The sequence below is a fragment of the Pelagicoccus enzymogenes genome (assembly GCF_014803405.1).
GTDB lineage: Bacteria > Verrucomicrobiota > Verrucomicrobiia > Opitutales > Opitutaceae > Pelagicoccus > Pelagicoccus enzymogenes.
This window is the reverse complement of sequence record NZ_JACYFG010000061.1, coordinates 114,407-345,092: the sequence shown is the minus strand read 5'-3', so window position 1 is coordinate 345,092 and position 230,686 is coordinate 114,407. Positions and strand designations below refer to the sequence as shown.

173 protein-coding genes, 3 tRNA genes and 1 other RNA gene (1 of these 177 only partly in view) are annotated in these 230,686 nt (G+C 56.6%); 114 read left to right on the top strand and 63 right to left on the bottom strand.

Annotation, left to right across the window (positions count from 1 at the left end; translation table 11 throughout):
- Positions 1 to 7 precede the first annotated feature (7 nt).
- On the top strand, positions 8 to 226 hold the full coding sequence (locus IEN85_RS24280; RefSeq protein WP_191619706.1) for a hypothetical protein: 219 nt from the start codon (positions 8 to 10) through the stop codon (positions 224 to 226).
- 160 nt (positions 227 to 386) lie between these two features.
- On the opposite strand, the gene argA is transcribed toward IEN85_RS24280, so the two are convergent.
- Both argA and IEN85_RS24270 read right to left on the bottom strand, forming a co-directional pair.
- Positions 387 to 1,724, bottom strand: coding sequence for an amino-acid N-acetyltransferase (gene argA / locus IEN85_RS24275; RefSeq protein WP_224772922.1), 1,338 nt, complete (start codon positions 1,722 to 1,724; stop codon positions 387 to 389).
- A 56-nt stretch (positions 1,725 to 1,780) separates the two neighbouring features.
- Positions 1,781 to 2,506, bottom strand: coding sequence for a hypothetical protein (locus tag IEN85_RS24270; protein ID WP_191619704.1), 726 nt, complete (start codon positions 2,504 to 2,506; stop codon positions 1,781 to 1,783).
- A gap of 158 nt (positions 2,507 to 2,664) precedes the next feature.
- Between IEN85_RS24270 and IEN85_RS24265 the strand changes: the two genes are divergently transcribed.
- From IEN85_RS24265 to IEN85_RS24225, 9 genes are all read left to right on the top strand, one after another.
- The gene (locus IEN85_RS24265; RefSeq protein WP_191619703.1) at positions 2,665 to 4,428 is read left to right on the top strand and encodes a proline--tRNA ligase; all 1,764 of its coding nucleotides are present in this window, start codon (positions 2,665 to 2,667) and stop codon (positions 4,426 to 4,428) included.
- A gap of 18 nt (positions 4,429 to 4,446) precedes the next feature.
- Complete coding sequence (locus tag IEN85_RS24260) at positions 4,447 to 4,755, top strand: ATP-dependent Clp protease adaptor ClpS (RefSeq protein ID WP_191619702.1); 309 nt, start codon at positions 4,447 to 4,449, stop codon at positions 4,753 to 4,755.
- Positions 4,742 to 5,257, top strand: coding sequence for a hypothetical protein (locus IEN85_RS24255; protein ID WP_191619701.1), 516 nt, complete (start codon positions 4,742 to 4,744; stop codon positions 5,255 to 5,257). Before IEN85_RS24260 ends, IEN85_RS24255 begins: the two co-directional genes overlap by 14 nt.
- A gap of 3 nt (positions 5,258 to 5,260) precedes the next feature.
- Complete coding sequence (locus IEN85_RS24250; protein WP_191619700.1) at positions 5,261 to 5,755, top strand: hypothetical protein; 495 nt, start codon at positions 5,261 to 5,263, stop codon at positions 5,753 to 5,755.
- A 56-nt stretch (positions 5,756 to 5,811) separates the two neighbouring features.
- Positions 5,812 to 5,994, top strand: a non-coding RNA gene (gene ssrS, locus IEN85_RS24245) — 6S RNA.
- A 69-nt stretch (positions 5,995 to 6,063) separates the two neighbouring features.
- Positions 6,064 to 6,402: a hypothetical protein gene (locus tag IEN85_RS24240; RefSeq protein ID WP_191619699.1), complete on the top strand. Its 339-nt coding sequence runs from the start codon at positions 6,064 to 6,066 to the stop codon at positions 6,400 to 6,402.
- Positions 6,403 to 6,534: 132 nt separating this feature from the next.
- Positions 6,535 to 7,434 carry an aldo/keto reductase gene (locus IEN85_RS24235; protein ID WP_191619698.1) on the top strand — a complete coding sequence of 300 codons (900 nt, stop codon included), beginning with the start codon at positions 6,535 to 6,537 and terminating at the stop codon, positions 7,432 to 7,434.
- A gap of 258 nt (positions 7,435 to 7,692) precedes the next feature.
- On the top strand, positions 7,693 to 9,885 hold the full coding sequence (locus tag IEN85_RS24230) for a DNA polymerase domain-containing protein (protein WP_191619697.1): 2,193 nt from the start codon (positions 7,693 to 7,695) through the stop codon (positions 9,883 to 9,885).
- A 3-nt stretch (positions 9,886 to 9,888) separates the two neighbouring features.
- Entirely contained in the window at positions 9,889 to 10,365 is a 477-nt protein-coding gene (locus tag IEN85_RS24225) for a cupin domain-containing protein (RefSeq protein WP_191619696.1), read from the top strand.
- Positions 10,366 to 10,386: 21 nt separating this feature from the next.
- Here IEN85_RS24225 and mnmM read toward each other — a convergent pair whose 3' ends face one another.
- The gene (mnmM, locus tag IEN85_RS24595) at positions 10,387 to 11,976 is read right to left on the bottom strand and encodes a tRNA 5-(aminomethyl)-2-thiouridylate-methyltransferase MnmM (protein WP_224772932.1); all 1,590 of its coding nucleotides are present in this window, start codon (positions 11,974 to 11,976) and stop codon (positions 10,387 to 10,389) included.
- Between the two features lie 128 nt (positions 11,977 to 12,104).
- On the opposite strand from mnmM, the gene IEN85_RS24210 reads away from it, so the two are divergent.
- Both IEN85_RS24210 and queG read left to right on the top strand, forming a co-directional pair.
- A complete protein-coding gene (locus IEN85_RS24210) occupies positions 12,105 to 12,638 on the top strand; it encodes a shikimate kinase (protein ID WP_224772921.1) in 534 nt (177 codons plus the stop codon).
- Positions 12,635 to 13,867, top strand: coding sequence for a tRNA epoxyqueuosine(34) reductase QueG (gene queG / locus IEN85_RS24205; RefSeq protein WP_191619692.1), 1,233 nt, complete (start codon positions 12,635 to 12,637; stop codon positions 13,865 to 13,867). The genes IEN85_RS24210 and queG overlap by 4 nt, the downstream gene beginning before the upstream one ends.
- Before the next feature lie 36 nt (positions 13,868 to 13,903).
- Here queG and IEN85_RS24200 read toward each other — a convergent pair whose 3' ends face one another.
- Both IEN85_RS24200 and IEN85_RS24195 read right to left on the bottom strand, forming a co-directional pair.
- On the bottom strand, positions 13,904 to 14,338 hold the full coding sequence (locus tag IEN85_RS24200; RefSeq protein WP_224772919.1) for an acyl-CoA thioesterase: 435 nt from the start codon (positions 14,336 to 14,338) through the stop codon (positions 13,904 to 13,906).
- 66 nt (positions 14,339 to 14,404) lie between these two features.
- Positions 14,405 to 15,592 (bottom strand): glycosyltransferase family 4 protein, encoded by a 1,188-nt coding sequence (locus tag IEN85_RS24195; RefSeq protein ID WP_191619691.1) that lies wholly within the window; start codon positions 15,590 to 15,592, stop codon positions 14,405 to 14,407.
- A gap of 214 nt (positions 15,593 to 15,806) precedes the next feature.
- Between IEN85_RS24195 and IEN85_RS24190 the strand changes: the two genes are divergently transcribed.
- Positions 15,807 to 16,685 carry a phosphopantetheine-binding protein gene (locus tag IEN85_RS24190; protein ID WP_191619690.1) on the top strand — a complete coding sequence of 293 codons (879 nt, stop codon included), beginning with the start codon at positions 15,807 to 15,809 and terminating at the stop codon, positions 16,683 to 16,685.
- Between the two features lie 53 nt (positions 16,686 to 16,738).
- Entirely contained in the window at positions 16,739 to 18,007 is a 1,269-nt protein-coding gene (locus tag IEN85_RS24185; protein WP_191619689.1) for a beta-ketoacyl-[acyl-carrier-protein] synthase family protein, read from the top strand.
- A 33-nt stretch (positions 18,008 to 18,040) separates the two neighbouring features.
- On the opposite strand, the gene recD2 is transcribed toward IEN85_RS24185, so the two are convergent.
- Together recD2 and IEN85_RS24175 are read right to left on the bottom strand one after the other, a co-directional pair.
- Positions 18,041 to 20,224, bottom strand: a complete 2,184-nt coding sequence (recD2, locus tag IEN85_RS24180) for an SF1B family DNA helicase RecD2 (protein ID WP_191619688.1) — start codon at positions 20,222 to 20,224, stop codon at positions 18,041 to 18,043.
- A gap of 90 nt (positions 20,225 to 20,314) precedes the next feature.
- Entirely contained in the window at positions 20,315 to 20,977 is a 663-nt protein-coding gene (locus IEN85_RS24175; protein ID WP_191619687.1) for an HAD family hydrolase, read from the bottom strand.
- Positions 20,978 to 21,167: 190 nt separating this feature from the next.
- On the opposite strand from IEN85_RS24175, the gene IEN85_RS24170 reads away from it, so the two are divergent.
- From IEN85_RS24170 to IEN85_RS24160, 3 genes are all read left to right on the top strand, one after another.
- The gene (locus IEN85_RS24170) at positions 21,168 to 22,274 is read left to right on the top strand and encodes a fatty acid desaturase (protein WP_224772917.1); all 1,107 of its coding nucleotides are present in this window, start codon (positions 21,168 to 21,170) and stop codon (positions 22,272 to 22,274) included.
- Between the two features lie 110 nt (positions 22,275 to 22,384).
- Positions 22,385 to 24,013, top strand: coding sequence for an ABC-F family ATP-binding cassette domain-containing protein (locus IEN85_RS24165; protein WP_191619686.1), 1,629 nt, complete (start codon positions 22,385 to 22,387; stop codon positions 24,011 to 24,013).
- A gap of 172 nt (positions 24,014 to 24,185) precedes the next feature.
- A complete protein-coding gene (locus IEN85_RS24160) occupies positions 24,186 to 27,173 on the top strand; it encodes a response regulator (RefSeq protein WP_191619685.1) in 2,988 nt (995 codons plus the stop codon).
- Here IEN85_RS24160 and IEN85_RS24155 read toward each other — a convergent pair.
- The gene (locus tag IEN85_RS24155) at positions 27,170 to 27,730 is read right to left on the bottom strand and encodes a P-loop nucleotide/nucleoside kinase family protein (RefSeq protein ID WP_191619684.1); all 561 of its coding nucleotides are present in this window, start codon (positions 27,728 to 27,730) and stop codon (positions 27,170 to 27,172) included. The two genes, IEN85_RS24160 and IEN85_RS24155, sit on opposite strands and share 4 nt — an antisense overlap.
- Before the next feature lie 501 nt (positions 27,731 to 28,231).
- On the opposite strand from IEN85_RS24155, the gene IEN85_RS24150 reads away from it, so the two are divergent.
- The 3 genes from IEN85_RS24150 to lnt all read left to right on the top strand — a co-directional run bounded on the left by IEN85_RS24150 (position 28,232) and on the right by lnt (position 37,160).
- The gene (locus IEN85_RS24150) at positions 28,232 to 32,092 is read left to right on the top strand and encodes a TonB-dependent receptor plug domain-containing protein (protein ID WP_191619683.1); all 3,861 of its coding nucleotides are present in this window, start codon (positions 28,232 to 28,234) and stop codon (positions 32,090 to 32,092) included.
- A gap of 98 nt (positions 32,093 to 32,190) precedes the next feature.
- A complete protein-coding gene (locus IEN85_RS24145; RefSeq protein WP_191619682.1) occupies positions 32,191 to 35,457 on the top strand; it encodes a VCBS repeat-containing protein in 3,267 nt (1,088 codons plus the stop codon).
- Between the two features lie 110 nt (positions 35,458 to 35,567).
- Positions 35,568 to 37,160, top strand: a complete 1,593-nt coding sequence (lnt, locus tag IEN85_RS24140; RefSeq protein ID WP_318187014.1) for an apolipoprotein N-acyltransferase — start codon at positions 35,568 to 35,570, stop codon at positions 37,158 to 37,160.
- 41 nt (positions 37,161 to 37,201) lie between these two features.
- Here lnt and IEN85_RS24135 read toward each other — a convergent pair whose 3' ends face one another.
- The 10 genes from IEN85_RS24135 to IEN85_RS24090 all read right to left on the bottom strand — a co-directional run bounded on the left by IEN85_RS24135 (position 37,202) and on the right by IEN85_RS24090 (position 46,565).
- Positions 37,202 to 38,608, bottom strand: a complete 1,407-nt coding sequence (locus tag IEN85_RS24135) for a glutamate-5-semialdehyde dehydrogenase (RefSeq protein WP_263597571.1) — start codon at positions 38,606 to 38,608, stop codon at positions 37,202 to 37,204.
- Between the two features lie 236 nt (positions 38,609 to 38,844).
- Complete coding sequence (locus IEN85_RS24130; protein WP_191619679.1) at positions 38,845 to 39,210, bottom strand: VanZ family protein; 366 nt, start codon at positions 39,208 to 39,210, stop codon at positions 38,845 to 38,847.
- 135 nt (positions 39,211 to 39,345) lie between these two features.
- Positions 39,346 to 39,879 carry an ATP-binding protein gene (locus IEN85_RS24125; RefSeq protein ID WP_191619678.1) on the bottom strand — a complete coding sequence of 178 codons (534 nt, stop codon included), beginning with the start codon at positions 39,877 to 39,879 and terminating at the stop codon, positions 39,346 to 39,348.
- Between the two features lie 54 nt (positions 39,880 to 39,933).
- Positions 39,934 to 40,215 carry a hypothetical protein gene (locus tag IEN85_RS24120; RefSeq protein ID WP_191619677.1) on the bottom strand — a complete coding sequence of 94 codons (282 nt, stop codon included), beginning with the start codon at positions 40,213 to 40,215 and terminating at the stop codon, positions 39,934 to 39,936.
- A 43-nt stretch (positions 40,216 to 40,258) separates the two neighbouring features.
- A complete protein-coding gene (locus IEN85_RS24115) occupies positions 40,259 to 40,513 on the bottom strand; it encodes a hypothetical protein (RefSeq protein ID WP_191619676.1) in 255 nt (84 codons plus the stop codon).
- A gap of 18 nt (positions 40,514 to 40,531) precedes the next feature.
- Positions 40,532 to 42,022 (bottom strand): carboxypeptidase M32, encoded by a 1,491-nt coding sequence (locus tag IEN85_RS24110; protein WP_191619675.1) that lies wholly within the window; start codon positions 42,020 to 42,022, stop codon positions 40,532 to 40,534.
- 81 nt (positions 42,023 to 42,103) lie between these two features.
- Complete coding sequence (locus IEN85_RS24105; protein WP_191619674.1) at positions 42,104 to 42,700, bottom strand: hypothetical protein; 597 nt, start codon at positions 42,698 to 42,700, stop codon at positions 42,104 to 42,106.
- 54 nt (positions 42,701 to 42,754) lie between these two features.
- Positions 42,755 to 44,005, bottom strand: a complete 1,251-nt coding sequence (locus IEN85_RS24100; protein ID WP_191619673.1) for a BaiN/RdsA family NAD(P)/FAD-dependent oxidoreductase — start codon at positions 44,003 to 44,005, stop codon at positions 42,755 to 42,757.
- A 44-nt stretch (positions 44,006 to 44,049) separates the two neighbouring features.
- Positions 44,050 to 45,315 (bottom strand): sensor histidine kinase, encoded by a 1,266-nt coding sequence (locus tag IEN85_RS24095; RefSeq protein ID WP_191619672.1) that lies wholly within the window; start codon positions 45,313 to 45,315, stop codon positions 44,050 to 44,052.
- 266 nt (positions 45,316 to 45,581) lie between these two features.
- A complete protein-coding gene (locus tag IEN85_RS24090) occupies positions 45,582 to 46,565 on the bottom strand; it encodes an adenosine kinase (RefSeq protein ID WP_191619671.1) in 984 nt (327 codons plus the stop codon).
- 137 nt (positions 46,566 to 46,702) lie between these two features.
- Here IEN85_RS24090 and IEN85_RS24085 point away from each other — a divergent pair, with 137 nt between their 5' ends.
- Genes IEN85_RS24085 through IEN85_RS24075 form a run of 3 tightly spaced genes read left to right on the top strand, consistent with a single transcriptional unit; the run spans position 46,703 to position 50,198 of the window.
- Positions 46,703 to 46,900 (top strand): hypothetical protein, encoded by a 198-nt coding sequence (locus tag IEN85_RS24085; RefSeq protein ID WP_191619670.1) that lies wholly within the window; start codon positions 46,703 to 46,705, stop codon positions 46,898 to 46,900.
- Positions 46,901 to 46,939: 39 nt separating this feature from the next.
- Complete coding sequence (gene pyrG, locus IEN85_RS24080) at positions 46,940 to 48,571, top strand: CTP synthase (RefSeq protein ID WP_191619669.1); 1,632 nt, start codon at positions 46,940 to 46,942, stop codon at positions 48,569 to 48,571.
- A 49-nt stretch (positions 48,572 to 48,620) separates the two neighbouring features.
- The gene (locus tag IEN85_RS24075) at positions 48,621 to 50,198 is read left to right on the top strand and encodes a beta-ketoacyl-ACP synthase 3 (protein WP_191619668.1); all 1,578 of its coding nucleotides are present in this window, start codon (positions 48,621 to 48,623) and stop codon (positions 50,196 to 50,198) included.
- Positions 50,199 to 50,291: 93 nt separating this feature from the next.
- Here the strand turns inward: IEN85_RS24075 and IEN85_RS24070 are convergent, their stop codons facing one another.
- Positions 50,292 to 50,498, bottom strand: coding sequence for a hypothetical protein (locus IEN85_RS24070; RefSeq protein WP_191619667.1), 207 nt, complete (start codon positions 50,496 to 50,498; stop codon positions 50,292 to 50,294).
- 249 nt (positions 50,499 to 50,747) lie between these two features.
- Positions 50,748 to 51,497, bottom strand: coding sequence for an RsmE family RNA methyltransferase (locus tag IEN85_RS24065; RefSeq protein WP_191619666.1), 750 nt, complete (start codon positions 51,495 to 51,497; stop codon positions 50,748 to 50,750).
- Positions 51,498 to 52,088: 591 nt separating this feature from the next.
- Here IEN85_RS24065 and IEN85_RS24060 point away from each other — a divergent pair.
- The 6 genes from IEN85_RS24060 (at position 52,089) to IEN85_RS24035 (ending at position 58,126) form a co-directional block, all read left to right on the top strand.
- Positions 52,089 to 52,173: transfer RNA gene (locus IEN85_RS24060), tRNA-Leu, on the top strand.
- A gap of 348 nt (positions 52,174 to 52,521) precedes the next feature.
- The gene (nadA, locus tag IEN85_RS24055) at positions 52,522 to 53,607 is read left to right on the top strand and encodes a quinolinate synthase NadA (protein ID WP_191619665.1); all 1,086 of its coding nucleotides are present in this window, start codon (positions 52,522 to 52,524) and stop codon (positions 53,605 to 53,607) included.
- Between the two features lie 29 nt (positions 53,608 to 53,636).
- The gene (locus tag IEN85_RS24050) at positions 53,637 to 55,238 is read left to right on the top strand and encodes an L-aspartate oxidase (RefSeq protein WP_191619664.1); all 1,602 of its coding nucleotides are present in this window, start codon (positions 53,637 to 53,639) and stop codon (positions 55,236 to 55,238) included.
- Between the two features lie 82 nt (positions 55,239 to 55,320).
- A complete protein-coding gene (locus IEN85_RS24045) occupies positions 55,321 to 55,971 on the top strand; it encodes an NAD(P)H-dependent oxidoreductase (protein WP_191619663.1) in 651 nt (216 codons plus the stop codon).
- A gap of 177 nt (positions 55,972 to 56,148) precedes the next feature.
- Positions 56,149 to 57,372, top strand: a complete 1,224-nt coding sequence (locus tag IEN85_RS24040) for an LL-diaminopimelate aminotransferase (RefSeq protein WP_191619662.1) — start codon at positions 56,149 to 56,151, stop codon at positions 57,370 to 57,372.
- A 157-nt stretch (positions 57,373 to 57,529) separates the two neighbouring features.
- Positions 57,530 to 58,126, top strand: coding sequence for a DUF4136 domain-containing protein (locus tag IEN85_RS24035; protein ID WP_191619661.1), 597 nt, complete (start codon positions 57,530 to 57,532; stop codon positions 58,124 to 58,126).
- Between the two features lie 19 nt (positions 58,127 to 58,145).
- Here IEN85_RS24035 and ruvB read toward each other — a convergent pair whose 3' ends face one another.
- Positions 58,146 to 59,168, bottom strand: a complete 1,023-nt coding sequence (ruvB, locus tag IEN85_RS24030) for a Holliday junction branch migration DNA helicase RuvB (protein WP_191619660.1) — start codon at positions 59,166 to 59,168, stop codon at positions 58,146 to 58,148.
- Between the two features lie 150 nt (positions 59,169 to 59,318).
- Entirely contained in the window at positions 59,319 to 60,317 is a 999-nt protein-coding gene (locus IEN85_RS24025) for a hypothetical protein (protein ID WP_191619659.1), read from the bottom strand.
- 202 nt (positions 60,318 to 60,519) lie between these two features.
- Here IEN85_RS24025 and IEN85_RS24020 point away from each other — a divergent pair, with 202 nt between their 5' ends.
- The 20 genes from IEN85_RS24020 to IEN85_RS23925 all read left to right on the top strand — a co-directional run bounded on the left by IEN85_RS24020 (position 60,520) and on the right by IEN85_RS23925 (position 85,268).
- Positions 60,520 to 60,891, top strand: a complete 372-nt coding sequence (locus IEN85_RS24020) for a dUTPase (RefSeq protein ID WP_191619658.1) — start codon at positions 60,520 to 60,522, stop codon at positions 60,889 to 60,891.
- Positions 60,892 to 60,985: 94 nt separating this feature from the next.
- Entirely contained in the window at positions 60,986 to 63,661 is a 2,676-nt protein-coding gene (locus IEN85_RS24015; protein WP_191619657.1) for a tetratricopeptide repeat protein, read from the top strand.
- A gap of 112 nt (positions 63,662 to 63,773) precedes the next feature.
- Positions 63,774 to 64,433 carry a MotA/TolQ/ExbB proton channel family protein gene (locus IEN85_RS24010; protein WP_191619656.1) on the top strand — a complete coding sequence of 220 codons (660 nt, stop codon included), beginning with the start codon at positions 63,774 to 63,776 and terminating at the stop codon, positions 64,431 to 64,433.
- The gene (locus tag IEN85_RS24005) at positions 64,396 to 64,842 is read left to right on the top strand and encodes an ExbD/TolR family protein (protein WP_191619655.1); all 447 of its coding nucleotides are present in this window, start codon (positions 64,396 to 64,398) and stop codon (positions 64,840 to 64,842) included. The genes IEN85_RS24010 and IEN85_RS24005 overlap by 38 nt, the downstream gene beginning before the upstream one ends.
- Positions 64,839 to 65,594 (top strand): hypothetical protein, encoded by a 756-nt coding sequence (locus IEN85_RS24000; protein WP_191619654.1) that lies wholly within the window; start codon positions 64,839 to 64,841, stop codon positions 65,592 to 65,594. Before IEN85_RS24005 ends, IEN85_RS24000 begins: the two co-directional genes overlap by 4 nt.
- A gap of 92 nt (positions 65,595 to 65,686) precedes the next feature.
- A tRNA-Thr gene (locus tag IEN85_RS23995) sits at positions 65,687 to 65,762 on the top strand.
- An 80-nt stretch (positions 65,763 to 65,842) separates the two neighbouring features.
- On the top strand, positions 65,843 to 67,033 hold the full coding sequence (tuf, locus tag IEN85_RS23990; RefSeq protein ID WP_191619653.1) for an elongation factor Tu: 1,191 nt from the start codon (positions 65,843 to 65,845) through the stop codon (positions 67,031 to 67,033).
- A gap of 77 nt (positions 67,034 to 67,110) precedes the next feature.
- Positions 67,111 to 67,186, top strand: a tRNA-Trp gene (locus tag IEN85_RS23985).
- A 13-nt stretch (positions 67,187 to 67,199) separates the two neighbouring features.
- Entirely contained in the window at positions 67,200 to 67,403 is a 204-nt protein-coding gene (secE, locus tag IEN85_RS23980) for a preprotein translocase subunit SecE (protein ID WP_191619652.1), read from the top strand.
- Positions 67,404 to 67,435: 32 nt separating this feature from the next.
- Positions 67,436 to 68,011 carry a transcription termination/antitermination protein NusG gene (gene nusG / locus IEN85_RS23975; protein ID WP_191619651.1) on the top strand — a complete coding sequence of 192 codons (576 nt, stop codon included), beginning with the start codon at positions 67,436 to 67,438 and terminating at the stop codon, positions 68,009 to 68,011.
- Positions 68,012 to 68,015: 4 nt separating this feature from the next.
- The gene (rplK, locus tag IEN85_RS23970; protein WP_191619650.1) at positions 68,016 to 68,441 is read left to right on the top strand and encodes a 50S ribosomal protein L11; all 426 of its coding nucleotides are present in this window, start codon (positions 68,016 to 68,018) and stop codon (positions 68,439 to 68,441) included.
- A gap of 58 nt (positions 68,442 to 68,499) precedes the next feature.
- Positions 68,500 to 69,192, top strand: coding sequence for a 50S ribosomal protein L1 (gene rplA, locus IEN85_RS23965; protein ID WP_191619649.1), 693 nt, complete (start codon positions 68,500 to 68,502; stop codon positions 69,190 to 69,192).
- 20 nt (positions 69,193 to 69,212) lie between these two features.
- A complete protein-coding gene (gene rplJ, locus IEN85_RS23960; RefSeq protein ID WP_191619648.1) occupies positions 69,213 to 69,725 on the top strand; it encodes a 50S ribosomal protein L10 in 513 nt (170 codons plus the stop codon).
- 135 nt (positions 69,726 to 69,860) lie between these two features.
- A complete protein-coding gene (gene rplL / locus IEN85_RS23955) occupies positions 69,861 to 70,244 on the top strand; it encodes a 50S ribosomal protein L7/L12 (protein ID WP_191619647.1) in 384 nt (127 codons plus the stop codon).
- Positions 70,245 to 70,407: 163 nt separating this feature from the next.
- The gene (gene rpoB, locus IEN85_RS23950; RefSeq protein WP_191619646.1) at positions 70,408 to 74,181 is read left to right on the top strand and encodes a DNA-directed RNA polymerase subunit beta; all 3,774 of its coding nucleotides are present in this window, start codon (positions 70,408 to 70,410) and stop codon (positions 74,179 to 74,181) included.
- 28 nt (positions 74,182 to 74,209) lie between these two features.
- Positions 74,210 to 78,373: a DNA-directed RNA polymerase subunit beta' gene (gene rpoC / locus IEN85_RS23945; protein ID WP_191619645.1), complete on the top strand. Its 4,164-nt coding sequence runs from the start codon at positions 74,210 to 74,212 to the stop codon at positions 78,371 to 78,373.
- Positions 78,374 to 78,666: 293 nt separating this feature from the next.
- The gene (locus tag IEN85_RS23940) at positions 78,667 to 79,806 is read left to right on the top strand and encodes an agmatine deiminase family protein (RefSeq protein ID WP_191619644.1); all 1,140 of its coding nucleotides are present in this window, start codon (positions 78,667 to 78,669) and stop codon (positions 79,804 to 79,806) included.
- 163 nt (positions 79,807 to 79,969) lie between these two features.
- Entirely contained in the window at positions 79,970 to 80,584 is a 615-nt protein-coding gene (locus tag IEN85_RS23935; RefSeq protein WP_224772915.1) for a DUF2760 domain-containing protein, read from the top strand.
- Positions 80,585 to 80,676: 92 nt separating this feature from the next.
- On the top strand, positions 80,677 to 82,518 hold the full coding sequence (locus IEN85_RS23930; RefSeq protein ID WP_191619643.1) for an Hsp70 family protein: 1,842 nt from the start codon (positions 80,677 to 80,679) through the stop codon (positions 82,516 to 82,518).
- 101 nt (positions 82,519 to 82,619) lie between these two features.
- The gene (locus tag IEN85_RS23925; RefSeq protein WP_191619642.1) at positions 82,620 to 85,268 is read left to right on the top strand and encodes a hsp70 family protein; all 2,649 of its coding nucleotides are present in this window, start codon (positions 82,620 to 82,622) and stop codon (positions 85,266 to 85,268) included.
- Here IEN85_RS23925 and IEN85_RS23920 read toward each other — a convergent pair.
- The 7 genes from IEN85_RS23920 to IEN85_RS23890 form a co-directional block, all read right to left on the bottom strand.
- Entirely contained in the window at positions 85,265 to 86,176 is a 912-nt protein-coding gene (locus IEN85_RS23920) for a YceI family protein (protein ID WP_191619641.1), read from the bottom strand. The genes IEN85_RS23925 and IEN85_RS23920 overlap by 4 nt on opposite strands.
- A gap of 118 nt (positions 86,177 to 86,294) precedes the next feature.
- Entirely contained in the window at positions 86,295 to 87,746 is a 1,452-nt protein-coding gene (locus IEN85_RS23915) for a GntP family permease (protein WP_191619640.1), read from the bottom strand.
- A 220-nt stretch (positions 87,747 to 87,966) separates the two neighbouring features.
- Positions 87,967 to 88,842: a transglutaminase family protein gene (locus tag IEN85_RS23910; protein WP_191619639.1), complete on the bottom strand. Its 876-nt coding sequence runs from the start codon at positions 88,840 to 88,842 to the stop codon at positions 87,967 to 87,969.
- Between the two features lie 9 nt (positions 88,843 to 88,851).
- Positions 88,852 to 91,410, bottom strand: a complete 2,559-nt coding sequence (locus IEN85_RS23905) for a circularly permuted type 2 ATP-grasp protein (RefSeq protein ID WP_191619638.1) — start codon at positions 91,408 to 91,410, stop codon at positions 88,852 to 88,854.
- Positions 91,411 to 91,501: 91 nt separating this feature from the next.
- Positions 91,502 to 94,873: a transglutaminase family protein gene (locus IEN85_RS23900; protein WP_191619637.1), complete on the bottom strand. Its 3,372-nt coding sequence runs from the start codon at positions 94,871 to 94,873 to the stop codon at positions 91,502 to 91,504.
- A 90-nt stretch (positions 94,874 to 94,963) separates the two neighbouring features.
- Positions 94,964 to 95,959 (bottom strand): alpha-E domain-containing protein, encoded by a 996-nt coding sequence (locus tag IEN85_RS23895; protein WP_191619636.1) that lies wholly within the window; start codon positions 95,957 to 95,959, stop codon positions 94,964 to 94,966.
- A 53-nt stretch (positions 95,960 to 96,012) separates the two neighbouring features.
- Positions 96,013 to 97,452, bottom strand: a complete 1,440-nt coding sequence (locus IEN85_RS23890) for a circularly permuted type 2 ATP-grasp protein (RefSeq protein WP_191619635.1) — start codon at positions 97,450 to 97,452, stop codon at positions 96,013 to 96,015.
- A 571-nt stretch (positions 97,453 to 98,023) separates the two neighbouring features.
- Between IEN85_RS23890 and rpsL the strand changes: the two genes are divergently transcribed.
- The 38 genes from rpsL (at position 98,024) to IEN85_RS23700 (ending at position 124,347) form a co-directional block, all read left to right on the top strand.
- Positions 98,024 to 98,404 (top strand): 30S ribosomal protein S12, encoded by a 381-nt coding sequence (gene rpsL / locus IEN85_RS23885; RefSeq protein WP_191619634.1) that lies wholly within the window; start codon positions 98,024 to 98,026, stop codon positions 98,402 to 98,404.
- A gap of 20 nt (positions 98,405 to 98,424) precedes the next feature.
- Entirely contained in the window at positions 98,425 to 98,898 is a 474-nt protein-coding gene (rpsG, locus tag IEN85_RS23880) for a 30S ribosomal protein S7 (RefSeq protein ID WP_191619633.1), read from the top strand.
- 44 nt (positions 98,899 to 98,942) lie between these two features.
- Positions 98,943 to 101,084, top strand: coding sequence for an elongation factor G (gene fusA, locus IEN85_RS23875; protein WP_224772913.1), 2,142 nt, complete (start codon positions 98,943 to 98,945; stop codon positions 101,082 to 101,084).
- Positions 101,085 to 101,114: 30 nt separating this feature from the next.
- Complete coding sequence (gene rpsJ / locus IEN85_RS23870) at positions 101,115 to 101,423, top strand: 30S ribosomal protein S10 (RefSeq protein ID WP_040898353.1); 309 nt, start codon at positions 101,115 to 101,117, stop codon at positions 101,421 to 101,423.
- 101 nt (positions 101,424 to 101,524) lie between these two features.
- Positions 101,525 to 102,163, top strand: a complete 639-nt coding sequence (gene rplC / locus IEN85_RS23865; RefSeq protein WP_191619632.1) for a 50S ribosomal protein L3 — start codon at positions 101,525 to 101,527, stop codon at positions 102,161 to 102,163.
- A 17-nt stretch (positions 102,164 to 102,180) separates the two neighbouring features.
- On the top strand, positions 102,181 to 102,816 hold the full coding sequence (gene rplD / locus IEN85_RS23860) for a 50S ribosomal protein L4 (RefSeq protein WP_191619631.1): 636 nt from the start codon (positions 102,181 to 102,183) through the stop codon (positions 102,814 to 102,816).
- Positions 102,813 to 103,103: a 50S ribosomal protein L23 gene (gene rplW / locus IEN85_RS23855; RefSeq protein ID WP_191619630.1), complete on the top strand. Its 291-nt coding sequence runs from the start codon at positions 102,813 to 102,815 to the stop codon at positions 103,101 to 103,103. Before rplD ends, rplW begins: the two co-directional genes overlap by 4 nt.
- 20 nt (positions 103,104 to 103,123) lie before the next feature.
- A complete protein-coding gene (rplB, locus tag IEN85_RS23850) occupies positions 103,124 to 103,978 on the top strand; it encodes a 50S ribosomal protein L2 (RefSeq protein ID WP_191619629.1) in 855 nt (284 codons plus the stop codon).
- Positions 103,979 to 103,995: 17 nt separating this feature from the next.
- Entirely contained in the window at positions 103,996 to 104,262 is a 267-nt protein-coding gene (gene rpsS / locus IEN85_RS23845) for a 30S ribosomal protein S19 (RefSeq protein ID WP_191619628.1), read from the top strand.
- 19 nt (positions 104,263 to 104,281) lie between these two features.
- Positions 104,282 to 104,617 (top strand): 50S ribosomal protein L22, encoded by a 336-nt coding sequence (gene rplV / locus IEN85_RS23840; protein ID WP_191619627.1) that lies wholly within the window; start codon positions 104,282 to 104,284, stop codon positions 104,615 to 104,617.
- 14 nt (positions 104,618 to 104,631) lie between these two features.
- Positions 104,632 to 105,255 (top strand): 30S ribosomal protein S3, encoded by a 624-nt coding sequence (rpsC, locus tag IEN85_RS23835; RefSeq protein ID WP_191619626.1) that lies wholly within the window; start codon positions 104,632 to 104,634, stop codon positions 105,253 to 105,255.
- A 19-nt stretch (positions 105,256 to 105,274) separates the two neighbouring features.
- The gene (rplP, locus tag IEN85_RS23830) at positions 105,275 to 105,694 is read left to right on the top strand and encodes a 50S ribosomal protein L16 (RefSeq protein WP_191619625.1); all 420 of its coding nucleotides are present in this window, start codon (positions 105,275 to 105,277) and stop codon (positions 105,692 to 105,694) included.
- A gap of 21 nt (positions 105,695 to 105,715) precedes the next feature.
- The gene (gene rpmC, locus IEN85_RS23825) at positions 105,716 to 105,922 is read left to right on the top strand and encodes a 50S ribosomal protein L29 (RefSeq protein ID WP_191619624.1); all 207 of its coding nucleotides are present in this window, start codon (positions 105,716 to 105,718) and stop codon (positions 105,920 to 105,922) included.
- A gap of 19 nt (positions 105,923 to 105,941) precedes the next feature.
- Positions 105,942 to 106,277 carry a 30S ribosomal protein S17 gene (gene rpsQ, locus IEN85_RS23820; protein ID WP_191619623.1) on the top strand — a complete coding sequence of 112 codons (336 nt, stop codon included), beginning with the start codon at positions 105,942 to 105,944 and terminating at the stop codon, positions 106,275 to 106,277.
- Positions 106,278 to 106,298: 21 nt separating this feature from the next.
- Positions 106,299 to 106,664 carry a 50S ribosomal protein L14 gene (gene rplN, locus IEN85_RS23815; RefSeq protein ID WP_191619622.1) on the top strand — a complete coding sequence of 122 codons (366 nt, stop codon included), beginning with the start codon at positions 106,299 to 106,301 and terminating at the stop codon, positions 106,662 to 106,664.
- A gap of 1 nt (position 106,665) precedes the next feature.
- Positions 106,666 to 106,917 carry a 50S ribosomal protein L24 gene (gene rplX, locus IEN85_RS23810; RefSeq protein ID WP_191619621.1) on the top strand — a complete coding sequence of 84 codons (252 nt, stop codon included), beginning with the start codon at positions 106,666 to 106,668 and terminating at the stop codon, positions 106,915 to 106,917.
- A gap of 79 nt (positions 106,918 to 106,996) precedes the next feature.
- The gene (rplE, locus tag IEN85_RS23805) at positions 106,997 to 107,575 is read left to right on the top strand and encodes a 50S ribosomal protein L5 (protein WP_191619620.1); all 579 of its coding nucleotides are present in this window, start codon (positions 106,997 to 106,999) and stop codon (positions 107,573 to 107,575) included.
- A gap of 12 nt (positions 107,576 to 107,587) precedes the next feature.
- Positions 107,588 to 107,893: a 30S ribosomal protein S14 gene (rpsN, locus tag IEN85_RS23800; RefSeq protein WP_191619619.1), complete on the top strand. Its 306-nt coding sequence runs from the start codon at positions 107,588 to 107,590 to the stop codon at positions 107,891 to 107,893.
- A 115-nt stretch (positions 107,894 to 108,008) separates the two neighbouring features.
- Positions 108,009 to 108,404 (top strand): 30S ribosomal protein S8, encoded by a 396-nt coding sequence (gene rpsH / locus IEN85_RS23795; RefSeq protein ID WP_191619618.1) that lies wholly within the window; start codon positions 108,009 to 108,011, stop codon positions 108,402 to 108,404.
- Between the two features lie 16 nt (positions 108,405 to 108,420).
- Complete coding sequence (rplF, locus tag IEN85_RS23790) at positions 108,421 to 108,954, top strand: 50S ribosomal protein L6 (protein WP_191619617.1); 534 nt, start codon at positions 108,421 to 108,423, stop codon at positions 108,952 to 108,954.
- Between the two features lie 48 nt (positions 108,955 to 109,002).
- A complete protein-coding gene (gene rplR, locus IEN85_RS23785) occupies positions 109,003 to 109,365 on the top strand; it encodes a 50S ribosomal protein L18 (protein ID WP_191619616.1) in 363 nt (120 codons plus the stop codon).
- A gap of 7 nt (positions 109,366 to 109,372) precedes the next feature.
- A complete protein-coding gene (rpsE, locus tag IEN85_RS23780) occupies positions 109,373 to 109,999 on the top strand; it encodes a 30S ribosomal protein S5 (protein ID WP_343222582.1) in 627 nt (208 codons plus the stop codon).
- A gap of 27 nt (positions 110,000 to 110,026) precedes the next feature.
- Positions 110,027 to 110,479 (top strand): 50S ribosomal protein L15, encoded by a 453-nt coding sequence (gene rplO, locus IEN85_RS23775; RefSeq protein WP_191619615.1) that lies wholly within the window; start codon positions 110,027 to 110,029, stop codon positions 110,477 to 110,479.
- A gap of 30 nt (positions 110,480 to 110,509) precedes the next feature.
- Entirely contained in the window at positions 110,510 to 112,015 is a 1,506-nt protein-coding gene (secY, locus tag IEN85_RS23770) for a preprotein translocase subunit SecY (protein ID WP_191619614.1), read from the top strand.
- Positions 112,016 to 112,186: 171 nt separating this feature from the next.
- Positions 112,187 to 112,558, top strand: a complete 372-nt coding sequence (rpsM, locus tag IEN85_RS23765) for a 30S ribosomal protein S13 (RefSeq protein WP_191619613.1) — start codon at positions 112,187 to 112,189, stop codon at positions 112,556 to 112,558.
- A gap of 16 nt (positions 112,559 to 112,574) precedes the next feature.
- Positions 112,575 to 113,105, top strand: coding sequence for a 30S ribosomal protein S11 (gene rpsK / locus IEN85_RS23760; protein WP_343222581.1), 531 nt, complete (start codon positions 112,575 to 112,577; stop codon positions 113,103 to 113,105).
- A 44-nt stretch (positions 113,106 to 113,149) separates the two neighbouring features.
- Positions 113,150 to 113,761 (top strand): 30S ribosomal protein S4, encoded by a 612-nt coding sequence (gene rpsD, locus IEN85_RS23755; RefSeq protein ID WP_191619612.1) that lies wholly within the window; start codon positions 113,150 to 113,152, stop codon positions 113,759 to 113,761.
- Positions 113,762 to 113,835: 74 nt separating this feature from the next.
- Positions 113,836 to 114,837 carry a DNA-directed RNA polymerase subunit alpha gene (locus tag IEN85_RS23750; RefSeq protein ID WP_191619611.1) on the top strand — a complete coding sequence of 334 codons (1,002 nt, stop codon included), beginning with the start codon at positions 113,836 to 113,838 and terminating at the stop codon, positions 114,835 to 114,837.
- A gap of 24 nt (positions 114,838 to 114,861) precedes the next feature.
- Positions 114,862 to 115,383: a 50S ribosomal protein L17 gene (rplQ, locus tag IEN85_RS23745; RefSeq protein WP_191619610.1), complete on the top strand. Its 522-nt coding sequence runs from the start codon at positions 114,862 to 114,864 to the stop codon at positions 115,381 to 115,383.
- A 92-nt stretch (positions 115,384 to 115,475) separates the two neighbouring features.
- A complete protein-coding gene (locus IEN85_RS23740) occupies positions 115,476 to 115,709 on the top strand; it encodes a hydrogenase nickel incorporation protein HypA (RefSeq protein WP_191619609.1) in 234 nt (77 codons plus the stop codon).
- Positions 115,710 to 115,775: 66 nt separating this feature from the next.
- Positions 115,776 to 117,317, top strand: a complete 1,542-nt coding sequence (gene guaA / locus IEN85_RS23735; protein WP_191619608.1) for a glutamine-hydrolyzing GMP synthase — start codon at positions 115,776 to 115,778, stop codon at positions 117,315 to 117,317.
- 93 nt (positions 117,318 to 117,410) lie between these two features.
- Positions 117,411 to 118,187: a hypothetical protein gene (locus IEN85_RS23730; RefSeq protein ID WP_191619607.1), complete on the top strand. Its 777-nt coding sequence runs from the start codon at positions 117,411 to 117,413 to the stop codon at positions 118,185 to 118,187.
- Positions 118,188 to 118,241: 54 nt separating this feature from the next.
- On the top strand, positions 118,242 to 119,537 hold the full coding sequence (gene hisD, locus IEN85_RS23725; protein ID WP_191619606.1) for a histidinol dehydrogenase: 1,296 nt from the start codon (positions 118,242 to 118,244) through the stop codon (positions 119,535 to 119,537).
- Positions 119,534 to 120,628 (top strand): histidinol-phosphate transaminase, encoded by a 1,095-nt coding sequence (hisC, locus tag IEN85_RS23720; protein WP_191619605.1) that lies wholly within the window; start codon positions 119,534 to 119,536, stop codon positions 120,626 to 120,628. Before hisD ends, hisC begins: the two co-directional genes overlap by 4 nt.
- Positions 120,610 to 121,206 carry an imidazoleglycerol-phosphate dehydratase HisB gene (gene hisB / locus IEN85_RS23715; protein ID WP_191619604.1) on the top strand — a complete coding sequence of 199 codons (597 nt, stop codon included), beginning with the start codon at positions 120,610 to 120,612 and terminating at the stop codon, positions 121,204 to 121,206. The genes hisC and hisB overlap by 19 nt, the downstream gene beginning before the upstream one ends.
- A gap of 71 nt (positions 121,207 to 121,277) precedes the next feature.
- Positions 121,278 to 121,901: an imidazole glycerol phosphate synthase subunit HisH gene (hisH, locus tag IEN85_RS23710; protein WP_191619603.1), complete on the top strand. Its 624-nt coding sequence runs from the start codon at positions 121,278 to 121,280 to the stop codon at positions 121,899 to 121,901.
- 162 nt (positions 121,902 to 122,063) lie between these two features.
- Positions 122,064 to 123,365 carry a citrate synthase gene (locus IEN85_RS23705; RefSeq protein WP_191619602.1) on the top strand — a complete coding sequence of 434 codons (1,302 nt, stop codon included), beginning with the start codon at positions 122,064 to 122,066 and terminating at the stop codon, positions 123,363 to 123,365.
- A gap of 145 nt (positions 123,366 to 123,510) precedes the next feature.
- Entirely contained in the window at positions 123,511 to 124,347 is an 837-nt protein-coding gene (locus IEN85_RS23700; RefSeq protein ID WP_191619601.1) for a hypothetical protein, read from the top strand.
- Between the two features lie 53 nt (positions 124,348 to 124,400).
- Here IEN85_RS23700 and IEN85_RS23695 read toward each other — a convergent pair whose 3' ends face one another.
- The gene (locus tag IEN85_RS23695; protein ID WP_191619600.1) at positions 124,401 to 125,039 is read right to left on the bottom strand and encodes a helix-turn-helix transcriptional regulator; all 639 of its coding nucleotides are present in this window, start codon (positions 125,037 to 125,039) and stop codon (positions 124,401 to 124,403) included.
- Between the two features lie 117 nt (positions 125,040 to 125,156).
- Here IEN85_RS23695 and IEN85_RS23690 point away from each other — a divergent pair, with 117 nt between their 5' ends.
- Complete coding sequence (locus IEN85_RS23690; protein WP_191619599.1) at positions 125,157 to 127,070, top strand: DUF4914 family protein; 1,914 nt, start codon at positions 125,157 to 125,159, stop codon at positions 127,068 to 127,070.
- A gap of 125 nt (positions 127,071 to 127,195) precedes the next feature.
- Here the strand turns inward: IEN85_RS23690 and IEN85_RS23685 are convergent, their stop codons facing one another.
- Positions 127,196 to 127,927 (bottom strand): VC0807 family protein, encoded by a 732-nt coding sequence (locus IEN85_RS23685; RefSeq protein WP_191619598.1) that lies wholly within the window; start codon positions 127,925 to 127,927, stop codon positions 127,196 to 127,198.
- A gap of 62 nt (positions 127,928 to 127,989) precedes the next feature.
- Here IEN85_RS23685 and IEN85_RS23680 point away from each other — a divergent pair, with 62 nt between their 5' ends.
- The 4 genes from IEN85_RS23680 (at position 127,990) to dprA (ending at position 132,111) form a co-directional block, all read left to right on the top strand.
- Positions 127,990 to 128,751 carry a pyridoxine 5'-phosphate synthase gene (locus IEN85_RS23680; RefSeq protein ID WP_191619597.1) on the top strand — a complete coding sequence of 254 codons (762 nt, stop codon included), beginning with the start codon at positions 127,990 to 127,992 and terminating at the stop codon, positions 128,749 to 128,751.
- Positions 128,752 to 129,159: a holo-ACP synthase gene (acpS, locus tag IEN85_RS23675; protein ID WP_191619596.1), complete on the top strand. Its 408-nt coding sequence runs from the start codon at positions 128,752 to 128,754 to the stop codon at positions 129,157 to 129,159.
- A 57-nt stretch (positions 129,160 to 129,216) separates the two neighbouring features.
- Complete coding sequence (locus IEN85_RS23670; protein ID WP_191619595.1) at positions 129,217 to 130,764, top strand: NAD(P)H-hydrate dehydratase; 1,548 nt, start codon at positions 129,217 to 129,219, stop codon at positions 130,762 to 130,764.
- 216 nt (positions 130,765 to 130,980) lie between these two features.
- On the top strand, positions 130,981 to 132,111 hold the full coding sequence (dprA, locus tag IEN85_RS23665) for a DNA-processing protein DprA (protein ID WP_191619594.1): 1,131 nt from the start codon (positions 130,981 to 130,983) through the stop codon (positions 132,109 to 132,111).
- A gap of 87 nt (positions 132,112 to 132,198) precedes the next feature.
- On the opposite strand, the gene IEN85_RS23660 is transcribed toward dprA, so the two are convergent.
- The 5 genes from IEN85_RS23660 to IEN85_RS23640 form a co-directional block, all read right to left on the bottom strand.
- Entirely contained in the window at positions 132,199 to 135,426 is a 3,228-nt protein-coding gene (locus IEN85_RS23660; RefSeq protein ID WP_191619593.1) for a VCBS repeat-containing protein, read from the bottom strand.
- 52 nt (positions 135,427 to 135,478) lie between these two features.
- Entirely contained in the window at positions 135,479 to 136,738 is a 1,260-nt protein-coding gene (locus IEN85_RS23655; RefSeq protein WP_191619592.1) for a vanadium-dependent haloperoxidase, read from the bottom strand.
- A gap of 326 nt (positions 136,739 to 137,064) precedes the next feature.
- On the bottom strand, positions 137,065 to 137,979 hold the full coding sequence (locus IEN85_RS23650) for an AEC family transporter (RefSeq protein WP_191619591.1): 915 nt from the start codon (positions 137,977 to 137,979) through the stop codon (positions 137,065 to 137,067).
- Between the two features lie 66 nt (positions 137,980 to 138,045).
- Positions 138,046 to 138,351 (bottom strand): hypothetical protein, encoded by a 306-nt coding sequence (locus tag IEN85_RS23645; RefSeq protein ID WP_191619590.1) that lies wholly within the window; start codon positions 138,349 to 138,351, stop codon positions 138,046 to 138,048.
- 28 nt (positions 138,352 to 138,379) lie between these two features.
- Positions 138,380 to 138,913 carry a phospholipase D family protein gene (locus IEN85_RS23640; RefSeq protein WP_191619589.1) on the bottom strand — a complete coding sequence of 178 codons (534 nt, stop codon included), beginning with the start codon at positions 138,911 to 138,913 and terminating at the stop codon, positions 138,380 to 138,382.
- Positions 138,914 to 138,957: 44 nt separating this feature from the next.
- Here IEN85_RS23640 and IEN85_RS23635 point away from each other — a divergent pair, with 44 nt between their 5' ends.
- The 5 genes from IEN85_RS23635 (at position 138,958) to IEN85_RS23615 (ending at position 150,401) form a co-directional block, all read left to right on the top strand.
- The gene (locus tag IEN85_RS23635) at positions 138,958 to 139,800 is read left to right on the top strand and encodes a hypothetical protein (protein WP_191619588.1); all 843 of its coding nucleotides are present in this window, start codon (positions 138,958 to 138,960) and stop codon (positions 139,798 to 139,800) included.
- Complete coding sequence (locus IEN85_RS23630) at positions 139,770 to 140,264, top strand: site-specific integrase (RefSeq protein ID WP_191619587.1); 495 nt, start codon at positions 139,770 to 139,772, stop codon at positions 140,262 to 140,264. The genes IEN85_RS23635 and IEN85_RS23630 overlap by 31 nt, the downstream gene beginning before the upstream one ends.
- Positions 140,265 to 140,705: 441 nt before the next feature.
- On the top strand, positions 140,706 to 144,170 hold the full coding sequence (locus IEN85_RS23625) for a hypothetical protein (RefSeq protein ID WP_191619586.1): 3,465 nt from the start codon (positions 140,706 to 140,708) through the stop codon (positions 144,168 to 144,170).
- Between the two features lie 1,313 nt (positions 144,171 to 145,483).
- On the top strand, positions 145,484 to 148,879 hold the full coding sequence (locus IEN85_RS23620) for a TonB-dependent receptor (RefSeq protein WP_191619585.1): 3,396 nt from the start codon (positions 145,484 to 145,486) through the stop codon (positions 148,877 to 148,879).
- 145 nt (positions 148,880 to 149,024) lie between these two features.
- Positions 149,025 to 150,401: a pectate lyase gene (locus tag IEN85_RS23615; protein ID WP_191619584.1), complete on the top strand. Its 1,377-nt coding sequence runs from the start codon at positions 149,025 to 149,027 to the stop codon at positions 150,399 to 150,401.
- A gap of 12 nt (positions 150,402 to 150,413) precedes the next feature.
- On the opposite strand, the gene IEN85_RS23610 is transcribed toward IEN85_RS23615, so the two are convergent.
- From IEN85_RS23610 to IEN85_RS23540, 15 genes are all read right to left on the bottom strand, one after another.
- Positions 150,414 to 151,271: a hypothetical protein gene (locus tag IEN85_RS23610; protein ID WP_191619583.1), complete on the bottom strand. Its 858-nt coding sequence runs from the start codon at positions 151,269 to 151,271 to the stop codon at positions 150,414 to 150,416.
- 75 nt (positions 151,272 to 151,346) lie between these two features.
- Positions 151,347 to 152,021, bottom strand: coding sequence for a LamG-like jellyroll fold domain-containing protein (locus tag IEN85_RS23605; RefSeq protein ID WP_191619582.1), 675 nt, complete (start codon positions 152,019 to 152,021; stop codon positions 151,347 to 151,349).
- A 3-nt stretch (positions 152,022 to 152,024) separates the two neighbouring features.
- Complete coding sequence (locus tag IEN85_RS23600) at positions 152,025 to 153,452, bottom strand: nucleoside hydrolase-like domain-containing protein (protein ID WP_191619581.1); 1,428 nt, start codon at positions 153,450 to 153,452, stop codon at positions 152,025 to 152,027.
- A gap of 38 nt (positions 153,453 to 153,490) precedes the next feature.
- On the bottom strand, positions 153,491 to 154,867 hold the full coding sequence (locus tag IEN85_RS23595) for a glycoside hydrolase family 88/105 protein (protein WP_191619580.1): 1,377 nt from the start codon (positions 154,865 to 154,867) through the stop codon (positions 153,491 to 153,493).
- Between the two features lie 20 nt (positions 154,868 to 154,887).
- Positions 154,888 to 156,354, bottom strand: coding sequence for a glycoside hydrolase family 140 protein (locus IEN85_RS23590; protein WP_191619579.1), 1,467 nt, complete (start codon positions 156,352 to 156,354; stop codon positions 154,888 to 154,890).
- Between the two features lie 34 nt (positions 156,355 to 156,388).
- Positions 156,389 to 157,864, bottom strand: a complete 1,476-nt coding sequence (locus IEN85_RS23585) for a DUF1593 domain-containing protein (protein WP_191619578.1) — start codon at positions 157,862 to 157,864, stop codon at positions 156,389 to 156,391.
- Between the two features lie 14 nt (positions 157,865 to 157,878).
- The gene (locus IEN85_RS23580; RefSeq protein WP_224772910.1) at positions 157,879 to 159,318 is read right to left on the bottom strand and encodes a hypothetical protein; all 1,440 of its coding nucleotides are present in this window, start codon (positions 159,316 to 159,318) and stop codon (positions 157,879 to 157,881) included.
- Between the two features lie 195 nt (positions 159,319 to 159,513).
- On the bottom strand, positions 159,514 to 160,377 hold the full coding sequence (locus IEN85_RS23575; RefSeq protein ID WP_191619577.1) for a pectinesterase family protein: 864 nt from the start codon (positions 160,375 to 160,377) through the stop codon (positions 159,514 to 159,516).
- 218 nt (positions 160,378 to 160,595) lie between these two features.
- Positions 160,596 to 161,996, bottom strand: coding sequence for a Gfo/Idh/MocA family oxidoreductase (locus tag IEN85_RS23570; protein ID WP_191619576.1), 1,401 nt, complete (start codon positions 161,994 to 161,996; stop codon positions 160,596 to 160,598).
- A 59-nt stretch (positions 161,997 to 162,055) separates the two neighbouring features.
- A complete protein-coding gene (locus IEN85_RS23565; protein WP_191619575.1) occupies positions 162,056 to 163,414 on the bottom strand; it encodes a pectate lyase family protein in 1,359 nt (452 codons plus the stop codon).
- A gap of 52 nt (positions 163,415 to 163,466) precedes the next feature.
- Positions 163,467 to 164,804, bottom strand: a complete 1,338-nt coding sequence (locus IEN85_RS23560; RefSeq protein ID WP_191619574.1) for a pectate lyase family protein — start codon at positions 164,802 to 164,804, stop codon at positions 163,467 to 163,469.
- Positions 164,805 to 164,925: 121 nt separating this feature from the next.
- A complete protein-coding gene (locus tag IEN85_RS23555) occupies positions 164,926 to 166,215 on the bottom strand; it encodes a DUF1593 domain-containing protein (protein ID WP_224772909.1) in 1,290 nt (429 codons plus the stop codon).
- Positions 166,216 to 166,228: 13 nt separating this feature from the next.
- On the bottom strand, positions 166,229 to 167,605 hold the full coding sequence (locus IEN85_RS23550) for a pectate lyase family protein (protein WP_224772907.1): 1,377 nt from the start codon (positions 167,603 to 167,605) through the stop codon (positions 166,229 to 166,231).
- Positions 167,606 to 167,872: 267 nt separating this feature from the next.
- Positions 167,873 to 169,336, bottom strand: coding sequence for a DUF1593 domain-containing protein (locus IEN85_RS23545; protein ID WP_224772905.1), 1,464 nt, complete (start codon positions 169,334 to 169,336; stop codon positions 167,873 to 167,875).
- 274 nt (positions 169,337 to 169,610) lie between these two features.
- Entirely contained in the window at positions 169,611 to 170,390 is a 780-nt protein-coding gene (locus IEN85_RS23540) for a helix-turn-helix domain-containing protein (RefSeq protein WP_224772904.1), read from the bottom strand.
- 515 nt (positions 170,391 to 170,905) lie between these two features.
- On the opposite strand from IEN85_RS23540, the gene IEN85_RS24855 reads away from it, so the two are divergent.
- The 9 genes from IEN85_RS24855 (at position 170,906) to IEN85_RS23495 (ending at position 181,687) form a co-directional block, all read left to right on the top strand.
- The gene (locus IEN85_RS24855; protein WP_191619572.1) at positions 170,906 to 172,330 is read left to right on the top strand and encodes an L-fucose/L-arabinose isomerase family protein; all 1,425 of its coding nucleotides are present in this window, start codon (positions 170,906 to 170,908) and stop codon (positions 172,328 to 172,330) included.
- Positions 172,331 to 172,433: 103 nt separating this feature from the next.
- Positions 172,434 to 173,276: a transketolase gene (locus IEN85_RS23530; RefSeq protein WP_191619571.1), complete on the top strand. Its 843-nt coding sequence runs from the start codon at positions 172,434 to 172,436 to the stop codon at positions 173,274 to 173,276.
- 17 nt (positions 173,277 to 173,293) lie between these two features.
- A complete protein-coding gene (locus tag IEN85_RS23525) occupies positions 173,294 to 174,289 on the top strand; it encodes a transketolase C-terminal domain-containing protein (protein ID WP_191619714.1) in 996 nt (331 codons plus the stop codon).
- Between the two features lie 11 nt (positions 174,290 to 174,300).
- Positions 174,301 to 175,773 (top strand): FGGY-family carbohydrate kinase, encoded by a 1,473-nt coding sequence (locus tag IEN85_RS23520; protein ID WP_191619570.1) that lies wholly within the window; start codon positions 174,301 to 174,303, stop codon positions 175,771 to 175,773.
- Positions 175,774 to 175,852: 79 nt separating this feature from the next.
- Positions 175,853 to 176,827 (top strand): D-ribose ABC transporter substrate-binding protein, encoded by a 975-nt coding sequence (locus tag IEN85_RS23515; RefSeq protein WP_191619569.1) that lies wholly within the window; start codon positions 175,853 to 175,855, stop codon positions 176,825 to 176,827.
- Between the two features lie 53 nt (positions 176,828 to 176,880).
- Positions 176,881 to 177,552, top strand: coding sequence for a DUF2291 family protein (locus tag IEN85_RS23510; protein WP_191619568.1), 672 nt, complete (start codon positions 176,881 to 176,883; stop codon positions 177,550 to 177,552).
- Positions 177,549 to 179,087, top strand: a complete 1,539-nt coding sequence (locus tag IEN85_RS23505) for a sugar ABC transporter ATP-binding protein (RefSeq protein WP_191619567.1) — start codon at positions 177,549 to 177,551, stop codon at positions 179,085 to 179,087. Before IEN85_RS23510 ends, IEN85_RS23505 begins: the two co-directional genes overlap by 4 nt.
- Positions 179,088 to 179,089: 2 nt before the next feature.
- Positions 179,090 to 180,070, top strand: coding sequence for an ABC transporter permease (locus IEN85_RS23500; protein WP_191619566.1), 981 nt, complete (start codon positions 179,090 to 179,092; stop codon positions 180,068 to 180,070).
- Positions 180,071 to 180,262: 192 nt separating this feature from the next.
- The gene (locus IEN85_RS23495) at positions 180,263 to 181,687 is read left to right on the top strand and encodes a DUF1593 domain-containing protein (protein WP_191619565.1); all 1,425 of its coding nucleotides are present in this window, start codon (positions 180,263 to 180,265) and stop codon (positions 181,685 to 181,687) included.
- Here IEN85_RS23495 and IEN85_RS23490 read toward each other — a convergent pair.
- The 6 genes from IEN85_RS23490 to lacZ all read right to left on the bottom strand — a co-directional run bounded on the left by IEN85_RS23490 (position 181,654) and on the right by lacZ (position 196,607).
- Positions 181,654 to 182,307 (bottom strand): RNA polymerase sigma factor, encoded by a 654-nt coding sequence (locus IEN85_RS23490; protein ID WP_191619564.1) that lies wholly within the window; start codon positions 182,305 to 182,307, stop codon positions 181,654 to 181,656. The genes IEN85_RS23495 and IEN85_RS23490 overlap by 34 nt on opposite strands.
- Before the next feature lie 219 nt (positions 182,308 to 182,526).
- Entirely contained in the window at positions 182,527 to 187,524 is a 4,998-nt protein-coding gene (locus IEN85_RS23485) for a glycosyl hydrolase 115 family protein (protein WP_191619563.1), read from the bottom strand.
- 756 nt (positions 187,525 to 188,280) lie between these two features.
- Positions 188,281 to 190,698: a glycoside hydrolase family 88 protein gene (locus tag IEN85_RS23480; RefSeq protein WP_191619562.1), complete on the bottom strand. Its 2,418-nt coding sequence runs from the start codon at positions 190,696 to 190,698 to the stop codon at positions 188,281 to 188,283.
- 131 nt (positions 190,699 to 190,829) lie between these two features.
- A complete protein-coding gene (locus tag IEN85_RS23475; RefSeq protein ID WP_191619561.1) occupies positions 190,830 to 191,522 on the bottom strand; it encodes a discoidin domain-containing protein in 693 nt (230 codons plus the stop codon).
- Complete coding sequence (locus tag IEN85_RS23470; protein WP_191619560.1) at positions 191,519 to 193,354, bottom strand: glycoside hydrolase family 43 protein; 1,836 nt, start codon at positions 193,352 to 193,354, stop codon at positions 191,519 to 191,521. Before IEN85_RS23470 ends, IEN85_RS23475 begins: the two co-directional genes overlap by 4 nt.
- A gap of 124 nt (positions 193,355 to 193,478) precedes the next feature.
- Positions 193,479 to 196,607: a beta-galactosidase, LacZ type gene (lacZ, locus tag IEN85_RS23465; RefSeq protein WP_191619559.1), complete on the bottom strand. Its 3,129-nt coding sequence runs from the start codon at positions 196,605 to 196,607 to the stop codon at positions 193,479 to 193,481.
- Between the two features lie 757 nt (positions 196,608 to 197,364).
- Here lacZ and IEN85_RS23460 point away from each other — a divergent pair.
- Both IEN85_RS23460 and IEN85_RS23455 read left to right on the top strand, forming a co-directional pair.
- On the top strand, positions 197,365 to 201,105 hold the full coding sequence (locus IEN85_RS23460; protein WP_224772899.1) for a TonB-dependent receptor plug domain-containing protein: 3,741 nt from the start codon (positions 197,365 to 197,367) through the stop codon (positions 201,103 to 201,105).
- 203 nt (positions 201,106 to 201,308) lie between these two features.
- Entirely contained in the window at positions 201,309 to 204,512 is a 3,204-nt protein-coding gene (locus tag IEN85_RS23455; protein ID WP_191619557.1) for an RICIN domain-containing protein, read from the top strand.
- A gap of 175 nt (positions 204,513 to 204,687) precedes the next feature.
- On the opposite strand, the gene IEN85_RS23450 is transcribed toward IEN85_RS23455, so the two are convergent.
- On the bottom strand, positions 204,688 to 205,320 hold the full coding sequence (locus tag IEN85_RS23450; protein ID WP_191619556.1) for a response regulator: 633 nt from the start codon (positions 205,318 to 205,320) through the stop codon (positions 204,688 to 204,690).
- 34 nt (positions 205,321 to 205,354) lie between these two features.
- Positions 205,355 to 207,334, bottom strand: coding sequence for a sensor histidine kinase (locus tag IEN85_RS24850; RefSeq protein WP_191619555.1), 1,980 nt, complete (start codon positions 207,332 to 207,334; stop codon positions 205,355 to 205,357).
- 437 nt (positions 207,335 to 207,771) lie between these two features.
- Here IEN85_RS24850 and IEN85_RS23440 point away from each other — a divergent pair, with 437 nt between their 5' ends.
- The 4 genes from IEN85_RS23440 (at position 207,772) to IEN85_RS23425 (ending at position 216,308) form a co-directional block, all read left to right on the top strand.
- Complete coding sequence (locus IEN85_RS23440) at positions 207,772 to 208,443, top strand: response regulator (RefSeq protein WP_191619554.1); 672 nt, start codon at positions 207,772 to 207,774, stop codon at positions 208,441 to 208,443.
- 435 nt (positions 208,444 to 208,878) lie between these two features.
- The gene (locus IEN85_RS23435) at positions 208,879 to 211,587 is read left to right on the top strand and encodes a TonB-dependent receptor (RefSeq protein ID WP_191619553.1); all 2,709 of its coding nucleotides are present in this window, start codon (positions 208,879 to 208,881) and stop codon (positions 211,585 to 211,587) included.
- A 117-nt stretch (positions 211,588 to 211,704) separates the two neighbouring features.
- Positions 211,705 to 213,036 carry a sugar porter family MFS transporter gene (locus IEN85_RS23430; RefSeq protein WP_191619552.1) on the top strand — a complete coding sequence of 444 codons (1,332 nt, stop codon included), beginning with the start codon at positions 211,705 to 211,707 and terminating at the stop codon, positions 213,034 to 213,036.
- A gap of 68 nt (positions 213,037 to 213,104) precedes the next feature.
- Positions 213,105 to 216,308 carry a glycoside hydrolase family 2 TIM barrel-domain containing protein gene (locus IEN85_RS23425; RefSeq protein WP_191619551.1) on the top strand — a complete coding sequence of 1,068 codons (3,204 nt, stop codon included), beginning with the start codon at positions 213,105 to 213,107 and terminating at the stop codon, positions 216,306 to 216,308.
- 517 nt (positions 216,309 to 216,825) lie between these two features.
- On the opposite strand, the gene IEN85_RS23420 is transcribed toward IEN85_RS23425, so the two are convergent.
- Positions 216,826 to 219,039: a glycoside hydrolase family 31 protein gene (locus tag IEN85_RS23420; RefSeq protein ID WP_191619550.1), complete on the bottom strand. Its 2,214-nt coding sequence runs from the start codon at positions 219,037 to 219,039 to the stop codon at positions 216,826 to 216,828.
- Positions 219,040 to 219,361: 322 nt separating this feature from the next.
- On the opposite strand from IEN85_RS23420, the gene IEN85_RS23415 reads away from it, so the two are divergent.
- Positions 219,362 to 221,428: a CRTAC1 family protein gene (locus IEN85_RS23415; protein ID WP_191619549.1), complete on the top strand. Its 2,067-nt coding sequence runs from the start codon at positions 219,362 to 219,364 to the stop codon at positions 221,426 to 221,428.
- Complete coding sequence (locus IEN85_RS23410) at positions 221,425 to 225,522, top strand: FG-GAP-like repeat-containing protein (RefSeq protein ID WP_191619548.1); 4,098 nt, start codon at positions 221,425 to 221,427, stop codon at positions 225,520 to 225,522. The genes IEN85_RS23415 and IEN85_RS23410 overlap by 4 nt, the downstream gene beginning before the upstream one ends.
- Positions 225,523 to 225,834: 312 nt before the next feature.
- On the opposite strand, the gene IEN85_RS23405 is transcribed toward IEN85_RS23410, so the two are convergent.
- The 3 genes from IEN85_RS23405 to IEN85_RS23395 all read right to left on the bottom strand — a co-directional run.
- Entirely contained in the window at positions 225,835 to 228,789 is a 2,955-nt protein-coding gene (locus tag IEN85_RS23405) for a glycosyl hydrolase 115 family protein (RefSeq protein ID WP_191619547.1), read from the bottom strand.
- A 136-nt stretch (positions 228,790 to 228,925) separates the two neighbouring features.
- Positions 228,926 to 230,134 (bottom strand): esterase-like activity of phytase family protein, encoded by a 1,209-nt coding sequence (locus tag IEN85_RS23400; RefSeq protein ID WP_224772898.1) that lies wholly within the window; start codon positions 230,132 to 230,134, stop codon positions 228,926 to 228,928.
- Between the two features lie 67 nt (positions 230,135 to 230,201).
- Positions 230,202 to 230,686, bottom strand: partial view of a glycoside hydrolase family 2 protein gene (locus tag IEN85_RS23395; protein WP_191619545.1) — the 3' end only. 1,525 nt of this gene lie beyond the right edge of the window; 485 of the gene's 2,010 nt are visible here — the last part of the coding sequence; its start codon lies off the right edge, out of view; its stop codon occupies positions 230,202 to 230,204.

Genomic DNA, 230,686 nt, shown 5'->3' with positions numbered 1-230,686 from the left:
CAGAACTATGAAAGCAAAGAATTTCGAACAACTGCTCGGAGGCGCCTTTGCCCCAAACCTCTCTCGCGACGCAACGATCGGCCTCAACAGCCTCGGGCGCAGTCTCAGCGAAAAGACGGCGGAGGACGAACTCTTCGAAACCGCCATTCGCAAGGCAAACGACGAGCAGCTTCGCAAGTTGGCACGGCTGAGGATCGACTCGGCGGCATCCAAGCATCTGGACTAACGAGCGCTATTGAAGAGCTCTTGTATCGCGGACGACGTGGAAGTAGTCCCTCCAATTGTTTCTGTATGGAGGGACCGGTGAGTGTGTCAGCTTCCAGCCTCGGTACCACCCGCTCCGTATTGCTTCGTGCTAACGCCCTTGGCCGTCCCGCCTTTGAGTGTCAGGCGAAGCTTTTTAGCAGGACCTTAGACTTGCGTTTGTTGGCGTCGTAGCTGGCGCGCCGCGAGGGAGGCAGCGCGTCGGGACTGGTTTCTTCGAAGCCGAGCAGGCTGGTGAAGAAGTTCTGCGTTTGGGTGGAGAGAGCGATGACGCGTCGAGCTCCTTCTTGTTCGGCCAATTGGCAGGCGAATCGCACGAGCTTTCTCCCGATGCCTTGGCGCTGGTAGAAGGGGTGCACGAACAGGGAGCTGACCTCTCTGAGTTCGGAGTCCTCCGGAAAGCGGTCGAGCAGCACGCAGGCCATGATGTTTCCGTCGACCTCGTAGACGTAGTAGTTTTGGATTTTCTCTTCGATGGAAGCCATGGAGCGTTCCATCAGTTCCTCGCGAGCCACGCCGCTACGAGTGAGGTGGTAAACGAGTGGGACCTCGTCCCGGGTGGCGCGGCGAATCTGCTGGTACTCGTTCCCGTAGATGAGGGTACCGACGCCTTCGTTGGAGAAAACTTCGCGGATAAGACCGTCGTGGATACGTCCGTCGAGGATATGGATACGGGAAATTTCGGCCTTCACGCCCCGCAGGGCTTGCAGGGATTTGCTCTTCAGAGCGGGGGAAAGGGATTCGAATTCGGGCGCGGCGATGAACTCTTCGAGCTCAGCGACGGGAATCTGCTGGGTGAGTCGACCGTTCTTTACGAATCCGTTTTCCTCGGACAGGAACAGAATCTTGGTGGCGCCCAGCGCGATAGCGGTGTCGACGGCGAGGGCGTCGGAGTTGATGCGCAGGGTGTGCCCGTTGCGGTCAAATCCGATGGGTTGGATAATGGGAATGATGCTTTTGGAAATGAGATGCCGCAGGAAGTCCGCGTCGATTTGGTCTGTCTTGCCGGTGTTGAGCAAGTCGACGCCTTTGAGGATGCCCATCGGCTTGGCTTTGATGGAATTGGTGATGGCGCATTTCAGCTTGGCCTTGGTCAGGGCCTCCAGGATTTGGTGGGAAACTCGGGAGGAGGCGCGAATGGCGAGGTCGAGGGTGGGCCCGTCCGTGGCGCCGCTGCCGTCGGTGTTGCTTGGGGTGATCGAACGCGCGGAAGACAGGTCTGTCAGCTGCTTGCCGATGCCGTGAACGATAACGACGTTGATCTGCAGGCTGCGCAGGACTGCGATGTCGAGCAGCAGGTTGGGCAAGTTATCGCTCTCGATGATGGATCCGTCGAGGGCGACTACGAAGGTTTGTCCCAGAAATCTGGGTACGTAGTTCAGGATGCCGCGCAGGTCGGTCGGCTTGATGGTCTGTTCGCTCTCGCTTGCGTCCATGGCTCGTAAAGTGATCGGATTCAAGTGAATGCGGGGGTGGAAGCAAGCGGAGATTGGGAAGAGGCCCGCCGGCCGAGCGCTTATTGCGGGGGCTCGCTCTTTTCCACCTCTACTACCGCCTTGCTGGGATCGAGGTTCTGTATCTCCCACTGGGCGAGGCGGTCTTCGTTGATGAAGCTGACCTTGATGGTCTCTGCGGCCATCGGCTCGGTTGGGATGAGGAAGGTGGCGGGAGCAGGTTCTCCGACCAGTAGGCTTTGGTCGACATCCTCCATTTTTTCGGCGTAGAGGGTGGCGAGGATGAAGAGCTCGCCTTCCTTGTAGAAGCTGAGCAAGTGGAGGAGTTCGTGCTGGGCGAGCGGGGCGGGCACCTGAATGCGAATCGGGAGAGGCTCGCCGGGAGTGAGGGTGTCAGGGCATTCGGTCTTGATGAATCCCGGGATGAGCACGGGTTTGCCGGCCATGTAGTACTTGAGTTGCTCGGGGATGACGAGGTCGAGGGCGTCTTCGTAGGCGCGTGAGGTGGAGCTGGCGGGCGAATCGATGGTGACCGCTGAGGGGGCGCGGTCCGTTTTGATGCTGTACCACTCGTAGAAGTTTTTCTCCACGATGGCGTTTTTGCGGTCCATCATGGCCTGGAAGGGCTCGAAGGCTTTGCCTTCCTTGCGGTACTCGAGGTTGATCCAAGTGTACACCCCGATGAAGGCGACGATGGCCAAGGCGATCGGCCACATGGGCCAGGGCTTGCGATCGGCGATGCCGCTGGGCAGCTGGTTCTTCGGTTCGGGCTTCTCGGGTGTGCTCATGAGCTTGCCTAGGGAGCGCGAAACGGGACGGAGTTAAAGCTCGAAATGAGGAGCGGGCGGCACTTGGTGGAGGGGAATCGCGGCACAAGGCCGCTTCCCTCATTATTTAAGGATTGTATGAGAGGAGAGGCGGCGCATTTTTTGGGCCCTCAATCACCATGGACTACTGGAGCAAGCATTACATTCCAACCCTCAAGGAAAGCCCCGCCGAAGCGGAAATCGATTCGCACAAGCTCCTCCTTCGAGCGGGTCTCGTGCGCAAGATCGGCAGCGGTATCTACGCCTTCTTGCCCTTGGGGGCCAAGGCCTTGGAGAACGTGAAGCGACTTTGCTGCGAGGAAATGAACCGCGCGGGCGCCATGGAGTTGCTAATGCCGGCGGTGGTTCCTGCAGAGTACTGGAAGGCGGGACCGCGTTGGAATGCCGCTCGCGAGATCATGTACCAGGTGGCGAGCGCTGGCGAGAAGGCGGAGTTTCCCGAGGAACCGGCCTTCGTGTTGGGGCCGACGCACGAGGAGATCGTAACGCCGCTCATCGGCGGCGAGGCGACGAGCTACCGAGACATGGGAAAGACCTTCTACCAAGTGCAGACCAAGTTCCGTAACGAGATTCGTCCGCGCTACGGCCTGATGCGCGCTCGCGAGTTCATCATGAAGGACGGCTACAGCTTCGACGCGACGGACGAAGAGGCGACTGAGACTTACAAGCGCATGGCTGCGGCCTACGAAAAGTTTTTTGCCCGCTGTGGGCTGAAGTTTATCTCGGTCGAGGCGGACACGGGCGTGATGGGCGGAGCTTTTTCGCACGAGTTCATGGTGCCGGCGGAAGTCGGCGACGACGATGTGGTCTACAACCTCGAAAGCGGCTACGCGGCCAATGTGGAAAAGGCGACTAGCGGCATCGTGCCAGCTGATCTTGAGGAAGCCGCTCCGGTGGGTGAAATCGAGAAGTTCGATACGCCGGGCGTTAAGACGATCGAGAAGCTGGCCCAGGAGTTCGGGATCCCAGCCGAGCAGCAGTACAAAACCTTGCTTTTCGTGGGCGACGACAAGCTGTTCGCGGTCGTGGTGCGTGGTTGCGACCAAGTCGAAGAGGCGAAGCTAGGAGCCCTCGGCTATGCCTTGATTCGCCCGGCAACGGTTGACGAAATCTTCGAAGCGATGGGCGCTTATCCCGGTAGCTTGGGAGTGGTGAAGGGAACCATCAAAAACCGGGAGAAGCTTGACGGCGTGTATGCGGACAACGCGATTCGCTTGGTCGGCAACGGGGTGACAGGGGCCAACGAGAAGGCGATGCACCTCCGGAACGTCAACGTGTCCCGCGACTTGGACATCGATAAGTTCGGCGACTTCCGCAAGGTGCAGGTAGGCGAACCATGTCCTGTATCCGGCAAGCCTTTGGAGATCCAGCGGGCCATCGAGGTGGGCCATATTTTCAAGCTAGGAACCAAGTATAGCGACAACGAGGAGTACGGCGCCCTCTACGTCGACAAGGACGGAAATCGCCAGCCCGCGGTCATGGGCTGCTACGGTATCGGCATCTCCCGAACGTTGCAGTCGATCATCGAGCAAAAGCATGACAAGAACGGTATCGTTTGGCCGTGGTCGGTGGCTCCTTACCAAGTGATCATCACCGTGCTCGACCCCGGTATGGATGAAGCGGATACGTTGGCCCTGCAGCTCGGCCGAGCAGCGGAAGCGGCGGGCGCGAGCGTATTGGTGGATGATCGCGAAGAGCGTCCCGGCGTTAAGTTCAAGGATGCGGATTTGATCGGCATCCCGCTTCGCGTCACTATCGGCGGTCGTGGTTTGAAGAACGGCGAAGTCGAAATGAAGTGGCGCGACCAGGAAGATGTCATGAAGGTTGCCATCGCGGACGCGGAGCGCGTGTTGGTGGAAGGAATCGAGGCGAAGTCCCAATAGTTTGGCAGAGATTAGTTGATGGTAGCACCTGTAACCAGCGTAGATTCCCCGGCGGCGGAACCGAGCACCAAGGACGAAACGGCTCTATCGGATGTTTGGGGAGTGATCGTCCTGAACGATCCCGTTAATCTCATGTCTTACGTCACCATGGTGCTCGAACGCGTGTTGCGCATGTCGCGCAGCAAGGCGGAGGAGCACATGATGGAGGTCCATCAGAAGGGACGTTCCCTTGTTTGGAAGGGAAACCGAGAAAAGGCGGAAGGCTACGTGTACCAGTTGCAGGAGTGGCATCTCAACGCGATATTGGAACGTGATGAGACAGATTGAGATCAGGCTAGACCCGGCTTTGGTCGAGTCCTTACTCAAGACGATCCAGCCGGTGCTCGACGAGCTGCAGGAGGAGCTGGCGACGCCAGCGGAATTTCCCGACGAGGACGAGCTGCTGGAGGATTTTTGGAAGAAAGACTTGCTCGACTCCCAGCGCGAGGAGTTGCGGGTGATCGCGAATCTTTTCGATGACGAGTTCATGCTGAGCGGACGCACCTTGATCGCAGCGGACGAGATGGACAGGGTCATCCGAGCTTGTTCCGCGATTCGGCTCAAGCTGCGCGAGACGATGCTGGAACCGATCAGCGACTCGCAATTGGAAGAAGGGAACCTCGAGGGCCTGGAGTGGACCGACGAATTGCAGATTGGATACGCGGCGTATGCGCTTTTCGCGAGTTTGCAGGAACTGATCATTTCGCAAATGGCATCGCCTGGGGAAGAGTCCGAGAACAGCGATGAACTGGATTGGGGCGATGGCGAGGATTTGGAAGATGAAAGGTAGACGATGAGCAGTTATACTTGTATCCATTGCGGCGAGACAGCTGCCCGAAACCACGACTGTTGCTCTTCCGGCTGCGACTTGGCTCGCCGTCTGCCTCGAGGAGAGACGGACCTGCCTGCGACCTGGCAGCTGGGAGTGGCCTTGGCCTGGGGCTTCCTGATTTTCAACCAGCTGCTATTTGCGGGGATGGACCTCTTGGCCCTCTCCAGAAACGCGCCGGACAACGCGGCCAAGTTTGCCGTCGCCTCCTTGGTTGCGGGGGCCCTGGTGTTGCTGGCGAACCTTTTCTTCTTCGCCATCTCCAAGCCGAAGTTGTTCAGCGACTGGCAGGCGCTCGCGATCAGCGCGGGGATTGCGTTTGTGGGAGGCTATCGCCTAGGTGAAATCTTCGGCGAGCATCAGGTCTTGGGCTTCTTGTTGGGTAACTTGCTGATGAGCGGGTGGTTGGCCAGAGGGCTACTGCGCAAGCATCCGTCAAAAAAGCGGCAAAACTTCTAGGCGTTTCGCATTGGGATTGACCCGTTGGGGCTGGCGCGAAGTATCTGAGGTCTTCGCGTACCCTGCGGTGTTCGAGGTGCTGATAAAACGCTCATCGCCTACTTTACTTTTACGGGAGTCACGAAGGGTGGTTGATGCTAAGCCGTAAACCGGAAAGCAGAGGCTGTCCGACGGGCGCCCACCTGTATATAAACAGGACTATGAGCCCCTTCGGCATACGGCACAATGGTGGGGTACGCGTTCTTTTTTTACGAAGCGCAATTCATAGATTGCTCTTTTGCGTAAAGGCTTGGTAGAGATCGTGCTTTATGGACCCGAGAATCTATTCCCTTATCCACGTCTTTTCGATTCTGATGCTCAGCGGCTCGATCTTCTACATCGCGGCGAATCCGCAGAAGCACAAGAAAGCGAAGATGATGGCAATCAACGGTATCGTTGGACTCGTCGCTCTCGTGGGCGCCTTTGGCTTGATTGCCAAGCTCGGCTACAGCTACACCGCTGGCTGGATTATCGTCAAGCTGGTGGCTTGGCTCTTTCTGATGGCCCTTGCCGGCATGGCCTACAAGAAGCCGAAGGGCTTCGTGCTCTCAGGTTTGATCGTCGCCTCCGGGCTGGCTCTCTACATGGTCTACTTCAAGCCGTTCTAGCAGCTGTCCTTGTTCTCCATTTTTTTGGCCTCGAAGCGGATTCGCTTCGAGGCCTTTTTCGTTTGCTGTTGAGCTGAGGCGAGGCTTACGCCAATCTCGCCTTCCTTCGTAAACCCCAACCCCGCCTGAAGTATGAAGCGTAGAGATTTCCTCGGTCGCGTAGCGGGAGCTGCCTTGACTGCTCCCATGATTGGTTCCGTTGCTTATTCCAAGCCGATCGGCTCTCTGCCGGAGGTGCCGAAGGTGACCTTCGAGAGGTCGGGGATCGTAACGACCCGGCTGGCTCAGGGCACTGGCTTCAACGGCTGGGATCGTCAGTCCGACCAGACGCGACAAGGCTTCGAAGGCTTCGTCAACTTGCTGAGGCATGGCTACGATCGCGGTATCCGCTTGTTCGACTTGGCGGACTTGTACGGAACCCACTACTACTTTCGCGAGGCGCTTCGTTTCATCCCCCGAGAGGAGGTGACTATTCTGACGAAGCTTTGGTGGCGCTACAACGATCCGAACCCCAAAAAGCTGAGCCTCGACGAGCAGCGTCGTTCGGCGCGGACGGCGGTGGAACGTTTTCGCCAGGAGCTGAATGTAGACGTGATCGACATTTTGCTGATGCACAACGTCACTTCAGCCGAGTGGGACGAGGATATGGCCGGCTATCTCGAGGTGCTGCAGGAATACAAGGAACGCGGGATGATCCGGGCTCTCGGCATGTCTTGCCATACCTTGCAAGCTCTCCAGCGCGCGTCGGAAACGGAATGGGTGGAGGTCGCCCTGACGCGTATCAATCCTTACGGAAAGCACATGGACGGCTCTCCGGAGGAGGTGATTCCGGTGCAACGCCGCTTCAGGGAGCGCGGCGCGAACGTGATCGGGATGAAGATTTTTGGCGCCGGCGGACTGGTCGACAAGCGGGACGAATGCATGAAGTTCGCTCAGAATTTGGGGTACCTCGATGCCATGACGATCGGTGCGAGATCGCCGGAGGAAATCGACGACAACATCCGCTTGATGGCTAAGTATCCGGCGAGCTAGCCGGGTGACTTCGCTGCTACGACCGCGGAGCTTCATTATGACCAACACGGCAGTGCGCAGCTTTCGTTGGCCGTCGTGAAGGGGTGCTCCTGCAACACGGTCCGGGTGGAACCGGTCCCTCCAGAATCAAAGCTTAAGAGGGACGGCTGAATGCCTCGCCACGGATTGGCGGTGTTGTCCAGAGACGATGTAGTGGGAGCTGCGCTTGCATGGCTAATTTGCGTGGACGCGGGCTGACGCCTCGCGCTACGTTTTGGCATGACCGGCTCTTTTACAGAATCTCTTTGCGGCGTATGGATAAGCCCGGAAGGCTTGGCTCATGTGACTTGGGCCAATGAGGCTGGAGAACGGCGCGACGAGACCATGCCGTTTGTGCCCTTTGTCTGGGGCCGCGAGGAGAAAGCATGGAGAGAGTTGACTGGAGTCGTAGCTGAGCGCTTGTCGGGCGATGGCGAATACGACCACTTGTTGCGTTTCGATTCGCTGGAACGCTATCGCGACTTCTTGAAGGAACACGGGCGGAGCGGTTCCATCGATTGGATACGTTTGCTGGAAAGCCAGTTTCTGATGGAGCGTCGTTTGCGTCTTTTTGATGGGATGAAGTTTTCGGACCTGCGCCGTTTGCAGCTAGATATCGAGACGGCATGCGAGGTGGACGGTGGCTTTAGTAGCCCGAGCCGCAAAGGTGACCGCGTGTTGGCCATTGGGCTTCGCTGCGGTGAAACTTCAGAAACGCTTGTCTTGGAAGAACGCAGCGATGCGGCGGAGCGGGCCTTGTTGAAGCAGTTGAATGAGCGTATCCAGGATTTGGATCCGGACGTGATCGAAGGACACAATGTATTCAAGTTCGACTTGGACTACTTGAGGCGGCGTGCCAAGCGATTCAAGCTGGCGGTGCAGTGGGGTCGCTATGGTCAGGAAGCGAGTTTTCGCAACACTCGCATTCGGGTGGCGGAACGTATGATCGACTACACGCGCTGCGATATTCCGGGACGAGCCGTGGTGGATACCTACTTGCTGGTACAGATCTTCGATATCACAACGCGAGAGTTGATGTCCTATGGATTGAAGGATGTGGCGAAGTTCTTTGGTGTGACTTCACAGGATGGAGACGAGCGCACTTACATCGAAGGGTCCCAGATTCAGCGCATGTTCGATGAGGATCGGGAAACGTTTCTGGATTACCTGAGGGATGACTTGCGGGAGACGGAAGGGGTAGCGAATCGTCTTTTGCCGACCTACTTCGAGCAGGCCAAAGCTTTTCCAACGACTTTGCAGGAAGCTTGCCTACGGGGTTCCGCGAGTAAGGTAGATCTCGTTTTTCAGGAGGAGTACTATCACGCTCGGGCGGCTTGTCCGGTGCCCGGTGAGGTAAGCTCGTTTGAAGGAGGGTATACGGCCAGCTTTAAGGAAGGGGTCTTCGAGAAGGTGTTGCACTTCGACGTGGCGTCTCTGTATCCAAGCTTGTTGCTCTTGATCGGTCGCAACCCGAAACGGGATCACTTGCAGGTTTTCATTCCCATGCTGAAGCGATTGCGGGAGTATCGCTTGAAGTACAAGAAACTGGCTCGCGAGACGGAAGACGCGTCATTGGCGGGTGAATACGATGCCAGGCAAAGCAGCTTTAAGATTTTGATTAATTCATTCTATGGCTACCTCGGGTTCTCGGGCGCTCGTTTTGGTGATGCTGCTTTGGCAGCGGAGGTTACGGCAAAAGGCCGCGAGATTTTGCAGTCCTTGATCGAGTTCTTCAAGCGGGAGGGGTGCGAGCCTTTGGAAGCTGATACCGATGGTATTTATGTGTGCGCGGGCAAATTCTTTGATTTGGAGCCGCAGCTGCTTGCGAATGCCCAAGAAATTTTGCCGGAAGGAATAGAGCTGGAATACGATGGCAAGTATCAGTCGATGTTTTGCTACAAGGCGAAGAACTACGCTCTCTACGATGGGGAGAAGGTGACCATTCGCGGCTCGGCCCTGCGCTCTCGTGGGATTGAGCCATTTTTAAAGGACCTGACCTGGAAACTCATTTACAGTTTGCTGGGGGCAGTCCGGGAGGACCCGGCTCGGCTAGCTCTAGAAGTGGAAAAGCGGATACAGGCTCAGGATATGCCGGTGGATGAAATTGCGAAGTCGGAGGTGCTGAGCCAGAATCCGGAAGCGTATCAGAAGAAGATTGAAGCAGGCGGGAAACCGCGACGCGCGTCACTCGAAGTCGCCCTGAAGATGGAGAAGGCGGTGGGCATGGGAGATCGCGTTTCGTATTTTATTCTGCCGAAGCAAAGCGGGCAGTCCGCTGACTGGCAGCGAGCGTATCCGATCGACGGGTACGATAAGGATGAGCGACCCTATGATCCGAGTTATTATGTCAAAAAACTCAATGATTGGCGGAAGCGCTATGCTCCTTTTTGCCCGGCGTTGTTGGAGAATCCGGATCAGGGGGAATTGTTTTGAAAGATGACTGTTGAGTCGGTGGTTGATCGATTGGGCTTGCAGCGGCTGGATCGCGAGGGCGGTTGGTTTCGGCGGATCCATACGGGAAAAGCGGGGGCGGATGGACGAGCGGTGAGCACCACGATCTACGCTTTGTTTACCCGAGAAGAGTTCTCAGCCTTGCATCGGCTGGATGCGGTGGAGCAGTTTTTCTTTTTGGATGGGGATGCTTTCGAGGTCTTTCGTATTGGACGAGAAGGCGAGGGGCGTTGGGAAACGCTGGGGCGTGATTTGGACAGGGGCGAATCGCCGCATTTAGTCTTTGAGCCAGGCGAATGGTTCGGTGGGGTTCCAATAGGGGATGGAGAACGCGGCTGGACGTTGATGAGTTGCGTGGTCACCCCTGGCTTCGAGTGGGATGGTTTTGAGATCGGGCAGCGAGAGGAATTGCTGGAAGCGTATCCGAATTATGGGGATGAAATTCGGAGGTTGACGCGTTGATGTCCGCAGGGGCAGCGGATTCTACCTCCTCTTGATAAATATCGGGTAGGGGGAGCTAAGGTTGTTTTGGGGGTGCGGTTCGATGTGCGTTTCGAACTGGTTTTCGGGTAGGTTATGAAACCAGGATAGGACGAGGTCGACCTCCTCTTGGGCTCCGGTATGGGTGGGGTAGAGGGTGACAGCGAGAGTGCCGCCGGGCTTGAGGAGCGTTAGGCTGGCCTTTAGGGCGCGTATGGTCGTGTCGGATTTTGTGATGAGTGTGGGGACTCCGCCAGGAAGGAACCCGAGGTTGAAGACGATGGCGGTTATTTGGCCATGGTGCTGCTGAGGAATCGTTTCGAGCAGCGTCTCGTGTCCGTTTTGCAGGAGGGTCGCTTGGGAAAGGAGCTGGTGCTTTTCCAGACGTTCGCGAGTGATCGCCAATGCCTGCTCTTGTATGTCGTAGGCGAATACGTGTCCAGCAGGTCCGACGGCCTCGGCGAGCCATTGGGTGTCGTGTCCGTTGCCGGCAGTAGCGTCAATAGCGAGATCGCCTTTGGAGAGGGCGCCGAGTATTTCGCTTTTCACAACGTTGGTGGCGATCCAGCGTTTGGGTTTGCTGGCTGCCTTTTTGATGAAGCGGGAGGGAAGGACTTCGGTGTGGAGCGAGGCTTGTTCTTTGTCTGCTGGGACGGCGGTCGCTACCTCAAGGAAGGCGATGAGGGCCTCGGCGAAGTAGGGGATTTGCAGTGAGCCTTTGCTGCCGAAGCCGTTGAAGGCGATGAGTTGGGGGTGTTTGGGATGGGGGCCGACCACGGGGTAGGCTCCGGCGGTGGCAGGTCGGACGCCGGCTCGGATTTGCTCGAACTCCCAGGTTCCGGAGCCGAGTTCTTGGTCGAGGAAGGCTGCGAGTTCCTGGATGCCTGCTGCGTCGGGGATGTCGGTGGGGTCGTTCCAGTTGTAGGTCGCTCCGACTTGAACGGTTCCGTCGTGTCGCGGGATGATGAACTTGCCCTTGAGGAGTATGTGTTGATCCAGTGGCAAGCTCGCTCCTGCAGGTTTTATGGAGGCGATGATGCCTTTTGCGGGTTTGTAGGGGATGAAGGAGAAGTGGGGGTTGCTTGTGGCGAGGTGTCCTTCGGCGAATATGGCGTAGTCGGCTTTGTAGTCGCGGAATGCTATGCCGGTTTCGGTGAGTGCGATTTCGTCGTAGTTAAACGTTGAGGACAGAAACTGGCGGTGGGACTCGAGTTGGGCGTGGATGAGGTCGAGCAGGGCGTTGGTGTCGAGATAGCCGGAGTCGGGGATGGTGAAGTGGTCGTCTGCGGAGAAGCCGACCCACTGCTGGTGCGCTGGATCCTCCTTTCGCTTTCGCCAGAGCTGGGCTTCTTGCTCGTTGGCGAAGTAGCGATGGATGGGACGTGGATGGAAGAGCTTTTGTCCGAGCTTGGAGGTGAGCTCGTCGTAGTAGGCGCGGGCGTGAGGGATGAGGGAGTCGGCCTGCCAGACGAGCTTTAGGCGTTTGCCGCCGATTGGGTTGATCAGACCGGCTGCGACTCTGGAGCAGCGGGATTTGCTGGGGTCGTCGACGAGGAGGATCCGTAGTCCGGCGGTCGTAAAGCGCTCGGCCAGGATGGTTCCGGCGAGGCCTCCGCCGAAGATGATTGCTGTGAGTGGCTTGGAAATGGGAGTTACGGGTTGGTAAATTTGGGTAGACTATGAGCGGGCGTGGCTTTTGGGTGCAAGGCTGCCTTATGAAGATGAAAAAGAAGCCAAACCTTTACCTCGTGGGATTCATGGGGACTGGAAAGAGTACGGTGGGTCGTCAAGTGGCTCAGCATATGGGGCTGAATTTTGTCGATAGCGACCACGCGATAGAGGAGCAACAAGGGAAGTCGATTTCGGAGATTTTTGCGTCCGACGGGGAGGCTGCTTTTCGCGCGATGGAAAAGGCCTTCGTTGAGTCGGGGCACTCCGACGAGGGCAACTTGGTATCTTGCGGAGGTGGATTGGCGGTGCAGCCAGGCATGATGGATCTGTTGAAGTCGAGGGGGCTTGTCTTTTCGTTGATCGCGACGGCGAAGGGCATTTACGAGCGAACGCGTCACAATTCGAACCGGCCCTTGCTGCAGGTAGAGAATCCTCTGGCAGAGATCGAAAAGCTGTTGGCGGTGCGTGACCCGATCTACCAACAAGCTCATTGCTGCATTTTGACGGAAGGCCGCACTGTCAATGAGGTCGTCGCTCACGTGTGTCGCTCTTATCGTTTGGAAGTGTCCCAGATGGCGCGATGATACGGGGCTCTGAAAAGGAAGACTTGCGGGGGGCGATCGAGGAGTTGGGATTCGATGCGGTTCGATTCACGGACTTGAGTCCGATCTCCAACACGCGTCTTAAGGAATGGATAAAGGCGGGCTACCATGCTGACATGGAGTGGTTGGCTCGTTCGATCGAGAAGCGACTGGATCCGAGCTTGGTCTTGGACGGCGCTTGCTCGGTGATTATGCTGGGGTTGAACTATTTGCCGCCTGCGCATACGGTGGCGCGGTCGCAGACTGGCTTTGCCAAGTATTCCTTGTATCGAGATTATCACGACACAGTTTTGAGCGGCTTGAAGGCGCTCGGAAGCATCCTGGAAAGCCGCTTTGGCTTGGGTCCGAGAGATTACCGCTACTACACGGACACGGGCCCGGTGATGGAGCGCGGTTGGGCGGCTGCTGCGGGTATGGGCTGGCAAGGTAAGAATGGGATGCTGATTTCCAAGGAGCATGGAAACTGGCTGCTCTTGGCGACGGTGTTTTTGCCCTTGGAGATCGAGGCGGATGAACCGCTGAAGAAGGGTGTGGGTGCGAGTTCGCCCGCGGAGCGGCCGAGCCACCTTGGGTTGCTTTGTGGAAAGTGTACTCGCTGCATGGATGCGTGTCCGACGGATGCAATTGTTGAGCCTGGGATTTTGGATACGCGGAAGTGCATTTCGTATCAGACCATCGAAAATAGCGGAAGCATTCCAGTGGAGCTCAGGGCGAAGTTTGGGGGCCGCGTTTATGGGTGCGACATTTGCTTGGACGCTTGTCCGTGGAACCGTTTCGCGGAAGCGGGTCGCTTGCAGTTGCTGGAGGCTCGCTACGCTCCCACGGAACTGGGCTTGCTGGATCTGCTGCGCTTAGACGTGGAAACCTATCAGGAGCTGTTTCGCAAGATGCCGCAAAAGCGCACGAAGCGGCGGGGATTGCGTCGCAACGCCTGTGTGGCGGCGGGCAATTTGTTGCGCTGCGAGGATTGGTGGCCGAAGGGCACGAGCGAGAGGGAGCGGGACTTGTTCTTGAGCGAGGTGAAGCGGGAGCTGCTTGCGATGGCGAGCCAGGACGAGGAACCGCTGGTGCGCGGGCACGCAGTTTGGGCGGTGTATCAGCTTTGTGGTGACGAAGCTGAGGGTTTGCTGGCTGGGGCTCGGGCTAGGGAAACGGACGAGTCCGTGCTGGCTGAGTATTCGTCCGCCGGGACAGTGGACGCTACCGGTTGATCCTGCAGCGCGGACGGGGTGGAACCCGCCCCTCTTCTAGAGTTTGCTTTCGAGGGCTTCGCGGAAGAAGGCGGGCGGTTTGGTGGGGCGTCCGTCGGGGGTCATGAAAGCGTGGGTGGTGCTGCCGGTGGCGATGAGCTCGTCGCCGCGCGTGAGCTCGTAGGCGATCTTGATCTTGAGGAAGGGCTTTTCGGCGATGCGGGTGTGGATGGTGATCGTGTCGTCGTACTTGGCGGGGCGTTTGTATTGCACGCTGACGTCGAGCACTGGGAGCATGAGACCGCGGGCCTCGATTTCTTTGTAGGGAAGTCCGTTTTCGCGCAGCAGCTCGGTGCGCCCGATTTCCATCCATGGCAGGTAGTTGGCGTGATAGACGATGCCCATCATGTCGGTTTCCGCGTAGCGTACTTGGATCGTGGTGACGCTTTCGATCATGCTTGGAATGGAATGCTGGATTGAATCGCGTGACAACAGTCTTCGTTCTCAAATCGAACTACGCCCAGTCAAGAGCACGCTCCCGCACTTTGTCCAACTCCTCTACGAGCAGAGTTCGATGGCCTCTTCGGCCTCCTCGAGGGTGGGATCGATAGTGATGTCCCAGCGGTTGAAGAGCAGGTCGGCAGATTGGAGCCAGGTGTTGCGGCGGGCCCATTTCTTGCCGTTGCGGCCCATTTTTTGGCGGAGCTCGCGATTTTGGATGAGCTGGGCGAAGGCCTCGGTGAGCTCGGCTTGGTTGCCCGGCTCGACGAGGATGCCGTTCTCGCCGTGGGAAACGGCCTCGGCGACGCCTCCGATCCGGTGGGCGACGATGGGGAGTCCGTGGGCGGCAGCTTCGAGGTAGACCAAGCCGAAGCCTTCCACGCTCTTGCGGAAGTTGACGCTGGTCATGGAAAAGATGTCGGCACGAGCGTAGAGGTCTTCCAGTTCCTCGTTGGACACGTCGCCGAAGAAGGTGACGCCGAAGTCCATCTTGGCGGCGAGTTCGCGGAGTTCGCTTTCGTAGCCGTGCTTCTTGCCGGTTCCGACGACCCAGAACGTAACTTGGCGGCGAAGCTGGCGAGGAAGCTGGGAGAGGGCGTTGAGGATGAAGGTTTGGCCTTTTCGGGGGTGGAGGCGTCCGACGGTGAGGATATGGACTTTTTTGGAGCTGCGATTTTGGCGGTTTTCGATTTCGGCGAAGTCGGAGCGCAGGGCGCAGGGGGTTAGGAAGGTCTTTCGCTTGGCTTCGGGGAAGTTTCGCTTGAGCAGGCCGTGGGTGAATTCGGAGGGGGTGCTGATGCGGTCGGCTCGTTTGATGAGGGCGTTTACGGCCATGCGTTTACCCGGGTTTGCGGCGAAGGTTTGGATCTCGGAACCGTGGAAGGTGAGGATGAGCTTGCCTGGCTTGAAGGTTTTGAAGAATTGCAGGTAGCACATGGCGAGCACGGGTCCGGGCTCGCAGAGGTAGACGATGGCGTTGCGTAGGCGCCGCCGTTCGCGAATCATTTGCATGGCGAGGCGAGCTTGGCAGCTCAGGTCTTGGCTGCCTTTGAGTTCGAGTCGCCTGATGGAGAACGGAAATTCGTCGTCGTCGATTCGATTGGCTTTGGGAGCCCACACTTCGACGAAGCGCCCGAGTTTGACTGCGGCCCGCGCCATTTCTTCGGTGAAGGTAGCGATCCCGCCTTTGGTGGGGGCGAACTCGTGGGTGAGTATCAGAATCGGGGCGCTGGCGGCGATTTCCATGTCTTGAGCGTGCCGGCGCGAGGGCGGGCGGTTGGATGCTGCGGCGATTGCAGGCAAACTGGGGAAGCGAATCAACTCAAAAAGCGGGGGCTATCGAGGGGTGACCGCTTAAGGGCTTTCATTCTTGTTCAAAGAGTGCTCTATAGGTTGCGGGGACTGGTCCATCTTTTGCTGTTTACAAGGCTAGGCGGCCGTCCTTTTTTACACGCTTCTCATGTCAAACGAGGCAACCAGCACGAACCAGAATCAGAGTCCTTCCGACCCCAGCGCAGACGAGCTCCTCAAGGAGACCCTGAAGCGTTGCTCTCCGGAGACCATCACTGCCGCACTTGCGTTTCGCCAGAGCGGGGACATCTCTCTGGTGCCGACGGTGGTGTTGGGAATCGTAGAGCGCTTCTTGGAGCCGGAGGTAGTCGACACGCTGAAGAGCGGCGACGATTCGGTGAGGTTCATGGAAGACCTTGGCATGGACTCGCTCACGATGTTTGAGGCGATCATGATGGTAGAGGAGTCGCTGGGGGTGAGCATCAAGAACGAGGAGCTTTGGGACCTGCGCACGGTGGGCGACCTGAAGACATTCATCGCGGCCAAGCTTTCGGGAGTGGAAGTGGTGGCCCAAGCCAAGTCCTTTCCTATCGAGCAGATCGCTGCAGTGATGCCGCAGCAGGAGCCCTTCTTGTTTTTGCAGTCAGCTGAGATTGATGGAGCGAAGGCAAAGGGGGCCTACACGATTTCGGGCAAGGAAGGCTTCCTCAAAGGCCACTTCAAGGGTGACCCCGTGTTCCCAGCTTCGATCATGCTTGAAGCGCTGGGGCAGCTCGGAGTTTTCCACTTCTTGACCACTGACGATTCGGCCTCGGAGGGCGCCGGAAGTTCGATTTATTTCACGGGAGCGGACGGGGTGCGATGCAGTCGCGTTTGCCGGCCGGGTGACACGCTGGAGCTAAGCGTTGAGCTGAAGCGCCGCCGCGATCCCTTGGTCGTCTATTCCGGCAAGATTACGGTTGCCGGCGAAAAGGCCGCCTCCGCGGAAGAGATTTCCTTGATCGTCGCTCCAGCTGAGGGGGCCTCGGCGAGCGGAGCGAAAGAGTAAGCTCGACTTGTCCTGTTGGGCGTCGTGTGTTCGTTTTCAACGAAGCAGGCTTCATGGGACTTCAGCGAGTATTTGTAACCGGAATCGGAATCGTGAGCAGCATCGGCAACGATGCGCCAGCAGTGGTCGGTAGCCTGCGAGCTCTCAAGCACGGCTTTGAGCCTTTCGCCCCGCAGAATGCTAAGATTCCGTCGGACGTGAAGCTAGCGGGCACGGTCAAAGGCTTCGATGTAAGCTCGCCCGATTTCGAGGATTGGACCTTGCCGGCGCCGTACCGGATCCGGAGAGACGTCATGCGTTCGCTTCCGCCGCATGGCCCCTATGTGCACGTGGCAATGTCGCAGGCGATCGAAAGTGCAGGGCTGGAGGAGCCGGATATCTCAAATTTGGATACAGGCATGTACACCTCCTCTGGAGGGTCGACGCGGCTGATCCACCAGAATACGACCCGTCTCCATCAAATGGGGCCGATGCGTTGTCCTCCGACGGGCATCGTGGCTTCGATCGCGGGCACCCTAAGCTTCAACCTGGTGGCTCAATTCAAGATTCGCGGCAATTCCTGCGGGTTTTCTTCCGCTTGCGCCTCCTCGGGACATGCCATCGGCTTTGCCTATGATGATATCGCCTTGGGGCGCCAGAAACGGATGTTCGTCGCTGCTGGCGAGGACTTGAATGACGAATCGCTCTTGCCGTTTGCGGGCATGCGAGCGCTTTCGCTCGAGGGCGACCCGCAACGTGCCTCCTGTCCCTTCGACAAGTCTCGTAATGGCTTTGTGAGTACGGGCGGTGGGGCTGTGCTGATTCTGGAGAGCGAAGAGGAGGTGCTTCGCAGGGGCGCGAGGCCTTATGCGGAACTTCTCGGCTGGGGGCAGGCTAGCGACGGGCACAACGTGGCTATGTCCCATCCGGAAGGCGTGGGATTGGTTGCGGCGATGCAGCGAGCGCTGCGTTCTGCCTCGTTGGATGCGGGGGAGGTGGAATACATCAACGCGCACGCGACCTCCACATTGGTCGGTGACTTGAGCGAGGGCCGCGCCATTCGAGAAGTGTTCGCGAAGCAGGGCCATGTTCCCAAGGTATCGAGCACCAAGGCCTTGACGGGGCATGGGCTCTCTTTGGCCAGCGCCTTGGAGGCGTCGATCGTTTCCTTGAGCATGAAGGAAGGCTTTACGCCGGGATCGGCGCACATTCGGGATCTGGATCCAGAGTTCGAGGGAGTGAACGTGATTCGAGAGACTTTGAGTGAAGCTCCCAAGATCGCTTTGAGCAACAGTTCCGGCTTTGGCGGGGCGAATGTGTCGCTGGTGTTCAAGCAGGTATAGGTTGAATCGCGAGCAAGCTCGCTCCTACGGACGCTACTTTAGGAATTCTTGCAGGAGGGTGCAGCGGGATTTGGCGTCGGAGTTGCGGACGGCCATGGCGTAGGCGGCTGTTTCTCCGACGATGACGATCTTCTTCTTTCCGCGGGTGACGGCGGTGTAGATGAGGTTGCGCTGCAGCATCATGAAGTGGGCTTTGAGTAGTGGTATGACCACTACGGGGTATTCGCTGCCTTGAGACTTGTGGATGCTGACAGCGTAGGCGAGCTGCAGGTCGATCATCTCGGATCGGTCGTAGGTGGCTTCGGTGCCGTCGAAGTCGACGTCGAGCAGGCCGTTGGAGCCGTCGATGGCGGTGACGATGCCGATGTCGCCGTTGAATACGTTCTTGTCGTAGTTGTTGCGAGTCTGGATAACCTTGTCGCCGACTTTGAACTTGAGCTGCCCGAAAGGCATGGCTTCGCGTCGCTTGTTGAGGGTCTCTTGCAAGGTGGCGTTTAGGTTTCCGACGCCCGCGAGACCTTTGTGCATGGGGGCGAGGGTTTGGGCGTCGGCGATGGGGTCGAGGCAGAGCTCGCCGCGTATGAAGGAATCGAATACTTGGGCAACTTTTTGGGCGGCGTCAGCTTGGTCGCTGGCGGCCACGAACTGGAAGTCTTTCTGGGGGTCGAGCTGGCGGACGTCTTCGAGGGCGGTGGGGAGGGACACTTCGCCGCGGTTGATGGCGTGGGCGTAGTGGACGATGGAACTGAACTTCTTTTGGCGGAAAACGACGTCGAGGGTGACGTATCGGATTTTTCGCGACGCGATGAGGTCTTTGAGTACGTTGCCGGCTCCTACGGATGGGAGCTGGTCGACGTCGCCCACGAGTATGAGGTGCGCTCGGGAGGGAATTGCGGAGAACAGGGCGGCGGCGAGGCGGGCGTCGAGCATGGAGGCTTCGTCTACGATGACGACGTCGGCGGAGAGAGGCTTGTTTTCGTTCATCACGAATCCGCCTTCGGAGGGATCGAACTTGAGGAGTCGGTGAATGGTCTGGGCGTAGGCTCCGGTGGATTCGGCGAGGCGTTGGGCGGCGCGGCCGGTAGGGGCGGCGAGGAGGATCTTGGCTTTCTTGGCTTTGAGGATGGAGACGACGGCTCGGAGGATGGTGGTCTTACCAGTGCCGGGGCCGCCGGTGAGGATGAAGACTTTGTGGGCGAGTGAGCCTTTGATGGCGTCTTTTTGAGAGTCGCCGAATTGGAAGCCTGCCTTTTCTTCGGCCCAGTCGACGGCGATGTCGCGCTTGATGGGCGGCAGGGCGCTTTCGGTGTCCTTTAGCCGCTTGATGGCGAGGGCGATCTTCTCCTCGGCGAAGAAGTTGTAGGGGAGCTGCAGATACGCGTGCCCGCTAGTCGCTTCGGTGGCGCGGAGGGCTTTGGAGGCGAGCAGGCGGTCGATGCCGGCTTGCACGATGGAGAGGTCGGCTTCCAGCTTTTCGGAGGCGAGGACGCCGAGGTCTTCTTGCGGGAAGGCGGTGTGGCCGTCGTCTTGCAGTTCTTGCAGGACGAACTCGATGCCGGCGTCGATGCGTTGGGGGCTGTCGTTGGGGATGCCGGTGTTGATGGCGATCTTGTCGGCGGTCTTGAAGCCGACGCCTTGGACTTCGCGGGCGGCGCGGTAGGGTTCGTTGCGCAGCACTTGGGTGGCTTCCGGGCCGAACTGCTTGTACATGCGCAGGCAGAGGGCGGGCGTGAGGCCGTATGTTTGGCCGAAGATGAAGAGTTCGCGCTGCACGACTTGCTCGTCCCAGGCCTCCTTGATGGAGCGGGCGCGTTGCTTGCCGATGCCGCTGACTTCCTGAAGCTTGGCCGACTCTTCGGAGATGATGCGCAGGGTGTCGTCGCCGAAGCGGTCGACGATGCGTTCGGCGAGGCCTTTGGAGACGCCTTTGACGAGTCCGCTGCCTAGGTACTTGCGTATCCCGTAAATGGATGCGGGCAGTTCGGACTTGAAGGAGGAGAGCTTGAACTGCGGGCCGTGGGTGGGGTGCTTGGTCCAGCTGCCCTGGATGCGAAGGGTTTCACCGCATTGTACCCCGCCGAGCTGTCCGGTGATGGTGACTTTCTCCGTTCCGTCGCTGGGGCGGAGCTCGGCGATGGTGTAGTTGTTTTCTTCGTTGAAGAAGATGATGCGCTCGAGGACGCCGGATAGGGATTCTGTGTTGGCGGGGGCTGGCAAGGTGGAAGCTAGGGTGCGGATTGGGGCGCGGTGCGCAACTGCGATTGCTCGAGTCGGACGAAATCGCGTGACGGCGCCTTCCTACAAATGCTAGTTGCCGAAGGCGAGCCAGTGGGAGACTTCGGCGAGAGAGTCGAAGACTTTGTCGGCTCCGGCGTTGAGGAGCTCTTCGCGGTTGTGGGATCCGGTGGTTACGCAGATGGCGGCCATTCCTCCAGCTCGAGCCGCTTCGATGTCGAAGGGGGAGTCGCCGACCATGGCGAGTTGCTCTCCGGGGATGCCGATTTTTTCGATCGCGGCAGCGGAGTATTCGGGTTGGGGCTTGCGGTAGGGGGTGTCCTCGGCGCCGAGCACGAATTCGAAACGTTCGGTGTAGCCTTCGTTTTCGATGATGGCGCGGGAGTGCCTTCCGGTTTTGTTGGTGAAGATGGCGGCTTTGATTCCGGAGGAGTTGCAATGGTCGAGCAGTTCGTCGGCTCCGTGCAAAACGATGACGCCTTGCAGGTGGATTTCCTCGAAGCGTCGCCGCCAGATTTCTTTTCCTGCTTCTACTTGTTCAGGAGGAAGGAACTTTTGGATGGTCACGGGCATCGAACCCCCGATGCTTCGCTTCACTTTTTCAGCGGTCGGCTCCTGGAATCCGAGTTCCCTGCAGGCGTACTGGAAACAGCGCGTGATGGTTTGGATGTGGTCGACGAAGGTGCCGTCCAGATCGATAAGGATGCCGCGAATCTTGCTAGGTGTTACTTCCATTTCGTTACTAGTGGAAGTGGGTGGCGCCCTAGGGGATTTATGGCAATTCGCTTTTGCGCCTAATTTTTCCCGCCGTTGGATTGAGGGAGGCTTTGCCTAATGTCGTTTATTAAAAATATGTCTTAAAGGGAAAGAGGGCTGGCCAATGAGGTCATTCCGCGCCCTATTTCGGAGTTTAGTCTATTCATCTATGCGCATCAATAACTGGGGAATTTTCTCTTTCATCGTTGGCTACCACGTGCTGCTGGTCGCCTTGCTGCCTGTCTACATTTCAGTTTTCAGCTGGGCGTCGCTGGTCCTGTTCGGCGTAACTTGGGCGATTTCGGTCTTTTCGATCACGGCGGGTTACCATCGTCTGTTTTCGCACAACACCTACAAGGCGAAGCCAGCTTACGAGTGGGCGTGCTTGCTCTCCTCGAGCTTGGCGATCGAGTCTTCCGCTCTGCAGTGGTCGCACGATCACCGCATCCATCACAGCCATGTGGATACTGACAAGGATCCGTACAGCATCAAAAAGGGCTTCTGGTACGCCCACATCTGGTGGATGTTCAGCTACAACGAGCCGATCGACAAGCGCATCGTCAAGGACCTGCTCAAGAACCCGCGGGTCATGTTCCAGCACAATCACTACGCTCTGGTGACGATCGCGGTGAATGTGGCGGTAGTGGGCATCGGCTGCTTCTTCATGCACCCGATCGCGGCGCTTTTCGCCGGTTTCTTCATGCGCCTTTTTGCGATCCACCATTGTACTTGGTTCATCAACAGCCTTTGCCACGTCTGGGGCGCTCGCACCTACGCCAAGGAATTGACTGCTGTCGATAACGCGGTCTTGGCGCTCTTCACTTTTGGCGAGGGTTACCATAACTACCACCACACCATGGCGAACGACTACCGCAACGGCGTTCGCTGGTACCATTTCGATCCGACCAAGTGGTTGATCTGGACTTCGTCGAAGCTCGGGCTCGTTTCCGACTTGCGTTGGGTCAGCGACGTGAAGCTGCGCCAGATGCTGGTGAAGAAGGACAAGAGCCTGTTGCTAGAGCGTATCCGCCACGAAATCGACGAGACCTCCAAGGAGTTGCACAACAGGCTGGAGCACCTCTCGGAGAGTTTCGAGGAGAAGGCGGCTTCCTTGATGGTCAAGGCCCGCGAGCTGAAGAGCGCCACGGAAGAGCGCCGCAAGTTGCTGGAAATCGAGATCAAGCAACAGAAGAAGGAGCTCCAGGCCATGTGGAAGTCCTGGATCAAGCTCACCGAGTTTACCTCGGCCCGCTACGAGCTCGGCCACGCCCACTAGCAGCTCTGCCAACCAACAGATTTTCACCGCTCGGCGGCTCATTCGATTTTTCTGAATGAGCCGTTGTTTTTTTTTCCGCCCTTGCTAGGGTGCAGCGCTTTTTAAGAACCATGATCGGACTCAAGAATCTCCACCTTCGCTACGGCGAGAAAGTAATTTTCGGCGACGTTTCGCTCACGATCGGCGTGCGCGACCGCATCGGTCTCGTGGGTTCCAACGGGGCTGGCAAGTCGACGCTGCTCAAGCTGATGCTCGACGAGGTTGAGATCGACCGTGGCGAATTCGAGAAGCCGGATTGGGTGACCCTCGGTTACTTGCCCCAGGACGGCATCGAGGTGCGCGGTCGCTCTTTGTACAAGGAAGTGGAAACCGCGTTCGACGACGCGCTCGAGCTGCAGGCGAAGATCGACGATGCGGACGAGAAGCTCGCTGAGATGGATACCAGCTCGGAAGAGTACTACGACATGATCGACATGATCGGCGGCTGGGAACAGAAGCTCGAGGAGTACGAGCCGGAGAAGATGAAGTCCAAGATCGAGCGCGTGTTGCTAGGCCTCGGTTTTGCCATCGAGGACATGGATCGCGATACCGGAGAGTTTTCCGGTGGCTGGCAGATGCGTATCGCCCTGGCCAAGCTGCTTTTGCGTCAACCCTCTTTGCTACTGCTCGACGAGCCGACCAACCACTTGGACATCATTGCCCAGAACTGGTTCGAGGACTACCTGAAGCGCTACGAGGGCTCGATCATGGTGATTTCGCACGATCGCGCGTTTCTCGACGCGGTGACGAATCGCACCCTGCACCTGAGCTTGGGGAATATCACTTCCTACAAGGGAAACTACAGCTTCTACGCGAAGGAGTCGCAGGCTCGCCTCGACGCGCTGCGGAAGCAGAAGGCCAACCAGGAGAAGGAGATCCAGCGCCAGAAGGACTTCATCAACCGCTTCCGTTCCAACGTGAAGAAAGCGTCGATGGTGCAGAGCCGCATCAAGGCTCTCGACAAGATCGACATCATCGAGTTGCCGAAGACGGAAAAGAAAATGTTTTTCCGTTTTCCCGAGCCCCCGCCCAGCAGCCAGAAGGTGATCGAGCTGGTCAATATGTCGAAGTCCTACGGCGATCTGGAGGTTTTCAACAACTTCAACTTCCACATCGACAAGGGCGACCGCATCGCGGTGGTCGGTGTCAACGGCGCGGGTAAGTCCACCCTGGCTCGCGTTTTGGCCGGGATCGAGCCTTTCCAGTCGGGCGAGCGCGTAGTGGGCATGAACACAGTGCTTGCCTACTTTGCCCAGCAGCAGGCGGAGGAGCTGGACCCGGAAAAGACGGTATTGGAGGAAGTGGAAGCGGCAGCGGCGGAAGCTGGGCACGAAGACGCGAATCCGCGTGGCGTGCTGGGTGCCTTGCTTTTCCGTAAGGACGACGTCTTCAAGTCCACGACGGTTCTCTCCGGTGGGGAACGCAATCGACTCGCCCTCGCCAAGATCCTGATGAAGCGGGCTAACACCATCATCCTCGACGAACCGACCAACCACTTGGACATTCGGAGCAAGGAAACGCTGCAGGACGCGATCAAGGAGTTCGACGGCACGATCATCCTGGTGAGCCACGACCGCGACTTCCTCGATCCCTTGGTCAACAAGGTCTTGGAGGTCCGGAAGGACGGCACCCGTCTGCTGACCTGTAACGTGAGCGAGTACATCGCCCGTATCGAAGAGGAATCGGCTGGCAAACGCTAAGGTCTGAGCCACGGCGAGGCTGGATTTTAGCCAGCTCCCGACATTTTACAGCTCCTCTCCGCGCCTTGTCGCGAGAGGGGCTTTTCTTTGTCTGCCGCTCAACAAATAGAAGGATTCGTTTGCCACTAAGTGATTTCCGATATCTCTATCCTTCCTTTTCTGACCTTGCCCCATGGCGTCCCAATCCCCACAGGAGACCGAAACCCCAGCTTTCCGGCAATTGTCCGTACGCGTGTTTATCGGCTTGCTGGTGTTCTTGGTGTTGGTGATCGCTGCGACATACCTCGCCATCCAAGCGGCGGCGGAGCGCACTTTGGTACAGCAAGCGGAAAAGCTGCATCGCGAGATCGGGCAGAAAATCGTGCTCAAGCTGGGCGAGCGGGTGTCTGGTACGGAGGCCCTGACGCGTTCGCTAGCAAACTTGGCGGAGGCCTTGCCTCGCGAGCAGGCGATTTATGGGAAGGTGCTTCCCGAGCTTTTGAATTCGGAAGAAGGGGTGCCCCCCGAAAATCGCTTGATCGCGGGAGGAGGGATTTGGCCGGAGCCGGGTGCGTTCGAAGAAGGGGTTAACCGTCGGTCGTTTTTCTGGTCGCGAAACGCCAAAGGCGAATTGGTTTACTACGACGACTACAATGAGCCTAGCGGCGCGGGTTATCACAACGAGGAATGGTACGTGCCAGCCCGCTATTTGAAAAAAGGGGAAGTGTATTGGTCCAAGTCCTACATGGACCCTTATTCCTTTGTCCCTATGGTCACCTGTACGGCCCCCTATTGGAGAAACGGGCAGTTCGCGGGTGTTGCCACGGTAGACCTGCGTTTGGACGGAATTTCGGAGTTCATGGCGGAACAGGCCGAGCATGTGGACGGCTACGCGTTCGCGGTGGACCGCAATAATCGTCTCATTTCTTTTCCGGACGCCGCGCTTGGGAAACGCTCGCAAACGGATAAGGACGGCAACGAGGTGGTCGAGTATCGGCTTGTGGGAGAAGTCGCTCCGGAAAGCGAATTTTTCAGTCGCATTGCGGCCCGTATCGAGAATTTCAGCACAGTGGGGAAGGAGGGACTCAGCAGCGCTGTGGTGGGCGAATCGACTTGGCTGGCGTCGAAGATTGCCTCGGAATCTTACCAGATCGATGAGGCGGAGGCCTTGCGGATCGCGGAGTCTCTGATGTCCCGCAAAGGTATGGAGGCTCAGGTTGAGCAGTTCCGGCTCGAAGGGGAGCTGTTCCTCGAACAAAGCTCTTTGATCAGCCTTTTCTCTGTGCCTTCGACGGACTGGAAAGTTCTAGTGGCCATGCCCGCGGCGTACTCCGACAAGGCAGTCGCCAACGTTGTGGGGCGGGTTTCGAAAACGGTCTTGGGGGTCGTCTCCCTCATCTGCTTGTTGCTCTACGCTTACCTGTGGTTCAGCATATTTTCGCCGGTAAAGGCCCTGCGCGGCGAGGTGAGGAAACTGGCGCTGGGAGGACCAAGCGGGGCGCGCTTAGGACTGGAGGGCGATGACGAGCTGGGGAGGATCGCGTATTGGTTCAATCGGCGCACGGATCAGTTGAACGCCGCTTTGGCTGAATTGAAGACCAGCAATGCAAGTCTGGAGGAGGCCAAGCTTGCCGCTGAAACGGCAAGCCGAACGAAGAACGTTTTTCTTGCGTCGATGAGCCACGAGATTCGCACGCCGATGAATGCGATCATTGGTTTGACGGCTTTGTTGAGCGAGATGGAGATGTCGAAGGATCAGCGAAACTTTGTGGAGGCGATCCGCACCTCTTCGGAGTCGCTGCTTTCATTGATCAACGACATCCTGGATTTCACTAAGATAGAAGCTAACGAATTGGATCTTGAGGAAGTTGCTTTCGACTTGCGGCAGGTTATGGAGGAGTTGTCCAAGATTATTGCGGTGCAGGCGGAGGAGAAGGGCTTGGGGCTAAGTTGTTACCTCCAAACGGAAGTGGAAGGGCGCCTTCTAGGCGACCCCGGTCGCCTCAGGCAGATTTTGCTGAACCTCGCTTCTAACGCCATCAAGTTCACGATCTCGGGCCGCGTTGATATAGCAGGCAAGTGTATCGAGGAGTCCGATACGCATCAGCGGCTAGAGTTTTGCGTCAAGGATACCGGTATCGGCATCCCGGAGTCGGCCTTCGAAAACTTATTCGATTCGTTTCGCCAAGTCGATTCCACGACGACCCGAAAATTTGGCGGAACCGGTCTAGGCTTGGCGATCAGCAAGCGTCTCTGTGACAAGATGCAGGGGGAGATCGCAGTATCCAGCAAGCAGGGCTTGGGATCTGAATTTACTTTCACGGTGCTTTTGAAAAAGGCGCCAAGGACCGAAGGGAGGAGGAGCCAGGAACCGCTGGCCACGGGGTGGGCGGGGTTCGTCGTCGATAACGATTGGCCGCACGGCGAGATGTTGCAGGCGGAGCTGCGCTGGCTTGGAATCGAGTCGCGTTTGTACAAGGGCTTGGAAGAATTGGAGGTCGCTCTGGCGGAGCAATCAGGGCAGGTGGTCGTATTCGCCGGGCAGGTACACGGATTGTCTCACGAGCAGCTGCTCAAGAACTTGGTGCGAATGAAGGTTCCGGCTCTCAATGGAGTCGTCTCTTTCGCCAGCTCCGTGCGGGCTTATGCCTTGAATCCCAGCGTGAAGGCTTCCTTGGCGGACTCTGTAGACAAGCCGTTCAGTCGATCTGAATTGGAACGGTGCGTTCGGAAGTTGGGTGCACCGGGGGGAGAGCTCAACGATCGGAGCCTTGAAAGGGAGGACGATGGCATCTACGCCGGCTACAAGGTTTTGCTGGTGGAGGATCATCCGGTGAACCAAAAGGTCGCGTCCCGCATCCTCGCGACCATGGGTGTGTCGTGCCTGGTGGCGGGCGATGGGCAAGAAGCGGTCGATTTGGTCTCACGTTGCGAGGAGCTAGACGCCATCGTCATGGATTGGCAGATGCCGATCATGGACGGATTGGATGCGGCTAGGCGGATTCGTAAGATGGACGGCTGGCGGTCGAAGATTCCGATCGTAGCCATGACCGCAAACGCCATGCATGGAGATCGCGACGCGTGTTTGCGGGCCGGGATGGACGACTATGTGAGCAAGCCGGTGGTTCCTGAGGACCTCAGGGCGGCGCTTGGCCGGATTTTTCGCAGGGAGCAGCCCTAGTCCAACAAGCCCTCGTTCAAGGCCGTCTCGAAGCTCTTGGGAGCTGCGGTGTCGACCGCGAAGTGAGGATAGGCAGGGAAGGCATCCGGGTCGTAGTACTGGAGGTGCTTCTCCCAGTTCTTGAGCTTTGGCTCGTCGCGTGGATTCGCTCGTTCGATGAGTCGTCGCTTGCGGAGCTCGGGCGAGCAGTGGACGAAAACGCATTTGACGTCGCAGGGAGCTCCTAGACGGGAGCGAATTTCCCGGGGCCAATGCGGGCGGGCTTGCTCCTTGGTGAAGGGGCCTGTGACGATAACGTCGGTGTGAGGTAGGTTTTCGGCCGCGATCGCGAAGAGCGTATCGTAGACCGGCTCTCGGAAGGTTTCTTTGAACGTAGGGCTGTCCCGGTCGTTGGGCTCGCCGCTTATCCGTTCCATTGCGGCTTGCACTATGGTTTCCGTGCAGGTGTCGATGTCCAGCAGGCAGGCTCCCGTGCGGGCCGCGAGTTTCCGGGCGAAGGTAGATTTGCCAGCCGCCGGCATGCCGGTGACGAGATAAAGGGTGTTGGTACGTGGCATTTAGGGCGTTTGGAGAAGGTGTTTTTGAGATCTATTCACTGGATTTGAGAACCTACCTGTCTTGTGTATAGTAAGAGCAAATGTTTAACGGGCTAAAAAGGATGTTTATCGCAAATTTACACCGTGTAGGTTGATGTAAACCAGTGTTTTACGAAAGTTGTATTTTTTTTGAACGTTCGAGCATTCTTGCTGGAAATACCCTCAATTGGGTTGACAGTGGGGCCCCTGAGGTGCTGTTTTATAGGCACGATCAGTTAGGATTGTTTTCCTAGAATCGCACTTTAGTTCCCGGCCCCGGAACTGCCCCTATCAAATTCCACCCCAAGTTTTTTCAGCTACCGCACTGATTTTTAGGCACCCCCTGAGCCCATCCGCATTCTCGTACTCGGTGTACATGGATTGCTGTGGTTCGTTGGGTTCCAAGCTACCGCAAAGACAACCATGAACAATAATATCAAACAGACAAATAGATACCTACGGCCTAGACGTGGGGCACAGGCAATGCTCTGTGGCGCCGCGCTTCTAGTTGCTCCTCTCGGTTTCGCGCAAGACGACCAGGAGGATGAGGAAATCTTCGAACTGTCGCCGTTTACGGTCGAGGGTTCCGAGGATCAGGGCTATCGTGCTACCAGCACTTTGGCAGGTTCGCGTATCCGCACAGATTTGAAGGACGTAGGTTCCGCCATCTCTGTTATCACCGAAGAGTTTCTTCGGGACACGGGTGCCGTCGACAACGCATCGCTTCTCCAGTATACGACGAGCACGGAAGTGGGCGGCATTGGAGGTAACTTCGCAGGTGAGGAGCGTTTGAGCCTCCTCAACCCGAACGCCAACACTCGTGTCCGCGGTCTGCAAGCTGCGGACAATACCCGCGACTACTTCCTTTCCGATGTCCCATGGGATGGATACAACGTCAGCCGCGTCGACATGCAGCGCGGTCCGAACGCGATCCTCTCCGGTCTCGGAAGTCCTGCTGGTATCATCAACAACACTACAGACTCTGCGAACTACACTAACGAAGGCGAGGTTCAGATCCGCTTCGGAAGTCACGGTTCCACTCGCGCCCACGTCAACGTCAACCGCGTCATCTTGGAAGATGAGCTCGGAGTGCGTGTCGCAGCTGTTAAGAAAGACGACAAGTACCGCCAGGAAGAAGCTTGGGCGGAGGACGAACGTTTCTTCGTCGCCTTGAAGTACGAGCCGAAGTTCCTGAAGACGGACAACGCTCTCACGACCTTCACCGGTAACTTCGAGTCGGGTTCCATCAACTCGAACCGCCCGCGCACCCGCCCTCCAGTCGACCGCATGTCGGGATTCTGGAATACGTTCGGCGATTTGCCGGCTCAGATCACGGGTAGCCCCTTGGCGTTTTCGACAACAGACGCTTGGCTTCCTACCAACCAGCCGCTTAGCTTCGGAGCCTATCCGCAGTCTGTTAAAGACGCGATTTATGGCGATGACGCGCCCTACAACACGCAAGGGGGACTCGTTTACACCGAGGACGGCCGTCCTGTACTGGGGTCGACTCCAGTGTCAGTGCACGTCAGAGGTTCCAGTGTCCCAACGACTTGGGTAGAAGCGGGAACGGGTTGGAATAACGACAACCCCGATGATCCGAACCGCTTCGAGGTACCCATCATGCGCGAAGTACCGATCCTTAACCAGATCAGTTTCAACCACCCATGGTACGGGGAAAACTACACGGATGGCCCTGTCCTCTACTTCGCCAACGCAGACGCGGGAGACGGCAATCCTACGGACATGTGGATTCCAGGTATCTCATCCCAAGACGCGAACGTACTCACCGTAGACAATGGACAGATCGTCCGTGACCTTGGTGGTACTGGACACGTCTTCTACCGCTCCATCATGTCGCCGGCATCCACTTCGGCCGCAGCCCGAACCCTTGGACTGCCTTTGGCGGACATCGGCGTTTATAATGCGGAACGTCTCTGGGATCGCTCCATCTTCGACTACAAGAACCACTTGCTGGACGGAGACAACAAGCGCGAAATGCAGGACTTCCGGGTCTTGAACCTCAAGGTCGCGCAAACCTTCTTCGACAACCGTCTTGGTTTCGAGGCTGCGATCAACAACGAGGTTTACAAGTACGGCCAGTCCAGCCCCTTCGGTTGGTCGCCTGAAATCACGATCGACGTCAACGAGACCTTGGGCGACCTGGTGACTCCAAACCCCAACGTTGGGCGTCCTGTTATCTTCAAGCGTACGCAAGGTAGCAGTAACTTGAACGAGCGTGAGCGTGACGGCTACCGGTTCACTGCAACTGCCGAGTTGCGCGAAGACGATCTCTTTGAGTCAGACTCCTTCCTAGGAAAGCTCATCGGCAAGCAACGTCTCACTGCTTTGAAGTCCTCCGATGACATTACGTTCTACGAGATGGGCTTTAAGAACTGGCTCGCAGACGACTCATTCCGTGCCTACCAAGGTCTGCCTGGCATGGCGGATAACACCTCCGAAGTCATGACGGCCGTCTATATGGGACCTTCTGTCATCGGTACGTCCGGTCCTCAGGGGCTGAACTTGCAGCCACTGCCGAGGCTTAACCCTAAGGGCATCGACGTCATCAACTACTGGGACAACACTTGGGCGAACCCGTCCACACGCAATGTGGATTACCTCGAGAGCCAGACTTGGTACCACGTTTGGGACGAGCAATACAGCGACGAGCAGAACAACCCTGGCAACTATGTGGGATGGACGACTCGTCCGATCGATATTCTCGTAGATACCGAGGGTGATCGCCTCAATCTGGTCACGACTGCGCGTTCCCAGACTGAGGAGGTGACTTCTCAGGCAGCTGTTTGGCAAGGATTCTTCTGGGGTGGTGCCATCGTTGGTACCTACGGCGTACGCGAAGACGAAGTGCTCAAGTACAACGTAACAGCTCCGCGTATTCCTGACGATCCTCGTAACATCTTCGATCCTACGGGCAACACGCCGTTCCCGCAAACGGGAGGCAACTACTTGAGCTACACCCCTGAGGATGCGGCGGCCTTGGCTCCTGCAGCGCTCGGTAGCGTTGACCGTTTCGAAGACGACAACGAATCCAAGAGCTTGGTAGTGCACCTTGACCAGTTCCTTCCCGAACTGCCCGGTAACACCAAGGTCAGTGTGTTCTGGAACGAGTCTTCGAACTTCCAGCCCGCGGAAACGCGAGTCGACCACATGAATAGGACGATCGCTCCTCCGACTGGTATCACGGAAGACTACGGTTTCTTGATCCGCTCCTTCGACGACCGCCTCAGCTTGAAGGTTACTCAATACGAAACGCTCGTAAACGGCGCGACGTTCCCGCTTCGCAACCTGTGGTACGTTGGTACCGCTGAAACTAGCCTCTTCGCGGCTGGTATGCGTGACAAGGCCTTCCTTGACGGAGTCCCAGGATGGAGCGACAGCTGGCGCGGTTATGCGAACAGCCCATACCAAGCAGGTGATGCTCCATGGGAATCCTATCTAGCGGCCCGCGGCGAGGCTTCCCGCGACCAAACCGCGGAAGAGGCCCAAGCTTGGCAAGAACGTGCTCTCACTAACCTCGAGCAAAACCTAGCTCCGCAAGAGTTCTGGGATGCTTGGGGCGCGACCAAGTCCGATGCCCGTTGGCAAAACGGCTGGTGGGATCCTTGGAGCGAGTCCACAGGCGCTCAGCCAGCAGGCTTCACTACGACCTCTGACCTTCTGTCGGAAGGCACGGAGTTTGAGCTCACCTACAATCCGGTTGAAAACTGGAACATCGCGTTCAACGCCTCCAGAACGGAAGCAGTGCGAGACAACCTGGCAGGTAGCTTGAAGGCTTGGGTCGACGCACGTAACGAAATCCATAACGGCGACAACGGTGATATCCGTCTATGGTGGTCTGGAGACCGTGCCAACACGCTCAAGACTCGTTGGAATGCTGAGTTCTACTCCAGCTACCAGCTCGCGCTGCAGCAGGAAGGCACGAACGTGGACGAACTCCGCGAGTGGCGCTACAACCTCGTAACGAACTACAATTTCCGCGACGGTAAGTTCAAGGGACTTGGAGTGGGAGGTAGCTACCGCTGGCAGGATGAGATCGTAATTGGCTATCCTCAATCCAGAGGCGTCACTGAATCTGGCAACGAGGTGGTCGAATACGATATCACCCGACCTTTCTATGGTCCGTCCGAGGATTCCATCGACCTGTGGGCAAGCTATTCTGTGGACCTCAACGACGACATCACCTGGCGAATCCAGTTGAACGTTCGGGATGTCTTAGCTGATGGAGGATTGATTCCATTGGCGGTGAATCCTGACGGTTCGATAACAGAGTACCGATTAGACGGTGATCCGTCGTGGTTCCTTTCCAATACCTTCTCTTTCTAAGAGACTAGTTTAGGAAATTTATTTCAGCGCCTCCCTTTTTCGGGGAGGCGCTTTTCGTTTGAACAACCCATCAGATACTTGGATTCTTTAATGTAACAATGAGGTGGTTGCGTGAGGTAGGGATCATTCTTGGACTCGGAGGAGTCGCCATCGCCTCCACCGCGAAGGTCGTTGAGGTCTCGCCTTTTCGGAACAGCGAATCTGACGGGAGTGGGTTCGTCGCGATTCAGGCGGAGCACTCAGGGGTAATTCACGTTAACGAATACACCCATCCCAAGCGTTGGACAACTCTCTGGCACCAGTACTTTTTAGGGACTATTGGCTCGGGCATAGCTCTCGGCGACGTGGATGGAGATGGGCTCGCCGATCTTTTTGCGGTCGGAAAAGACAGTGATAACCGGCTCTACCTGAATGAAGGAGATTTTCGGTTTCGGGAGGTAGGGCGTGCTCGAGGCATCCACAGCCTCGGCAAGATTGGGGCGGGCGTCGCGATGCTGGATATCGATAACGACGGCGATTTGGACATTTACGTCACGTATACAGGGTTTCCTAACGAATTGTATTTAAATAATGGTGGCGGCTATTTTGAAGAGTCTGCTTCTCTTTGGGGCTTGGATATCTCGACGGGATCTAATGCGCCGTCCTTTTCGGATTACGACAGGGATGGCGATTTGGACCTATATTTGCAGTGCAACTTTCTTACTGCTTCGGGCTTTGCGGAAGGAATGCCGGATTTTCTATATGAGAACAGGAACGGGCTGTTCGTAGACGTCACCCAGAAGGCAGGTATTTCTGGTAGGGGACAAGGTCACGCGGCCCTTTGGTGGGACTTCAATGACGACAATTGGCCTGATCTATATGTTGCGAATGACTTCGAGGCGGCGGATCGCTTGTATTTGAATAACAAGGACGGAACGTTCTCGGATGTTATCGCAAGCGAACTCGTTAGTTCTCCTTACTCTGCGATGGGGGCGGATTTTGGTGATTTGAACAACGATGGCTATTCAGAATTGTTCGTAGGAGAAATGGCCGCTGCTGATCCAGAGAAACATCAGCGAACGGTTGCCTCTATCGAAACCAAATCTATCCATGCTTCGCGAAGCTCCGTGAGTCAATATATGCACAACATGCTGTCGACTCGTATAGGGAAGTCGCAGCAGGTTGAAATTGCGAGACAGGCTGGTTTGGCCGCGACGGATTGGACTTGGGCGGTTCGCATCGCCGACTTGGATAATGACGGGCTGCAGGATGTTTATGTAAACAACGGAATGATCAGAGCTTTCCATGACGGCGACCTAGGGATGAAATCGGAGAAGGCTCGCACAGGTTGGCAGAGGATGGCGTATTTCAAGCAAGCGCCGCTCTACGAAGAAGTTAACTTGTGGTATCGAAACAAGGGTGGCTTTCGCTTTGAAGAGGAAGGGAAAGATGTCGGCCTGGCGAAACTAGGGGTTAGCTTTTCCGCAGCGTTTGCGGACTTCGATTTGGATGGAGATTTGGATCTGGTCCTGTCGAACCTGAACGAGGCTCCCACGCTTTACAGGAACGATCTGGCTTTGGGGGAGAGTCTTTCGATAGGCTTAAAGGGTGTCTCATCAAATCGTTTCGGTATCGGCGCTAAGCTGAAATTGTTTCTAGGAGGAGGAATACTTTGTCGAGAAGTGTCATTGGCTCGTGGATACCTTTCAACCGACGAACCTTACGTTCATTTTGGGTTGGGGAGAGGACAGAAGATTGACCGTCTCGAAATTGAATGGCCCAGTGGATCGCGTCAGACCGTTCGTTCATTGCTCTCCGGCAATCGCTATTTGATTGAGGAGAAAGACAATGGAATAAGTCCCATCGAAGAGACTGAGACCGTTTTTGTTCCCTCCGACCTTACGGTGTCCAAAGAGGCGAATTCGGTTGAGGACGTTTATCGATTGTATCCGATGCAAATGTTGAAGCCTGAGGTCGAATTTCGATCGGGGCCTCCAATTCAGCTAGTTGATCTAGATGGCGATGACGATCTGGATTTGGTGATGGGCGGGGCCACAGGACACGAGACCAAGGTGTTTATCAACGAAAAGGGACGGCGTTTGGCCTATGCTCGCCAAGAGGCGTTTGAAGACGACTTCGATTCGGAAGACTCTTCATTGGTAGCGATCGATCTCGATGCGGATGGTCGAATGGAATTGCTTGTGGGCTCCGGCGGAGAGGAGCTCGATGCAGGAGACGAGTATTACAAAGATAGAGTGTATTCGTTCGATAGCGACAGTTTGGAATTCAAAGCTTGGAGGCATGCTCCTGAATTTCCTGCGACCCCTACCAATGATTTGCTCTTGATCGATGTGGATGGAGATGGAGATGGAGACTTGCTGCAAGCGAGCGGTAGCGTCGCGAGGAAGTATCCGTTTCACGAGAGAAATCTTGTTTGGCTGAGAGCGGATAATGGCTTTGAGCTCGATGATCGTAGTCCCTTTTCGGAGGCATTCGGTAGTTCTGGAAACACTAGCCGCTTGCTCGCTGTTGATTGGTCAGGAGATGGAAAAATGGACCTCGTGCAAGCTGTACGGTGGGGAAGCCCAGTCTTTTGGAAAATGGGCGATTCGGGTTTAGAGCGTCAGGACGCAGTCGTCGATGTTGGGAGCCTGAAAGGAGCTTGGCGTTCGATTGCCAGCGGAGACTTCGATGGCGACGGGCGTACGGACATCGTTCTTGGCAATTGGGGGCTGAATTTGAGGCGTGTCCCAACAGATGAGTCGCCTTGGGTTCTTTATGTCCCGCGGGATCCATCATGGGACAATGTTTACATCAATTGCTTTACCCACGAGGGCCGCTTGTTGCCCTTGGAGAGCCGGATTTTGAATTCAGCGCAGTTCCCCGGTTTGCTGGAGGCCACGACGGATTCTATAGCGGATTATGCTCGCAAGGAGGTGTCGGAAATCTTCACGAATGAACTACTCGAACGCTGCCAGCGCTTTGAAATCAACGAAACCCGATCGATAGCGCTTTTGCAGAAGGAAGCGGGGCGTTTCACCCCCGTGGAGTTGCCTTGGTGGGCTCAAACAGGGGAGATGGTCGATATCTTGGCGTTGGATTACGACGAGGATGGTTGGGAAGATCTCGTCCTCAGCCTAGAGCCGAGGGCTCCCAATCTCTGGGTTGATCGCCCGCTCAAGGGACATGTCATCCTCTTGAGGAACAATGCAGGACGGGGATTCGAGGCTTTGTTGCCCAGAGAGTCAGGATTGGAGATCAATGGGGTGCCCCGTCGTTTTGCTTGTGGGGACCTAGATGGTGATGGACGCAAGGAGCTGCTGCTGTCGCTCAACGAAGGGGAGCTGAAGGTTTTCTCTCTGGGCCGATCGGGGATAGTTGAGTAGGTCGCTTGCTTGCGTCGGAGCGAGCCCTTCGCGTCCAGTTCTATACCGAATTTGTCGTAGCCTCACGTTTTGTGCTTCGCCCAGCGCTGTTGAATCCGCAGAGTCTGCTCATGGTCACACAGGTCGCGGAATGGTTTGAAGCGAATCGCCAGAAAATGGCGTATGCGTTGTGCTGGGCGCTCACGCCTCTTTTTTACGTGGCTTGCTTTCCTCCGTACGAGGTCAACGAGGCGGCGTTCGTCTTCCTGGTACCATTCGCCGTATGGTTGAGTTTCTCGCCATCTTTCCGCTCGGTCTTCTGGACGAGCTTTGGCATTGGCTGGCTAGCTTGGACAGTACTCATCTTTTGGTTACATCATGTGACGTGGGCTGGGATGATCGCTCTCGCGGGGATTGTGGGCGCCCACTTCGCTCTTTGGGCTGTCGGGACGGCATGGTTGTTCAGCCGAGCAAGAGGGGAAGGCCTTTGGAAAGGTGTTGCTCCTAGCCTCGGCGCCGCGGCGCTTTGGGTGATCGTCGAGCATTTAAGAACGCACATCTTCACAGGATTTCCTTGGTTGCCGTTATCGGCAAGCCAGGTCGACGAGCCGATCGTCCTGCAGAGCGCGTCGATATTCGGAAGCTGGATCGTTTCCTTCGCCCTTGTACTCCTAAACTTTGGTATCGCGGCCTATCTGATACGTTTGGTGGGGTACGCTCGCACGCGCAAGCGAGGGGTTTGTCCCGAGTTCTACCTGGCTCTGTCCTTCATCGTTGCGATTAGCTTTATGCTCCTCCGCTTGAGTTCGGGCCAACAGAGAGAGCATGCGTTTCAGGCAGCGGTCATCCAGCCCAACATCCCGCAGAACCAGAAGTGGGACCTCGCGTTCGAGCGCAAGATTCTCGAACAGCTCGAGTGGCTGACTTTGCCGCGCAAGAGCCCGAATTTGGATGCGGTTTTTTGGCCGGAAACCGTGTTGCCGTATCCGATTAATGATGACGGACCTATGCAAGCGTGGGCGACGCGATTGGCAACCGGGGTGGGAGCGCCGATTTTCGCGGGAGCGATGGGAATCGAAGGCGAGGAAGGCGCACTGGAGTGGTACAACAGCGTGTTCCAAGTTCGTCCCGAGTATGGGCTATTTCCTCTGTATTATTCCAAGCAGCATCTTGTGCCGTTTGGAGAGTACATTCCGTTGAGATCCTTTTGGCCGTGGATGGAGAAAGTGGTCCCTATCAACGGAGACATTCTACCAGGCAAGAAGCCTCAGTTGCTGCCTCTGAACCTGGAGAACACGAGTTTGCGTGTGGGATCTTTGATCTGTTTTGAAGACGTCTTTCCGAGCTTGGCCAGGGAATCTGTGAAAGAAGGCGCGAGCTTTCTTTTTGTCGCTACTAACAGCGCCTGGTATGGAAAAAGCGGGGCTGCCGCTCAGCACAAGGCTCACTCGGTCCTGAGGGCGATTGAGACGCGTCGCCCCGTGCTGAGAGTGGGGAACGATGGATGGACGGGATGGATCGACGAGTATGGAAGCGTTCGGAACTCTTTGGATCCTTGGATCCAGTCGACGACTGTATTCAAGATTTCCCGCGATCGACGCTGGGTTGGAAAGGAGACCTTTTACGTGAAGCACGGAGACTGGTTCGTTTGGACCTGCTGGTTGCTTTTTGGCCTTTGCCTCTGGATAGCCCCCATCTTCGTCGACAAAAAAACGGCCACCTAGTCGGCGGCCGTTTCGAAATTTCTCTCTCTATTGGGGGGCGATCAAGGTTTGATCTGACCCTTGCCAACGACCTTGTACTTGTAGCTGCATAGCTCGCGCAGACCCATGGGGCCACGAGCGTGAAGCCGATCGGTGGATATGCCAATCTCGGCTCCCAAGCCGAACTCGAAGCCGTCGGTGAAACGAGTGCTCACATTCCAATAGACGGTGGACGAGTCGACCCCGTTGAGAAACGCAGTGGCAGTTTCGGCTTCCTCGGTGATGATCGCATCGCTGTGGGAGCTTCCGTACTTGTTGATGAAGGCCATGGCCTCGTCCACGTCTGCGACTACCTTGATGGAAATGATGAGGTCGAGGTATTCGGTCGACCAATCCTCTTCGGTTGCCGGCTCGCAGTCGATGCCAGCGTTTTCCAGTACCGTTGCGGCTTCGGAGTCGGCCTTCAAGGTGACCCCCTTGGCCGCCAAGGCGCGCGCTATTTGCGGTAGGTGAAATTCCACTACGTCACGGTGGACGAGAAGATTCTCTCCAGCGTTACAGACTGACGGGTAATGGGTCTTCGAATTGACGACGATGCTTTCGGCCATGGCCACGTCTGCGGCCTTGTCGACGAATAGCGTGCAGATGCCGTCGTAGTGCTTGATCACGGGGATGGTCGAGTTTTCCGAGACGAAGCGGATGAGCCCCTCGCCGCCGCGTGGAATGATGCACTGAATTTGCTCGTTTAGCTTGAGCAGTGTATTCATGGCGGCGCGGTCCGTGGTTGGGATGAGCTGTACCGCCTTTTCAGGCAAGCCGGTTTCCGACAAGGCTTGGGAGACGAGTTTCGCTAGGGCGGTATTGGTGTGAAACGCTTCTTTGCCACCGCGCAGGATGCTAGCGTTTCCGCTCTTCAAGCAGAGGATGGCGCAATCGACGGTCACGTTCGGACGAGATTCGTAGATGATGCCGATGACGCCGATTGGCACGCGAACCTTTTCGATCGTGAAGCCTTGTGGGTGCTGGTAGGTGTCGAGCGATTCGCCGACGGGATCCGGTAGGGCAGCTACCTGACGAGCTCCTTCCACCATGCCTGAGATGCGTTTATCGTTAAGCTCCAGTCGATTGAGCATGGCGCCTGTGAGGCCTGCCTCCTTGCCGGCCGCTAAGTCCTTGGCGTTTTCCTGTTCGAGTGCCGGAACGTTTTCTTCGATCAGCTCGGCAAGCCGTAGGATGGCCTTATTTTTCAATTCACTCGATACGTTTGCGAGAGTGAGCGACGCCGCTCTTGCGTCGAGGGCGATCTGCTTTACTTGGCTGGCGATGTCTGTGACTTCTGTACTCATAAGATTGTTAACGGGTTGCAAGGTTAGGACCCTGCATCGAACGCTGCCTTTTGTCACGTGTCTTTCTGAAAACGCACGGTCCCGCCTTGGAAAAAGGCTGCATTTTTTCGCGCGAATATACATTCGCTTTCGCTTGGTAACTCGGGAGGTGCCAGTGGCTTAGGCGCTGGCCTCGAGTATGGTATCAAGATGCTTGTCTCGGGTTCGGGCTTTTTTTCGAATTGCCCACAGCAACGCTTGCATGAGCTCCCATTTAGGCTGGAACTCGACCCATTGTCGCTGTCTTGAGTGAATGAAGCGAATATCCAAGATCGCGGGGAATACCCGCAGGTTTGTGGAAGCCTAGTTGTATCTAAATATCAATTACGGTTAACCCGCTTCGGGAACAAGGTCAGACAGTTCCAAGTCGCCCACTTTTGCGCGCTCGGAAATGCGGCGCATATCACGACAGCGGTCAGGGCGCCCAAGCTGTCGGCCAGCCAATCGAGAGGGTCTCCGGTGCGTGCGGGATTGAAGTGCTGAAGGGTTTCGTCCCATAGTCCGAAAGCGCTCACGGCAACGAACGCGATCAGCCACCTCTTGGTGCCTTGGACCCTCTCTGGGAGGGCTTGGAAGACCAAGACGGCGAGTAACCCGTAGACGCAAAAGTGGTCGACCTTGTCCCTCCAGCTTAAGTTGATGATGGGGGCGGTGGGACCGCTTTTGATGGAATAGGCTGATAGCATGATCGCAGCGAATAAGACAGGAATCCAAGGTCGCGCGCTGGAGGGCGCGCGTTTCCGTATCGCTGCGTCTTTGGAAGGGCTTTTCATCCGAAACCTCTTAATCGGCCCGGACTCATGGAACTGAAGGCTGTGCAGCTAGCGCGGGAGAGTGATCGTGGCGGTAGCTCCTTGGTTTGGCCCCGCGCTCTCCAGACTCAGTTTCCCTCCGGCGCTTTTTATCGCGTTGGTGCTCCCGTGGAGTCCGAACCCGTGTCCATCGGGTTTGGTGGTGAAGCCGTGTGTGAAAAGCTGTGACTGAGTTTCCGGATCGACGCCGGAGCCATTGTCTGAGATCGAAATAGCGATTCCGCTTGGGGGGTATGGCGCGGCAGCTAAAAGCGATTTGCCTCTCTTGGGGGGGGGAAGGTGCGCGATGGATTCGGTCGCGTTCTTGATCAGGTTTATGACGACGTCGAGGACCAGGTGCTTGTCGGTGGTCGAAATAAGGTCCCAGTCGTAATTGCGCTCGTCGATGGCAGTGAGAGGGGAGTCCATCAGAATCTTTGCCAGCGAGTTACTGAACATGGCCCAGGCGGCTCCGGATCGGTCTACCGTAATTGCGCGAGCGCTTTGAAAACGGTAGTCGGCTTCAGGTCCGAGGGACTCGATGGTGTTTCCAGAGCTGCCCAAAACGGTGATCCCTCCTCCGATAGAAGCGACGACAAGTCGATCTTCCTTTATTCGCTAGATATCGGTCGTGAGGTGGTCAGCGGAGTATTTAAAGTTTGGGTACGATCGAGAGAGGGTTGTGCCGTCATAGCGAAAGATCCCTTTTCGCTCGGAAGCCATGATAGCGCTTCTGTCGTCGATCGCTGTGTCGGCAATCGTGATACCGCGCTTGCCGGATTCCCCGTTGCGGAAGCTATCCTGCGCGACGAGCGTCGACAGCGCGGGTCTGTTGTGAGCGTTGAGGGTGAGTTCGCCGAACAGGTAAAATGCCTCCGGCGTAGATTGTGCCGTCCTCATCCCAAAGTAGGCAGGGGATCTTTTTTGAGGTATTGCTGCTTTGCTAGACCTTGTGCCACGTCGTTCCGTCGTAGAGCGAAATCCAATTCCTGTCGCCGTAGGAAACCGTTCCACCGGAGGCAGTCGTGACGAAGACGGGCGAAGCTCCGCTGTCAAAATCGCGAGCGATGAAAACGTTGTAGTAGGGGATACCTCTGAGGTTCCTTTCAACTGGAGTCGCTGTAGTGCCGAGAAGGGCCAACAAGGAGAGGATCGAAGCGTAAGCGTAACGAAGGGGTGGATACTTCGAACGGGGCATCGGGCTCGCTAAGCTGATCTAGGTGTAGAGAGGAAGGTATCGTTCTTTCAAGTAGCGAATCAGGGAGGTGTGGGACAATTCCTTGCCGGTCGCTTTCTTGCTCAGTTCCATCAAGTGGTAGCGAGCTCCGTGGGCGTGAACGTTTTTGCGTAGCCAAGATAGGAGTCGAGAGAAGTCGCCTTTTTCGAAGTCCAGTTCGAGATCCGAATGTTCTTCGGCTACGGTGTACCAAAGCTGGGCCGCGAGCATGTTTCCGAGGCAATAGCTGGGGAAGTAGCCAAAGGCTCCGCCAGACCAATGGACGTCTTGCAAGACTCCCTCGGCATCGTTGCGAGGGTCTATGCCCAGCAGTTCCTTGTATTGGCTATTCCAATAGTCGGGCAAATCCTCAACTCGCAGTTCGCCGGAGAATAGCTTCTTTTCGATTTCGAAGCGAATGACGATGTGGAGGTTGTACGTTACCTCATCCGAATCTACGCGTATCGGATTTTTGCTTACAGAGTTGATGGCGAGGTAAAGCTCGTCGGAGGAGATCCCTTCGAGCTGCTTGGGGAAGGCGGATCGGAATTTTGGTTCGTAGTGATTCCAGAAGGAGCGGGAGCGGCAGACTTGGTTTTCCCATAGGCGGCTTTGCGATTCGTGGGCGCCCATGCCCGCAGCTTTACCGAGGGCGTTGTGCAAGGACTCGAGGGGAAGTCCTTGTTCGTACAGTCCGTGCCCTGTTTCGTGGATGGAGGAGAAGAGGGAATCGAGCGGGTTGTCCTCATCGAAGCGGGTGGTCATGCGGGTGTCGGCTCCGTTTCCGCTGCAGAAGGGATGGAGGGAGATGTCGATGCGTCCTCGCTTGTAGTTGAAGCCGAGAGAGGCTGTGACCTCCTCGAGGAAGGTTTTTTGTTCGGGGATGGGGAACCCTTTGAAAATGTCCGTACGGGCTTGGGTGGGAGCTTCGATTATTTGTTGGACGATGGGAACGAGTTCTTTTTTGAGCCCGGAGAATAGGGTGCCGATCGTTTGGGCGTCCATGCCGGGATCGTGGAAGTCGATCTGCAGGTCGTAGGGACGGTCGCCCCAGCCAAGGTAGTCGGCACCTTCCTTGGCCAACTCGAGGTGCCTCTTGAGGTAGGGAGCGAAGGCTGAGAAGTCGTTGTTTTTTCGGGCTGCAGCCCAAGCGTGGTATGCCTCGGAGCAGAGGCGAGCGTGCTGCTCCACGTAGGAAGCCGGAAGCTTGGTGGCGCGGTCGTATTCGATGCGGGCGTCACGCAGGACCGCTTGGATTCCTGTATCGTCGGGACCATGGGGAAGCGCCTCGATTTGTTCGAGAAGTTTGCCTATTTCGGGGTCGGTCTTGGCCTCATGGATGATCGCGGCCATGGTCGCGTTTTGGTCCTGGCGTTGGTCGGCGCTGTCTTGGGGAAGGAGCGTTTGTTCGTCCCAGCCCAGCAGGCCGGCGATGCTTTCGAGTGATTGGATTCTTTTTTGCTTCTGCGAAAGGGCTTCGAGTGGAGTCATGGAGGGTGTGGATGCTGAAAGTTGGAGCGTGAAAAGGCCGCCTTTTGAGGGGCGGCCTTCGTTGATCTAAATGTTGGGAGGCTAGAACTTGGGGAGCATGCTTTCGAGGCTTCCCTTGCCGAGGAGTTTCAGGATTTCGTCGGCAAGCTTTTTCGCCATCGCGAGTTCGTCCGCGTATTCGGTTTTCAAGGCGTTTAGCTGTTCCAGGGAGCTGGGGCTGAACTTGTTGGCGATGTCTTCTAGGCTGCCCAGGCTGGAAGCGAGTTCGGGCAGCTTGGCGGACACTTGCTCGACGGTGTCTTCCGGCAGCTTCGACTTTACGGACTCGTACTTTTCCTTGAGGGATTCGAATTGGCTTTTTAGCGCGGCGTTGCTGGACTCGAATTGTTCCTTGAGGGACTTCGTTTCGGCGGCGAGCTGGGCTTGCATTTCTTCCTTTGCCGCGGCGAGCTTGGCGTCGGCGTCTGCCTTGGCTTCAGCTAGTTTCGCATCGGCGTCGGCTTGCATGGCGGCGAGCTTTTGGTCGTTTTTCGACTCGGACGCGGCGACTGCCTCTTGGGCCGCCTTGTCTGCTGCAGCTTGCACGTCGGCTTCGGTTATTTCCTCTTTTTTGGAACAACCGGTGAGGGCTGCGGCGCTGAGAAGAGAGAGGGCTAGGATCTTAGTCGTGGTATTCATAGGTGATGAGTTTGGCTTTGCTTTGGTGAAATGGAAAGGCGTAAAGCGTTTCGCTTACGCGCCATGAGCGATATGCAGGGCAGCTACCCTTGAGGTGGTCCAGGCAGCTTGAAAGTTGAAGCCACCGGTTACGCCGTCGATGTCGAGCACTTCGCCCGCGAAATAGAGATTGGGTACGATGCGGCTTTGCAGGGTCTTGAAGTCGACTTCTTTTAGCGTGACGCCGCCGCAGGTAACGAATTCCTCTTTGTTCATGCTCTTGCCGTTGGCTTGCAGGGAGGTGGACGTGATCGTTTCAACGAGTTGGTTGAGCGCCTTTTTGGATAGTTGAGCCCATTGAGTGTCAGGGGAAATGGATACGAAATCGAGAAGCCGCTCCCAGAATCGCCGCGGAAAGTCGAAGGGGTTGATGCTCACCAAGGCTTTGCGAGCGTTTTGTCGCTTCGCAGTCTCGAGCGATTGGCGAATGGTCTCAGGTTTGCTTCCGCCGAACCAGTTGACCTTGAGCTCGCATTGGTAGTCGAGCTCGCTGAAAACGCGAGCTCCCCAAGCGGATAGTTTCAGGATGCCTGGTCCGCTGAGTCCCCAGTGGGTGAATACGATGGGACCCGCTTGTTGAAGCTTAGCGGGAGGGTAGGAGACTTGGACGCTGGGAAGGGAAAGGCCTTGCAGGTCTTTGAGCAGCGGGTGGTCGATATGGAAAGTGAAGAGGGAAGGCGCGAGGTCGGAAATGCTGTGGCCGAGGCTTGTGGCCAGAGTGTGGCCGGCGTTTTTTTGTCCGCCTCCGGTGGCGATCAAGAAGTGGGTCGCAATTAAGGTTTCGGCGTTGGAAAGCGTGAGCTCGAATCGCTCTTCGCTTTGTCGGCGTACGCTGGATACGCCAGTTCTGAGGTGAAGCTTCACTCCTGCGCTTTGCGCGGCTTGGGTGAGGCAGTCGACGATGGTCTGGGAATCGTCGGTAGTGGGAAACATGCGACCATCGGCTTCGGTCTTAAGGGCTACGCCGCGGGATTGGAACCAGTCGACGGTGTCCTGAGGTTGCCATTGGTGGAACGCTCCGCGGAGTTCCTTGCCTCCACGGGGGTAGTAGCTGACGAGCTCCCGGGGATCGAAACAGCTGTGAGTTACATTGCATCGCCCGCCTCCGGATATGGAGACTTTCGTGAGGGTGCGTCGCGAGGACTCGAAGAGATGCACCTCTGCCTCTGGATCTGCCTCGGCTACGTTGATGGCGGCGAAGTAGCCGGCTGCTCCGGCCCCGGCAATGGCGACGGTCTTTCGTTCAAGGTTTTGCGTGGACGGCATTGGGGGCAGAAGGGAAGCGAGATTTCGCGCAGATACAAGGTTGCTTATGAGCTTGGAAAGGCAGCTGTTCTTGCTGCGGCATCGCCTTGGAGGTCGGGAGACAGGGGAAAGGTGAGTGTGATTTTGGTGCCTTGGTTGGGCTTGCTGGCGACCTCGATCCGTCCGTTTTGCTTTTTGGTGAAGTCGGATACGATCCTCAGGCCCAAGTTGGAGCCTTGTTCGCCGGCTGTGCCGTCTTCGGTATCGTCGAAGCCGAGGTTGAACAGCTGGCCTAGCCGGTTGGGGGCGATTCCGATCCCGTTGTCCTCGATCGTGATTTTCACGGTATTGTCCTCGCCGAGGCGTTGCAGGATCTTTATCTCCCCGCCCTTGCGGGTGAACTTGATGGCGTTGGCTATGAGGTTGCGCAGGATGGTATTCAACATCTTGGGATCCGCTTGGACGGCGAGTCCTTGGCTGCTGTCGGTTGTCAGGCGGATATTCTTGTTGCTGGCGCTGCCGGCGAGCAGGTCGATGTTCGACTCGATCGCGTTTTGCAGATCCAGCCTTTGGATTTTTGGCTCGATGCCTCCGGTTTCGGAGAGGGCCCAATTGAGGAGGTTGTCGAGCAGCTCGAAACTGGCGCGGGAGCCGACGCAAAGAAGGTTGGTGAGCTCCTCTCGCTTTCTAATTTCGATGGGATTTATGGAGTCGAGAAGCTTGCCGATTTCGCTCAAGGCCCCGATGGGGCCTCGCAGATCGTGGGCGATGACCGAAAAGAGCTGGTCGCGAGTAGCCATGGTTTTTTCCAGGTCGGCTCGCAGTTGCTTCTCCGCCTCGAGGTGTTGGAATTCTTGGCGTTGGATGCGATTGAGGTTGAGCGAAAGCGTGATGCCGAAGCAATTGGCGGCGATGTAGGCGATCGGGGTAGAGATGCTCGCGACGAAATTGAGCTGGGGAACGGCAACGAATATCCACAGGATGAGGGAGCCAAGGGTCAGGGTCAGAGCGAGGGCGGCTTGGTAGTGGAAGCGGATGGGCGCCAAGGCGTAGATGGCAAAGATGGCTGCGATGTCCCAGGCGGCGATGGAGATTAGGCCTTCGCGATAGATGGAGTTGGAGATGACCAAGTGGCTTACGATCAGCAGTCCACAAACGAATATGAAGGACTCGTCTTTTTGGGAGTCGTAGGCGCGTCTGATTTTGAGGAGACCGGCGATCGAGGCGACGACTCCGAGGATCCGGGCTCCGAACGCGATTTCGAAGCCGGGAGTATCTTGTGGATTGGGGGCATCGAGAAAGGTGAATATCGCGATGATGATCGTCGACATGCTCAAGATGCGAAGTAGCTGCTTGCGATCGTTTCCGTCGCGTGAGCTGCGGAACTTTCGCTCCAGTTCTGGAGGGCTTAGCTTATGTTGGAACGGTTTCTCCACTGGGGCGTCGCGATTTCTAGGTGAGTCTTGGGTGACAAAAGGTTGGCGGAAGTCACTGAAAGTCAAAGGTGACGGAAAAAGAGGCTCCCATACAAAAAAATCCTGCTCACCACGTCTTGGAGGAGCAGGATTCACGAAAGGTTTAAGAGTGAGGCCGCCTCTTACAGGAGGGCTTGCGCTTGGGCCTTGCTGAGTCGGGGTCCGAATTTCGACACCACCGCGGAGGAGGCTCGGCTGGCGAGAGCTCCTGCTTCTGCGTGGCTGAGGCCGTTGGTGATGCCGTAGAGGAAGGCCCCTGCGAAAAGGTCGCCCGCACCGTTGGTATCGACGGCTTCGGTGGGAACGGGCGCGATCTTAATCTCGTTTTGACCGTCCCAAACGAGCGCTCCGTCGGGGCCGAGGGTGATCACGAACTGTTTAGCAGTTGCTTTCAAGGCTTGGACGGCTGCCGGAACGCTCTCGGTTCCGGTGTAGGTCATGGCTTCCTCCTCGTTGCAGAAGAGCAGGTCGATTCCGGTCCCGATAACGTCCTTCATGGCGTCGCCGAAGTACTTGACCATGGCGGGATCGGAGAAGGTGAGGGCTGTCTTGACGCCGAGGGACTCTGCCTTGGCTTTCGCGGCCTTCATGGCTTCGACTCCATTGGGAGAGGTGACGAGGTAGCCTTCGATGTAGAGGTATTCGGAGTCCGCAAGGGCCGCTTCGTCGATTTGCTCGGTGGAGTAGGTAGCGGTGACACCGAGGAAGGTGTTCATGGTGCGTTCCGCGTCCGGGGTGGTCATGACGAGGCACTTGCCGGTGATGCCTTCGGGGAGGGCGTCGGCGGAGAGGTTGGTGTCGGCGCCGTTGGCCTTCAGGTCGGTGAGGTAGAACTGGCCAAGTTCGTCGTTGGCGACCTTGCAGCTGTAAAAGGTGCGTGCTCCGAACTGGGCGGCGCCGATAATGGAGTTGGCGGCGGAACCGCCGCATTGCTTGTCGGCCGCATCGAGATCGATTGCGGATACCAGGGCGCTCTGGCGGGCTTCGTCGACGAGAGTCATGACTCCCTTTTCGATTTCATTCTTGGAGAAGAAGGCGTCTTCGACTTCCGTGACGATGTCGACGAGGGCGTTTCCCATCCCGTATATGTTGTACTTTTTGGCCATCGGGAAGTGGTTTTGGGGAATCGGGGCGACTTGGCAACGCGATATGTGCCCGCAGGATCTGGCGCCCTCAGCAAAATTGCTTGAGTGTGGAATTGGAGGTTGATGCGGTCGAGAGGGGTCTCCTAGAGTCGCCCCCCATGGCGCAGTTACTCGACGAAATAAAGGGACTCTATGGGATCTACCCGTCCTGGCTCGTCACTGCGTGCCTCGTCGTCGTAGGGCTCGGGCTTGGCTGGGTGGTTTGGAAGTTGGTGCGGGTCGGCATGGTATTGCTGGTTACCGTAGCGCTTCTAGCGATCGTGGTGTTTGCCGGCTGGATGATTTTAGCACCTTAACGCGATGTGGTTTGACCTCCTCTTTCATATCTAATTCTCATGGCAGCCAAAGTGGAAAACAGTAAGGCAAAGAAGTATATTTTCGTGACGGGCGGCGTAGTCTCGTCCCTAGGCAAGGGCTTGACGGCAGCCTCTCTCGGAGCGTTGCTCGAGGAGCGTGGCTGCACGGTGCGTATCCAGAAATTCGACCCGTATTTGAATGTGGATCCGGGGACCATGAACCCGTTCCAGCATGGCGAGGTGTACGTCCTGGACGACGGCGCGGAGACCGACCTCGATCTTGGCCACTACGAGCGCTTCACTTCCGGTAAGCTGAGCCAGTTCAACAACCTGACTTCGGGACAAATCTACGAGTCCGTCATCCAAAAGGAGCGTCGGGGTGAGTATCTAGGAAAGACGGTCCAGGTCATCCCGCACGTGACCAACGAGATCAAGGCTCGCATCCAAGCGGCCAGCGAGGACGTGGACATTCTCATCACGGAAATCGGTGGCACCGTTGGCGATATTGAAGGCTTGCCGTTCTTGGAAGCCATGCGCCAGTTCGCTTTGGAGGCGGGTCGCGACAACGTTCTCTTCATCCACTGCACGCTCTTGCCGTTCCTGGCGGCTGCAGGCGAGCTCAAGACCAAGCCGACGCAGCAGAGCGTGGCCAAGATGCGTGAGATCGGTATCCAGCCGGATATCCTGGTTTGCCGTACCGAACATCCGATAGATGGAGAGCTTCGGGAAAAGATGAGCCTTTTCTGCAACGTGCCGGTAAAGGCCGTTATCGAGGAGATCGACGTGGACGATTCGATCTATGAACTTCCTGTAATGCTCCGTCGCGAGCATCTCGACGATTTGGTTGTGGACTTCCTCAAGCTCGACGCTCCGCAGCCTAAGGAAAGCATATGGACCGATATCGTGCGCCGTATCAAGTCGCCTTCCAAGCGCGTCACCATCGGGGTGGTCGGAAAGTACATCGAATTGCAGGACGCCTACAAGTCGGTCTACGAGTCGATTACCCACGCGGGCATCGCCAACGACTGCGCGGTTAACATCAAGCGCATCGACGCGGAGTCGCTGGAAACTCCCGAAGGCTTGGAAACGCTCAAGAGTTTGCATGGCATCTTGGTTCCCGGTGGCTTTGGCGACCGTGGTACCGAGGGAAAGATCGCTGCGGTCCGTTACGCTCGCGAGAACAACGTTCCTTACTTCGGCCTCTGTCTTGGTCTGCAGATTGCGGTTATCGAGTACGCCCGCAACGTGCTCGGCTTGAAGTCGGCCAATAGCCTCGAATTCGACGAGAAGACCGAGCATCCGGTCATCACCTTGATGGAAGAGCAGAAGCAAGTCGTCGACAAGGGCGGTTCCATGCGTCTTGGCTCCTACGAGTGCAAGGTCAAGAAAGGCACGCATGCCTTCGCCGCCTACGGCCAGGAGATCATTCGTGAACGTCACCGCCATCGCTACGAAGTGAACAACGCTTTTGTCGAGGATCTCGAAAAGGCGGGGTTGGTGGTCAGCGGCGTGAACCCGAAGCGCAATCTCGTGGAAATGGTCGAGTTGAAGGAACACCCTTGGTTCCTCGCGGTACAATCGCATCCGGAATTCCTTTCCAAGCCAAACAAGGCCCACCCGCTTTTCCAGGCCTTCGTGGAAGCGGCCATCAACCGCCACGAAAATCGCTAAGCGGGTCCAGTCTGCAACTGATTACCACTAAACCCTAGTACTGAAGCCAATGAGCTTTCTCATCGACGTGCCGATCCCTTCCATGGGGGCTACTGTCAACGAAATGACCTTGATCGACCTCGAAGTCGAAGCAGGTCAGGAAATCGCAAAGGGCGAGAAGATAGCAGAGTTGGAGAGCGACAAGTCGGTCTTCGACTTCGAAGCTCCGTGCGACGGGGTGGTACGGCAGATCCATTGCCGTGCGGGGGATATCCTCGAAGTTGGCGCGCCCTTCGTTCGTATTGAAACGGAGGATACGTCCGTAGCCCACCTCACGGTGGATGCGGATGCAGCGCCTCAAGCGACTTCGGCAGTGAAAGAGGCGAAGCCTGAGGCGCCGCCCGCTGCTCCGGTGATGCAGGAAGTCGCTTCCGCTCCGCTTGTTGCTCCGGTGACTACCGCACCGCTCGCCAAGGCGAACGGCATTCGCTGGACGCCGCGGGCCAAGAAGTTGGCCTTGGAGCGAGGCTTCGATCCAGAGTCCATGACCGACATCGTAGGTACGGGACCGGGAGGACGCGTGACGGGAGACGATCTGGAAGCCTATGTCCCCGCCAAGGCCACGGTTTCGCAAGCTGCGGCCGTCGCGGTTGGAGATGGCTCCACTCAAACCGCTTGCGTCGCCGGCATCGGATATGCGGTGCCGCAAAACATGCGATCCAACGCGGAAATCCTGAAGCAGTTCCCAGGCAAGACCGAAGAGGAAATCGTCAAGGTTACTGGCATCCAGCAACGGTACGTTATTTCCGAAGGCGAGTCGGCGACCAGCCTTGCGAGCAAGGCGACTCGTCATGCCCTGAAGATGGCCGGCTTGGAGGTTTCGGACATTGACGCTGTGGTGGTGGCTACGCTCTTGCCGGACCACCCGGTGCCGGGCGCAGCCAGCATTCTTGCCAGGGAACTAGGCGTGGAGTCCGCCTTGGCGTTTGACTTGAATGCGGCCTGTTCCGGTTGGCTCTACGCTTTGGAGGTGGGGCGCAGCCTGATCTACGGCGGTACCGCGAAAAACATTTTGGTGGTGACGGCGGAAATCCTTTCGCGAATCACCAACCCTAAGGACCACGAGACGGCATTCCTCTTCGGTGACGGCGCGGGAGCGGCCATTCTGACCAAGGGCGAAGGTGGGCACCGCCTGCATCGTTTGGAGCTCAGCGGTGACGCCCGTTTCACCGACGCGATTTCACGCACCGGTGGTGGCGCCCTCAAGCCGATGCCCTCGCCGGGCGAGGACCTGGATTCCTTTTATCTGAAGATGGATGGAGGAGTCGTTTTCAAGCGTGCCGTTCTGGCCTTCTCGAACATCATCGAGAGCGCGCTCGAGAGGCACGGGCTGAAGCCGGATGACGTTTCTTGGATTGTGCCGCACCAAGCCAACGCCCGTATTCTGAGAGCCGTGAGCAAGCGAGTGGGCATCCCTTACGAGAAATTTGTCGTGACTATCAACAAGTACGGCAACACCTCGGCTGCGTCTGTTTCCATGGCTTTGGGCTGGGCTGCCGAGGAAGAGATTTTCGAAGAAGGCGACAAGATCATCTTCTGCTCGGTCGGCGCCGGATTCACTTTTGCTGGCGGCTTGATGACTTGGTAGTCCGCCAGCAAGGCGCTCATTTTCAAGTTTCCGAAACGAGAAAAGCCCGACTGTTCAGATCGGGCTTTTTTTTTGTTTTCGAGTGCTGCGGCCTTATTTGTTGCCGCTGGTAGCGAGGCTCTTGCAAAGCTTCAGGAGGAACATGTAGCTGCTAACTCCGAGCAAGAGAACGCCGAGGACGATTAGCGCAAGATCGGCACTGCCGGCCAACTGTTCGTTGGGGGCCACCTTCGCCGGCGATTCTTGCGGGTCGACAAGGGGCGTGCCGGTTTGGGATTGTGTTGTGCTTGCTTGGTTCATCTCGGTCCTTCGATTAGCAGCTTCGGGCGAGCCCTTAGACCCGCGGGAAGCTGCTCTGGAAAGGAGCGAATAGAGTGCCAAACTTGCTTGGGGTAGCGTAAGTTGTTGGATATGAGTCGTTACTTTCTTTTTAAGTAGTTTAACGAAGGACTCAGATCTGTCTGTTTTTTTTACACTATGATTTAATTCTTAACACTAGGATCGGATAGGGGAAAAGACGAGGCGTCGCGATCTCCCGTTTTCCGTGGCTTAACGATTCGTGAGCTCATGTTGTAGAATGCTCAGCGCGTGCACGGCGGCCGTTTCGCTTCGCATCACATAAGGGCCGAGCCTGGTGGGAAGAAAGCCATTTTGGGCAGCTTCTTCGTATTCTTCGGGGGTAAAGTCGCCCTCGGGGCCGATCAAGCAAATGGCGGAGCTGGGAAGCTTCTCTTTTCGCGAGGCGAGATGCTGTTTCAGGGGGAGAGCGTGAGGCTCCAGGCTGGCGATGAGCTTCAGTTCGAAGGCGCGACTGAGTTCCATGAAGCTTTGGAAGTCCGTGAGGTCTTCGATTTGCACCAAGTAGGGATTGCCGCTTTGCTTAGCTCCTTCAAGGGCGGCGGTACTCCACTTGGCGTTTTTGGTATCTTGTTTTTTGGCGTCGACCTTTGCCTCGCAGCGCTTCGAGGCCACTGGGAAAATCTGCTGGGCTCCGATTTCCGATGCCTTGCGAATGATACTTTCCATCAGCTTCCCTTTCGGAAGGGCTTGGGCGAGTGCGATACGGTAGGGAGTGGGGGGGGCGAAGCTGATCTCGGTTATCTCGAGCAGCGCTTTGCGCTTGTTTGCATCAAGCAGTCGAGCTTCACACTCGCAGCCGAGTCCGTTGAAGAGGGAAACCGAATCTCCCACGCGGGCTCGATTCGCAGCGACGAGATGGTTCGACTCTTCAGGACCAAGCAGAACTTGGTCGCCCACGTTTTTCGGGGCGTGTTCATGGTAGCTGCGAAAGTCTGGCATGTCGCATAACTAACGATCAGCCTTATCTTGCTGACAAACAGAAAAGGCGCCGCTTTCGCGACGCCTTTCCTAACTTATCAAACTACAAACCAGATTCTAAAAAATTGATTAACTACCTAATTAACTACCTACACAGGGGATAGGCGCGCTCGCTGGCGATTCGTTCAAAAGTTTTGAGAGAAAATTCGAAAAAGTTTTCCGAGGCCGAAGTTGCTGAAAGGAAAGCCTTGCCGGAAACGAAAAGAGGCACCGCTAAGCGGTGCCTCTTTCGACTTATCAAACTACAAACTAGATACAAAATTGAACAAACCCTTAATATGTCCTGCAAAGATAGACGTAGCCGTGGCTGGAACGTTCAAAGATTCTGGCAAGATTTTGGGAGAGTTCTGAAGGTTTTGCATAATCTCCTGTTGGATAGGGGGATAAGGTTTCTTTTTTATTTCTCTCAAGCCCCCTCGTTGTCTGTTTTTCTAGCAAAATCGAAATGCGATGCGCTTCGATTTGAATTAGGCTTGCATCGCGTCGCGCTCATGGCAAAACACCGGTCTTCGTTTTTAAGCCGCATCGGCTTACGCGACGCACTCAAAGGATGCCCAGGTGGCGGAATTGGTAGACGCGGCGGATTCAAAATCCGCTTTCTCCGGAAGTGTGGGTTCGAGTCCCACCCTGGGTACCACATCCTTTGGAAGAGCGGCTTGCGATTGGCGAGCGTCAGACCCGTGATTCCGGGGAACGCCGGTGGGGCGAGAACCCATCGGGTTCGACGAAGCGAAGCGGAGATGGGCAAACCGTAGGTTTGGGGCGAAGCTCCGAGCGCAGCGAGTCAATCCCACCCTGGGTACCACATCCTTTGGAAGAGTGGCTTGCGATTGGCGAGCGTCAGACCCGTGATTCCGGGGAACGCCGGTGGGGCGAGGACCCATCGGGTTCGACGAAGCGGAGGCTTATCAAGCAAATGCTTCCCTTTCTTGCGCGAAGTGATCAAGTTCGTTAGCTTTTCAAAATCGAAGCAAGTGCCCGGACTATGGTAAGCGCAGCAGACAACAGAAAATACACGGAAGCTCAAATCGCGGAGGAGGCAGAGCGCCTGCTCGCAAAACTCATGCACGTGGAGTGCGAGGCCAGCCGATCCTGGAACTTGGAAGCTTGTCGTGAAATCGCTCCGCTCACCTTGGAGATCAACGAGCTGAAGAAGGAGAAAGGGGCCGTGATCTTGGCTCACTCCTACGTTGAACCTGAGATCGTCTACGGGGTCGCAGATTTCGCGGGCGACTCCTACATGCTGAGCTTGAAGGCGAAGGAGTCGGGCGCGAAGAGCATCGTTTTCTCAGGGGTGGTTTTCATGGCTGAGACCGCCAAGATTCTCTCGCCGGATTCCCAGGTGGTGGTTCCGGATAGAGCTTCTGGTTGTTCTCTAGCGGATTCGCTGACTGGAGAGCAGTTGCGGGAACTTAAAAAAGCGTATCCGGACGCCGCGGTGGTTTGCTACATCAACAGCACGGCAGAAGTTAAGGCTGAGTGCGATGTGTGCGTCACCTCCAGCAACGTCTACAAGATCGTGGCCTCCCTGCCGCAGAAGCAGGTCCTCTTCGTGCCGGATCGTTTGATGGCGGAAAATATCCGGGTGGAGATGAAGAAGCTGGGAATCGACAAGGAAATCGTTTCTTCGGACGGCACTTGCATCGTTCACGATAATTTCGATCCCGAAACAATCGCCGAAGCTCGTTCGAAGTTTCCCGGTCTCAAGGTCGTTTCCCATCCGGAATGTACCTTGAATATCACCGAGAAGAGCGACTACGTGGGCAGTACTGGCGGTATGATGCAGTACGTCAAGGCGACGGAAGCTCCTTATTTCATGATGCTTACGGAGTGCGGCCTTGTGGAACGCATCGAAGTAGAGGCTCCGGAAAAGCGTTTCATCTCTGGGTGCAAGCTCTGCCCTTACATGAAGATGAACTCTTTGGAAAAGATTCGTGACGTGTTGGTTGCTCCGAGACCGGAGCAGGTGATCGAATTGGACGAGGATCTTCGCCAAAAAGCGCTTTACTCGATCGACCGGATGTTCGAGATCGCCGAGGGGGCCCCGCATCAACCCGGCAAGGGATGCTAGGGGGCCGGACTCAAACTGCCTGAACGCAAGTGGAAACGATCCGTACAGACTGCCTCGTCATAGGGGCTGGGCTCGCTGGTACTGCCTACGCGCACCATGCGTGTAGCCAAGGATTGTCGGTGACGATGATCTGCGCTGACCAGCTTTCGGCTGGGGCCAACAGCAAGTGGGCCCAAGGGGGCATCATTTATGACACCTCTTACCATCCTGACCAGCTCGAGAAGGATATAATGGTTGCCTCGGCGAATACGGCGAATCCGGAAGCCGTGCGTTGTTTGGTCCGGGAAGGGCAGGCCGCAGTGCAGGACTTGTTGCTCGACCGTTTGGACATCCCTTTCGATCGCAGCGAATCCGGTGACTTGCAGTTCACGCGTGAAGGTGGACATAGCGACAAGCGGATCATCTATGCCAAGGATGTTACGGGACGCGCCATCCTAAACAATTTCCACGAATATGTCCGAGGTATCCAGAATCTCAATATCCTAGAGAACCACGTCGCCATCGATTTGCTGACGCTGTCCCACAATTCCGTGTATTCGATCGACAAGTACAAGCCGATCACCTGCATTGGAGTGTACGCCCTCGATACCTTGAGCGGGGAGGTGAAAGCGATCATCGCCAAGAAGACGATCTTGGCGACGGGTGGGCTCGGACAAGTCTTCAAGAACACGACCAATCAGCCCGGCGTTGTCGGACACGGCGTTGCGATGGCGCGTCGGGTGGGCGCTCGCATCATCGATCTGGAGTACATTCAGTTTCACCCCACTGTGTTCCTCAAAAAGAATTGTCAGCTCTTTTTGGTTTCCGAGGCCGTTCGAGGTGAAGGTGGAGTGTTGGTCAATGGAGATGGCCATGCTTTCATGGACAGTCAGCACCCCATGAAATCATTGGCTCCTCGCGACATCGTGGCCCGGGCTATCCATCGGGAGCTCATCGCGAGCGGGGAGAATTGCGTCTACATCGACCTTTCGAAATTGAAGCCGGATTTCATCCGAGAACGTTTTCCCTCGATACATGAGAGGGCGCTCGCTTGCGGTGTGGATATCAGTAGAGAGCCGATTCCTGTGGCGCCGGCAGCGCATTACACTTGCGGGGGAGTCTACACGGACCTGGCGGGTCGATCCTCCGTCGCGAATCTCAATGCCATCGGCGAAACTGCTTGTACGGGCCTGCACGGGGCGAATCGCTTGGCGAGTACCTCGCTCTTGGAGTGTTTGGTCTCGGCGAAGCTTACGGCTCGAGCGGACGTGGAAGACATACGGAAGGACCAATTTCATCTACCGGAAGTCAAGGAGTGGGTCAGTCCGGAACGCGCTGCGGACGAAGTGTTGATCCAGCAGGACATGCGTCTGATCAAGAATACGATGTGGAACTATGTCGGGCTCATTCGTTCGCCGCGACGCCTCCAGCGGGCGCGTCGAATCCTCGGGCAACTGGATGAGGAGATCAGCAGCTTCTACGCAGGGGCACGCTTGACGCGATCCTTGGTGGAGCTGCGCAACGCAGTGAAGGCGGCCCTGCTCGTCGTCCACGCGGCGAGCCTGAATCCTGAAAGCAAGGGAAGCCACTACATCGCCGCGGAAGACGAGGAAATTGACGGTCCTGCTGAGGCTTACGACGAGGGAAAGTAGCGATTAAGTCTGTGTTCGTTTGCAGTCCTCGCGCCCTTGCTCTCGTAGTGAGGGGCGGTAGAGATTTATCCAGCGATTATCCATGGCTACATTAAACGTAAAAGACATTCTCGAACAGTTGAACTGGCGCTACGCCACCAAGGAATTTGATGCTTCCCGAAAGATTCCCGCCGAGACGATTGAGGCGCTGGAGGAGGCTCTTGTGCTGACGCCTTCTTCTTTTGGGCTCCAGCCTTGGAAGTTCTTCGTGGTCGAGACGCAATCGGTCAAGGACCAGTTTCCTGCCGTTTCCTGGAACCAGCAGCAGCCGAAGGACTGCTCTCACCTAGTGGTGCTCGCTTCTCGAGTGGGCTATGAAAGGGATGACGTTGGCGCGTTCATTTCCCGCATGGCGGAAGTGCGCAAGGTCTCCGAGGAAAGCCTTTCTGGCTACGAAAGCTTTGCGGGAGGGTTCGTGGACCAAGCGAACGAGCAGGGGTGGATCGACGTGTGGGCTCAAAAGCAGGTATACATTGCTCTAGGCCAATTGATGTTCGCTGCTGCCGCCCTTGGTATCGACGCATGCCCAATGGAGGGGATCGATCCCAAGGCTTACGACAAGATTCTGGGTATCGAGGGCTCGGGCTACTCGACGGTGGTCGCTTGCCCGCTCGGCTATCGCTCGGCCCAGGACAAGTATGCCACCACGCAGAAGGTGCGCTTCGCTAAGTCGGACCTGATCCAACGCGTCTAAGTTAGCATTTGAGAGCCGGCCTTCCTTTGGCCGGCTCGTTTGCGGTTCCGGAGCGTGGAGGAGCGTGAGCTCGGGCGGTTCAGATCTGGGACTTTTTGAGCTTTGGCATAGGGGAGGGAAGCGATTCTGTTGACTCTGGAGACGGGCTATGGCTGCTTCGTCGGCGAAATAGACACCATGATCCGCATCAACGAAAACTACCTGAAGCTCAAGGCTTCCTACCTTTTCTCCGACATCGCCAAGCGCGTGTCTGCATACCAGGAAGCGAATCCTGAAAAACCTATTATCCGCCTCGGAATCGGGGACGTTACCGAGCCCCTCCCTCAGGCTTGCCAAAAGGCTTTCCATGCGGCGATCGACGACCAAGGAACCCGCGAAGCGTTCCATGGCTACGGTCCGGAGCAAGGTTACGCCTTCCTGCGTGAAGCGATTGCCAAGAACGATTTCCAGGCGCGTGGAGCCAACGTTGACGCGAGCGAGGTCTTCGTGAGCGACGGCGCCAAGTGTGACAGCGGCAACATCCAGGAGATATTTGGCGACGACATCAAGATTGCCGTCCCGGACCCCGTCTACCCGGTCTACGTCGACACCAACGTGATGGCGGGTCGTACAGGCAAGAACGTGGATGGTCGCTATCAAGGGTTCGTGTATCTCGACTCGACTCCAGAGAATGGATACGTTCCTTCGGTTCCGGAGGAAAAGGTCGACTTGATTTACCTCTGTTTCCCCAACAACCCGACCGGCGCGACTGCTACTAAGGAGCAGCTCAAGGCATGGGTTGACTACGCTAAGGAGTGCGGAGCGATTATTCTCTTTGACGCTGCCTATGTGGCTTTCATTCGCGACGAGTCCTTGCCGCAAAGCATCTACGAAATCGAAGGCGCTCGCGATGTAGCGATCGAGTTTCGCAGTTTCTCCAAAAATGCAGGATTCACGGGAACGCGTTGCGCCTACACGGTGATACCGAAGAACCTTAAGGCACAAGATGCCGCGGGCAACGAGCACAGCGTTCACGCTCTTTGGAACCGCCGCCATTGCACCAAGTTTAACGGCGTTTCCTACCCGGTGCAAAAGGCTGCGGAGGCCGTCTACTCCGAAGAAGGCGCGGCGGAAGTGAAGGCTTTGACCGACTTCTACCTTGAGAACGCCAAGATCGTGAAGGCGGCGATGCAAGACCTCGGCTTCGATTGTATCGGTGGGGAGGACTCCCCTTACATTTGGATCAATGCGAAGCGTCCCTCGTGGGAATTCTTCGATCTGTTGCTGAATGAAGCAGGCGTTGTTTGTACGCCAGGCGCTGGGTTCGGAACTTGTGGCGAAGGCCATATCCGCATCAGCGCGTTCAATTCCCGCGAAAAGATCGTGGAGGCAATGGCTCGCATCAAGAAGGCCTTGGCGTAGAGGGCTGCTCGAATCTTTGTAATCAGCCCGTTCCCGCTTTAACGGGAGCGGGCTTTTTCGTGCTCTCGCATGGGCGCTTGGCGTCTCGAGTATGTCGTTGCAGTGGGCGTGGCGCGGATGGTAGTCTGGTTTCGCCCTTTGGAACCCAGACTTTGCTATGATTACCCCGCGGCTATTATCTGCAGTGCTGCCAGTTTTCCTGGTTTCGTGCTCTTCGGTTATCTACAACCGTGACTTCGATCCGGCTTTTGAGGCTACGCGGTACGAAACCTTTGCTCTTTTGCCGATACCCCACCCGGAAACGGACCAAGTCGCCTGGGACATATTGGGTCGGGATGACTTCTCTCTGGCTGTCCTCCGCGGCGCATTCGAGTCGAAGGGGTATCGATTTGTGGACGAGGGCTCGGCTGATTTTTTTGTGGGAGTCCGGGCGGCGACGGGCAGGGCGGGGCTCCCGCAAGGCAACGCTTCGGAGGGGCTTGGCTTCTCGTACAGTCGACTCGCGAAGAGCATGGGGGATCCGTTTCCTGGATACGAAGCTCCGCCGGACGAGAAATATGACGACAGCAGGTCCTCCGAGGCATGGGAGAATCAGCGGGTGCCTGGATTCTACGTCATTGTAGAGGCTTTCGATGCCGATACGCGCGAGCGGGTGTGGTCGGGATGGGCTAGGGCGCAGACTGGAATTGCCTACTCAAGTGACGAGAAGCGGGCTGCGGTTCTGGCCAATGTCGTTCGGGCTTTTGGGAACTGAAGCTTTGAGCGGATTTCGTTCAAGCTGTCGCCGCATCTAGCCCAATGGCGGCGAGGCCCTCGGGGGTGATGATGCGGCCTTGGGCGGTGCGTTGCACCAGTCCACTTTGGATGAGGTAGGGCTCGTGGACTTCTTCGAGCGTGTGGCTCTCTTCTCCGACCGCTACGGCGAGGGTGGCGAGGCCGACGGGGCGGCTTTTGTAGGTCGTAGCCATGACGCGGAGGATGCGCTTGTCCATCTCGTCGAGTCCGCGGGCGTCGATCTCTAGGAGCTCGAGCGCGGCTTGGGCGCTGGCTTTGGTGATGGTGCCGTTGCCTTTTTCCTCGGCGTAGTCGCGCACGAAGTTGACGAGGTTGTTGGCGATGCGAGGAGTGCCGCGGGCGCGTCGGGCGATCTCAAGTCCACCGTCTCGCTCGACGGGTACCTTCAGGAGGTGGCAGGTGCGGGTGACGATTTTGAGAAGGTCCTCGGGGCCGTAGTAGTCGAGGCGGGTTTGCAGGGTGAAGCGAGAGCGTAGCGGAGCGGTGAGCAAGCCGTTGCGGGTTGTGGCGCCGACGAGGGTGAAGCGGGGGATGTTTAGGCGGACAGAGCGGGCGTTGGGCCCTTGGTCGATCATGATGTCGATGCAGTAGTCCTCCATGGCCGAGTAGAGGTACTCTTCGACAGTCTTGGGAATGCGGTGGATCTCGTCGATAAAGAGGATGTCGCCTTCTTCGAGGTTCGTCAGCATGCCGGCGAGGTCGCCGGCTTTTTCCACGACAGGGCCCGAGGTGATGCGCACGTTGCGGCCCATCTCGGCGCCGAGGATGAAGGAGAGGGAGGTTTTGCCCAGGCCGGGAGGGCCGGAGAGGAGGATGTGGTTGAGGGCTTCGCCGCGTTTCTTGGCGGCGCCAGCCATGATCTTCAGGCGTTCGACGGTTTTCTTCTGGCCCACGAACTCGTCGAAGGAGGGCGGGCGGAGCAGGGACTCGGTCTGGGTATTGAGTTGGTTGGAAAGGGCGCTGGCAAAGTAGTCGACGCCGGTATCGGTGGGTTCGGGCATTGGGAAGTCTTGATGTGTAGAGAATGAAGCGACGCTCCGGGAACACGGTGACGAGACGGTGTGAAAAGTGAAGAGCGATTTGCTCGGCGCATGAAAAAGCCCTGCAGCATGTGAGCTGCAGGGCTGAGTGTTAAAAGTTTGGCCGGTCCCTTATTTCTTGGAGGCTTCGCTTTCTTCGCGAGCGCGACGTCCGATCTCTCGAGCATCTGCATCGCCATTGGGATTGCTTCCTTCGCGGCGAGGGCGACGGGGGCGACGGCGACGACGTTGTCCGCCACCTTCCCCGCCTTCGCGGTTCTGGCGTTCGCCACGCTCTCCGCCTTCGCCGTCTTGGCGTGGCTTGCGGTTGCGTGGGCGGCGGCGACGGCGTTGTCCGCCCTCTCCACCTTCGCCATCTTGGCGATTGTTTGGTCCGCGGCGTCCGCGACCGCCGCGCTGGCGATTGCCGCCGCGGTTGCTGCGTTCTTGCTCCTTCTTTTCCTCTTCCTTGTCGCCGCCGGTGAAAAACGAGACGATTTTGGAGAGGAGGCCCTTTTTCTTGGCGGGTGCCTTCGGGCTGGAGTCTGCCGCGGAGCGTGGCTTGCGCTCGCGTTTGCTGTTGGAGCGTCCGTCGCGGGAGGGGCGGAACTCGTCCACCTTGACTTCGCGAGTTGCGTTGGAAGCGGGCTTGACGTTTCCGAATCGTTCGGGACGGTCGCTCTCTTCCGTGGCTGGCGCTTCTGCTGAAGCGGCGGCTTGCTCCGTGTCTTTTTTCGGGGAGCGTTCGCGAGGCTTTCGTTCGCGACGTTCTCCGCGCGAGCGATCGTTGCGGCGAGGGCGGCGTTCGCCGGACTCTTCGCGTGGTTCGCTCGGGGCTGGTCTCTTGTCGATCAGTTCCTCCGGCGCGGTGGCGCGGATGGGGAGGTCGTCCATTTCGATCTCCTCTTCTTCTTCGAAGCTACTGACAGAGCTGAGGTCTTTGACGTTAGGTCCGGTCTCGCCGGCCTTCTTTTTGCGGGTGCCGTATCGCAACGGCTTGTTGTCCGACGTAGGAGCAGCGGCGGGCTTCATCGCATCAACGATATGGAGTTCGTCTGCGAATTCCGCGACGGCATCGTTGGTAGCCTCCGGCTGCTTGGACGGAGTGTTGTTTTCTTCTGTTTGTGACATGTTGTTACTCATTGGTCAGTCGGGATTTAGTCATCGACTGAGCGTGCGACTCGCAGTGAGAGTTGCGGTGGACCGGGCGAGTCGTCGGCTGGGGTCCTGTTTATACCGCGGGAGAGGTACTTTACTATTGATTTGAAAAGTTCAAACTTAAACGCCTTGGGCCTTGCGTGGGGGGAGGAGCTCGGGCTAGCTAGCGGAACTTATGGATAAGCTTCAGCGGATTTTCGAAATGCAAGAAGAGCTCAACGCGCGTATCGGCGTGAACCTCAAGGACATCGACGAGGAGGAGCAGGCGAAGTGGGTGCTCAACTACTCTCGGGCGATGCAGCAGGAGATGGCTGAGCTTATCGACTCGGTGCCTTGGAAGTGGTGGGCGAAATACCAGACTTTTGACAAGCAGAACGCTCGCGTGGAGGTGATCGACCTCTTTCATTTCTTGATCTCGATGGCTCAGACGCTGGGGATGTCGGCGGACGACGTCTACGAGGCCTATGTGGCCAAGAACAAGGTAAACCACCAGCGTCAGGAGAGCGGCTACGCGAGCAAGGACGAGTCCGACTCGCGCCATATCTAGCGGATTTTTAGTCGGGTGATTACGTCTTGTGAAGTGTCTTGGGGGCGAGGTCCGGAACTCTGGGGAGCGGAGCGCTGACCAAGGGGATCGTTGTATGCCTTGGAGAGTAGCTAGAGTTTTCGTTGTTGCCTTAGCGGGAGCGCTTGCTTGGGGAGCGGCGTTTGCCCAGGACGAAGCGGCCGTCCCAGTGAGTAGGGAAGTTCCCCTCACGCAAGCGGTCGAGGAGGTGGAGCTCCGAAACCTGAGCGACACGTATTGGCTCAAGGGCAGTGCTCATCGGGCCTTGGCGGCGGGATTGTACGATTTGAGCTATGCCCTTGCGGTGAAGGCCAAGGCTTTGGAAGAAAAGGGGGCTGTTGATTTCGCGAACGAGCTGGTGATCGTGGACTCTCTTTTGGCGCGAACGCAATGGGTGGAGGCGCGTTCGCGTTTGGCTGAGCTGGCGTCTCGCGAGCGTTACCCTAAGCAGCGGGTGGACCTGAGGGAAGCGATGATCGCCTACGCCGAAGGTGACACCGAAGCGGCGGCTGAGAGCTTGTCGACTATCGTGCCTTCAAGCTTGGGAGTGGGCGATGCGGCGTGGTTTTGGTTCCTGCGAGGCTGGGTGACGCTTTTGGAAGGGGGCAGGGAGGATGCGGCGGAATTGTTCGAGTCGGCCCAGAACGTAGCGGCGGGCGCGTCGCCGGCGCTGGGCGCCCAGATCGGTTACCTCGTGTTCCGGAGCATGCTGGAGTCGCGCACCGCTTCGGCTCAGACCATACCCCAGTTGCAGAACGCCATGCTGGAGAATCAGGGCAGGGAGGTTCGTTTCCTTTACGCGCAGCAGTTGGCGGTTCTCTTGTACGACTCTGGGGATCGCGACGCGGCGATCGAGCTGATCGGGGAGAACCTTGCGGCCATTCCTGCGGGCATGGCTCGCGAGCGAGCCCAGTTTCGCTTGCTGGCGGTAATGGCGGCGGGCCTGGGCAGGGTTGAGGGGCGCCAGGCTATGAGCGATTTGATCGCTGCGAACGAGTTTCCGGATTTGATGAGTATCGCTTTGCAGCAAGCTTACAGCCAGGCGCGCTTGGAGGATGGCGTAGGGGGCAGCGAGATCCGGGCGATCCTGGATCGACTGATCGCTCGGGAGCGGGAGCATGCCTTGCTCGACCAAGCTTTGTACTATCGAGCTGTGTTCCGCTTTCTTGACGAGGAGTACCTGGGCGCGGAAGACGATGCGGCGGAGTTGCAGCGGAGGTTTCCGAGTTCTCCCTATCGTCGCGGTATGCTGGCCTTGCAGGCATCCTCCGCGTGGAACCGCTACCAGTACCGAAAGGCGGCCAATCGGCTCCAGCAGATGAGGACGGAATTCATCGATCTGCAGCGGGACTACCGATTGTCAGCCCTGATCGCCGATTGTTACCTGCGTGCGGGCTTGCAGTCGAACACGCGGGAGGACTTCCGCAATGCCGCCGAGGCGTATTCGACGGCCTTGACCAACGTGGCAACGGTGTCGCAGGGCGGTCCTTTGTTTTTTCAGCTGGTCTATTCTCGCTTGCGGGCGGGGCAGCTCGACTTGGCTTTGGAGGCGATCGACAGCGCTAGGTTGCGCGCCCTTGCTGGTTCGGAAATGGTTTGGCGAGTGCAGTGGATGGCGCTGAGGGAGATGCGTCGCGTCAACAGGGTGGCCGAAGCTTACGAGCGGGCCCAGCGGGCAGTGCTTGGCGAGTCTGAGGACCCGCTGCTGAAACTGCGTTTGCTGTGGTTGACGGCTCGCTTGTCAGCGGTCGCGGGAGACCCGGAGTACACGATCGATTGGGTGAACGAGATAGAGGCCTACGTGGCGAGCGAGGCCATGGCGGGAGCGGATCAGGACTTGTTGAACAAGGTTCTCGCGAGCAGCCTGCTCTCCCTGTCCGAATCGCACTTTGCCTTGGAGGAGCCGGAGGAGGCGGTGGCTTTGCTGGAGCGCTTGCGCAGGGATTACGCTGGCTACGAATCGGCGTTGCTTTCCTACATATCCCAGGCTCGCTACCTTTCAAACGTGAACCGTACGGTTGAGGCTCAGCAGTTGCTGGTGTCGCTGGCGGATGAGTATCCGCAGCATCGTCTGGCGCCGGTCGCTCTTTTCGAAGCCGCCCTGAATGCGGAGCAACGGGGGCAGGATACTTATCTGGACGAAGCGACTAAGCTGTTGCAGCGTATCGCGAGCGACTACCCGGAGTCGGACATCGTTTACCAGGCTCGCTTGATGCAGGCGGACCTTTTGCGTCGCCTGAACAAGTTTGGTTCGGCTGAGCAGATCTACTACTTGCTGGAAAACGAGTATGCGGACCATCGCTACCGATACCTTGCTCAGATGTCCATGGCTGACACGCTGCTCGCGCAGGCGGAGGAGGACCCGCGAAAGTTTGATGGGGCGGTTTCGCGTTTGGAGCTCTTGATGGATTTGCCGGAGGCTCCTTTGGACCTGCGGGTGGAAGCGGGGTACAAGCTAGGCCAAGCATGGCGGTCTCGCGGCGAAGCCCTGAAGGCGAAGCAGCTGTTTTGGCTGATCTACGACCAGATGCTGGTGGAAGCGTTGGGCATCAGGAAGCTGGGCAACAAGGGCCGGTACTGGGTTTCACGTTGCTTGTTCGGTTTGGCCGAGTTGGCCAAGGAAGAAGGGAAGGTAGACGAGGCTAACTCGTTTTATCTGAAGGTAATCGAACACCGCCTAAATGGGGTGGATCTGGCTCGAGCTCGTCTGGAAATCCTGGAGGCGGAGCGTCCGGTCCCTCTCCCGAATTAGATTGCTATGGAGTAGGGATTGGCCCGTTTTTTGGGGGAATATTGATATCGTTTCTTAGATGGAGTCGTTGCAGATAGAGTTGTTCGATACCTTCAGGCAGGGGGGGCTGGTTATGTGGCCTTTGTTTGCCTTGAGCCTAGTTGCCTTGGTCGTGTTCGTTGAGCGGCTGTTGTTTTTGCATCGAAACCAGATCCGCTCGAAGGAGTTTCTTTCGGGAATCGAGAATTCGTTGAGCAAGGGGCGTTTGATCGAGGCATTGACGATTTGCCAGGACACGCCGGGGCCGGCGGCTTCGATGGTGAAGGCTGGCTTGATGAGTTTTCGCGAGAGCAATGCGGAGATTCGCGAGGTGGTGAGAGAGGCTGCGGTGGTGGAGTTGGCTCCAGTGAAGCGCCGCGTGGGAGCGTTGTACGCGGTGGCGCAGGTGGCTCCCATCTTTGGCTTGTTGGGTACTGTGATCGGTATGATCGACAGTTTCATGCAGTACGAGCGGCAGGGCGTCTACGTGCATGCGGGGCACTTGGTGGGCGGCGGCTGGCAAGCCTTGATCAGCACGGCGACTGGCCTGGCCCTGGCGGCGGTCGCGATAATGGCCCATCATTTCCTGGTCGGACGTATTCGTACGGTCGTGCTGGAAATGGAATGGCTGGCCCAGGAGCTGGTTGTTATTTTCACCCGAGTCAAGAACGGACCGGATCCGGAGGATACGGATGCTTTCGAGGAGCGAGCAAAAGATGTTGAAGCTGGAAGCGGAACTGCCGAAGCGAGCTAAGCTGAGCTTTTGGCCTTTTCTCGATCTCTGCGTGATCGGGATGTTCTTCGTGCTCTTTAGCTCGAAGTTCGTGATGACGCCGGGAATTACCTTAGCTTTGCCTGAGGTGGAATCGTCCCAAGTCGCGATTTCTCCGGTCTATGAGGTGATTGCGGTCACTGAAGTGAAGGGGGAGGAAATGATCTTTTTCAAGGACAGCAAGTTCGACCTCGAGTCTCTCGAGAAGCATTTTGACCGTAGGGGTGCCCCGCAGGAAGGGGCTACTCTGTTGGTGAAAGCGGATGTCGCGGTGTCGATGCGGACGCTGAGCTTGCTGAGCGAATTGGCGATCAAGGCGGGTTATTCCAAGGTGCAGCTCGCAACGGAAGAGCGTCGGTCCCTGGGCGGAGCGTTTGGGGGAGGGCGATGAGGGAAAGGCGGACCTTTGGCCGCACCTTGCGTTGGACTTGGGCTTTGGCGGCGACGGTGTTGTTTCATGTTTCCTTGTACTGGGGGGTCGCCTTGACGCGGGACAGCGGCCAGAAGCTGCGCACGCGAGAGCGTCAGCATGTGGAGATCCAGTACTTGGATTCGCGCTCGACGGAGCAATCGGAGGTTTTGGCTCAGCGGATGAGTTTGTTCGACCCGCGTCCTTTGTTGCTGCCCACGCGGTGGAACAGCGCCAATGCGGTCAGCATGTCGGAGTTTTGGCAGGAGGAGTCGGAGATTTTTCCGGAGTTCACGCCAATGTTCGAATTGGAGGACGGCAACTATATCGACGATTTCGGGAACGTGCCTGCAAACTACGAGCAGCTGTCCATGGCTCAGGTCGATTTCGGATTCCACCCGTTCAGGGAATTGGGGCGGAACTTTGCTGAACGGAATTATCAGGAGGAGCGCGGAATGTCGATGGCGGTCCTCAGTCCGTCCAGCGGACGCGAGTTGAAGCGCATCTATATATATAATGATCGCGTACAGGCCCTAGATGCGCAGTGGCCGGACCGTCGCCCAGCCACGTTGCTCGCCACCGTGGAGGGCAGCTTCCAAGTGGGTGGACTGTCGGTGGTGCAGAGTTCCGGCTTCGATGAAGCGGACCGCGAAATTGGCTCGATCGCCTACGCTCATTTTCCCAAGTTGGGCCTTCTGGAAGATGGGGTTTACCTGCTGGAAATGGTGCCGTGAAATGCGGCCGAATTTTATTGATATTGTAGTTGACGGGCAAAATTGGCCTGCGCATGTTCTCACTTCTTTTTTTCAGATCCACTTCTCGGAGTGCCCTTGTAGCTCAGTCGGTAGAGCGCGTCCTTGGTAAGGACGAGGTCGGCGGTTCAAATCCGCTCGAGGGCTCCACTACGCGAACGATCGGTTTCATCGATGGGTCGAAATTTTCAACAGAAACCAATTTCAACACACCTAACTCATAAACAAAAATGGCTAAAGGAACCTTCGAAAGAACGAAACCACACGTAAATGTCGGCACGATCGGTCACGTTGACCACGGCAAAACTACGCTGACTACTTCTATCTTGTCAGTACAGGCCGGTAAGGGCCTCGCTGAAATCAAGAGCTACTCCGACATCGCAAAGGGTGGTACAGTTCGTGACGAGACTAAGGTTGTAACGATCTCCGTTGCTCACGTTGAGTACGAGTCCGACAAGCGTCACTACGCTCACGTTGACTGCCCAGGTCACGCTGACTTCGTCAAGAACATGATCACTGGTGCCGCTCAGATGGACGGCGCGATCCTCGTATGTTCCGCTTCTGATGGTCCTATGCCGCAGACTCGCGAGCACATCCTTCTCGCTCGTCAGGTTGGTGTACCTAAGATCGTTGTATTCCTCAACAAGTGCGACCTCATCGACGACGAAGAGCTTCTCGAGCTCGTCGAAATGGAAGTTCGCGAACTTCTCGACAAGTACGACTTCGACGGCGACGGCACGACTGTTGTTCGCGGTTCCGCTCTCCAAGCTCTCGAAGGCACTGACTTCGGTAAGGCTTGTATCCAAGAGCTCATGGACGCAATCGACAACGACATCCCAGAGCCAGAGCGTGAAGTTGATAAGCCATTCCTCATGTCCGTAGAGGACGTTTTCTCGATCACTGGTCGTGGTACCGTTGCTACTGGCCGTATCGAGCGTGGTGTGATCAAGGTAGGCGAAGAAATCGAAATCGTCGGTCTCAAGGACACTCAGAAGTCCACGGTTACTGGTGTTGAAATGTTCCGCAAGATGCTCGACCAAGGTCAAGCTGGCGACAATGTTGGTATCCTTCTTCGCGGTATTGACAAGGACGCTATCGAGCGTGGTCAAGTTCTCGCGAAGCCAGGTTCCATCACTCCTCACACCAAGGGTAAGGCTGAAATCTACGTTCTCTCCAAGGACGAAGGTGGCCGACACACTCCATTCTTCGATGGTTACCGTCCGCAGTTCTACTTCCGTACGACTGACGTAACAGGTGTTTGCAAGCTTCCAGAAGGTGTTGAAATGGTTATGCCAGGCGACAACATCTCTATCGAAGTTGACCTCACCAAGCCGATCGCGATGGAAGCAGGTCAGCGTTTCGCTATCCGTGAAGGTGGCCGCACTATCGGTGCTGGTCGTATCACTGCGATCATCGAGTAAGCTTTGGCTTAAGTTTTTATCTTTTGCCGGAGCCCATCCCCTGGGTTCCGGCGATTGTTTTTAGTTTTTTTTGGCATAGGGTAGTGGCTCAATTGGTAGAGCATCGGTCTCCAAAACCGAGGGTTGGGGGTTCGAGTCCCTCCTGCCCTGCCATCTTTTTAATCAAATGAAAAATCCGTTCCGCAGTATTCGCATATTCACAGGTGAGACGATCACGGAGCTCAAGAAGGCAAGCTGGCCTTCGTTTTCCGAGCTGCGCGAATCGACCTTTGTCGTACTTATTGCGATCGCAATCATGGGACTCTTCGTCGCGGTTGCGGATTTCTCTATAGCGAACGTCGTGAATCTCTTCACGAGCTGGATGCGCTAGTTCATCAAACTCGTCCCCACTGAAAAGATCCCATGTCTGAAACCAGCGCAAAAACCGGCGCCGCTTGGTACGTTATCCAAACTCTCTCCAACCAGGAGGGGAAGGTTAAGCGGTACCTGGACAAGTTCATCAAGGAAGACGAGATGGAGGAGTTCGTATTCGAAGTCCTCGTGCCGACCGAGACCGTTACGGAAGTAAAGAACGGAAAGAAGTCTCAGATCGTGCGCAAATTCTATCCAGGCTACGCTTTCATTCACATGCGTCTCTACGACGAGAATGGAAAGCTGCTCAACAAGCCTTGGTACTTCGTCCGCGAAACGGCGGGCGTTATCAATTTCGTAGGCGGAGACCGTCCAACGCCTCTCAAGAAAGCTGAGATCGACACGATCCTCAGCCAAGTGGAAGCCGCCACGGGCAAAGAAACACCAAAGGTACAGTTCGAGATCGGAGAAGAGGTCAAAATTACGGATGGCCCGTTCCTCAATCTCAATGGCCGCATCGACGAGATCGACCCGGAAAAGGGCAAGCTCAAGGTGTCGGTATCTATCTTTGGACGATTCACTCCAGTCGAGCTGGAGTATTGGCAAGTCGAACGCTTAACAAGCTAAACAAATGGCAAAGAAAGTCACAGGAACCATTCGCCTACAACTCCCTGCCGGCGGCGCCAATCCAGCGCCTCCAGTTGGTCCAGCCCTCGGTGCGGCTGGGGTCAACATCATGGCCTTCTGTAAGGAGTACAACGCGAAGACACAAGACAAGGCGGGTCTCATCCTTCCAGTCGTAATCACTGTCTATCAAGACAAGTCTTTCACCTTCATCCTGAAGTCCCCACCAGCTGCTGTCCTCCTCAAAAAGGCGGCCGGCTTGGCGAAGGGCTCTGGCGTGCCGAACCGCGACAAGGTTGGCAAGGTAACGAAGGCTCAGATTCTCGAGATCGTCGAAATGAAAAAGGCCGATCTCAACGCTTCGGATCCAGAAGCAGCGTCTCGTATTATCGAAGGTACGGCTCGCTCCATGGGTATCGAAGTAGAGGGCTAAATAATAAAATAACCTCAACGCGGGAGCCTAACGGCGTTCGCACCGCAAGGAGTACTAAATGGTAAAACTATCCAAAAAGTTTCGTGCAGCTGCAGAGGCCGCCGATCTTGGTAAAGAATACACGATTGCAGAAGCAGTCGACGCGCTCGCGAAGTTGCCCAAGGCAAAGTTCGATGAGACGATCGAAGTTTCCCTCAAGCTTGGAGTTGATCCTCGCAAGGGCGACGAAATGGTGCGTGGCACAGTAATGCTTCCGCACGGTAGCGGTAAGACTGTCCGCGTTCTCGCGTTCACCGCCGATGCTGAAGCGGCCAAAGCCGCTGGCGCCACAGAAGCAGGTCTCGAAGACATGATTGCCAAGGTTCAAGGCGGCTGGTTCGACTTCGACGTAGCTGTCGCGACTCCTGACGCGATGAAGGACGTACGTAAGATCGCTCGCGTTCTTGGACCGAAAGGTCTCATGCCGAATCCAAAGGCTGGCACTGTTTCCGACGATATCGCCAAAGCGATTCAGGAAGTAATGGCGGGTCGCGTTGAGTACAAGGTAGACAAGAACGCCTCCCTGGGCGTTGGCGTTGGCAAGCGTTCCTTCGGTACCGAAGAAGTCGTTGGTAACCTCACTGCAATCATGGAAGCGATCGGCAAGGCACGTCCTGCTGCTTTCAAGGGTCGCTACATCAAGAGCGCGTACATCTCCGCAACCCAGACTCCGAGCATCAAGCTCGCGAGCTCCGAGTACGCCAAGTACTAAAAACAGGAGGTTCAAATACCATGAGACCAGAAAAACAATTTCTCGTTGATGAAATCAACACTCACCTCGACAAGTCTGACTACCTGTTCCTCGCCGACTACGAGCGTTCCACGGTAATCGACATTGCTGAGCTCCGCGCTGAGCTGATCAAGGAAGAGGCAGAGTTCCACGTCGTAAAGAACAACATCCTCAAGGTTGCCGCTCGCGAACGCGGTTATCCGGAAATCGACGAACACCTCAACGGCCAGAATGCCATCGTTATCGGTGGCACCAATCCATCCGGTGTTGCCAAGGTCCTCACCAAGTTCTTCGACAAGAAGGACAAGATGGACGTTAAGGTGGGCATTCTCAGCTCCCAGCGTTTGGAGAAGGACGAGGTCGTGGCGCTATCAAAGTTGCCGAACATCGACGCGATGCGCGCTCAGCTCCTTGGATTGCTCAGCCAGCCTGCACAGAGCTTGGTATTCGTCCTCAATGGCGTGCCAACCGCGATGCTCAACGTACTTCAGGCCAAGGCCGACAAGGGCGAGTAGCCCTTTATTCAACCAACACATTTTCGAGGGCTTGGATGCCTTCGTCTTACAAAACCATAACACAAAGATACAGGCTAGGGCGACACGTCGTCTTAAAAGAGGAAGCCCTTTCCGAACTAGCCGATCAACACGAAGATGGCAGACATCACTAAAGAAGACGTAATCGAATGGCTCAGCGGCCAAACCGTACTCGACATCGCAGGTCTCGTTAAGGACCTCGAAGAAAAGTGGGGCGTTTCCGCTGCTGCTCCTGTAGCCGTTGCCGCAGCACCTGCTGGTGGCGAAGCTGCTGCTCCTGCTGAGGAAAAGACTGAGTTCGACGTAATCCTCGCCGCTGCTGGCGACAAGAAGATCAATGTGATCAAGGAAGTACGTGGAATCACAGGTCTCGGACTCAAGGAAGCAAAGGACCTCGTTGAAGGCGCGCCAAAGCCTGTTAAGGAAGGCGTTTCCAAGGAGGAAGCAGAAGAAGTCAAGTCCAAGCTCGAAGCTGCTGGCGCTAAGGTCGAAGTTAAGTAAGCCTTGTTGCACGCTGCTTTACACAGCTTTTTCTTTAAGACAGGCGCGTCTGATCGCGCCTGTCTTTCCTGCGTTTATTAGCCGGGGAGTAATCTAGTTCCTTTCACCCCGTTTTCATCAAGCCGACTCACCACATTTTCGCCCACATCTAGCACAGATTCACATGGCAGACCGTATCAACTTCGGAAAACTTAAGGACGTAATCACGCCGCCCAATCTGATCGAGATTCAGATCAATTCCTATCTCGACTTCCTGCAAAAGGACACCCCGATCTCGGAGCGTAAAAACGACGGATTGGAAGCCGTCTTCCGGGAAGTTTTCCCCATCGAGAGCTACGACGGACGCCTTGTGCTCGAGTTCGTATCCTACACTGTCGGCGACCCTAAGGCTACCGAGATCGAGTGTATCCGCGAGGGCATTACTTATTCCGTACCTCTTTACGTGAAGCTCCGCCTTCGCGAGGAAGACAACATCAAGGACGAAGAGATCTACATGGGAGAAATCCCCATGGTCTCCGCCCGTGGCTCCTTCATCATCAACGGCGCCGAGCGCGTAGTCGTTTCCCAGCTGCACCGCTCGCCTGGTATCGCGTACGAAGTTACTCCGCACACCAACGGCAAGCCGCTGCACGCCTTCCGCATCATCCCAGACCGCGGTACCTGGCTCGAAGTTCAGTTCGACAACAACGATCTGCTCTACGTTTATCTCGATCGCCGTCGCCGTCGTCGTAAGTTCCTCATCACTACTTTGCTCCGCGCTGTTGGCTACAGCTCCGACGTCGATATCCTCAAGCTTTTCTACAAGATCGAAGACTTGGGTACCTCCGAAGCGCTTGCTAAGGAAAACGTCTCCCAGTACGTGCTGGTTGAAGACGCAATCGACGCCGAAAAGGGTGTCGTCATCGCTCGCGCGTTCGAGCCGCTCACCAAGGCGATCGTTCGCGAGTTTGAAGGCCATGGCATCCCGACCTTGAAGGTCATCGACACCACCGTCGACGATGGCGCCATCGTTCGCGCTATGAAGAAGGACACCTCCCAAAACGAGGAAGAAGCCCTCAAGGAAATCTACAAGCGCCTCCGTCCGGGCGAGCCGCCTACGACTGCCAACGCCAAGGCTCTGCTCAAGCGTCTCTTCTTCGATCCCAAGCGCTACGACCTCGGTCGCGTGGGTCGCTACAAGATCAACCAGAAGCTGGAGATGGATACGGACGTTGAAGTTCGTACCTTGCAAGGCGAAGACATCGTTCTCGCTACCAAGTACCTCATCAAGCTCAAGGCTGGGGAGGGCTACCTCGACGATATCGACCACCTCGGTTCCCGTCGCGTCCGTACCGTTGGCGAGTTGCTCGCTAACCAGTGCCGTCTCGGCCTGGCTCGTACGGAGCGTCTCGTTCGCGAGCGCATGACTCTCTACGATCAAAGCGTCGATTCGATCACGCCTCAGAAGCTGATCAATCCAAAGGCTTTGACCACTGTGATCCGCGACTTCTTCGCCCGTTCGCAGCTGTCCCAGTTCATGGACCAAATCAACCCGCTTGCGGAGCTCACGCACAAGCGTCGTCTCTCCGCTCTCGGACCTGGTGGTTTGAACCGCGAACGCGCCGGTTTCGAAGTGCGTGACGTTCATCCATCGCACTACGGACGTATTTGCCCGATTGAGACGCCTGAAGGTCCAAACATCGGTCTTATCAACTCGCTATCCACTTACTCCCGCGTCAACGAGTTCGGCTTCATCGAAACGCCGTACCGTATTGTCGAGAACGGTCGCGTCACTGACGAGATCAAGTACCTCAACGCCGACATGGAAGAGGGCAAGATCATCGCTCAGGCGAACTCCGAGGTAGACGAAAACGGAAACTTCACTGGCAAGGTCACCGTGCGTCAGTCCGGCGAGTTCTTGGAAGTGGATCCGGACCAAGTCGACTTCATGGACGTATCCACGAAGCAGGTTGTATCCGTTGCGGCAGGACTCATTCCGTTCCTCGAGCACGACGACGCGAACCGCGCGCTCATGGGCTCGAACATGCAACGCCAAGGCGTTCCGCTGCTTCAAGCCGACTCCCCATTCGTGGGCACCGGTATCGAAGAGCGTGTTGCTCGTGACTCCAAGACCGTTTCCGTTTCCGACATCGACGGTATCGTCGCCTCGGTTGACGCGAAGCGCATCGTTATCTCCAAGGACGGCACGCTTCCCGCGAACTTCGAGCGTAAGCCTTACACAGATGTGAAGGCTGGCATCCACGTTTACGAACTGCGCAAGTTCATGCGTTCCAATGCCGGCACTTGCTTCAACCAGAAGCCAATCGTTTCCAAGGGACAGCCCATCAAGGCTGACCAGATCATCGCAGACGGACCTTGTACCCAGAACGGTGAGCTCGCGATCGGAAAGAATATCCTCGTGGCCTTCATGCCTTGGAATGGATACAACTTCGAGGACGCGATCCTGATCTCCGAGAAGGTTCTCAAGGACGACATCTACACTTCCATCCACATCTCCGAATTCGAAGTCACTGCTCGTGACACCAAGCTTGGACCGGAAGAAATCACACGCGATATTCCAAACGTGGGTGAAGAGGCTCTCAAGAACCTCAACCACGACGGTGTTATCCGCGTGGGCGCTGAAGTTAAGCCAGGCGATATCCTCGTGGGCAAGATCACGCCAAAGTCCGAAACCGAACTCGCTCCGGAAGAAAAGCTCCTCCGCGCGATCTTCGGCGAAAAGGCTGCGGACGTTAAGGATACCTCGCTCATCGTACCATCCGGTGTCGATGGCATCGTCATGGACGTTAAGGTTTCCAGCCGCCTCGACTACGAGCGCGAGCGCCTAAGCCCATCGGATCGTCGCCGTCAGGTGAAGCAGATCAACGAAGACTACAAGACGCAGATGGATAAGCTGCGCGAAGGTCTGACCGAAGCACTGTCTAACATCCTTCTCGGTGAAAAGATTCCTCTGGACGTGGTCAACGGCCAGAACGGCGAAATCATCATCCCTGCCAACCGCAAGATCACCAAGACGCTTCTCCGTAAGCTCGCTGCGGTTTCCAAGCACGTTGAGATCGATCCTTCTCCTGTCCGTATCAAGATCATGGAGATCATCGGTTCCTACCAGAGCAAGTTCGACGAGCTCGAAGGCGACCGTGAGCGCAAGACTGCCAACATCGAGTCCGGTGAAGATGCAGCCACTGGCGTGATCAAGCAGGTTAAGGTCTACGTTGCTACCAAGGAAAAGCTCAAGGTGGGTGACAAGATGGCGGGACGCCACGGTAACAAGGGTGTCGTCGCTAAGATCGTTCCAGAGGAAGATATGCCTTATCTTCCAGACGGTACTCCGATCCAGATCTGCTTGAACCCACTGGGTGTACCTTCCCGTATGAACGTTGGTCAGGTACTCGAAACGCACATGGGATGGGCCTGTAAGGTTCTCGGCATGAAGGTTTCGACTCCGGTCTTCGACGGTATTCCGGAAAAGGTCGTGCGTCAGCACTTGGCCGATGCCGGTCTTCCCACCACAGGTAAGTCCGCCGTTTACGACGGTCGTACCGGTGAGAAGTTGGACAACGAAGTGGTTGTTGGCTGGGTGTACATGCTCAAGCTCAATCACCTTGTCTCCCACAAGATCCACGCCCGTGCGGTTGGTCCGTACTCTCTCGTTACCCAGCAGCCACTCGGTGGTAAGGCCCAATACGGTGGTCAGCGCTTCGGGGAAATGGAAGTTTGGGCGCTCGAAGCTTACGGCGCGGCTTACACGCTGCAGGAGCTTCTCACGGTCAAGTCTGACGACGTTCAAGGCCGTACCAAAATCTACGAATCACTGGTCAAGGGCGACTCCACGCTGCAAGCGGGCACGCCGGAATCCTTCAACGTATTGATCAAGGAAATCCAATCCCTTGGTCTCGACGTGAAGCTGGGCCGCCAAAGCGAACTCGACTACAAGTAACCAACCAACCGACTGAGGATTTAATATAATGTCTACGCAAGAAGCCCAACAAGTGCTCAGCGCGGAACGTGAGTCGAATTTCGACTGCGTTACGATCAATGTCTCGTCACCGGAAATCATCCGTTCCTGGTCACGTGGCGAAGTCAAGAACCCGGAGACCATCAACTACCGTACTTTCAAGCCGGAGCCAGGCGGACTTTTCTGCCAACGCATCTTCGGTCCGGTACGCGACTACGAGTGTGCCTGCGGTAAGTATAAGCGAATCAAGTACAAGGGTGTCATCTGTGACCGTTGTGGCGTCGAGGTAACCGTATCTCGCGTCCGCCGTCAGCGCATGGGCCACATCGAGTTGGCAGTGCCTGTCACTCACATCTGGTTCCTCAAGAGCATGCCTTCGCGCCTCGGTCTCTTGCTCGATATGACTGCCCGCAGTCTCGAGCGCGTGATCTACTACGAAGCGTACATGGTCACCGACCCAGGCCGTACTCCACTCGAAGAGAAGCAGCTTCTCACTGATCAAGAGTACATCGAAGCGATGGCCGAATACGGCGACGATTCCTTCGTGGCCAAGATGGGTGCGGAAGCTCTCCGTGATGTTCTCGTGAATACAGACCTTGAGGTCACCGTACTTGAACTTCAGGAAGCGATGCGCTCCACCAAGTCCAAGCAGATCAAGAAGAAGTTGGCGAAGCGCTTGAAGGTTATCCAAGGCTTCATCAAGTCCTCTTCTCGTCCTGAGTGGATGGTGCTTGAAGTGCTGCCGGTTATCCCACCAGACCTTCGTCCGCTCGTACCACTCGAAGGTGGCCGCTTCGCGACCTCCGACCTTAACGACCTTTACCGCCGCGTCATCAACCGTAACAACCGCCTCAAGAACTTGATGCAGTTGAAGACGCCGGACGTGATCATCCACAACGAAAAGCGCATGCTGCAGGAAGCGGTGGACGCGCTCTTCGACAATGGTCGTCACGGCCGTCCGGTTACCGGTGCTGGCAACCGTCCGCTCAAGTCACTCAGCGACATGCTCAAGGGCAAGCAGGGCCGTTTCCGTCAGAACCTTCTTGGTAAGCGCGTCGACTACTCCGGTCGTTCCGTTATCGTTATCGGTCCTGAGCTGAAGCTGAACCAGTGCGGTCTTCCCAAGAAGATGGCTCTCGTTCTCTTCGAGCCGTTTATCATCCGTCGCCTCAAGGAGCTCGGCTTCGTACACACGGTCCGTGGCGCTCGCCGCATGATCGAGAAGCGCTCTCCTGAAGTTTGGGATATCTTGGAAGAAGTTACCAAGGGGCACCCCGTTCTTCTAAACCGCGCGCCAACCCTTCACCGTCTCTCGATCCAGGCTTTTGAGCCAACACTGATCGAAGGTGAAGCGATCCGCGTTCACCCGCTTGTTTGTACTGCGTACAACGCTGACTTCGACGGTGACCAAATGGCGGTGCACGTGCCTCTCTCGCTCGAAGCGACGCTCGAGTGTAAGATGCTCATGATGGCCACAGGGAACATCTTCTCGCCTTCCAGCGGTAAGCCAATCCTTACGCCTTCGCAGGACGTCATCCTCGGTTCTTACTACCTGACCATCAACCCGCGTCAGAGCTTCGAAGAACTCGACCGCATCCCGCTGGTTGGCAACAAGACGGAAGCGATCTTTGCCAACCTCGACGGCGCTCTGCACACCCACGACTGGGTACGCATCCCGAATCCGGACTACGGTCGCGAAACGACCTTCGGCAATTCTGACCAGAAGACTATCGTCACTACGGTTGGTCGTATCCGCTACAGCGAAATTTGGCCAAACGATCTCGGCTTCATCAACTTCCAAGTCGGCAAGAAGGAGCTCGGCGACGTCATCAACAACACCTATAAGGTGGCTGGTCCGGAAGCGACCGTTGATTCGCTCGACAAGCTCAAGAAGCTCGGCTTCGACGTTGCGACCATGGCCGGTATCTCCATCGGTATCGACGACATGATCATCCCGGATGAGAAGGTCGACATCGTGGATCGCGCCTTCAAGAAGATCTCCGACGTCGATGGCCAGTACCAAAAGGGTATCATCACCGCAGGCGAGCGCTACAACAAGATCATCGACATCTGGACTGTTGCGACCGACGAAATCAAGCAGGCCGTATTCGTCCAGCTGAAGACCAACGGCGGCAAGCCAGGCGTAAACCCAGTTTACGTGATGATGGACTCCGGTGCTCGTGGTAACCCGAACCAGGTACGTCAGCTTTGTGGTACTCGTGGTTTGATGGCTAAGCCATCCGGCGAAATCATCGAGCGTCCGATCCTCTCGTCCTTCCGTGAAGGTCTTACCGTTCTTGAATACTTCATCTCCACTCACGGCGCTCGTAAGGGTCTCGCGGATACAGCTCTCAAGACGGCTGACGCGGGTTACCTCACTCGTAAGCTCTGTGACGTCGCGATGGACGTTATCATCACGGAAGAGGACTGCGGAACGCGCGAAGGTATCTGGAAGAAGGCGATCTTCGAAGGTGACGACGAAATCGTTGGCCTCCGCGAGCGTATCGAAGGCCGTTGCTCTTGCGACGACGTCTACAACCCAATCCAGCCAGACGAGCTGGTTGTTGGTTCGGGCGAGCTCATCACTGAGCAGGTTGCCAAGCGTATCGAAGAACTCGGTATCGAGCGCCTCAAGGTCATGTCTCCTCTGACTTCGACTGCTGCATACGGCATCGACGCCAAGTCCTACGGTATCAACCCTGCGTCCAACGACGTTGCGAAGATCGGCGACTCCGTTGGTATCATCGCGGCCCAGTCGATCGGTGAGCCAGGTACCCAGTTGACCATGCGTACCTTCCACATCGGTGGTATCGCGTCCTCGGTCGTTACCGATCCACGCATCTCGGTTCGTAACGGAGGTACCGTCAAGTACCGCGGTCTACGTCTCGTGGAGATCGCTCCAGGCGTGAGCGTTGTACTCAACAAGACCGGTTCGGTTCAGATTGTCGACGCTACTGGCCGTGAGCTCGAAGCTTACGACATCGTAGTTGGTTCGCTACTACGCGTACCGGATGGCGGCGAAATCGAAGCAGGTCAGCTCCTCGCAGAGTGGGACCCTTACAACATCCCGGTTCTTTCCGAAAAGCCAGGTGTGATTGGATTCCGCGACATGATCCCCGGTGTTACCATCAAGAAGGAACTCGACGAGTCCTCTGGTCGTATCGCCATCGTGGTCATCGAGCACAAGGAAGACTTGAACCCATCTGTTGAGGTCAAGGACGCATCCGGCAAGGTTCAGGCGGTCTACAGCATTCCGACCGGTGCTCAGGTAGCGGTCACCGAAGGCGACGAGATCGCTCAAGGTGCCTTGCTCGCGAAGACGCCACGTCAGGCTTCCAAGACCAAGGACATCACTGGTGGTCTTCCCCGCGTTGCCGAGCTCTTCGAAGCTCGTCGTCCGAAGGAAGCAGCCGAAATGGCCCGTATCGACGGTGTCGTTTCTCTCGGTGGTACGGTTCGTTCCAAGCGCAAGCTCATCGTCACCGACGAAGAGTCCGGCGAAGCGGAAGAGCACCTCATCCCACACGCCAAGCAGATCATCGTCCAGGTCGGAGACGTCGTGCACAAGGGGCAGCACCTCACTGAAGGTTCCGCTGACCCGCACGAAATCCTCGATATCCTTGGACCAGCCCGTTTGTACGAGTTCCTCATCAACGAAGTACAAGAGGTCTACCGCTTGCAGGGTGTTACCATCAACGACAAGCACATCGAGCTCATCATCCGCCAGATGCTCCGCAAGGTTCGTATCACCGATCCAGGCGATACCGAGTTCTTCTGGGGCGAGCAGATCGAGCGCACGACCTTCTTGCGTGAGAACAACGAAATCATCGAAGCGGGTGGTAAGCCTGCCGAAGCTGAGCCCGTTCTTCTCGGTATCACCAAGGCGTCTATCGAAACAGAGTCCTTCATCTCCGCGGCTTCCTTCCAGGAAACCACCCGCGTACTCACGGATGCATCGACCCTGTCCAAGATCGACAAGCTGCACGGCTTCAAGGAGAACGTTATCATGGGTCACTTGATCCCAGCCGGTACCGGACTCCGCAACTACCGCGACCTCCGCATCACGCTTCCCTTTGGCGGCAACATCGAGGACAACGTAGAGCCAGAAGGAATCACTGCCGAAGTGGGACCAGCGAATCCAGAAGCTCCAACGGCTACGCCGGAAGCTGGATAAGCGATCCGCTCAGATAAACTTTAGCCAAGCCCGCATCCCGCCAAGGGATGCGGGCTTTTTCGTGCTGGGGCCTAGGATTAAAGGTGGGCCGGCCGCTCCGCGGGCGGCAGATTTTCGAGTGCTGCTTTCTTACCGCTCGCGGAGCGACCGATCCACCTGGGAGGTTAGATTTAGTCAGCAAACATCTCGTTAGTGGATTGGTGCTCGGGTGCGTCTCTTGGACTTGCCAAATCGGCTTCTTTTTCGTCTTTTGCGATTCTCGTTCTGGAGCTTGAGGCACCGGGCACCCCCAAATGAAAACAACACTCTTCTTCGCGGCGATTTTCGCCTGTGTCGTATCGGTCTCAGCTCAGAGGGAACTAGACTCGCTTCCAAAGGAACGCCCGGCCAAGCGTGACGCTTTTTCGCGCAGCTTGCCGCTGCCGATCCGCATCCCCGGAGAGTTTGGAAAGCTTTCAGCGGTGCTTTTGTCTGCCAACGAAATGGTGCACTTCCATCCGGAGCTTTTTGCGACCTTGGTGGGGCACATTTCGGAGCGCGCTCCCGTGGTGGCGATCGTAGCGGGGCCGGAGCAGATCCTGAATGGTCGCGAAGCCTTGGAAGAGGCGGGAGTGGATCGTGACCGAGTACACTTCTTGGTGCATCAACTGGACTCGATGTGGATCCGCGATTTTGGTCCCATCTTTATACGCCGATCGGACGGCAGCGGGGCCATTGTCGACACCTACTATTCTGCCCGTGACGAACTTGGTTCCCGTCCGCTCGACGACCAGTTCCCACTCGTGCTCGCAAATGCTCTGGGCGTACAATGTTCCTATGTACCAATTGCAATGGAAGGGGGGAATTTGGTGCACAATGGTAACGGGCTCGGGGTTTCGTCGATGAAATTGATCGAACGCAACCGCTTCCGGAATTTTAGCGGCGATGAGTTTACGGGGCTCATGAACACTTACTTTTCCCTGAAAACCTTAACCTTTGTTCCTTCGATTCCAGGGGAGCAAACGGGTCACGCGGACATGTTTATGACCTTCTTGAATCCCAAGACAGTTGTAATCGCTAAAGCACTGGAGGAAGAGACCGAGCAAGTGCGTAGTCATATCGAACGCGCCGCCCAGCTCGTCAGCGAACAATTAGTGGATGGGCAACCTGTCCAAGTGCATCGAATCCCCCTGCCGCCCCGGAAAGAAGGCTCTTGGCGTTCCTACACCAACGTTTTTTACGTCAATGGGCTGATGTTGGTTCCCAGCTATTCGGACGTAGATCCGAAGATGGAAGAAGAGGTTTTTGCAACCTACCGAAAGCTGCTTCCCAAATGGGACGTCGTGCCAATCCCAGCGGACGATTTAATCGAGACGGGCGGTTTCTTGCATTGCCTGACTTTAGGGATCCCGCACTTCATCGATCCCAACGGTTTGCTCGAGTTTACGGAATAGCTGCAAGCGGCTGCGGGCGACTTGGCTCGGCGCTTGCTGGCGGAAGCCTGTGTTACGTTTCGCTTTTCGGTTGGACAGAGCCGGCTGCTCGGTCCTATACGCGTGGTGTTTTTAGAACGTCCCGCAGCGGGGCGTGATTCGCTATTTCCAACCCATTTTGATCATGAAGAACAAGGCACTGATTGCTGGAATCCTTATCGCCATTCTCAATGGCCTGCTTTTCGTTCCAGGCTTTGAAGTTTACGGAACCTATCTGGTGGCTATGGCCTTGGCTTTGGCGCTATGGCTCGTCCTCAAGGCCCTCACGGCGCCTGACTATCTGCCAAGCGTGGAAGCTTCTGAACCTGTCCGCGCTGCGGAATCTTCCGCTGCTCCTCCAGCGCCTAAGAACGCTGCGGAGGCAGAGGTCATCGCGGTGCTGTCCGCGTTGCAGAACAAGGGGCGTCTCGTCGACTTCCTGATGGATGACATCAGCAAGTACAGCGATGCCCAAGTCGGCGCGGCGGCTCGTGTGGTACATCAGGGCTGCAAGGGGGCATTTGGCGAGATGTTTACGGTTGAGCCAGTTGTGAAAGCAGCGGAAGGGAGCAAGATAGACGTACCGCCGAACGGAGGGGAGCTCTACCGCTTATCTGGATCCGTTTCGGGTGAAGGTCCGCACTCTGGGGTGCTCGTGCACAAAGGTTGGAGGGTTTCGAACGTGAATCTTCCACGCGTCTTGAAGGTAGAGGAAGGCAAGTTGCCTCCGATCGCTCCGGCACAGGTCGAGATAAAGTAAGGGGATTTGGGTACGAGAGGTAGGAGCGAGCTTGCTCGCGAATGAAATGTAGGATTTCGCGAGCAAGCTCGCTCCTACGAGGATTCGGAATCATGGAAAAGAAATTTGTCTTAGGAATCGATCTGGGCACCAGCAACAGCGCGGTGACCCTGTGCGATCTGGAGAGCGGCGAGAGCCGCGTGGTAGAGGTGACGCAAATCTTGGCGCCAAACCAAGTCGGGGAACGCAAGTCGCTTCCTTCGGCGGTCTATTTGCCGAGCGAAAGCGAATTTTCCGCAGAGGCGATTTCGCTGCCTTGGGAGTCTTCGGATCGTAACCAAATTGTGGGTACCTTCGCTCGAGAACATGGAGCTCAGGTGCCGGATCGTTTGGTGACTTCGGCGAAGTCGTGGCTGTCCAATCCGCACGTGGATCCGCAATCGCCGGTGCTGCCATGGAATTCGGAAATCGGCGAGCAAAAGCTGTCGGCAGTCGAGGCTTCGCGCCGCTACCTCGAGCACTTGAAAAACGGCGTGCTTTACGCGGAGCGATTGGAAGGACGAGAGTGGAACTTAGGGGAAGGGCAAGTCGTGCTGACTGTACCTGCTTCCTTTGACGAGGTCGCTCGCAAGCTCACTTCTGACGCGGCCGCTGCGGCAGGTTTGCCTGAGCCGATTCTGTTGGAAGAGCCGCAAGCGGCCTTCTACGCCTGGACCGATAAGGTGGGCAACGAGTGGCGCAAGCAGGTTCAGGCCGGCGATGTGATTCTCGTGTGCGACGTAGGTGGCGGTACGGCAGACTTTAGCTTGATCGCGGTGAGCGAAGAGCAGGGTAACCTTGCGGTGGAACGTATCGCGGTCGGTGAGCATATCCTGCTGGGCGGCGACAACATGGACTTAGCTCTCGCCTATGCCTTGCAAGCCCAGCTCGAGGACGAAGGCACTGAGATCGATGATTGGCAGTTTCTTGCTCTGGTGCACGGAGCGAGCCAAGCCAAGGCGAAGCTCTTTGAGGATGGCAGCTTGACGGAGCTTCCGATTTCGGTGCCGTCTCGCGGATCGAGCCTCTTCGCAGGGACTGTATCCACTACGCTGACACGCGAGACCTTGAATGCTGTCGTGGTCGATGGCTTCTTTGCTCTAAGCGGTCCTACCGAAATGCCCGAGGAAGACGGAGGCGCAGCCCTGCAGGAATTTGGTCTGCCCTATGCGGCGGACGCGGTGGTAAGCAAGCACTTGGCCCGCTTTCTCGCTCGCAGCCTGCAGAACGTGAAAGGGAGCGAAAGCTTGTCGGCATTGATTGCCAATCCGGAGCAGGCCTTGGCGGGAGAGTTGCTCAAACCGACTGCGGTCTTGTTCAATGGAGGGGTTTTCAAGGCAGACTCGATTCGTGCCCGCGTGATGGAACTATTGGCCTCTTGGTGCGAAGTCGCCCCGCGTGAGCTGCAAGGCTTTCAGCCTGATCTGGCGGTGGCCAAGGGGGCGGCAAGTTATGGCCGCAATCGCGTGACCGGTCAGGGAATTCGGATACGGGCGGGCACGGCGCGTTCGTATTACTTGGGACTAGAATCTTCGCGTCCAGCGGTACCCGGCTTCAAGCCACCCATCAAGGCGGTTTGTGTTGTTCCGCAGGGCATGGAAGAGGGGACCTCCCATACGCTGGAAGGGCGGACGTTCGGTTTGGTTACGGGTAAGCCAGCGGTTTTCCGTTTCTTCGCGTCGGAGATCCGTGGAGGCGATCAGCCGGGAGACCTGGTGAACAAGGCGGACAAGGTCTTGGAGGAAACGAGCAAGCTGGAAATCACGCTTCCCCCGATGGAAGCGTTTCCGGAAGGCCAACCGATTCCCGTTTTCTTGAACTCGGTGGTTACGGAGTTGGGAAGCTTGGAGCTTTGGATGCAGCACGTGGACTCCGATCGAAAGTGGAAAGTGGAATTCCAAGTCCGCATGGACTGATGGATTGTTCTGCCCACGAAGGGCACGAAGGTGCACGAAGTTTAAATGAATAGTTTCTTCGTGATTCTTGGTGCCCTTCGTGGGAGAGAAATCCTTATCTAATGGAACCTCGCTACAGTATCGGTATCGACTTGGGCACTACGAATTGCGCTTTGGCTTTCGTGGAACTGACGGAGGGAGCGGAATCGCAGGTGCTTCCTATCCGGCAGCGCGAGATGGAGCGGACCGAGGTGAAGCGGAGCAGTTTGCCCTCCTTTCTCTATTTGACGGAGGAAGGGAATTGGGAGGTCGGGCTCTACGCGCGAGAGCGTGGGCGGGAGCAACCGGAGCGGCTTATCCATTCAGCTAAGTCGTGGCTTTGTCACCATTCGATCAGCCCGCAAGCGAAGACTCTGCCTTGGCGTTCGAAGCGGGTGGCGGAGGAGGAGAAACTCTCGCCGATCGAGGCCTCGGCCCAGCTGCTGAAACATTTGAAACAGGCCTGGGAGGAGCGCTTTGGACGCGAGGCCCCTTTCGTGGAGCAGTTGGTGACGGTGACGGTACCGGCTTCCTTTGACGCGGCAGCTCAAGCGGCTACGCGAGAAGCGGCCAATCTGGCGGGCTATCCGGAAAGCCTTCGATTGCTGGAAGAGCCGCAGGCGGCTTTTTACCGTTGGCTTGAAGTGACGGGAGAGAATTCCAAGGAGCTTCGTACGTGCGAGCGTATCCTGGTTGTGGATATCGGGGGTGGAACTTCGGACTTTAGTCTATTTGCGGTTGGCGATGTGGAGGCGGGCATGCCCAAGATCGAGCGCGTCTCGGTGAGCGAGCATTTACTGTTAGGCGGCGACAACATCGATCTCGCCTTGGCCCATGCGCTGGAGTCTGAGTTGGCTCCGGATGGGGAAGCGTTGAGCGTGGACCAATGGGGCTTCTTGACAAGTCGCGCTCGGGAGCTGAAGGAGCGTTGTTTGAGTGGCGGCGAGGAGCAGATTTCGGTTTCGATTCCGAGCAAGGGCTCCGCCTTGTTCGCAGGCACGCTGGCTACGGAGGTGGCGGCTGATCAAGCGAGGGAGTTGGTGCTGGAAGGCTTTTATCCGAGCTGTCCGCGAGATGCGAAATCGGAGCGTTCTCAGGAAGGCCTGCTGGAGATGGGATTGCCTTATGCCACGGACTGCGCCGTGACGCGTCACTTGGCCGAGTTTTTGGGCGGAGTGGGGCAAGTAGATCTCGTTTTGTTCAATGGTGGAAGCTTGTCGCCGCGTTTGATCCAAGAACGTTTGCTTGCCCAACTGGCGGCTTGGCAAGACGGGCGGGAGCCTGTTGTTCTGGAGAACGGAGAGACGGATCTCGCGGTGGCTCGAGGCGCTGCGTGCTATGGGGCTCAGGCTCGACGCGGGGTGCGTCGTATCGACGCGGGGGCGGCTCGTGCGGTGTTTTTAGCGGTGGGCGAGGAATCGGAAGGACGACGTGTTTGCGTGCTCCCGAAAGGAGCCCAACCGGAGCAGCGTTTCGAAGTGGAAATTGAAGGGCTTCGCTTGGCGGTCAATCGCCGCGCTCGCTTTCTCGCGTTTCAAGGTGCCAATGATATGGAAGAAGCTGCAGGTGAATTTTGTAACCAAAATTTGGATGCAATGCGAAGGCTTCCAGCTTTGGATACCTTGGTTCAGCTTGAGGGAGGCGAGTCGATTCCAGTGCGGCTGATCAGCGAGGTGAACGAGCTAGGCTTGTTGACGGTGAGTTGCGAGTCGTTGGACGATTCGAAACCTGGCGTTTGGCCTTTGGAGTTCAACTTGAGAGGGGAATTCGATTTTTCGCCAGACGCAGCGAGCCGAGAATTGGGCGTGAGCGAGGCGAAGCTTGGCAAGGCGAAGCAAGTTCTGAAGCGTGGACTTTCGTCGAAGGGACAGGGCTTGAAGGGCTCGCGAATCCTCAAGGACCTGGAAAATGCGTTGGGTGCTGCCAAGCACGAGTGGAACTTGGATTTGTGCCGGGCTTTGGCGACAGTACCGCTTGAAGGATCCGCTGTGATCTCGCGCGGGGCGGACGCTGCGGAGTCTTGGCTTCAATTGACGGGCTATCTCTTGCGTCCGGGATTTGGAGCAGCTGGGGACGAGGCCCGGCTGGATCGATTGGATGAGCTGCTGGAGGAATTGGATTCAGCTTCGGCAAAGGTGGAGGTTCAGCTCTTGATCCTGTTGCGGCGGGTGGTGGCGGGCTATCCTGCTGTCCGGCAAGTGGAACTGTTCGAGAGGCAATTTGCTAGCTTGCAGAATGGGAGGCGGGCGGAGGCGGAGCGTGTTCGGCTGCTGGCCTCTTTGGAAAAGGTGGGGCTGTCTCAGAAGCAGAGGCTCTACGGCGAGCTGATCCAGCGACTTGACGATCAACTGAAGGACGGAAAGCCGATCTCGGTCCTGTTGGCGGGATTTGGCGGGTTGTTGAGTCGAGTGCTGCTGCAAGCCAGCGACGACTGTATCATGCCTCCGGATACGGTGGAGACGCTCTTTGATCGTTTGCGGAAGCTAGACTGGAGCGAGAGCGATTTGTCGGGAGCGGTTCCGCTTTTCCTCAAGTCGGCCCGGGTGGTAGACGACCGCAGCTTGAATTTATCTCGAAAAACGGCGGGCAAGGTTGCCAGCAAGCTAGAAAAGTCAGGGGTACCGGAAAGTCGTTTGTTGCCCTTGCGAGATTACGTACCTGTTACGAGAACTGAGCGCGCTTCCTCGTTTGGGGAGAGTTTGCCGCCGGGATTGTTGCTCGATGGAGTCTAAGCTGTCTTCTTCTTCTCGAAGAAGGCGGTGATTTGCAGGTTCACCAAGTCGTTGACGAGGTGCATTCCTAGGCGCTCGAAGAAACGGGCGGAGCCGTAAACCGCGCCGAAAGCGGTGCGGTCCAGGTCGAATTGCGTTTGTAGCACGTAGCCAGTGTCGGTTTGAGCGAGGGTGCACTCCAGGTGCAGCGGTTGCTTTTTTCCTCGTATTTGCATTTGGCCTTCCATCCTCGCGTTTGGGGTTCCCGGACTGGCCGTGGGATCGAGGAACACGCGATCCAGGGAGAACTGCGCGGAGGGATATTTTTCGGTCTGGAAGAAGTCGATGGATTCCAAGTGAGAAACAAGCAGAGAAGAAAGTTTCGTATCGGAAATGTCGTTACAATGTATCTGCTTCATGTCCACCACGAGCTCGCCGGATTGGGCGGATCCGTCGGCAGCGATTTCGAGAAATCCGCTTTTGCAAGCGATGGTTCCATCGTGCTGATTGGTAAGGTTGCGTCCGATCCAGCGTACTTTCGTCTTTTGCAGGTTCAATGAATAGCGGCCTGCTAGACTCTTTTCTGCTGGAGCGCGCTTCACGTGGGGAAGTTCGTTGGCGATCCATGCTTCGAGTCCTCCCTGCAGCACGAACACGTTGCAGTAGCCTGCTTCTTGGAGCCGGTGTGCGGCGACGGGAGCGGCGTGGTACTGTTCGCTCTCTCCGTAGACGACAATTGTCGAGCCTTTGTCTGGAACGGCTTTTTCGATCGTTTCTACGAAGGTCACTTCGTAGACGCAGAAATTGAGCGCGTTGTCGGCGTGGCATGCCGCGAACGCTTCGGCTGTGCGCACGTCCACGATGGACGCGACCGACGCGTCCAGTTGGTTTGGCGCAATGTAGCGGATCGATTCTTGAGGGGGAATCATGAGGAAGTCCGGAGGTTTCGTTGGTAGGATCGAATGTTCGTTGGGTTACGAATTGAGTTGATCCTTAATTGCGTCGATTTCGGGCCGCCTCTCGCGACGCGTTTGCGCCGTACCGTTTTCAACGACCGAACGGATAGGCTACCACATGGGAGAGGACGAGCAGTTGAACGAGTCCGGTAAGCGAGATGACGCTGACGGAGAGGGTCCAAGTTTTCAGGGTTTCTGACTCGGTGAAGCCGGTCATCTTGCAAACGATCCAGAAACCGCTGTCGTTCATCCAAGAGCCGAACATGGCCCCGAAGGCGATTGCGGCAAAGATGTAGAAGGGGTCAAAACCGAGGCTTGCTCCGGTGGCAGACAAGGTTGCCAATATGCCAGCCATGATCCCTGAGGTCGTAATCATCGAGGTCGTAGAGGATCCTTGAGCGACTTTCATGACGGCGGCGACGAGCCATGCCAGCAGGATGAAGCTGAATCCGGAGCCTTCCGTGAGCTCTGTAATCGTTTCGCCAATACCTGATTGTCGAATCATGCCGCCGAAGGCGCCGCCCGCCGCGGTTATGAGAATGATGGTTCCCGCGGTTCCGAGCGGGCTTTCAAGAGCTTTCCAAAGCGAGCGCTTGTCGAGTTTCCGGTAGCGGGCTAGGAGGCTGATAGCAATCAGTGCCCCGATGAACATGGCGACGTGCTTTTGCCCAAGGACTTCGATGACGGTGAAAATCAAGCCCAGTGATTCTTGTGAAGAAAACTCTCCCATAAAGGAAGAACTGGCGATCAAGAGAACGGGCAGGGCAACGGGGAGAGCGGCCATCAGAAAGCCAGGCAATTCGCTGAGGTCCTTCTCTGTAATCTCTTTCAAATCTGCGGTGTGCAGCATACCGCTGTCGCGGAGTTGGATTCCGAGCTTCGCATCCAATGCTTTGCCAAGCCTCAAGCCGACGATTGCTGGCAAAATGCCCAGCGTAATTCCTCCGACGATGGTGTGCCCTAGGTTCAGTCCCAAGGACTCCACTACGAGAAGTGGTCCGGGGGTGGGCGGCACCAAGCTATGGGTGATTGCTGCTCCGGTGCAGACTGCGACGATGAAGTAGACGTAGTGACGGCCGAGGCGGTAGGCGAGCGCTTGTGCCAGTGGCACGATCAAATAGAAGACGGTATCGAAGAAGACGGGAATGGAGAGGAAGAAGGCGGAAGCGAGCATGGCGTAGCCGGCTCGCTCTTCGCCAAAGACCTTGATCATGCACCTGACGATTCGGTCAGCGGCGCCGCTCTCCATCAGGCACAGGCCGATAATCGCGGCAAGAGCGATGATCCAGGCGATGCCGCCGGCTGTGTTGCCGAGTTGTCGCATGGTTTCGCCGATCGCTGAGGTAATAGGATTGGATTCCGTCTTTGCAAATAGGTTGCTCAAGGAGCCTACCAAAACGGCCGCGATTACTAGCGAAATGAACGGATGGATGCGCAGGTATCCGATGGCGATCACAACGAAGGCGATGCCGGCGAACAGGACAAGAAAAGGCGTCAGGTCCGTTGCGCCCGCGGCGATAAGAACGGGGAGGGAAAGGGGCATAGACTATTGGGGCGTGAGGTGGAGGGGCCCGCAGCAAGCTGTGGGACAAGTTGCCAATAGTCCTATTGATCGCTGCCGTGGCTGCAACCAAACAAAAGGTCTCTCAATCGAACGCTTGAGGCTGAGCAGGGTGGGAAGTTAAGGCGAAGTCCCTTGCTGCTTTTCGCGACCCATTATGCGAGAACGGGCTCTGTCCGATTTAGGGCTGCTCCGTTTCCCGCTATACTGGCTGCATGGTGACTTCCACGGAGACGGTGTGCTCTCCGCCGCCGGTGACGGCGCCGCTGAGCATGCTGACATCTGAGAAGTCGCGTCCGTAGGCCACGGCGACGTGCTGGTCGGCGCAGATGAGGTTGTTGGTAGGGTCGACGTCGATCCAGCCGTTTTCCGGGATGAAAACGCTCACCCAGGCGTGGGAGGCGTCGGCCCCGACCAGACGTGGCTGGCCAGGAGGAGGCATGGTGAGAATGTATCCACTGGCGTAGCACGCGGAAAGTCCTTGGGAGCGGAGCGTTGCGATCATCAGGTGGGCGAAGTCTTGGCAGACTCCGCATTTGCTAGCGAGCGTCTGCTCCACGGGGGTATGGATGTCGCTGGCGCTGGGATCGAACTTGAATTCGTCCTTGAAGGCTTGGAGCAGGGCGACAATGCCTTCGCCGATGAGAGTCTCGTCGGAAAAGAAGCGGGCGCCGAATTCTTTGACAGTATCGGTCTCCTTCGTGTTGTGGGTCTCGTAGAGAAACTCTTTGGCCTCGATCAGGTCGGTGCGTTTGATGTCAGCGAGAGCTTCCCTTATTTTCCCGACCGGCGTATCCATTTTTTTGAGATCGAGCGCTTCGCTTGTGACCTCTACAGTGCTGGACGCTTCGACCACTAGGGCGTCGTGCGGCTTTTGGATGGCGAAGAGGTGGGAGGTGTTGCCGAAGTAGTCGACGCGTTCGGCGAGGTCGCCGGCTTCGGGGCTGATGTCGAGGGAGAAGCGTTTGCAGGTTTGGGTTTCGTTGCTAAGCGGCTTCAGGATCGCGGTGTGGTGCGAACCGGTGACGGGGTAGCTGTAGGCGTAGCTCGTCTTATGCAGTATGCGGTAGGTAGCCATGCTGTTTCGTTATCCGATGGTGGCGTTTGGCTTCTTGACGGCAGCGTTGACGGTGTGGGCGAAGTAGTGCTGCTGGATGGCGCTGCCGAGATCCAGCAGATTGGTGAAGGTGTCGCCGAAGAATTCGTGCACGCTTTTCATGCGTTCCAGGGGTTCTTGTTGCATGAGGCTTTCGGGGTTGGTGAGGCCGATGCGGCTGAAGAGCTGGAGCGAGAGGGTGTCGATGGTGTTGCGTTCGCCTCGGTTGGCGTGGGGGAGGGTGGCGAGCAACTCCCTCAAGTTCGATATTTGATAGACGAGGGAGCGCGGGTTCGTGGAGTCGAAGCAGAGCAGGTCGAGTACGCTTTCTGATGAAACGGTATTCAGATAGCGGCGACGGTAGGTGATGCTGGAGTCCGCCCAGTACAGCAGCTGGGAATCCAGGCGTTCGTCGTAGGGCTTGGCGACGGAGTAGGAGGACTGCAGCAGCGAGGAGATTGCGAGGGCGCGTTCTAGGCGGCGGCCGATTTGCAGGAAGGCCCAGCCTTGGCTGCGGGTCATGTTTTCGTAGGCGTTGCCTACGAAGATGGAGAGATTCTCCAAGGTGTTGTCCAAGAAAATGGATACTTCGTCATCGAAGATGCTGAGTTCCTTGGAATCGTAGGAATCGCCGATTTCGCGGAAGGCTTGCATGCGTTTCCATGTGTCGACGGAGAGGCGTTCCTTGACCTTGGCGCCGGCCCGCTCGATGAAATGCAGGTTGTTGATCAGGCTCTCGGGATTTGCCTTCGAGAAGAGTGAGCGAGTGAGGAAGGGTTCGACTGCGGAGAAGTCGAGGCGCTCTGTCTCGGGGTCGAGCAGGCTGTCTATTGATTCGTCGGGCGGGATGATTTGCTCGAGGAAGGGAACGATGGGGCGCTGGGATTCAGCCCCGAGATCTTCGGTGAGGAAGTTGGATATGGTACGCTGCAGGCGGGCGAGGGACTCGGCCCGCTCGATGTAGCGGCCGAGCCAGTGGAGGTTGTCGGCGGTGCGGCTGGGGAGGTCGGAATGGTTGCGGCGTACGGGGCGCTCGCTTTGCAGGTTGGCTACGGCCCTTTGGCCGACTTCGGAGTCGGGGTCGCGCATAATCCAGGCGTCCTTGCTGGCGCCGCCGCGTTGCATGGATACGTCGAGCACGTCGCCGTTCGCCGGGTAGCGCACCAGTCCGCCGGGCATCATTTTCCAGCCGTCTTGGTCGGCCACGAGAAAGACGCGCATCAGGAAGTGGCGAGGGTTAAGCTTGCCGTTTTCGTAAACGGGGGTGGTGGCCTGGGAGAGAATTTCCTGTCCGCAGTAGCGTTCTGGATGCTTGTTGATTTGCGCTACGAGCTCTTGCCGTTCCTTTTCGCTGAGACGGGGGCCGAAGTAGGTGGCTCCTCCGTTTTGCCGGAAGGTGGGCTTCACGATGAGCTTTTCGATATTTTCGAGCACGTAGTTTCGCTCGTGTTTTTGTCCGCACCACCAGGTCGCTACGGAGGGAAGTTCGAGGCTTTCGCCCAAATAGTTGCGGCAGAACCAAGGCAGGAAGGCAAGCAGGGCAGGAGTCTCCACGAAGCCTGATCCCAAGGCGTTGACGAGGGCTACGTTGCGGTTGCGCACGGTATTGACCAGTCCGGGAACGCCGAGTAGGGAGTCGTTGCGTAGCTCCAGCGGATCCACCCAAGGGGAGTCGACGCGGCGCAGGAGTCCGTGTACCTGCTGGACGCCTCCGATCGTCTTCATGTAGAGGCGGTTGGAGCGGACTGTGAGGTCCTCGCCTTCGGCGAGGGTGTAGCCGAGGTTGCGGGCGAGGAAGGACTGCTCGAAGTAGGTCTCGTTTTTGGGGCCGGCGGTGAGCAGGGCGATGTTGGGCTGCTCGGAGGAGGTAGCAGCCAGCGCCTCGATCTGCTGGCAGAACTTTTGCACGAAAGGCTGGAGGGAGAGGATGTCGGACTGCCAGATGGCCTTTGGGAAGATTCGCGACATCAGCATGCGGTTTTCCAAGGCGTAGCCCAGTCCGGAGGCGGCTTCGACGCGGTCGGAGAGCACCCACCAGCTCCCGTCGGGCGAGCGGGCGAGGTCGGCGGAGTAGAGCTGAATGTGGCTTTGCCGGGGCGAAAGGAGTCCGTGGCAGGGGCGGAGGAAGGCGGGGTTGGAGAAGACCAGGTAGGGGTGCATCCTGCTGCTTTGCAGCATGGTTTGGCGGCCGTAGACGTCTCCGAGGATGAGGTTGAGCAGGTGGGCGCGTTGCCCGAGGGCGCTTTCGAGGGACTCCAGCTCTTTTTGGGGGAGGGCCAGCGGGACCATGTCCATGGACCACGGGCGCGAGCTGGAATCGTCCGCGTCGTAGACGTTGTAGGTGATGCCGTTGTCGTGGATGAGGCGCTCGAGTTGGCGCTCGCGGCGTTCCCAGCGGGGTTGGCTGAGCGCGCCGAGGTGTTCGGACACGGAATGCCAATGCGGACGGGGCTGCCCCTTTTCGTCGAGAAACTCGTCGTAGGCGCCTCCGGGGGAGGCGTAGCCTCCCATCCAGTTGTTGAGCAAATTCGTTTGGCCGTCTTCGGTCATCAGCGTGTTATGACGCTTTTAGAGCGTGATGACTGGAGTACTCCTTACGTCTCGAAGTGCAAGCGTGGGGATCCCTATATCATTGTATGGTTTATAACCTACGCAAATCGAGCGTGACGGGCATTTCCTCGCTGCGCGGAATATTGCGAACCTGAATCGGGCCGGTGTTGTGTCCGAAGGAGTGGAAGCGTTCTGCCCGGCGCGTCTCGGCTTCCAAGGCGTTGATGGGGAAGCGTTCGTGACTGCGGCCACCTGGGTGGCTGACGTAGTAGGTGCAGCCGCCGATGGCCCTGGAGTGATACTTGTCGACGATGTCGAACACGAGCGGCGCGTGCACGGGAATGGTTGGGTGCAAGCAGCTGGGCGGTTGCCAGGCTCGGTAGCGCACGCCTGCCACGTAGGTGCCCGGCTCGCCGGTCGAAGTGAGCGGGAGTTCAATGCGGTTGACGGTGACCGAATAGCGATCGGGGTCGAGGCCAGTGACCTTTGCTTGCATGCGCTCGATGGAGGAATCGACGTAGCGGGCGGTACCGCCGCCGCCGGCTTCTTCGCCGAGCACCAGCCAGGGCTCGATGCCTTGGCGCAGTTCGATGGTCATGCCTTCGAAGCTGGCGGTGCCGATGATGGCGAAGCGGAATTCGAAATGGGTGGTGAACCAGTTTTCTTGGATGGGCAGGTCGGCCGCGTGGAGGGTTTCGATGACTTGCTTGAAGTCTTCCTTCACGAAGTGCGGCAGCATGAAGCGGTCGTGCAGCTTGGTGAGCCAGCGTGTGAGCGGGGCCTCGTAGGGTTTTTCCCAGAAGTGAACGATGAGGGCCCGCAGCAAGAGCTGTTGGGCGAGGCTCATCTGGGCGTGTGGCGGCATTTCGAAGCCGCGGAATTCCACGAGGCCGAGGCGTCCGGTGGCGCTGTCGGGCGAGAACATTTTGTCGATGCAGAACTCGGCTCGGTGGGTGTTGCCGGTCAGGTCGGTGAGCAGGTGGCGGAAGATGCGGTCGACGAGCCAAGGCGGTATGCTTTTCTCGTCTATTTTGGGGATTTGCTTGAAGGCGATTTCCATCTCGTAGCAGGCGTCAGGCCGGCCTTCGTCGACGCGTGGCGCCTGTGAGGTGGGACCGATGAAGAGTCCGCTGAAGAGGTAGCTGAGCGACGGGTGGTTGAGCCAGAAGCCGATGAGCGACTTCAGAACGTCGGGGCGGCGCAGAAACGGGGAGTCTGCTGGAGTGGAGCCGCCGACGACGATGTGGTTGCCGCCGCCGGTTCCGGTGTGGCGGCCATCGAGCTGGAACTTGTCGGTACCGAGGTTGAGCTGGCGGGCTTCCTCGTAAAGGATTTCGGTTTTCTCCACGAGTTGGTCCCAGCTGGTGGAGGGATGGATATTTACCTCCATGACTCCAGGGTCAGGGGTGATTTTCATGTAGTCGATCCGAGGGTCGTGGGGTGGGGTGTAGCCTTCGATGAGTACCCGTTTTTTCAGGATCGAAGCTGCATGCTCCACGGCTGCCACCAAGTCGATATAGTCCTCGATCTTCTCCGTTGGCGGCATGAAGACGTAGAGGCGTCCTTTGCGGCACTCGACGCAGAGGGCGGTGCGGATGACCCAAGGGGCGGATTGCCCCTCGTCGGGAACCTGGTTTTGCGGAAGCTTGCTGAGTTCCTCCTCGAAGCTCTTAGCGGCTTCTCGCTCCTCTTCGATGCGTTTGGAAATCTCGCGGGCGGCGTGGTCGTCCTCCTTGCGCTGGGGGACGATGAGGGAGCGGCGGGAGGGTAAGTCGGGGTAGCGCGCGGAAGGGTCGGATGGATGGAGGTAGGGGTATTCCTCTTCCTTGACCCATGGGAGCCGATCGAGCGGCAGGCGCAGGCCGAGCGGGGAGTCGCCGGGAGTGAGGTAAAGTTGCTTGCCGCGCAGCATCCAGATACCGCTGTGCCATTGAGGGCCGTTTTTCCCCCAGCCGCGTTGGAGCGGAAGGGCGTAGCCGACGGGGGTGTTGAGGCCGCGTTTGAATACGTTGAGCAGGTTCTCGCGTTCCTGTGGGTCGTCCAGCTCGTTGTCCAGCGGGTTGATGTTTACCGGGAGGTTGCGCTCCTTGAGCGAGAAGGCGACGGGATCTTCGTAGGCGGGGTTTATGTATTCCTTTTCGACGCGCAGCTGTCGGGTGAGTTCCTCGATGAGCTCTTTGGCGTCTTGGTGCGTGTATCCATAATCCTTGGTTTCGTCGCCGATGAGGCTGTCGTCCTCCCAGAGGGGTTGTCCGTCCTTTCGCCAGTAAAGGCCGAGAGCCCAGCGGGGGAGCGGCTCGCCGGGGTACCATTTCCCTTGGCCGTAGTGCAGCAGGCCCTGAGGACCGAACTTCTTGCGGAGGCGGCGGATAAGCTTGTCGGACAGCGGTTTCTTGGTGGGGCCCACGGCGCCGGTGTTCCACTCTTCGCCCTCTTGGTCGTAGATGGAGATGAAGGTGGGCTCGCCGCCCATGCTGAGGCGCACGTCCCCAGCTTGGAGGCGCTTGTCTACGGTTTTTCCGAGGGCGAGGATGGATTTCCACTGGGCGTCGGTAAACGGCTTGGTGACGCGCGGATCTTCGTGGATCCGCGTGACCGACATGGAGACGCTGAATTCGGTCTTGCAGGCGGAGATGCCACCTTCGATGGGGGCGGCTCCCATGGCGTCGGCCGAAGTGGCGAGGGGGATATGGCCTTCGCCGCAGAACAGGCCGCTGGTGGCGTCGAGGCCGACCCAGCCGGCGCCGGGAAGGTAGACCTCGCACCAGGCGTGCAAGTCGCAGCAGTCTTCGGGGACGCCTGATGGAGCGTCGGGGTCGACGGGTTTTTGGTCGGGTTTAAGTTGTATCGAGTAGCCGGATACGAATCGGGCCGCGATTCCGAGTCGGCGAAAAACGTGCACGAGCAACCAGGCGAAGTCGCGACAGCTGCCCTTGCCTTCCTTCAGGGTGCGCTCCGGCGAGTAGATGCCCGGGTCCATGCGCAGGGTGTAGTCGAGGTGGGCGTTTACCTTTTGGTTGATGTAGGCTACGAAGTCGTTGGTGTCTTTCTTGGAGACGTCGATCGAGTCTACGAATTCCTTGAAGCGCCCGCGGAGGGGGATTTTGGCGAAGTAGGGTCGCAGCTCCTTTTGCAGGGACTTGCTGTAGCCAAAGGGATAGCTGGTGGCGCTTTCCTCGAGAAAGAAGTCGAAGGGGTTAATGGGAGCTAGGTCGACGACGAGGTCGACCTCGAGCCCGAAGGTCTTGGTCGGTTCTTGCAGGAGCAGCCTAGCTACGTAATTGCTTTGCGGGTCCTGCTGCCAATTGACGAAGGTCTCGTCCGGAGTGACTTTGAGCGAGTAGCTGACGATGCGGGACCGGCAATGGGGGGCGGGCCGGAGGCGCACCACTTGGGGGCCGAGGGTGGCGAGGCGGTCGTAGTGGTAAGTGGTCTTGTGGTTGAGAGCGACTTTGATGGCCATTGAAAGCGGTAAGTAGTTGGGAGTGAACGTGTGGAATGGCTCTATGGCCGCTGGGACAGCGGCCGCTACCTTGGATAATGGTGGAGGGGCTTAGGCTTGAGCTTGCTCCAAATCCTCTGCCGGGTCGACGATCTCGGAGAACATGTAGCGTTTGCTGATCTCCACTGCGATTTCGCCGAGATCGGTCTCGATCGACTCGATGAGCTTGGAGGCTTCCTTGCCGTTGAGGTCGTTGGGGTTGGCGTAGTTGAGGCGAGCGATCAGTTGGCCGAGGCGACGTTCTGCCTCGTTTGAGAAGTGGGTGATCGGGCACTTGGAAATGGCGTGCAGGGCGAGCTGGGTGCGGGTTAGGCAATAGAGCACGGAGCGGGGGAAGTCTCGGGAGCGAAGCAGGAAGTCGCGCACGGTATCGCCTTCGATATCGGCGACATAGACGCGGCGGTAGGCCTCGTGGGCGCTGCAGCCGCGCAGGATGGCGGCCCATTGGGCGTTGTCTAAGGCATCATCCTTGGCTGGCGAGTCCTGGAGCATGTAGCGTTTGGCGTCGAGGATGCGGCAGGTCTTGTCAGCCCGCTCCAAGTTGGCGCCGATCTTGACGAACTCGAAGCCGATTTGGTGGGGGAAGGTCGTGTCGACCAAGCCTTGGAAGAGTTGGGAAAATTCCTTGATGTGCTGGAAGAAGGCGTAGTCCGCTTCGTCGCAGACTTTCGCGGGGTCTTGTTTCTTGATCCAGAGGTAGGTCCGGTTGATGACCTCCCACATTTCGGAGGAAATCTGGTCGCGAATCATGCGAGCGTTCTCCCGGGCGGCCGAAATGCACTGCAGGACGGAGCTGGGGTTCTCGGTGTTGAAGGTGAGAAACTCGGTGATGTTGGTGCTCGACTTGTCCTCGTAGAGCGATTCGAAGAGGGCTTGGTCGCCCAAGCTGGAGAGGATGGGGATCCAGCTTTTGTAGGGGTCCTCTTCGGGCGCGTGCTCGGATTCGAGGAGGGTTTGCAGGGTGACGTCTACGAGGCGAACGGTGTTTTCTGCCCGTTCGATATAGCGAGCCATCCAGAAGAGGGAGTCAGCGACGCGACAAAGCATGGTAAAGTGGGTTTTGAGTTATTGGGTTTTGGTTCTGGCGGTCTTCTTGGGTCTTATTCGTCCGAGTAGAGGACCCAAGTGTCTTTGCTGCCGCCGCCTTGGGAGGAGTTGACGACCAGCGAGCCTTTCTTGAGCGCCACGCGGGTGAGGCCTCCGGGAATGATCTGCGTTTTTTCGCCGCAAATTATATAGGGGCGCAGGTCGATATGACGTCCGCCGAATCCTTCGTCGCAATAGGTCGGATGGCGGGAGAGGGAAATTGGGGTTTGGGCGATAAATTCGCGGGGCGCGGCTTTGACCTTGGCCTTGAACTCCTCGACTTCCGCTTTGGTGGCGTGAGGTCCGATCAGCATGCCGTACCCCCCGGCTTCGTTGGCGGCTTTGATGACGAGCTTGTCGGCATTCGCCAGGACGTAGTCGAGGTCAGCTTTGCGGTAGGGCAGCCAAGTCTGAACGTTGTTGAGGATAGCGTCCTCTCCGAGGTAGTACTTGATCATGTCCGGCACGAAGCAGTACATGACTTTGTCGTCAGCGACGCCGGTGCCGAGGGCGTTGGCGAGTCCGATGTTTCCTTTCTTGTAGGCGCGCACGAGTCCGGGCACGCCAAGAAGCGAATCCTTGCGGAAGACTTCCGGATCGATGAAGTCGTCGTCGATGCGGCGGTAGAGCACGTCGACTTGCTTGAGCCCTTCGGTGGTGCGCATGTAGACGCAGTCGTCGGATTCCACGACCAAGTCGCGGCCTTCCACGATTTCCACTCCCATTTGTCGCGCGAGGAAACAGTGCTCGAAGTAAGCGGAATTGTAGACTCCGGGGGTAAGTACGGCGACGGTGGGATTCGCCTTCCCCTGAGGCGCGATGTACTGCAAGGCGGAGAGGAGCTTTTCTGGATAGTCGAGCACGGAGCGTACGCCAGCCTTCGGGAAGAAGCGGGGAAACGCCCGTTTCATGGCTTGGCGATTCTCGATCATGTAGGATACGCCGGACGGGCAGCGGCCGTTGTCCTCTAGAACCAGGTACTCGCCTTTGTTGTCGCGGATGAGGTCGGTTCCGCAGATGTGTACATAGATGTCCCGCGGAACGTCGAGGCCGACGATCTCCTTGCGAAAGTGCTTGGAGGAGTTGAGGATTTCCGCCGGAACCACGCCGTCCTTGACGATCTTTTGCTCGTGGTAGACGTCCTTTAGGAAGAGGTTGAGAGCTTGGATGCGTTGCTCGAGTCCGCGCGCCATCTGCTTCCACTCGGAATCCGCGATGATGCGCGGAATCATGTCGAAAGGGAAGATTCTCTCGGTGCTTTCCTGGTTTCCGTAGACGGTGAAGGTGATGCCTTGTTGCAGGAAGGAGAGGTTGACCGCCTCTCGCTTTCGATTGAACTCGCTCTCGGTGAGCTCGCTGAAGCGATCTACGAAGTTCTTGTAATGTGGGCGTGGCCGTCCGTTTTCGTCGAACATTTCGTCGAAGAAGGACTCGGTATCATATTTTATCTGCATTGAGAGGAAGTGAACTGGGGGTTAGTCAGCGCGGTATCGGTAGCTCGGCAGGAGGTCGCGAAAGCCGTTGGTCCGTTGTTAGCACCCGCTGTGCCATCGTGTGGAAAGCGCATGGATCGTTTCTAAATCAGCTGCATTGCGATCAAAGTTAATCGAAGTCGTTGGCTTCCTGTCGCTTGCCGGGGCAGCAGGGGACCTCCAGTATTCGATAGACTGCTCTTTTGGACTTCGCAAGCGATCCTCTAATATATAATACCTGTGTCGGTTTCGTTAATTTCGAAGACTGGCTGCAAGTTGCCCGGGCGAAATGCAGGACTGCAGGTTTTATCGGGCTTTTGATACCTTTGTGCTTGAAGCGAATGAGAAGGCGCCCCAAACCCATCGTCCTTCAAAATTTCCCATCACATAGGAGGCCCCGAAAGGGCATTCCGCCCAACGCAAACGTGTAGGAAAAGGACAGATTCAGCCGGTGAACGGGCTGGTTCTGTTTTTTGTTCTATTTCGGCGAGAAAATACTTGCCGAAGCACCTTCAAACGATACGTTCACGCTCTTTTCTCAAAATTTCACACCATGCCTACTATTAACCAGTTAGTCCGATTGGGCCGCAAAGTGATCAAGGCCAAGTCCAAGTCACGTGCCCTCGAAGCAAATCCGTTCCGCCGCGGTGTGTGCGTACAAGTCATGACTCGTACGCCTAAGAAGCCGAACTCGGCTATCCGCAAGGTGGCGAAGGTACGTCTAACCAATGGTTACGAAGTGATCGCTTACATTCCTGACGAGGGGCACAACCTCCAGGAGCACAGCATCGTTCTCGTGCGTGGTGGTCGTGTGAAGGACCTTCCAGGTGTTCGTTACCACATCGTTCGTGGTACTCTTGACGCCCAGGGTGTAGACAAGCGCCGTCGCAGCCGTTCCAAGTACGGTGTGAAGCGTCCTAAGGAAAAGAAGTAATCTCTAATTTTTGAAAGACCATGTCACGTCGCAGAAGAGCTACTAAAAGACCAGCTAAGCCAGACGCCCGCTACGGCAGCGTACTCGTAGGTCGCCTCGTCAATACCGTCATGCGTGACGGAAAGAAGACTGTCGCTGAGCGAATCGTCTATTCCGCCTTCGAGAAGGTTGCTGAAAAGCTCGGCAAGGGAGATCCCATCGATCTGCTTCTCGGGGCACTCGAAAACGCTCGTCCGCGCCTCGAGGTGAAGAGCCGTCGCGTTGGTGGCGCTACTTATCAGGTGCCAGTCGAGATTTCCTACGATCGCCAAGAGTCGCTCGCGTTTCGTTGGATCGTGACTGCTGCTGCGAATCGCCGCGGTCTGCCGATGAAGGAAGCACTCGCTTCTGAGATCGTTGACGCTTACAACAACACCGGTTCGGTGGTTAAGAAAAAGGAAGATACCCACAAGATGGCGCAGTCCAATCGCGCTTTCGCCCACCTTCGTTGGTAATCTCACGCCAACCCCCGCAGCTTTGCCTGTTTTGTTCTTTCTCAATGTCAGTTTCCCTCACAGCTCATTCGCCACGAAACGGCGCCGACAGACCGGTGCCGATGGAGTGGACGCGTAATATCGGCATTGCTGCCCATATTGACGCAGGGAAGACGACGACGACTGAACGCATCCTTTATTATACAGGCGTAGTTCACAAGGTTGGCGAAGTCCATGACGGGAATGCTGTCACGGACTTCATGGAGCAAGAGCGCGAACGTGGTATAACGATCACCTCCGCTGCGATCTCTTGCAATTGGAAGGCTCGCGTTGGTCCTTTCGAGGGCATTGACCATTTGGTCAATATCATCGACACTCCTGGGCACGTTGACTTTACCGCGGAAGTGGAGCGTTCGCTTCGCGTGCTCGACGGAGCGGTTGCGGTTTTCTGTGCGGTGGCAGGCGTTCAGCCTCAGTCCGAGACCGTTTGGCGCCAAGCCGACAAGTACAACGTACCGCGCGTCGCGTTCATCAACAAGATGGATCGCGTTGGAGCCGACTTTCAGGCTGCCGTCGAAGACATGCGCAACAAGTTGGGGGCGAACGCTCACCCGCTGTTCCTCAACATCGGTGCCGAAGAGGACTTCAAGGGGCTGGTGGATCTCGTGCAGAACAAGGCCTTCTTGTTCGACGAGTCGGATTCGATGGGCGTCAACACCATCGAGACCGCCATCCCGGCAGAGGTCGCGGACGAAGCCGCTCGCCTGCGTGAGTCCCTGATCGAAGCGGTTGCTGATTTCGACGATGAGCTCGCAGAGGCTTATTTGAGCGGAGAAGATATTTCCGCCAGCCAGCTCATCCTCGCAATCCGCAAAGCGACTATTGCTCTCAAGTTCGTCGGCGTAATCCCTGGATCCGCATTCAAGAACAAGGGCGTGCAGAGCGTTCTCGACGCCGTCGTAAACTATCTCCCAAGCCCGCTGGATCTGCCGCCTACCAAGGCTCACGCCAGCGACGAGTCCTCGGTTGAGATAGAGGCGGACGACTCCGGAAAGTCCGCCGCACTCGCGTTCAAGCTCTGGAGCGACCCGTATGTGGGTAAGCTTGTTTTCGTACGCGTCTACTCGGGCACGATCAAGAAGGGCGATATGCTTTTCAACGCTCGCACCGGCAAGGGCGAGCGCGTCAGCCGTATCCTTCAAATGAAGGCGGACAGCCGCGAAGATTTGGAATTGGTACGCTCTGGCGATATCTGCGCTCTAGTAGGTATCAAGAATGTGGCTACTGGCGACACGCTTGTTCCGAAGGGCTACGATGTCTCGCTCATCCCGCCCGTTTTCCCGGAGCCGGTCATTTCCATGACCATCGAGCCGAAGACTTCTGCTGACCAGGACAAATTGGCAGCTGGCTTGGCGCGACTCACTGAGGAAGATCCTACTTTCAAGGTTAGCTCCAATCCCGAAACCGGTCAGACCATCATCTCTGGAATGGGCGAGCTTCATCTCGAGATCATCCGCGACCGCTTGTTCCGCGAGTTCAAGGTAAGCGCTCGTTCCGGCGAGCCACAGATCGCCTATCGCGAAACCATTACGAAGCCAGCTCGCGGCGAAGGTAAGTTCATCCGCCAGACCGGAGGCAAGGGGCAGTACGGCCACGCTGTTATCGAAATCGAGCCTCAGGAGCTAGGGAAGGGGATTGAGATCGTCGACGAAACTGTCGGGGGCGTGATTCCCAAAGAGTATATCAAGCCTACTATGGACGGCATCCGCGAAGCGACCCTTAATGGCGTTGTGGCGAGCTATCCGGTTATCGATATCAAGGTGCGCTTGGTTGATGGATCCTTTCACGAAGTCGACTCGTCCGAGACCTCTTTCAAGATGGCGGGCATCTTCGCTTTGAAGGAAGCGATGAAGCAGGCCGCTCCGGTTCTACTTGAGCCGGTGATGAAGGTCGAAGTCGTGACTCCGAACGAATTCCAAGGTGACGTAGTCGGAGATCTCAACCGCCGCCGTGGTCAGATCCAAAATTTGGATACCAAAGGTGATCTTGCCTATATTTACGCAAGCGTTCCGCTTAAGACCATGTTTGGTTACGCGACCGACGTTCGTTCTCTTTCCAAAGGCCGTGCCAGCTACACGATGGAGTGGTCAAACTACGAAGTGGTTGCCCAAAAGCAACTCGACGAAATCCTCAATCAAGGTTGGTAAACGCCACCGTAACTTTTCTACCGAACAATCATGACAGGACAAAAAATCCGCATCAGACTTCAAGGTTTCGACTATCGAGTAATCGATCAGTCCGCGTCAGAAATCGTGGATACAGCTAAGCGTTCCGGAGCACGTGTTTCCGGGCCTGTACCCCTTCCGACTCGTATCGAGAAGATATCCGTTAACCGTTCTCCGCACGTGGACAAGAAGTCCATGGAGCAGTTCGAGATCCGTACGCACAAGCGTTTGCTCGACATCATCGAGCCAACTGCTCAAACCGTCGATGAGCTCAAGAAGCTGAACCTGCCTTCCGGCGTGGATATCAGCATCAACGTATAAGCAGATACCAACAATACAGACTTTCGATCGGCAATTCCGCCGTTCGCTAATGTGGGTCTAATAAAAACGAAGGCATCCGCCTTCACCTACCTCTTAGAACTATGAACTATACGCTATTAGGCAAAAAGCTGGGAATGACCCAGGTTTATGGCAGCGACAACGAAGTTGTTCCTGTCACCGTACTGCAGGCAGGTCCTTGCCCAGTGCTGCAAGTAAAGACGGTTGAGTCCGACGGATACAATGCGATCCAGATCGGTTTCGACTCCAAGAAGGACAAGAACGCCAGCAAGGCTGCTCTCGGCCACGCAAAGAAGGCTGGCGTCGCTCACGCTCCACGCGTGATTAAGGAAGTGCGTAGCCCTGAGGCTATCGACGCTGCTCCTGGCGACGTGCTCGACGTGTCTAAGTTCGAGGTCGGCAAGAAGGTCGACATCATCGGCAAGACCAAGGGTAAGGGATTCGCTGGTGTAATGAAGCGTTTCAATACCAAGGGTGGTCCTGCTTCCCACGGTTCCATGTTCCACCGCCGCATCGGTTCGATCGGTCTGTGCCAATGGCCAGGACACGTCTTCAAGAACCAGAAGATGCCAGGTCACATGGGCGCCAAGCAGCGCACAATTCAAAATCTCGAGATCGTCAGCATCGACGCCGAGAAGAACCTAATCCTGGTTAAGGGTGGCATCCCGGGCGCGAATGGCGACACCGTGATGATCCGTTCCTCGATCAAGGCCAAGAACTAGGAAAGGACTGATCGACCATGAAACTTAAGCTTTTCAAGAACGACGGCAGCGCCAACGGCGAAACTGAAGTAGACGGACTCCCCGTCTTCGAAGGTGACAAGGGCGTACAGGCTGTTAAGGAAGTAGTCGTAGCTCAGGCGGCCAATGCTCGCCAAGGCAGCGCCAATTCGAAGACTCGCGGCGAAGTTCGCGGCGGTGGCAAGAAGCCATGGCGCCAAAAGGGTACTGGCCGCGCTCGCGCCGGTTCCAATCGCTCCCCGATCTGGGTTGGCGGTGGCGTCGTGTTCGGCCCTCGTCCACGCGACTACTCGAAGAAGATCAACAAGAAGGTTAAGACCCTCGCATTCGGTCGCGCATTGTTCGACCGTATCAACGACGAGTCTATCGTAGTTGTTGACGCCCTCGACATCGCACCTGCCAAGACTAAGGTCGGCGAAGCCCTCGTACGCGGCATCGCTCCTAGCGGCAAGGTTCTCGTCATCGACAAGGAACTCAGCGAGACAGCTGTTCTCGCTCTGCGCAACTTGGCCGGTGTCGACCTAGAAGAGGCTCCGCTCGTAAGCGTGACTGACCTCTGCCAGTTCAAGACAATCATCGTAACACGTGCAGGCCTCGAAGTTCTCGTCGAGCGCGCGAAAGGAGGCTCGAAATGATTCAGCCAGACAAGATCATCAAATCCGTTCACATGACCGAGAAGAGCAACGTACAGTCCTCCGAAATGGGCCAGTACACCTTCCAGGTATTCAAGTCAGCTACCAAGGGCAGCATCAAGGCAGCCATTGAAAAGACATTCGATGTCACCGTAGCTCGCGTGAACGTCATCAACCAGATCGGCAAGCCAAGTCGCAACCGCAAGACCGGCAAATCCAGCATGGGTTCTGGATTCAAGAAGGCGATCGTTACTCTCAAGCAGGGTGACGCTATCGATTTCACTGCCTAAACGAAGGAGACTACTAGAAAATGTCTATTAAGAGTTTCAATCCAGTCACGCCGACGCAGCGTTTCGCTCAACTCCAAGTTAAGGAAGTTGCGAACAAGCGTCCGGAGAAGTCCCTCACGTCTTCTAAGAGCAAGCAAGCCGGTCGCAACTGCTACGGTCGCATCACCATGCGTCGTCGCGGCGGTGGTCACAAGCAGCTCTACCGCATCATCGACTTCAAGCGTAACAAGTTCGATATCCCTGCGAAGGTTCAAGCGATCGAGTACGATCCGAACCGCTCCGCATACATCGCTCTGGTTGCTTACGCAGACGGCGAAAAGCGCTACATCATTGCTCCTGCAGGCGTTAAGGCTGGCGACACGGTTCTGTCTTCCCAGAAGCAAATCGAGTTCAACGCTGGCAACGCTATGCCGCTCGAGTTCATCCCGCCCAGCACCAAGCTGCACGCGGTAGAGCTCTTGCCAGGCAAGGGCGCCCAGATCGCTCGCGCTGCTGGCAATGCAGTCGAGTTGATCGGTCTCGATGGCGACTCCGCGCAAATCAAGATGCCTAGCGGCGAAATCCGTCTTGTTTCCAAGAAGTGCTTGGCGACCGTTGGTTTCGTCAGCAACGCGGAAAAGAAGAACGTAGTCGTCGGCAAGGCCGGTCGTAGCCGTTGGCTCGGCAAGCGCCCACGCGTCCGTGGTGTTGTAATGAACCCGGTCGATCACCCCAACGGTGGTGGTGAAGCGAAGTCCAAGGGTGGTGGCGGTCGCCAGATGCTCGTGTCCCCATGGGGTCAGTTGGCGAAGGGCTTCCCAACCCGTCGCAAGTCCAAGGAGAGCAACAGCCTCATCCTCGTCCGCCGTAACGGACGGAAAATGAAGAACAAGTAAGCGAGGAAATAGAAAAAATGGCTCGTTCAGTAAAAAAAGGATTTTTCGTAGACCCCAGCATCGAGAAGAAGGTGAAGGAAGCTCAAGCCAGCAACGATCGCAAGCCGATCCAGACCTGGTCCCGCCGCTCCACCATCACTCCCGACTTCGTCGGTCTTAACATCAACGTACACAACGGCAAGGCATTCATCCCTGTCCACGTGACCGAAAACATGGTTGGCCACAAGTTGGGCGAGTTCTCGCAGACTCGCACCTTCAAGGCTCACGGTGGCGGTAAGAAGTAACGCGAGGAGTAACAAAGCAATGCAAGTACAAGCACGCACAAAATACGCTCGGATGTCGCCTAAGAAGGTGATCGAGGTCGCTCGCGCGATTCGCGGCAAGAACGCCAACGCAGCTCTCGAGTTGCTCAAGTTCATTCCCCGCAAGTCGGCACTTCTTCTCTCCAAGACACTGCAGTCGGCAATCGCTAACGCTGAAAACAACCACGACCTTTCTGGTGACTCGCTCACCGTTGAGCTCGCCACGGTTGAGCAAGGCCCCGCGCTAAAGCGCTTCAAGGCCGCAGCTCGCGGTGGGGTTGCCAAGCGCAAGAAGCGTATGTCTCACATCCGCATCGTACTGTCTGATAACGCCTAAAGGAATTACGCAAAATGGGTCAAAAAACACATCCGATCGGATTTCGCCTCGCAGTAAACCGTAACTGGCAGTCTCGCTGGTTCGCTCGCAAAAACGATTTTGCGGACACGCTTCACGAGGACTACATCATCCGTGAGAAGCTCATGGAAAAGCTCAAGTTCGCGAGCGTGCCACGCATCTTCATCGAGCGTGCCTCTGCCCGCGTCCGCGTTAAGATCTTCACCGCTCGCCCAGGCATCGTTATTGGTCGCAAGGGTCAGGAAATCGAGAAGATCAAGGACGAGCTCGCCAAGGCAACCGGCAAGGAAATCCTCCTCGACATCCAGGAAGTCAAGAAGCCTGAGCTCGACGCAACGCTCGTAGCCGAGAACGTTGCTCTCCAGCTCGAGCGTCGTATCGCTTTCCGTCGTGCCATGAAGAAGGCCGTCCAGATGGCCATGTCTTTGGGGGCGAACGGTATCAAGATTCAAGTAGGTGGTCGTCTCGGCGGCGCGGACATCGCTCGTACGGAAGTGCAGCGTCAGGGTTCCGTGCCTCTCCACACGCTCCGCGAAGAAATCGACTACGGCACTGCTGAAGCCCGCACCGTTTACGGCATCATCGGGATCAAGTGCTGGGTATTCAACAAGGAAGACTAAGCCGAAAGGGTAACAAGCCATGCCTCCACTCACACCATCTCGCACAAAGTACCGTAAGGTAATGAAGGGTCGCCTCCGCGGAAACGCGAAGGGCGGCGACACAATCGCATTTGGCGACTTCGCTATCCAGGCGCTCGAGCGCGGTCATTTCACCGGCCGTCAGATCGAAGCTTCCCGTGTTGCGATCACTCGTCACATGAAGCGTAAGGGTAAGCTCTGGATCCGAGTTTTCCCGCACAAGCCAATCACCAAGAAGCCACTCGAAACTCGTATGGGTAAGGGTAAGGGACCAGTCGACCACTACGTCGCTGCGATCAAGCCAGGTCTCATCCTCTTCGAGCTTGCCGGCGTACCAATCGCCGTTGCTCGTCAGGCAATGTCCCTCGCTGACGCGAAGATCCCGTTCAAGACGCGTTTCATCGAGCGCGATCGCGACTAAACCGGAAAGGAAACCATTATAATGAAGACAAAAGACATTCAGGAACTTTCCGTTGCAGAGATCGAAAAGAAGATCCGCGAGACTCGCGAGAAACTGCTCGACCTGCGTCTCAAGAAGCAAACTGGCCAAGTGGAAAAGACCCACGAGATCACTGCTGCTCGCAAGAGCATCGCTCGTATGGAAACTATCCGTAACGAGAAGATCGCTGCTGAGAAGCAGTCTGCCTAACCCTTAGATTCATCCGGCAATGGAAAATTCACGTAACAAGAGAAAAGACCTTCAGGGCGTTGTCACCTCCATTATGGGCGACAAGTCCATCAAGGTGACCTACAGCTACAAGAAGGCTCACCCTCGCTACCGCAAGGTAATCAACCGCAAGACCGTCGTTCACGTACACGACGAGGAAAACACCGCGCGCCTCGGCGACAAGGTTGAGATCATGGAAACTCGTCCACTCAGCCGCCTCAAGCGCTGGCGCCTCGTCAAGGTAACGGAGCGCGCTCCAATGCTCGGCAAGAAGACTCTTGCTGAAGTTGAAGCGGAACAGGAAGCCCACGCAGCGGAGTCCGGCACAGAAGCATAAAGTAGGGGAGACTAGCCAAACATGATTCAATTACGTTCATCTCTCCAGATCGCGGACAACACAGGAGCCAAGCGCGCCTGCATGATCCGTCGTCTCGGACAAAACAAGAAGACTGCCGATGTAGGCGACGTAATCGTCGTGAACATCAAGGAAGCAAGCGTCGACTCTTCCGTTAAGAAGGGATCGGTCGTCAAGGCTGTGGTCGTCCGTACGAAGGCTCCTATCCGCCGCAAGGACGGAAGCTACCTTCGCTTCGACTCCAACGCTATCGTTATCCTGGACAACAATGGCAACCCGAAGGGCACCCGTATCTTCGGACCAGTCGCTCGCGAACTTCGTAGCAAGAAGTTCATGAAGATCGTATCACTAGCACCGGAGGTACTCTAAGATGGCTACTGCACACATTAAGAAGGGCGAGGAAGTCGTAGTACTCGCCGGCAAGGAAAAGGGCAAGCGCGGCAAGGTATTGCAGCTGCTCCCTGCGAAGGACCGCGCAATCGTCGAAGGCTTGATGATGATCAAGCGTCACGAGAAGAAGTCCGAAGAGAAGCCGGAAGGCGCCATCGTTGAACGCGAAGGATCCATCCACGTTTCCAACCTCATGTCCGCGGAGAAGTACGACGCTCGCCGCGCCAAGTAACATTCAAAAACACAAGCTGCCGTAATCGGCATCGAGAACCAAGAAATTCGGGTCGGAAATCCGGATTCATCAAAAACCAATGAGCTCTCAAGAAACTCCAGCACTCAAGCAACACTATATCGATGTAGTAGCACCGGGCCTCAAGAAGTCCCAGGGTTACAAGAACGACATGGAGATCCCAGTGATCGAAAAGGTCGTGCTCAACATGGGTATCAATGCTTCTGCAGACAAGTCCGTCCTTGAAGAGGCGGTTAAGAACCTCAGCGCTATCGCAGGTCAGGCCGCCGTTCGTACCTACGCTCGCAAGAGTATCGCGAACTTCAAGCTCCGCGAAGGTATGCCTATCGGCTGCAAGGTTACTCTCCGTGGCAACCGCATGTGGGACTTCCTTTACCGTCTTCTCGCGGTAGGTCTTCCTTCTATCCGTGACTTCCGCGGAGTGCACTCTCGCTTCGACGGCAATGGCAACTACTCGCTCGGCGTAACCGATATCACGATTTTCCCGGAAATCGCGACCGACACGCTCAAGTACCAATCCGGTCTCGAGTTCACCATCGTTACTTCCGCTGCGACCAACGAAGAAGGCAAGGAGTTGCTCACGCTTCTTGGAATGCCTTTCCGCAAGCAGGAGAAGAAGGAAGAAACGACAGCAGCTTAATACATTTAGAATATGGCAAAGAAATCAGCTATCGCCCGTAACAAGAAGCGCATGCGCATGGTTGCCCAGTACGCCGAAAAGCGTGCTGCCCTCAAGGCAATCATGAAGGATCCAGAAGTTTCCGACGAAGAGTTCTACGCAGCCCGTGACAAGCTCACCAAGCTGCCTCGCAACTCTTCTCCCATCCGCATCAAGAACCGTTGCAACGTCACTGGACGTCCTCGCGCTTTCATTCGCCGCTACGGGCTTTCTCGACTCACTTTCCGTGAGCTCGCTCTCCAAGGTAAGATTCCGGGCGTAACTAAGTCCTCTTGGTAAGCGAATAGGCATTGACGATTTGATTTCACACGATCAAATCGTCCGCCTTTCCAAATATTTACATCTCGGGCCGTGAGTTTGGATATCGCGCGGCCCTCAAACCACTAATACAAGTATGCACACTGATCCAATCAGCGACTTCTTAACGCGCATTCGTAACGCTTCCCGTGCCGGTAAGGCGGAGACGTCTGCGCCGCACTCAAAACTCAAGGCAGCTATCGCCAAGGTTCTTCTCGACGAAGGATTCGTAAGCGAAGTGAAGGACGGTACCGACGAGAACGGCCACAAGACAATCGTGGTCACTCTCAAGTATGTAGATGGGGAAGCCTCCATCAATGGTATCGACCGCGTCTCCAAGCCAGGTCTTCGCCTGTACGCTAAGAGCAACGAGATTCCTCGTGTTCTCAACGGACTCGGCGTTTGCATCCTCACGACTCCCAAGGGAGTTATGAAGGATCGCGATGCGCGTCGCCAAAAGCTTGGCGGTGAACTGATCTGCAACGTTTGGTAAGAAAGGAAAACCAGAAATGAGCAGAATCGGAAAACTCCCAGTCGCTATCCCAGCTGGCGTCAAGATCGACGTCAAGGGCACCACCGTTAAGGTTGAAGGCCCCAAGGGTAAGCTCGAAAAGACTTTTAACTCAGCGGTAGCTATCGCGGTAGAGGATGACCAAATCAAGGTCAGCCCCGCGGAAAGCACACGTTTCGCCAACGCCATGTACGGCACAGCTCGCTCCATTATATCGAATATGGTGCAGGGCGTAGTGGAAGGCTATTCCAAGGATCTCGAGATCTCCGGAGTTGGTTTCCAGGCGAACCTCAAAGGCAACGTCCTCAACCTCAAGCTCGGTTACTCGCACGATTGTAACTATGACATCCCTGCGGGCGTTACTATCACGGTCGACGGTGGCACCAAGGTTAAGGTTTCCGGGATCGACAAGCACATGGTCGGTCAGGCAGCGGCTTCCATCAAGAAGTTCGCTCCAATCGAACCTTACAAGGGCAAGGGTGTTCGCATTGTTGGCGAGCATGTAATCCGCAAGGAAGGCAAGTCGGTCTAAGCCTCGGCTTAGGACTTGATCCGCAAACTCCAAAAGAAGAGTTAACAGATGAAAATTCAGAAGAAAAACGACCTAGCGCAAAAACGTCGCTGGCGTATCCGCAAGAAGGTTATCGGCACTTCCGAGCGCCCACGCCTCAGTCTCCACCTCAGCAACAAGCACATTTACGCGCAGGCGATCAACGACGAGTCGGGAACCACCGTCGCGTTCGTTTCCAGCCTCGGCAAGGACGTGCGCTCCCAAAGCCTCAAGGCCAATGTCGCTGGCGCAGCTGCCCTCGGCAAGCTGTTCGGCGAAAAGGCGAAGGAAGCGGGTGTCAGCAAGGTCGTGTTCGACCGTAACGGACGCAAGTACCATGGTTGCGTCAAAACATTCGCAGATGCCGCTCGCGAGGCCGGCCTAGATTTTTAATTGCCCTATGATGACTTCACAGCAAAACACAGGCGGGCCAGGTCGTTCTGGTCCAGGTGGTAACCGCGGCCCAGGCGGTCCAGGCGGAAATCGTGGTCCAGGGGGCAACCGTGGTCCAGGCGGTCGTGGTCCAGGTGGCGGTCGCGGCGGTCCTCGTGGGCAACGCGAAGAGCGCGAAGACGACGGAATCTCCGAAAAGGTAGTATTCATTAACCGTTGCGCCAAGGTCGTTAAGGGTGGACGTCGCTTCAGCTTCTCCGCTCTCGTCGTCGCTGGTGACCAATCCGGTCAAGTCGGAATCGGTTACGGCAAGGCGAACGAAGTTCCTGAAGCTATCCGCAAGGGCACTGAGCAAGCTCGCAAGAGCCTCGAGCCAGTAAAGCTCAAGGGTGACACCATCCCGCACGAGGTCCTCGGCGAGTTCGATGGCGGCAAGGTTCTTCTCCGTCCAGCGACCACGGGTACCGGTATCATTGCTGGTGGCGGTGTTCGTGCGGTTCTCGAAGCGGCAGGCGTGCAGAACGTTCTCACAAAGTCTCTCGGTTCCAACAACCCGAACGCTATCGTGCTGGCGACTCTCGATGGCCTCAAGAAGCTCAAGACCTACGAAGACTATAAGCGTCTCCGCGGTTAATCTAATTCAAAGAAGGAACTTCATAAAATGAGACTTCATAATCTATCTAACGTTAAGGGTGCCACTCACCGTCGCAAGCGCGTCGGTTGCGGCGAAGGCAACGGCCATGGCAAGACCTGTGGACGTGGCGGCAAGGGACAGACTGCTCGTTCGGGCGGCGGTATCCGTATCGGTTTCGAAGGTGGCCAGATGCCAATCTTCCGTAAGCTTCCGATCCGCGGGTTCAACAACAAGAACTTCCGCACGGATTACGAATCGGTCAACGTAGGCGAGCTCTCTAAGCTCGACGACTCGGTTACCGAGGTTGATCGCGAAGCTCTTGCGGTAGCTGGTCTCGTTCGCTTGAACGACAAGCCGCTCAAGATCCTCGGCGAAGGCGAAATCACCAAGGCACTCAAGGTCAAGGCTGTTAAGTTCAGCGCTTCCGCAAAGGAAAAGATCGAGAAGGCCGGTGGCGAAGCCATCGTTTCCGAAGCTTAATCCTCGCACTGATCCCCGACTCCTCAAGGCATGCTATCTGCGTTTACCAACTGTCTGAAGATTCCAGAGCTTCGTCAGAAAATCTTTCTGATGCTCTCTCTTCTTTTCATCGCCCGAATCGGCGCGAACATCCCGCTCCCTGGCCTCGACATGAAGCCGTTGCAGGACTATTTCGCCGAACAAACCGCTTCGGGTGGCGGCAGTCTGGTGGGGCTTTACAACATGTTCACTGGTGGCGCATTTTTGCGAGGCGCAATCTTCGCTTTGGGGATCATGCCATACATTTCCGCTTCCATCATCTTCCAGTTGATGGGAGCTGTTTTTCCTGCTCTCGCTCGATTGCAGCAAGAAGGGGAGGCGGGGCGCCAAAAGCTATCCCAGTACACGCGTTACGCAACGGTTATCATCGCGGCGGTCCAAGGTGTGTTGTTGATATTGGGTCTGCAGAACCCTGGAACTCTGTTCCCGGGCTTTTCGACGGACGGCTACGGTGATATCATCATCGAGGACAAGTTTTGGTTCCTTTTGTCTTCCACCGTTTTTCTCACTGCAGGTGTCGTGCTGCTGATGTGGATTGGTGAACAAATCACCAAGCTGGGTATCGGCAACGGTATCTCCATTCTCATCACCATTGGTATCATCGCCGACTTGCCCGGTGCCGCTCAGGCGACCTATGACCTGTTTTTTGGTCCAGTAGGCGTCAAGAAGCTCGTCTTCGGTCATGGCCTCTTGATGGCAGGTTTGCTTATCGTGGTGACGGCTGGTCTCGTGGCGGTCATTCAGGCCATGCGTAAGATCCCAGTGCAGTACGCAAAGCGTGTTGTAGGGCGCAAGGTCTATGGAGGTCAAAGCTCCTTCATGCCTCTGAAGGTCAACTACGCAGGGGTTATGCCGGTTATCTTCGCCTCGGCTCTTCTGTCCTTTCCGCAGCAGATCATCTCTCAGATCGGGGCGGCCTTGGAGTTGCAGTGGATGGTGGACGCCTCGATGTACCTCGCTCATGGATCCGCATCCTATTACATCGTCTTTGGCTTGATGATTCTCTTCTTCAGCTACTTCTGGGTTTCGGTAATGTTCCGTCCCATTCAGATCGCTGACGATCTCAAGAAGTATGGAGGTTATGTCCCGGGCGTTCGTCCTGGGCAGCCAACTGCCAAGTTTCTCGACTTTGTTATGACGCGCTTGACGCTGGCGGGGGCAATTTTCCTCACGGTCATCACGGTTTTCCCAGATGTGCTGCTGTACCTTTACGAGATCCCGATGCGCGTCGCCATTTTCTTTGGAGGTACCGGGATGCTTATCACGGTGGGCGTCGCTCTCGACACGATGAAGCAAATCGAGACGCACCTTTTGCAACGGCACTATGACGGCTTCCTCAAGAAGGGGCGCATTCGTGGCCGTAATCAAGCTCGGGGCTCGGAGGCCGCTCTTGGTGGCGCGACTGAACTGAAGAACGTGGGACAGCTCTACTTTGCGGTTCTTGCAATCTTCGCTGTTGGGCTAGCTGCATATTTCATCCAGATTTATACAAATTAAACTTTACTTTCGTGGCCTGAAGGGCCATCTCCTTGCTCCTTTTTCTCATCGCAGAGAACCTGCGCGTTTAATTGGCTCAACCTTCGCCGCGATATAGCCAAATCCGGAGCGTTTTCGCTTCGACGGCACTTCTTCACAAATACTTTTAAACCAATAACTTGCTAGAACACTATGCCACGTATCCTAGGCGTTGACATTCCAGCTAATAAGAAGCTCGAATATTCTCTCCGTTACATTTACGGTATCGGACCAACACGTTCAAAGACGATCCTCGCGGAAACTGGAATCGATCCAGACATGCGTGCGAAGGAACTGAACGAGGAGCAGATCAATGCCATCATGAGCAAGATCCAAGAGCTTCATTACGTTGTGGAAGGTGACCTCCGTCGCGAGCTTACCGGAAACATGAAGCGCTTGCAGGCGATCAACTGCTACCGTGGATTGCGTCATCGTCGTGGTTTGCCCGTTCGCGGCCAACGCACCAAGACGAACGCTCGTACTCGCAAGGGCAAGGTTAAGACACAGGGCTCGCTCCGTAAATAATTAGGAACATCACGTCATGTCTGAAGAACAAGTAAAAGCTGAAGAAGAAGAAGCGAAGGACGTCGCTGCCGAAGGTGCAGAGGCGGAAGCTCCTGTCGAAGAAGAGCTCATTGGTGGTGTCAAGAAGCAACCAACGGCTCAGGATCTCCTCAAGGAAGAGATCGGCGAGCTCAAGATTCGCAAGGCCAAGGGTAGTAAGAATATTACTACCGGCATCGCGAAGGTCAGCGCCACATTCAACAATACCATCGTAACCATTACGGACCTCAAGGGGAACACCATCTCTTGGGCCAGCGCTGGTAAAATGAATTTTCGTGGTTCCCGTAAGTCCACTGCTTACGCTGCCCAGATCGTCACCCAAAACGCTGCTAAGGCGGCGATGGCGCACGGTTTGAAGGAAGTAATGATCGAAGTCAAGGGACCTGGAATGGGTCGTGACTCCGCGATTCGCGCGTTCCAAACGCTCGGTCTCGAGATCTCCTCGATCACTGACACGACACCCATCCCTCACAACGGCTGCCGTCCTCCTAAGCGTCGTCGCGTCTAGTCGCGGATCGCTGATAACTCTGAACTCTCAAATTTAAGAAGATCATGGCTCGCTATACCGGACCAACTACCAAGATCAGCCGACGTTTCGGACAGCCCATTTTCGGCTCATCCAAGTCTCTCGAAAAGCGCAACTACCCACCTGGCCAGCACGGACCACGTCTCCGTCGCAAGCAGTCCGAGTACTCTATCGGTCTCGGCGAGAAGCAAAAGCTTCGCTTCATGTACGGCCTGATGGAGAAGCAGTTTCGCCGTACGTTCGACAAGGCAAAGGCAACTCGTGGCGTTACAGGTACTATCTTCCTGCAACTCCTCGAGACACGGCTCGACAGTATCGTTTACGACCTCGGTTTCACCAAGACTCGTAAGGCCGCTCGTCAGTTCGTGAACCACGGACATATCTGCGTGAACGGCAAGAAGGTCGATATCCCCAGCTATCAAGTAAAGGTGGGCGACGAGATCGAAGTTCGTAACGCGACCTCTTCCCGCCAGCTGGCTACTCGCAACATGGAGGCTAACCGCATGCGCAACGTTCCTGATTGGATGACGCGTCAAGACGAAGCATTCCGTGGCGTCGTTAATCGTGAGCCAACTCGCGAAGAGCTCGAGCCAAGCATCAACGAGCAGCTGATCGTTGAGTTCTACAGCCGCTTCTAATCGCGACTGTACTCATCCCATTATTTTCACTCCGACCAACTAATTTTAAGCCCATCCGTAGCCCATAACGCAACATGCCGAAACGTATTGGAAAGTTCGAACTGCCAAACCGCCTTGTTAAAGTAGAAGAGGGCTCCTCTTCCACTTATGCGATGTTCCATGCTGAACCCTTTGAAGCGGGTTATGGGCATACCATTGGCAATTCGCTGCGTCGCGTCCTCCTCAGCTCGATCGAGGGCGCAGCAATCGCTTCGGTTAAGATCGAAGGGGTTAGCCACGAGTTTCAGAGTGTGGACGGTATCGTTGAGGACATCACCGATATCGTTCTCAACCTGAAGAAGGTTCTTCTGGTTTGCCACAAGCGAGAAGGCGTAAAGTTGATGATCAACACCAATCGCTCGGGTGCGATTACCGCTGCGGACATCCAACCGGATTCCAACGTGGAAATCGTCAATCCGGACCAGATCATCTGCACGCTCGACCGCGAAATGCCATTTACGGCTGAGTTGGAAGTCAAGGTGGGTCGCGGATATTGCCCAGGCGACGAGAACAAGGACGAAGAAGATCCGATCGGAGTGATCGCGATCGACTCGCTCTTCTCCCCAGTCAGCTTGGTCAAGTACGCGGTTGAAGCGACTCGTGTCGGTCAGATCACCGATTACGACAAGCTTCTTCTGGAAGTGTGGACCGATGGACGTATCACGCCTGACGACGCTCTCAAGCAAGCAGGTGCGATCCTGAAGCATCACCTCGATGTCTTCGACAACGTTTCAGACGAGAACTACGAGTTCGAAGACGAAGGTGGCGAAGTCAGCGAAGAGCAAAACAAGCTCCGCAAGCTGCTCAACATGAGCGTCAACGAAATCGAACTTTCCGTTCGCGCCGCGAACTGCCTCAACAACGCGAATATCACCACCGTTGGTGAGCTCGCGATGAAGAGCGAACAAGAGATGCTCAAGTACCGCAACTTCGGTAAGAAGTCTCTCAATGAAATCAAAGACAAGCTCGAGTCCCTCGGTCTCTCGCTTGGCATGAAATTTGACGAACGCCTCCTCGATAACAAGAAGGAGCTCTAAACGTAACCTTACACTCAGACAGCCATGCGTCACCGCAAGCATCGTAATCAACTCGGCGTAAAGAAGGAGCACCGCGAAGCTCTCCTCGCCAATCTTTCAACAGCGCTCATCCAGCGCGGCCGCATCAAGACGACCCTCAAGAAGGCAAAGGCGCTCCGTCCATTCGTAGAGAAGGTCATTACTCTTGCCAAGAAGGGCTCCCTGCATGACCGCCGCATTGCGATCTCTCGCGTTCGCGACGTAGACGTCGTACATGAGTTGTTCGAAGAAAAGGTTGAGCAGTTCAAGGATCGCAACGGTGGCTACACTCGTATTTACAAGATCGGCACACGCCGTGGCGACGCCGCTGAAATGGCTTTGATCGAGCTTATCGACGCTGACGACGAAGGCTACGGCAAGAAGAACAAGCCTAAGGCTAAGAAGGCTGAAAAGCCAGCAGCTGAGGAAGCGGCTCCTGAAGCGGAAGCTTCAGCCGAAGAAGCTCCAGCAGCCGAAGCGGAAGCTCCAGCGGCAGAAGAGACCAAGAAGGAAGAAGAAGCCAAGTAAGGCCTCCTCCCAAATTCTAATCTTTCCTATTTCCTGAGAATGCGTTCTTCCGCGAAGAACGCATTTTCGCGTTTTAAAAACCTAACACTTTCGTGCATCCCTTCACTTGGTTTCTCATACTCTACACTGGTTCTGCGCTGATCGCGATCGCCAGCCTGTGGTTCTATTATGAGAAGAGGGAGAAAAGAGTGTTCGATATCAGACGCAAGCGCCGCGTCTTTCACTGCGTGAAGTGCGGCGAGTTGTATTCGATTCGCAAGAAAGACGTGTCCGATGGGCAGCAATGTCCAAAATGCGGATACAACAACTTCGAACTGTCCTTTTAACTTGAGGCGCCCGCTGAATACGAGTGACAAGCGCCCCCGCCAGTATCTTTAATCCTAACCTTTACCATGAAGCACCAGACCATAGCGGTACTCGATTTCGGATCACAATACACCCAGGTAATCGCCCGTCGCATTCGCGAATGCAATGTATACTCGAAGATCTACTCCTATAAGACTTCCGCTAAGCAGTTGCAGAAGGACGGCGTGATTGGAGTTATCCTCTCTGGCGGTCCATCCAGCGTACTCGCTCCGAATTCGCCTCAGGCCGACAAGAAGATCTTCTCGATTGGAGTTCCCGTACTTGGTATCTGTTATGGCGTTCAGCTGATTGCTCATTTGCTCGACGGAAAGGTGGAGAAAAGCAAGGAGCGTGAATATGGACATGGAACTTTGACCGTCTCGCGCAAGGGAAGCCTCTTCCGTGGCTTGCCCAACAAGCTTCGGGTTTGGAATTCGCACGGGGACCGCTTGGCTAAGTTGCCTACCGGCTTCTCGGCGATCGCTTCGACGGAGAACTCCAGTTTCGCCGCCATTTCTGACGAGAAGCGAAAGATTTACGGTATCCAATTCCACCCGGAAGTGGACCATTCCGAAGGCGGTATCAATATCCTCGAGAACTTCCTGCGCAAGATTTGCGGTTGCAAGGGAGACTGGTCAATGGCTGACCTGGCCCGGGAGTCGATCGAGAATATTCGCAAGATCGTTGGTAAGGATCGCGTATTGCTCGGTTTGAGTGGTGGCGTGGATTCGTCCGTAGCGGCTGCCCTGATACACAAGGCCATTGGTCGTCAGTTGACTTGCGTCTTTGTCGATAACGGGTTGCTTCGCTTGCACGAGCGAGAGTTGGTGGTCGATCTCTACAAGCGGAACTTCAACATGGATGTTCGCGTCGCGCGGGCTGGCTCCAAGTTCTTGGCTGCATTGAAAGGGGTGACGGATCCTGAAAAGAAGCGTAAGATCATCGGTAAGACCTTTGTCAAAGTCTTCCAAGATTCGCTTAAGCGTATAGGCGACGCCAAGTTTCTCGCGCAGGGAACGCTGTATCCTGACGTGATCGAAAGCATCTCGATCGATGGAAATCCTGCTGCGACGATCAAGAGCCATCACAACGTGGGTGGTTTGCCGAAGAGCATGAAGTTTAAGCTGCTCGAGCCGCTCCGCGAGCTCTTCAAGGACGAAGTACGCGCTCTTGGAACGGCACTTGGTTTGCCTAAGGAAGTTGTCTGGCGTCAGCCTTTCCCAGGCCCTGGCTTGGGCGTGCGCGTTTTGGGAGAAATCAACAAGCGTAATCTAGACATCTTGCGCAAGGCGGACGCGGTGCTGCACGAAGAGATGATGGAATCCGAACTTTACTACAAGGTTTGGCAGTCCTTCTGCGTCTTCCTGCCGGTTCGCACGGTAGGGGTGATGGGAGACGAGCGTACCTATGACAATGTAATCGCCCTTCGGATCGTCGAAAGTAAGGATGCGATGACCGCTGACTGGTCGCGTGTCCCGTACGAAGTGCTGCAGCGCGTCTCAACGCGTATCATCAACGAAGTTGAGGGTGTCAATCGCGTCGTTTACGACCTAAGCTCGAAGCCTCCCGGCACCATCGAGTGGGAATAGCGTATCCGCTTCCAAACTACTATAGACTTTTGCGGGGCGGGAGAGATCCTGCTCCGTTTTTCCATCCACAGAATTACAGCCCCGTTACCTGATATGAATCGTATCTTCCCCAAGTCCGTCGCTTTTTTCGCGACTCTACTAATCCTCTCCAGCAACGCGTTTGCCCAGAAAGCCTCGGAATTATCCGACGCAGAAAAAGAAAAGATCATAAAGGAAACGGTGGCGCTTGGGCGTGAGTACATGGGGGGCGATGCGAAGCTCAATGCCATTCAGTCGGTTCGTTTCGAAGGGGTGCTCGTTCAGCCGGGCGGCATGTCAGGGACGGTAGAGTCGGTGATGAAGAAGCCCGGATATTACCAGTTTATATCCTCCATCGGTGGTATCCGTGAAACTTCCACGCTTGCTCCCACCGGCGCTTGGAGAAAGCTGGAGAACTTTCGTGAGCCGGGCGCGTACACCTTAAGTTTCTACGACGTCGAAGAGTTGCGCAACTTGGAGGCAACCATCTCTGACAGCCTTGGATTCTTGAAGGCTCCGAAAACGCGCAACGGCCGCATCGAGTTCGTTGGCAAGGGAAAGGTTCGTGGAAAGCAAGCCGTCATCCTCAACTACGTCTACAGCGATGGGATTTGGTTTCGCCGCTATTTCAACCCGGAGACCGGGCGAGTGATGTTCATGCAAAGCTCGAAAGGGATGGTGTTTACCTACGAGGGAGATATCGAAGTCGACGGAGTTCGTTTTCCCAAGAAGGTCCTAGTGACTTACGTTTCGCAATACGGGGAATCGACGATGGAGATTTCCTACTCCAAGGCGGAAGTGAACCTCGAGGTGGATTTGCAGCGCTTCAGAGTCCCGCAAGTTGGAGAGTAGGGGAACGCAACTTTCTCTTTGCCATGCGTGAAGGCGCATAGCAAAAGTGTCGCCATGGCAGACTTGGCCTACAGTTCACGTACCTTTTGGGATAAGCTTTCCGCTTTCTGCAAATCAGCTGAGGTTCCTCAGTCGATTGTGGATACGGTTTCCTCGGTGCTCGGCGAAGTCCGGGAGCAGGGAGATGCCGGCATAGCGAAGGCTCTCGAGCGAATCGACAAGGTTACGCTCTCTCCTGAATCCTTCCCCATCAGCCGCGACGAGATGAAGGCCGCGGTGCGACGTTTGCCCAAGGGCGACGTCCAAGCGATCAAGGATGCGGTGGCATCTGTCACCGAGTTTCACAAGCACGCTTTGCCGCAGTCTTGGACTGCCAAGAACGCTCATGGTGCGACCATCGGCGAACGCTTCTACCCGCTCGAAAGAGTGGGTCTCTACATTCCGCGCGACCTCGTTTCGACGGTTGTGATGACGGCTGCTCTCGCCAAGTTGGCCGGCGTAGAGGAGATCGTAGCCTTCACGCCTTGTGGGCGAGACGGACAGGTCAACGATGGCTGTCTGGCCGCCATGTACTTTTCTGGTGTTACTGAAGCCTATCGTTTTGGCGGTATCATGGCGATCGGCGCGGCTGCATTTGGAACGGAGTCAATCAAGCCAGTGCTCAAGGTTTACGGTCCGGGAAACGCTTTCGTGGTGGAAGCCAAACGCCAGGCCTATGGGACGATCGGGGTCGACTTGCTGCCCGGCCCCAGCGAATTGCTGGTGATTGCTGACGACCACGCCGACGCGGACTTCGTTGCCTCCGATCTGCTTGCTCAAGCCGAGCACGGTTCCGGCCGCGAAAAGATTTTCCTGGTAAGCCTTTCCAAGGAGAAGACTAAGGCGATTCGTGCTGCTATTCGCGAGCAACTCAAGAGCTTGCCGCGCAAGGATGCGATCAAGTCCGTCTTAAAGGACGGATTCTTCTCGGTCGTGGTTAAAGACTACGATGAAGCGGCCTCAGTTGCGAACTACGTCGCGCCTGAGCACATGGAACTCGAGGTCGATCCGAAACAGTTCAACAAGCTGATCAAGTCGATCACCACAGCTGGAGCTGTCATGCAGGGAGCCTGGTCTGCTACGGCTCTGGGAGACTTTGTCGCAGGCCCCAGCCATGAATTGCCGACAGGCCGTTCCGGGCGCCATTTCAGCGGTTTGCAGATAAGCGACTTCATGCGTCGCTCTAGCCTTGTTCGCTACTCGAAGTCAGCTTTGCGAAAGGCGGCTTCTACCGTCGATGCCTTTGCTCGCATGGAAGGCTTGGCGGCGCACGGTCGTTCCGTCAGCTCGCGACTGGAGAAAGAGGGATGAGCGCGGCGAATTCACCTTTTGGATACGCCTTGCCGCATATCCAAAAAATGCACGGCTATACTCCTGGCTTTCAGCCCAAGGGCGATGGCTGGGTTAAGATCAATACCAACGAAAACCCTTATCCTCCCAGTCCCGCGGTGGAGGCGGCCCTTAAAGCAGCCATGGGAGATGTCCTGCGTCTCTATCCGGATCCGCGCAGCGAAGCGCTGCGCGAGGAAGCGGCTAAGCTTCATGGCGTCACGCCCGAGCAGGTAATCTTTGGCAATGGTTCCGATGACGTTCTAAACCTCTTGGTACGCGCCTTTGCCAGCGAGAGTCCTGCCAGCTATTTGTTGCCCAGTTATTCCTTGTATCCGGTTCTTTGCGGTATCCAAGATACGGGCACGATAGAGGTCCCCTTTGACCGGTCGATGGAGCTGCCGTTTGAAGCATTGGAGAAAGTCGAGGCCAAGATTCTCTTCATCACTTCTCCGAATGCTCCGACGGGAGTTGGCTTTTCGAATGCGGATCTCTCGCGAGTGATCGAAGGTTTCGATGGAATCGTGGTTGTGGACGAGGCCTACGCAGACTTCGCCGAGGAGAATGCTACGGAGCTGCTTGCGAAGTATCGCAACCTAGTGGTTACGCGCACGTTTTCGAAGTCTTACGGCTTGGCAGGCTTGCGTCTTGGCTATGCGCTCGCGGATAAGGAAGTGGTCGAAATCCTCGATCGAGTTCGCGACAGCTATAACGTGAACCGACTCTCGCAAGCGGGCGGACTTGCCGCTCTGAAGGATCAGAGCTACCTTAAGGCGGTCGCTGCGAAGATCTGCCGCACGCGCGATTACTACCGGGCGGAGTGGGAGAAGCTGGGTTGGTTCTGCTACCCCTCCCAATCGAATTTCCTCTTCGTGGAGCCGCGGAATGCAGCGGGTGAAAGTGGAGCAGCGGTCGCCCAGGACCTCTTCGAGTTTTTCAAGGCGAACAAGATCCTTGTCCGCTATTTTCCGTCCAGCCCCTTGACTGACTCCTTCCTGAGAATCAGTGTGGGCGACGAAGATCAAATGCTCCGAGTGAGCGAAACCATCCAAAAATGGCTGAAGAACGCATAGCATCCCTCAAGCGCACGACGAAGGAGACTTCGATCGAAGCGGAGCTGAAAATCGACGGAACCGGTATTGCAAACGTCGATACTGGCATTCCGTTCTTCGATCACATGCTCACGCTTTTCGCCGGTCACGGTTTGTTTGACCTAACGGTGAAGGCGGAAGGCGACATTGATGTGGATTATCACCACACCGTCGAGGATGTCGGCATCGTCTTGGGCGATCTCTTCAAGCAGGCCTTGGGAGACAAGGCTGGAATTGCTCGTTACGGCTTCTTCATCCTGCCGATGGACGAGTGTTTGACGCGTGTAGCGATTGACCTCGGGAACCGTCCGTTCTTGCAGTACAACGTTGTTTCGCCAACCAACTACGTTCGAGATTTCAACATTATCCTGATCAAGGAATTCTGTCGCGCCTTTTCGAATACGCTTGGGTCTAACCTGCACATCGAACTCGAGTACGGAGAGGAGCCGCACCACATCGTGGAGAGCATCTTCAAGTGTATGGCCCGCGCGATTGACGCGGCTTCGCGGATCGACCCGCGCATGAAAGGTCGTCTGCCCTCGACCAAGGGAATGCTGTAGAAGGGCTGACGGTTGAAGGGAGAAGGCTGGAGGGATTGTCTCATCGCTTCAGGACAAGCCGCTTAAAAAACATGAGCAAAGACATCGCGGTCATTAACTACGGTATGGGTAATCTTCGCAGCGTGGAGAACGCGCTGGCAAAGATCGGAGCCAAGCCACGAATTGTAGCCACCCCTGAAGAAGTAGGGGAGGCGGACGGCTTGATCCTGCCCGGAGTGGGAGCGCTGCGCGACTGCGTGGATGGCTTGAAAGCCGTAAAGTTCGACGACCTTATTCACGCTTGGGTGAGGGAAGGGCGCCCCTTTATGGGAGTATGCCTGGGGTTGCAGGCGCTATTCGATCACTCCGAGGAAGACGACGTCACCGGACTTGGCGTGTTGCCGGGCAAGGTGGTTCGCTTCAAGTCGCGTCCGGGCTTGACCATTCCGCACATGGGGTGGAACCACGCGAGACTGGTGCAGCCCGGCTCGCCGTATTGGGCGGAACTCGACCCCGCAGAGGATCGTTTCTACTTCGTGCACAGCTATCATATCTTGCCGGAAGATCCCTCGATCGCGTTGACCACCACCGACTACGATGGCGAATTTGCCAGCTCGGTAGCGGTAGGTTCGCTCATGGCCAGCCAGTTCCACCCGGAGAAGAGTCAGGCCAAGGGATTGCAGCTCTACGCCAACTTTGTGGCTCAATGCCCTTAGATTAGCGAAATTGTTGAGAAGCTGTAGTTTAGCTAATATCTCTTTTCAGGCTAGCCCACCCTTTACAAGGAGGGTTCAGAGGGCTAGTTAGTTGGGTTTTCGTAAATCGGACTTCCCGATTCTTATTACCGCCAAGATCCATAAACTGACTTCAGCCTGACAATGAGCAAAAAGGCCATTCTCAAAATCGACGATAAGGAACTCGCATTTCCCATTATTGAGGGAACCGCGAACGAGAAAGCTATCGATCTGCGCACCTTGCGTGCCCAGACCGGTTACATCACCTACGACGAAGGTTTTGGGAACACAGGGTCTTGCCAGAGCGAAATCTCTTTCATCAACGGGGAGAAGGGAATCCTTCGTTACCGTGGTTACCCCATCGAGCAAGTTGCCAAAAAGTCCGACTTCGTCGATTCCTCCTACCTCATCATCTACGGAGAGCTGCCGACTGAGGAAGAGCGCCACGACTTCCTGCGCGAGCTGATCAAGACCTGCAACATCGACACGCGCATGGTGCGCCAATTCGAGGCGTTTCCTCCTTCCGCTCACCCCATGTCCATCCTCACTTCCATGATGGGCTCCTTGAGCAGCTACTACCCCGAGCTTTCTACCAACGACCGCGTGCTCGACCTGGAGAATTTCGACCGCTCCTGCGCCTCTGCCATCTCGAAGGTGATGACGGTGGCGGCCATGTCTTACCGGATCTCCAATGGGCTCCCCATCAACTACCCGAAGAAGGACCTGAGCTATGCGGAAAACTTCTTGCACCTCATGTTCTCCAGCCCGAACGACGAATACCACGCGCCCAAGGAAGTTGCGGAAGCTCTGGATCTCATTTTGCTCCTCCACGCGGACCACGAGCAGAACTGCTCAACCTCAACCGTTCGCATGGTTGGATCCAGCGGAGCTAATCTCTTCGCATCGGTCACTGCTGGCATTTGCGCCTTGTGGGGTCCGCTTCACGGCGGCGCCAACATGGGAGTGATCAAGATGCTGGAAGCGATCCACGCGGAAGGGGACGACGGCAGCCGATTCATCGAGCAAGCCAAGAGCGGCAAGAGCGGCAAGCGCCTCATGGGCTTCGGGCACCGCGTCTACAAGAATTTCGACCCGCGAGCTAAGATCATCGGCAAGGCCTGCGAGCGCTTGCTCGAAGCTCTCGGGACCGAAGATCCCTGTTTGGAGATCGCGCGAAATCTTGAGAAGGCAGCCCTCAACGACGACTACTTCATCAGCCGTAACCTGTACCCGAACGTTGACTTCTACTCCGGAATCATGATGCGAGCCATCGGAATTCCTCTCGACATGTTCACGGTCATGTTCGCCATTGGCCGCATGCCAGGTTGGGTGGCAAACTGGCACGAGGTCGCGTCGGCTCCGAAGGGCAAGATCAACCGTCCTCGCCAGGTCTACCAAGGTCAAGTTGAGCGGGACTTGCCGGAAAGCTACAATCGCCGCGGCTAAGGCGCTTGCCGCGTATCTCACTTTATCGGGCGGCTCCTCTGTCGAGGAGCCGCTTTTTCGTGCTCGCTGCGAAAGCCCGCGCCCATCCTACAGTTAGGCGAAGCGGAACGGTGCGTTTGCGCTTCTGCTTTGTCAGCCTCGCAGAATGCTTTGTTTCAGACGTAGCCTTCTCGGCTGGTTCGCTCTCTGTTTCGTGGCTATCGCGCAGGCTCAGAAAGACGTTCCCAGCGGCTATGTGTTCACGGGAGTCGCTCCGTATAAAGTCCACAAGAAGCAGCTGTGTCCGGTGCTTGGAGTCGCGAAGAAGCGGCTTTTGATTCAGACGGGTTCCGGTGTGAAGAGAACCCGTTTTGGCCAAGGCTCGGTTTCGCTGCGGCAGACGATCGTAGCGACTGCGCACAGGGCTGAGATTGCGAACCTAGACCTATCTTTCGAGAATCGAGCCCAATTCCGGCGCGATGGAGCCCTGCAAGCCGCCCTCGATGCCGACATCGAATACGCTCAGGCCAAGATGGACGAGATCGACACCACCGATAAACCTGTGGTGTCAGGACAGCCTCAAGGTATGAGCAAGGAGGAATTTCGCCAGTCGCTCTCCCAGGAGAGTTCTGCGAGTCGCCAGTTGAGCGACGCTATCGGGTCGATGGGCAGTCGTATGGCTGATACGATCTACGTGACTTTCGAGATCGTCCCGGAAACCGACTTCGAGGATACGTTCGCGGCAGTGGTGGTGAGTTTCGACAAACGTGACGACTCAGGTTCGATTTCCGGACGGTACCAAGTTCCGAGCCTCGAAATGACGGGGGATTTGCAGGCAGGGGTGCCCAACGAGGTATCCATCGAGGTGATGACGCCAGAACAGCTTTTGAGCAACATTGACCTGAAAGTCTTTCTTTTCACCCAAGGCGGCGAACCGATCGCGACCAATCTGTCGGGCTTGGTGCGAAGGATGCCCTCTGGGGAGGCAGTACAAACGCAATGAGCGTTCAGGAAACGGAGAAGCCGGAGCTTGCCCTGATGAACGTATCGCTGAGATCACGGACGCTGCTCGATTCGGTATTGCGATGGGCTTTTGTTTTCTGAGGTCCTGAATCGCCGATGAAATTGGGACAGGGATTGGAATCCGCTTTCGAAGGCCACGTCCGTTATGCTGCGATCCGTTTCCGTCAACAGAGCTCGCGCGGTTTCCAGCCGAGCGTGGTTGAGATACTCGGAGAACGTAATCCCGAGCGATTCGTGAAACAGCCGCGAAAGTCGTTCGCGACTTAGGCCAACGGCATTAGCCACGTATCCCAAGCTCAGGGACTCCTGGTGCTGGTCGCGAATTATCTGAGCCGCTTCCGCGATGCGCGATGGGAGTACTTCTCTCCCGTGGCCGTGGGGCGAGCTTAGGTGCTCAGATAGATCGTTCGCCACCAGTTTGAGCCAGCGTCGGTAGGCGTCTCTCTCGAGAGCTCCCGGTCCTGGGCTGAGGCTGAGCCACCCGAGATGCACGGCTCCTACCTTCATCTCAACCTGCGCCGCGTCGTCGCCCGCAGGATCGCTGTTCGCGTTGTCTCTTGCCACGAAGCGAAGCCGCTTGCGGAAGAGAATGCGAGCGTCCGAAGCAGCCTGGTCGAGCAGGTGGGTGCGCTCCAAACGGCGCTGAAGCAACTGCAGGGCGTACCTTGGCATATGCGAAAAATTCTTCGTTTCTTACGTTGATGTCAATAAATGCGTGTTCTTGGCGTTATCTGCGTAGTCTGAGCGTTAGAAATAGTGTATTAAAGATAACGATATATTTAATTCATCATGAAAGTAGAAAACGCACCCTTCACCCATCCCTTAATCAATTTCGAACTGCCTTCCGAGGTAGAGAGGATCCTTTCGGAGGCTCCCTCGGTAGTGGTTCCGGAAACCTTGGCGGACCTGCGTCGTCTCTCGCTTTGCGACGCGGACGAGCAGGGGTGGCACGACGTGTCCTACGAGGTTCCTGGTCGAGGCGACGTGCTGGAAGCCCGAGTTTGCCGGGTGAGCAACGGTATCGCTGCAAACTATGTGGACCCCTACATGCGTCGCCGCGATCCCGACTGCATGGTGATCGGTGACGCACGCCGCACGGACAAGCCGACTTTCGAGGGGCGCTACGGCAAGCCTTTTGACGACCTGCGGGGGGACACCTTTGATTGGCTGAAGACCCAGCCGCTGGCGGTATTCCCGTTCAACGCGGGGCTTCCTGGCAAGGGAATGGACGCCATCGTGGTGGCTCCGGCCAACGCCGGTTTCTTTGCCTTGGGACTCGCCCTCCTGCAAGGTATGATCGAGCCCAAGGACGTTCCGGAAGGCTTTTCTCCCAAGGCGGTCATATACGTGGCGCCGCCGTTCAGGCACACCCATTTCGACGGCAAGCAAGTGGTCGTCCACAACCGGCTCGACGGGATGCACGAGTTGTTCAGCTACAACCTCTATCCGGGGCCAAGCGCCAAAAAGGGCATTTACGGCGTGTTGCTCACCCTAGGGGAGCAAGAGAAGTGGATTACCATGCATTGCTCAACGGTAGAGGTCGTAACTCCCTACGACGGCCGCGTGGTTATCTCCCACGAGGGAGCGAGCGGCGGCGGCAAGAGCGAGCTCTTGGAGCAGGTGCACCGCCAGCCGGACGGTTCTTTGCTGCTCGGCGAAAACCTCGTCACCGGCGACCGTCGTTCCATCAGCTTGCCTCAGGCTTGCGATTTGCGTCCTGTCACCGACGACATGGCGCTCTGCCATCCGTCCCTGGACAATGGCACCGGCAAGTTGGGGCTCATGGACGCGGAAGACGCTTGGTTCCTGCGGGTCAACCACATCGATCGTTACGGCGTGGACCCGAACCTGGAGTCGATGTGCATCCACCCGTCGGAGGACTTGCTCTTCCTCAACATCAAGGCCCAGCCGAACAGCACCGCTCTGATCTGGGAACACATCGAGGACGAGCCAGGATCTCCCTGCCCGAATCCGCGTGTCGTGGTGCCTCGCAGCGCCATTCCCAATATCGTAGACGAAGCGGTTGAAGTGGATATTCGGAGCTTTGGGGTGCGTTGCCCTCCGTGTACGAGCGATAATCCGAGCTATGGCATCATAGGCATGTTCCACGTGCTTCCGCCAGCTCTCGCTTGGCTCTGGCGACTCGTCGCTCCGCGCGGCCACGCCAATCCGAGCATCGTGGACACGGGAGGAATGTCCTCCGAGGGCGTTGGCTCTTACTGGCCCTTCGCAACGGGACGCCGGGTAGACCAAGCCAATCTCATCTTGCAGCAGATCGTGAACACTCCGGAAGTGAGCTATATCCTTATGCCGAACCAGCACATCGGAGCGTGGAAGGTGGGCTTCATGCCGCAGTGGATCACTCGCGAATACCTGGCCAGAAGAAATGGCGCCAAGTTCAGCGAAAAGCAGGTAAAGGCCTCTCGCTGTTCGCTGCTGGGTTGGAATCCTGATTCCATCATGGTGGAGTCTCGCCAGATCGGAACCCGCTACTTCAACGTTGAGAAGCAACCGGAGGTCGGGGTCGAAGCCTACGACCAGGGGGCAAAGATCCTTCAGGACTTCTTCCGCAGCGAATTGGCGAACTTCGATTCGCCGGATCTCGACCCGCTCGGACGGAAGATCATCGAATGCTGCTTGAATGGCGGCACCGTCGAAGACTACGACGCTCTCCTCGGTAACGGAAGCCTTAGCAAGAGGTAGCCAGGTCCCGATTCCGTTCTTGTCAGCAGCCGCCGTTCTCGGTGGCTGCTTTTTTCTGCGCCTAGGAGGCTGCTGCGTCCAGACGGTTGCCGATGGGCGAGGGCAGGGCGATCGGCTCCTCGAGCCTACTTGGCCTTGGCCGTATGGTGCTCGTGCAAGAGGCCTTCGAAGTCGAGGCCGGTGAGCTTTTTCAATCCCTTCACGAGTCGCCAAAGCGCATAGATGAGGATTGCCATGGTGGGAGCTGTGATCACGAGCCAGGAAACCCAGGTCAAGGTGGCGATTTCTTGGTTGAAGCTCTCCGTTCCGCCGGGGCTCTCCACAATCATGGATGCGAGGATGAAATTGAGCGCGGCGCTGACGAGAAAACTGAATACCAGCAACCAGTTCGCCACCTTGAATTGCGAATCGAGCTCGGCCTGTTTCTGGTCGGTATCGATATGGCTTTGGATCTTTTCCACGTCGAAGATTTGGTCGTTGAAGAGGAAGGTCTTGAGGAGCGAGTTTTTGCGTTTCGCGGTGGCGAGCACCAAGACCCCGATCATGAGCGGCATCGCTGTCTCCTTGATCACTACCCACTTGGGCTCTGCTTCCATCAGGCCGATGCCGCCTGTGAGCAGGATATTGAGAAAGCCGAAGATCGAGATGATGTTGTAATTCTTGCGCTGGGCGAAGTCGTAGAAGAAATAGCCGACGGGAAATGCGAGGGCAGCGATGAGGCCGACTACCGGTCCCAAGCGATCTTCGCCGCTCGCGTACTTGAGCACCATGATGGGGAGGGCCAAGTTGCAGAGCAGGTTAACGAAGAAGTTCTCTTGCTTTTTTGGGGTGGCAGTGGCGTTGGGAGCGTCGCTCATTCTTTGGAAGCTTTGATTGCGTCAGGCGTAGGCGGCTCCTATACCTTGCGGAAAATACGAATATGTCTAGTAAAAGCATCCTCCTCGGCGTCAACATCGACCATGTCGCCACCGTCCGCCAAGCACGATACAAGGACAGCCCAAGAGGCTGCGGCCAGTTCGTCGAACCTGATCCGATCACGGTCGCCTTGCTTTGCGAAAAGGCGGGCGCCCAGGGGATCACGGTTCACCCGCGGGAGGATGCCCGCCATATCCAGCAAGCGGACGTGCGCCGCTTGCGGGACTGCATCGCGACTCGTCTGAACATGGAAATGGCGGCCACGGACGAGATGTTGGCTTTTGCTCTCGAGGTGGTGCCGGAAACGATTTGCGTGGTGCCGGAAAGTCGCGAGGAAGTGACGACGGAAGGAGGGCTGGAGGTTGCGGGCCAATTCGATCGGATCGAGCGTATCGTGAAGGCGGCGGCCGACGCTGGCATCGAGTCCAGCCTCTTCATCGACCCGGTTCCCGAGCAGATCCAGGCGTCCGCCAAAGCGGGAGCGAAGTACATCGAGCTGCATACCGGCGCCTATGCAAATGCTTATTACATGGCGAGCGAGCGGCAGGCTGAATACGACCGGCTGGTGGAAGGGGCCAGGCTAGCCGACGAATTGGGGCTTATCGTCAACGCAGGCCACGGTATCAATTATGTGAACGTGAGCGAAGTCATTACCATACCATTCCTTCACGAGCTAAATATCGGTCACAGTATTATCAGTCGCGCTCTGTTTTTCGGTATCGACGAAGCGGTACGCGAGATGAAGGCCTTGATGGCGGGAGCGTAAATGGACGCGATCAGCTTGCCGTTCAAGGGCCCTGTATTGGGAATCGGAGTCGATATCGTATCCGTTTCCCGGATTCGCGATTTAATTGAACGGCAAGGAGACCGCTTTCTTGAGCGCGTTTACACGCCTGCAGAGCTGGCGTACTGCTCTAAATTTAAAGACCCAAGCGAGCGCTACGCGGCTCGATTCGCGGCGAAGGAGGCGGTCGCAAAGGCATTTACGACTGGGATTGGCGAACATTTGAACTGGAAGTCAATTGGAGTTGTATCCGGAGAGCGGGGACAGCCTGAAGTCGAGCTCGACGCATTGGGTAAAGCGCTCCTTTCTCAGGTGGGAGGAAATCACGTTTCGATTAGCCTCTCTCACACCGAAGACTCCGCAATCGCATTCGCGGCCGTTATTGGATGAGGAAGAATCGAAGTAGGCTCGCTCCCTGCGATTAAGTCTGCCAACTTGTTAGCCGTCATGGCCTCGCATTTTTTTCACCCGGTATTGAGCTGTAGGGATTCGCTCGCTCTGGAGGAGCGTTTGTTGATCGGCGAGGAGGCTTCATGGGAGGCGATGAACCGTGCGGGGACCGCTTTGGGGCTAGCTCTGCTGAAGGCCTATTCCATGACTGGCTTCCCTCAAAACGGACTGCGCTTGCTCGGATTGATCGGAAAGGGGCACAATGGGGGCGACGCGCTGCTCGCTTTTTGCGAGATGGCTCGTTTGCCAGGCCGTGTGGAAGAGGCGACCTTGCTTATCCCAACCTCGCGTGGAGACCTGAAACCTCACACCTTGCGGGCGTTCAAAATGTTGGAGGGACTTTGCAAGTTGCGAATCGTTGAACGACCGAATGAAGGCCGCTTGCAGGACGTTTTGAGCGATTCCTACGATATCGCGTTGGACGGATTGCTCGGGATGCAGTTTCGTCCCCCATTGAGAAATGGCGTTCGCAGGGTGATTGACGCAGTCAATGCCTCTGATACGATTCGCTTTCGATCTGCCGTGGACTTGCCCTCTGGAGTGGGAGACGAGTCGGACGAGACACCCTTTCAGGCGGATGTCACGTTTGCCACAGGAATCTTCAAGGAGCCACTGCTTACCAGCTCGGCGGTGGGCATGGCTCGCTACCTTGATATCGGTTTTTTCGATACCAGCGAGTCTGTTGCGTCGCAATCCGTTGTAGTGACAGATTCGATACTGGATCGCTTGAGGGCTCCGCGTCCCGCAGCGAGCGAGAAACGTCAGTTTGGTCATCTTGCAATTCTCGCGGGATCTCGGAGCATGCCAGGAGCTTTAGCTATGTCGGTGAAAGCCGCTTTGCAAAGTGGAGTGGGCTTGGTGACCGTGTTTGCTCCGGAATCGATCGTCTCGCAGCTCGCTTGCCAGTTGCCGGAGGCGATGTGGAGGACTTGGCCGGAAACGCCCGAAGGCGGCCTCGCTCTCGAAGGGCTTTGGCAGGTCAAGGCGATGGCAGGCAAGGCTAGCGCCCTCTTGCTTGGGCCTGGGATGGGGAGTGAAGCGGAAACGCTGGCTCTCATGGGTGACGTTGGAAAGGTTTGGGATGCTCCCGCGGTACTGGATGCCGATGCGTTGCGTCCCGAGGTGGTGCGGGCTTTTCGTGAATCTGGAAATACGGACATCGTTGTGAGCCCGCACGACGGCGAATTTATGCGTTTGAGTGGTTGTAGTAGTTCTTTGGATACTGAAGTGTCGGCCTATGCAAAAGCCCAGGGGGTTGTAGTGGTGAAGAAGGGACCGAATACGCGTATATTGGATGGATCGACTCTTTGCGTGAATTCCAGCGGAAATGCAGTCTTGGCGCGTGGTGGCAGTGGAGACATTTTGGCGGGCCTGATCGCTGGTTTGTTGGCTCAGGGGGCTTGTCCCACCTTGGAGTGCGCGTGCCGCGCGGTGTATTGGCACGGGAAGGCGGCTGACTTGTTGGCAGTAGACCGGGGCCAGGTGGCGGTGCGCACGACCGATCTCCTAGGATATCTTGGCCGCGCGTTGCGAACGAAGGGCTGATCCCCTTGTCCTGTATTCAAGGTCGGACGTTGCTAGACTGAGTGCGCTTGTCAATTTTTCCACACGAGAGCCCGAGTCATTCTCGCCCCTGACCGGCGAGAGGCGAGTCGCTGGCGACTTCTCGGTGTCTTGAGCTTCGCATCTTGTTCCTGTTTTGGGAGGATCGTATACAGACTTGTTGGACTTTCCTTTCGAGTCCTTCCAATGTGAGCGGGTATGGAACTCCAACTCTCCCGTAGGCAGGCCTTCTGGGCCTTAAACGGGCTGCCTGCGATTGGGCCAGTGTCGCTCAATCGTTTGCTAGCCGCGTTTTCAGGCGACCCTTGTCGCGCGTTGACTGCTTCGCGTCCAGAACTCGAATCGATCAAAGGCTTGCAGCGAAAAGCGGTCGACGTGCTGCTGGATTGGCCGAGACACTTCAACTTGGAGCGTGAGATGGCTCAGGCGGAACGGCGTGGGGTCGATTTCGTTTCATGCGAAGACGAGGACTATCCTCCCTTGTTGAAGGAGATTTCCGATCCTCCGATCGGACTGTATCGACTTGGCAAATACGATTTCAAGAAACCGTCTATCGCTATCGTTGGCACTCGAAATTGTACTCTCTACGGACAAAGCGTTACGCAGCGTTTTGCCAAAGAACTCGCCCAACTCGGTTTCTGTGTGACCAGTGGGATGGCCCGAGGAATTGATACCTATGCGCACAAAGGCGCTCTGGAGGTGGAAGGGGGCGCGACTGTCTGCGTTTTTGGCTGCGGCATTGATATCGTGTATCCGCCGGAGAACGTGGATCTTTTCCGAGAGGCACAAGTGAATGGAGCGGTCGTTTCGGAGTTCCCGTTTGGGCGTCGGGCGGATCGGCAGACCTTTCCGATGCGCAATCGCGTGGTGAGCGGGATGTCGCATGCCGTGATTGTAGTGGAGTCGGATGACTCGGGAGGATCCATGATCACGGCGCGATTCGCGGGCGAGCAAGGCCGGTTGGTCTGCGCCATACCGGGGCGCATTGACCAGAAGGCGAGCAAGGGTAGCCATCAGTTGATAAGGGACGGCGCGGTGCTGCTGCGTTCTGTCGACGACTTGCTAGAGGAGCTCGCTCACCTGCAGCTAGTTCCGGACCTCGAAACGGGGGAATCGAGTCTAGAATCGGAAATGCGTCTGTCGCCTTTGCAGGGAGAAGAGGCGTTGGTTGCGAAACTGCTCTCCGGCGGCGAGTCTCTGTCGCTTGAGGATTTGGGCGATAAGCTTGAAAGGAGCGTATCCGAAACGTCGGTACTCTTGATGACGATGGAGTTGCGGGGGGTGGTTGCTAAGCGGCTCGACGGAAGATTTGAGCTGGCGGTACGCTGAGTGGGGAGAGCGACGTGTGCACATTGCTCGAACGGAATTGCCGCCCGCGCAAGCGCGCCGGTCCACCAGTGGGAAGGTTGAAAGGTTTTATTCTGCTTTGTTTGAGCTGAAAATGCGGACGGGACCGCCGTTTTCGGTGGCGATGACTTCCGCTTTGCCGTCGCCGTCGAGGTCGCTGCTGGTGATTACTCTTTGGTTGCCGGGAAGCTTCAGGCCGCTTTTTGAGGGATGCATCACTTCGAAGGTTCCGTCTCCGTTTCCAACGAGCGTGGCGCCCAGCGAACCGGTGAGACGGCCGGTGCTGGCCTCTTGGCCGTAGAAGTTTTGGGCGAGCACGAGGTCGACAATAGTGTCGTTGTTCCAATCGCCAGCTACGATTCCCATGGTTGGAGCCAGTTGAGCGGCTCTGGGGAAGGGAAGGAACCGGTAGCTTCCATTTGGACTTGAAACCCAAGCTCCGCTTTGCAGTTCGATCGCTTCGAACTTGCGAGCTCGTGAGAGTCGTTCCTTGCCGAATATGTCGATCACCTCAGCTTTTGCGAAACTATCGAATTTCGGGAAGGCCTCTTTTATCCAAGGGAAGGCATAGTTTAGTTTGCTCCGTCCGCGCAGGGGGAAGAGCTTACCGTTTTCGTAGTAAGCCTCGATGAGGTGGTTTTTTCCATTGCTGTCGATATCGCCAGCAAAGAGTGTGGCGGGTGCGGCCTCGCTTGCCTTGTACTTCGTGTTGAGTCCAAGGTTGCCCACGACGAAGTCGGGTCGCCCGTCGTTGTTGAGGTCGCTTGTCCTCAGGCTTTTCCAGATGCCGCTTCGTTCCGTGAATCCGAACTGGGCGGAAACGTCGACGAATCGGGCTCCATCAAACTTGAAGATGCGCAGGTGGCTCCATTCGCTAAGCACGGCGAGCTCAAGCGTTTGCTCGTCGTCGAGGTTTACCCAAGCGGATCCCGTCACGAGCCCAAGCGACTGCTGTCCTAATCTTGTCGAACCCGTCACGTCGACGAACTTGCCGGCATCGTTGCGCAGCAAGCGGCTTGCGTGAGCGAAGGGGTAGCTTTCGGGAGTTGTGTATCCTCCTACGAAAACGTCTACGTCGCCGTCCTTATCGTAATCCGCTACGGCAAGGCTGCTGTCGCTCGTTTTGTCGGCTGGCCAAATCTCGTCGCCCGCCCTGCTGAAGGTTCCGTCTCCATTGTTTAGATACAGCCGGTCTGAGAACTGTTCGATGCCTGGGCGAGGAGCTCCGCCGCTAATGACGAGCAAGTCGTTCTTCCGGTCGTTGTTCGCGTCGAAGATGGCTGCGGCGATGTCTTCTGCCGTTTCGTCTTGGCCGAGAGGGACTGCTTTGTGGAGTTCGCCGTTTGGGGGCGAGTAGACGATGGTGCCTGATTGAGCGAAGCCGCCTCCTAGGTAGAGGTCGTCGTGGCCGTCGCCGTCTAGGTCGCCTTGGGCGAGGGCTGGCCCGTTTTCGCCTACGAGCCTTGGCAGCAGGGACGCTCGGTTGAATTCGCCCGTGTCGGTTTGCCGGTGCTGGGGCCACTTGGCGGCGAGGTCTGGTCGTTCCTGGAAAACTGTTTTTGAGGGCGTGGTTGTTGGAAACTCTTGCGATTGGGTCGCCGGTTCTTCGACCTCCAGTAGTTGGTTCGCAGCGACGTTTTCCAGTTTTTGCCTATGTCCGCTGGGCCATTGGATTTCGATCCGATCTGCTTGGGAGGCATCGCCCAGCCCGAAATGTATGAGTGGCTCATCGGAGGACACTATTCCTCGTGCGAGGTGAAGTTGGCGAAGTTGTTGACCGCTTTTTGTGTGGAGCGTGACGCTTGCTCCCAGTCCCCATGAGTTGGATACGGTTCCCTTGAGTCGTAGGCTCAGCGAGTTTTGGGAGGGGGCGAGCTGATTGTGAGCCAGCGTGATTGCTTGATCCATGCCGACGTAGGCGATGTCGAGTTTGCCGTCGCGGTCGAAGTCGCAAATGGTGCTACCGAAAGCGACGCTCGCTTGGTCTAGGTTCCATGCTGAGCTGACGTCTTCGAAGCCGAGGTCGCCAGTGTTGCGAAAGGCGAAGTTTCTCTCGTCAAGAGGATCGCTGTTTCGGACCACGAGGGCGCGGTGGGCGAGGGAGCGGGCGGTGTTTTGGCGGTCCACAAGGTCGGCGTCGATGAGGTTCCGCACCATGCCGTTGGTGATGTAGAGGTCGAGCCATCCGTCGTTATCCAGATCGCGCAGCTTGACCGACCAGGTCCAGTTGGTACCGGGAACGCCGAAGAGGTAGGCCGCTTCCTGGAAGCGATCGAGACCGGAGTTGAGGTAGATGGCGTTGCGTGCGTATTGCGGTGTGAGCTCGAAGACGGCCTCCGTGTCCCAGATGCCGCGGCTTCGCTCTTCCATGCCGGTCATGTCCTTGTAGTGGTCGGCTGCTTCCATGTCGGCGACCATGAAGTCCATCCACCCGTCGTTGTTGAGATCGCCCAGGTCGGCTCCCATGGAAAAGAAGGTGGTGAGGGGGACGAGTTCCTCGATGGCGTCGGAGAAGGTTCCGTCTCCGTTGTTCTTGTAGAAGCGATCTGGTGTTTCGAAGTCGTTGGCTACGTAGAGATCGGGCCATCCATCGTTGTTGTAGTCCCACCAAGTGGCGCTGTGGCCCTGGGAACGTCCCCAAATTCCGGATTCGCCAGAGACGTCTGTAAAGGTGTTGTCTCCATTGTTTCGGTACAGGTAGTCAGAGCTGCCTTTGGTGTTTTTAGCGAAATCCAGGATATTGGTTTGAAGGTAGACGTCTAAGTCGCCGTCGCGGTCGTAGTCGGCGAAGGCTGCCATGACGCTGGCGTCGTGGAGATCGAGCCCGAACGCGGCGGCTTGCTCCGAAAACCTGCCTTTTCCGTCGTTGATGTAGAGCTGGTTGGGGCCGTCGTAAACGCAGAGGTAAATGTCTAGGTCCTGGTCGTTGTCGATGTCTACGAAGGTAACTCCCGTTTCCCAGTTGTCGCTCCCGAGCACTCCGGCTTCGGCAGCTTTGTTCTCGAAGACCAGTGGCGTATCCGTTTGCAAGTACAGGCCGTTGGCTCCGGTTTTGCTCACGGCATAAATGTCAGGGCGTCCGTCGCCGTTGACATCGCCTGAAGCGATGCCGACGCTGACCGCTCCGAGGGTAAACTCGCGGAAGCGGCTGCTCCACATTAGCGGGTCATCGTATTCGTTCTCTAGGTGGAGGCCGGTTTTCTCTGCCTCTAGAATCTTGAAACTCGCGTGGGCGAGGGACGAAAGACCGATTGCCAGGGAGAGGCAAAAGGACGCAGTGCGGCTGGGGGTACACATTTTTTGGTTGGGTAAGGCTAGGGTAAAGCGGACTGGGGCAGGTCCGCTGTTGTCACTTTCGCTGAAGATAGTTCTGATGCACGAACTGGGCTATTTGGGCGCCGAGTTCCTGTCCGACTAGGTTCGCGGACATGAAATGGATACCGCCGTGTAGGCGGCTCATGCCGACTTCGGTGGCGCAGGCGTCGAACCCGGGATAGGAGCGGATGGCGCCGGGAACCTGGTCGGAAGTGGTGGAGAAGGGGATGTCGTCGCGGCCGCAGTACAGCGTTAGGAGCTGGGCGGCTGAGCGGCTGAAGGAGCTATGCCCGGAGGGATATTCTGGAAACGGTGGGCTGCCCATGAGGGGTATCCAGCTCTCGTCAGCCTCGGTGGCAGGGTTGTTGTCGATATCTGCTTGGCGGATAGCTGTCTCCGGGCGCCAGTAGTTGTAGTAGTACTTTGCGTCCCAGCAGGCGATTCCGGCGTCGGCCATGGTGAGATTGAGCAAGGCGAAGAGGTGGACCTGCTTGTAGAACTCGTAGCTTTGCGACTTGCAGACTTCCTGGGCGATCAGGTTCCAGGTGCCGGGAGGGGTGGAGCTCCCTAGATCGTCTGACCAGAAGACGGAGCTTAAGGTGTCGTATCCAGAGCGATCGTGCTTGTCCCGTCCGCCGAGGGCTTTGACCTCGGCCCATTCCTGGGCGTACTTTTCGCTGTCGATCGGAGGGGGAGGTGGGCAACGGAAAGCGTCGGGCGACTCGATGGCGAGCGGCTTGACGTTGGGCCAATGCGGCAACAAGGCAGGGCGGAAAAATGGCGGCGTCTCGCGCCAGATGCCGGCGTCCGCCTTGGTTTTCCACTCCACCGCGTCGTACTTGCGGCTTTCTTCGCATACTTGCTTGTAGGCAGCGGCGACTTGCTTCCCCCAGGCGACGCCTTTTTCGAAGGACGCGTCTCTGGGGAGGGACGAGATTTCCTGCTGGTAGGCCTTGCGGAATACGGCGGGGTTGACGGACTGGTTGAAGAGGTCGGCTAGTGTTTCGTATGCGGCGGTATGGTATGCCGCCTCTATGGATGCTCCCTCCGGCGCCTCGGGCTCTACCAGGTAGTGCTGGTAGTCGCCGTGGAAGCCATTGACGGTATCGTAGAGCGAGAGGTGGAAGAGCGCCAACGCGTAGGCAGCCATGGGCGGCGGGGTGCGCGATGAGCGGATAGCGTCGAGGGCGCGATTGTTCCAGCTTTCGACGGAAAGCGAGTCGCTGTTGGCTGAGAGCGAATGGGTGGCGAGGGCAAGCAAGGCCACTAGGGTACCAAGTTTTTTCGAGAGCATGATCGTCGTTTTCGTTTCGTGGTTGCTCTGCCGGAACGGGAAGGTCATCCGGCGGCGCATAACTGGGGGAACCGTGAAAGCTAAGGGTAGAACTGCTTCAAATTTGGACGGGATCGCGGCCGCCACAAGGGCAAAAATTCGAGCAGCGCTCTAACATGTGACCTGGCCTTTGGCGTATCCGGTTTGGCCCTTGTTAGGCAGGGCTCGCTTTTTTGCGTTCCGGCAAGCTCGAAATTGGGGTGGGAACTTGGTTCGCTGCCCCTGATTCCAAACAGCACCTGTGGGCTGTGGGGGCGGTGTTTCGAGATTGTTGTTGGCCCTGGCGTCTAGATCGCTGCGATCGCGATGACAAGAGAGACGATGGAGAGGAGGGTGCTGAGGATCACGATATTGCGGGCCATTATGCCGTCGTTGCCGAGCATCTCGGCCAGGACGTAGGAAAAGACGGCGGTGGGGCAGGACAGGAAGATGACCGCGACTTTAAGGCTGGTGTCATCGAGGCCGAGACTGCGACCAACGAAGTAGCCGAGAAGCGGACTGAAGGCGACATTGATGAGGGACGCGATGACCGACAGGCTGAGCTTTCCTCTCAGCTCCTCGAGCTTGAGCCCTGCGCCCAAGCCTATCAGGGCGAGGGGAAGGGCGAGCTGTCCTACCGCCACCAGCGATCGACGGGCCATGACGGGAATCTCCAGGCTGGCGAGGTTGAGGGCGAATCCCAGACAACAGGCGAGGATGAGCGGGTTGCGGAGGCCATGTTTCCAAATGGCTTGCCACGGACTGCCGCTCTTGTCCTTCGAATGAAGGATGAGCAAGGTTACGCTTGTTGTATTGTAAGTTAGGATACAGATCCCGCTTGTGAACATTCCAAGGTCAAGGCCTTCCTGCCCAAGGGCGAAGTAGACCACGGGGAAGCCCACGAAGGCCAGGTTGCCGCGATAGCTGCCCTGCACGAAGGCTCCGATCGATTCGCGAGGAACTTTCAGCAGGAAAACTAGGGCGTAAGCGAGGGCGATGGATGCGCTGATCACGATCAGCATGGTGTAGAGCAATCCTAAGCCTGCCTCGCTTTGCAGGTCGATTTCTGCGACTTTGTACAGGAGCAGGGAGGGCAAGCCCCAGTAGTAAGTCAGTCGATTTAAGTCTTTGAAGAAACTCTCCTGGAAGAAGCGCATGCGGGACAGCGCTCCTCCGAACAAAATAAGGAGGAGAACGGGGACGATGCTTTCCAGGACGACCATGAGCAGGATCCTGCTACTTTTGCGGAAGCTGGCGAGCGCGTATCGCTAGCGATTCGGAGCCAGCGCCTACGATTCGATTGAGCTCTCGTCGAACTCCAGTTCGATCCCGCCGACCCAGCCAGCGGCTATATTGTAGATGAAGCATCCGACGAGTGTCGCAACGAAGCCCATCGCCACGTAGAACAGCGGCATGAGGATCGCCATCACGATTCCCATCCCGGCGGCGATTCCGGCGCCTTCTTCTCCGCTGAGGAATCCTCCGATCGCCGCGATGGCAAAGAACGGTATGAAGATCAGGCTGAAGCAGCCGTAGATGACGGCGACAAGTTTGGCGGCGGGGAGCGGAGGGATCTGTTTGAGTGTTACTTTCATATAGAGGAGGTGTTCGGTTTGAGAAGGGCTAGGATTGTATCAGTTCGTGATAGGTTACGCAGTGTGACTTGCGCTGGCAGCCAGGGCAGTGGTCGCCGATCCAGAGCCGGTCGAATTGCTGCATGATGGGGCGGATCAGATTGGGGTCGTCAGTAAGGATGCCTCCCTCGAAATTGCGGCGGTCTTTGCTCTTCGCTCCTAGGCCAGCCCCCGTGAGGTTGGCGCTGCCGGTGTATGCTACCTTGCCGTCCACGATGACCGACTTGAAGTGCGCTCTGGGGCAGAGGATCATCTCCATTCCATTAATCAGGTTTGGAAAGCGGTCGTAGTCCGTTCGAAATGCGGGCCCTGGTTCCTTTGCGTGTATCAAACGGATTGATACGCCCTCGTCCACGAGTTCCGACAGTCGTTGCAAGAAGGGGATGGAGCGCCGCCCGCGAGCGATGTGCATGTCCTTTATGTCCGCGGTAGCGATCCAGAGAAATTCACTGCAGGCGGCGATCGCTTCGACGATGACCTCTTTGTGAGTATCTTGGTCAGCGATGAAGCGAGTTTGCGGCATTGGGAGAATCATAGCGCGGCACATCTGCCCGCGTCCACTGAGAATTGCCCTCGCCTTTAGGGGAGCTGGGTTTTGGCAAGGGAACCTTGGAGTATTGGAAGAAAGCCGTCTATCGGCCCAAGCATTCCAGCGGCGGGAAGCGCAGGGAAGGGGAATCCTACAACGCGAGGATCTCGCATGCCGGCGAGCGAAGGGAGATAAGCCTCGGCACGCTTTGCCGAATGGCCGCCGCGAGGAGGGCTCTCGAGATTTGGCTGAGCATTCTATGCCATGGATGGGAAGCTCTCGAGGAAGGGTTCCGCAAGCGGCTCGAAACCGAGAACGGTTCCTCAGAGGAGGAACTCGTCTCGACAACCTATGGCGAATACTTGGCGGCCTGCGTTGACGGGCCGGGCATCAGCCACTTGAACGCCGACGACAATCGGAGAAAGGTCCTCACGCTCGCTTCCGAGGTTGCGGGAATCCCGAGGCCCACGAGGAAGGCGTCGCTGGAACGAAAGAGGGCTTGGGGAAAAAAGGTCGAGTCGCTGCGTTTGGTCGACCTCTCGGAAGTGGACTTCACCAACTGGAGGAACGCCTGCTTCGAAAGCCTTTCGAAGGGCCGGAAGTGCGGAGCCATGTCGTCCCGAACGTCTCCCATGTCGGTCAACGCGCTCATCAGGTCCTACAAGTCCGTCTTCAACGGCGAGCACCGGGAACGCCTCGAGCGAATCCCGCTTCCCGACCCCATGCCGGGACTAAAGATGCGGTTGCTCAAGGAGAAGGTCGCCCGCTACAAGCGGGCATCGATGGCAACGCCTTGCTTGAAAAGGCGGATAGGGAGCTTCGCCAGGATCATCCGGAATCATACAAGCTTATGGTTCTCGCTCTCGCGGCCGGGTTGCTGAGGACGGAAGCGGACCTTCTCCTTTGGACCGCCTTCGACTTCAAGGAAAGGTGCATCCGCGTGGAGCAGTCCCAGTTCTACGGTCTCAAGTCGATGCCGTCCGAGGGGACCGTCTACCTGCAGCCGGAGGTCTGTTCCTTCTTCGAGGATTGCTTCAAGAAGCGGACGGGGGACTTCGTTCTGGAGTCGAAGCGTCCCCCGAAGCGCCATTTGGTGACCTACGTCTACTACAGGGCTCCGAAAGCTCAGAACGTATTGAATCGTTGGTTACGGGAAAACGGTATCGACCGGCCGCGGCCCACGCTCGAGCTGAGGAAGGAGTTCGGTTCGCTGATCAACGAGCGCTATGGAGGCTGCGAAGCAAGCAGGGCCTTGAGGCACAGCACCGTCAAGGTGACCGAGTCGCATTACCTGCATTCGAAGTTCAAGCCGATCGCAGGGGTGGCTCTTGATTCGCTCGGATGAGAAATGGGACGTTAAACCTCAACACTGGTCTCTGAGGCTCCTCTCCCAAAACTGAGGAAGTCTGGTGGATCCATCGCTTTCCGCGGGCGAGACGGTGGTGCTGGCCTCTGGTCGGAGCTGTCTAGGAATCGTTCATAGCGGGCTGGAGGTCAGCAGTCTTTGTCTAGGCCGTGCTAGGGCTTATCAGCCGCATTAGAATACAGTCTGAGATCCTTAGGTTTACCGATAGATTGGGGCGTGGAAAAATGATAGGATTGGCGGCTAGCCTCGGTAGCAGCAAGCGGTTTTTGTTTCCCCTTAAATACCCCGCCCGGACTCAGGCTTACTTAGAAAGCAAACTATATGAACCCTAACGGTTTCTCGCAGAAATTGTGTCTGCGCGGGACGCCCTTGCGTGCCGCTTTTGTTTTAACCACCGCGTGTGTCCTTCCCAGCCCCTCGTTGATCGCTCAGGCGTCCAATGCTCCAAATTCGGGAGGGCTCGAAGCTGAAGAAGTCTTCGAACTTTCACCCTTTGAAGTAGTTGCCGACACGACCGGCTATTTTCAGGCGAACTCCATGTCCGGCACTCGCTTGAACTCCAAGGTGGAGGACCTCGCCCAGTCGATCACTGTGATGACGACGGAGCAAATGTCCGACTTCGCCATGGTCGATATCAACGACGTGTTTGACCACATGGCCAGCACGGAAGGCACCAGTTCCTACTCCCTTTTTGAGACGGACCGTACGGGCGCGGTGGTGGACCAGGTAAGCTTGGATCCGAATAACTCCAATCGTGTTCGCGGTATCGGAAATGCGAATATCGCTTTCAACAATATCGGGATGACGGGACGCGTGCCGGTCGATCCTCTATGGTTGGACTCGTTGGAACTGAGTCGTGGTCCGAACGCCAACATTTTTGGTCTCGGCAACGCTTCAGGTACGGTCAACCAAGTGCCTGCCACCGCCAACCTCAACTACGAGTTCATCAAGACGCAACTTCGGGTCGACAGCGATGACGGGCATCGGGCCTCGGTAGACATCAACCGCCATCTTTCCGACGATGTAGCAGTGCGCCTGAGTTTCGCGAAACAGCATACTGGCTTTGTTCGCAAGCCGTCTGGAGAAGACGCCCAGCGCCTCAGCCTTCAGTTGAAGGCCCGTCCCTTCGAAAACACGACGGTGGCGGTTTCATGGTACAACTATGAAAACGAGTCGGTACGCCCGAACTTCACCACCCCTCGCGACTACTACACCGATTGGGTCGACGCAGGAATGCCTGGCTGGAATCCGATAACACGTTTGGTGACCCTACGGGATGGCACGATCGTGGGCAATGGTGTCGATTCATCCGGCAACCCACGGCCGTACACAGGTACGCCATCGTTCTTTGCGGGACCTGAAAATCGTTCGGTCTTTCGGATCGCACCTGACACGGATCCTTATTGGGCGATCGGTCGCTATGTGGCGGGCACGGACCCGTTCGCTGGCGCTAATTCCGGTGTTGGCCTTTTGAATACAAATTCTTCGGATAGTTATACTGCCTCGCAGCAGCCGCTCTTTAATTCGGTGGTTCGCCCCATCGATGACAAGTCGATCTACGATTGGACAGAGATCAATCTGGCGGGCAACAGCAAGGCCTGGGACGACACGAACATCTACATGGCCCAGATCGACCAGTTCATTCTCAACAACACGAAGCAAACCTTGGCGTTTCAGGGCACCTTCATGCGCGAAGATGTCAATCGCCTCGAAAACCAGCCCATGGGGCCCGCTAGCGTCAACAGCAACGTCGGCCAGCTTCAAGTCGACGTGAACATGGTGAACTTGGATGGCAGCCCGAACCCGTATTTCGGTCGTCCGTACCTCCGGAGCAACGAACCTTACCTGCGCGACAAGTCGCAAATGTGGGACACTTCGCGAGCTCAGGGTGTATATCGCATCAACTTTGCGGATGACGACGGTTGGACCAAGTGGTTGGGTACCCAGCAGGTTGTCGGATATTACGAATACAAGGACCGGCAGGACCGCCAGTACTCTTACCGCCATTCAGCTCTAAGCCTTGATGCGGCCTGGCAGCAGAAGTATGCTAATTTGAATACTCCGCTGGGCAATCGTACCCAGACCAACGTACAGGACATCTATCCGATCGCTCCTGGTAACTATGCCCGCATCAACGAGCAATACTATGTCGGTAGCACGCCGTATGGAGGAATCGAATACGCTCCTGCCTACTTCCCGGAAGGGGCAACGCTTCCTTTCGTTTGGGGGGCTTCGGCAAGTTCGATGAACTACGATGTTTCCCCGATCGGCTTTACGCCAAGCCCTGACGGTGGCGGCGGTGGAGCCAACAAGCAGAGCGTCATCAAGACCACCGGCGGTGTACTGCAGAGCACCTTTTTCGACGGCAGGTTGATTGGCACCTTCGGCACCCGCGAGGACACGGTTTATGATCGCAACGCTCCTTTCGCGACCCTGACTTCAGACCTTCGCGAGTACGATTTCGCGGCCTCGAACCAGTGGAATGAGGGTTGGCGCGAAGCGGGTGGAAAGACCACCAACATCTCGCTTGTTGCCCGTCCCTTCCGCGATATAGATTTCTTGAAGTCCAAGGCGGAGGGCGGTAGCGGCTTCAGCAAGCTGTTTGGCGAAGCCATCAGCAGCATGAGCCTTACTTACAACGAAGCGGACAACTTCATCGCCCAAGGCCCCGCTTACGACCTCTTCCTCAACCCGCTCCCAAATCAAACGGGAACCACAACGGACAAGGGCTTTTGGATGAGTATGATGGAAGGCAAGCTTTCGCTACGCTACGTCCACTACACCACCAAGCAGCTCGACCTTCGCAACGGAGATGTTAGCACCTTGGCCCAGCGCATCATGCGTATGGATGGTTTGGTCGCGAACGACCGCCAGAGCCTCATGAGGCACGCCAAAGGTTGGCTGGGCTATTCGGACAATGAAACGCCTCCAGACAACGTTTTGGCAGCGGCGCTGCAAATGCCAGTTGATCAGTTCTCCGGCTTGAAGGAGCTGGTAGCGAACAACACCTATGCTGCAGTCAATAACCTGACCTCAACGGGGGACGAGTTGGAAATCAACTACAACCCGAATCGCTACTGGACGGTCAGCGCGTCGGTCACCAAGAACCAGTCGATCAACACTGCTGCAGGTTCCGCAGTAGACGATTACTACGCGGCACGCGTTCCAGTTTGGACCACTATTGAGGATCCACGCTTTACACGCACGACATACACTCCAGTCGATATCTTGAGCACTACGGACATCGACGAGAGCGCGGGTGGCCCGATCGCCCTGCAAGGCGATTATTCGCAGCTCCCCGTTGGTCCAACTGGTCACCTGCTATACTGGAACATCGTTGGCCAGGAATTCAGAGATCTGGTGAACTACGATTCGAGCCAGTCTCCTGAAGTCCGTTTCCAGTCCAACGTAGATGCGCCGATGTCGGTATTCCGCGCTTTGGTCGGCCGTCCACGGCCACAAATCCGCGAGTACACGGCCAAGTTCAACACCAAGTACAGGCTCGCTGGAATCAGCGAGGACACCTTCCTCAAGGACATGAGCGTCGGTGGTTCGGTGCGCTGGGCAGACAAAGCCTCGATCGGATTCTATGGGCTTGGATACGATCCGGCTAAGGACCTGAGGCTTCCAGAAAACAAGATTCTGGAGCTTGATACCAACCGGCCGATCTATTCGCCAGCCGAGACTTACGTCGACCTGTTCGTCAGCTACAAGACGAAGCTCTTCGACGAGAAGGTGGACGCGAACTTCCAGCTCAACGTGAAGAACGCGTTTGAAAATGGGGGCGGATTGCAGGCCACGAGCGCCTTTCTTGATGGAACGTCATCGACTTACCGAATTATCGATCCGCGGCAGTTTATTCTTTCTGCCTCGTTCGATCTTTAGTTCCCCAAATAAGTGATATAGGCGATCGCCGCTACTTTTCGAAGTAGCGGCGATTTTTTTTATTCCGATGGGTTAATGCTCTGCTGCATGCAGCGCCCGGTTGGCGGTGGATCGGACGCTCCGCCAGGTGATATTAATGTGCGCTGAATGCCCGTCACTGTTTCTTGAATGCCCTTTCCGTCTTAAGTGAAACTGGGATATTTGTTTCCATTGAACGGTTGGCTAGGGTGAAGTCCTTGCGGGTATTTGTTGAGTGCTATGAATGACAAGGGGCTAGGGGCAATTCGTACGGATAGGGTCGGCTCGAAGCAGACTGAAGTATAATAGATGGGTTCATCAGATAGGTCCATCAGGAAGTAGCTTTAGGTGGATGGAGACGTCGGCGAAGGAGGAAAATGAGAGGAGCTTAGGATCGCGGTGGTTTTAGGCGTCTTTAGGCGTGGTCATAAGGGAGAATATGGGTTACTCTAAAACCCTACACGAGGCGGGTTGCACCACCTGATCTAACCTAAGCCTTTTTGACCCCAAATGGTTTTGTCAACCCCAGTATTTGTTTAGCTATGTTACCTCCAAATTTCACCATCTTTGATGGTTGATTTGTCAAGCGTCATCGAGTTCTAAAGCCACGAGTATATCAAGGGCCTTGCGCTTGGGTGTAGCTCGAGGGGGTTGGAACTAGCCGTACTGATGCCGGCCTCATGATTTTAGATAGTGATAAAACTATTTGTTTTGATCGAGGATCCGTTGCTTCGCTTGTTTGCTGTTTCTATATAACAATATAGAGATTCGTTAGTGCATTCCTGTCTTCTGTCGGTGGAGCTTCGGGTGGGGATTGTTATAGTGGTTTTAATCAGTTTTCAAATATATTCGGAGCTTCATGTCTGACGTGAACGTTTTGTGCATGGTTTTTGATCCACTTTGTGGTCAGAGGAGTGTCGTCAGGTTTTGTATGCTCACTGCTATGGTTTTCTGGGTAGCGATGTCTTGCAATTTATATATTTAGCGAAGGGAGCTCACCTAAGGTTCAGCTCTGCGCTGAGTGTGCTTGGTTTTTTGGAGTTTCCTTATTGATCGGAAAAATAACCTCAGACTATATGAAACTATCAGTATCTACTAGATATACATGCCCCCGCGGGGCGCCTCGTTGCTCCGCGTTTTTGGTAGCGACTGCCTGTGTGCTTTCGCATGGCTTGCTCTTAGCCCAGACTTCGACCACGGCACCTCCCTTGGGGGAGGATGCAGAGGATGAAGTTTTCGAACTGTCACCGTTCGAAGTGGTGGCCGATGTTACTGGATACTTCCAGGCAAACTCGATGTCCGGTACTCGCTTGAATACGAAAGTAGAAGACCTTGCCCAGTCTATCACCGTGATGACCACGGAACAAATGAATGACTTCGCGATGGTCGATATCAACGATGTGTTCGACCACATGGCCGGCACGGAAGGGACGAGTTCCTACTCATTGTTCGAAACGGATCGTACTGGCGCGGTGGTAGACCAAGTCAGTCTTGATCCAAACAATGCGAACCGCGTACGCGGTATCGGCAATGCGAATATTGCTTTTAACAATATTGGAATGACGGGGCGCGTTCCTGTCGACAAACTTTGGCTTGACTCTTTGGAGCTCAGCCGCGGCCCGAATGCCAATATATTTGGCCTAGGCAACGCGTCCGGTACTGTAAATCAAGTTCCTGCGACCGCCAACTTGAACCACGAATTTACCAAGTTGCAAGCGCGGGTGGACAGCTACGACGGCTATCGCGCCTCTGTCGATTTAAATAGATTGCTGTCCGACTCCTTCGCTGTCCGCTTGAGCTTTGCCGACCAACACACTGGCTTCGTCCGCAAGCCTTCGGGTGAGGATGCCAAGCGTCTCAGTTTGCAGGTAAAGGCTCGCCCCTTCGAGAATACGACCATTGCCGCTTCCTGGTACCACTACGAGAACGAGTCCGTGCGTCCGAACTTCACCACGCCTCGTGACTATTATACCGATTGGTTGGAAGACGGGATGCCGGGCTGGAACCCGATCACTGGCTTGGTTACCATGGCTAACGGAGATGTATACGGAAAGGGCGATGTCTTAGGCTCGACCGAACCTTATACAAGTCGGCCATCTTACTTCAACGGCGAAGAAAGCCGCTCGACCTTCCGTATCTCTCCGGATCTAGATCCTTATTGGACCACCAATAAATATGCTTCAGGCGGCTTGGCCGATACGGATCCGTACGCAGCGGGTACGACAGGACTCGGCTTGTTTACGACGCGACCTGCGGATACTTATTCCGCATCGCAACAGCCGCTCTTCAACTCCTTAGCACGTCCTATCGAGGATAGATCTCTGTACAACTGGGACGACATAAACCTCATGGGCAATAGCAAGGCATGGGATGATACAAACATCTACATGGCTCAGATTGACCAATTCATCCTAAACAATCCGAGGCAAACCTTGGCTTTGCAGGGTACTTTCATGCGCGAGGACGTAAGCCGCATCGAAAACCAGCCCATGGGGAGAGCGAGCGTGAACAGCAACGTGGGCCAGATGCAGGTCGACGTGAATATGGTGAACTTGGATGGATCTCCCAATCCGTACTTCGGCCTGCCTTACTTGAGGAGCAGCGAGCCCTACCTGCGCGACCAGTCGCAGCTGTGGGATACGGTTCGGGCCCAGGGCGTCTACCGTATCAACTTCGCTGACGACGATGGCTGGACCAAGTGGCTGGGTACCCAGCAAGCGGTTGGTTATTATGAATACAAGGATCGCCAAAACCGTCACTTCGCGTATCGCCACTCAGCGCTCGCTTTGGATACACCTTGGCAGCAGGCCTATGCCGCGTCGAACACGCTCCTCGGCAATCGCACGACTTCTAATACTGATCCCGAGTACAGAGTTGCAGGGAACTATTCCCGTCTAAACGAACAATACTATGTTGGTAGCACCCGATTTGGCGGCATCGAGTACGCGCCGGCCTATTTCCCGGAAGGAGCCACCGTGCCCTTCAATTGGGGACCAGCAGGTTCGAGAAATTCGGACGTGTCTGCGGTCGGCTGGACACCGAGTCCCGATGGGTCTGCCGGTCAAGCGGCCTTGCAGAATGTCATCAAGACCACGGGTGTGGTTTTTCAGAGCACCTTGCTCGACGGAAAGCTAATCGCGACCTTTGGCACTCGTGAAGACACAGTTTATGACCGCAATGCTCCCTTTGCTCGCTTGACTCCCGATCTTCGAGAGTACGACTTCGAGCTGAGCAATCGATGGGACGAAGGCTGGCGCGAAGCCGGTGGCAAGAGCGAGAACCTCTCTATCGTGGCGCGCCCGTTCCGCGACCTCGATTTCCTCAAGTCAAAAGTCGATGGAGGCAGCGGTTTCAGCAAGTTCCTAGCTGAGGCGGTCAGTGGCTTGAGCCTCACCTACAACGAAGCGGACAACTTCATCGCGAAGGGACCAGCCTGGGACCTCGACCTCAACCCGCTGCCTAACCAAACCGGTACCACCACCGACAAGGGCCTCTGGATGAACATGATGGATGGAAGACTCTCCATCCGCTACGTCCATTACACCACCAAGCAGAGCGACCTGCGTGATGGCGATATCAGTACGATGGCCCAACGTATCATGCGTATGGATGGCTTCGTCTCCAATGATAACCAGTCCCTTAGAAGATTGCTCAGAAACCTCGAAGGACGTGAAGGAGGTGACAAATCTAACGACGTACCCGAGGTCATGGCCCCGCTCATGCAAATGGACGTGGAACTCTACAAGGGGCTGCAAGAGCTCGCTGACAATGGCACCTACGCGGCGGTCAACGACATGGTCTCCAAGGGCGACGAGTTGGAAATCAACTTCAACCCAAATCGCTACTGGACCGTCAGCGCTTCTGTCACCAAGAACGAAGCGATCAACACGGCCGCTGGCCAAACAGTGGATGACTATATCGCCAAGCGTATGCCAGTTTGGACCACGATCGAAGATCCACGTTTCTACCACGACACGGTGACGATCGATGGCCAAGAGCAGCTCCGCACTTTCTGGAAGCCGGTCGACAGGCTTTCCACTCCGGACGTGGACGAGAGCGATGTTGCTCCAATCATGCTGGATGGCGACTACTCGGATTTCCCAGAAGGTCCAGGTGGCAATCTGCTCTGGTGGTACATCTCAGGCACCGAGTTCAACGACGGGATTGGCCCCTACCACAACAATACGAATGCGGAAGCTCGCTTCATCTCCAATGTGGATTCGCCGCTGGCCGTGTTCCGCGCTCTGGTGGGTCGCCCGCGTCCGCAGATCCGCAAGTACTCCGCCAAATTCAATACCAAGTATAACTTGGCTGGCATTAGCGAAAACGCTGTGTTCAAGAACATGAGCGTCGGCGCTTCCGTACGCTGGATGGACAAAGCAAATATCGGTTTCTATGGAATGGGTTACGATCCAGCTAAGGACCTGACCCTTCCGGAGAACAAGATCACGACGCTCGACACCTACCGTCCGATTTATTCCCCAGCGGAGACCTTCGTAGACCTTTTCGTCAGCTACAAGACCAAGCTCTTCGACGACAAGGTGAATGCGAGCTTCCAGCTCAACGTGAAGAACGCATTCGAAGATGGTGGCAGTCTGCAGGCCACGAAGGCCTTCCTCGATGGATCGACCTCTGTCTATCGAATCATCGATCCCCGTCAGTTTATTCTCTCAGCTTCGTTTGATATGTAATCTTTGGTATAAACATCAATAGGTAACGCCGCCACTCTTCAGAGTGGCGGTTTTATTCTGTAATAGTGAAGCTTAGGATGCGTCTTACGCTGGCGTTCTAGCAAGGAGAGTGTATGGTTTTAAGTATTAGGAAGAAGCCAGTTCCATGAAAACGAACTACATCCCCTGTATCTTTTTGTTTTTTCTTTCGTGCACCCTCAGAGCCGAATCGTTCCGTGATCAAGCTGTCGCTTCCTTGCATAAAGGAGTCGCTTACTTTCAGACTCTGAATTCGCATGGTGGATACGTCTATCACGTGACTCCCGACCTCTCGCTGCGTTGGGGAGAGGGGCCGAAGGACGCGCATACCATCGAAGTGCAGCCGCCAGGCACGCCAGCGGTTGGCCAATCGTTTTTACGGGCGTATCAGGTAACTGGCGACAGGACTGCTTTGGATGCCGCCATGGCTGCGGCAAATGCATTGATTCGCGGGCAAAACAAACACGGCGGCTGGGACCATACGATCGACTTTGCCGACTTGAGCAACGAGACGGTCAGCTTCGACGACAATCAAAGCCAGTCCGCTATCAGTTTTCTATTGGCTATGGATGCTGCGGTCGACGATGACTCTCTCTCCAAAGCCACCCGCAGAGCGGTAGACATGATGATTGCGACGCAGTTGAGCAACGGTGGCTGGCCGCATTTGTACCCAGAGAGGGGCAATTATCACGATTTCGCTACTTTCAACGATGGTGGTATCAATGACTGCGTACGGGTGATGATTGAGGCTTTCAACCACTACGGAGATGATCCGGAGATTGAGAAAAGCTTGCGCCGCGTAGCCCGTTTTCTCGTGGTATCGCAATTGCCTCCGCCTCAACCCGGCTGGGCTCAGCAATACAACGAATTCCTACAGCCTGCTTGGGCTCGGACTTTCGAGCCCGCGTCTCTTTGTCCTGCCGTTACGATCAAGAATGTGGATACACTGATCGATCTTTATCTTTGCCTAGGCGACGATACCTTGCTGGAGCCGATTCCGGATGCTTTGCGTTGGCTCAGGGAAATCCGTTTGGAGAACGGAAAATGGGCGCGTTTCGTTGAGATCGGAACCAATAAAGCTCTCTACTACGACCGCGGGCGTAAACGGGTGAAGAGTATCGCGGAGCTACATCCGGAGCGGGCTACCGGATACGCCTACGAGATTAATATATCCTCGGCTTTGGAAGCAGGAACTGCACGGTACGAACTTGCGCTGGAGCATGGGCAAGAAGGCTTGATGCAGCTGGAAACGGCGGAGCTCTCAGGCGAGGCTGCGCAGAAACGCTTGGCGGCCTTGTCTCAATCCGTTAAGAAGATCATCGAAGCGCAGGAATCGTCCGGCGCGTGGATCTCGCGTAACGACCGTTTCAAGGCGACCCTGCCGAAGGGCCAACGTTGGAACGGCGAATACACGGAGATGGATCGAATAAGCAGTGCTGTGTTCAATCGAAATGTCGCCGTGCTTTGCGAGTACATCGAATTGAATGATCGTTTGGCCCGTTAAAGCCTCACTCTCTTAGTTTGTCTCAGCGTTCGATGCGAAAGGCGCTTCTAGATACCCCTCGATGAGGTTTGTCATTTCTTCGTGGGTACGGTCCGCTTCGGTAAATCCGATAATGCAGATGTGTTCATTGCCGCTCATGCCGTAGACCTTGTAGCCGTGCTCGGTTCCCGTGCGGCCAAAACCGTAGAGGTCCATATTGTGGATATCGCCTTTGCGGATTTGGCGGTGGTTTTCGTTGGGAGCGTCGTCGTCCGGCGATTTAGCAAAGAAGAGGACGTTTTTCGCTTTGGGGTCGCCGATGTAGACCCATTCTGGAGTGAAGTCGTCGAGCTCGCCCTCGACCGTCGGGATGCGTTTGATCCCGTCGGCGGTCACGAAGTAGTCCTCGGCGTCCGCGAAGCCGCCAGCCACGCACTCGAGCAGGAAGTTGTAGTCTCCCTCGGACTTCAGCACTTTGATCGCGACTCTGTCAGGAAAAAACCAATACTGGAAAGTGAAAGTGCCGTTGGTCGATTCGAGGATGACGCGTTCGCCTTCTGTGATGCCGTCGACGATGGTTGTGGTGGAACCGCTATCGCGTCCGGCGTGGCCGAAGTTGCCCACGCTATTGGGGAAACCGCGGAAGTTTCCATTGGGACCGGGAGGTAGGTAGGAGGCGACCCAGTCGTTTCCTTCGTTGTCGATGAAGCTTTTGAAGCCTGAGACGCCGTTGTCTTTCTCGAAATAAACGATGCCCATAGGCATCTCGATCTTGTAACAACCAGTGCCGTGCCACTCGGCTTCGGTGAGTTTAACGTTTTGGGCGCGGATTGAGGGAGTGGCTTGGACCCATAGCGCGAGGGCCGCGAAAAATAGAAATGAAAATTTCATAGATTTGGATGATGCTTATCGTTGGGGCGGGGCTTTGTCGGAGGTTTTGTTGCGGAGACTTCGCTGAATTTCGTATCAGTCCTCAGCGGTAAGGAATACGTCTGGGGCGAGAGTGTGAGGGGTGAAGCGAATGGTGCGGATGGCGCCTTTAAACCAATTGACTCGATTGATTCGGACGCCGAGGGACATATGGCCGTCTCCTTGGGCGACGTAGTCGAGCTCTTGGCTTATTTCAAGTTTACCATCGACGTAGTGCTTGAAGGTTTTTCCATCTACTACGATGGCTGCATGGTACCACTTGCCCGTTGGGTGCAGATGGTCCTGGGCATAGTTTACGACTGTTTGCTGTCTGGACTTGATGAATGTATCGAGAAACCAGTGACTGCCGTCGACGATTCGGGTTTCGAACATGACGCGGGAATCCGTCTCGTTTTCCTGCATGTGGAAGAAACGCTGTTCGGCGGGGCCGTCCGAGTAGGGGTTGAAGACAACTTCAACGGTGAAGCGTGACCACCCTTCGAGCGGATGCACGTCTAGGATAAGGGCGTCGTCCACGCCGTCGAACTCGATGGCCTTGCCGCGTGGCGTATCGATGAGGCGAGGGCTTCCTTCCACTGCGAGTGTGTTGCCGTCGAGCGATTCTAGATTGTCGAGGCGCCAGACGATGGAGTCCGTCTGGGCATTCGCGGAATGGGCCGTGAGAGCGAGTAGGTAGATTGTAGTTGAAAGGTGGATATGTTTAAAAGCCATAGCTTACTCGACGTCGATGATTACGCGTTGGTAGCGGGTGAGACGTGGCGTGCCGTGGTCGGTGACGGCGAGGATGATGTGCATGGTGCCGGTGCCGGGTGGCATGACGCGGCTGGTCTTCACCGTGAGGTGGGCTTGGGCTTGGTCGAAGCCGACGATGTCGTGCTTGTTTCCGCTGCGGGAGTTGGACATGCGACGGGTGCCGGGCTCTTCGTAGCAGAACCAATGGAAGGAGAGTGCGTCCCCGTCGGGATCGCTGGAGGCGAGGGCGCTGAGATCCACGCGTTCTCCTTGTTTGGCTTTGAGGTAGGCGGGGTGGTCGAGTTTTGCCACAGGCGGGTGGTTGGCCTCATCGTAGGATTTGATTGTCCAGTCCATGCGGGCGGCGAAATCGTTTTGGTAGGCTTCGCGCCAGCGCCAGATGGTGGCGTGGTTGGTGGTATGCCATTCGCCGTCGTTGCCGAGGACTTCGTCTTGCACGTTGGTCCAGATGGGGCGGGTCTCCGGCTCGAGGAACCACTTCTCTGTGCGAGGCGTGTAGAGTTCGTAGCGTCCGCCCCAGCCGCCCCAGTCCGGGCGTTCGGGCACGCTTAGGCCGTTGTTGACGAGGTTGAGGAAGGAGGGGGTGTCGCCCTCCATCATGTATTCCCAATGTGGGTACTCGGCTCCGAGCGGACCCTTGGAGCGGATGTTGCGCTCGAGCCACTCGTTGGAAACCAGCTGGAAGTCGGCTCCGCCGAAGCGGCCGTGAAACTTGTCGCCGCCGATGGCGATCCAGGTGGCGTGGTGGAAGCCGCCGCCAGCGTTGACGCCGGGGGTGACGATGTAGAAGAGTTCGGGAAATTCTTTGCGAATCCAGGGACCGCTGCTGTCTTGGTCGGAGATGGCATAGACGCGGAGCTTGGCGACGAACTTGGCGAGCTCTTCCGGGCTGCGGGTGGAGCGAACCTTGTACAAGGCTTGGGCAAGGACGTTGGGACCGCCCCAAACGTTAACCCAGAGGGGACGTGGATCGTCGCGGTCGGTGGCGGCGATGAGCAGCTCGGAGCCCGCGGAGTCCTTGCCTTCGCCGACCGCTTCCATGTTGCCCAGAGGCAGTCCCGAGGCGATGCAGGAGCGAAGGTGGCTTTCGCTTGGAAACCCGGGTTCGTGCAGTTCCAAGTTGTCGCGAACTTCTCCGAAGGCGGTGACGATGTCTTGGATGTATTTCGGATGGACCGGGCGGGTGCTTCCGCCCGGAGGCGTTGCGACCAGGCCTTCGATGTCGATGTGGTTCGAGTAGGTCATCAGCCGCACCATCGACATGCGGTCGTCCGGATCGCCACCGATGTCAGTGAGGACGAAAAGCCGAGGCTTTTCGGTCGCCGCGGCGAGGGCGGCAAAGCTAGCGAGGAGGCTAAGTAGGGTATTTTTCAATACGGGAAATTTCATGAGTGTGTCTCCTGTGTTCTGCAATGTGAGTTGGTGCCCTATTCCTCGGGCCATTCGCTTTTGAGTTTGTAGTGGTAGGTGCTGTTGACCGCGCCTGGGCGAGCTTTGTCGACCTTGAGTTTTTCGTTTTGCAATAGGCGGATCATTTCGGCTCCTGCGTAAAGGGTAGGGCCGTAACCGTGCGTGGCGTGGATGCTGGCTCCGCGATTGTAGTAGTAGGTGTTGTCGTGAGCGAAGGTAGTGGCTTCGCAAGTACCGTCTACGGCACCGTCCTCGAGGATGCGGGTATTGACGGCGTTCCAACCGGTGAGGGCGACTGGGCCGTAGACGTGGTTGATCCAGCCCTCGTTGATTCCTTTGGCGATGGCGAAGGTGAACATGGCGGTACAGGAGGTCTCGAGGTAGGTATCCGTCTTATCGAGCATGTTATGCCAGAAGCCGCTGCCGCTTTGCAGTCCAGCCAAGCTGCGAACCATGGAGCGGTAGAGGTGCATAACCTCGTCGCGGCCGGGATGTCCCTCGGGCACAACTTCTAGGACCTCGACCATGGACATGATGGTCCAGCCATTGGCACGCCCCCAGAAGAAGCGCGGATCGTAGTCGCCAGAGGTGATGCTCCAGCCATGGTCAAAGAGCTCTTTTTCGGGAACATAGAGTCGTTCTGCCATTTGCAGGATCTGGCGAATCGCGTCGTCGTAGTAGCTCGTGTCGCCGGTGAGCTTGCCCATGTTTGCGAGGAAGGGGACGCTCATGTAGATATCGTCAGCCCAAATGGATACGTATTGGGGACGGTGGCGGGCGAGGGTGCCGTCCTCGAGCCGGAGTTGCTTGTGCGAAATGTAGTCAGCGGTGTTTTTGATGATGGGCAGGTAGTCCTTGTTTCCATTTTTCAAATACGTCTTGATCATCGCCGCGGTGATCGATCCGCAGTCGTCGAGGGCGTGGTAGTTGGGCATGCGGCCCCAGCCTCGGACATCCGAACCGAAGGCCTCGCGATTTTTCTCGAAGTAGGGAAAGGTGCTGGCGACCAGATCGAAAAATTCGGAGCTGTTGGCGAGGTAGGATTCGTCGCTCGTGACATCGTGAATGTACTCAAATGCGGATAGCACGACGCCGTTGGTGTAGGACCACTCGCTGGCGAATCCGGGCGCAACCCGAGCGTTTTTATTGGGGGTGGAAAAATCGTTAATCACCTCTCCGCTCTCGCGGTCGATAATACCACGGGAGCTGGTCGAGTCGTAGTAGGCTCGCACGCGGTCCAGCGTCGCTTTGATGTCATCAACCTCTGGATACTCGTAGGGAACCGAGTAGTTGGGGACGCGCTCGAATTTGCTCTCTTGGGCGTTTAGGGCGGCGGATAATGCCGTCGCGACGAGGCTAGCGGCCGCGATTTGTTTCGCCAGGGAATGGATCATGTTAATTGAATGCTTTCGATTTAGTCAGCGAGGCGCAGGACGAGGATGGCGTCCTCCCATTTGGCGGGGGGCGCTAGGTCTCGTGATTCGCCCTTTTGGAAGGTATCGATTTTTTGGGTCTGTCCGTCGCGGGGGTAGAACCAGTGGGCCTGGGCTGGGCCTTCCAGGATGTTGTTGATCGAGGTATGGGTATTGTTGCCAAAGTAGACGAGGGCCAGCTTTCCATCTTTGGTGGAGGCGGCGGCTTTTAGGTCCTCGCCTAGGCCTACAGCGCCAACGAGGCGTCCGTCAGGTACCCATTCGAACCAATTGTGCTCGCGCAGGAACTCCTGTCCAATCACCGCGACTTGGCGAGCTCCGGGGAAGTCGAGGGCTTGTTGCCAAGTGTATCCACAATTATAGTCGCCCTCGGACCCTCGCATCGCCCAGATGGGGCCAGCTCCGTAGGTGTGTCCAGCGCCACCGGCGAAGAAGGTTTGGTAGAACTGGCGGCGGATGCGTACGGGCGTGACCCAGCCGCACTCATGGCGATAGGTGCCGTATTCGTAGGACCCTTCGAGGAAAAGCGAGGGTTTGATGGGATCGACGCGCTCGTATTCGTCGAGCATGATGCGGTGCACTTCGTCGACTTCCTTCCAAACTTCGACCCCGTTGGCATCGAGCCAAGGGTCTTGGTGGAACCAAAGGGAAGAGTTGTAGCGCGAGTCTCCATCTGGGTGATACGTGAGAAAGAGCTCGTCCCACGCTGGGTGCTTTTTGCTCCAAGCGGGGCTTTGGCCGGTAACACCTTTTGCAAGGCCCTCGGCCATGGAACGGTAGATCGCTCGGTTGTCGTAGTCGTGGTAGTTCTGGTTTTTGTCGAATCCCTTGAGCATGGCCTTGGTATCGCCACCTAGCACCCAAATAATGTTGGGCTCATCTTGGTAGCGATTTCCGAGGAAGGTCCCGTAAGCTTTGGCCTCCTCGATGTTGTATTCATTTTTCCCAGTCACCAGCTCGGCTGCCCAGCACGGAAGCAGGGCTAGGTACATACCCCGTTTTCGAACGGCTTCGACAACGTAGTCGGCGTTGTCCCAATAGTCGTTGGGTCGGGTCGAGCTGCCTCCTTTCACGACGAGCGGTTCGGCGGTGTTGGGCTCGCTTTCCGTGCCAGTGAAGGGGCTGTGGCCATAGGCGTTGCGAGCGTTGTCGGGGCTCCGGTCGATGCCGCCACCATGGGGAGACCAATGAGCTACGGATTGGATAACCGTGAAGCCGAGGGCTTGGCGGTGGTCGAGGTAAAGGTCTACCTCTTCGCGGGTGAGCTGCTGGAACATGCCCCAGGCGGTGTCGCCGACCCAAAGAAAAGGGGTGCCATCTTCATGTTGGATGTGATGGGCGTTTTCTACGACTTCTAGTTTGCCGTGTTCTTCCCAATCCGCGGCGGAGAGCTGGAGGGAGGGGGAAATGGCAAGGAGCGAAAGAGCGGTTTGAATGGTTCTTTTCATGTGTACAGGATTGGCTGAGGTATGGGCTGATTGCTTATTCGACGGTGATAATGACGCGCTGGTAGCGAGTCAGGTTTGGTGAGCCGGCATCGGTGACCTCACAGACGACGTGTATGGTTTCTCCCTTGGCGGCGTTGGCTGGAACCTTGAAGGAGGCGTTTCGTTTGTTTGCGTTGGAGATAGAGATCGAGCCCGCATAGGAGTCAGCTTCGGCGTATTGCCACCAATGATACTTGAGTTTGTCGCCGTCTGGATCGCTCGTGCCGTTTGCGCTAAGCGACACCTTTTGCCCGGGCTTGGCCCTCAAGTCGAGGGCGTGGGCCAGTTTGACGACAGGAGGGTGGTTGGCGTCCTCGAAGGAGTTGACGCACCAGTCCGCTCTCGCTGCGAAATCGTTTTGCAAGGCGGTGGTCCATCTCCACATGGGTTTGAAGTAGGCATCCATGAGGTCTTGGTCTTCGGGGAAGCGTTCTCGCATGTACATTCTGCCCCAAGCAGAGCCAGTGTACCAGCGACCTTCCGGGTATTCGTATCCAGATTCCTGTACGGGGTCGAGCCATGTGTTGCCGCGAACGAGGGTGTAGCGACCGCCCCAACCTCCGTAATCGGGAGACTCAAGACTGCGTAGGCCCGTGGGGATGGTGTGCAGGAAGGCTGGTGAATCGCCTTCCGAGCGGAAATCGCCCGGGGTAAAGTCAAGGTCTCCCTTCAATCCGTAGCTGCCGGGCACGTGGGCCTGGTAGAGTGAGCAAAGGGCACCGTGCCCTTCGAGGATATTGGCTTTCATCCAGTCAGCTCGCAGGTAGCGTTGTTCGTTTTCGGGGAGGATTTTATTCCATTGGTACGCCACGGCCCAGAATTGGTCGGAGATGATGGTTGGGATATTGAACTGTCCCCAACTCGGCAGGATGTAGGTTTGGTAGGTCTCGTCCTGCTCCCAAATGAAGTAGAAGCGGATTTTTTCGGCTACTTCAGCCATGCGGTCGGGGTGAGACTCCTCGATGGTCTTGAGGGCGCGTGCGATGGTGTTGGTACCTCCCCAGGCTTGCAGCCAGATGGGACGTGGGTCGGATGTGTCCAAGAGGGCTTCGACGATGCGTTGCGACCCGGGAGTTATTTCATCCATCTCGCCTTCTGCCTTCACGTTGCCGAGCAGGGTGCGTTCTCTGAGGTATTCAGGAGTTGGGTACTCTGGATCGTGTTTGACGAGATTTGGGTAGACCGTCTCATATGCGTCGAGATAGGGCAGTGCCCAGTCGTCGCCCGCCCAGCGATGTCCCTGCCAGTGGTATTGCGAGCTAGAGGTGATGATGCCCTCGACGTCCCATTCGTTGGTGTAGAGAAGGAAGCGGACGAGGGAGCATTCGTCGTCGACTTCGCCGTCGCTGGTGACGATGACGCGGGTCTTCTCCGCGACGTTTGCTGGTTGGCTATTAGATGGGGAATCGGCAGCGAAGCTGAGGAACGAGGCGAAACAGGAGAGGGAGAGGGGAACTATGATGTTTTTCATATGGGTAGTTCGATCTAGATGATGCTGTTCAAGTAAATTTCGAGTTGAGTGTATCCACCAGGGCCTATCTGGTTCCCGTCGCTTGGGTTCAGAGGGTCGAGGCCGTGAGCGTTTTCCCATGCGTCGGGCATGCCGTCTGAGTCGGAATCGACTGGGGCGGGAAGGCTTTGTAGCACGGGCCAGCCGCCGACATCGTTTTGAGAATCAATGATGCCGTGCATTTGGGAGGGGGCGGCGAGTTCGTGGTCGTTCTCGTAGGTCAGGCCTTTGTAGGTTGCGTATCCATTTTTCACTTCATCTATGATCCGGAGGTCGACGGAATCGCGGGAGGGAACCTTGGCTCCGGCTTCGGCGAGGACGGAAAGATAAGCTTCTTCGGCTGTTTGCTGACGGATCGGCATGGCGGGCCAGGGCGCTAAAAGCTTCAAACTTGGGATGGCAGAGAGGTTGTTCGGATTGTGCTTCTGCACTCCATTGATTGCGGTTAGGGATGGCACAACGCCTTTCCAGTTGTCGCTGGTAACGGCCTCGCTACCGACCATGACGTTGTCGGCGATGTACCATTTCCCGTAGTCGCTGTCTCCATTGCGGGACCAGGGTGCGGCTAGTTGGTGGCTGATGGCGCCTGGCAAGGTCGCGGGACCAGGCTTGTAGTAATTGGCAACCATGTTGATGTTCGAGAAGTTGAATTTCTCTCGATTCGATTGCTGAACGTTCTCAGCGCCGTAGGTCGAGGCGTAGCCCCAGTTGTAGACTACGTTGTTGCGGTAGTCGACGTTCCCGCTGCCAGAAGCGAAGCGAGGGCTGCGGTTGGAGTGGCTGGCAATCAGGTTATGGTGGTAGCTGCTGTAGTTGGATCCCCAGATGCCGCCGAAACCGTGGTTTCCTTTAGCGTGGTTAGATTCGTAGAGGCTTTCAGAAATAATGCACCATTGCACGGTGGTATGCTCACCATGGTAAATCGTCATGGTTTCGTCGATACTCCAGCTGGCGGAAACGTGATCCAAAATTAGGTTTTTGGTGTACCTGCTGGTGATGGCATCGGGAAAGTCGCCCGCCTCGTCGCCCAAGCGAACGCGGATGTAGCGAATGATTACTTCGTCCGCGTCGATGAGTAGAGGGCGGCGCCTGAGCGTAATGCCGTCTCCGGGGGCGGTTTGTCCGGCGATGGTGAGGTATGGGTTGGTGATTCTTAGATCGCTTTCAAGGACGATGGTACCTGATACTCTGAATACGACGGTACGGGGACCTTCGGCCTCGATGGCGGCCCGGAGGCTGCCTTCGCCAGAGTCGTTGAGGTTGGTCACGGCGAATACCTTTCCGCCTCGTCCGCCGACGGTGTACTTGCCGTAGCCTTCCGCGGTTGGAAACGCGAGCTGCGTTCCTGAATTTCCGTGGCTTTGGGAAAGACTTAGGAAGGCGAGTAGAACGATGAATAGAGTTTTTGGATACATGGGGCTATTTATTGGTACTGATTGCTTGCTAAACTCGAAGGTGACTTATCGCGGGTTTGTAACGCTGGGAATGCTGGGCGTCGGTTCGATTTCAGGAACCCAATCTCCCTCCAGCGTAACGGCGGTGGTGGTGTCCGCGCGGAAGATATTCTCTCGGTTATAGGCGGCTGCCTCGGAATCGGTAAGCTGGTGGGTTCACGGCAATCGTTCGCTGGGGTTAGCTCCTGGCCCCGAGTTGCGGTATTCGGCGAAGAATGCGGTTTCATGGTTGGAATTTTGGTTCCAGACGGACCAGCCTTCGGGCCTGATTTGTTCGCCGAGGTGGCAATATAGGTATGCCACACGGGCCCCTTCTCTCCAAGGCCTCCCGAGAGAGGCTTTGGTTACGGTCTCTCCCGGGTAGAGCTGGATACGGCAGTTTTTGAATACGTAGCCGAATTTGTTGACTGGCATTCCGTCGACCAGCCTTTGGCTGTGGGCGGTGATGTGGGAGTCCTTGCGCAGACGGATGGTGCAATCTTCGAAAAGGGATATCCCGTCTCCGTAGATAAAGTCTGTAGTGCCTTCTATGATACACTCTTTGTTATAGGAACGGTGATTTCCGCCCAAATAGTAGGTGTCTTGGAAGCCGGTCATCCTACAACGGTAGAAAACAGCCCGGTCTCCATCGACTCGAAGGGCTGCGGCTTGGCTACCGCCACGTCGGCTATCGATGGTGTTTTGGAAGGTGATATTCTCAGCGTAGAAGTCGTTGGCGTAAACTCTGGTACTCGCGTAGTCGCTGGTAATTTTGGCATGGTGATCGTAGGTGAGGATCACGCTTTGGTAGGATTCGCCGACTAGCTTTAGCATGGTCTTGTCGGCGGGAATGCGGATCTTTTCCTTGTAGGTTCCCGGCTTGATGTAGATGACGAATCGAGCGGTTCTGTTGCTAGGACATGCGTCTATGGCTTCTTGCACGCTTGCGAACTCTCCGCTGCCGTCGGCTGCGACGACGTAGTGATCCCTTTCAGCTCGCCCGTCGGAGAGGCCGATAAACATCAGTGAGAGTAATCCCATTATTTGGTATTTGGCTCGGATGACTTTGTGCGGTATAGACAAAGCGTTTCTGGCAAAAGCAAGATGCCTGACTGCGAAGCCAATAGTCGAACAGAGTTGGGCGGCTTGGGTTTTCATTTATGTATGCGAAACGTATTGCTTAGAGTTGGGCCTGAGGAGGGAGCTTTGCCGTGCTCCTCAAAGTTCATACATGTAATTGGTTTACGGTTACGGTAGATCTATACCGGCTTTAGGTCAGTGAGCTCATCGATTCGAACGATACGTTTCTCGTCGATGCTCTTGCGGGCGGCGATGCCGATGAGCACGCTCATCGCTCCTTGGCGAAGGCTTGCCGCTTGCCCGTAGTCGCGCTCGGGCTTTTTACCGCGGAAGATCTGGTCCTTCATGATGGGATCGCCTCCCCAGTGGCCGCTGCGGACATGAGGGAGTTTTCTCACTTCGCTCTTACCCCAATTCATGCTGGTGATGATTTCATAGTATTTGTCGAGAGATGCCTCTCGGTTCTGTGACATCTCCTTGGCGTGCAAGGCGGCCTGGTCCTCCTGTTGCTGCTCCATCCAAGGCAGGCCCTCCCAGGTTTCGAAGCGCCCATCCATGCCGTTGAAGGCGATGCGGAACCCTTCGAAGGGGGAGTAAGTGGTGAGAGAATAGCTTACTTGTACGTTGTTGGCGTATTTGATTTGCACCGCCATCTTGTCGAAGATGTCGATCTCGTGGCGGAACAGGCAGTTGTCCCGGATGTAGCCGTCGTATTTTTCATTGGATATATAGAGGTCGACGTTTCGTTGGCTTTCGGTGATGTCCCAGTAGAACTTGCAGTTTTTCTTATGCGGACAGCTGCGGCAGTTTTCGCCGCGAAAGGCGTTGGCACTGCCATAGTGTTCTAGACCGCCAAAGGCGCTTACCTCCACGGGTTCGGAATCGATAAACCAGTTGAGCAGGTCGAAATGATGGGCGGACTTGTGCAATAGCAGCGTTCCACCTTTTTCCCGCAATCCGTGCCAGCGGCGAAAGTAGGAGGCACCGTGGTAGGTATTCAGATACCAATGGAAGTCGATCGAGGTCAGGCTTCCGATTTGTCGTTCGACCAGCATCTTCTTGAGCTCGGAGAACAAGTGGCCGTAGCGATAGTTCATTGCCACGATCACCTTGCCCTTGGAACGTCGCTCGGCGTCAAGAATCTGCTGACACTTATCCTCGTCGGTCGTCATGGGCTTTTCGGTGACTACGGTCAGCCCTTGATTGAGTCCTTTGACGATGAATTCGTGATGCGTGGAATCGACAGTGGTCACGATCAGGATATCCATGGGGACGGTGGCCAGCATCTCGTCGAAGTTGGTGAAGGTCTTACAATCGACTCCCATGTAGCGTTTGGCGTAGGCGAGCCGGCCGGGATTTATGTCGGAGAGTGCTACGAACTCGAGCGCGTCGCCGTAGTCTTCGAGCAATGACTTGCCCCACATGGAAGTGCCTCTTACCCCTGTGCCGACCATGGCGACGCAGAGCTTTACTGTATTGGTGGATTGGGCACGCACGCCGACGACGGAGGCGGCGAGTGCGGCGCTTGAAGTTGCGATAAAGCGGCGGCGATTGATGGGTGTTGGCTGCGGGGTATTCATTTGATATTTTGGGGTCTTTGGTGGAGAACGGTGTCTGGAAACGAGACAAGGGACGCTCTTTAGAGTGTTAGTTGATTTAAGTAATTCTCAAGTTGAGTATATCCATTGGAGGCGACTTGGTTCCCGTCTTGTGGATCATTCGGATCAAGGCCGTTTGCTGTTTCCCATGAGTCGGGCATGCCATCGCGGTCGCTGTCTGCGGGGGCGGGAAGGCTTTTCAATAGCGGCCATCCTCCGACGTCCTCTTGGCTTTTTATAATTTGGCCGGATCGGTCGCGGACGCTTTCTACGACGCGGGCGTCCACTGCATCGCGTTTCGGGAGGCTGGCGCCCCCGAAGTCCAAAACCCGAGCATAGGCGGTGGCTGCGTCATCTGTCGTTACGGGGCCTGTTTCGAATGGAATGTCTTTTCGGTAGTCGCGGATGTTGTCGGCGGTCCAGGTCTCGCGAAAGTTTACTAAGCTCCAAGGGTCTTCTGGTATCTGACCATCGAAGGCGTTTTCGGCGAAATAGGATCGATTGTAGGGGGATCCGGTTGAGTAAGCGATGCCGGTGGGTTTGGAGTCGACTCCCGGTATCAGATAATTCCCTACATAGTTGAGACGGGTGACACTGACCGAGTCGGCATTGTAGCCGGCGTGGCCTCCGCCCCAGTTGTAGATGACGTTGTTGCGGAAATCGAGCAGGAGGCCGTTTGGATCTTGGTCGTGCGGGTTGCTGTTGTAGTTGCCGGGGCGGGGATTGCGTCCTCGGTTGTGGGCGTAGAGGTTGCGGAGAAAGCTGTACTTCGCTCCCCCTGTACCTCGTATCAATGAACCGAAACCGTGCTGAGATGGGTTGAGGGCCTCGGTGATGTAGCACCATTGCACGGTGACACGGGTGAGCGTTGGTTTTGAGGTGGAGGCCGATAGCACCTCGTCGAGACTCCAGCTTGCGGAGCAGTGATCTACTATGATGTTTGCGCCGGAAGAGATGCTGAGGGCATCTTTACCCTGTCGGCTGCCTTGCCCGTGTTGGCTGTCGCCCAGTCGAAACCGTAAGTGGCGGATAATAACATCGTTGGTGCGGACGCGAACTGTATCCCCCTTTAAGCAGATGCCGTCGCCGGGCGCGGTTTGTCCAGCGATGGTCAAGAAGGGGTTCTCGATATCGAGTCCGCTTTCCAGTTCGATCGTTCCTGAGATTTCGAATACAACAGTGCGAGGCCCTTCCTGTTCGACTGCCCATCGCAGACTGCCTTCCCCGCTGTCATGGAGGTTGGAAACGTAGATTGCCCTGCCGCCGCGTCCGCCTTTGGCATAGGCCCCGAAGCCTTCAGCTCCTGGAAAAGCCAGTTGCTGTTGCGAGGCTGCAGCCAAGCAAGCGACATTGGAAAGGGCCACCGCCGCAAGCAGAGTCTGGCGTATCAAGGATTTCATTTTGAGAAAATAGGTAGTGGGTACGTAATTACAACGAGGTTACTCACTTGGGTTAAGGCGTGAAATTAGCGAGCCACGCATCGATGTCTTGAGTGGGGATTTCCAATTTTCGGTAGGTGGGTTCGTATTCGGGATAGCCACCTACCTCAGACTGGCTATCAATGATGCGGCCAGTTCCTAGACGCACGCCGTCGACGATGCGTTGGTCGATGGGATCGCGGTCGAAGGGGCGAGCCCCTGCATTCTTCAGCACGCGTGTCAATGTTTCCTCTGGTTCAGAAACCTTAAGTCCGTCGAGCCAGAGAATGGGGTTAGGCCGAAGACGAGCGGCTGGAACGCTGGGTCGCGCCCTTGATCCGTCTCGCATGATTTGCCAGTTCCCTTGCAGGTAAAAGCGACCTATCTCGGGATGTTGGCTGCCTGAACGATTCTCCCGAGACGGGTCGTCGCTTGAATGTTCCATTTCGGTGGGCGGGGCACTTATGAAGGAGAGGTTCTCTTGTGTATCCAAACCGTGGCTCAAAACGTTCCCGAGGATACTTAGCTCAGGTTCGGGAGGAGCCTGGTGACCTTCCCATTCTATGGGTCTCCAACCAGAGGTGATTGCATGCTCGCCGGGATTGAAGATTACGTTGTTGGCCACGACTCCGCTGGATCCGATTTTAAAATAGGGATTTCGATCTACGTTGGAGGCATAGAGGCAGCCGACGATTGCGACGCGTTGAATGCGATCGTGTATGAGTGTACCCTTGGAATGAGGACCTTTGGCGTGTGAAGCGTCGTTTAGACCCTCAGCGATGAGGCAGTTGCTAAAGGTAACATCGGAGCTCGTTACACCTTGTAGGCGAGGGCCGGATACTGAAAGGTTTTCGTCAACCGCCCAAGTCGTAGAACAGTGGTCGACGACGACTCGGTGCGATGCTGAGACGGCAATGCCGTCTGTATCCCAGCCGCTGCCTTTGCTGCGACCGTTGTCGCCAGGGCGTACTGCCAGGTGTTGGATGAGTATATCGTGTGTATTGGACACAGTCAGCCCGCCGCGAATGAGAGTGATCCCCGGGTTGGGTGCTGTCTGCCCAGCGATGGTAAGGAAGGGGTCTTCGATTCTCAGATTTTGGCCTTGGAGGTCGATGACGCCGCCTACTTCAAAGACGATGATGCGAGGGCCTTCCACCGAGATCGCTGCATGAAGGGAGCCCGGTCCTTTGCTTTCAATGGTAGTAACTCTAAGGATACGACCACCGCTACCGGCAGGTGTCGTAGTTCCGAAGCCGATCGCTCCTGAGAAAACAAGATTTTCAGCGCTCAAGGAGGTAGACTCGAGCAAGACAACAAGCCCCAAAAGAAACGTGAGGATGGCGCTTTTTGATCTGTTGTATCTTGGATTCATTTCTTGTTTTGAAGATTCGTACTCACACAAGTTCCGCTAGTGCACCGGGTAAGGTAAGAAGCGCGTTCGGAGGAGAATCTATCATGGGGAAAATTTAGAGGGATGGATTCGGGCAAAGGTGTTAGGGGTGGCTGGATTCGGTCGGAGCGGGACGGGCGCAGCGTTCCATGCGGTCGGCGAAGTCGCGCATGAAGGCTTCGCGCCATTGGCTGACTGACTTGGCTCCGTGGTGGATGCCTTCGGCCATGGCAGGTGTGGGGTCGTCGGTCCACCAATTGGGGTAGTAAACGGACGGCGTGAGCGAGACCTCGGGATCGGGAAGATAGGCGGTGATGGCACCTTCTTTTCCGTCGAGAGCGGGTACATTGCTTAGTATTGTGTATGTGAATACTTTGGGGTCTCTAGGGCAGAAGCGGAAGCGGAGGTTACCCTCGCCGTCCGGCGAGCCGATCAGCGATTGGTTGGTCACGACCATGCGGCCTTCTGGCGTTTTGGGAGCGTCTGGACCGAGCGGTAGGACTAGCTCTAGAACCCCGAATATTTCGAGGCGATCGTCGGTAGTCGTTAACCGATCGTAGCGAGCGAAGGGGCGATCCCAAGCGCGAACGAAACGGCCGCCCCAACCGGGGAGGCTGGGTTGGCCTGGGTTGCCACGCAGGACCCAATTGACGGAAGGAGTGTCTCCCATTTTGATGACGCCGCCTAGGTGTTCGGAGAAGTAACTACCGATCGCGCCACGACCGGCCACGTGGTGTTTGACGAATTGGTTTTTGCCCCATTCGTCATCGGGGTCGCCGCCAGTGAAATAGCCGCGATAGGTGGCGTTTGACTCGATGATGAAGAGCGTCGGGAAGTTGTCCGCAATATACTGATACGCGTCCGGTCCCCATTTCTTGTTGGGGCCGCCGATGTAGTATACGCGCAGCTTCGGCAGGATATCGGGCGCGTCGTGCAGGGCTTGGGCGACTTCCTCGATGGCTCCCCAGACGAGGATGTGGAGAGGTCGTGGGTCGTCGCGGCGGGCGCATTCAACGATCCACTCGGAGCCTTCAGTGGTTCCCCGCAAGCCGGAGTAGGGAGCGGGGTGGATGCCTCCCTGCTTGGTGATGGAGCGAAGCGCGTCGGGAGTGGGATAGTCGGCGGACCAGGTGCTCAGGTTTGGGTAATCTTTCTCATAGGCGTCGATGACCTCTAGGATCTTGGTTTTCCCTTCGCGCTCGAAGGGGGATGAAACAAGTCCTTCGATATCGAGAGTGTCGGCGTAGAGAAGGACGTGAGCCATGGACTGGTAGTCGTCGGGGTCGGTGCCGCCGATGTCGCTGGTGACGATGACGCGATGCTTGTCGGAGCTGCCGCTAGCGGTGCTTGCTATGGCAATTGCGAGGCATAAGATCTGAGTGAGCTTGGGCATGATCGTCGTTGGTTCAGTTGCTAGCTAGTTCGTTGAGGTAGACTTCGAGCATGGTGTATCCGTTTTTCGCGATCTTGTTGCCGTCGGCGGGATTGTAGGGATCGACTTCGTGCTCGGTTTCCCAGGCGTCCGGCATGCCGTCGTGGTCGCTGTCGGCGGGGGCGGGGAGGCTTTTGAGATCGGGCCAGCCACCTACATCGTTTTGGGAATCGATGATGCCGACGGTCTTCGATGGGTCGGCTACTTTCTTTACGGTTTTGTAGATGCCTTCGAATGTGGCGGTGCCAGTACGAGCTTCCTCGACGATGCGGGTGTCGATGGGGTCGCGTTTTGGCAGGGTGGCGCCGGCGTATTGAAGAACGGATACGTATGCGTCAGCGGCTGTTTGCTGGTTGATGGGCATGGCACCCCAGGGCTGGTCCAGCTTGACATAGCTGTCTCCGCGTACGCCGCTCCAGTTGTCACGAGTTACAGAGGGGCTGCCTTCGATGACGTTGTCGGCCACAAACCAGTGTCCTTTGTCGTTGTCTCCGCGTTGGGATGGGTCGGCCAGTTCAGCCTTCTTGGCTGGGTCGGTCGCGGGGCCGGGCTTGTAGTAGTTGGCCACCATGTTAATGTGGGAAGAGCTGAACTTTTCGTTCCCTTTTTGCTGGGCTTCCGCTCCGTAGGCGCTGCGGTATCCCCAGTTGTAGAGCACGTTGTTGCGGTAGTCGGTATAGCCCGAACCGGAGGCGAAGCGAGGGTTGCGGCTGGAGTGGTGGGCGATGAGGTTGTGGTGGTAGCTGCTGTAGTTGGACCCCCAGATTCCTCCGAAGCCGTGCTTCGATTTAGCGTGGTTCGAATCGAACAGGCTTTCGGAGATGATGGACCATTGTACGGTGATGTTTTCGCAGTGGTAGATGGACATTGTCTCGTCGACGCTCCAGCTGGCGGATACATGGTCGAGGATTAGGTTTTTGACGTAGCGAGCGGAAATGGCGTCGGAGTCCTGTCCTGACTCGTCGCCGAAACGGACGCGAATGTGGCGGATGATGACTTCGTCGGCTCCGATGGTTAGGGGGTAACCTTTGACGCAGATACCGTCGCCAGGGGCGGTTTGGCCGGCGATGGTGATGTATGGGTTCTTGATGCCGAGGTTGCTCTTTAGCTCAATGTTTCCAGAGGTCCTGAATACAACGGTTCGAGGTCCTTCGGCTTCGACAGCGGCACGCAGGCTGCCGGGGCCGGAGTCGTTGAGGTTGGTAACTTCGTAGACTTTTCCGCCGCGTCCGCCGACGGTGTATTTGCCGTAGCCTTCCGCGGTGGGGAAGGCGAGCTGCTGGGAGACGCCGGAGCAGGCAAATAGGGTGGCGACACTGAAAAGCGTGGCGATGGTTCGTTTGTTTTTCATTTGATTAGGCGTGTTCAGCTGAGCGATACGCACTGCAAGTGTATGGGGTGCGTTTACTGTGTTTTGAAGGGGGATCCCGGCCATCTGGTTGGTCCAAATGTGGGAAGCGGCCTTTTGCTGCGTTTGGGATTGACGCATTGTGCAACAAGGGCACTTCACATTGAAAAATCACTTTCCTGTAAGCTGGCGATGAATACAAAAAAGAGTGGATCTTTGAGATCATCGTAGGGTTTCGCGCAAAGCCGGATGGAGTCGGGAGCTAGCGTGCTACTGGATATTGAATACGAGGCGCTGGTAGCTGACGAGGGCAGGCGAACCGTTGTCGGCGACCTCGAGAATGATATGGACTTGCTTGCCAGGTTCGTTGGGAGCGGTGAAGCGGGCGCGAGTGGGGGAGTCGCTTTTTTCGATTTTGACAGCGGTGGCGGCGGAATCGGCTTCGGTGTATTGCCACCAGCGATACGTGAGGGAGTCGCCGTCGGGGTCGGTGGCGGTTGTGGCGAGGCGTACGCTTTGTCCGGGCTTGACCGTTTGGTCGAGGGGGCCTTTCGCGGAAATGACGGGAGCATGGTTCGCGTTTGCGAAGTCCTTGACGCACCAGTCTGCCCGGGCGGCGAAATCGTTTTGCATGGCGGCGGTCCAACGCCACATGGGCTTGAAGTATTCGCGGCGTTGTTCGGGCGTGGAGGTGGAACCGGGACGGAGACTGCTGCGGCCCCAGCCGTTGCTGCCGTACCAGCGCCCTTCTGGATAAGTGTAATCCGGATCTGGGACGGGGTCGAGCCAGGTGTTTTCTCGAACCCGAACGTAGCGTCCTCCCCAGCCGCCCCAATCGGGTGATTCCATGCTGCGCAGGCCGTTGACGATAGTGTGGAGGAAGGCGGGCGAGTCGCCTTCGGAGCGGAAGTCTCCGTCCGCGAAGCCCTCTTCGTCGCCGGTGTGGGCGGCGTAAAGAGCGCAGAGCGGACCGTGGTTTTGCAGTATGTTTTCCTTCATCCAAGGGCCTGCGAAATAGGTTTGCAGCTCGGTGGGTTGCACTTGTTTCCACCGGTAGGCGATGGCTTCGAACTGGTCGGAGATGATGGTAGGGATATCGAATTTTCCCCAGTGCGGCCGAATGTAGTCCTGGTAGGTGCTGTCCTGTTCCCAGATGAAGAAGAAGCGGCATTTGGCGGCGACTTCCGCCATACGATCTGGGTACTCTTCCTCGATGCTTTTGAGGGCGCGGGCGATGGTATTGGTGCCTCCCCAAGCTTGTATCCAGATAGGGCGGCTGTCGGTTTCATCGAGAAGGGCCTCGGCGATGAGCTGGGACCCGGCGGTGACTTCTTCCATCTCGCCTTCGGCTTTGACGTTTCCGAGCACCGTGCGTTCTCTAAGGTATTCAGGAGATGGGTACGCGGGGTCGTGCTTGAGAAGATTTGGGTAGACTTCTGCGTAGGCGGCTAGATTCGGTTCGATCCAGTCGTCGCCGGCCCAACGGTGGCCTTGCCAGTGGTATTGTGAGCTCGAGGTTACGATTCCCTCCACATCCCATTCGTTGGTGTAGAGCAGGAAGCGTATCATGGAGCACTGGTCATCGATCTCTCCGTCGCTGGTGACTATGATGCGTGGTCGCTCGGCGTCGGGTGTCGCCGAAAGCACGGTGCCGAGCGACAGGCAAGCCACTAAAAGGCTGCCGCGTAGGATGGTGAACATGCAAAGTGACGATCTGCGTAGATGCGATTCCATGGGGCGTAGGCGTTGCTGCTAAGTTTCGAACTCGATCGAGCGCTTTGGTGCTGCTCGATTTGCGGTTCTTTTGGGGTAGTGCTCAGTCTACACTTTGTTTTTCGATTGGTCTTCCTTTCGATTCGATGGTTTCTGACGCAATTCTAAGCATTTTTGCTTCTCATGCGTAAGAAGGAGGAGGGCATTAGGGGCCGATCGACTTGTCAGCCGAGCCTTACTTTGCCGATGGGCGGCTTTCTGTTGAATGCCCTAGATTTTGCGCGGCGGAATTAAGCTACTTTTGGTGGGCTCGGTATTCACGGGGCGAGCAACCGCAGGTTTGGCGGAAAGCGGAGTTAAAGCGGCTGAGGGTGTGAAAGCCGGACTCCATGGCGATATCCAGTATCTTCAGGTCTGTGGTGACGAGGAGCCGTTGGGCGTGGGATATTCGGTGATGGGTGAGGTAGTTGATGAGAGTGGTGCCGAAGGCCTTCTTAAACAGATTCATGGCGTAGTTCGGGTGGATCCCGGTCGCTTCACCAATTTGTTCGGCGGTAAGGGGCTCCAAATAGTGTTGGGCTATGAAGCAGGCGATTTGTTCGACCTTGTTGAGGCTCCCGTCCTGCAGTTTTACCATGTTGTCTTGTTTCTTCTGCTCCAAGGAACAGTCGTCGGCGACGCGAATTGCCATTCGGTGGAGGCGGGCGTGCAGCTCGAGCAATACGATATCCTGAACTTCGTTTTGGTTCTTTAGCAGGTCGGTCTCCCACTCTGCGAAACGGCTGTAGTCGAGCTCGGCCTTGCCGCCGAGATTCTCTTTCAGCAGGGAACCGTGGAGAAGGGTGCGCACGAAGGCTTCGGGAAGTTTGAACTGCAGGAACCAGGCGAAGGGAATCGTGGTGACGTAGTAGTCGGTGTTGTCCTCGTAGTCGATGACCTGATGGGGAATCGAAGCCCAGAAGGCGGCAAGCTGGCCGGCGGAAATTTCGACCTTGGATCCTGCAAGCAAGTAGGTGACGCTGCCTCTCCTGAGGAGGTTGAGTTCAATCTCGTTGTGGTGGTCGGCCCTCCTCATGTGCTCAGGCTTCCAGGAAACGCAGGTAAGTCCGTAGGGCTTAAAGTCAGGTCTTTGAGGATCGAAATGCTCCATTGTTCAGCATGCTTAACGCTCGCGGCTGGGTGACATCTCTAGTGATGGGGTAGTAGGTGTGCCCTACGAGCTTCGGCGACAACAATACTGTATGAGGATAAGATCGTCTAGTTGAATATTTGCGACTTGGTGACTTTATTCTAAGGGTCTTTTCCCGACCGCTTTCACCTAGCGAGAGTGTTTCGGGCACTGGCGAAAAATTGGGTATCGAGTGGGCCTCGAAGTGTGAAGGGACCGTTATTTATCATTTCGATATTAGGATAGAGGTGATTGTGAGGGTTTTTTAGGAGGAACGGAAGGTATGCTCAGCTGTATACTGCTAACCTTCACGGACGTCGTACAGTCGGAGATATGTTTAACCCAAAGGTTAAGTAATCGCTGGCCGCCATCGGGACGTCCAAGGCTCCCGAGAGGAGCGTTACCCCTATCCTTTATACATTGTGAAAAACAGTAATCAGTCGATTGGAGTCATTTTCGGGAATCGTGACTTTTTCCCAGATAAGCTTGTAACGGAAGCTCGGGCGGACATCAGCCGTCTCTTCGAGGAACTCGGTCTTGAGGCCGTGATGCTGGGCGAGGAGGAAACCAAGCTTGGCGGGGTCGAAACCCACGCGGATGCCCGCAAGTGCGCGGAGTTGTTCAAAGCGAACCGGGAGCGCATCGGCGGGATCTTGGTATGTTTGCCGAACTTCGGTGACGAGAAGGGCGTTGCGGACACCTTGAAGATGGCTGGGCTCAATGTGCCGGTACTTATTCAAGGGTATCCAGACGACTTGGACAGGCTCGACGTGATTCGTCGCCGCGATGCGTTCTGCGGAAAAATTTCTGTATGCAATAACTTGAGACAGGCGGGAATCGCTTACTCTCTCACCCGCAAGCACGTGGTGCATCCGAGCGATGCGTCCTTCGTGGAAGATTTGCAGCAATTCGTGGCGGTATGCCGCGTGGTGGGTGGAATTCGCGGTTGTCGAATCGGAGCGGTCGGGGCGCGTCCTGGAGCGTTCAACACTGTTCGTTACAGCGAGAAGATCCTTGAGCGCGACGGGATCAGCGTCACGACCGTCGACCTATCGGAAATCCTGGGAGCCGCTGACAAGTTGGCTGCCGATAGCGAGGTCATCGTATCGAAAATCGAGGAAATCAAGGCGTATGCGAATGCCTCTCTGGTGCCTCAAGCGAAGCTGGTTCAGATGGCGCGACTCGGCGTGGTGCTCGACAATTTCGTAGAGGAAAACACGCTGGATGCCACTGCCGTGCAATGCTGGACTTCGGTGCAAGCGAACCACGGCTGCAACGTTTGCACGAGCATGAGCATGATGAGCGAAGAGCTCTCGCCGAGCGCTTGCGAGGTGGACGTCACCGGTGTGCTTACCATGTACGCCATGCAGCTGGCTTCCGGCTCTCCCAGCGCCCTTGTGGATTGGAACAACAACTACGGCAGCGAAGACGACAAGTGCGTGCTTTTCCACTGCGGAAACTGGGCGAAGTCGTTTTTGAAAGACGCCAAGATCTCCACGGCGCCTATCCTCGGAACGGTTGTGGGAGAGGAGAACACTTACGGAGCGCTCGATGGACGCACTCCCGCCAGCACCCTGACCTATGGGCGTATCACAACCGACGATACAAACGGCAAGATCCGTGCGTACATCGGAGAAGGCCAGCTGACGGACGACAATTTGAAAACTTTCGGCAATCGCGCGGTGGCAGAGGTGCCCAAGCTGCAAAAGCTCATGCGGCACGTTTGCCGCGAAGGCTTCGAGCACCATGTGGTGATGAATGCCTCGCACACGGCCGCCATCCTCAAGGAAGCCTTCGAGGTCTACCTCGGCTGGGAAACCTACTACCACGAAGCACCTGAAGTCTGAAGGACCGTAGCGCGGCGCTTCAGCCCGCGACCGTGTTGCAGGATGTATTCTGTGCGGACGCTGTCTTACGTTTAGGGCTACGAATTTTGAAAAACCTTACACCATGAATTACACCGACGGACAACTAGAGCTGAAGTCGCTGAAATTGCGACGTAGCGTCATCAAGTGGATCAAGCACGCGGGGGCCGGCCACACGGGCGGTAGCTTGTCTTGCATCGATATTTTAAATGTATTGTACAATCGGATACTGAAGGTCTCGCCAGCGACCTTTTCGTCGCCGGATCGTGATCGCTACGTGCAGAGCAAGGGACACGCGGTTGAGGCCTTGTTCGTTGTCCTGGCCGATGCTGGCTTTTTCGATGAGTCGGACTTGGAAACGCTTTGCGCCTACCAGTCTCATTACGTGGGGCATCCGACCCGAAAAGTGAACGGCGTGGAGCAAAACACGGGCGGTTTAGGCCATGGTCTCCCGATCTGCGTGGGCACCGCTTTGGCGGGCAAAATGGACAAGAAGGACTACCGCGTCTTTACGCTTTTGGGAGATGGCGAGCTGGCCGAAGGTTCGAACTGGGAAGCAGCTATGTCGGCGGCCCATTACAAATTGGATAACTTAACGGCGGTGATTGACTGCAATACTTTGCAAATCGCGGGCCGGACTGCGGAGGTGATGAATAGCGAACCTTTGGTCGAAAAGTGGGAAGCCTTCGGCTGGTCGGTGCGTCGCATCGACGGTCATGACTACGCTGCCTTGACGGAAGCGTTGCAGGCTCCCTTGGAAAAAGGAAAGCCAAGTATGGTAATTGCGAATACAGTGAAAGGTAAAGGCGTGGACTTCATGGAAGACGTCGGAAAGTGGCACCATGGCGTGCCGAACGACGAGGAATACGAACGTGCCATGGCAAGTTTTGAAACTCAGATCGGTATCAAGGAAGGAGCATTGTCATGAGCGCTCCAGCACCCTCTATGTACAGCGCCGCGGCCGCAGAAATCGCCGCGGAGATCGGACTCGCCAAAGGTAAGGCGAATCTCGAAGTCTTTGCTTCCACCATGGAAGAGATGGCGGCGAGCGACAGAAACGTGGTAGCGGTCGTGAGCGACTCGCGCGGTTCGGGCAAGCTGGCTCCTTTTGGCAAGGCTTATCCCGATCAGCTCGTCGAAGTGGGGATCGCTGAGCAGAACCTAGTGGGCGTTTCAGCGGGGCTCGCTTCGGCAGGGAAAAAAGTTTTCGCCGTATCGCCCTCGTGCTTTTTGACGGCGCGTTCCTTGGAGCAGATCAAGAACGACGTCGCGTATTCAGATAATCCTGTCACCTTGGTGGGAATCAGCTCCGGCGTAAGCTACGGCGCTCTCGGGACGACGCATCACTCCTTGCATGACTTCGCGGCGCTGCGGGCGATCAATAATCTGATCGTCGTGTGCCCAGCGGACAACTACGAGGCGGAGCAGTCGGTACGGGCGGCGGCCGCGCTGGAAAAGCCCGTTTTCATCCGCTTCGGAAAGGCTCCGCTTTACAGCTTGGGCAAGGAGAGCGAGCAGGCTTTCGAGTTTGGCAAAGCTCGCTTGATTCGCGAAGGCAATGACCTTGCTTTCATCGCCACTGGCGAAGCAGTGATCCATGCCTTGCTCGCGGCCGAGAAGTTGAAGCGAGACGAAGGGCTGGAAGCTCGTGTGCTCAGCGTGCATAGTCTGAAACCGTTTGATAGCGAGGCGGTGCTGTCCGCTGCCCGAGAATGCAAAGCGATCGTGACGGTCGAGGAGCACATGGTAAACGGTGGTCTAGGCGAAGCGTGTGCGGCTACAATATTGGAAGCAGGTATCAGCGCTTGCGCGTTTCGGCGCGTCGGCATTCCTGACGAGTACACGGTGACTGGCAGCCAAGCCGATATTTTCCGCCACTATGGGATTTCCATGGAAGGCCTTGCCGAGACTGCGAAGGCGCTTCTTTCCAAAGCCCAGTAGGCTCTTTTTCCATGCCCCATTTCTTGTCCTTAGACCAAAGTACCTCGGCTACGAAAGCCCTGATTTTCTCCGAGAAGGGAGAGATCGTTGCTCGTGCTTCGCTGGAACATAAGCAGCACTATCCTAAGCCCGGTTGGGTCGAACATGACGCTGAGGAGATTTGGTCGAACACCTTGTCGGTCGTAGGCAAAGTTATCGAGTCGGAGGCCGTGGAGCTGAAGGATATTGCCTGTGTTAGCATCACCAACCAGCGAGAGACGATCGTGGTCTTCGAAAAGGGCACAGGCAAGCCGCTCTACCATGCGATGGTTTGGCAGTGTCGGCGTGGCGTCGAGCTTTGCGACGCGGCGATTGCGGGGGGATTTGAAAGCATCGTTCAGGAACGCACCGGTCTGAAAATCGACGCCTACTTTTCTGCGTCCAAACTGAAATGGCTCATGCGCAACGAGCCGGAGATCGCTCGTCGGATAAAGTCGGGCGAAGCCCTCGTAGGAACCATCGACGCTTACCTCATCTACCGTATGACGGAAGGGCGTACGTTTGCCACGGATACGACGAACGCTAGCCGAACCTTGCTCTACGACATTTCGCTGCTCGATTGGGACGATGAGCTTTGCGAGCTCTGGGAAACGCCGCGCCAAGCCTTGCCGGAAGTGCGAGACAGCGAAGCTCGTTTTGGCGAGACCACTTTCGAGGGATTGCTGGAGACGCCGCTCGAGATATGCGGCGTGATGGGAGACTCGCAGGCGGCCTTGTTTGCTCAAGGATGCTTTGAGCCGGGGACTGCGAAGGTCACCTTTGGCACGGGCTCTTCCATTTTGCTCAACATCGGTTCGGAGCTGAAGCGCTCAAACCGCGGAGTTGTCTCGACCTTGGCTTGGACTCGCGGAGGAGTGCCGACTTATGCCTTCGAGGGCATCATTATCAGCTCGGCGGCGACGCTCGCATGGTTAAAGGATCAGCTTGGATTGTTCTCCGACTACTCGGAGATCGAGCCCATGGCTCGCGAGCTGCCCGACAATGGTGGCGTCTATTTGGTACCCGCCTTTACGGGTCTCGGCCTGCCTTATTGGAAAGCCGATGCCAAGGCCATCATCGTGGGATTGAGTTCTCAGAGCGACCGTCGGCACGTGGTGCGGGCTGGTCTGGAGTCGATCGCTTTCCAAGTATGCGAGGCTTTGAAGGTGATGCGTTCCGAGGCAGGGATTTCTCTAAAAAGCCTAAAGGCGGACGGTGGCGCCACGACCAATCGTTTCCTGATGAGCTTGGTGGCGGATTTGTGCGGGGTGGACCTGAGCGTGGCGAAGATGCCAGAATGCTCGCCCCTTGGCGCTACGATGGCTGGGATGCTGGGGAAGGGCGTCGTTTCCTCGCCGGACGACTTTTCCTTTGGCGTTCCCGAAACCTTCGTGCCTGCAATGTCATCCGAGCAAGTTGATAAATTGATCTCTGGCTGGAAATCTGCGGTCGGTCAGATAGCTTGATCAGGCGGTTGATCGCTAGGCCGGCTGAAACGTGTCATAAAATTACTAATACAATAACCCTTATCGTACCCCCAAAAAAATGCGTACCCAAAAACTACCCCGATTTGTTTGGCTCACTCTATTCATCGCGCTCTCCAGCCTATTTTCTGGCTGTGGAAAGAACGATTCCACCGCATCTGGCGACGATGCTGGGCCGAAGCGAATGGCAGTCGTGGTATCGACTCTCAATAACCCATGGTTCGTGGTCTTGGCCGAGACTGCCCGAGACCGAGCGGTCGAGCTCGGCTATCAAGCCACTATTTTTGATTCTCAGAACGACCCGTCCAAGGAGTCTGTGCATTTCGATAACTTGATTGCTTCTGGCTACGACGCGGTGCTCTTTAATTGCACCGATGCCGAAGGTTCGATCGCGAACGTGCGGCGGGCGAAGCAGGCCGGCATTCCGGTTTTCTGCATGGACCGTGAGATCACTGCGAACGACGTGGCCACCTCCCAAGTCCTTTCGGATAACTATTCCGGATGCGTGGCGCTCGGGGAGTACTTTGTCGAAGTGGTTGGCGAGGAGGGCGAATACGCTGAAATCTTGGGCATCATCGCCGACACCAATACTTGGAACCGTTCCAAGGGCTTCCACAGCGTGGTGGACCGCTTTCCCGGCTTGAAGATGGTTGCCCAGCAGTCCGCAGACTTTGACCGTGCCAAAGCTTTGGAGGTTATGGAATCGATCCTGCAGGCTAATCCCAATATCAAGGCCGTCTTTTGCGGCAATGACGCGATGGCGATGGGTGCTTACCAGGCCCTGCTCGCTGCCGGAAAGGCCAATCAGGTCAAGGTCTTTGGCTTCGACGGGGCGGACGATGTGGTCAAGTCGATCGCTGATGGAAAGATCACCGCCACAGGTATGCAATTTCCCAAGCGCATGGCGCGAGTTTCGGCCGAAAGCGCGGATGCGTACATCAAGGGTAAGAGAGATTTCGAGCAGCGCACTTTGGTGCCTGTCGAGTTGGTAACGATTGAAAACGTATCCAACTACGGCGACTTCGGCCGCAAGTAATACAACTCGATCCGCCCACTTTGTCCTCTTGTTTTTGAAGTTCTTTCAAAAAGATGAATACTGTATCTAAACCGTCGCCTGCGACTCCGAAAAAATGGCTTCGCGTTGGCGGAACGATCCTAGTCGTAGCAGCGCTTTGGATACTTTTTCCTCCGTTTGGAATCGTTTCACTGGACGAGGATGGTAAAATTCCCTCGCAGTCGAATGCAGAGGTCTTTGATCCGACCGCTTTTGTTGAGACTTTCTGGAAAGGGAAACTGGAGCCGCGGTTCGAAAGCGCGACGAAGGTGACCGTATTGGTTGAAGCTCTCTCTGACGATTTAGCTGGGGCGGTCGAAACCTATGGCATCCGGCAAGGAGATGTCGGCCCGGCCTATTTTTTGACTCAGGGCGAGGCAACGATCGTGGCCTTAAAAGGCCGTCGAGCTACTCTCGCTATTGGGAAGTCTGAGGTAAATCTGTTGATCGCTCCCCCTGTATTCGGAAATACGGTACGGGATGGAACGGGACTTCTGAATCTGAACGATTTTCCGGGGCTGGAGGAGTTCAACGCGGTTTCGGCGACTTTGAACCATAAAGTCGAAACCGAGGTCATGCAAACACTCGGCGGGAATTTGGAAGTCGGGACACGTCTACGCTTCGTGGGTTGCGGCAAGGCGCCAAGTTCCCTCGGGGACGGGCCTATCGCAGAGTTTATTCCCCTGTTTGTGGAGGTTGTTCAGTGAGCATCGAGTCAAAGTGTATCCTCGAAGCGGATAACATCGTTAAGACTTTTCCTGGAGTGAAGGCCCTTTCTGGGGCGGGGCTTCGGGTGCATGCCGGCAGGTTGCTCGCTCTTCTCGGAGAAAACGGGGCCGGCAAGTCGACTTTGATGAACGTGCTTTCTGGCGTGTTTGAGCCGGACTCCGGCGATATCTTGGTCGATGGACAACGTGTCCAATTTAAGAATACGCGGGAGGCGCAGGCTTGCGGCATCGGTATCGTCCACCAGGAGCTAAATCTAATTCCTTACCTTTCGGTAGCCGAGAACGTGTTCCTTGGATGCGAACCTCGTTCCTGGACCGGCTTGGTTGACTTCCCGAAGATGGAAGCGGAGACGGCAAAGATCCTCGAGCGAGTGGACTTGCGGGTAGAGCCAAGCGAGCTCGTCGCGAATTTGCGGGTCGGGCAGCAGCAGCTGGTGGAGATTGCGAAAGCCTTGGCCTCGGATGCGAGGGTGTTGATCCTTGACGAGCCGACCTCTTCGCTCTCGTCCCACGAAGTGGATACGCTTTTTTCGGTCGTGCGGGACTTGAAGGAAGACGGTGTCGGTTTGATCTACATTACGCACAAATTTGAAGAACTCGCGCCTATCTGCGACGATGTAGTGATCTTTAGAGACGGGCAGAGGGTCGGCGAAGGTTTACTGTCCGAAATGAGCCGAGATCGCATCATCGGCTTGATGGCAGGTCGAGAGTCCAAGGAGCTTTTTCACAAGGAAGCCACGGAGCTGGGCGATGAAATCTTGCGAGCCGAAAACATCAGTTTGCCCGGGGAGGGCGTGGGACGCGCTTTTCTCGTGGACCAAGTGTCGCTCTCGCTTAGGAAAGGCGAAGTGCTTGGCCTTTTCGGCTTGGTAGGGGCGGGTCGCACTGAACTGCTGGAGTGCTTGTTCGGAGCGCACGCAGGCCTGGCTAGCGGCACGGTCTTTATCGACGGAGAAGCGGTCAACTTTCGCACACCGGCCGACGCGATCGCGGCTCGCATGGCCTTTGCTCCGGAGGACCGTAAGCGCGATGGCTTGGTATTGCCCATGAGCGTACTGGAAAACGCCAGTTTGCCGACTTTGGAAAATTCCATTCGCTTCGGTCTCGTCGACGAGGGCAAGGAAGCTTCGTTTATTAAGCCCTATATCGACCGCTTCCGGGTGAAGACTCCCAGCTTGCAGCAAGCGGTGGTCAATCTGAGCGGCGGCAATCAGCAGAAAGTAATTCTGGCCAAGTGGCTGGCGACCGAGCCGCGGATCTTGCTGCTCGACGAGCCGACGCGCGGTATCGACGTAAACGCGAAGCGGGAGATCTACAGTTTTATCGACGAGCTCGCGAAAGCTGGGCTGGGCTTGATTGTAGTGTCTTCGGAACTACCAGAAGTATTGGCCTTAGCGGACCGAGTTATCGTTCTTTGCGAAGGAAAAAAGACAGCGGAGTTTAGCCGGGAAGAGGCGACTCCAGAACGAGTTTTGCATGCGGCCCTGCCTGACAAGGCCCTAGAGAGTGAATAGACATGAATTCTGAAACCTTATCAGCTAATCTAAACCGTTTCCGGTCGCTTCTCGCCCTGGGGCTCATGGTGATCGCCCTGAGCTTTCTATCCGACCAATTTCTGACTGCGGACAATGGCTTCAACATTCTTCGTCAGATCTCGGTAAACCTTTGCCTATCGATCGGCATGACCTTGGTGATCGTGAGTGGTGGCATCGACCTCTCGGTGGGGGCCATCCTAGGGCTCGCGGGAGCGGTGGCTGCTGGTCTCCTGAAACACGGACTTTCCATACCCTCGCTCGGGGTGGCTCTCGTTTTCACGACTTCCGGAGCGATTTTGGCAGGGGTGCTCGTCGGCGGCGCCGCGGGTTGGGCAAATGGCTTTGTAATCACGCGGTTTCGGTTGCCGCCTTTCGTGGCGACGCTCGGCATGCTGAGTATTGCCCGCGGTCTGACCATGCTTTGGACAGGTGGCTTCCCGATCACCGGTTTAGGCGATACCTTTGGGGCGGTGGGAACAGGAAGTTTTCTGGGAGTGCCCATGCCGGTTTGGATCATGGCGGCGATGGCGGCTCTTTTTGTGGTGGTGACAAAGAAGTCACGCTTTGGGCGTCACCTATACGCGGTGGGCGGCAACGAGCGGGCTGCTCGCCTGACAGGCCTGCGCGTGAACCGTATCAAGATTGCGGTATACACTTTGGCCGGAGCTCTTGCCGGGGTGGCCGGGCTGATCGTCACTTCGCGTCTCGACTCCGCCCAGCCCAACGCGGGCCTTGGCTACGAGCTCGACTCGATCGCGGCGGTGGTGATCGGGGGAACCTCCTTGTCCGGCGGACGCGGCACGGTGATCGGCACGGTGCTGGGCTGCTTGATTATCGGTGTGCTCAACAACGGTCTTTTCCTGCTGAACGTCTCTCCCTTCTGGCAGCAGGTTATCAAGGGAGGTGTCATCCTTCTCGCGGTGGCGATCGACAAGATGAATTCGAACGAACGCGACGCGTAGAAGTCGGCCAAGGCGTGTTTTGATTGGATTGCTCGCGTTGCTCTTTTGTTCGACTTAAGCTTTTTGAAAGAAACAAAGACCGGTTTTGCCTCTGCAGCCGGTTCGCCTAAAGTAAACAAGCTCCCCGACCCACGTTGATATTATAATCAACGAAGGGGCGAAATCGCTTGTTAATCAACTGAACAAAACGCCATGAAACGAATACCGCTACTCTTACTCCTTTTTATCGCCTGTGTCAGTCTCCGCGCTGGAACGCTGGAGAAACATCGCATGATCGTGCTCACCGACATGGGCGCGGATCCGGACGATGAGCAGTCTTTGGTACGGCTTCTACTCTATGCGAACCAAATCGATATAGAGGGGATCATCGCCACGACATCCTGCTGGCACCGCGATAGCATACGTCCTGACTTTATCGATACGATTTTGGATGCCTACGAGAAGGTGCAGCCAAATCTTCTCAAGCACGAGAAGGGGTACCCGAGCGCGGATGAATTGCGAGCGGTGGCCAAAGACGGTATGCCTAAGTACGGTATGGAAGGCGTAGGCGAAGGCATGGATACGGAAGGTTCCGAATGGATCATCTCCGCTTTGGAAAAGGAGGACGAGCGGCCACTTTGGATTTCGGTTTGGGGTGGTCCTAACGTCTTAGCCCAAGCTCTCTATAAAATTGACAAGACTCGTTCTAAAAAGGAAGCCAAGCGTCTTATAGAGAAGCTCCGCGTCTATACTATCTCCGACCAGGACGACAGCGCGATGTGGATGCGCAAGACGTTTCCGAACCTCTTCTACATCGTCACCCCGACTGATGATTACGGCAAAGCTACTTGGATCGCCATCAACAACAACCACGAAGGCAGCGATAATTCGCTGGTGAGCAATCCGTGGCTAGCTCGCAATATCCAGCAAGGGCACGGTCCTCTTGGCGCAAAATATCCCGATACAGCTTGGGGAGTGGAAGGGGATACGCCCGCATTTCTGGGATTGATTCCCAATGGGCTCAACGCCTTGGAACGGCCCAACTGGGGGAGCTGGGGTGGCCGCTACGAGCTCAGCATACCCGATATCGCGTCCTTCCAAGACGGCAGCTCGGTCGTCGTGCCGGAGCCGGAAACGCGTCCTATCTGGACGGATGCGTCCGACACCTATACGCCGTATCGGATCAGCCAGTACAAGCGGGCCATCGAGAAAGACGAGAAAAGCTATAGTGGAAATGCGGTGACGCTTTGGCGTTGGCGCGAGGATTTTCAGAACGACTTTGCCGCTCGCATGGATTGGTGCACCATGAGCTACGAGGAGGCGAACCATCCGCCTGTGGTGCATCTAAATCACCCGAGGGAAATCACCGTCAAGTCCGGTCAGGGCTTCACTCTCGACGCGTACGGTAGCAGTGACCCCGATGGCGATAGCATCAGCTACCTTTGGTTTCATTACCCTGAGGCAGGCACCTACAAGGAGTTTGTTTCCCACAATGGCGCGGAGAATTTCGACCGGGTGAACTACACCGCGCCCAAGGTAGACAAGGAAGAAACGCTGCACATTATTCTCAAGCTCTCCGACAAGGGTACCCCGGCGCTTACGCGCTATGCTCGAGTCATCGTGACGGTCGAGCCGTAGTTGGCTCTGCGGTGCGGACGCGACTCATTTGCGGTCAAAGCGCGGAGGGCGATGATACCTCTGCGCATCGATGTCTTCACGCTCGCCAAGGGCAGTTGCAGTTTGGCGGCGATCTGCGGATAGCTCATGCCGGTTTCGCAGAACATCTTGATCGGACGTTTCAGGGTGGGGCTGAGCTGCTCGATGGCGCCGCGCAGTTCCTCCAAATTCGAAGCAAGTTCTACTTCGCTATCGGGCGAGCGATCCGAATCGTAGAGTGGTTTGGCGCTTCCGAAGCAGTAGGGATCGTCGGTGAAGCAGATAAAGTTCTTCCGCCTTATGCGGTCGATGGCGGTCCGTTTGGCGATCACTTTGAAGAGGGCTAGAGCTGCGCCGTTGCGAGTATCAAACGAGGAGCTGTAGCTATACAGCTTCAGCATCGCGTCGTTGAAGATCTCCTCGGCTTTTCCGTGGTCGTTGACGATTTCCAATATAAAGGTCATCCCGATGCCGCGGAAACTGTAGTAGAAGCTTTCAAACGCGCTTTCGTCCTCGTTGCCCATGCGGATGAGCAATTCGTCGGGATCGGGGTCCGAGTCGGCGTTTGTTTCCGAATCGTATTTTTCGAATAGGCGAACCATTGAACGATAATATCTAAGAGTGTGGAGTTCTGGGCGGCTCACGGATAGCTTCCGCGAACCGGCGGGGGAGGTACTGCCTGCAGTGGAGATTTACAGTTCTCCTTTGGGGCTGGATCTTGCTCCGTGACGCATGGCCTTGCTCGCTTACGATGGGGCATGCGGTATGGAGCGAGATCCAGCCCGATAGGAGGCGGTGTCCGCTGCGTTTGGCGATGAAGCTTATTTCAGCTGGACTTCGATTTGCATGAAGCGGCGGTCGTTCTCCTGTACAGATTCCGTATCGCTTACGGATTCCTCGACCATGGGGGCCGTGGTATCTGGGTAGGGGCTGTCTTCGCTGCTCCAGATCGCAGTTTGTAGGGGCAGGTCATTCCCTGCCAAAACACGGTAGACGAGATCGGTCGCCGCCTTCACGCGATTGAAGGTGAGGGAGAGGCGTCCATCTACGTATTGCTCAACGAATGCCGGGGCGCTCACCATGGTGGGGTAGGAGCCAGTGGCGTACTCCATGAGGTTTTCTATTCCGTCGCCATCGGGATCCGCGCTGTCCAGAGCGTTTCCGGTGGCGTCGAAGGTACCGAAGTAAGCCATTCTCCAATTGCGGATCGGTTGGTCACTCACCATTATCTGTGGCTCGAACTCCAGCAGGTCGAGCAGTGCCCAGTAGTTGCTCGCGGCGTCGTTCTTTCCGACCACGGTGAGGCGAACGTATTTGGCGCCGGAGGTGGTGAAGCTGACGGCGAGCGGGTCGATGTCCTCGTAGACTCCAGAGGAACTGTAGAGGTCGATGGGATCGCCGAGGTCGGTAAAAGGTCCATCCGGGCTCTCGGCGACGGCGATTTGCACGATGCCGCGGCTGCCCCATTTCTTGGTTCTCATGGAGAGCTGGTAGTCTCCGGCTGAGAGGGAGGGGACGGCGAAGGTCGCGTAGTGTCCGACTTGCGTAGACTGCATATGCAGGCCTCCGCCTCCGCTGGCGGGGCCATCCGTGAAGCTGACCACGCTTGTATTGGAATCTTGGACACTGAGCTTTTCTGCCTCGAACACGGTCGAATCGAAATCGACAACGAAGCGATCGAGAACGACTCCAGCGTCTACCATCCAAACCGTGAGAGTCTGTAGGCCAGCCTGCGTAATTTCATGCGTAGTGACTCCGTGGGACGCGGCCCGCAGGGTATTGGAATTCCAAGCGGCAGAGTATTCCGCGGCATTTATGTCAACGATCTGCGGGGCGGCTCCGTTGAGGGAGATGGCGTAACGCAGACCGGGATGATCGGCGGTGATACGATGGGTGGGCAAACACTCCGTTTGGATCTCAACCTGTCCGGTGCTGAAAGTGTAGAATTCGTAGGTGAGGGACGCGGTGTCGGCTGACAGGTTTGCAGGATCGAGGCTTGCAGCCGTCACGGGCAAGATAGTCATCCCGTCATGGGAAGCGGTTGCTCCATCTACGAGGGTCCATGAGATGCCGTCGGGGTGGTCTTGTCGCGAGGTGTAGTCTTCGGCTTCGATGATGACTCGCGAATCGGTTTCGACCGCGTCGGGAAGGGCGTCGAGGTTGAGGTCGAAGGGGTAGAATGCGCGAACGTTTACGGTGCGCGCTTCGCCGCCGGCGCTGATCGTGACTTGGCCGGGGATGGCGTAGCCACGAGGCGTCTGGCTCCAATCGACGCTAACCATGATTCTGGCATCTGTATCTCCGGAGGCTTGACTGAGCTCGATCCAGGGGTCGCTCGCAGTCGCGGTCCAGGTCAAGGCGCCAGTGCCCTCGTTGAAGATGTCGATGAAGCGTTCCGCGTCGGCGTGGCGCGTGATCTTCGGCAGGTCGCCCGCTACGCCTTCTTCCAGCGGCATCTCGGAGCCTTCGATGGCGACGCCGAGTCCGGCGGCTGAGGCTGGCGTGTAGCTGCCGACGGCAGGCATTATGAAGGCGTTTTGCGTTTCTTGAGCCCAGCCAGGAAGCTGGGAGATGTCCATGGGGTTGAGCATGAAGTCCCATTTTCCGCCGGCGTTTGTTTTGTTGTAGAATTCGGTTTCCGCCAGCAGGGCGTCGTGCGCGGCTTGAGCAGCAGCGGCGAGGTCTGCGGTCGCGGCGCGTCCTTGGCTCGCCCAGAGTCGGCTTTGCTCGGCGAGAAGCACGCGACGATTGACGAAGTGGGAGCCCTTCGCTGGGTAGAGTACCATAGCGTAGAAGGCAGCCTTTTGTTCGGCAGGCAATTGGGCGTAGATGTCCTCGGCTGCTGCGACCATCGCAGCGAAGTCAGCGAGGCGTTGGCCTGCTTCGTCGCCGTTGTCGGTGTGGCTGAAGCCGCTATCGTTGCGATCGAGATGTTCGGGACGCTTGACGATGTTGAGGTGGAAATATTCCTCCAAGACATCTGCGATAGCGTCAGCGTGAGTGGCTCCGAAGGTTCGCTCGGCCCATTGGCTGAGGTAGGCGCGCTGGTCGAAGTCGCGGAAGGCTTCAGGGTCGCGGGCCATGCGAAGGAAGAAGTCCGTGCCGATTTCGTGAGGCTTGAGATCGCCCACGTTGACGAGCCACATGTTCTTGGCCTCGAAGTCCCATGCTTTGGTCATCTCCGAGCGGGTCATGCCAGGAGGGGTGGTGCAGAGCCACAAATAGCTTGTTGGCACGCCCCAGTAAGAGAGGTGGTAGTAGACGCCGGAGCCTCCGGAACGAGCTTGCTCTTGAGCGGTCGAGAGCTGGCGGATGTATCCATGGTTGTCGTCTGGCCAAAGGATGGTGACGTCGTCTGGAAGCTGCAAACCAGACTGGTATTGCACCAGCGTCTCCTTGTAGGGGATGAAGATTTGCGGCATTTCCGAGGCGTCCTTGTTGACGTAGTCGCTGATCATTTGACGTTGGTCAGGGATGATCTCGTCTTGGATCTTTTGGGCTTTTTGGGCATCGGTGGTGCCGGCTGGGGCGAGCATGCCAGCATCCGTGCGTCCGCGCATGCCGATCGTGTAAATCGCTTCGGTGTCAGCGGTTTCGATGACGCGTTCTTCCCAGAAGTCGTAGATGTTCGAGCGATTGTTCCAGTAGTTGTAGCTACCGCGTTCGCTCTCGTTGTATTCGTGGCTGTTGCGCAGCATCGGCTCGTGATGGGAGGTGCTGATGACGATCGCGTAGTCGTCCGCAGCTTCCATGTTGCCAGGGACTTCGTAGAAGGGAGTCGTCATGACTGGGTACTCGTGCATGGCGGGCCAGATAACGTTTGAATGCAGTCTGAGCAGGAGCTCGTAGATGGTGGAGTAGGTCTTGGGACCGATGTTTCCGACCTCGGGTTCGAAGGTGTTGGCGGCCCATGGCTGCAGTCCCCAATCCTCGTCGTTGAGGAAGATCCCTCTGTATTTAACTCCTGGAGACGGCTGCGTGTGATTTCCAGCTACGTAGAGCGCTGTTTTCTGCTCGGTGGGAATGTCGCCCCAGAAGTACCATGGCGACACTCCCATCGACTCGGAAAGGGCAAAGACTCCGAACGCGGCGCCGCGGCGATCGCTACCTGCGATGATAAGGCCACGGCTCACGCCAGGTAGTGGGTTTTCAACGACAGCTGCGGTGTATGCTTCCCACTTTCCTTGGATCGCGGATACGTCGATTTTTCCGTCGTTCACGAGGGCGTCGATAAGAGGGCTCGACCCAAGGGTGCCGATGAGGATGACCTCCGATGCGGAGGGAGCGGCGGTGGACGCTGTTGCAGCGATCCCTGTTACACGCTCGATATCATCCGCGAGGGCTTCGGCAGCGATTCCCACCACGGCGGCATCCGCTTCGCTGTAGTGGATAGCGGCTGCTTGTCCGCCGCCGGCGATTTTCAAGGAACCGTCGGCAGCGGTTTCCGTTACGCTCATGAAGGGAATTGCGAAGTACTCACCATCGGGCGTGGCTGGGGGATTCGATCCGTCGTAAGCGGTCCACGGAGCGCTGGAACGATAGGCAGACTCCGCGTCTTCCAGGGGACCAAGGTCGTCGGCCTTGACGATCCAAGCGCTAAAAGTGTCGAAATGGATATTTGTCGCAGACCCTCCGGAACGGGTTGTCGAAATGTTGATGCGAATGGATTCTGCGCTAGCAGGCAAAAGGGACTTTAGCTCCACGAGAGTCCATGGGGCGTTGGTAGGATCGTAGGCGGTGCCGTTGTTGGCAATGTTTACGAGCTCGCCGGTGGAAGCGGAGCCGACCACAGCTGAGGACGCATCCAAAAAGTCGATACTGACGGTGCTAGCGTCGTTGTTGTCTGTATCCTGGTAGTAGAATGACAAATCGATCGCAGCCTCGTCCGCCTGTATCAGGCTGAGGATAGCAGGATTGACGGCTACTGTTTGGGAGAGGGTTGAGGAGCTTGGTTGGGAGCCCGCTCCGCCTGCGAGGCGATTTGCGGAGAGGTAGAGAGAACCTCCTTGTGGCTCGCTCGGATCTTGCGGGAAGGATCCGCCACCCGTGCCGTCTTGGAGCCAGAATCCAGAGCTGGCGCCCTCGTCGGTCCAGCCTTCGATGGGCGATTTGCTGCCAGTGCCGTCTGCTCCCGTCTCGAAGTCGCCGTTGACGATGGCTAGGTAACCTGGGGCGGTGACGATCTCGCCGCTAAAGGAATCGAAGTGCACGTTGGTAGCCGAACCGCCGACTCGATTGGTAGAAATGGAAATACGAATAGACTCTGTGCCTACAGGGAGTTCGTTCTCGATCTTTACCTGTGTCCAAGGGGCCGTGGTGGAGTTGTAGGCTGTCCCGTTGGAAGCGATGTTTCCAAGGCCTCCACTTGAGGCGCTGCCCAACACGGTAGAAGAGGTATCCAAGAATTCGATATCGACGACAGCTGAGTCGTTATCGTCGGTGTCTTGGTAGTAGAAGCTCAAGCTAACGGCCGCTTTGCCTTCCTGGACTAGAGGCAGGTCAGCGGAGTCGATCGCTACGACTTGAGAGAGAGTCGAGTCGCTCGGTTGTGAACCTGCGCCTCCAGCGAGGCGATTGCCAGAGAGGTAGAGGGCTCCGGCTTGGGCCTCGTTTGGATCTTGCGGGAAGGATCCCCCTCCTGTCCCATCTTGCAGCCAGAAGCCCGCGCTTGAGCCGTTGTCGGTCCACCCGGAGATAGGAGCTTTGCTGGATGTGCCGTCGGCACCGGATTCGAAGCCGCCGTTTACAATAGGTAGCGTAGCGGCGTGGGAGAAGGGTGCCAGCAAAGCCGGGATTAGTAGATGGTACAATCGTTTCATTTGGCTACAGGATTTGGGAGGGCTCTATGGGCTCTCTGGTTAGGATTAGGGCTGGGGTTGCGAGTGGATCCCGAGTAAAGAGGGAACGGAAGTGGGGGGCTGCTCTAAGCTCCCATTCTCGGGTGGGACAAGGTATCTAGAAATAAAGGTGGCTACTTGTATTCAGGGGACGGGCACAAATGTGCCTTAGTCTGCCGGAGCGGCAGGGTACTGGGGTAGGCGCTAGGAATTGGAGAGACCGCCTATTGTTTATATCAGTTCGCTAGTTTGGTGGCCACCCCCCAAACGGGGGAATTTACCTCTAGGGAAGGGGCTTTCCTCTGGATACATGAAAAAAGCACAGGACTTTTTAGCCCTGCGCTTTGTGGAAGTTCGTCGTTGGTTAGCTTGCTAAAGCTGAATCTGATTTGGGTTTAATCCCGGCTGCTTGTAACGCGCTCCTGCAGTGTTTGTGGCTGCTGGGAGAGCGGCCGCTGGCTCTCGTTTATTACTCGCTCTCGCCCCATTTTTTTTCGAGGCGCTCGAGTTCCTCTTGGTTCAAGGGAATGACGGAGCCGTGGCGAAAGTGGAAAGGAAAGGTGAAGTTCTCGGCGGGGGTGAATTGCCCGCTCGAAAGGTCGTCAGTGACGTAGGGTTGGTAGCCGGTGCCTTTGGAGTATTGGTCGAGGATTAGGGGCCAGCGGCCTGGCTGTCCGTCTTTGGCTGGCTCGACTTGGTAGGTTCTTTGTATCGGCTTAGTGGGTACTTTAATGCGAGTTAGTTTTCAGCCTTCTCCAGGATGCCGACGATGGAGGTTTCGTAGTCTTCGTAGGTGGTGTAGCGGCCTTGGACCCAGATGGCGATTTTGTCGAAGTCGTGATCGCGGGGGACGATGGGGCGAATGTTGTCAACTTGGGCGTCGTTCGTCAGTTGTTCGAAAGTCCAAGAGCCATTTTGCAAGGTGCCGCGGAACATTTGATAGCGGCCGGTGCTGTTGGCTTGGCCGGTGGCTGGGTCGACGTCGGCGGAGAGGTAAATCACATCCGTGTTTTGCGGATCGATGGCGATGCCTCCCGCGTAGTGCTCCTCGCGGTCGTAGAGATGGGTGCCAGCGAAGGCGATCTGCTGCTGGGTCCAGGTTTTGGATACGTTATCCCAATGGGCGATGCGGTAGCGCAGGTCGTTGCCCACTTCGTGATCGACGGAGTTGATGAAGGCGGCGACGGGTTGGCCGAGCTTGTCGTATTCGAGATCCCATACCCAGCCGCGTCCGGCTTCTGTGCCTGCGTAGATGCGGGTGCCGTCGGAAGGGAGGAGGGGCTTTGTCTTCACCTCTTCGAGACTACGGATGAAGGTGCCGTCGCTTTTGTGGAAGGCTTCGTTCTGGTAGTAGATGTGGTAGACGTTGTTCTCGTGGTCCTTGCGTGGATGGGCGTCGGTGAAGATGAGGTCGATGCGGTCGGTGCCGTTGTTGGCGTACTTGACGTAGGGTCGAGTGCGGTCGTTGCCGGAGCGAACGAGCTCGATGGGGTCGCTCCAGGTTTGGCCTTCGTCTTCGGAGATGAGTAGGGTGGGATTCCAGCCGACGCAGCGCATGAAGTTGAAGACGCGGTCGTTTTCGGCGGTGAGCTGCACGAGGTTGTTGTAAGTGGTTTTGGCGGGTGCCTCGATGGCCTTTTCCTCCGACCAGTTTACGGTTCGCCAGTTGTCGGGGCCTTTCTTCGTTCCGTGGCGGGTGTACCAGACGGGCTCGAGGTGGTGCTTGGCGTAGGCGGTGAGGAGATTGCCGGAGGCGAGCTGGAGGATCGCGGGGTTGTTGTGGTCGTCCTTGCTCTGCCAGCTGCTAAGCGGGTAGGGGCGATAGGCGAAAGGGCTTTGCACGAGAATGGTGCTGTAGTAATCGATGCGGCTGGTGCCTTGGGAGTCGATGGAGCCGATGTAAAGGCCAGCGCCATCATAGAGGACGCGTTCGTCGTTGAACCAGGTCCAGACGCCGTCGCGGGCGAGAAGCTTGATTTCGTAGGGATCTTCTAGCTCGGCGAAGTCGCTGTTTGTGAGGTCCATCTTGTAGAGCTCGCTTGCGGCGAGGAGAAAGGCGCCGTGGGTGTAGTCGATGGAGTCGCTGGGGCGGACGTGCTCGGGGGCGCCGCCTACGAGCTGGGCGTAGCCGAGGCGGCCGTCGGTATTGATGCAACTGACGAGGCCTTCCCAGCCTTTGAGGGCGACGGGCAGGTAGGCTTTTTTGTCGAGGTAGCCGCGGTTGATGCCGGCGAGGAGGCCGTAGGTGAAAAAGGAGGTGCCGCTGCTTTCCTTCATGGGTTTCCAATCCGGATCGATGAGGCCGGGGCGCCACATGCCGTCGTCTTGTTGGATATCGACGAGAACGCGGGTCATTTTGACGAAGAGGTCGATGTAGTCCTGGCGGCGGGGATCGTCGGCGGGAAGGTGATCGAGGGTGCGGATGAGGCCACCGTAGACCCAGCCGTTGCCGCGGGACCAGAAGACGGGTTTGCCGCTCGGGGTCTTTTTGCCGAAGTAGCTTTCGTCTCGGTAGAAGAGTCCGTCCTCCTCGCTGAAGAGGAAGTCGACGGTGTCCCAGTACATTTCATGCAGCAGGTCGAGGTAGCGTTGGTCTCCAGTGGCCGAATACATGCGGGTGAGGACGGGAGGGGCCATGTAAAGGGAGTCGCACCACCACCAGACGTTGCGGCCGGTGAAGGGGCGTGGCTCGCCCTTCCAGACAACGTGGGCGAGTTCTTCGCGGGCGATGGTTTCCTTGCCGAAGTAAGGTTCGAGGGCGGCGATGGTATCGGCTATCTGGTGCGGCTGCTTCTCGTCGAGGTAGACGTCGAGGAAGGTTTGGGCGGCGCAGATGTCGTCTGCGAAGAAGTGTTGTTCGGAGAGTTTCCAGTCGGCGGCTTCGCACCAGGCGAGGGCTTTTTCGCGGAAGGTCTCGTCGCCGGTGGCTTGGTAGGCGGCGTAGAGGCCGCTGTAGTAGGTGCCGACTTTCCAATCAGTCTCGATGACGCCGCCGAATTCTCGCTCTTGGAAGTCGGCGACCCGCTGCATGATCTCCTTAACCGATGCCGGGTGGGTGAGGATTTGCTGGGCGGTGTTGATCGGTTCCGCGGTTGCGAAAGTTGCAGTGAAGAGAGCAATGCTGCCCGTCAGGATCGTTTTCAGATAAGGGGTCATAAGATTGGGATCGTGTGCTTACCTGTTAAGTGTCTTAGAATCGAAAAGAGTTTTCACTGACAGTTTGAAGGATGATAAGGCCTGACGCCCGTTCGTGCAGTGCGAATGATGTCTGAATGATTCCGGAGGGCTCACTCGACCTGCCACTCGAAAATAGATGGCTGCGTCATGGAGTCTATGGTGGTGGGAGAGCTAACTTTGAAGTAGCGGGCGGTTGGCGGGCTCTCGACGATGATGGGCGAACCGGTCGCCGCCTGGTCGAGGAAGCTGGCAGCGACTGTCCAGTTTTGGCCGTCTACGGAACTTTCGACAGTGAAGTGGTAGTCCTTCCAGGTTAATTCGGGGCGAATTTGGAGTTGGTTAACTCTTCGCGAGGAACCTAGGTCGATCTGTATCCAGGGGGTCACGTCGTCAGCTGCGGGAACCCAGCGCGTGGCGTAGTTATCGTCGGTTGCGCGTTCTGGAGCGTGGCGATCGCTCAGCTGGCTGGAGGCGGTGATGGCGGCCGGCTCGATGAAGGAGCCGTCGAGTCGGTTTTGGACGAGCTCTGGACCTTGGTGAGTGGGGATGACCTTTGCGATGAGACCGTCGTCCGTGAACGTAAGCTCGTCGAAGCAGGTTTGGCCACCCCCGGGATCGAGGGTGGCGTAGATAAAGTAGTGTCCTTCAAATTCAACTACGGATGGGTCCGCGAAATAACCTGGCAAGATCGGGTTGGACGAGTGAGGAGCCTCGCCGGGCTCGATTGCGTTTTCGGGGACCTTCGCTTGGCTTGCAGGCAGCGAAAGCGCTGCGGAAATGAGAAGGACGCTGGTATGCTTCATTTTGCGGATAGCGAGATTGGCTCCCCAGCGGGATTATCGGCGAACGGGTCGGACATCGGATCCATGGGAAGGATGTTGCCCTCGGCGTCGAACTTCATCTCGACAATGCAGGTTTCGCGCTTGTAGCCGCCACCGCCGGGTATGGCGTGACGATGGTAGGCGACGTACCAGCGGTCGGTGCCGGGGACGTTGACGATGCTGTGATGGGCGGTGCCTTGGGCAGGGCCGTTTTGGCGGAGGACGATGAAGTTCTCTTCGGGAGTGGTGACGGGGCCGTAAGGGGAAGTCGAGGTGCCCCAGCCGACGCGGTAGTCGGGGCTGCGGGCGTCGTCGATGGACCACATGAAGTAGTACAGTCCGTTGCGTTTGAAAACCACGATGCCTTCGCGGAAGTCTTTCAACGGAAACTCCACAGGGTCGCCGTCAAAGGAAATCATGTCATCGTTTAGTCGATACACAGTGGGTGTACCGTTGCCGAAGTAGAGGTAGGCTTGGCCGTCGTCGTCGATGAAGGCGTAGGGGTCGATGCTGAAGGTCTTGATCTTTTCATTGTCGATGAGCGAGCGATCGAGGGCGTCGTGGAACGGACCGGTAGGGGAGTCGGCGACGGCGACGCCAATGCTATGCTCGCCGCAGAAGTAGAAGTAGTATTTGCCGTCCTTTTCGATGCAGTCGGGCGCCCATGCCTTGTTGTTGGCCCAGGACACATCGTGGCGAAGGTCCATGAAAACGGTTTCTTTCTCCCAATCTACGAGGTTGGGCGAAGACCAGACCGCAAACTCCTTGGTATTCCAGTAGGGGCGGTCGGAGGTGGGGTAAATGTAATAGCGGTCGCCGAAGGCGCGGATGGCGGGGTCGGCGGTGAATTCGCCTTTCAGGGCAGGCTGGGGCGCCACGGAGGCAGCTTGAGAACGTAGGGATTCTACGAGCTCTAAGGGTACGGATAGGATGGAACCGTGGCGTTGGCCGTCGGGGAAAGCGATGTCTCCCGGTACTTCCTCCCACTGTATCCAGTCTTTCGATATCTTTCCGCCGTAGCGGTGGTTTACGTAGTAGTCGTAGTAAACGACGACGCCTTCAGCTGTATCCACCACGGTGGGACCCTCGGCTTGCTCCTTGCGTAGGATGGGAGACTCGAGCAGGGTGTAAGGACCGAGCAGGCTTTCGGCTTTGGCGGCGTAGATCGAGCCGTAGTCTTGGGCCCCTTGGTCGTCCGTTTCCTTGAGGATGGCGTAGTAGGCGCTACCCTGCTTCAGGAGCGTGGTATCGATGTTGTTGAAACCAGGATCGAAGAAGAGGGCGGGATCCGTGAAGCTCTCGAAGTCCTTCGTCAGGGAGTAGTAGGCGCGGAATTCGTCGTCTGGAGTAGGAGCGTTATCGATCGCGGTGGACCAAACGATGAGGAATTGTTGTTTGGCCTCGTCGAAGAAAAGTTCGGGAGCCCAGCAGAGTTTGGCGCCTTCGAAGTTTTCCATGAGCGGAATGAACTTTTGCTCGGACCAGTTTTGCAGGTCCTTCGAGTAGGCGTAGCCAATGCCAAGGTCGCCCCAACCACTGGTCCAAACCATGTGGTAGGTACCGTCTGGACCTTGCTTGATGTCGGGGTCGCGCATGAGCTTTGAGCCGACTTTTGGTTTCAGATAGATCGTGTCGAGATCGGTCCAGTCTTTGGCGTCGTAACTGTAGGCGAGGTGGAGGCCATCTCCGTTGTCTCGAAAGGATGTGAGCAAATAGGCGTCTTTAGCCGTCTCTTTTTGAGAGGGTTCCTTAGTGCATGACGCGGTCGTGAGCAATACGGTGGAAAGAACTAGGGTGGATGCTAGAAATCTCATCTTTTAACTTTCTGTGAGGGTGGGGGTGAGATAAAGCCTCACCTTTCTTGAAACGTTAGGATAAAAAGGGGAGCGCTTTGAACGTCCCCCTCATGTCAAGGGGGCACTCCGGTTCGTCGTTTATTCAGCGAACGGGCCGGATGATGTAGCTGTATTCGTAGTCTTGGGGAGCGAGACGATACTGCTTGTGCGGAAGTTCTCCCCAACTGGTGTCGCCTCCGACGCCCATTTGCGAATGGTCGATGTTAACGCTTACGAGAGGGCGGTGTTTTATGTCGCTCATGTGGGTTTGCGATTTCTTGTCGCCGGCATCGAAGTCTGAATCGTACTGGTGGCGAGCGTTGAAGCCGAGCGGGCGATCAACCGATTCGATGCGAATGCCTTGACCGGAAGCGTCTAGAAACTCTACCCAACGAACATCGGTCCTGTATCCATTTTCTTGTGGACGAGCGTAGGCGAAGCCCAGGTCTTCTACGGAACTGCTGTATTGTGCCAAAAAGGCTGCGGTGTTGCGGTCTTGATAATTTTCGAATGGGCCGCGTCCGTAGTATTTCGCTTGAGCGTAGCTTTCTTCTAGAATCATCGTATTCCCGAATCGAGGAAGGTTAGGGAGGTCGCTACTAACGCCAACGAGTTTGTTGGTGACGAGTATTTCGCCGTTTCGGTTGACGGTATAGTCGATCCGGAAATCTGCGTCGACGACTGGCAGCTTGTATCCAACATGCACTGACACGGAACCGCTGGAATGGCGCTTGTATTTCAGTGAAACGAGTTTGGGAGACAGACCAGCTTCTTTCCAGGCTTTCCATTCGGTAGGCATCCTGAATCCGTAGTCATTGTCGGTGGGAGCCCGCCAGAAGTTTGCTCGGGAGCTTTCCTTGAGGATTGATTTCTGTCCGTAGACCAAGGAGACCGGAAAACCAGTGTCGGAATCGAAACGGATGGAGAAGTCTTTGTTGGAGAGGGTAAGTAGGCCGTCTTCGCTGATGTCGATCACGTCGCCTGGAACGGCCTTCTTGAATCCTTCTGCTGAATACGAACCGATACTGAATTGTTCGGCTGCTAGGGTGTGACCGGCCTTGAGAAGTGGATCTGCGTGCTTCGTTTTGGCTTCCAGGGTGAGTTGCCACTCGGTGGAAGGGTCCAGGTCTCCTATGGGAAGGGCAACACGAGTCGCTTGGGTGGGTGCGAGTTCGAGGTCAGGCAGAGGGCCCATCGCGACAGTTCGGCCCTCCTTGGAGAGGGTGTAGAAGAGATCGAACTCGGAAAGGTTCGTGAAGTAGTAGCCGTTGTAGATTTCCAGGCTCTTGCTCGCTGGATCGAAGTCGCGAAACTTGATGTGTTGGTAAACCTTTTTGACCTCGAAGAGTGCAGGGTGCGGAGAGCGGTCGGCGTTGACGATCCCGTTCAGGCAGAAATTTTCGTCGTGGCGAATGTGCGCGGAGCCTAGGTCGCCTCCATAGGCCCAGTATGGAACGCCCTCCTCGTTCTGGGCGAGGATCCCCTGGTCAACCCAGTCCCAGATGAAACCGCCTTGGGCGGACGGATATTTCTCGAAGACGTTCCAATAGTCTTGGAGGTTGCCGACGCTGTTGCCCATGGCGTGTGCGTATTCGCACATGATGAATGGGCGTGTCGGATTGTTGGATACGTATTGCTCGGTTTTCTCGATATTCCAATACATGGGGACCTGGAGATCGGAATTCGAGTGATTGGTGGCGCCCTCGTATTGTACGGGACGGGTGCTGTCTTGCGCTTTCAGCCAATCGTAGTTGGCGAAGTGGTTTTGGCCGTTGCCTGCTTCGTTGCCTAGGGACCAAATGATAATCGAAGGATGGTTTTTTGAGCGGTGGTACATCCTTTGCACGCGATCTAGGTGAGCGTCCGCCCACTCGGGAAGGTACGCGGGATGGATGGATTCGTCGAACGATCCTTGGTTTGTGGTGCCCATTCCGTGGATCTCGATGTTGGCCTCGTCGACGACGTAGAAGCCGTATTCGTCGCACAGCTCATAGAAGTAGGGATTCTTAGGGTAGTGGCTACAGCGGATGGCGTTGATGTTGTTCTCCTTCATGATGCGGAGATCAAGAAGGGTGATCTCCTCACTTACGACGTGGCCCGTGACAGGATCGTGGTCGTGGAGGTTGACGCCTTTGAGGTAGACGGGCTGGCCGTTTACCAGGAATTGGGAATTTTTGATTTCGACCTTGCGGAAACCAACTCGAGTTTTTGTGTATTCAGATTCTCCGCGCGCGGGAGTTGTCTTCAGCTGGAGCGTGTAGAGCTCGGGCGTCTCGGCGGTCCATTTGCGTACCTTGGGAAGCTTCTTCTCAAAGTTGAAATCCGCTTCGCCATTTGCGGGGACCTTGATCTTGGTTTTGAAGGATGCGGCGGTCTTGTCGCCGTCGAGGAGCTTGCCTTCGACTTCGATGGTTTCGGTGGCGTCGCCTTTGTTGGTGAGTTTAAGAGAGGCAGAGAAGAGGCCGTCTCGGTAGGTTTCGTCGAGGTCCGCGATTATGCGGAAGTCGGCGAGCGTTGTAGGGTTGGTGGCGTAGAGGTTGACGTCGCGTTCGATGCCGCTGAGGCGCCAAAAATCCTGGTCTTCCAAGTAGCTAGCGTCAGACCAGCGGTAGACTTCGACTGCGAGGAGGTTTTCGCCTTCTTGCAATGCGTCGGTGATGTCAAATTCTGCCTCTGTTTTGCTGCCTTCACTATAGCCGATGCTCTCGCCGTTCAGCCAAATGTACATGGCACTACGCACGGCGCCGAAGCTGAGGTAGACGCGTTTGCCGTCCCAGTTCTCAGGGATGGTGAAGGTGCGGCGATAGCTTCCCACGGGATTGTCCGCGTGGTCTATGAAAGGAGGGTTCTTAGGAAATGGATACACCAAGTTCGCGTAGATGGGAATGCCGTGTCCTTCGAGCTCCCAATTAGATGGAACGGGAATGGTACCCCAGGACGATACGTCGAAATCGGGGGATTCGAAGCCGACGGGGCGGTCGGCTGGCTTGGCGGACCAGTTGAAGGTCCAATCCCCGTTGAGGGACTTGACGTAAGTCGAATCGGCGATCTCGCCCTCGAGCGCAGTCGCTTCACTCTGATACCGCACGAAGGAGGCACGCGGCGCCTCGCGGTTTATCTGGAAAATCTCTGGGTTTTCCCACTCGAGAGAGCTTTCTGCAAAGGAGGTGGCTTGACAGGCGAGAGTGAACGCTCCCAAAGCGAAGCGTACTGTTCTTTTTGCGTTTTTCATCAAGATAGTTCGGTTGTCTCCAGCGGATGGCTGGTACCTAATCGCGTAGTGTGTTGCCGTTGCGCGATTATAAATTCGGGTTTTGTCTGGTGCAGCGTAAGATGTTTGGAGTAGCTGGCTGCGATCCAAATTTTGAGCGTGTTGCTTGATGATCGGCTGACGAGTTTTTATTGTTCCCCCAAATGGGGGAGAATATGTAAACCCCTAGAAAGGGAGGCGTATGGAGTGTTGTTTGCCCCGCTCGAATATGTAGTCATATGCAACTTATGAATTGTATCCATCGCGTGGACATGCAGCTGCGCATCCTTCTTATTGCGCAAGGCGGGGATTGGGGGAAACTCACGTTTGAGCGGCTGACAGATTTACTGGAGCAAGACCACTGTTAGGGCAGAGATGCTTGCCCGGAAGAAATGCGTAATACGCCTCGCTGAGGATTCTTCCGTCTCATGAATTCCCCCGATTGGGGGATTGAGTGAAAGGGCAAGTCTTGCTACTTTATGGCACCACTACCCCACGAATTGATGTTTTCCTCAGTCGCCCCGCTCCTCCTAGGGGCATCATACAAGAAATATCATTGTTTCGTTGGGTACTCGTGCCCCTGCGCGTTGCGACGACACCGCGATGCAACCTACTGTAAACTAACAAACCAAACTCACAAATATAGATGAGTAGATTCGAAAAAAACATAACCCCACGAAGGTACCGTAGCCCGAGATATCTCGCCACGCTAGGTGCTTTGACTCTGGTTTCGCCAGTTTTGTTCGCCCAAACTTCCGATGAGGAAGAAGAGGACGAAATCTATGAGCTGTCACCTTTTGAGGTAACTGGCAGCGACGACGTTGGTTACATGGCGACATCCTCGCTTGCCGGATCCCGATTGAATACGGAGTTGCGTGATATCGCGGCTGCCGTGCAAGCAATCACCCCGGAGTTCATGAAGGATGTCGGCGCTACGGACCTGCAAAAGCTTCTTGTCTACACCACCAACACGGAAGTGGCTGGGGTGGAAGGCAACTTCTACGGCGGCGATACGTGGGACAAGGGACACGCCCGGGATATTTTGGTCGAGCCGCACCGCACGACTCGTATACGCGGATTGAACAGCGCGGACATCACTCGCGATTTCTTCCCAACTGATATTCCAATCGACTGGTACAGCCTCAATCGCGTGGACATCAGCCGTGGTCCTAACTCGATCCTTTTTGGTTTGGGAAGCCCCGCTGGCCTTATCAACAACACGCTCAAGACCCCAATGATGGCGGGTGACGAGCGCTCTGTAGAGCTGAAGTTCGACAGCTACGGATCCATCCGCGGCATGGTTGACCTCAACAAGACGATCATCGAGGACGAATTGTCGATCCGTGTGGTGGCCTTGAACGACGAGGCGAAGTTTCGTCAAAAGGGAACTTTCAACAACGACCGCCGTATCTACTCTGCTTTACGCTGGCAGCCGAATCTGGGCGAAGGCGTCTTCACACAGATTGATGCCAATGGCGAGTGGGGGCAAATCAACGCCAACCGCCCCATGGCAGGTACGCCAGCGGACTTCCTTACCAACTGGTATGGTGCGACTGACCGTAACATTGTGACAAACGACGAATACTGGACGGATCCCGGCGATGCCGAAGGTCTTGCTGGTTTTGGCGCTCACGAGGCGATCTACGGAGCTCAGTCGGTGGGTGGCCAGGTCTGGGATGACCATCCTGTTTCCTTCTACGGCGACCCAACGAATGCTGCAGTTGGCGTTCCCGGCGGTCCGGATGCGATGGTACTGCGTGGTTGGAACAATGTGAACGGCGGAGGCTGGGGCAGCTACGTCGGCTTGACCAACCCCAATTGGGAATTGGGCAACGGTAACCATGAGAAGAACCAAGCCGCATACTACGCGAACAACCCCGTGGTTTCGGGAATCATCGATGGCTATGAAAACCTTACCGGCCGCTCATTCCGCGGTTTCGGCCAAGGCATGTGGCCGACTCAGATGATCATCGACGGTCCGATCGCTGAATTGGTTCGTGAGCAAAACTTGGTAGGTCCCAACAAGTCGGAGTTCAACGACTTTGAAACTTTCAACATAGTCGCCACCCAAACCTACTTGGATGGTCGCTTGGGCTGGAATTTCGCATACAACGACCAGTCATACCGTTCTGGATACACCAACGCAATGGAAGGCCTCTGGGGTGGAAACATCATTTCCATCGACATTAACGAATCGCTTCGCGGCGGTGAGGGCAACAACCCGAACGTAGGTCGTCTCTTCACGATTGGCGAAGGGCGCGGTGGTATCTTCGAGAAGAAGCGTGAGAACTGGCGCGCCACCGTGTTTGGTGAAGTGTCGGGAGATGACTTCTTCGACTCTGACAGCTTGTTCGCCACGGTATTGGGTAAGCACACTTTTACTGGTGTAGCCTCCTCGCAGAAGTTTGACTACTTCGATCGAAACTTTGCGATGTATCGCTGGGACGAACAGTTCTCTGAAGATCTAGGATGGTCTCGTCCTGGTTACGCAACCTGGCGCGGCATCCATTACCTCAGCGATAGCATTTTGGATACGACATCCATGGACCAGATCACTGGAGTTACCGGTGTAACGGCCTCCCAAAACCCAGCTCTGAACCAGTCCGTCCTCGCCTTCGGCTTCAATGATGAAGGTGGCAGGGAGTGGGGCCAAAGCAATTTCGGCCTCCTGAATTGGCAGACCGACTTGGACAAGCTCTACGACGGAGCGAGAGAAGGTTACGACGTGACCGACTCCAAGGTCTTCGTTTGGCAGGGCGACATGCTCAACGGAGCAATCGTCCCGATCTTCGGTTGGCGCGAGGATGATTACGAAGCTTACCGTAAGCCGTCCCCAACTCGCTTCGAAGTTGACGGTGTGATGACCGAGTTCGGGAGAGACGCTATTTACAACAACGTGTTGCCATACAGCGACAATTGGGTCTACGACTCGGAGAGAAGTGTCCCGATCATTGCCTCTGCGCAGCGTCGCAGCTGGAGCGTGGCCTTGCATGGCGAGGAACTGCTCAATCTGTTCGGCCGCGAATTGCCGAAAGGCATGGGAGTGAGCCTGCTCTTCAACGATTCCAGCAGTTTCCGTCCTTCGGATGTGGCGACTGACGTCTACAATCGACAAGAGGCGAATCCTTCGGGCAACACTCGTGACGTGAGCCTTTTGCTCTCTGCTATGGACAACAAGTTCTCCCTGCGCGTCACCAAGTACAAGACGACTCAAGAGAACACTCCCTTCATCGGAGACGCTCCTGCCTTTAACCGCAACAAGGCTATCCTCGGCCGCTCCATGGACGGCATGATGTGGGAAATCGGCCCTCATTGGGGCGCGCTTCCTGAGACCGACGAAGCTGCAGCGAACCGTTGGCAACCTACCCCAGAGTGGGTGGTCAACAACTGGATGTTTGGCGAAGGCAACTACGATTCCGCAGTCGCAAACACGCCGTTGCCTGCGGATTGGAGAGACAATCCTGAAATCATGAACCAGCCGCTCCGCATCCGCGCTGCAGCCGTTCCAGGTTCCCCCAACTATGTCGCACAGGGCGACATCAATCCGGACCTCGACCTTCCCTACGTCGCTCCCCCGCTCACCGCGGAAGAAGTGGCCTATCGTTCCGAGTGGTACCGCGCTCGCTCGGATGCGGAGTGGTCCAATCCAGTAGACCCAGTATTCTGGGATGCGATGAACTTCGAGCGCATCGAAGCGGCTTGGGGTGGATTCTGGGAGCTGACCGCATGGCAGGTTCCCAGCACTTCACGAAGCCTCAACAACCTTGAGTCCACTGGTATCGAATACGAATTCACAGCTAATCCTCTGGACAACTGGCGTGTGACCTTCAACGCCTCCAAGGCTGAAGCGGTACGCTCCAACGTACTGGCGGCGTGGGACGAGTACATCGAGAACAGCATGGACATGTGGTTCGATGGTGGATACGCGCTCTACGACGAGCCAGGCATGGACTACTGGTCCATCAAGGGCTTCTACGATATACCAGAATCTCCAGGCAACCAGTTGGGTACCGGTGGTCGCCTTGGAACAGGTTACGGTTCTGAGATCCTTGCCAAGTACTACCAGGCGAAGGCGACTGAAGGTCAGCTGGTCAATGAACTGAGAGAGTGGCACTTCAATCTAATCACCAACTACAGCTTCGTAGACGGCAAGTTCAAGGGCCTTGGCATCGGTGGCGCCTACCGTTGGATGGATGAGTCCAACTTGGGCTACTATCCGAAGTACGACGCAGATGCCAACGCTTGGGTCAACGACCTCAGCAATCCCATCAAGGGGTCAAGTGAGGACTACGTCGATGCTTGGGTATCCTATGAAACCGAGATCGGAGGCGATAAGAGCTGGTCCATCCAGTTAAATGTCTACGACCTCTTTGCCGACGATGAGCTGATTCCCGTTCGCGCGAATCCAGATGGATCAATCGCTCAAGTCCGTATTCCGGGTGAGACGCGCTGGTCTATCAGCAATACCATTCGTTTTTAGTACCGCTTAGCGGTAGCATGGCGGGGCATCCAGGGGGGGGGTGTCCCGCTTCTTTATGTTCAAAATTTAGAAAGCTCTCCCGAAAAGGGAGTCTCGCTCCACTGTTGTATCCGCAGAACGGAAACCAGTAGTTGAATTCGTCGCGCGCGGAAGGCGATGCGGCACCACTTTACCTCGATCTACCAACCCCAATACGCACAAGTATGAGCTTGAACGCTAACACTACGTCGCATCGTGCCTCTATGGTACGCGCGTTTCGTAAGGGCCACTCAATTGTCGCAGCGGTATTCTGTCTCTCTTTGAACGGAACTGCCCTAGCTCAAGACAACACCGTACTCTTCGACGTCACCGCTCCCGGGGTTGACAAGTCTATCTCCATCTGGGGCTTGGATACAGCTTGGCTCTCGGAAAGCAACGTGCGGCGCGGCGTGGAGTTTATGGGTAAGGAGCAGGTCGACGTTATTCGCTTTTCGTTCACTGGAGACAGACCTTTGATAAATGGTGATCTCGAAACAACGCGACAGGCGGAATTTAACGAGCGTATGCGGATCGTAGATACGTATACCAAACAGGATGCCGCACTATACTTCAACAGTGATACGATTGGCATCGATTCCTATTTCAAAGATGGGTCAGGAAATCTTCGAGCGGACAGATGGGCCGAGCTGATTGACTTGACAAGGCGAAAAGCGGAAGACGCAGGGCGAACGGTTCTGTCGGTTGCTCCCTTCAACGAACCAGATTTCGTCACTAACGGCTACGGCAACGTAGGGCGCTTGGAAGAGATTGCTCGCCTGTTTCGACAAGATTCAAAATATAAGGAGAGCTTTGCGGACATCCGTATCGCAGGAGGCGGTACATTGAATAACGACCTGGCTCTCGAATGGTACAGCCCATTGAAAGACCTGCTTGACGAAGGAAATACGCACCAGCTAGCGGGCGGATTCGATACTTACGCATCGTTTTTTGAATACGTCGTAGCCAATGGCGACATTGGCATCAACGACGAGTTGCACAACGTCATGGAAGCCATGGTTGGAGCCGAGTACGGCATGGACGTTGGAATCTGGTGGGGTAGCGCTGAGTACGCCAGAGGCGAGTTCGTGAAGGCCAGCGATGGAACTCGACTCGGCTACTCGGAAAATCGTCCCAACTGGACGGCGGCCTCGGTCTACCGTGCTCCGGATGGTAAGATTCAGGCGTTCGTGGGAGAATCCGAGCGGCAGGCTCGACCGACCTCTTTTCAATTTGTATCCACAGATCGCGATGTCTTTTTCGACGGCGTTGGCCCGCAGCGTACTTTCACTGTCAATACGACGGGTGGCTCTGGTTATCAGACTTCATCCCACAGCAATGCAGAGCGCGTGATAAACATCACTTGGGGCGATGACATACAGCCGGTGATAAAAGGCCGCTACACCTTGGTGAATCGACAAAGCGGGAAGATCCTGGAAGTGCAAGGCGGAGGGACTGGCAACGGCTCCCATATCCAGCAAGGCACTCCGAACTACGAAAGCCATCAATCCTGGTTGGTCGATAGGGTGCCTCGAACCATTGGAGGTGATTGGAGTTACTTCACGATCAAGCCCTTCAATGCGACGACCAAGACGATCGATGTTTGGAACTGGAATCTCAACGCCGGCGCAGAGGTTCGCCTTTACGACTACCTGGAAGGCATTAACCAGCAATGGGTTCTTGAATACGTTGAAGACGGATATTTCTACATTCGTAGTCGCTTCAGCGGAAAGTATTTGGAAGTGGCCAATGGATCGACTGAGAACGGGGCTCGTGTCCAATTGGGAGATGGTCCGGGCGGACACTTGCAGCAATGGCGTTTCGTCAAGGCTGGCGCTTTGGTCGAGTTTGAAGCTCCAGCGGCGCCGACCGGCTTGAAGGCGAGAGCGAACGCAGTTTCAGTAACGCTGTCTTGGGAAGCTAACGATGAGAACGATTTGAGTGGATACAGTGTATATCGCTCTGTCGCGACTGAAGGTCCATACGAATTGATAGCTCGTGAGGTTGTGGATACCACATTCATCGACAAAGGGGCATACGAGGCCCAAGCCTACTTCTATAGAATCAAAGCAACCGATGGTTCGGGCAACCAATCGGAATATTCGGACGTCCAGTCTGTCTCCCCGAGCAGTGGACCGACTCTAGCCCTTTCGCTAAACTTTGAGCAGAGCCTAGGCGATGGTTCCGGAAATGCGAATGATGCCGAGGCCACGCACGCACCTGCTTACTTAGATGGGAAGGTTGGGGCGAGTTCGCTGTATTTCAATGGGGTCAACAACTTCATAAGCTTGCCTGCAACGATCGCTGACCACGCTCAAATCAGTGTTGCGTGTTGGGTTTACTGGAGCGGCGGATCGGATGATCAGCGCATCTTCGAATTTGGAGACGACGTGGAGTCTCGTTTTTACCTGAGTCCGAGTGCGGCAGGTTCGGGGCTTCGTTTTGTGATCGAGAATGCTGGAAAGGAAGCGCAGCTGAATGCGACGGCTCTCGATACGAACCGCTGGACTCACCTCGCGGTTGTGCTGGGCGAGACGAAGGCGCAGTTGTATGTCGATGGAAGCATGGTAGACGAAAGCTCAAGTACTGTGTCGCTGGCGGATATCTCTTCTAACCTCAATCTAGTGGGCAAGAACCGATTCAATTCGTGGTCTTTCTACAGAGGCCGCCTAGACGATTTCCAGATCCACAACTTTGCCCTGTCGGCGAACGAAGTCGCTGCAGTCGCTGGACTCGTTTCACCTCCGGTGCCGACCGGACTTGCGACTACCGTCATGGACGACGAGATCGTGTTGTCTTGGGACTCGGTTCCGGGAGCGACTGCTTATGCGGTGAGACGTTCCGAATCGAGCGACGGACCGTTCGTAGCGCTTGCCTCGAATCTGTCGAGTCCTGTTTTTGTGGATACAGAAACTTCCGGGAAAACAAAGTTTTATTATGAAGTGGCGGCGAGCAACGATGCTGGATCGAGTCTATATTCAGATGTCAGTTTCGCTAGTTTGCTTTCGTTTGCCGAAGAATGGCGCGAACTGCACTTCGGCGTGACTGAGAATGCTGGCGAGGCCGCCGACGACGCAGACCCAGACAAAGATGGAATTATCAACCTTCTTGAGCGAGCCTTTGCGGGAAATCCGAAGCGAAAGGAAGGAGACCTCGCTCCTTACCTCGATGATTCGGTCGCTCCGTTGGCGATCGTTTATCGACGTGCCGTAAGCGCCGCCGACCTCGCGTTCCGAGTACTGGAGTCTTCGGACCTGTCGCCAGAATGGGCAGTGGCTGAGGGAACTAGCGAGGTTATATCGGAAGAGGGAGGAGTACAGTGGGTACGTTTTGTAAGACGTCTTGAAGCCGATGAAGATCTATTCCTGCGTCTTCAAGTGAAGTCCGAGTGATTGGGCAGGCGGGTGTTGCAGTGGTTGATGAGCCTGTCGCGAAGCGATCTGGTCAAAGGGGAAGGTCGCGACCTCCGCCAAAGCCGCCCGAAGCTTTTTTTTCGCAAGGCTTTGGCAGCCTTGCTCTGCCTTGATTGGTCTGCGATTCAGCAACGAGCTGATTTGAGGACAAGCCCTAGTCCAGATGTACGATTCCGTGGCGGATGGCGGCGATGGCAGCTTCGGTCCGGTCGCGGACTTTTAGTTTTAGGAAGAGCGCCTTGAGGTGGGACTTTACGGTTTCGTCCGAGATGGAGAGGCTGGACGCGATCTCTTTGTTGCTCCTGCCTTTTACAAGAGCTTCTAGGACTTCGCGTTCTCTCTCGGTAAGTTGGTCTCGCTCTGATCGCTCCGCGAGTCGTTTTTTAACGACATCTGGGAGTGAGGCGTCGCCTTGGAAAACCATCTTTATGGTCTCTGCTATTTCCTCGATGGGCATGTCCTTCAAAATGTAGGATGAGGCGCCGGACTGGAGGGCACGATGGATGTCTTCATCGGAGTCGTAGGTCGAAAGGACGATGATTTTTGCGTTGGGATGGATCTTCTTGATAGCCAATATGGCTTCAGCTCCGCCCATGCCCGGCATGCGAAGGTCCATCAAGGCGATATCGGGCTTGGTATCCTCGTAGACCTCAATCGCCTCTTCACCGTCCGAAGCCTCCGCGATGACCTTCATGCTCTCTTGGCTGTCTATCAAAGCAACGAGTCCCATACGCATGGGCGGATGGTCGTCGGCGATCATTACTTTGATGCGCTGCTTTTCTTCCATCTTGTATAGTGTGTTTGAAAAAGTGAATACGGGGCTAGTCGCCGACGCTAACAAGGATTTGTGTGCCTTGGCCTTTGGAACTTGTGATTTCGAATTTGCCTCCTAGCAGTTCCACCCGCTCGCGCATTCCCACGAGACCGAAGCTACGGTTCGCCTCCGGCGAGACCTGCTGGGTATTGAAACCATCGCCGTCGTCGCTGACAACCAGCTCCACACGTCGCTCGCCGTAGGAGATCTGCACTGTGATGCGCGTTGCGTTGGCGTGTTTGCAGGCATTGGTGATCGCCTCTTGTCCGACTCTGAGAAGATTGTTTTCGACTACAGGTGGAAGACGTCTTTGTTTTCCAAGTACTTTCGTCGTAACCTCAACCTCCGAGTCTTCAGTCAATTGTGTCGTGATGCGCTTGAGGGCTCCCTCAAGATCATATTTTTCCAAAACTTGGGAGCGCATGTTCCAGATAGAATCGCGTGCGTCTGTTAACGCCGTGCGGGCTAGGCTGTGAGCGGTTTTGATGTGCCTTTGCGTCGTTTCGCTGAGGTTTTTGGCATCGGTACGTACCATCTCCAGCTGTACGGAGATTGCTCCTATGTTTTGAGCAAGGGTGTCATGTATTTCGCGGGCAACTCTGTTTCGCTCATTGAGTATGGCGGAGAATTCCGATTCGGCGAGGGCTCGTTGCTGCTTTTGTTCGCGAAGTCGATTTCGAGAGAGAAGGACTACCACGGCGATGGCGCCGAGCGCTACCGCGAGCACAGCGGCGAGGACGTAGGAAATCCGTTTAGGAGTCCACCAAGGGGCGGGCGTGATGATGGCGAGGTCGGCGGGAGAGCGGAGTGAGATGTGCAGAGACTCTGACCACCACAGGCCGTTGAGCGGAATGGTTTCCCCTTCGCCCACGGTGGCGATCCCAGTCACGGATACGACGCTGTTGGGTCTCCAATCCGGTAGCTCGATCTGATCCGAGCCGGTCAGGAGGGAAGCGCGCACGGTTGTATTCAGCCCCTCGAGTGTCAGCTCTACGCTCTCGGGGTAACGCTGGACTTCCAGTAGCTTGGCTTCGAGGCGGACGAGATCCGAATCATGCCAAGAAATCATATTCAATCCTTCAAGGTCGACTGGTATCGGGGGTGCTCCATCTCCTCGTTTCCTAAATTCGGAGTCTTCCAGTAGTGGGCTATAGGTACCAAGCTCGGGAAACCCGAGCACGTCGACGATGTCGCCTGGTTGGAGTGCGGTGTCTTGTGACGTCTGCACGCGCAGGCTTTGGTTTTTATCGCGTATCCACAGAGCCTTTCCCTGTCTTTGGTGTATCACGACTCCTCTTACATGGACGCGGTGGCCAGGGGTTCCCCCTGTGTGGTCAAAGGTAAACAGACTGGAAACCGAGGTAGGGGTGCCTTCGAAGTCACGGTGCAGCGGCTGAACCAATATCTCTGGCTTGATGCCTCGAGGTGTGTGGAGGATTGGGCGGACGAACTGGCGGTTGCTGTTGTGAAGGTAGAAGCAATGTCCGCGAAGCCTGACCTTTGCGTCCAAGTACATGCTGGGGTCGAGCACTTCTTGCATCTCGACGACGACATGGGAATTGCCGTCGGCTAGTTTTAGCTGGGTGTAGAGATTTCTGCTGGCGACCTCCTCCGGTGACTCGCCCTCCCTAGGGTGTTGGGGGATGGGGTTGGGGCCAATCTTGACGCTGCGGACGATCCCGGTGACCTCGACCCACGCCACGTCCATTTGACCAGTATGCAAATCGGCGATAGTGGCAGGGATCGGTTCAGGAATCTTGGTCTTCCCAATGGTGCGAATCGACGTCGCGGAGGCGCATGGAGCGTAGTCTCCGGGATTCGTCACGCCGATTACTTCGATCAAGTCTCCGGGGAGGGCATCGATGGGGAACCCTGGTTGCGTGAAAACGAAGATCCCGTCTGTTTCGTCCTGCATGGCAAAGGAATTGTCCTCGCGGGAGATGAAGCAGCCGACTAGGCGAATCGGCAGCTGTTGGGCTGCCTGCACTGGAGTTAAGCTTCGGATTGCTGCTGCGGTGGTGAGTACTTCAGGGCCATCGTTGGACTGAGCAGTTGCAGAGGAAGCGCAGACTGCGCAGGCCAAGATCGATAGGGCGAAGAGTGCATCGTGTAAGAGTATATTTGAGAGGCGGCTCCTGCACATGGTCGTTCGAAAGAAAGTCGGGTGGTTTAACTGGGTAGAGTGCGAATATATGGGCATTGGCAAGGGGGCGGTAGGGGGGGACGAACAGAACAAATGCATACGGCTCCTTTGAGCAAGTGGATAGGGCAGGTCCTCTTCAAGTTTAGGGGGGATCGGTTTGTGACGCTTTATTCACGACTATTTTGAACTAATCCCCCGAATGGGTGAGGGGCAGGAGACCGTATCTATGTTAGTTTTGAGTCCTAAGTCGCACTGTCGGTTTACAGTTTCTCTCTAAATAAATGAGCAATCCTGCAATTAGTACATCCTCTGAATTTCCTGAAAAAGCGTCTCCTGCGAACATCAGAATCCTTGTCGTCGACGATCATCCTTCGATGCGTATGGGTATTTGCGCCCTGATAGACAGCCAACCTTGCATGGAGGTGGTGGCCGAGGCATCGGATGGCGAAGAAGCGATCGAGGTCTATGACGACGTATTGCCAGATGTCGTGCTCATGGACTTGCGCATGCATCACATGGGAGGTGCCGAAGCTATCTTGTCCATTTGCAAGAAGCATCCTCAAGCCAAGGTAATCGTGCTCTCCACCTACGATTGGGACGAGGACATCAATCGCGCTATCCAGTCTGGGGCCAAGTCTTACCTCCTGAAGGACATGGCGGTTGAAGAAATTGCGGGTACGATCCGGAGCGTATTCGAAGGAGACGATGCGCTTCCGAAACAAGTCGCGGAGAGGCTGGAGCGGTGGACCCAGAGGCAACCGCTTACCGAAAGGGAGCGTGAAGTGTTGGAGTCCTTGATTAAGGGAAGAAGTAACAAGGAGATCGCTTCAAATCTCAAGATATCCGACGAGACCGTGAAGTCTCACCTCAAGACTTTGTTTGGAAAACTCTGCGTGCGCGACCGAACTGAAGCAGCGATAGCGGCGATACGCCACGGCATCGTGCATCTATAGCCGAGGTGCTTCAGTCGAAAGGAGGCACTGCGCTTGAAGGACAGCTGAACGCTGGCCTTTCTTTTGCCCGCAGTCAGTGGAGAGAAGGCCCACCCTTCTGCCTCGATAATTGTATCAGTTAAAAGGATACAAAAGCTATCGCTTATCCGCCTCCGTGTTTCTTGGTCTCGCAGGTGCCCCTATTTCCTACGCAATGTACAAGCGTTAGTTTGGGTCCTGGCTCGCCGGAGAGAAGCGGATCGAATTCGTTGTCGATAGCCAAACGGAAATCTAGGGGACATGGGCGATCGATAGGCTTTGTTTTATTTAGAAACAGAATTCTAACGTTATGATTCACGGCCGCTTTGACGTTCGGAAGTTGTCTCCGTTTGCTCGCTCCATCGCACCAATATATTTGGGCCTAATCCCAAATTTGTATCCCCAAAATACCTACTTATGAAACTAGTATCCCCACTGCTTGCGGCGGCATTGTGCCTGCCTGCCTTTCATGCGCTCGGACAAGAAACTGATGATTCCGACGTATTCGAGCTCGACGAATTTGTCGTTTCCGGCACTCGCGCCTCGCTCATCAAAGCTCGTGAATTCAAGCGCGAGTCCAAGATCGTGAGCGATTCGATCGTCGCTGAAGACATCGCAAAGTTCCCGGATCTCAACCTGGCAGAGTCTCTGCAGCGCCTTCCCGGCGTCGCCATCAATCGCGAAGCGGGCGAAGGTCGTCGTGTATCGTTGCGCGGGCTCGGGCCCGACTTCACCCGTGTGCAGCTAAACGGCATGGAGGTTCTCGGCAATGTCGACTCTCCGCAGGACAGTCGTGGTCAAGGCAGCCGCGACCGCGCATTCGACTTCAACATTTTCGCATCCGAGCTCTTCAATCGTCTCGACGTTTACAAGAGCATGGACGCTACCCAAAACGAAGGAGGCTTAGCGGGAACCGTTGGTCTCCATACTGCCAAGCCGTTTGATTACGATGGCTTCAATGCTGGTTTTTCAGCTAAGGTCGGCACCAACACTTACACGGACGACTTCCAGCCACGCACCGCCTTCCAGATCTCCAATATCTGGGATGATACCTTTGGCGCTCTGTTCTCGGTGGCCTACTCGCAACGTGAGACAGTGGAGCAGGGCACTAATACCTACCGTTGGCGTCCCTCTTCTTCAGCTCAAGGCAGCGACATATCTGCTCTGACAGCCGAGGAGCAAGCCAAGATCAACAACGGCGAAACCCGCTGGGCTCGCGGTAATCGTCAATCCGCCTGGGGTAGCGATCAAGAGCGCCTTGGCCTCACTAGCGCGTTCCAGTGGAAGCCAAGCGATGACCTCATGCTCACGCTCGACATCCTTCACGGCGAGTTCTCCAGCGACCGTAGCGAGATTCACTTGAACTCACGCGGTTCGAACTCCTCCTCTTGGCTTGGTGGTGGCACCACTGTCGATGGCGTAACGTATCCAAATTCTGTCATTAACGACATCGAAATCAAGGACACGGGAGAGGTCGTTTACGTGGATGTCTCGGGCGGTAACGCGGCCGTAGAAACACGTCGTCAACATGCAGAAAACACTTTCGACCAAATTGTACTCAGCGGTGACTGGCGTATAAACGACAATCTCAGGGCGGATTTTCTAGTCGGTACGGAAACGTCTTCCTTCGATATTCCCATTAGCGACAAGTTCTACTTCGAGACATTTGGAGACGTTGTCTCCGACTACACGCAGGACCCATTCTATCTTCACAACACATGGGGCTTCGACACCACTGATCCGGATAACTGGAGGGCCCATGAAATTGACTTCGCCGCCTCGTATCAGGAAACCAACTTCGACAACGTGAAGGCGGATTTCACCTACTTCCTTGCAAGCGGATCCCAACTCAAGTTCGGCGCTTCGCACCAAAAGTTCTCGAACGATGGTTACATCCAGCGCAACGACAACGTGCTCCGCTCCGATTTCCAATCCGGGGCAGTTGACGACGATGTGAGCGCATACGCGGTGGTTTTCACTGACCACAAGGACCAAGACTGGGCGATTGCAGATTTCGACAAGGCATTGACCCACCTCGGACTCACTCGTGATCCTGGATCCATCCAAAACGTTTATGAAGTGGAAGAGAGCACCGACGCTGCATACTTTATGTATGAGTGGTCCTCCAAGTTGGGCGAAATCGGATTCACTGGAAACGTTGGTGTCCGTGCCTTCGATACCTCTATCAAATCCTCCGGTCGAGCTAACATCGGTGACATTGTAGTGAAAAGTGGATACGACGACATCCTTCCCGCTCTCAACACGACTTTCGAACTTCGCGAGAATTTGCTCCTTCGTGCAGCGATCTCGCAGAACATCAACCGCCCTGGGCTCGGTTCGCTCGCGGTTAACGGCAGTGTTTCTGAAAGCAATGGAGAAGTAACCATCAGCATGGGTAACCCAAGCTTGCAGCCTTACTACTCGGACAACATCGATGTCGCCCTCGAGTGGTACTTCGGAGAAGTGGGATCGTTCGCAGTCGGAGTCTACCGCAAGGACATTTCCGGATTCATTGGCACTGACCTCGCAACCGACATCCCGTACAGCGAAACCGGTCTTCCGCTCGACCTGTTGCCTGGCTTGACTAACAGCACTAACGTTGCGGAGTTCCGTCGCCCAATCAACTACGAGGACAGCTCGATCGACGGTTTGGAGTTCTCCTTGCAGTCGGACCTGGACTTCCTCCCCGCGCCCTTCGACAAGTTCGGCTTCATCGGAAACCTCTCCTTCATCGATGGCGAGCTCGACTACGCCAGCCCCGCTGAGCAAGCTCAAGGTATCTCGCATGTTTCTCCGATCTCTGGTCTTTCCAAGAAGCTCGGCAACGCGACGCTTTACTACGAAACCAATAACTGGGGAGCCCGCGTATCCGCAAATTACAGACAAGGCTATGTCGCCTGGCCGTTGGCTATCGGGAACGACGAGTTTGGTGACGGCTTCAATTCAACCACCTATGTCGACTTCTCTGCTTTCTACCAGATAAACGACAAGCTCAAGCTTACCTTCGACGCGATCAATTTGACGAACCAACGCGAAGAACAGTACTCTGACTTGGTTGCCCGCCGTCTCTACAACACCACTAGCTCGGGCACGACGTTCTTCACAGGAGTTAACTATCAGTTCTAATTTTAGGGTAGTTTGTAGTTAAAACAAGCGAGATCGCCCGGGTTGTCTGCGGGCGATCTTTGCTTGTATCTATATCCTCGTCGCATAGCATTTTTATTTGACCCAATTCATATCCCGATGCCCTCCCGCCTCTTTTTCTGGTCACTCACATCGGCCCTTGCCGGATTTCTTTTTGGTTTCGACACTGTAGTCATCTCTGGTGCGGAGCAACGTATCCAGGAGCTGTGGGGGCTTAGCGCTTCCTTGCACGGCATTGCTATTGCCTCGGCTCTTTATGGCACGGTGATTGGCGCGCTATTCGGGGGGTGGCCCACGAATCGATTAGGTCGCCGTTCAACTTTGATAGGGATTGGAGCTTTGTATTTCGTCTCCGCCGTATGGTCAGGACTATCGACCGATGTAACGATGTTCATCATCGCTCGCTTCCTAGGAGGGCTCGGAGTGGGCGTATCCACAGTCGCGGCTCCCATGTTCATCGCGGAGATTGCTACGCCTGAACGTCGCGGACGCCTCACCGCGCTTTTTCAATTCAACATCGTTTTCGGCATCCTAGTGGCATTTCTATCCAATGCGATCATCCGAGAAGTCGGCGACGAAAACGCATGGCGGTGGATGCTAGGAGTGGAAGCAGTGCCCGCTATCATTTATTCGGTCCTCTGTTTTGGGCTTCCGGAAAGTCCGCGTTGGCTGATAGCTCAACGGGGCGACCGTGCCGCTGGCATTGCGGTGCTGCAGCGCCTTCGACCGGAAGCTAGCAAGGAGGATATCGAAGCCGAAGCTGCGGAGATCGCGAACGCCTCCGGCGTCGAAGAAAAGGGCGGCACTCACCTGTGGTCCCGCAAGCTCCGCAAGCCGGTTGCCTTGGCTTTTCTCATTGCTCTCTTTAACCAGCTTTCAGGTATCAACGCCATCTTGTATTTCGCCCCTCGTATCTTCGAGCTCACCGGCTTGGGCGAGCGAGCTGCTTTGTTGCAATCGGTCGGTATCGGAGTTGCAAACCTCGTATTCACTTTCGTGGGACTTTGGCTCATCGATAGAGCGGGGAGGCGCGCTCTTTTGTACATCGGCTCCTTTGGGTACATCGCGTCCTTGGGGCTTACGGCATGGGCATTTTTTACGGAGCACTACAGCATCGTACCGTTTTGCATCTTCGCTTTCATAGCGGCACACGCCGTCGGGCAGGGAGCGGTGATTTGGGTTTTTATCGCGGAGATATTTCCGAATCGCCATCGCGGTGCGGGCACTTCGCTGGGCTGCGGAACGCACTGGGTATTCGCAGCATTGCTGACCTCGGTCTTTCCCAAAATGGTGGAGCTTATGGCTCCCGGCTACGTTTTCCTTTTGTTTACCAGCATGATGGTCCTGCAGCTCGTATGGGTTAAGCTCATGGTTCCCGAGACGAAGGGAGTGCCTCTAGAAGATTTGCAGCGCCAGCTGGGAGTCCGTTAATCCCTGCGGGCCTCCAGGGCCGCCCGATCATTGTAAAAAGCCCTGTATCCAGATAATAGATGCAAGCCATGTTACGCCCGCACCTGTCTCTCGTTTTCGTTCTCGCGTTTTTCCTTGGGGAAAAAGGCTTTGCCCAGGGAGATCGGCCAGAATGGGACGATCCGGCGGTTATCCAATTTGGGCAGGAGCCTACGAGGACTTCTTTCATTGCCTTTCCGGATCGTGCTTTGGCCTTGGCAAATCGGGATTACCCGAAGGCTTCGCCTCGCTACCAGAGTCTAGCGGGCGAGTGGGATTTTCATTGGTCGCCTAATCCCGCCAGCCGTCCGCTTGGCTTCGAGCAATCGAGTTTCGATCTTTCCGGTTGGGACCGCGTAACGGTGCCGGGCAATTGGCAGCTGCAGGGACATGGCTTGCCGATCTATACGAATATCAACTATCCGTATCCAGTCGATGAACTGCGCCCGCCGCGTGACTGGAATCCGGTCGGCTCCTACCGTCGCAGCTTCAAGCTTCCGGCGCATTGGGATTACGACTCGGATGCCGGCGACCGTGTATTCCTGCATTTCGAAGGCGTCGACTCGGCTTGCTACGTTTGGTTAAACGGCGACCTCCTTGGATACAGCGAAGGTAGCCGCACGCCGGTGGAATTTGACGTGACCGATTCCCTGCAAGCGGGGGAAAACCTGCTCGCGGTCGAAGTCTACCGTTGGTCCGACGGTACGCTGTTGGAGGACCAAGACTTCTGGCGTTTGAGCGGAATCTACCGTGACGTCTACCTTTGGAATGCTGGTCCGGAACGCTTGCGTGACTTCCGCGTATTGGCGGATTTCGACTCCGCGAGCGGGGCAGGGCGGCTGAGGGTCGATCTCGATCTGGTGGAGCAGTCTAGAGAACTCGAAGTCGAGTTGGAGTTGCTTTCTCCGTCCGGGCAACCGCTGCTCGCCGAAACCCTCGACGCGGCGTCGATCCAGTCAGGCATCGGTCAATGGGATTTTGAATACGACTTGAAGAACGTCGATCCCTGGAGCACGGAGTTCCCCACGCTTTATACCTTGCTGCTCACGCTTCGGGATTCAGCCACGGGTCAGGTCCTAGAGTCCGTGCCGCAAGCGGTCGGCTTCCGCCGCGTGGAAATCCGCGATGCTCAACTCCTCGTCAATGGCGTGCCGATCATTCTGAAGGGCGTAAACCGCCACGAGCACGATCCGGTGGGCGGTCATGTGGTTACCCGCGAGGCCATGTTGCGGGACATCGCTTTCATGAAGCGCCACAATCTCAATGCGGTGCGCACCTCGCACTATCCCAACGTGCCGGAGTGGTACCGGCTCTGCGACATGGCGGGCATCTATGTGATGGATGAAGCCAACTTCGAGACGCATGGTCTCGACCGTAAATCGCTCGATAACCCCGTGGCCAAAGATCCCGTCTGGGCTGCTCCTGTGCTCGACCGCTTTCAGCGTATGGTGGCTCGCGATTTCAACCATCCGTCCATCATCATGTGGTCCACTGGCAACGAAGCATCGGACGGTCCAAACATCAAGGCTTGCCGCGAATGGATACACGAAGCCGATCCTTCACGCCCCATCCATTACGAGAATACTAACTTGCACCTTCCCGGCTACGACGGATCGAGCAGCGACGTCATTTCCCAGATGTACACGGTTGCGGCCGACCTGCTTGCCGAATTCGACCGCTGGCCCGACAAGCCGTTGTTGCTTTGTGAATACACGCACGCCATGGGCAACAGCAACGGCAACCTCGACGCCTATTGGGACCTCATTTTCGCGGATGACCGTATCGCCGGAGCCTTTGTTTGGGACTGGATGGACCAAGGTCTCGAGCAATCGATACCCTACGGCCGCATCGATCCTTGGGGCCGCGATACCTTCTACGCCTACGGTGGCTGGTGGGAAGATCGGGCGGGAGTTTCCCACGACTCGAATTTCTGCATGAACGGCTTGCTCGCCGCCTACATGACGCCGCACGCCGGATTGCTCGCCCTCAAGCACATCGTGCAGCCCATCCGGGCGACCTTGCTGGAGCAAACGTCGCAGCATGTCCGCCTCCGCCTAGCCAACCGCCTCGACTTCACGCCGCTAGAGCAACAAGGCGAGCTACACTGGACCCTCCTGCGAGACGGCCAGCCATTCCACTCCGGCAGCCAGCCGCTGCCAGCAGGCGCTCCGCGCTCTGCGGTGGAGATCGTCCTCGATTTGCCCGAGCCCATTAGCGCCGACGCTGGCGAAACGCTGCTTTTGCTCTCGTATCGCTCCACCACCCACACTGCTTGGTGGGCGGCAGGCCATGAGTTTGGCTGGGATCAGTTTCACCTCGAAGGCGCGTTTCAGGCACCCGCAATTGCGACTTCTGGCCAAACGCCTTCTGTTACTGAAACGGAAGAGGAGCTGACCGTGCGAGGCGATGGCTGGAGCGCCCGCTTCTCCCGTGCGGATGGTTCCTTGCTGGATTGGAAAATTGGCGAGCAACAGCTCGCCGAGGCCAGCGAACCCGACTTCTGGCGAGCTCCCACCGACAACGATCGCGGCGCGGGCCTAACGGTTGAAGCGCCAACGCGACAAAAAGCTCTCACCCCCAGCCGCATCTGGCGTGAGGCCGCTGGCGAACGCGGTTCCTCTCGTCCAGTCGAGATTGTACGCGATGAAGTTACCGGTTCCGTGGAGCTGGCCTTTGCCCTCGATCTGCTCGAAGGCGGCGCAGGGCTTGAGCTGAGCTACCGCCTGTATGGCAATGGCGCGATCGAGGTCGATTACTCGTATCTAGCTCGCGAATACGATCTGCCTGTCATTCCCCGCGTGGGCATGCTCTGGACCTTGCCGAGCGAATACGACTCCTTCCGCTGGTACGGACGCGGCCCGGAGGCGACTTATGCGGACCGGGCCTTCGCCCCGATTGGGGTTTACTCCCGCACGGTGATGGACAATTGGGAGGACTACTCGCGTCCCCAGGAAAACGGCAACAAGACGGCGGTTCGCTGGCTTGAGCTGACCAATGGTCAAGGCAGCGGGCTGAAAGTGACCGCGCTCGAGGTCCCGCTCAGCTGCGGCCTCAGTCCCTACAGCGCCGATGAGCTTTCGCGTGTCGATTATTCCTGGCAACTCGGAACCCGTCAGCAGACGTATTTGAATATCGACCTGCTCCAGCTCGGAGTCGGCGGCGACAATAGCTGGGGCGCCACCCCGCTCGAGCAGTACCTGCCTAAGGAAAAGGCCTACCGTTACAGCTACCGCATCGAACCAATCGGGTTTTGAGGTAGCGGGAGTTTAGGCGAGGCTTTTTCTTTTGATCTGACGCAGATTGACGTGGGGGCCAATTTGACGTCTGCGGAGCAGCCGTCCCACCTTTCGAAACTGGCGGATGCTATGGATTTTTGCGCCCGCTGGCACAGCGGGCGCTACCTCAGGTGGATCGGCTGCTCCGCGGGCGATGTGTGCCGGCGTGGAACGACTGTACGATATTTTCGTATTCGGTTTGCGGCTGAGGCTGATCGGTACGGTGAAGGTATCGAACCAACCGGGTTTTGAGGTAGGGAGAATTTTGGCGGGGCTTATTCTTCTTGATCTGGCGCAGATTGACGTGGGGCCGATTAGACGTCTGCGGAGCAGCCGTCCCACCTTTCGGGGGTGGCGGATGCGATGGTGTTTTGCGCCCGCTGGGACAGCGGGCGCTACCTCAGGTGGATCGGCCGCTCCGCGGGCGATATGTGCCGGAGCGGAACGCCTGTGCCACCTATTTGAATACGTTCAAAGGAACGTGGATCTCTGCCTTTTAAAACGTGGCTTCCAAGGGAGCTCCGGCGGGGACAGTTTTGACCTGCTTTTTGCCGTCGAGGTAAACTTCGATCGTTACCTCTTGCGTGAGCTCGGGAGCAACTACCTTCACGGACTCGTCAGTGCGAGTTAGGGTGATCGTCTTGGGCTTGTTGTCGTCCTTGCTGTCGATGTAGGTGAAGCTGGTTTGTTCGCCGATCCCGCCGGGGAAGGCATGGATGACGAGGGTATTGGCTTCGCCTTCGAGCCAGTTGCGGCTGTTGCCGCGGTAGATGTCGCCGGTGACCATGAGGCTGTTGGCGCGGACGAAGAGTGGGATCTCGTCCAGGGCGGCTTGGACGCCCATCGCTCGCTGCCCTTCGTGGGCGCTTTGCACGCCTTCGGCGAAATCGAAGCGGTACCACTTTCCGGCGGGCAGATAGACTTCCCGTGCGGTGCCGGGGGTCAGGACGGGTGCGACGAGTAGGCCGTCGCCGACGTAGTATTGGTCCCAAATGTCGTAGGTGTTGGGGTCGTCGAGGTGACGGTAGGCGAGCGGCTGCATGAGCGGGCCGTTTGTCGCGGAGGTGTTGGCCAGCGAGTGCAGGTAGGGCAGGAGGGCCATGCGGAGCTCGAGCAGCTCGCGGAAGTCGGATTGGAAGGTTTTGTCGTAGCTCCAAGGCATGCGGTCGGGGCCGTCGCCGCCGGAGCCGTCGAACTTGATTTCGAGCAGGCCATTGAAGATGCCGAATTGGGTCCAACGCAGGTAGAGGTCGGTGTCGATATAGCCTGGGCCGAGGTAGCCGCCGACGTCTGTGCCCCAAACGGGGAAGCCCATGAAGGAGGCGCGCATGGCATTGGCGGCGTTGCCTTGCAGGCCTTGCCAGCTGGTGCGGGGATCGCCTCCCCAGATGGCGCTGAGGTAGGGCTGGGCGCGGTGGATGGCGGCGCGGGAGAAGGTGAACTGGTCGTCTCCCCAGGTGCGGCGCAGGGACTCGTCGTGGGTCTTGGCGAAGAGGTAGGCGTACTTGTTGCGGCGTTCGCCGATGGCAACGGTTTCGTCGGCCCACTTTTCCCAATTGGGTAGATGCTCGTCGGCTCGGTCCATCTTGTGGCCTTTCACGCCGACGGAGTGTTGCAGCTCGGTGAGCTTTTGCTGGTAGAGGGCGACGGTGGCGGGGTCGCTCAAATCGGCGTAGGTGAAGCCGCCGGGCAAGTGCTTTGGCATGGGGGTGTCACCGAAGAAGGCGGTGGCGGTCCAGGTCATGAACTCGATGCCGTGGTCCTCGCGGATGGTGGAGATCCATTCTTCGGGCTTGGCGAACTTGGCGTTGAAGTTCATGAGCGACCATTCGTTGGCTCCGTCGCTGTAGGGACGGTCCACGAACCAGGAGGTGAAGGGCAGGCGTAGGTCTTCGAAGCGCTGGAGGTCGTCGAGGATTTCCGCGGCTCCGCCATCGTTTTGGTCGCGCCAGCCCACGGGGCCGACGGCCCAGAGGGGGAGGGACTTGGGGGCTCCTATGAGCTCGTAGTAGGCTTGGTGGATGGCGCGTCCGTCGTCTCCAAAAAACACATACCAGTCGAGGGTGCCGGTTTCGTGATGGATCTTGTGGCGGCCGTTGATGGCGAAATCGTATTGTCCAGCTCCGAAGGTATCGAAGAAGGCTCCGTAGCCATGGCTGCTAATGTAGAAGGAGGAGAAGGCGGAGGCGAAGTTTTCCACCATGGTCTGGGCGGCATTGGTTACTTCGACGGTGACGCTCGACTCGCGCAGGTCTGGCGAGTGGCGGTTCTCCGGCTGCAGGGGAGAGGAGAGGCCGAAGACGTGGTCGCCGGTATCGGCTAAATCGAGGGTCACTTGGTTGCCCCATTCCGCGTCGGCGTAGAAGCGAAAGCCGTCGCCGTGGCGGCTCATGGTGAGCTCGATATCCAGCGGCTCGGTTGCGCGGGAGCGGAAGTCGACAGCGGCCGGAAAAGACAGGGCAACGCGGATCGAATGGTCGTTGGCATCGATCAGCTTGACGCTAAGCGGCGCATGGTAGTCGAAGCGGATTTGCTGCAAGTCGATGATTGTCGCTCCGCTCCGGGTGATCTGCACGGAACCGTCGTCCTGCCAGGTTAGCTCGCCACTGGGCGCGGAGAGGGTTTTAGCCGCTTGGACAAGCGGAGTTGCCAGAAGCAGGGCGGCCAGCGTGGCAGCTGCTTGCAGGGAGCGTGAAAAGGCATAGGGCATGGGCGTAGCGTGTTTGGAGTTCTTGCCGGGGAAAGGGATATGCTTGGGCGAAGGGGATCCCGGTCAACGGGAACCGGTTGCTAATCGTTAGAAGAGGTAGGAGCGATCTTGGTCGCGAAAGCGAAGGTGGGAATCTGGTTGTGGGGTAGCGGGCAAGTGAGGGTTGTCGCCTCTGGCTCGGAACGCTCCTGATTGTTGTTCTCAATATCCCCCGTTTTGGGGAGTTCTTTTCGCGGGGGCGCGTGGTAATCTTCACGGTTTCCCCTTATCGTTCGGTTACCCTTCTCATGCTATGGCTGAGACCGTAATTTCTGTCCCCCCGATGATTCGATCACTTCTATCCTATGCCCCTGTATTGCCCAGTGCTTCGAAGCGGTTGGTGGTTGGCTGGGTGTTGTGTGGTTTGTTTGGCTGGGCCTCGAATCTCTCGGCTCAGTTCGTCGATGCGACTTTGGAGTCCGGAATTTTTCATGAGCAAATGGTGGCGATCGAAGAGGAGCAGATTATCCATTTCCAGAGTGGAGGCGCGGCGGCGGGCGACTTCGATGGCGATGGCTGGGTGGACCTTTTCGTGACGCGGGTGGGCGCTCCGGATATTCTCTACCGAAATTTGGGACGGTCGGGGCCGCAGGGGGTGGTGACCTTTCAGGACATAACCTCGCGGGCGGGCGTCGGCGGGTCCTACCATAGCAACGGGGCGGCTTGGGCGGATATCGACAACGACGGCGATCTCGACCTCTACGTCACCACGCTCTACCACAATCGCTTCTACCTGTATCTAAATAATGGCGACGGAACGTTCTCGGAGGAGGGGACTGCTCGGGGAGCTGACTTGGCGAGTGGAATCGAGCACCATGGTTTTTCGGTTTCTTTCGGCGACTATGATCGGGACGGCTACCTCGACTTTCACGTGAGCGAATGGGAGGTGCCGCAAACCGGCCCGGACGCCGCGCAGCACAATGCCCTTATGAGAAACCTTGGGGCTCCCGCTCCGGGCTATTTCTCCAACCAGACCCTGGCGGCGGGCGTGGGTTTGAATGGATTGGAGCGGCCCTCGACGCCAGGCGTGCGCAACGATTTCGCATTTACCTCGCGTTTTAACGACATGGACAACGACGGCTGGCCGGACCTGTTGGTGGCGGCCGACTACCGGACCAGCCAGCTCTTTTGGAACCGGGGCGATGGAACCTTCGTCGACGAGGGCGCGGCCACGGGCGTGGGCTTGGACGGCAATGGTATGGGGGCGGATGTGGGCGACTTCGATGGGGACGGTTTGTTGGATTGGTTTGTCACCTCGATCTCTGACAATCGCTTGTATCGCAACCTGGGGGAGCGTCGCTTCGAGGATGTTAGCCTGTCGGTCGGACCGGGGCCTGGCGTCTCCGGAGCGGGCTGGGGTTGGGGGACGGCGTTCCTCGATGGCGACAACGATGGCGATCTCGACCTAGTCATGACCAATGGACACCAGGATTTGGACAACCCCTCTCGCATCCTCGAATCGATCGACCAGACGACCTACTGGCGAAACGACGATGGCGTGTATCAACGTTTTAGTGACGCGATGGGTTTTACCGATAGGGACCCGGGAAAGGGACTTCTCGTTTTTGACTATGACAACGATGGCGACCTCGACGTCTTCATCGCCAATTGCCAGACTAAGCCCATCCTCTACCGCAACGATACGGTGACGGATAACCGTTGGCTGCGGGTCAATCTCGTTGGCCGCAAGTCGAATTCGCACGGGATCGGCGCCCGCCTCGAACTGCAGGCCGAGCCGGATGGACCGGTTCAGCTACGAGAGGTTTCGGCCAGTAGCCACTTCCTTGCCCAGAGCGAGGTGACTTCCCATTTTGGACTCGGGGACTTTACGGGCAATGCCCACCAGTTGACGGTGCGTTGGCCCAGCGGGGTGGTGCAGACCTTGTCGAATCTGCCAGTCGATCGTGAGATCCGTATCCTAGAACCGGTTACATACCAGGAATGGGAGACCCGCCTCTCGCCTCGAACCCTGCCGTACCTTGGCGGTCGGGACGCGGATTTCGATAGCGATGGATTTTCAAACTTCATGGAATACCTCTTTGCGACCGATCCGCGCGATGCAGGGGATCTGCCAGAGCTCGAGTGGATCGATCCGCGGCTGGACTGGGTAGATGGCGCGTATCGGATAAGCTACCAGCGTCCGCTGGGAGCGGCGGACAGGCGGTTCGTCTGCGAGCTGTCCTCGGATCTCGATGTTTGGAAGGAATTCGTGGGGACGCCGCAAACCGTGCAGGCCATCGATTCGCCCGATGGACGCTACCAGTGGGTGGAGGCGAATCTGCCAGCGGCGCAGGGGACAAGTTGGTTTCTGCGCGTTCGAGCTGTGGAGACCGTGATTGATTCAGAATGATGAGTATTCTCAACAAACCGTACTTCGCCCATTTTCGCAGGTGCTTTGCCGCTTGCCTGGCTGTGTTCGTATTTTGGGTACAAGCGGAAGCCTCCTTTACGGAGGTTTCGACCGAGGCTGGCTTGACGGCTCCTTCCACGCTCGATCCTGCGGAGTTTCCTCCGGGAGAGATCGTCTACCACTATCGCGGCGGAGTCGCCGTGGGAGATTTCGATGGCGACGGTTGGCAGGATATCTTTCTCACTCGACACTTTTATCCAGGGATCCTGTATCGAAATAACGGCGACGGAACTTTTAGTGATGCCACGGAGGCGGCCCAATTGCCTACGGAGTTTGCCTATCACTCGATGGGAGCGGCGTTTGCGGACCTCGACAACGACGGGGATCAGGATCTGGTGGTCACGACCGTGGCGCACTCGCGCTTTTATCTCTACGTGAACCAAGGCAACGGCACCTTCAAAGAGGAGGCGATCCAGCGTGGGGCAGACCTGAGTAGCGAGACTCTGCACAACGGTGCGAGCGTAGCGGTGGGCGACTACGACCGGGACGGCTGGCTGGACTTGGCGTTCGCAGATTGGTCGGTCCAAGTGGGGGACGAGAACGTGCATTTGCATTCGGCTCTCTTGCGCAACCGAGGCAGGCAGGCTCCGGGGTATTTCGAAAATACGACGACGGAAGCTGGAGTGGAGCAGCGCATCCCTGCGGTGGGCGGCGGCGAGTATCAATTTGCCTTTACGCCTTCTTTCGTGGATACGGATTTGGACAATTGGCCGGACCTCTTCCTGACGGCAGACTTTTACGGGAGTCGCTTGCTGTGGAACAATGGGGATAGAACCTTTTTCGATGGGAGTTTGGCGGCGGGAATCGGGGCGGAGGATAGCGGTGTCGGCGGCGATATCGGCGATGTCGACGGTGATGGCAGACCGGACTGGATCGTGACGGCGATCGCTCCCAGCTCGGATCCGGAGAAAGCGGCCACGCGGGCAGGCAACCATTTGTATCGAAATATCGGCGACAGAGAGTTTCTGGATTTTACGGATACTTCCGGCATACGTAGCGGCGGATGGAGTCGCGGGGGGCAGTTGTTGGACTACGACAACGATGGGGACCTAGACTTTGCCCAAGTGAATGGAGCATCGACAGATCCTCAGCAGGTTGAAAAGCCAGAGGATTTGGCGAGGCCGGTCTTGTGGGAAAACGACGGTACGGGGCATTTTGCGGATGTGGCCGTCAAAGAGGGACTTGTTGAAAAAGCGGATGCAGGCGGGATGGTTGCCTTCGATTACGATCGCGATGGTGACCTTGATTTGCTGGTCGCTTCGACGACCGATTCGTTGTCGCTCTATCGAAACGATCGCGAATCGGGGAACGTCTTGCGGATTCGACCGGAAGGTTTTCTTTCGAACCGAGACGGGTTTAACTCCAAAATCTGGGTACAAGCCAGCGAAGGCGGGCCGATCCAGTATCGCGAATACAATCCGACCGGTCTCTATCTCTCCAGCGGCGAGCAGGTTGCTCACTTCGGCCTGGGAGATCACAGCGGGCCCGTACACTCGGTGCGCATACGTTGGACCAGTGGTTTAGAAGTCGCTTTGACGGATGTGGAGATGACCGCCTCGAACAACGTGCTGGTGGTGCAAGAACCTTTGCCGGTCGGACTTCGCACGCCAGTGGTGTCCGAGATTTCGGGTGATCAGGATGCGTTTAGGGGACAGGAGGTTCGCTTGCAGGCGCGAGCAAATGGAGTCCCCGAAGTCGAGTATCAATGGTACCACTACGACCAGCTTATTCCCGGTGCGACGGCTTCGGAGCTGGTCCTTTCCAGCGCCCAGCCCGCCGATGCAGGCGACTATCACGTGCGCGTGCGCAATCTCGCCGGCAGTGTGGAGTCCGCTACGATGAAGGTGACGGTGCGCCTTGCAAACGAGGGGCACTCCGTGGCACGTCGCTGGAACGAGGCTTTGCTCGATGCGATCCGCAAGGATTATCCGGCGCCCACGGTTCACTCCCGAAACCTTTATCATGTCTCGGCGGCCATGTGGGATGCGTGGGCGGCTTACGACGAAACGGCGAAAGGAGTCTTCTATCAGGCAAAGCACTCCGCGGCGGATGTGGCCGCTGCCCGCGAGCAAGCGATCAGCTACGCGGCTTATCGGATCCTGACGCATCGCTACGCGGACTCCCCCGGACACGCCGTTTCGCAAAGCCTCTTCGACGCGCTCTTGGCGGACCTCGGGTACGACGCGGAGGTGACGGTGATCGATGGCGACAGTCCTGCTGCAATTGGCAATCGCATCGCGGCGACAATCCTGCTGCACGGCCTCTATGACGGAGCGAATGAAGAAAATGGATACGTCGATGATACGGGCTACCAGCCAGTGAACGAACCGTTTAATATCAACGACTCCGGCACGGAAATGGTCGAGGCGAACCGTTGGCAACCGATTTCCTTCGACTATGCCGTGACGCAGAATGGCTTGCCGCTAGGGGCCAATACGCAGGAGTTCCTCGGATCGAATTGGGGCAAGGTGAAGCCTTTCGCCATGTCGAAGGCCGACGAGGATTCCGTGTACTTTGACCCCGGTTCTCCGCCGCTTTGGGGAACCGATACGGAGCAGGCTTTTCAGCAAGACGCTCTCGAGGTGGTGCGCTACAGCAGTTATCTCGATCCAGCGACTCCCGGTCTCGGGGCGGAGGCGCTGGATATTGGGCCGGCGACTTCGCTGAACAACCCTATGGGCACGAATCAAGGAAGTGGATACAACGCGGCAGGCGGCAATCCGGTAACCGGCGAGCCTTACGAGCTCAACCTCGTGAAGCATGCCGACTACGGGCGGGTGCTTGCTGAGTTTTGGGCGGACGGGCCGCACTCGGAGACGCCGCCCGGGCATTGGAATACGGTGGCGAACGATGTGTCGGACCACCCGCTATTTGAGCGGCGGTTTGCGGGGGAAGGCGAGGAGCTGGATCCGTTGGAGTGGGACGTGAAACTCTACCTGGCGTTGAACGGGGCAGTGTCGGATGCGGCGATTGCGGCGTGGGGCGTGAAGGCTCACTACGATTACGTGCGGCCCATTTCCATGATCCGTTTCATGGCAGGGCTGGGGCAGTCGAGCGATCCGGATTTGCCCTCCTACCATCCGCAAGGGCTTCCGCTGGAGACAGGCTTGTCGGAACTGATTACGTCGGAGAGCGCGGCGCCAGGGCAACGTCATGCCCATCTGGCCGACCATGTGGGGGAAATCGCGCTTTTCACATGGATGGGGGAGCCGGACGATCCGGAGAACGAAGTGGGTGGGGTAGGCTGGGTGCCGGCCTTGCAATGGTCGACCTACCAGCTTTCCACCTTCGTGACGCCCCCCTTCGCTGGCTATGTTTCCGGGCATTCGACCTTTAGCCGGGCGGCGGCGGAGGTCTTGACCGGGATTACTGGGACACCGTTTTTCCCCGGCGGCTTAGGGTCCTATACCTTCGAAGGAGAGGAGTGGCTTGATTTCGAAAACGGGCCGACGGAGACCATGCAGTTGCAATGGGCGACCTACTACGATGCGGCGGACCAGGCGGGCCTATCGCGTCTATACGGTGGAATCCACGTGCGGGCCGATGACTTTCAAGGGCGTATTATGGGGTCGCAAATCGGAATCTCGGCGTGGGAAAAGGCAAAGGACTTTTATAGCGGGACGGCCGAGGCGGCCGAAGGCGTTTTAAGGTACGCCGATTGGGCGTCGGTCCGTTTGCTTGGGCAGGATACGGCGCCGGATGCGGTGGTGGCGGCGGATGGCATCGACAACTTTACGCTGTTTGCATTTGGACTTGGGCTCGACGCAGCGGACCGGTCCGGACTGCCGCGTTGGAGAGTCTTTCCGGGCGAGACGGATCGTTTCGAGCTACTCTACCAGCGGCCGGTTTCGGTGGCGGGCGTGGACTACCGGATCGAATTTTCCGATGACCTGGTGGATTGGAAGCCGGTGCCGGATGCCGCGGTGCAGGAGATCGTCTCGCCCGCAGGCGTGGGCAAGGTACGCTGCAGCGTTTCGGTGGATAGCGGCGGAGCGACGCCTATCTTCTACCGTTTGCGGGTGGCCGCGAAGTGAGGCGAGGAGCGGGGCAGTGCGGGTTTCTTGTAGGAGCGACCTTGGTCGCGAAACTTGGGGGCCGGGCAGATTAGGGTAGGTTTTTCCAAGTCGTGGCGAATTGTTTCTTAACCACAGATTGCAGGATGAACACAGATTGTTTGTCTGACCAGTTGCCATGCATCTGCTGGATGATGAATTCAGTTATATTGCTGTTCTTTTGTACCCTTGGCTTATAGCGGATGTATTCAAAGACGACGGTGTCTGGTGGTTTGGCTTACGTCAGAGAGTTTTACTCTATTTGAGGTTTAGAGTATCCGATATATTGATACGCTAATTGGTTCCGCTGGTGGGTTTCACGACGATTTGGTCGAGGATGAGGCCGGGGTCTACCATTTGGATGGTGATGGTTTGGAGGCCTGCGTTTTCGAGATCGTGCTGGGAGAGGCCGGCTGAGTAGGCGCGTAGGGTGTTGGCGTTCCAGGCGGGGGTGTACTCGTTGGCGTGCAGGTCGAGGATTTGCGGTTCCTCGCCGTTGACGGAGATGGCGTAGCGTAGGCCGGGGTGGTCGGAGGTGATGCGGTGCGTGGGAAGGCAGCGGACTTCGATCGAAACGGGGCCGGGCTCGAAGGCGTGGAAGGTGTAGGTGAGTGCGGGGGCGTCGGCCGGCAGGGCGGCGGGGTCGAGGCTGGCGGCGGTGACGGGCTGGAGCTCCATGCCGTCGCCGCTGGCGTTGGATTGGGAGACGCGGCGCCAGCCGGTGGAGTCGGCGCTGTCGCGGCGCTCGGCGTAGGAGGTGGCCTTGATTTTGAGTTGGCCGTAGTCGAGGAGATGGGCGGGCAGGGTGGCGAGATCGAGCTCTGGCTGCGGGTGGACGGTGAGCGCGACGGTGCGGGTGGCTCCGGCGGCTTCGATGGCGATGGTGGCGGTCTGTATCGGGTTTTTCGGTGCGGAAGCCCAATCGATGCTGACGCTGAGGCGGGTGTCGGCGGTGCCGGAGCTTTGGCTGAGCGTTACCCACGGGGCGCTTGGGGTGGCGGTCCAGGTGAAAGGGTCAGTGCCGGTGTTGAAGATGTCGATGAATCGGCTGCGGTCGGTGGCGCGGCGGAATGGGGGCAATTGGCCGGTGGTGTCTGGGGCGAGGGTGTTGGCGGCGCCTTCGATGGCGACGCCGAGTCCGGCGGCAGCGGGGGCCTCGTAGCTGGCGGTGTTGGCGGGGAGGAAGATGGATTGGGTTTCATGGGCCCAGCGGGGGAGTTCGCTGGTATCCATGGGGTTGAACATGTAGTTCCATTTGCCGTCGGCGTTCTTGGTGTTGCAGAAGGCGATCTCGGCGCGGAGGGCGTCGTCGGCTTCTTGGGCTTGGGCGGCGACTTGGTTGGCGGCGGCGCGGCCTTGCTCGGCCCAGAGGCGGCTGCGTTCGGCGAGCAGGACCTTCTGGTTGGTTAGGTCGGCGGCGCGGATGGGGAAGAGGATGAGCTGGTAGAAGGCGGCTTGCTGGTTGGCCGGGAGCGTTTCGTAGAGGGCGTTGGCCTGGGCGGTGAGGGCGGCGAGGGCTTGGAGACGGGCGCTGGCTTGGTCGCCGTGGCCGAGGGCGCCGGTGGAGTCGAAGCGGGTTTGTTTGAGGTTGAGCTGTTCGGGGCGGGTGACGATGTTGAGGCGATAGTACTCCTCGAGAATGTCGGCGATGGCCTTGGCATTTTCCGGACTGAAGTCGCGGGCGGCCCACTCGGCGAGGTAGGCGTGTTGGTCGAAGTCGCGGAAGGATTCGGGATCGCGGGCGAGGCGGAGGAAGAACTCGGTGCCGATTTCGTGGGGCTTGAGGTCGCCCACGTTGACCAGCCACATGCGGTGGGCCTCGAAGTCCCAGGCCTTCATCATTTCGACGCGGGTCATGCCTGGTGGGGTGGTGCAGAGCCAGAGGTAGCTGCGGGGGACGCCCCAGTAGGAGAGGTGGTAGTAGACGCCGGAGCCGCCCGAGCGCTGGCGTTCGGCGGCGGTGGGAAGCTGGCGGATGTAGCCGTGGTTGTCGTCCGGCCAGAGGATGGTGACGTCGTCGGGGAGCTCGAGCCCGGCTTGGTATTGCACGAGCGTTTCCTTGTAGGGGATGAAGATTTGGGGGACTCGGGACGGGTCGGGATTGACGTGGTCGGCGAGCATCTGGCGTTGGTCGGGGATGATCTGGTTTTGGATCATGGCGGCCTTTTGGGCTATGGTGGTGCCTTCGGGGGCGAGCATGCCTTGGTCGGTGCGGCCGCGCAGGCCGATGGTGTACATGTTTTCGTAGCCCGCGGTTTCTTTAACGCGCTCTTCCCAGAACTTATAGATGGTGTCGCGATGTGTCCAATAGTTGTAGGGACCCAGCTCGCCTTCGTCGTACTCGTGGCTGTTGCGCAGCATGGGCTCGTGGTGGGAGGTGCTGATGACGATGGCGTAGTCGTCGGCCACTGCGGGATTGCGGGGGTCGAGGTAGAAGGGAGTGGTGTGCACGGGGAATTCGTGCATGGCGGGCCAGATGATATTGGACTGGAGGCGGAGCAGCAGCTCGAAGATCTTGGCGTAGGTGCGAGGGCCGATGTTGCCGGTTTCCGGTTCGAAGGTCTTGGCGGCCCAAGGTTGGAGGCCCCAGTCCTCGTCGTTGAGGAAGATGCCGCGGTACTTGACGCCCGGGCTCGGCTGGACGTGGGTGCCGGACGCGACGAAGACTTGCTCGCGTTGCTTGGTCGGTATGTCTCCCCACCAGTACCAAGGCGAGACGCCCATGGCTTCGGAGAGGGCGAAGACGCCGAAGGCGGTGCCGCGTCGGTCGCTACCCGCGATGACGAGGGCTTTGGCGATGCCGGGTAGTGGGTTTTTGACTACGGAGGCGGTGTAGGCTTCCCACTCGCCCGCGACAGCGCTGACGTCGAGCTGGCCGGACTTGACGAGGGAGTCGATGAGCGGGCTTTGGCCGAGGGTGCCGATCAGGATGGGCTGGGAGTCTGCGGCGGGAGCGGTGGAGGAAGCTTGAGCGGCGGTGCCCGTTACGCGTTGGATGTCCGCGGCGAGGGCTTCGGCGGCGATGCGAACCACGGTGGCGTCGGCGGCGTCGAAGTGGATAGGGGCGGCTTGGCGGTTGTCAGCAACGGGAAAGGCGGAGGCGTCGCCGGAGTCGAGGATGGGCAGGAAGGGGGCGGCGAGGTAGCGGGAGCCTTGCTGTTCTTGTGCCGGGAGGCTACTGGCGGTGGCTAGGCTTAGGAAAGCCAGCGTAGTTGAAATGAGACGACGGAAAGCTGTGTGTGCAGTCATTGCGTGAGCGGGTTCTTTGGCGGGGTGGACGCTACGATAAATAGTAGGCAAGAGCTTGGGATGGGGTAAAGTTGGCCACAAGAGTGTAGTCCTTGTTTACAGGTTGATAGTCAGAATAGCGATGGAGAGCGGACCTCTAATTTTTCACTTTCATGCTGACGAGCGGAGAGTCGAAGCGGATGAGGATGATTTCGTTGTTGTCGATGATGGGCTTGGCGGCTCGTCCGGCGCTGAAAGGGTAGTTGTTGTCGTTGGCCACCGCGATGGTCTGAGGGTCTATCAAGGCAAGGCCTTCGATCGTGACGAATGGAAATGTGAATACGTGCGATCCATCTTGGTCGAGGTCGTAGGGGTCGGGTAGGTTCAGTAGGTCAACCAGTTCCTTTTTGAGGAGGGTGTTTTGCTCGTCACGCAGGGTGAGGTCCACGAGAAATATTTTTTTGAATACAGCCGTGGGGCCTGAACCTCCGTCGCGCTCGATGACCATGTGGAGGGTGTCGCTGATCGGGCTGAAGTCGCCGATGGCGGTGCCCTCTGGTTCGAGCGGGTAGTAGAAGGTCTCGCCGACGTATTGGTTTTTTCGAACATCGAAGGGAGTTATCGGTAACCTGCGGAGCCCTGCGGCCTGGTCCTGCGCGAGGGGCTTTTCCAGCATGGGGTAGAGGAGGGTACCCGCTTGGTTTATACTCATGCCTTCGAAGCCGCCACTGCGTGGATGGTTGGCGGAGCGGCCTAGGGGATCGTCAGGAGTCGCGATACCGGTTAGAGGGATGGGGGCTTGGAGCAGCTCGCCCTGCACATTGCAGTGGATGAGAAAGGGGCCGAATTCGTCGCCGAACCAGAAAGTCCCGTCCGCGTCGATACGGACGCTTTCGATGTCGAGGTCGCCCCCAGTGAGCAGACGGCGGCTTTTGATGGCGGGGTCGACGGGGATGCCGGAGTCGCTGCCGTCGCCCTTCGGGTAGCTTGCCCGGTCCGCCATGATTTCGAAGGGGATGAGGCGTTGGGGATCGCTGAGGGTGAGGAACTCGAGGACTTCGACGGAAGCGTCGCCGCCTGTTTCGGTTCGGAAGGAGGGGAGGATTTTATAGATCCGGAGCAAGTAGTCTTGGCTGTTGGCCTTGGAGCCGAAGCCGTTGTCCGAGAGCAACCAATAAGTGCCGTCGCCGTTGGCGACCATAGCGGAGAAGCCCTGAACGGGTTGCTTGTCCTCGAATGGAGCCGTGCGACCGTTGGCGCCGCCATCGATGAATTGGCCGGATGTTGGCCCCTCCGCGAAGGTATCGGCCGGCAGCCTGGCGAAGCCCGCGAGCTCCTGAGCGCTGGCCGGGAGGCAAATTGGCAAATGCGAAGCGGCCAGCGCGGCGATGGCAGCGAGTAGGCGTCGCGCTGGTCGGATGGGACGCGGCCGTTTACTTGAAGATTTGGCGAACGACCTCGAAGCCGGTCGGGCGTTGGATGACGAATTCATTGGCATCGGTTTTTAGGCGGATGGTTTGGGCTTCGCCAGGCTTTAGCTGCTCGATGTGGATGGTTTCGTCGCCGCTGGTCAAGGTGTAGTCGCGCACCGTGTAGCTGGGGATGCCGGTCTTGCCGTAGAGGGTGATGGTGGCTTCGCCATCTTGGTAGTCGACCGCCTTGATTTCGATCGGCGAGCTCCCCGCTCTCAGGACCTCGTAGGAGGGTTTCGGGTTGAGGTGAATATCGCAGACCCCGTGCACTCGCTGCGGGTAGTCGTAGGTGAAGTCTTCGCCCATATGGGTGCGGTAGTCGTTTAGGCAAAAGTAGATGGCGCCGGCGACGAAGTCCTTGGAGCCGTAGATTTCCAATTGCGTGACCATTTCCTCGCAGCGTCGGGGATCGCCGCCTTTGTGGACCGGCTCGCAAAGTCCCCACT

Excerpts from the sequence above, each read along its gene's own strand:
- IEN85_RS23705 (WP_191619602.1), top strand. The coding sequence starts at position 122,064 with ATGAGCAAAAAGGCCATTCTCAAAATCGACGATAAGGAACTCGCATTT.
- ruvB (WP_191619660.1), bottom strand. The coding sequence starts at position 59,168 with ATGCCCGAACCCACCGATACCGGCGTCGACTACTTTGCCAGCGCCCTT.
- acpS (WP_191619596.1), top strand. The coding sequence starts at position 128,752 with ATGGACGCGATCAGCTTGCCGTTCAAGGGCCCTGTATTGGGAATCGGA.
- rpsE (WP_343222582.1), top strand. The coding sequence starts at position 109,373 with ATGATGACTTCACAGCAAAACACAGGCGGGCCAGGTCGTTCTGGTCCA.
- IEN85_RS23435 (WP_191619553.1), top strand. The coding sequence starts at position 208,879 with ATGAAACTAGTATCCCCACTGCTTGCGGCGGCATTGTGCCTGCCTGCC.
- rplF (WP_191619617.1), top strand. The coding sequence starts at position 108,421 with ATGAGCAGAATCGGAAAACTCCCAGTCGCTATCCCAGCTGGCGTCAAG.
- IEN85_RS23440 (WP_191619554.1), top strand. The coding sequence starts at position 207,772 with ATGAGCAATCCTGCAATTAGTACATCCTCTGAATTTCCTGAAAAAGCG.
- IEN85_RS23405 (WP_191619547.1), bottom strand. The coding sequence starts at position 228,789 with ATGACTGCACACACAGCTTTCCGTCGTCTCATTTCAACTACGCTGGCT.
- IEN85_RS23750 (WP_191619611.1), top strand. The coding sequence starts at position 113,836 with ATGCCGAAACGTATTGGAAAGTTCGAACTGCCAAACCGCCTTGTTAAA.
- IEN85_RS23730 (WP_191619607.1), top strand. The coding sequence starts at position 117,411 with ATGAATCGTATCTTCCCCAAGTCCGTCGCTTTTTTCGCGACTCTACTA.
- rplC (WP_191619632.1), top strand. The coding sequence starts at position 101,525 with ATGAACTATACGCTATTAGGCAAAAAGCTGGGAATGACCCAGGTTTAT.
- rplA (WP_191619649.1), top strand. The coding sequence starts at position 68,500 with ATGGTAAAACTATCCAAAAAGTTTCGTGCAGCTGCAGAGGCCGCCGAT.
- IEN85_RS23920 (WP_191619641.1), bottom strand. The coding sequence starts at position 86,176 with ATGATTCCCCCTCAAGAATCGATCCGCTACATTGCGCCAAACCAACTG.
- rplD (WP_191619631.1), top strand. The coding sequence starts at position 102,181 with ATGAAACTTAAGCTTTTCAAGAACGACGGCAGCGCCAACGGCGAAACT.
- IEN85_RS24040 (WP_191619662.1), top strand. The coding sequence starts at position 56,149 with ATGATCCGCATCAACGAAAACTACCTGAAGCTCAAGGCTTCCTACCTT.
- IEN85_RS23555 (WP_224772909.1), bottom strand. The coding sequence starts at position 166,215 with ATGCCCAAGCTCACTCAGATCTTATGCCTCGCAATTGCCATAGCAAGC.
- rpsK (WP_343222581.1), top strand. The coding sequence starts at position 112,575 with ATGTCTGAAGAACAAGTAAAAGCTGAAGAAGAAGAAGCGAAGGACGTC.
- rpsQ (WP_191619623.1), top strand. The coding sequence starts at position 105,942 with ATGGAAAATTCACGTAACAAGAGAAAAGACCTTCAGGGCGTTGTCACC.
- IEN85_RS23570 (WP_191619576.1), bottom strand. The coding sequence starts at position 161,996 with ATGAATACCCCGCAGCCAACACCCATCAATCGCCGCCGCTTTATCGCA.
- IEN85_RS23475 (WP_191619561.1), bottom strand. The coding sequence starts at position 191,522 with ATGAAGCATACCAGCGTCCTTCTCATTTCCGCAGCGCTTTCGCTGCCT.
- rplL (WP_191619647.1), top strand. The coding sequence starts at position 69,861 with ATGGCAGACATCACTAAAGAAGACGTAATCGAATGGCTCAGCGGCCAA.
- IEN85_RS24075 (WP_191619668.1), top strand. The coding sequence starts at position 48,621 with ATGAGCTTTCTCATCGACGTGCCGATCCCTTCCATGGGGGCTACTGTC.
- rplJ (WP_191619648.1), top strand. The coding sequence starts at position 69,213 with ATGAGACCAGAAAAACAATTTCTCGTTGATGAAATCAACACTCACCTC.
- IEN85_RS24210 (WP_224772921.1), top strand. The coding sequence starts at position 12,105 with ATGAAAAAGAAGCCAAACCTTTACCTCGTGGGATTCATGGGGACTGGA.
- IEN85_RS23500 (WP_191619566.1), top strand. The coding sequence starts at position 179,090 with ATGAATTCTGAAACCTTATCAGCTAATCTAAACCGTTTCCGGTCGCTT.
- IEN85_RS23905 (WP_191619638.1), bottom strand. The coding sequence starts at position 91,410 with ATGACCGAAGACGGCCAAACGAATTTGCTCAACAACTGGATGGGAGGC.
- rplV (WP_191619627.1), top strand. The coding sequence starts at position 104,282 with ATGCAAGTACAAGCACGCACAAAATACGCTCGGATGTCGCCTAAGAAG.
- IEN85_RS24085 (WP_191619670.1), top strand. The coding sequence starts at position 46,703 with ATGGCGCAGTTACTCGACGAAATAAAGGGACTCTATGGGATCTACCCG.
- lnt (WP_318187014.1), top strand. The coding sequence starts at position 35,568 with ATGGTCACACAGGTCGCGGAATGGTTTGAAGCGAATCGCCAGAAAATG.
- dprA (WP_191619594.1), top strand. The coding sequence starts at position 130,981 with ATGGAACTCCAACTCTCCCGTAGGCAGGCCTTCTGGGCCTTAAACGGG.
- lacZ (WP_191619559.1), bottom strand. The coding sequence starts at position 196,607 with ATGAAAAACGCAAAAAGAACAGTACGCTTCGCTTTGGGAGCGTTCACT.
- IEN85_RS24145 (WP_191619682.1), top strand. The coding sequence starts at position 32,191 with ATGAGGTGGTTGCGTGAGGTAGGGATCATTCTTGGACTCGGAGGAGTC.
- IEN85_RS24120 (WP_191619677.1), bottom strand. The coding sequence starts at position 40,215 with ATGAGGACGGCACAATCTACGCCGGAGGCATTTTACCTGTTCGGCGAA.
- nadA (WP_191619665.1), top strand. The coding sequence starts at position 52,522 with ATGGTAAGCGCAGCAGACAACAGAAAATACACGGAAGCTCAAATCGCG.
- IEN85_RS24260 (WP_191619702.1), top strand. The coding sequence starts at position 4,447 with ATGGTAGCACCTGTAACCAGCGTAGATTCCCCGGCGGCGGAACCGAGC.
- IEN85_RS23510 (WP_191619568.1), top strand. The coding sequence starts at position 176,881 with ATGAATACTGTATCTAAACCGTCGCCTGCGACTCCGAAAAAATGGCTT.
- rpsS (WP_191619628.1), top strand. The coding sequence starts at position 103,996 with ATGGCTCGTTCAGTAAAAAAAGGATTTTTCGTAGACCCCAGCATCGAG.
- IEN85_RS23565 (WP_191619575.1), bottom strand. The coding sequence starts at position 163,414 with ATGAAATCCTTGATACGCCAGACTCTGCTTGCGGCGGTGGCCCTTTCC.
- rpsL (WP_191619634.1), top strand. The coding sequence starts at position 98,024 with ATGCCTACTATTAACCAGTTAGTCCGATTGGGCCGCAAAGTGATCAAG.
- IEN85_RS23470 (WP_191619560.1), bottom strand. The coding sequence starts at position 193,354 with ATGAGATTTCTAGCATCCACCCTAGTTCTTTCCACCGTATTGCTCACG.
- IEN85_RS24280 (WP_191619706.1), top strand. The coding sequence starts at position 8 with ATGAAAGCAAAGAATTTCGAACAACTGCTCGGAGGCGCCTTTGCCCCA.
- rpsH (WP_191619618.1), top strand. The coding sequence starts at position 108,009 with ATGCACACTGATCCAATCAGCGACTTCTTAACGCGCATTCGTAACGCT.
- IEN85_RS24090 (WP_191619671.1), bottom strand. The coding sequence starts at position 46,565 with ATGGCCAAAAAGTACAACATATACGGGATGGGAAACGCCCTCGTCGAC.
- IEN85_RS23615 (WP_191619584.1), top strand. The coding sequence starts at position 149,025 with ATGAAAACGAACTACATCCCCTGTATCTTTTTGTTTTTTCTTTCGTGC.
- IEN85_RS24255 (WP_191619701.1), top strand. The coding sequence starts at position 4,742 with ATGAGACAGATTGAGATCAGGCTAGACCCGGCTTTGGTCGAGTCCTTA.
- IEN85_RS24110 (WP_191619675.1), bottom strand. The coding sequence starts at position 42,022 with ATGACTCCACTCGAAGCCCTTTCGCAGAAGCAAAAAAGAATCCAATCA.
- rplR (WP_191619616.1), top strand. The coding sequence starts at position 109,003 with ATGAAAATTCAGAAGAAAAACGACCTAGCGCAAAAACGTCGCTGGCGT.
- IEN85_RS24000 (WP_191619654.1), top strand. The coding sequence starts at position 64,839 with ATGAGGGAAAGGCGGACCTTTGGCCGCACCTTGCGTTGGACTTGGGCT.
- IEN85_RS24250 (WP_191619700.1), top strand. The coding sequence starts at position 5,261 with ATGAGCAGTTATACTTGTATCCATTGCGGCGAGACAGCTGCCCGAAAC.
- IEN85_RS23520 (WP_191619570.1), top strand. The coding sequence starts at position 174,301 with ATGCCCCATTTCTTGTCCTTAGACCAAAGTACCTCGGCTACGAAAGCC.
- rplP (WP_191619625.1), top strand. The coding sequence starts at position 105,275 with ATGCCTCCACTCACACCATCTCGCACAAAGTACCGTAAGGTAATGAAG.
- IEN85_RS23605 (WP_191619582.1), bottom strand. The coding sequence starts at position 152,021 with ATGGCTTTTAAACATATCCACCTTTCAACTACAATCTACCTACTCGCT.
- IEN85_RS24115 (WP_191619676.1), bottom strand. The coding sequence starts at position 40,513 with ATGCCCCGTTCGAAGTATCCACCCCTTCGTTACGCTTACGCTTCGATC.
- IEN85_RS24015 (WP_191619657.1), top strand. The coding sequence starts at position 60,986 with ATGCCTTGGAGAGTAGCTAGAGTTTTCGTTGTTGCCTTAGCGGGAGCG.
- IEN85_RS23940 (WP_191619644.1), top strand. The coding sequence starts at position 78,667 with ATGAAAACAACACTCTTCTTCGCGGCGATTTTCGCCTGTGTCGTATCG.
- hisB (WP_191619604.1), top strand. The coding sequence starts at position 120,610 with ATGGCTGAAGAACGCATAGCATCCCTCAAGCGCACGACGAAGGAGACT.
- pyrG (WP_191619669.1), top strand. The coding sequence starts at position 46,940 with ATGGCAGCCAAAGTGGAAAACAGTAAGGCAAAGAAGTATATTTTCGTG.
- rplN (WP_191619622.1), top strand. The coding sequence starts at position 106,299 with ATGATTCAATTACGTTCATCTCTCCAGATCGCGGACAACACAGGAGCC.
- IEN85_RS23695 (WP_191619600.1), bottom strand. The coding sequence starts at position 125,039 with ATGCCAAGGTACGCCCTGCAGTTGCTTCAGCGCCGTTTGGAGCGCACC.
- fusA (WP_224772913.1), top strand. The coding sequence starts at position 98,943 with ATGTCAGTTTCCCTCACAGCTCATTCGCCACGAAACGGCGCCGACAGA.
- IEN85_RS23925 (WP_191619642.1), top strand. The coding sequence starts at position 82,620 with ATGGAACCTCGCTACAGTATCGGTATCGACTTGGGCACTACGAATTGC.
- hisC (WP_191619605.1), top strand. The coding sequence starts at position 119,534 with ATGAGCGCGGCGAATTCACCTTTTGGATACGCCTTGCCGCATATCCAA.
- IEN85_RS23685 (WP_191619598.1), bottom strand. The coding sequence starts at position 127,927 with ATGAGCGACGCTCCCAACGCCACTGCCACCCCAAAAAAGCAAGAGAAC.
- IEN85_RS23585 (WP_191619578.1), bottom strand. The coding sequence starts at position 157,864 with ATGAAAAACATCATAGTTCCCCTCTCCCTCTCCTGTTTCGCCTCGTTC.
- IEN85_RS23495 (WP_191619565.1), top strand. The coding sequence starts at position 180,263 with ATGAAACGAATACCGCTACTCTTACTCCTTTTTATCGCCTGTGTCAGT.
- rpoC (WP_191619645.1), top strand. The coding sequence starts at position 74,210 with ATGTCTACGCAAGAAGCCCAACAAGTGCTCAGCGCGGAACGTGAGTCG.
- IEN85_RS23530 (WP_191619571.1), top strand. The coding sequence starts at position 172,434 with ATGAATTACACCGACGGACAACTAGAGCTGAAGTCGCTGAAATTGCGA.
- IEN85_RS24100 (WP_191619673.1), bottom strand. The coding sequence starts at position 44,005 with ATGCCGTCCACGCAAAACCTTGAACGAAAGACCGTCGCCATTGCCGGG.
- IEN85_RS24235 (WP_191619698.1), top strand. The coding sequence starts at position 6,535 with ATGAAGCGTAGAGATTTCCTCGGTCGCGTAGCGGGAGCTGCCTTGACT.
- IEN85_RS23575 (WP_191619577.1), bottom strand. The coding sequence starts at position 160,377 with ATGGGATTACTCTCACTGATGTTTATCGGCCTCTCCGACGGGCGAGCT.
- IEN85_RS23515 (WP_191619569.1), top strand. The coding sequence starts at position 175,853 with ATGCGTACCCAAAAACTACCCCGATTTGTTTGGCTCACTCTATTCATC.
- IEN85_RS23410 (WP_191619548.1), top strand. The coding sequence starts at position 221,425 with ATGATGAGTATTCTCAACAAACCGTACTTCGCCCATTTTCGCAGGTGC.
- IEN85_RS23540 (WP_224772904.1), bottom strand. The coding sequence starts at position 170,390 with ATGAGGAGGGCCGACCACCACAACGAGATTGAACTCAACCTCCTCAGG.
- IEN85_RS24070 (WP_191619667.1), bottom strand. The coding sequence starts at position 50,498 with ATGAACCAAGCAAGCACAACACAATCCCAAACCGGCACGCCCCTTGTC.
- tuf (WP_191619653.1), top strand. The coding sequence starts at position 65,843 with ATGGCTAAAGGAACCTTCGAAAGAACGAAACCACACGTAAATGTCGGC.
- IEN85_RS24240 (WP_191619699.1), top strand. The coding sequence starts at position 6,064 with ATGGACCCGAGAATCTATTCCCTTATCCACGTCTTTTCGATTCTGATG.
- IEN85_RS24095 (WP_191619672.1), bottom strand. The coding sequence starts at position 45,315 with ATGTCGACGATCATCATCGCGATATTCACCTTTCTCGATGCCCCCAAT.
- IEN85_RS23690 (WP_191619599.1), top strand. The coding sequence starts at position 125,157 with ATGAAAGTAGAAAACGCACCCTTCACCCATCCCTTAATCAATTTCGAA.
- IEN85_RS23680 (WP_191619597.1), top strand. The coding sequence starts at position 127,990 with ATGTCTAGTAAAAGCATCCTCCTCGGCGTCAACATCGACCATGTCGCC.
- IEN85_RS23450 (WP_191619556.1), bottom strand. The coding sequence starts at position 205,320 with ATGGAAGAAAAGCAGCGCATCAAAGTAATGATCGCCGACGACCATCCG.
- IEN85_RS23890 (WP_191619635.1), bottom strand. The coding sequence starts at position 97,452 with ATGCAGATAAAATATGATACCGAGTCCTTCTTCGACGAAATGTTCGAC.
- IEN85_RS24230 (WP_191619697.1), top strand. The coding sequence starts at position 7,693 with ATGACCGGCTCTTTTACAGAATCTCTTTGCGGCGTATGGATAAGCCCG.
- IEN85_RS24105 (WP_191619674.1), bottom strand. The coding sequence starts at position 42,700 with ATGAATACCACGACTAAGATCCTAGCCCTCTCTCTTCTCAGCGCCGCA.
- IEN85_RS23590 (WP_191619579.1), bottom strand. The coding sequence starts at position 156,354 with ATGAAAAGAACCATTCAAACCGCTCTTTCGCTCCTTGCCATTTCCCCC.
- rpoB (WP_191619646.1), top strand. The coding sequence starts at position 70,408 with ATGGCAGACCGTATCAACTTCGGAAAACTTAAGGACGTAATCACGCCG.
- IEN85_RS24035 (WP_191619661.1), top strand. The coding sequence starts at position 57,530 with ATGATTACCCCGCGGCTATTATCTGCAGTGCTGCCAGTTTTCCTGGTT.
- IEN85_RS23600 (WP_191619581.1), bottom strand. The coding sequence starts at position 153,452 with ATGAAATTTCCCGTATTGAAAAATACCCTACTTAGCCTCCTCGCTAGC.
- rplE (WP_191619620.1), top strand. The coding sequence starts at position 106,997 with ATGAGCTCTCAAGAAACTCCAGCACTCAAGCAACACTATATCGATGTA.
- rpsJ (WP_040898353.1), top strand. The coding sequence starts at position 101,115 with ATGACAGGACAAAAAATCCGCATCAGACTTCAAGGTTTCGACTATCGA.
- IEN85_RS24025 (WP_191619659.1), bottom strand. The coding sequence starts at position 60,317 with ATGTCACAAACAGAAGAAAACAACACTCCGTCCAAGCAGCCGGAGGCT.
- IEN85_RS24265 (WP_191619703.1), top strand. The coding sequence starts at position 2,665 with ATGGACTACTGGAGCAAGCATTACATTCCAACCCTCAAGGAAAGCCCC.
- IEN85_RS23415 (WP_191619549.1), top strand. The coding sequence starts at position 219,362 with ATGATTCGATCACTTCTATCCTATGCCCCTGTATTGCCCAGTGCTTCG.
- IEN85_RS24185 (WP_191619689.1), top strand. The coding sequence starts at position 16,739 with ATGGGACTTCAGCGAGTATTTGTAACCGGAATCGGAATCGTGAGCAGC.
- IEN85_RS23910 (WP_191619639.1), bottom strand. The coding sequence starts at position 88,842 with ATGGCTACCTACCGCATACTGCATAAGACGAGCTACGCCTACAGCTAC.
- nusG (WP_191619651.1), top strand. The coding sequence starts at position 67,436 with ATGTCTGAAACCAGCGCAAAAACCGGCGCCGCTTGGTACGTTATCCAA.
- IEN85_RS24020 (WP_191619658.1), top strand. The coding sequence starts at position 60,520 with ATGGATAAGCTTCAGCGGATTTTCGAAATGCAAGAAGAGCTCAACGCG.
- IEN85_RS24135 (WP_263597571.1), bottom strand. The coding sequence starts at position 38,608 with ATGTATATTCGCGCGAAAAAATGCAGCCTTTTTCCAAGGCGGGACCGT.
- IEN85_RS23670 (WP_191619595.1), top strand. The coding sequence starts at position 129,217 with ATGGCCTCGCATTTTTTTCACCCGGTATTGAGCTGTAGGGATTCGCTC.
- rplO (WP_191619615.1), top strand. The coding sequence starts at position 110,027 with ATGAGACTTCATAATCTATCTAACGTTAAGGGTGCCACTCACCGTCGC.
- IEN85_RS23430 (WP_191619552.1), top strand. The coding sequence starts at position 211,705 with ATGCCCTCCCGCCTCTTTTTCTGGTCACTCACATCGGCCCTTGCCGGA.
- rplK (WP_191619650.1), top strand. The coding sequence starts at position 68,016 with ATGGCAAAGAAAGTCACAGGAACCATTCGCCTACAACTCCCTGCCGGC.
- IEN85_RS23580 (WP_224772910.1), bottom strand. The coding sequence starts at position 159,318 with ATGTATCCAAAAACTCTATTCATCGTTCTACTCGCCTTCCTAAGTCTT.
- IEN85_RS24190 (WP_191619690.1), top strand. The coding sequence starts at position 15,807 with ATGTCAAACGAGGCAACCAGCACGAACCAGAATCAGAGTCCTTCCGAC.
- IEN85_RS23900 (WP_191619637.1), bottom strand. The coding sequence starts at position 94,873 with ATGGCCATCAAAGTCGCTCTCAACCACAAGACCACTTACCACTACGAC.
- IEN85_RS23425 (WP_191619551.1), top strand. The coding sequence starts at position 213,105 with ATGTTACGCCCGCACCTGTCTCTCGTTTTCGTTCTCGCGTTTTTCCTT.
- IEN85_RS24270 (WP_191619704.1), bottom strand. The coding sequence starts at position 2,506 with ATGAGCACACCCGAGAAGCCCGAACCGAAGAACCAGCTGCCCAGCGGC.
- IEN85_RS23915 (WP_191619640.1), bottom strand. The coding sequence starts at position 87,746 with ATGCCCCTTTCCCTCCCCGTTCTTATCGCCGCGGGCGCAACGGACCTG.
- IEN85_RS23655 (WP_191619592.1), bottom strand. The coding sequence starts at position 136,738 with ATGCTCTCGAAAAAACTTGGTACCCTAGTGGCCTTGCTTGCCCTCGCC.
- IEN85_RS23640 (WP_191619589.1), bottom strand. The coding sequence starts at position 138,913 with ATGCCGCAAACTCGCTTCATCGCTGACCAAGATACTCACAAAGAGGTC.
- IEN85_RS23480 (WP_191619562.1), bottom strand. The coding sequence starts at position 190,698 with ATGACCCCTTATCTGAAAACGATCCTGACGGGCAGCATTGCTCTCTTC.
- rpsG (WP_191619633.1), top strand. The coding sequence starts at position 98,425 with ATGTCACGTCGCAGAAGAGCTACTAAAAGACCAGCTAAGCCAGACGCC.
- IEN85_RS23455 (WP_191619557.1), top strand. The coding sequence starts at position 201,309 with ATGAGCTTGAACGCTAACACTACGTCGCATCGTGCCTCTATGGTACGC.
- IEN85_RS23650 (WP_191619591.1), bottom strand. The coding sequence starts at position 137,979 with ATGGTCGTCCTGGAAAGCATCGTCCCCGTTCTCCTCCTTATTTTGTTC.
- rpsN (WP_191619619.1), top strand. The coding sequence starts at position 107,588 with ATGGCAAAGAAATCAGCTATCGCCCGTAACAAGAAGCGCATGCGCATG.
- IEN85_RS23595 (WP_191619580.1), bottom strand. The coding sequence starts at position 154,867 with ATGATCCATTCCCTGGCGAAACAAATCGCGGCCGCTAGCCTCGTCGCG.
- IEN85_RS23935 (WP_224772915.1), top strand. The coding sequence starts at position 79,970 with ATGAAGAACAAGGCACTGATTGCTGGAATCCTTATCGCCATTCTCAAT.
- IEN85_RS24165 (WP_191619686.1), top strand. The coding sequence starts at position 22,385 with ATGATCGGACTCAAGAATCTCCACCTTCGCTACGGCGAGAAAGTAATT.
- IEN85_RS24130 (WP_191619679.1), bottom strand. The coding sequence starts at position 39,210 with ATGCTATCAGCCTATTCCATCAAAAGCGGTCCCACCGCCCCCATCATC.
- IEN85_RS24005 (WP_191619655.1), top strand. The coding sequence starts at position 64,396 with ATGTTGAAGCTGGAAGCGGAACTGCCGAAGCGAGCTAAGCTGAGCTTT.
- IEN85_RS23490 (WP_191619564.1), bottom strand. The coding sequence starts at position 182,307 with ATGGTTCGCCTATTCGAAAAATACGATTCGGAAACAAACGCCGACTCG.
- IEN85_RS24010 (WP_191619656.1), top strand. The coding sequence starts at position 63,774 with ATGTGGCCTTTGTTTGCCTTGAGCCTAGTTGCCTTGGTCGTGTTCGTT.
- IEN85_RS23930 (WP_191619643.1), top strand. The coding sequence starts at position 80,677 with ATGGAAAAGAAATTTGTCTTAGGAATCGATCTGGGCACCAGCAACAGC.
- IEN85_RS24045 (WP_191619663.1), top strand. The coding sequence starts at position 55,321 with ATGGCTACATTAAACGTAAAAGACATTCTCGAACAGTTGAACTGGCGC.
- IEN85_RS23620 (WP_191619585.1), top strand. The coding sequence starts at position 145,484 with ATGTCCGGTACTCGCTTGAATACGAAAGTAGAAGACCTTGCCCAGTCT.
- hisH (WP_191619603.1), top strand. The coding sequence starts at position 121,278 with ATGAGCAAAGACATCGCGGTCATTAACTACGGTATGGGTAATCTTCGC.
- IEN85_RS23485 (WP_191619563.1), bottom strand. The coding sequence starts at position 187,524 with ATGAAACGATTGTACCATCTACTAATCCCGGCTTTGCTGGCACCCTTC.
- hisD (WP_191619606.1), top strand. The coding sequence starts at position 118,242 with ATGGCAGACTTGGCCTACAGTTCACGTACCTTTTGGGATAAGCTTTCC.
- IEN85_RS23700 (WP_191619601.1), top strand. The coding sequence starts at position 123,511 with ATGCTTTGTTTCAGACGTAGCCTTCTCGGCTGGTTCGCTCTCTGTTTC.
- IEN85_RS24175 (WP_191619687.1), bottom strand. The coding sequence starts at position 20,977 with ATGGAAGTAACACCTAGCAAGATTCGCGGCATCCTTATCGATCTGGAC.
- rplW (WP_191619630.1), top strand. The coding sequence starts at position 102,813 with ATGATTCAGCCAGACAAGATCATCAAATCCGTTCACATGACCGAGAAG.
- IEN85_RS23545 (WP_224772905.1), bottom strand. The coding sequence starts at position 169,336 with ATGGAATCGCATCTACGCAGATCGTCACTTTGCATGTTCACCATCCTA.
- IEN85_RS24195 (WP_191619691.1), bottom strand. The coding sequence starts at position 15,592 with ATGGAAATCGCCGCCAGCGCCCCGATTCTGATACTCACCCACGAGTTC.
- IEN85_RS23660 (WP_191619593.1), bottom strand. The coding sequence starts at position 135,426 with ATGTGTACCCCCAGCCGCACTGCGTCCTTTTGCCTCTCCCTGGCAATC.
- IEN85_RS24065 (WP_191619666.1), bottom strand. The coding sequence starts at position 51,497 with ATGCCAGACTTTCGCAGCTACCATGAACACGCCCCGAAAAACGTGGGC.
- queG (WP_191619692.1), top strand. The coding sequence starts at position 12,635 with ATGATACGGGGCTCTGAAAAGGAAGACTTGCGGGGGGCGATCGAGGAG.
- IEN85_RS23895 (WP_191619636.1), bottom strand. The coding sequence starts at position 95,959 with ATGCTTTGTCGCGTCGCTGACTCCCTCTTCTGGATGGCTCGCTATATC.
- rpmC (WP_191619624.1), top strand. The coding sequence starts at position 105,716 with ATGAAGACAAAAGACATTCAGGAACTTTCCGTTGCAGAGATCGAAAAG.
- rplQ (WP_191619610.1), top strand. The coding sequence starts at position 114,862 with ATGCGTCACCGCAAGCATCGTAATCAACTCGGCGTAAAGAAGGAGCAC.
- guaA (WP_191619608.1), top strand. The coding sequence starts at position 115,776 with ATGAAGCACCAGACCATAGCGGTACTCGATTTCGGATCACAATACACC.
- rpsC (WP_191619626.1), top strand. The coding sequence starts at position 104,632 with ATGGGTCAAAAAACACATCCGATCGGATTTCGCCTCGCAGTAAACCGT.
- rplB (WP_191619629.1), top strand. The coding sequence starts at position 103,124 with ATGTCTATTAAGAGTTTCAATCCAGTCACGCCGACGCAGCGTTTCGCT.
- IEN85_RS24170 (WP_224772917.1), top strand. The coding sequence starts at position 21,168 with ATGCGCATCAATAACTGGGGAATTTTCTCTTTCATCGTTGGCTACCAC.
- IEN85_RS23630 (WP_191619587.1), top strand. The coding sequence starts at position 139,770 with ATGGTTCTCGCTCTCGCGGCCGGGTTGCTGAGGACGGAAGCGGACCTT.
- IEN85_RS23610 (WP_191619583.1), bottom strand. The coding sequence starts at position 151,271 with ATGAAATTTTCATTTCTATTTTTCGCGGCCCTCGCGCTATGGGTCCAA.
- IEN85_RS23550 (WP_224772907.1), bottom strand. The coding sequence starts at position 167,605 with ATGAAAAACAAACGAACCATCGCCACGCTTTTCAGTGTCGCCACCCTA.
- IEN85_RS24225 (WP_191619696.1), top strand. The coding sequence starts at position 9,889 with ATGACTGTTGAGTCGGTGGTTGATCGATTGGGCTTGCAGCGGCTGGAT.
- IEN85_RS24155 (WP_191619684.1), bottom strand. The coding sequence starts at position 27,730 with ATGCCACGTACCAACACCCTTTATCTCGTCACCGGCATGCCGGCGGCT.
- rplX (WP_191619621.1), top strand. The coding sequence starts at position 106,666 with ATGGCTACTGCACACATTAAGAAGGGCGAGGAAGTCGTAGTACTCGCC.
- IEN85_RS24160 (WP_191619685.1), top strand. The coding sequence starts at position 24,186 with ATGGCGTCCCAATCCCCACAGGAGACCGAAACCCCAGCTTTCCGGCAA.
- IEN85_RS23645 (WP_191619590.1), bottom strand. The coding sequence starts at position 138,351 with ATGAAAGTAACACTCAAACAGATCCCTCCGCTCCCCGCCGCCAAACTT.
- IEN85_RS23420 (WP_191619550.1), bottom strand. The coding sequence starts at position 219,039 with ATGCCCTATGCCTTTTCACGCTCCCTGCAAGCAGCTGCCACGCTGGCC.
- IEN85_RS24150 (WP_191619683.1), top strand. The coding sequence starts at position 28,232 with ATGCTCTGTGGCGCCGCGCTTCTAGTTGCTCCTCTCGGTTTCGCGCAA.
- IEN85_RS23525 (WP_191619714.1), top strand. The coding sequence starts at position 173,294 with ATGTACAGCGCCGCGGCCGCAGAAATCGCCGCGGAGATCGGACTCGCC.
- secY (WP_191619614.1), top strand. The coding sequence starts at position 110,510 with ATGCTATCTGCGTTTACCAACTGTCTGAAGATTCCAGAGCTTCGTCAG.
- rpsD (WP_191619612.1), top strand. The coding sequence starts at position 113,150 with ATGGCTCGCTATACCGGACCAACTACCAAGATCAGCCGACGTTTCGGA.
- rpsM (WP_191619613.1), top strand. The coding sequence starts at position 112,187 with ATGCCACGTATCCTAGGCGTTGACATTCCAGCTAATAAGAAGCTCGAA.
- IEN85_RS23560 (WP_191619574.1), bottom strand. The coding sequence starts at position 164,804 with ATGAATCCAAGATACAACAGATCAAAAAGCGCCATCCTCACGTTTCTT.
- secE (WP_191619652.1), top strand. The coding sequence starts at position 67,200 with ATGAAAAATCCGTTCCGCAGTATTCGCATATTCACAGGTGAGACGATC.